General features: G+C 32.6%; 195 protein-coding genes and 4 tRNA genes (2 of these 199 cut by a window edge). 108 read left to right on the top strand and 91 right to left on the bottom strand.

The window, feature by feature from the left end; genetic code table 11:
* From F6464_RS08720 to F6464_RS08700, 5 genes are all read left to right on the top strand, one after another.
* On the top strand, positions 1-342 hold the final stretch of the coding sequence (locus tag F6464_RS08720) for a class I SAM-dependent methyltransferase (protein WP_151107418.1). It extends 432 nt beyond the left edge of the window; the window shows 342 of its 774 coding nt (coding positions 433-774); the start codon falls outside the window, past its left edge; the stop codon is at positions 340-342.
* 87 nt (positions 343-429) lie between these two features.
* Entirely contained in the window at positions 430-1,683 is a 1,254-nt protein-coding gene (locus tag F6464_RS08715) for a type IX secretion system plug protein (protein WP_151107417.1), read from the top strand.
* Positions 1,684-1,763: 80 nt separating this feature from the next.
* Entirely contained in the window at positions 1,764-2,150 is a 387-nt protein-coding gene (gene apaG / locus F6464_RS08710; RefSeq protein ID WP_151107416.1) for a Co2+/Mg2+ efflux protein ApaG, read from the top strand.
* Between the two features lie 161 nt (positions 2,151-2,311).
* Positions 2,312-3,940: an L-glutamate gamma-semialdehyde dehydrogenase gene (gene pruA, locus F6464_RS08705; protein WP_151107415.1), complete on the top strand. Its 1,629-nt coding sequence runs from the start codon at positions 2,312-2,314 to the stop codon at positions 3,938-3,940.
* Between the two features lie 99 nt (positions 3,941-4,039).
* The gene (locus F6464_RS08700) at positions 4,040-5,026 is read left to right on the top strand and encodes a T9SS type A sorting domain-containing protein (protein WP_151107414.1); all 987 of its coding nucleotides are present in this window, start codon (positions 4,040-4,042) and stop codon (positions 5,024-5,026) included.
* Positions 5,027-5,038: 12 nt separating this feature from the next.
* Here F6464_RS08700 and rsmG read toward each other — a convergent pair whose 3' ends face one another.
* Entirely contained in the window at positions 5,039-5,668 is a 630-nt protein-coding gene (rsmG, locus tag F6464_RS08695; RefSeq protein WP_151107413.1) for a 16S rRNA (guanine(527)-N(7))-methyltransferase RsmG, read from the bottom strand.
* 109 nt (positions 5,669-5,777) lie between these two features.
* Here rsmG and F6464_RS08690 point away from each other — a divergent pair, with 109 nt between their 5' ends.
* From F6464_RS08690 to F6464_RS08645, 10 genes are all read left to right on the top strand, one after another.
* The gene (locus tag F6464_RS08690; protein WP_151107412.1) at positions 5,778-6,875 is read left to right on the top strand and encodes a fatty acid desaturase family protein; all 1,098 of its coding nucleotides are present in this window, start codon (positions 5,778-5,780) and stop codon (positions 6,873-6,875) included.
* A 29-nt stretch (positions 6,876-6,904) separates the two neighbouring features.
* On the top strand, positions 6,905-8,107 hold the full coding sequence (locus tag F6464_RS08685; protein WP_151107411.1) for a pyridoxal phosphate-dependent aminotransferase: 1,203 nt from the start codon (positions 6,905-6,907) through the stop codon (positions 8,105-8,107).
* Between the two features lie 46 nt (positions 8,108-8,153).
* Positions 8,154-8,504: a DUF6370 family protein gene (locus F6464_RS08680; protein WP_151107410.1), complete on the top strand. Its 351-nt coding sequence runs from the start codon at positions 8,154-8,156 to the stop codon at positions 8,502-8,504.
* Between the two features lie 82 nt (positions 8,505-8,586).
* Complete coding sequence (locus F6464_RS08675; protein ID WP_151107409.1) at positions 8,587-9,162, top strand: Crp/Fnr family transcriptional regulator; 576 nt, start codon at positions 8,587-8,589, stop codon at positions 9,160-9,162.
* Between the two features lie 175 nt (positions 9,163-9,337).
* The gene (locus F6464_RS08670) at positions 9,338-10,054 is read left to right on the top strand and encodes a pirin family protein (RefSeq protein WP_151107408.1); all 717 of its coding nucleotides are present in this window, start codon (positions 9,338-9,340) and stop codon (positions 10,052-10,054) included.
* A gap of 48 nt (positions 10,055-10,102) precedes the next feature.
* Positions 10,103-10,387: a GNAT family N-acetyltransferase gene (locus F6464_RS08665; protein ID WP_151107407.1), complete on the top strand. Its 285-nt coding sequence runs from the start codon at positions 10,103-10,105 to the stop codon at positions 10,385-10,387.
* Between the two features lie 15 nt (positions 10,388-10,402).
* Positions 10,403-10,627: a (4Fe-4S)-binding protein gene (locus F6464_RS08660; RefSeq protein ID WP_151107406.1), complete on the top strand. Its 225-nt coding sequence runs from the start codon at positions 10,403-10,405 to the stop codon at positions 10,625-10,627.
* A complete protein-coding gene (locus tag F6464_RS08655; protein WP_151107405.1) occupies positions 10,628-11,155 on the top strand; it encodes an NADPH-dependent FMN reductase in 528 nt (175 codons plus the stop codon).
* Between the two features lie 104 nt (positions 11,156-11,259).
* On the top strand, positions 11,260-12,132 hold the full coding sequence (gene fabD, locus F6464_RS08650; RefSeq protein WP_151107404.1) for an ACP S-malonyltransferase: 873 nt from the start codon (positions 11,260-11,262) through the stop codon (positions 12,130-12,132).
* 11 nt (positions 12,133-12,143) lie between these two features.
* Entirely contained in the window at positions 12,144-12,413 is a 270-nt protein-coding gene (locus F6464_RS08645; RefSeq protein WP_151107403.1) for a hypothetical protein, read from the top strand.
* A gap of 59 nt (positions 12,414-12,472) precedes the next feature.
* On the opposite strand, the gene galE is transcribed toward F6464_RS08645, so the two are convergent.
* Together galE and F6464_RS08635 are read right to left on the bottom strand one after the other, a co-directional pair.
* Entirely contained in the window at positions 12,473-13,486 is a 1,014-nt protein-coding gene (galE, locus tag F6464_RS08640) for a UDP-glucose 4-epimerase GalE (protein WP_151107402.1), read from the bottom strand.
* Positions 13,487-13,534: 48 nt separating this feature from the next.
* The gene (locus F6464_RS08635) at positions 13,535-14,665 is read right to left on the bottom strand and encodes a DegT/DnrJ/EryC1/StrS family aminotransferase (protein WP_151107401.1); all 1,131 of its coding nucleotides are present in this window, start codon (positions 14,663-14,665) and stop codon (positions 13,535-13,537) included.
* 99 nt (positions 14,666-14,764) lie between these two features.
* Between F6464_RS08635 and F6464_RS08630 the strand changes: the two genes are divergently transcribed.
* From F6464_RS08630 to F6464_RS14495, 3 genes are all read left to right on the top strand, one after another.
* The gene (locus tag F6464_RS08630; protein WP_151107400.1) at positions 14,765-16,018 is read left to right on the top strand and encodes a 3-deoxy-D-manno-octulosonic acid transferase; all 1,254 of its coding nucleotides are present in this window, start codon (positions 14,765-14,767) and stop codon (positions 16,016-16,018) included.
* 41 nt (positions 16,019-16,059) lie between these two features.
* Positions 16,060-18,201 carry a S46 family peptidase gene (locus F6464_RS08625; protein WP_151107399.1) on the top strand — a complete coding sequence of 714 codons (2,142 nt, stop codon included), beginning with the start codon at positions 16,060-16,062 and terminating at the stop codon, positions 18,199-18,201.
* Positions 18,202-18,425: 224 nt separating this feature from the next.
* The gene (locus F6464_RS14495) at positions 18,426-18,623 is read left to right on the top strand and encodes a PG1828 family lipoprotein (RefSeq protein ID WP_191963343.1); all 198 of its coding nucleotides are present in this window, start codon (positions 18,426-18,428) and stop codon (positions 18,621-18,623) included.
* Positions 18,624-18,688: 65 nt separating this feature from the next.
* On the opposite strand, the gene F6464_RS08620 is transcribed toward F6464_RS14495, so the two are convergent.
* The 4 genes from F6464_RS08620 to mutS all read right to left on the bottom strand — a co-directional run bounded on the left by F6464_RS08620 (position 18,689) and on the right by mutS (position 22,110).
* Positions 18,689-19,048, bottom strand: coding sequence for a DUF1508 domain-containing protein (locus F6464_RS08620; protein ID WP_151107398.1), 360 nt, complete (start codon positions 19,046-19,048; stop codon positions 18,689-18,691).
* Positions 19,049-19,104: 56 nt separating this feature from the next.
* A tRNA-Leu gene (locus F6464_RS08615) sits at positions 19,105-19,190 on the bottom strand.
* 65 nt (positions 19,191-19,255) lie between these two features.
* Positions 19,256-19,328, bottom strand: a tRNA-Gly gene (locus F6464_RS08610).
* A 145-nt stretch (positions 19,329-19,473) separates the two neighbouring features.
* Positions 19,474-22,110: a DNA mismatch repair protein MutS gene (gene mutS, locus F6464_RS08605; protein WP_191963342.1), complete on the bottom strand. Its 2,637-nt coding sequence runs from the start codon at positions 22,108-22,110 to the stop codon at positions 19,474-19,476.
* Positions 22,111-22,269: 159 nt separating this feature from the next.
* On the opposite strand from mutS, the gene F6464_RS08600 reads away from it, so the two are divergent.
* The 3 genes from F6464_RS08600 to F6464_RS08590 all read left to right on the top strand — a co-directional run bounded on the left by F6464_RS08600 (position 22,270) and on the right by F6464_RS08590 (position 25,468).
* Positions 22,270-22,776 carry a DUF1573 domain-containing protein gene (locus F6464_RS08600; protein ID WP_151107397.1) on the top strand — a complete coding sequence of 169 codons (507 nt, stop codon included), beginning with the start codon at positions 22,270-22,272 and terminating at the stop codon, positions 22,774-22,776.
* A 72-nt stretch (positions 22,777-22,848) separates the two neighbouring features.
* Positions 22,849-23,394 carry an RNA methyltransferase gene (locus F6464_RS08595; protein ID WP_151107396.1) on the top strand — a complete coding sequence of 182 codons (546 nt, stop codon included), beginning with the start codon at positions 22,849-22,851 and terminating at the stop codon, positions 23,392-23,394.
* Position 23,395: 1 nt separating this feature from the next.
* Complete coding sequence (locus F6464_RS08590) at positions 23,396-25,468, top strand: T9SS type B sorting domain-containing protein (RefSeq protein WP_151107395.1); 2,073 nt, start codon at positions 23,396-23,398, stop codon at positions 25,466-25,468.
* A 3-nt stretch (positions 25,469-25,471) separates the two neighbouring features.
* On the opposite strand, the gene folK is transcribed toward F6464_RS08590, so the two are convergent.
* Positions 25,472-26,605 (bottom strand): 2-amino-4-hydroxy-6-hydroxymethyldihydropteridine diphosphokinase, encoded by a 1,134-nt coding sequence (gene folK / locus F6464_RS08585; protein WP_151107394.1) that lies wholly within the window; start codon positions 26,603-26,605, stop codon positions 25,472-25,474.
* A gap of 130 nt (positions 26,606-26,735) precedes the next feature.
* Here folK and sppA point away from each other — a divergent pair, with 130 nt between their 5' ends.
* A complete protein-coding gene (sppA, locus tag F6464_RS08580; RefSeq protein ID WP_151107393.1) occupies positions 26,736-28,499 on the top strand; it encodes a signal peptide peptidase SppA in 1,764 nt (587 codons plus the stop codon).
* A gap of 140 nt (positions 28,500-28,639) precedes the next feature.
* On the top strand, positions 28,640-31,213 hold the full coding sequence (locus tag F6464_RS08575; RefSeq protein WP_151107392.1) for an AsmA-like C-terminal region-containing protein: 2,574 nt from the start codon (positions 28,640-28,642) through the stop codon (positions 31,211-31,213).
* Positions 31,214-31,269: 56 nt separating this feature from the next.
* Here the strand turns inward: F6464_RS08575 and F6464_RS08570 are convergent, their stop codons facing one another.
* Complete coding sequence (locus F6464_RS08570; protein WP_151107391.1) at positions 31,270-32,064, bottom strand: DUF2797 domain-containing protein; 795 nt, start codon at positions 32,062-32,064, stop codon at positions 31,270-31,272.
* Between the two features lie 148 nt (positions 32,065-32,212).
* On the opposite strand from F6464_RS08570, the gene F6464_RS08565 reads away from it, so the two are divergent.
* Positions 32,213-33,739 carry a GH3 auxin-responsive promoter family protein gene (locus F6464_RS08565; protein WP_151107390.1) on the top strand — a complete coding sequence of 509 codons (1,527 nt, stop codon included), beginning with the start codon at positions 32,213-32,215 and terminating at the stop codon, positions 33,737-33,739.
* A gap of 2 nt (positions 33,740-33,741) precedes the next feature.
* A complete protein-coding gene (locus F6464_RS14735; protein ID WP_262714077.1) occupies positions 33,742-33,873 on the top strand; it encodes a hypothetical protein in 132 nt (43 codons plus the stop codon).
* Positions 33,874-33,908: 35 nt separating this feature from the next.
* Here F6464_RS14735 and serB read toward each other — a convergent pair whose 3' ends face one another.
* Complete coding sequence (gene serB / locus F6464_RS08560) at positions 33,909-35,147, bottom strand: phosphoserine phosphatase SerB (RefSeq protein ID WP_151107499.1); 1,239 nt, start codon at positions 35,145-35,147, stop codon at positions 33,909-33,911.
* A gap of 534 nt (positions 35,148-35,681) precedes the next feature.
* Between serB and F6464_RS08555 the strand changes: the two genes are divergently transcribed.
* A complete protein-coding gene (locus F6464_RS08555) occupies positions 35,682-40,511 on the top strand; it encodes a leucine-rich repeat domain-containing protein (protein ID WP_151107389.1) in 4,830 nt (1,609 codons plus the stop codon).
* Between the two features lie 138 nt (positions 40,512-40,649).
* On the opposite strand, the gene clpX is transcribed toward F6464_RS08555, so the two are convergent.
* The 6 genes from clpX to F6464_RS08525 all read right to left on the bottom strand — a co-directional run bounded on the left by clpX (position 40,650) and on the right by F6464_RS08525 (position 46,088).
* Positions 40,650-41,882: an ATP-dependent Clp protease ATP-binding subunit ClpX gene (gene clpX, locus F6464_RS08550; RefSeq protein ID WP_151107388.1), complete on the bottom strand. Its 1,233-nt coding sequence runs from the start codon at positions 41,880-41,882 to the stop codon at positions 40,650-40,652.
* Between the two features lie 79 nt (positions 41,883-41,961).
* On the bottom strand, positions 41,962-42,663 hold the full coding sequence (clpP, locus tag F6464_RS08545) for an ATP-dependent Clp endopeptidase proteolytic subunit ClpP (RefSeq protein WP_151107387.1): 702 nt from the start codon (positions 42,661-42,663) through the stop codon (positions 41,962-41,964).
* An 87-nt stretch (positions 42,664-42,750) separates the two neighbouring features.
* The gene (locus F6464_RS08540) at positions 42,751-44,076 is read right to left on the bottom strand and encodes a trigger factor (protein ID WP_151107386.1); all 1,326 of its coding nucleotides are present in this window, start codon (positions 44,074-44,076) and stop codon (positions 42,751-42,753) included.
* An 89-nt stretch (positions 44,077-44,165) separates the two neighbouring features.
* Complete coding sequence (locus tag F6464_RS08535) at positions 44,166-44,510, bottom strand: phage holin family protein (RefSeq protein WP_151107385.1); 345 nt, start codon at positions 44,508-44,510, stop codon at positions 44,166-44,168.
* Positions 44,511-44,564: 54 nt separating this feature from the next.
* The gene (locus tag F6464_RS08530; protein ID WP_151107384.1) at positions 44,565-45,332 is read right to left on the bottom strand and encodes an alpha/beta fold hydrolase; all 768 of its coding nucleotides are present in this window, start codon (positions 45,330-45,332) and stop codon (positions 44,565-44,567) included.
* A 42-nt stretch (positions 45,333-45,374) separates the two neighbouring features.
* On the bottom strand, positions 45,375-46,088 hold the full coding sequence (locus F6464_RS08525) for a pyridoxine 5'-phosphate synthase (protein WP_151107383.1): 714 nt from the start codon (positions 46,086-46,088) through the stop codon (positions 45,375-45,377).
* 113 nt (positions 46,089-46,201) lie between these two features.
* Here F6464_RS08525 and F6464_RS08520 point away from each other — a divergent pair, with 113 nt between their 5' ends.
* The 8 genes from F6464_RS08520 (at position 46,202) to murI (ending at position 54,508) form a co-directional block, all read left to right on the top strand.
* On the top strand, positions 46,202-46,861 hold the full coding sequence (locus tag F6464_RS08520; protein ID WP_151107382.1) for a CBS domain-containing protein: 660 nt from the start codon (positions 46,202-46,204) through the stop codon (positions 46,859-46,861).
* 70 nt (positions 46,862-46,931) lie between these two features.
* On the top strand, positions 46,932-47,816 hold the full coding sequence (locus F6464_RS08515) for an NAD kinase (protein WP_151107381.1): 885 nt from the start codon (positions 46,932-46,934) through the stop codon (positions 47,814-47,816).
* Between the two features lie 173 nt (positions 47,817-47,989).
* Positions 47,990-48,670, top strand: coding sequence for a type IX secretion system protein PorG (gene porG / locus F6464_RS08510; protein ID WP_151107380.1), 681 nt, complete (start codon positions 47,990-47,992; stop codon positions 48,668-48,670).
* A 2-nt stretch (positions 48,671-48,672) separates the two neighbouring features.
* Positions 48,673-49,413: an isoprenyl transferase gene (locus F6464_RS08505; protein WP_151107379.1), complete on the top strand. Its 741-nt coding sequence runs from the start codon at positions 48,673-48,675 to the stop codon at positions 49,411-49,413.
* Positions 49,346-52,057, top strand: a complete 2,712-nt coding sequence (locus F6464_RS08500; RefSeq protein ID WP_151107378.1) for a BamA/OMP85 family outer membrane protein — start codon at positions 49,346-49,348, stop codon at positions 52,055-52,057. The genes F6464_RS08505 and F6464_RS08500 overlap by 68 nt, the downstream gene beginning before the upstream one ends.
* A 44-nt stretch (positions 52,058-52,101) precedes the next feature.
* Positions 52,102-53,121, top strand: coding sequence for an OmpH family outer membrane protein (locus F6464_RS08495; protein WP_151107377.1), 1,020 nt, complete (start codon positions 52,102-52,104; stop codon positions 53,119-53,121).
* Between the two features lie 27 nt (positions 53,122-53,148).
* On the top strand, positions 53,149-53,649 hold the full coding sequence (locus F6464_RS08490) for an OmpH family outer membrane protein (protein ID WP_151107498.1): 501 nt from the start codon (positions 53,149-53,151) through the stop codon (positions 53,647-53,649).
* Positions 53,650-53,731: 82 nt separating this feature from the next.
* Positions 53,732-54,508: a glutamate racemase gene (gene murI, locus F6464_RS08485; RefSeq protein ID WP_151107376.1), complete on the top strand. Its 777-nt coding sequence runs from the start codon at positions 53,732-53,734 to the stop codon at positions 54,506-54,508.
* A 10-nt stretch (positions 54,509-54,518) separates the two neighbouring features.
* On the opposite strand, the gene F6464_RS08480 is transcribed toward murI, so the two are convergent.
* The gene (locus F6464_RS08480; protein ID WP_151107497.1) at positions 54,519-55,031 is read right to left on the bottom strand and encodes a gamma carbonic anhydrase family protein; all 513 of its coding nucleotides are present in this window, start codon (positions 55,029-55,031) and stop codon (positions 54,519-54,521) included.
* Between the two features lie 48 nt (positions 55,032-55,079).
* Positions 55,080-56,081 (bottom strand): PorP/SprF family type IX secretion system membrane protein, encoded by a 1,002-nt coding sequence (locus F6464_RS08475; protein WP_151107375.1) that lies wholly within the window; start codon positions 56,079-56,081, stop codon positions 55,080-55,082.
* A gap of 284 nt (positions 56,082-56,365) precedes the next feature.
* Between F6464_RS08475 and F6464_RS08470 the strand changes: the two genes are divergently transcribed.
* The 4 genes from F6464_RS08470 (at position 56,366) to F6464_RS08455 (ending at position 60,707) form a co-directional block, all read left to right on the top strand.
* A complete protein-coding gene (locus F6464_RS08470; protein ID WP_151107374.1) occupies positions 56,366-57,265 on the top strand; it encodes a NifU family protein in 900 nt (299 codons plus the stop codon).
* A gap of 44 nt (positions 57,266-57,309) precedes the next feature.
* On the top strand, positions 57,310-59,334 hold the full coding sequence (locus F6464_RS08465) for a thioredoxin domain-containing protein (protein WP_151107373.1): 2,025 nt from the start codon (positions 57,310-57,312) through the stop codon (positions 59,332-59,334).
* Positions 59,335-59,373: 39 nt separating this feature from the next.
* A complete protein-coding gene (locus F6464_RS08460; protein WP_151107372.1) occupies positions 59,374-59,814 on the top strand; it encodes a hypothetical protein in 441 nt (146 codons plus the stop codon).
* A gap of 77 nt (positions 59,815-59,891) precedes the next feature.
* A complete protein-coding gene (locus tag F6464_RS08455) occupies positions 59,892-60,707 on the top strand; it encodes a mechanosensitive ion channel family protein (protein ID WP_151107371.1) in 816 nt (271 codons plus the stop codon).
* A 2-nt stretch (positions 60,708-60,709) separates the two neighbouring features.
* Here F6464_RS08455 and tsaB read toward each other — a convergent pair whose 3' ends face one another.
* The 3 genes from tsaB to F6464_RS08440 are packed head-to-tail and all read right to left on the bottom strand — an operon-like array spanning position 60,710 to position 64,121.
* Positions 60,710-61,378: a tRNA (adenosine(37)-N6)-threonylcarbamoyltransferase complex dimerization subunit type 1 TsaB gene (tsaB, locus tag F6464_RS08450; protein ID WP_151107370.1), complete on the bottom strand. Its 669-nt coding sequence runs from the start codon at positions 61,376-61,378 to the stop codon at positions 60,710-60,712.
* Entirely contained in the window at positions 61,378-62,679 is a 1,302-nt protein-coding gene (locus F6464_RS08445) for an efflux RND transporter periplasmic adaptor subunit (RefSeq protein ID WP_151107369.1), read from the bottom strand. Before F6464_RS08445 ends, tsaB begins: the two co-directional genes overlap by 1 nt.
* Positions 62,680-62,681: 2 nt before the next feature.
* A complete protein-coding gene (locus tag F6464_RS08440; protein ID WP_151107368.1) occupies positions 62,682-64,121 on the bottom strand; it encodes a TolC family protein in 1,440 nt (479 codons plus the stop codon).
* A 179-nt stretch (positions 64,122-64,300) separates the two neighbouring features.
* Between F6464_RS08440 and F6464_RS08435 the strand changes: the two genes are divergently transcribed.
* Positions 64,301-65,695, top strand: coding sequence for a DUF4403 family protein (locus F6464_RS08435; protein WP_151107367.1), 1,395 nt, complete (start codon positions 64,301-64,303; stop codon positions 65,693-65,695).
* Between the two features lie 10 nt (positions 65,696-65,705).
* Here F6464_RS08435 and F6464_RS08430 read toward each other — a convergent pair whose 3' ends face one another.
* From F6464_RS08430 to F6464_RS08345, 18 genes are all read right to left on the bottom strand, one after another.
* Positions 65,706-65,975, bottom strand: coding sequence for a hypothetical protein (locus tag F6464_RS08430; protein WP_151107366.1), 270 nt, complete (start codon positions 65,973-65,975; stop codon positions 65,706-65,708).
* Positions 65,965-66,507, bottom strand: a complete 543-nt coding sequence (locus tag F6464_RS08425; RefSeq protein WP_151107365.1) for a DUF420 domain-containing protein — start codon at positions 66,505-66,507, stop codon at positions 65,965-65,967. The genes F6464_RS08430 and F6464_RS08425 overlap by 11 nt, the downstream gene beginning before the upstream one ends.
* The gene (locus F6464_RS08420; protein ID WP_151107364.1) at positions 66,507-67,193 is read right to left on the bottom strand and encodes an SCO family protein; all 687 of its coding nucleotides are present in this window, start codon (positions 67,191-67,193) and stop codon (positions 66,507-66,509) included. Before F6464_RS08420 ends, F6464_RS08425 begins: the two co-directional genes overlap by 1 nt.
* 5 nt (positions 67,194-67,198) lie before the next feature.
* Positions 67,199-67,837, bottom strand: a complete 639-nt coding sequence (locus F6464_RS08415) for a hypothetical protein (RefSeq protein ID WP_151107363.1) — start codon at positions 67,835-67,837, stop codon at positions 67,199-67,201.
* Between the two features lie 76 nt (positions 67,838-67,913).
* Positions 67,914-68,264 (bottom strand): cytochrome C oxidase subunit IV family protein, encoded by a 351-nt coding sequence (locus F6464_RS08410; protein ID WP_151107362.1) that lies wholly within the window; start codon positions 68,262-68,264, stop codon positions 67,914-67,916.
* 18 nt (positions 68,265-68,282) lie between these two features.
* Complete coding sequence (locus tag F6464_RS08405; protein WP_151107361.1) at positions 68,283-69,311, bottom strand: cytochrome c oxidase subunit 3; 1,029 nt, start codon at positions 69,309-69,311, stop codon at positions 68,283-68,285.
* Between the two features lie 42 nt (positions 69,312-69,353).
* Positions 69,354-69,944: a cytochrome c oxidase subunit 3 gene (locus F6464_RS08400; protein ID WP_191963341.1), complete on the bottom strand. Its 591-nt coding sequence runs from the start codon at positions 69,942-69,944 to the stop codon at positions 69,354-69,356.
* Positions 69,944-70,858, bottom strand: coding sequence for a heme o synthase (gene cyoE / locus F6464_RS08395; protein ID WP_151107360.1), 915 nt, complete (start codon positions 70,856-70,858; stop codon positions 69,944-69,946). Before cyoE ends, F6464_RS08400 begins: the two co-directional genes overlap by 1 nt.
* 189 nt (positions 70,859-71,047) lie before the next feature.
* Entirely contained in the window at positions 71,048-73,165 is a 2,118-nt protein-coding gene (locus F6464_RS08390; protein ID WP_151107359.1) for an energy transducer TonB, read from the bottom strand.
* Between the two features lie 234 nt (positions 73,166-73,399).
* Complete coding sequence (locus F6464_RS08385; protein WP_151107358.1) at positions 73,400-73,813, bottom strand: VanZ family protein; 414 nt, start codon at positions 73,811-73,813, stop codon at positions 73,400-73,402.
* Positions 73,791-74,171 carry a glycine cleavage system protein GcvH gene (gene gcvH / locus F6464_RS08380; protein WP_151107357.1) on the bottom strand — a complete coding sequence of 127 codons (381 nt, stop codon included), beginning with the start codon at positions 74,169-74,171 and terminating at the stop codon, positions 73,791-73,793. The genes F6464_RS08385 and gcvH overlap by 23 nt, the downstream gene beginning before the upstream one ends.
* 80 nt (positions 74,172-74,251) lie before the next feature.
* The gene (gene sov / locus F6464_RS08375; RefSeq protein WP_151107495.1) at positions 74,252-81,610 is read right to left on the bottom strand and encodes a T9SS outer membrane translocon Sov/SprA; all 7,359 of its coding nucleotides are present in this window, start codon (positions 81,608-81,610) and stop codon (positions 74,252-74,254) included.
* A gap of 36 nt (positions 81,611-81,646) precedes the next feature.
* A complete protein-coding gene (gene ruvA / locus F6464_RS08370; RefSeq protein ID WP_151107356.1) occupies positions 81,647-82,228 on the bottom strand; it encodes a Holliday junction branch migration protein RuvA in 582 nt (193 codons plus the stop codon).
* A 63-nt stretch (positions 82,229-82,291) separates the two neighbouring features.
* The gene (locus F6464_RS08365; RefSeq protein ID WP_151107355.1) at positions 82,292-84,589 is read right to left on the bottom strand and encodes an NADP-dependent malic enzyme; all 2,298 of its coding nucleotides are present in this window, start codon (positions 84,587-84,589) and stop codon (positions 82,292-82,294) included.
* A gap of 1,006 nt (positions 84,590-85,595) precedes the next feature.
* A complete protein-coding gene (locus tag F6464_RS08360) occupies positions 85,596-88,487 on the bottom strand; it encodes an alpha-amylase family glycosyl hydrolase (protein ID WP_151107354.1) in 2,892 nt (963 codons plus the stop codon).
* A gap of 70 nt (positions 88,488-88,557) precedes the next feature.
* The gene (locus tag F6464_RS08355; RefSeq protein WP_151107353.1) at positions 88,558-89,751 is read right to left on the bottom strand and encodes a cadherin repeat domain-containing protein; all 1,194 of its coding nucleotides are present in this window, start codon (positions 89,749-89,751) and stop codon (positions 88,558-88,560) included.
* A gap of 18 nt (positions 89,752-89,769) precedes the next feature.
* Entirely contained in the window at positions 89,770-91,407 is a 1,638-nt protein-coding gene (locus tag F6464_RS08350; protein ID WP_151107352.1) for a RagB/SusD family nutrient uptake outer membrane protein, read from the bottom strand.
* A gap of 17 nt (positions 91,408-91,424) precedes the next feature.
* On the bottom strand, positions 91,425-94,532 hold the full coding sequence (locus F6464_RS08345; protein ID WP_151107351.1) for a SusC/RagA family TonB-linked outer membrane protein: 3,108 nt from the start codon (positions 94,530-94,532) through the stop codon (positions 91,425-91,427).
* Between the two features lie 251 nt (positions 94,533-94,783).
* Between F6464_RS08345 and F6464_RS08340 the strand changes: the two genes are divergently transcribed.
* From F6464_RS08340 to F6464_RS08305, 8 genes are all read left to right on the top strand, one after another.
* A complete protein-coding gene (locus F6464_RS08340; RefSeq protein WP_151107350.1) occupies positions 94,784-95,803 on the top strand; it encodes a LacI family DNA-binding transcriptional regulator in 1,020 nt (339 codons plus the stop codon).
* A gap of 167 nt (positions 95,804-95,970) precedes the next feature.
* Complete coding sequence (locus F6464_RS08335; protein ID WP_191963340.1) at positions 95,971-97,296, top strand: MFS transporter; 1,326 nt, start codon at positions 95,971-95,973, stop codon at positions 97,294-97,296.
* 199 nt (positions 97,297-97,495) lie between these two features.
* Positions 97,496-98,155: a beta-phosphoglucomutase gene (gene pgmB / locus F6464_RS08330; protein ID WP_151107348.1), complete on the top strand. Its 660-nt coding sequence runs from the start codon at positions 97,496-97,498 to the stop codon at positions 98,153-98,155.
* Positions 98,156-98,189: 34 nt separating this feature from the next.
* Positions 98,190-100,493, top strand: a complete 2,304-nt coding sequence (locus F6464_RS08325; protein ID WP_151107347.1) for a glycoside hydrolase family 65 protein — start codon at positions 98,190-98,192, stop codon at positions 100,491-100,493.
* Positions 100,494-100,652: 159 nt separating this feature from the next.
* Positions 100,653-103,049, top strand: coding sequence for a glycoside hydrolase family 31 protein (locus F6464_RS08320; protein ID WP_151107346.1), 2,397 nt, complete (start codon positions 100,653-100,655; stop codon positions 103,047-103,049).
* A gap of 11 nt (positions 103,050-103,060) precedes the next feature.
* On the top strand, positions 103,061-104,725 hold the full coding sequence (locus tag F6464_RS08315; protein WP_151107345.1) for an alpha-amylase family glycosyl hydrolase: 1,665 nt from the start codon (positions 103,061-103,063) through the stop codon (positions 104,723-104,725).
* A gap of 77 nt (positions 104,726-104,802) precedes the next feature.
* Positions 104,803-105,480: a glycerophosphodiester phosphodiesterase gene (locus tag F6464_RS08310; protein WP_151107344.1), complete on the top strand. Its 678-nt coding sequence runs from the start codon at positions 104,803-104,805 to the stop codon at positions 105,478-105,480.
* Positions 105,481-105,562: 82 nt separating this feature from the next.
* Positions 105,563-106,777 carry a BaiN/RdsA family NAD(P)/FAD-dependent oxidoreductase gene (locus F6464_RS08305; RefSeq protein WP_151107343.1) on the top strand — a complete coding sequence of 405 codons (1,215 nt, stop codon included), beginning with the start codon at positions 105,563-105,565 and terminating at the stop codon, positions 106,775-106,777.
* Between the two features lie 64 nt (positions 106,778-106,841).
* Here the strand turns inward: F6464_RS08305 and F6464_RS08300 are convergent, their stop codons facing one another.
* Positions 106,842-107,375: a hypothetical protein gene (locus F6464_RS08300; RefSeq protein ID WP_225318050.1), complete on the bottom strand. Its 534-nt coding sequence runs from the start codon at positions 107,373-107,375 to the stop codon at positions 106,842-106,844.
* Between the two features lie 211 nt (positions 107,376-107,586).
* Here F6464_RS08300 and F6464_RS08295 point away from each other — a divergent pair, with 211 nt between their 5' ends.
* Positions 107,587-108,453, top strand: a complete 867-nt coding sequence (locus F6464_RS08295; protein WP_151107341.1) for a winged helix-turn-helix domain-containing protein — start codon at positions 107,587-107,589, stop codon at positions 108,451-108,453.
* 259 nt (positions 108,454-108,712) lie between these two features.
* Here F6464_RS08295 and F6464_RS08290 read toward each other — a convergent pair whose 3' ends face one another.
* Together F6464_RS08290 and F6464_RS08285 are read right to left on the bottom strand one after the other, a co-directional pair.
* Complete coding sequence (locus F6464_RS08290) at positions 108,713-109,519, bottom strand: hypothetical protein (protein ID WP_151107340.1); 807 nt, start codon at positions 109,517-109,519, stop codon at positions 108,713-108,715.
* Between the two features lie 241 nt (positions 109,520-109,760).
* Complete coding sequence (locus F6464_RS08285; RefSeq protein ID WP_151107339.1) at positions 109,761-110,237, bottom strand: TspO/MBR family protein; 477 nt, start codon at positions 110,235-110,237, stop codon at positions 109,761-109,763.
* A 274-nt stretch (positions 110,238-110,511) separates the two neighbouring features.
* Here F6464_RS08285 and F6464_RS08280 point away from each other — a divergent pair, with 274 nt between their 5' ends.
* From F6464_RS08280 to F6464_RS08265, 4 genes are all read left to right on the top strand, one after another.
* A complete protein-coding gene (locus F6464_RS08280; RefSeq protein WP_151107338.1) occupies positions 110,512-111,603 on the top strand; it encodes a diphosphomevalonate/mevalonate 3,5-bisphosphate decarboxylase family protein in 1,092 nt (363 codons plus the stop codon).
* Between the two features lie 5 nt (positions 111,604-111,608).
* A complete protein-coding gene (locus F6464_RS08275) occupies positions 111,609-112,547 on the top strand; it encodes a mevalonate kinase family protein (protein ID WP_151107337.1) in 939 nt (312 codons plus the stop codon).
* A gap of 40 nt (positions 112,548-112,587) precedes the next feature.
* A complete protein-coding gene (locus F6464_RS08270) occupies positions 112,588-113,508 on the top strand; it encodes a geranylgeranylglycerol-phosphate geranylgeranyltransferase (RefSeq protein ID WP_151107336.1) in 921 nt (306 codons plus the stop codon).
* Between the two features lie 160 nt (positions 113,509-113,668).
* Positions 113,669-114,577 carry a pseudouridine synthase gene (locus tag F6464_RS08265; RefSeq protein WP_151107335.1) on the top strand — a complete coding sequence of 303 codons (909 nt, stop codon included), beginning with the start codon at positions 113,669-113,671 and terminating at the stop codon, positions 114,575-114,577.
* A 65-nt stretch (positions 114,578-114,642) separates the two neighbouring features.
* Here F6464_RS08265 and F6464_RS08260 read toward each other — a convergent pair whose 3' ends face one another.
* The 6 genes from F6464_RS08260 to F6464_RS08235 all read right to left on the bottom strand — a co-directional run bounded on the left by F6464_RS08260 (position 114,643) and on the right by F6464_RS08235 (position 119,656).
* Positions 114,643-115,395, bottom strand: a complete 753-nt coding sequence (locus F6464_RS08260) for an SGNH/GDSL hydrolase family protein (RefSeq protein ID WP_151107334.1) — start codon at positions 115,393-115,395, stop codon at positions 114,643-114,645.
* Between the two features lie 70 nt (positions 115,396-115,465).
* Positions 115,466-116,248 (bottom strand): DUF3050 domain-containing protein, encoded by a 783-nt coding sequence (locus F6464_RS08255; protein WP_151107333.1) that lies wholly within the window; start codon positions 116,246-116,248, stop codon positions 115,466-115,468.
* A gap of 120 nt (positions 116,249-116,368) precedes the next feature.
* Entirely contained in the window at positions 116,369-117,547 is a 1,179-nt protein-coding gene (locus F6464_RS08250) for an acyl-CoA dehydrogenase family protein (protein ID WP_151107332.1), read from the bottom strand.
* Between the two features lie 152 nt (positions 117,548-117,699).
* Positions 117,700-118,362 (bottom strand): tRNA1(Val) (adenine(37)-N6)-methyltransferase, encoded by a 663-nt coding sequence (locus F6464_RS08245; protein WP_151107494.1) that lies wholly within the window; start codon positions 118,360-118,362, stop codon positions 117,700-117,702.
* A gap of 140 nt (positions 118,363-118,502) precedes the next feature.
* The gene (gene rimM, locus F6464_RS08240) at positions 118,503-119,027 is read right to left on the bottom strand and encodes a ribosome maturation factor RimM (RefSeq protein WP_151107331.1); all 525 of its coding nucleotides are present in this window, start codon (positions 119,025-119,027) and stop codon (positions 118,503-118,505) included.
* 14 nt (positions 119,028-119,041) lie between these two features.
* Complete coding sequence (locus F6464_RS08235; protein ID WP_151107330.1) at positions 119,042-119,656, bottom strand: 30S ribosomal protein S16; 615 nt, start codon at positions 119,654-119,656, stop codon at positions 119,042-119,044.
* A 189-nt stretch (positions 119,657-119,845) separates the two neighbouring features.
* On the opposite strand from F6464_RS08235, the gene F6464_RS08230 reads away from it, so the two are divergent.
* Both F6464_RS08230 and F6464_RS08225 read left to right on the top strand, forming a co-directional pair.
* Complete coding sequence (locus tag F6464_RS08230) at positions 119,846-120,340, top strand: DUF6252 family protein (protein ID WP_151107329.1); 495 nt, start codon at positions 119,846-119,848, stop codon at positions 120,338-120,340.
* A gap of 146 nt (positions 120,341-120,486) precedes the next feature.
* Entirely contained in the window at positions 120,487-120,852 is a 366-nt protein-coding gene (locus tag F6464_RS08225; RefSeq protein ID WP_151107328.1) for an RNA recognition motif domain-containing protein, read from the top strand.
* A gap of 112 nt (positions 120,853-120,964) precedes the next feature.
* Here F6464_RS08225 and leuB read toward each other — a convergent pair whose 3' ends face one another.
* From leuB to leuC, 4 genes are all read right to left on the bottom strand, one after another.
* Positions 120,965-122,026 (bottom strand): 3-isopropylmalate dehydrogenase, encoded by a 1,062-nt coding sequence (gene leuB, locus F6464_RS08220; RefSeq protein WP_151107327.1) that lies wholly within the window; start codon positions 122,024-122,026, stop codon positions 120,965-120,967.
* A gap of 36 nt (positions 122,027-122,062) precedes the next feature.
* Positions 122,063-123,586, bottom strand: a complete 1,524-nt coding sequence (locus F6464_RS08215; protein WP_151107326.1) for an alpha-isopropylmalate synthase regulatory domain-containing protein — start codon at positions 123,584-123,586, stop codon at positions 122,063-122,065.
* Between the two features lie 113 nt (positions 123,587-123,699).
* Positions 123,700-124,296, bottom strand: a complete 597-nt coding sequence (gene leuD, locus F6464_RS08210) for a 3-isopropylmalate dehydratase small subunit (RefSeq protein ID WP_151107325.1) — start codon at positions 124,294-124,296, stop codon at positions 123,700-123,702.
* A 116-nt stretch (positions 124,297-124,412) separates the two neighbouring features.
* The gene (leuC, locus tag F6464_RS08205) at positions 124,413-125,807 is read right to left on the bottom strand and encodes a 3-isopropylmalate dehydratase large subunit (protein WP_151107324.1); all 1,395 of its coding nucleotides are present in this window, start codon (positions 125,805-125,807) and stop codon (positions 124,413-124,415) included.
* Between the two features lie 612 nt (positions 125,808-126,419).
* Between leuC and dnaE the strand changes: the two genes are divergently transcribed.
* Positions 126,420-130,976, top strand: a complete 4,557-nt coding sequence (dnaE, locus tag F6464_RS08200; RefSeq protein WP_151107323.1) for a DNA polymerase III subunit alpha — start codon at positions 126,420-126,422, stop codon at positions 130,974-130,976.
* A gap of 41 nt (positions 130,977-131,017) precedes the next feature.
* Here the strand turns inward: dnaE and F6464_RS08195 are convergent, their stop codons facing one another.
* Entirely contained in the window at positions 131,018-132,007 is a 990-nt protein-coding gene (locus F6464_RS08195) for a hydrolase (RefSeq protein ID WP_151107322.1), read from the bottom strand.
* 312 nt (positions 132,008-132,319) lie between these two features.
* Here F6464_RS08195 and trxA point away from each other — a divergent pair, with 312 nt between their 5' ends.
* The 6 genes from trxA to F6464_RS08165 all read left to right on the top strand — a co-directional run bounded on the left by trxA (position 132,320) and on the right by F6464_RS08165 (position 137,842).
* Complete coding sequence (trxA, locus tag F6464_RS08190) at positions 132,320-132,637, top strand: thioredoxin (protein ID WP_151107321.1); 318 nt, start codon at positions 132,320-132,322, stop codon at positions 132,635-132,637.
* Positions 132,638-132,719: 82 nt separating this feature from the next.
* A complete protein-coding gene (locus tag F6464_RS08185; RefSeq protein WP_151107320.1) occupies positions 132,720-135,296 on the top strand; it encodes a M1 family metallopeptidase in 2,577 nt (858 codons plus the stop codon).
* Positions 135,293-136,219 carry a DUF58 domain-containing protein gene (locus tag F6464_RS08180; protein ID WP_151107319.1) on the top strand — a complete coding sequence of 309 codons (927 nt, stop codon included), beginning with the start codon at positions 135,293-135,295 and terminating at the stop codon, positions 136,217-136,219. The genes F6464_RS08185 and F6464_RS08180 overlap by 4 nt, the downstream gene beginning before the upstream one ends.
* A gap of 86 nt (positions 136,220-136,305) precedes the next feature.
* A tRNA-Asp gene (locus F6464_RS08175) sits at positions 136,306-136,379 on the top strand.
* Between the two features lie 254 nt (positions 136,380-136,633).
* Complete coding sequence (locus F6464_RS08170) at positions 136,634-137,281, top strand: queuosine precursor transporter (protein WP_151107318.1); 648 nt, start codon at positions 136,634-136,636, stop codon at positions 137,279-137,281.
* Positions 137,282-137,842 carry a DNA-3-methyladenine glycosylase I gene (locus F6464_RS08165; RefSeq protein ID WP_151107317.1) on the top strand — a complete coding sequence of 187 codons (561 nt, stop codon included), beginning with the start codon at positions 137,282-137,284 and terminating at the stop codon, positions 137,840-137,842. It begins immediately after the preceding gene.
* Here the strand turns inward: F6464_RS08165 and aat are convergent.
* Positions 137,839-138,486: a leucyl/phenylalanyl-tRNA--protein transferase gene (gene aat / locus F6464_RS08160; RefSeq protein ID WP_151107316.1), complete on the bottom strand. Its 648-nt coding sequence runs from the start codon at positions 138,484-138,486 to the stop codon at positions 137,839-137,841. The two genes, F6464_RS08165 and aat, sit on opposite strands and share 4 nt — an antisense overlap.
* 116 nt (positions 138,487-138,602) lie before the next feature.
* Between aat and F6464_RS08155 the strand changes: the two genes are divergently transcribed.
* Positions 138,603-139,331, top strand: coding sequence for a phosphatase PAP2 family protein (locus F6464_RS08155; RefSeq protein ID WP_225318049.1), 729 nt, complete (start codon positions 138,603-138,605; stop codon positions 139,329-139,331).
* A 28-nt stretch (positions 139,332-139,359) separates the two neighbouring features.
* Here the strand turns inward: F6464_RS08155 and F6464_RS08150 are convergent, their stop codons facing one another.
* The gene (locus F6464_RS08150; protein ID WP_151107315.1) at positions 139,360-139,734 is read right to left on the bottom strand and encodes a DUF3127 domain-containing protein; all 375 of its coding nucleotides are present in this window, start codon (positions 139,732-139,734) and stop codon (positions 139,360-139,362) included.
* A 10-nt stretch (positions 139,735-139,744) separates the two neighbouring features.
* Positions 139,745-140,620, bottom strand: a complete 876-nt coding sequence (locus F6464_RS08145) for a flavin reductase family protein (RefSeq protein ID WP_151107314.1) — start codon at positions 140,618-140,620, stop codon at positions 139,745-139,747.
* Between the two features lie 275 nt (positions 140,621-140,895).
* Here F6464_RS08145 and F6464_RS08140 point away from each other — a divergent pair, with 275 nt between their 5' ends.
* Both F6464_RS08140 and F6464_RS08135 read left to right on the top strand, forming a co-directional pair.
* Positions 140,896-143,538, top strand: coding sequence for a starch-binding protein (locus F6464_RS08140; protein ID WP_151107313.1), 2,643 nt, complete (start codon positions 140,896-140,898; stop codon positions 143,536-143,538).
* A 135-nt stretch (positions 143,539-143,673) separates the two neighbouring features.
* Complete coding sequence (locus F6464_RS08135; RefSeq protein ID WP_151107312.1) at positions 143,674-144,819, top strand: sensor histidine kinase; 1,146 nt, start codon at positions 143,674-143,676, stop codon at positions 144,817-144,819.
* A gap of 72 nt (positions 144,820-144,891) precedes the next feature.
* Here F6464_RS08135 and F6464_RS08130 read toward each other — a convergent pair whose 3' ends face one another.
* The 5 genes from F6464_RS08130 to F6464_RS08110 all read right to left on the bottom strand — a co-directional run bounded on the left by F6464_RS08130 (position 144,892) and on the right by F6464_RS08110 (position 151,455).
* The gene (locus F6464_RS08130; protein ID WP_151107311.1) at positions 144,892-145,437 is read right to left on the bottom strand and encodes a hypothetical protein; all 546 of its coding nucleotides are present in this window, start codon (positions 145,435-145,437) and stop codon (positions 144,892-144,894) included.
* Positions 145,438-145,677: 240 nt separating this feature from the next.
* Complete coding sequence (locus F6464_RS08125; RefSeq protein WP_151107310.1) at positions 145,678-146,007, bottom strand: hypothetical protein; 330 nt, start codon at positions 146,005-146,007, stop codon at positions 145,678-145,680.
* Positions 146,008-146,225: 218 nt separating this feature from the next.
* Entirely contained in the window at positions 146,226-149,636 is a 3,411-nt protein-coding gene (locus F6464_RS08120; protein WP_151107309.1) for a hypothetical protein, read from the bottom strand.
* 86 nt (positions 149,637-149,722) lie between these two features.
* The gene (locus F6464_RS08115; RefSeq protein WP_151107308.1) at positions 149,723-150,982 is read right to left on the bottom strand and encodes an aspartate kinase; all 1,260 of its coding nucleotides are present in this window, start codon (positions 150,980-150,982) and stop codon (positions 149,723-149,725) included.
* Positions 150,982-151,455: a GNAT family N-acetyltransferase gene (locus F6464_RS08110; RefSeq protein ID WP_151107307.1), complete on the bottom strand. Its 474-nt coding sequence runs from the start codon at positions 151,453-151,455 to the stop codon at positions 150,982-150,984. The genes F6464_RS08115 and F6464_RS08110 overlap by 1 nt, the downstream gene beginning before the upstream one ends.
* Before the next feature lie 170 nt (positions 151,456-151,625).
* Between F6464_RS08110 and fbp the strand changes: the two genes are divergently transcribed.
* Positions 151,626-152,645: a class 1 fructose-bisphosphatase gene (gene fbp / locus F6464_RS08105; protein WP_151107492.1), complete on the top strand. Its 1,020-nt coding sequence runs from the start codon at positions 151,626-151,628 to the stop codon at positions 152,643-152,645.
* 33 nt (positions 152,646-152,678) lie between these two features.
* On the opposite strand, the gene F6464_RS08100 is transcribed toward fbp, so the two are convergent.
* Entirely contained in the window at positions 152,679-153,110 is a 432-nt protein-coding gene (locus F6464_RS08100; protein WP_151107306.1) for a tellurite resistance TerB family protein, read from the bottom strand.
* 172 nt (positions 153,111-153,282) lie between these two features.
* On the opposite strand from F6464_RS08100, the gene F6464_RS08095 reads away from it, so the two are divergent.
* From F6464_RS08095 to F6464_RS08080, 4 genes are read left to right on the top strand one after another with little or no spacing between them, the layout of a single operon-like run.
* Positions 153,283-153,867 carry a HupE/UreJ family protein gene (locus F6464_RS08095; protein ID WP_151107305.1) on the top strand — a complete coding sequence of 195 codons (585 nt, stop codon included), beginning with the start codon at positions 153,283-153,285 and terminating at the stop codon, positions 153,865-153,867.
* 55 nt (positions 153,868-153,922) lie between these two features.
* Positions 153,923-154,351, top strand: coding sequence for a deoxycytidylate deaminase (locus tag F6464_RS08090; RefSeq protein ID WP_151107304.1), 429 nt, complete (start codon positions 153,923-153,925; stop codon positions 154,349-154,351).
* Positions 154,352-154,362: 11 nt separating this feature from the next.
* Entirely contained in the window at positions 154,363-154,827 is a 465-nt protein-coding gene (locus F6464_RS08085) for a hypothetical protein (RefSeq protein ID WP_151107303.1), read from the top strand.
* 19 nt (positions 154,828-154,846) lie between these two features.
* Positions 154,847-156,424: a S41 family peptidase gene (locus F6464_RS08080; RefSeq protein WP_151107302.1), complete on the top strand. Its 1,578-nt coding sequence runs from the start codon at positions 154,847-154,849 to the stop codon at positions 156,422-156,424.
* Positions 156,425-156,435: 11 nt separating this feature from the next.
* On the opposite strand, the gene F6464_RS08075 is transcribed toward F6464_RS08080, so the two are convergent.
* Genes F6464_RS08075 through F6464_RS08065 form a run of 3 tightly spaced genes read right to left on the bottom strand, consistent with a single transcriptional unit; the run spans position 156,436 to position 157,861 of the window.
* Positions 156,436-157,041, bottom strand: a complete 606-nt coding sequence (locus F6464_RS08075; RefSeq protein ID WP_151107301.1) for an FAD-dependent oxidoreductase — start codon at positions 157,039-157,041, stop codon at positions 156,436-156,438.
* Positions 157,042-157,044: 3 nt separating this feature from the next.
* The gene (locus F6464_RS08070) at positions 157,045-157,245 is read right to left on the bottom strand and encodes a hypothetical protein (RefSeq protein ID WP_151107300.1); all 201 of its coding nucleotides are present in this window, start codon (positions 157,243-157,245) and stop codon (positions 157,045-157,047) included.
* Between the two features lie 40 nt (positions 157,246-157,285).
* Positions 157,286-157,861 carry a MarC family protein gene (locus F6464_RS08065; protein WP_151107299.1) on the bottom strand — a complete coding sequence of 192 codons (576 nt, stop codon included), beginning with the start codon at positions 157,859-157,861 and terminating at the stop codon, positions 157,286-157,288.
* A gap of 185 nt (positions 157,862-158,046) precedes the next feature.
* On the opposite strand from F6464_RS08065, the gene F6464_RS08060 reads away from it, so the two are divergent.
* The 5 genes from F6464_RS08060 to F6464_RS08040 all read left to right on the top strand — a co-directional run bounded on the left by F6464_RS08060 (position 158,047) and on the right by F6464_RS08040 (position 164,320).
* Positions 158,047-158,613: a DUF3109 family protein gene (locus tag F6464_RS08060; protein ID WP_151107298.1), complete on the top strand. Its 567-nt coding sequence runs from the start codon at positions 158,047-158,049 to the stop codon at positions 158,611-158,613.
* A 263-nt stretch (positions 158,614-158,876) separates the two neighbouring features.
* Positions 158,877-159,854 (top strand): ribonucleotide-diphosphate reductase subunit beta, encoded by a 978-nt coding sequence (locus tag F6464_RS08055; protein WP_151107297.1) that lies wholly within the window; start codon positions 158,877-158,879, stop codon positions 159,852-159,854.
* 112 nt (positions 159,855-159,966) lie between these two features.
* Positions 159,967-162,399: a ribonucleoside-diphosphate reductase subunit alpha gene (locus tag F6464_RS08050; RefSeq protein WP_151107296.1), complete on the top strand. Its 2,433-nt coding sequence runs from the start codon at positions 159,967-159,969 to the stop codon at positions 162,397-162,399.
* 68 nt (positions 162,400-162,467) lie between these two features.
* On the top strand, positions 162,468-162,920 hold the full coding sequence (locus tag F6464_RS08045; RefSeq protein WP_151107295.1) for a GNAT family N-acetyltransferase: 453 nt from the start codon (positions 162,468-162,470) through the stop codon (positions 162,918-162,920).
* A 53-nt stretch (positions 162,921-162,973) separates the two neighbouring features.
* Positions 162,974-164,320 (top strand): deoxyguanosinetriphosphate triphosphohydrolase, encoded by a 1,347-nt coding sequence (locus tag F6464_RS08040; RefSeq protein ID WP_151107294.1) that lies wholly within the window; start codon positions 162,974-162,976, stop codon positions 164,318-164,320.
* 12 nt (positions 164,321-164,332) lie between these two features.
* On the opposite strand, the gene F6464_RS08035 is transcribed toward F6464_RS08040, so the two are convergent.
* Positions 164,333-166,102 (bottom strand): 1-deoxy-D-xylulose-5-phosphate synthase, encoded by a 1,770-nt coding sequence (locus F6464_RS08035; RefSeq protein WP_151107293.1) that lies wholly within the window; start codon positions 166,100-166,102, stop codon positions 164,333-164,335.
* A 37-nt stretch (positions 166,103-166,139) separates the two neighbouring features.
* On the opposite strand from F6464_RS08035, the gene F6464_RS08030 reads away from it, so the two are divergent.
* Complete coding sequence (locus F6464_RS08030; RefSeq protein WP_151107292.1) at positions 166,140-166,583, top strand: nucleoside deaminase; 444 nt, start codon at positions 166,140-166,142, stop codon at positions 166,581-166,583.
* A gap of 78 nt (positions 166,584-166,661) precedes the next feature.
* On the opposite strand, the gene F6464_RS08025 is transcribed toward F6464_RS08030, so the two are convergent.
* The gene (locus tag F6464_RS08025) at positions 166,662-169,856 is read right to left on the bottom strand and encodes a reprolysin-like metallopeptidase (RefSeq protein WP_151107291.1); all 3,195 of its coding nucleotides are present in this window, start codon (positions 169,854-169,856) and stop codon (positions 166,662-166,664) included.
* Between the two features lie 229 nt (positions 169,857-170,085).
* Between F6464_RS08025 and F6464_RS08020 the strand changes: the two genes are divergently transcribed.
* Positions 170,086-171,198: an NAD(P)/FAD-dependent oxidoreductase gene (locus tag F6464_RS08020; RefSeq protein ID WP_151107290.1), complete on the top strand. Its 1,113-nt coding sequence runs from the start codon at positions 170,086-170,088 to the stop codon at positions 171,196-171,198.
* Between the two features lie 4 nt (positions 171,199-171,202).
* Positions 171,203-171,883: a monofunctional biosynthetic peptidoglycan transglycosylase gene (gene mtgA, locus F6464_RS08015; RefSeq protein WP_151107289.1), complete on the top strand. Its 681-nt coding sequence runs from the start codon at positions 171,203-171,205 to the stop codon at positions 171,881-171,883.
* 50 nt (positions 171,884-171,933) lie between these two features.
* Here mtgA and F6464_RS08010 read toward each other — a convergent pair whose 3' ends face one another.
* The 7 genes from F6464_RS08010 to F6464_RS07975 all read right to left on the bottom strand — a co-directional run bounded on the left by F6464_RS08010 (position 171,934) and on the right by F6464_RS07975 (position 180,703).
* Positions 171,934-172,308: a DoxX family membrane protein gene (locus F6464_RS08010; protein WP_151107288.1), complete on the bottom strand. Its 375-nt coding sequence runs from the start codon at positions 172,306-172,308 to the stop codon at positions 171,934-171,936.
* A 211-nt stretch (positions 172,309-172,519) separates the two neighbouring features.
* Entirely contained in the window at positions 172,520-173,095 is a 576-nt protein-coding gene (locus F6464_RS08005) for a type 1 periplasmic binding fold superfamily protein (protein WP_151107287.1), read from the bottom strand.
* 18 nt (positions 173,096-173,113) lie between these two features.
* Positions 173,114-175,498 (bottom strand): TonB-dependent receptor, encoded by a 2,385-nt coding sequence (locus tag F6464_RS08000; protein ID WP_151107286.1) that lies wholly within the window; start codon positions 175,496-175,498, stop codon positions 173,114-173,116.
* A 518-nt stretch (positions 175,499-176,016) separates the two neighbouring features.
* Entirely contained in the window at positions 176,017-177,006 is a 990-nt protein-coding gene (locus tag F6464_RS07990) for an aspartate-semialdehyde dehydrogenase (RefSeq protein WP_151107284.1), read from the bottom strand.
* Positions 177,007-177,167: 161 nt separating this feature from the next.
* On the bottom strand, positions 177,168-177,545 hold the full coding sequence (gene mscL, locus F6464_RS07985) for a large conductance mechanosensitive channel protein MscL (protein ID WP_151107283.1): 378 nt from the start codon (positions 177,543-177,545) through the stop codon (positions 177,168-177,170).
* A gap of 84 nt (positions 177,546-177,629) precedes the next feature.
* Positions 177,630-180,074 carry a bifunctional UDP-N-acetylmuramoyl-tripeptide:D-alanyl-D-alanine ligase/alanine racemase gene (locus F6464_RS07980; RefSeq protein ID WP_151107282.1) on the bottom strand — a complete coding sequence of 815 codons (2,445 nt, stop codon included), beginning with the start codon at positions 180,072-180,074 and terminating at the stop codon, positions 177,630-177,632.
* A gap of 2 nt (positions 180,075-180,076) precedes the next feature.
* Positions 180,077-180,703, bottom strand: a complete 627-nt coding sequence (locus F6464_RS07975; protein WP_151107281.1) for a thymidine kinase — start codon at positions 180,701-180,703, stop codon at positions 180,077-180,079.
* Positions 180,704-180,939: 236 nt separating this feature from the next.
* On the opposite strand from F6464_RS07975, the gene F6464_RS07970 reads away from it, so the two are divergent.
* The 3 genes from F6464_RS07970 (at position 180,940) to F6464_RS07960 (ending at position 183,026) form a co-directional block, all read left to right on the top strand.
* Positions 180,940-181,890, top strand: coding sequence for a hypothetical protein (locus F6464_RS07970; RefSeq protein WP_151107280.1), 951 nt, complete (start codon positions 180,940-180,942; stop codon positions 181,888-181,890).
* A gap of 77 nt (positions 181,891-181,967) precedes the next feature.
* Entirely contained in the window at positions 181,968-182,672 is a 705-nt protein-coding gene (gene rsmI / locus F6464_RS07965) for a 16S rRNA (cytidine(1402)-2'-O)-methyltransferase (RefSeq protein WP_151107279.1), read from the top strand.
* Between the two features lie 9 nt (positions 182,673-182,681).
* Entirely contained in the window at positions 182,682-183,026 is a 345-nt protein-coding gene (locus tag F6464_RS07960) for a HopJ type III effector protein (RefSeq protein WP_151107278.1), read from the top strand.
* Positions 183,027-183,101: 75 nt separating this feature from the next.
* On the opposite strand, the gene ade is transcribed toward F6464_RS07960, so the two are convergent.
* Positions 183,102-184,724: an adenine deaminase gene (gene ade, locus F6464_RS07955; protein WP_151107277.1), complete on the bottom strand. Its 1,623-nt coding sequence runs from the start codon at positions 184,722-184,724 to the stop codon at positions 183,102-183,104.
* Positions 184,725-184,891: 167 nt separating this feature from the next.
* Here ade and recJ point away from each other — a divergent pair, with 167 nt between their 5' ends.
* The 3 genes from recJ (at position 184,892) to F6464_RS07940 (ending at position 192,108) form a co-directional block, all read left to right on the top strand.
* Positions 184,892-186,580, top strand: coding sequence for a single-stranded-DNA-specific exonuclease RecJ (gene recJ, locus F6464_RS07950; protein ID WP_151107276.1), 1,689 nt, complete (start codon positions 184,892-184,894; stop codon positions 186,578-186,580).
* Positions 186,581-186,658: 78 nt separating this feature from the next.
* The gene (locus F6464_RS07945) at positions 186,659-190,708 is read left to right on the top strand and encodes an FG-GAP-like repeat-containing protein (RefSeq protein WP_151107275.1); all 4,050 of its coding nucleotides are present in this window, start codon (positions 186,659-186,661) and stop codon (positions 190,706-190,708) included.
* A 140-nt stretch (positions 190,709-190,848) separates the two neighbouring features.
* The gene (locus F6464_RS07940) at positions 190,849-192,108 is read left to right on the top strand and encodes an MFS transporter (RefSeq protein WP_151107274.1); all 1,260 of its coding nucleotides are present in this window, start codon (positions 190,849-190,851) and stop codon (positions 192,106-192,108) included.
* A 30-nt stretch (positions 192,109-192,138) separates the two neighbouring features.
* Here the strand turns inward: F6464_RS07940 and F6464_RS07935 are convergent, their stop codons facing one another.
* A complete protein-coding gene (locus F6464_RS07935; protein WP_151107273.1) occupies positions 192,139-192,894 on the bottom strand; it encodes a UDP-2,3-diacylglucosamine diphosphatase in 756 nt (251 codons plus the stop codon).
* A gap of 23 nt (positions 192,895-192,917) precedes the next feature.
* A complete protein-coding gene (locus tag F6464_RS07930; protein WP_151107272.1) occupies positions 192,918-193,370 on the bottom strand; it encodes a 6-pyruvoyl trahydropterin synthase family protein in 453 nt (150 codons plus the stop codon).
* A gap of 101 nt (positions 193,371-193,471) precedes the next feature.
* Here F6464_RS07930 and F6464_RS07925 point away from each other — a divergent pair.
* Positions 193,472-193,545 (top strand) — tRNA-Ala (locus tag F6464_RS07925).
* Between the two features lie 35 nt (positions 193,546-193,580).
* Here the strand turns inward: F6464_RS07925 and F6464_RS07920 are convergent.
* Complete coding sequence (locus tag F6464_RS07920) at positions 193,581-193,970, bottom strand: HIT family protein (RefSeq protein ID WP_151107271.1); 390 nt, start codon at positions 193,968-193,970, stop codon at positions 193,581-193,583.
* A gap of 4 nt (positions 193,971-193,974) precedes the next feature.
* Positions 193,975-194,451 (bottom strand): transcription elongation factor GreA, encoded by a 477-nt coding sequence (greA, locus tag F6464_RS07915; protein WP_151107270.1) that lies wholly within the window; start codon positions 194,449-194,451, stop codon positions 193,975-193,977.
* A 159-nt stretch (positions 194,452-194,610) separates the two neighbouring features.
* Between greA and F6464_RS07910 the strand changes: the two genes are divergently transcribed.
* Positions 194,611-195,030, top strand: a complete 420-nt coding sequence (locus tag F6464_RS07910) for a hypothetical protein (RefSeq protein WP_151107269.1) — start codon at positions 194,611-194,613, stop codon at positions 195,028-195,030.
* 58 nt (positions 195,031-195,088) lie between these two features.
* Here the strand turns inward: F6464_RS07910 and F6464_RS07905 are convergent, their stop codons facing one another.
* The 6 genes from F6464_RS07905 to F6464_RS07880 all read right to left on the bottom strand — a co-directional run bounded on the left by F6464_RS07905 (position 195,089) and on the right by F6464_RS07880 (position 202,093).
* Positions 195,089-197,350: a TonB-dependent receptor gene (locus F6464_RS07905; RefSeq protein ID WP_151107268.1), complete on the bottom strand. Its 2,262-nt coding sequence runs from the start codon at positions 197,348-197,350 to the stop codon at positions 195,089-195,091.
* A gap of 267 nt (positions 197,351-197,617) precedes the next feature.
* Positions 197,618-198,022 carry an alternative ribosome rescue aminoacyl-tRNA hydrolase ArfB gene (gene arfB, locus F6464_RS07900; RefSeq protein WP_151107267.1) on the bottom strand — a complete coding sequence of 135 codons (405 nt, stop codon included), beginning with the start codon at positions 198,020-198,022 and terminating at the stop codon, positions 197,618-197,620.
* 2 nt (positions 198,023-198,024) lie between these two features.
* Positions 198,025-200,139, bottom strand: coding sequence for a DUF4301 family protein (locus tag F6464_RS07895; protein ID WP_151107266.1), 2,115 nt, complete (start codon positions 200,137-200,139; stop codon positions 198,025-198,027).
* Positions 200,103-200,723 (bottom strand): nicotinamide riboside transporter PnuC, encoded by a 621-nt coding sequence (gene pnuC, locus F6464_RS07890; protein WP_151107265.1) that lies wholly within the window; start codon positions 200,721-200,723, stop codon positions 200,103-200,105. Before pnuC ends, F6464_RS07895 begins: the two co-directional genes overlap by 37 nt.
* On the bottom strand, positions 200,720-201,442 hold the full coding sequence (locus F6464_RS07885) for a geranylgeranylglyceryl/heptaprenylglyceryl phosphate synthase (RefSeq protein ID WP_151107264.1): 723 nt from the start codon (positions 201,440-201,442) through the stop codon (positions 200,720-200,722). The genes pnuC and F6464_RS07885 overlap by 4 nt, the downstream gene beginning before the upstream one ends.
* Before the next feature lie 18 nt (positions 201,443-201,460).
* Positions 201,461-202,093: a 4'-phosphopantetheinyl transferase family protein gene (locus F6464_RS07880; protein ID WP_151107263.1), complete on the bottom strand. Its 633-nt coding sequence runs from the start codon at positions 202,091-202,093 to the stop codon at positions 201,461-201,463.
* Between the two features lie 255 nt (positions 202,094-202,348).
* Between F6464_RS07880 and ahcY the strand changes: the two genes are divergently transcribed.
* The gene (ahcY, locus tag F6464_RS07875; RefSeq protein ID WP_151107262.1) at positions 202,349-203,665 is read left to right on the top strand and encodes an adenosylhomocysteinase; all 1,317 of its coding nucleotides are present in this window, start codon (positions 202,349-202,351) and stop codon (positions 203,663-203,665) included.
* 232 nt (positions 203,666-203,897) lie between these two features.
* On the top strand, positions 203,898-204,107 hold the full coding sequence (locus tag F6464_RS07870; protein WP_225318048.1) for a hypothetical protein: 210 nt from the start codon (positions 203,898-203,900) through the stop codon (positions 204,105-204,107).
* Positions 204,108-204,125: 18 nt separating this feature from the next.
* On the opposite strand, the gene F6464_RS07865 is transcribed toward F6464_RS07870, so the two are convergent.
* Positions 204,126-204,716, bottom strand: coding sequence for a riboflavin synthase (locus F6464_RS07865; protein WP_151107261.1), 591 nt, complete (start codon positions 204,714-204,716; stop codon positions 204,126-204,128).
* Between the two features lie 57 nt (positions 204,717-204,773).
* Between F6464_RS07865 and pdxA the strand changes: the two genes are divergently transcribed.
* From pdxA to accC, 6 genes are all read left to right on the top strand, one after another.
* Positions 204,774-205,838, top strand: coding sequence for a 4-hydroxythreonine-4-phosphate dehydrogenase PdxA (gene pdxA, locus F6464_RS07860; RefSeq protein WP_151107260.1), 1,065 nt, complete (start codon positions 204,774-204,776; stop codon positions 205,836-205,838).
* A gap of 80 nt (positions 205,839-205,918) precedes the next feature.
* A complete protein-coding gene (locus F6464_RS07855; RefSeq protein WP_151107259.1) occupies positions 205,919-206,461 on the top strand; it encodes a YceD family protein in 543 nt (180 codons plus the stop codon).
* Positions 206,462-206,470: 9 nt separating this feature from the next.
* Positions 206,471-206,668, top strand: coding sequence for a 50S ribosomal protein L32 (gene rpmF, locus F6464_RS07850; protein ID WP_151107258.1), 198 nt, complete (start codon positions 206,471-206,473; stop codon positions 206,666-206,668).
* Positions 206,669-206,830: 162 nt separating this feature from the next.
* The gene (locus F6464_RS07845) at positions 206,831-207,826 is read left to right on the top strand and encodes a beta-ketoacyl-ACP synthase III (protein ID WP_151107257.1); all 996 of its coding nucleotides are present in this window, start codon (positions 206,831-206,833) and stop codon (positions 207,824-207,826) included.
* 21 nt (positions 207,827-207,847) lie between these two features.
* A complete protein-coding gene (gene accB / locus F6464_RS07840) occupies positions 207,848-208,330 on the top strand; it encodes an acetyl-CoA carboxylase biotin carboxyl carrier protein (protein ID WP_151107256.1) in 483 nt (160 codons plus the stop codon).
* Positions 208,331-208,418: 88 nt separating this feature from the next.
* Positions 208,419-209,765: an acetyl-CoA carboxylase biotin carboxylase subunit gene (gene accC, locus F6464_RS07835; RefSeq protein ID WP_151107255.1), complete on the top strand. Its 1,347-nt coding sequence runs from the start codon at positions 208,419-208,421 to the stop codon at positions 209,763-209,765.
* A gap of 56 nt (positions 209,766-209,821) precedes the next feature.
* On the opposite strand, the gene F6464_RS07830 is transcribed toward accC, so the two are convergent.
* Entirely contained in the window at positions 209,822-211,366 is a 1,545-nt protein-coding gene (locus F6464_RS07830) for an Rne/Rng family ribonuclease (RefSeq protein WP_151107254.1), read from the bottom strand.
* On the opposite strand from F6464_RS07830, the gene F6464_RS07825 reads away from it, so the two are divergent.
* Positions 211,365-211,547 carry a hypothetical protein gene (locus tag F6464_RS07825; protein WP_151107253.1) on the top strand — a complete coding sequence of 61 codons (183 nt, stop codon included), beginning with the start codon at positions 211,365-211,367 and terminating at the stop codon, positions 211,545-211,547. The genes F6464_RS07830 and F6464_RS07825 overlap by 2 nt on opposite strands.
* Positions 211,548-211,738: 191 nt before the next feature.
* Here the strand turns inward: F6464_RS07825 and F6464_RS07820 are convergent, their stop codons facing one another.
* Positions 211,739-212,041, bottom strand: a complete 303-nt coding sequence (locus tag F6464_RS07820; RefSeq protein ID WP_394349404.1) for an HU family DNA-binding protein — start codon at positions 212,039-212,041, stop codon at positions 211,739-211,741.
* Between the two features lie 122 nt (positions 212,042-212,163).
* Here F6464_RS07820 and mutY point away from each other — a divergent pair, with 122 nt between their 5' ends.
* The 4 genes from mutY to gldD all read left to right on the top strand — a co-directional run bounded on the left by mutY (position 212,164) and on the right by gldD (position 215,656).
* Positions 212,164-213,216, top strand: coding sequence for an A/G-specific adenine glycosylase (gene mutY / locus F6464_RS07815; RefSeq protein WP_151107252.1), 1,053 nt, complete (start codon positions 212,164-212,166; stop codon positions 213,214-213,216).
* Positions 213,217-213,246: 30 nt separating this feature from the next.
* Positions 213,247-213,684 carry a single-stranded DNA-binding protein gene (locus tag F6464_RS07810; RefSeq protein ID WP_151107251.1) on the top strand — a complete coding sequence of 146 codons (438 nt, stop codon included), beginning with the start codon at positions 213,247-213,249 and terminating at the stop codon, positions 213,682-213,684.
* Between the two features lie 23 nt (positions 213,685-213,707).
* Positions 213,708-215,006, top strand: a complete 1,299-nt coding sequence (locus tag F6464_RS07805) for a gliding motility-associated protein GldE (protein ID WP_151107250.1) — start codon at positions 213,708-213,710, stop codon at positions 215,004-215,006.
* Positions 215,007-215,092: 86 nt separating this feature from the next.
* A complete protein-coding gene (gene gldD / locus F6464_RS07800) occupies positions 215,093-215,656 on the top strand; it encodes a gliding motility lipoprotein GldD (RefSeq protein WP_151107249.1) in 564 nt (187 codons plus the stop codon).
* Positions 215,657-215,700: 44 nt separating this feature from the next.
* On the opposite strand, the gene F6464_RS07795 is transcribed toward gldD, so the two are convergent.
* Positions 215,701-216,213 carry a heavy-metal-associated domain-containing protein gene (locus tag F6464_RS07795; protein ID WP_151107248.1) on the bottom strand — a complete coding sequence of 171 codons (513 nt, stop codon included), beginning with the start codon at positions 216,211-216,213 and terminating at the stop codon, positions 215,701-215,703.
* A gap of 117 nt (positions 216,214-216,330) precedes the next feature.
* Between F6464_RS07795 and F6464_RS07790 the strand changes: the two genes are divergently transcribed.
* Positions 216,331-217,197 carry a DMT family transporter gene (locus tag F6464_RS07790; RefSeq protein WP_151107247.1) on the top strand — a complete coding sequence of 289 codons (867 nt, stop codon included), beginning with the start codon at positions 216,331-216,333 and terminating at the stop codon, positions 217,195-217,197.
* Between the two features lie 46 nt (positions 217,198-217,243).
* On the opposite strand, the gene F6464_RS07785 is transcribed toward F6464_RS07790, so the two are convergent.
* Together F6464_RS07785 and F6464_RS07780 are read right to left on the bottom strand one after the other, a co-directional pair.
* A complete protein-coding gene (locus F6464_RS07785) occupies positions 217,244-219,286 on the bottom strand; it encodes a M16 family metallopeptidase (protein WP_225318046.1) in 2,043 nt (680 codons plus the stop codon).
* A gap of 12 nt (positions 219,287-219,298) precedes the next feature.
* Entirely contained in the window at positions 219,299-220,624 is a 1,326-nt protein-coding gene (locus tag F6464_RS07780; RefSeq protein ID WP_151107246.1) for a M16 family metallopeptidase, read from the bottom strand.
* A gap of 263 nt (positions 220,625-220,887) precedes the next feature.
* Here F6464_RS07780 and rplU point away from each other — a divergent pair, with 263 nt between their 5' ends.
* From rplU to F6464_RS07735, 9 genes are all read left to right on the top strand, one after another.
* Complete coding sequence (gene rplU / locus F6464_RS07775) at positions 220,888-221,313, top strand: 50S ribosomal protein L21 (RefSeq protein ID WP_151107245.1); 426 nt, start codon at positions 220,888-220,890, stop codon at positions 221,311-221,313.
* A 23-nt stretch (positions 221,314-221,336) separates the two neighbouring features.
* Positions 221,337-221,603, top strand: a complete 267-nt coding sequence (gene rpmA / locus F6464_RS07770) for a 50S ribosomal protein L27 (protein WP_035669638.1) — start codon at positions 221,337-221,339, stop codon at positions 221,601-221,603.
* Positions 221,604-221,802: 199 nt separating this feature from the next.
* A complete protein-coding gene (locus tag F6464_RS07765) occupies positions 221,803-224,142 on the top strand; it encodes an outer membrane beta-barrel family protein (RefSeq protein ID WP_151107244.1) in 2,340 nt (779 codons plus the stop codon).
* A gap of 274 nt (positions 224,143-224,416) precedes the next feature.
* Positions 224,417-225,751 (top strand): tyrosine-type recombinase/integrase, encoded by a 1,335-nt coding sequence (locus tag F6464_RS07760; protein ID WP_151107243.1) that lies wholly within the window; start codon positions 224,417-224,419, stop codon positions 225,749-225,751.
* 70 nt (positions 225,752-225,821) lie between these two features.
* Positions 225,822-227,474: a hypothetical protein gene (locus F6464_RS07755; protein ID WP_151107242.1), complete on the top strand. Its 1,653-nt coding sequence runs from the start codon at positions 225,822-225,824 to the stop codon at positions 227,472-227,474.
* A gap of 103 nt (positions 227,475-227,577) precedes the next feature.
* A complete protein-coding gene (locus tag F6464_RS07750; protein ID WP_191963339.1) occupies positions 227,578-227,859 on the top strand; it encodes a helix-turn-helix domain-containing protein in 282 nt (93 codons plus the stop codon).
* Positions 227,860-227,862: 3 nt separating this feature from the next.
* Positions 227,863-228,231, top strand: coding sequence for a hypothetical protein (locus F6464_RS07745; protein WP_151107240.1), 369 nt, complete (start codon positions 227,863-227,865; stop codon positions 228,229-228,231).
* Between the two features lie 3 nt (positions 228,232-228,234).
* Entirely contained in the window at positions 228,235-230,166 is a 1,932-nt protein-coding gene (locus F6464_RS07740; protein WP_225318045.1) for a DNA primase family protein, read from the top strand.
* Positions 230,166-230,686 carry the beginning of a DUF6371 domain-containing protein gene (locus tag F6464_RS07735; RefSeq protein ID WP_151107239.1) on the top strand. The gene runs 559 nt beyond the window's last position, so only the first 521 of its 1,080 coding nucleotides appear in the window; it begins with the start codon at positions 230,166-230,168; the stop codon falls past the right edge of the window. The genes F6464_RS07740 and F6464_RS07735 overlap by 1 nt, the downstream gene beginning before the upstream one ends.

The raw sequence follows: 230,686 nt of genomic DNA, 5'->3' as shown, positions 1-230,686 counted from the left end.
CTTTGCAACCATGTTTTAGAACACATTCCAGATGATACTAAAGCAATGAAAGAATTGTTCAGAGTTTTAAAACCTGGTGGAATGGGTGTTTTTCAAATCCCGCAAGAACTATCAAGAGCTACCACTTTTTCAGATGATACAATTACAGATCAGAAAGAACGTTCTGAAATTTTTGGCCAATATGATCATGTTCGAATTTATGGTTTAGATTATTTTGACAAATTAAGAACAATAGGATTTAGAGTTGTAGAAGAAGATTATACAAAAAAAATAAACCCTGAATTGGTTGATAAATATTGTTTAGCAAAAGGAGAAATTATACCAGTTTGTTATAAAAAATAATTTTAAATCTAATACTATTTTAAAAAATGCAATCTTTTTTTTAGGCACATTTATTGCTATATTTACATTTCAAAATATCATTTATGCATGATGAATTATTTAAAAATATTTATAATTGTAGTATTTTCTTTCCATGTAACTTTTGGACAAATTGAAAAAGAAGTTGTTGCTCCTTATAATATAAAAACAATATCATTTGTTCAAAACGCACAAAACACCATTCCTATTTTTAAATTAGGTGATTCCTTTCAATTGCAATTTGATGATTTGTATGGTAATGAAGCCAATTATTACTACAAATTTGTGCATTGCGATTATGATTGGAAACCTTCTCAACTTTCTATAAATGAATATTTAAGAGGTTTTGATGACATTCGAATTCAAGATTATGCAAACTCATTCAACACACTCCAGCTCTACTCCCATTATAAAATACAATTCCCAAATAAAAACACAAGTTTATTAGTGAGTGGGAATTATATGATAAAAATTTTAAATGAAGATAGAGAAGTAGTGTTTTCTAGAAAATTTATCTTGTATGAAGACTTAGTTTCTGTACCCATGCAAATAAAAGTGGCTAGAAATGTAAAAGATGTAAATTCAAAACACAACCTCGATTTTGCTGTAAAATCAACAAATATTATATTCCAAAGTCCCTTAAAGAATGTAAAAGTTTTATTGCTTCAAAACGGACAAATAAGCACTGGAATTACAGATGTCAAACCAATGTATACTATAGGAAATGATTTGATTTACAAATACGATGCTGAAACCCAATTTTGGGCTGAAAATGAGTATCTTTTTTTTGAAAATAAAGATATTAGAAGCGCTAATAACAGTATAGGTCGAATTGAATCTGGAGGCGGAACCTACAATGCTTATCTTTATACAAATAATGCAAGAGGGAAAAACCCATATACTTTTTTTCCTGATGCTAATGGTAATTTTATTGTGAAAAACATAAATGCAGAAAATAATGAGGTAGAAGCTGATTATGCTTGGATATTCTTTAGTCTATCTGCACCTTCTTATTATGGCAAAGATGGTATTTATGTCAGCGGAATGTTCAACAATTTTGCTCTTTCACCAGAATACAAGATGGACTATAATACTACAAAGGGAATCTACGAAAAAGCAATTATGATTAAACAGGGTTTTACCAATTATAAATATGTAATAGCTGATAAAACTGGTAAAGTAGATGCTGAGAATGCAATAGATGGTAATTACTATCAAACAGAAAGTAATTATTTTGCCATTGTTTACTATCGAGAAAACAATCAACGCTATGATAGAGTAATTGGAAAAGGGGTTGCATCATCTACAAACATTATAAATTAATCTAATTCATAAATTTAATCTAGAATTTACATTTTGAAAAGTAATTTTCGTAAATTTGTGCTGATAAATAGCATTTTACAATGGTATCGCAAATAACAAGAGGGATAAAAATTTCAGTTTTAACGACTTTTGAAGGTACGTACTTCAAAAATCATAAGATTCATTTTGCCTTTAGTTACCAGATTATCATCGAAAATCAAGGAAAAGACTCTGTACAACTCGTTTCTCGTCATTGGGAAATTTTCGATTCACTGAATGACATTGAAATTGTTGATGGCGAAGGTGTAATAGGCAAAAAACCCGTTCTAAAATCAGGCGAATCGCATACTTATAGCTCCGGATGTTTACTTTCCTCGCCGTTTGGTTCTATGAAGGGTCATTTTAATATGATTAACTTTACTACAACTAAAAATTTTAAAGTAATCGTTCCTTCTTTTAAATTGAGTGCTCCTTTCGCATTGAATTAATTTCATTAAAGAGCCACAAAATTTTAATTTAAAAAGAAAATGTTTCGTAAAAACGCGATTTCATTTTCAAATTATCAAAATATCCTTTGTACTTTTGTCTAGTCTTTTTAGATAAATATTATTTCAAAGCACAACCTCAACAACTATTTTAATTAAAGAATATGCTAAAAGGATTTTTTCATGTGCCAAAAGCAGTTAACGAACCTGTAAAATCGTATGCGCCAAATTCTGCAGAAAAAGCAAACGTGCAAGCTGCGTACAAAGAAATGTGGAATTCTAAAATTGATGTTCCGTTATATATTGGCAGCGAAGAAATCAGAACTGGAAACACTCGAAATATGACTGCGCCACACGATCACAAACACATCGTGGGAACCTACCATCTTGCTGAAAAAACACATATTGAAAAAGCAATTGCAAATGCTCTTGAAGCAAAAACAAAATGGGCAAATCTGGCTTGGGAACAGCGTGCGGCCATTTTCTTGAAAGCTGCCGAATTAATAGCCGGTCCTTACAGAGCTAAAATAAATGCTGCAACAATGATTGCGCAATCTAAGAACATATACCAAGCAGAAATAGACGCTTCATGCGAATTGATTGACTTTTTACGGTATAATGTCGAATTCATGACGCAAATCTATAACGACCAACCAAAATCAGATTCTTTGGTTTGGAATCGTTTAGAATATCGTCCATTAGAAGGTTTTGTATATGCGATTACCCCTTTTAATTTTACGGCTATAGCAGCAAATTTACCAGCAAGCGCAGCCATGATGGGCAATGTTGTGATTTGGAAACCTAGTGACAGTCAAGTTTTTTCGGCAAAAATTATTATAGATGTTTTCAAAGAAGCTGGTGTTCCAGATGGCGTTATAAACGTTGTTTTTGGAGACGCACAAATGATAAGCGATACCATTTTTTCAAGTCGTGATTTTGCAGGTGTCCATTTTACGGGTTCTACACATGTTTTTAAAGACATTTGGGCAAAAGTGGGAAGTAATATTCACCATTATAAAACCTATCCAAGAATTGTTGGAGAAACTGGAGGAAAAGATTTTATTGTTGCGCATCCAAGTGCGAATGTAAAACAAGTGGCTACAGGTATTGTTCGTGGCGCATTTGAATTTCAAGGTCAAAAATGCTCCGCTGCTTCTAGAGCTTACATTCCTCAAAGTTTATGGAGTGAGGTGAAATCACAATTAATTTTTGATGTGAAATCATTAAAAATGGGTTCTCCAGAAGATTTTGGCAATTTTATTACTGCTGTTATTCATGAAGGGTCGTTTGATAAATTAGCAAAATATATTGACCAAGCAAAAGCAGATTCTGACGCTGAAATTATTGTTGGTGGTAATTATGATAAATCTGTCGGATATTTTGTTGAGCCAACGGTAATAGTAACAACAAATCCAAAATACACTACTATGGAAACGGAGTTGTTTGGACCAGTAATTACAATTTATGTGTATGAAGATACTAAATGGGCCGATACTTTAATATTAGTAGACGAAACCTCCGACTATGCTCTAACTGGAGCTGTTTTTAGCCAAGACAGATATGCTATCGAGGAAGCAACAATTGCATTGCAAAATGCAGCTGGAAATTTCTATGTTAATGATAAACCAACAGGAGCTGTGGTTGGAATGCAACCTTTTGGAGGCGCAAGAGCTTCAGGCACTAATGACAAAGCAGGTTCGGCACTAAACTTATTGCGTTGGGTTTCACCTAGAACCATTAAGGAAACGTTTATAACTCCGGAAGATTATAGATATCCGTTTTTAGGAGAGTAAAAAAAATCACAAAAAGTCCAACTTAAAAATTGGGCTTTTTTAATTTATAAAACACACTCTTTCTTTTGTATATTTGGTTTCCTTCTAATAGCCTAAATTATGAATCTAAAATTACTACTTTTACTCGTTTTTTTTTCAACTTTAAGTTCTGCACAAGTTCCTATTAATTCTTATTTTACGACAAGTACAGATCCGTCTGTATATGATATAGTAACCTCAAGCGTTCCACTTGACCAAACTACTTCAGGCGCAAATTTAGTTTGGGATTTTAATCAACTTACTAAAGTGGGAGAATCTATTGATTACATTTCATCACCTACAGCTTCTGAAATAACTACTTATCCTAAAAGCACAACAATAGTAGCTAATGCCACATCCCAAATTTATTACTCAAAAGCAGCTAATGCATTATCAATTACGGCTTTAAAAAACAACGATTTAGAATTAAATTATATAAGTAACAATGCAACGATAGGTAATTTCCCGTTAAATTATGGCTATTCTAATACTGATACAACTGCTGGAACCTTCATTTACGGTATGTATTTAGGAACTTTTACAGGCACAATTACAACATCTTTCGATTCGTACGGAATTCTTAATAACGGAACTTCTGAAAAAGATGCATCTCGGCTAAAAACAGTGCAAAACATTTCTTTAAATTATGGCATCTTAACCAACGTAGGAACAGCAATACAAACCACTTATAATTATTATGATGCTACTAATGGGTCCAATAGTCTTGTATTCAGAAACACTACTTTAACTGTAAGTGTTCCTTTACTGGGAATTAATCAAACTATAAACCAAATCGAGCGATTTAATACGATGCTTTTAGGAACTAATGACAACACATTACAATCAAGTTCCTTACAAATAATTCCGAATCCAATTGAAGATGTTTTGAATTTTACCACCAATCTTAAAATAAACTCTATAAACATATCTGATATACATGGAAGAGTAATATTAGAAAGTAATGTTATAAAAAACGTTATAAATCTAGCCCATTTACAAAGAGGCGTCTATTTTGTTACTTTCAATACTGATAAAGGTTCTCAAGTTCGAAAAATAATCAAAAAATAAATCTTTCATTTTTTAAGGTTTAAACCTCAAAGGCAAATGCACTACTTTTTTCGTTTCAAAAAATTCGGCATCAAAAAATTCGGAAATATTGTATTCGGTTGCATTAGGGAATAGCTTCAACTCTTCAGTTAAATCGCCACCTTTTAAGTAAAGTATCCCATTTTTCAACTCGTGTTTTTGTTGTTTTTTGATTTTATCTTTTATCCAAGAAACAAAATCAGGCATATTCGTGACGGCGCGACTAACAATAAAGTCAAAATCACCTTTCACATTTTCGGCACGAATTTGTTCTGCTTTTACGTTTTTCAATTCTAAAGCTTCGACAACAGCTTTTACCACATTTATTTTTTTTAGAATTACATCTATCAAATAAAATCTGGTTTCTGGAAATAAAATCGCTAACGGAATGCCTGGAAAGCCTCCTCCGGTACCAACATCTAAAACATAAGTCCCAGGTTCGAATTTTTGAATTTTAGCTATTGCTAGCGAATGAAGAACATGTTTCGTATACAATTCATCGATATCTTTACGTGAAATTACATTTATTTTCGCGTTCCAATCTTGGTATAAATCGGATAATTTTTGAAACTGTTCTTTCTGAACATCCGTTATTTCGGGAAAACACTTAAGAATTTCTTCCATTCTTTATTTTTTAACAAAAGTAATACTTTACAGTTGAAATATTTACACCAATTTTGGCAAACAAAAATTTATAATAATTACCTTTGTCTTTTTTATTTAAAAAAATAATATGAATATTACCACTCCAACTTTTGCAAAGCAAGATAACCTTAAGTTTTTTAGAACACTTAATTCAAAAGTGAATAATTATTTTAAAGAAAATAATATTCAGAAGACTGGAAATTGGAAATTGTATTTAAAAACCGTTATTCTTTTCACAATTTTTGTTTCTCCATATTTTTTAATAATAACATTAACAGACATGTCTTTTTGGTTGCTTTTATTGCTTTCTTTAATTATGGGCGTAGGAATGGCAGGAATTGGAATGAATGTTATGCACGACGGAAACCATGGTTCATATTCCAACAAGAATTGGATCAATAAATTCATGGGGGGAACCATTTATATTTTAGCTGGAAATGTTTATAACTGGCAAGTTCAACACAATGTTTTACATCATACATACACCAATATTCCAGGTCATGATGAAGATTTAGATGCTGGACGTGTTATTCGATTTACAAAGCAAGCAAAATGGTATAGTTTCCATAGATTTCAGCACTATTACTCCATATTTCTATATGGTTTATTGACCTTCAATTGGTCGTTAACTACCGATTTTAAGCAAATGAGAGCTTATTTAAAAAGAAAATTATCCTATGGCGAGCCTAAAAATGTAAAAATGCTTTGGACAACGTTAGTTATTACAAAGATTATCTATTTCTTAGTTTGGATAATAATACCCATGATTTTAGGAGTTATTTGGTGGAAAGTAGTTATTGGTTTTTTTGTAATGCATTACACCGCTGGTTTAATTTTAAGTGTTGTTTTTCAATTGGCTCATATTGTAGATGAAACTGATAATCCACAACCCAATGATTCTGGAGAAATGGAGAATACTTGGGCCATACATCAATTGTTTACTACTGTTAATTTTGCTCCAAAAAACTGGATTGTTAATTGGTATACTGGAGGTTTAAATCACCAAATTGAGCATCATCTTTTTCCAAATATTAGCCATATCCATTACGGAAAAATAGCCAAGATAGTTAAGGAAACTGCAAAAGATTGTAATTTGCCTTATCATGAATACCAAACAATGAGAAGTGCTGTTATTGCACATTTTAAACATTTAAAAGATTTAGGATTAAAACCAGAATTAATCTAATAATTAAGTACATAAATATATTTAAAAAAATGAATCCATTATCCGATAGAATTAACAATCTAGCTACATCACAAACATTAGCCATGGCTGCTTTAGCCAGAGAATTAAAAGCACAAGGAAAAGATATAATTAGTTTAAGTTTGGGCGAACCCGATTTCAATACGCCTGATTTCATTAAAGAAGCTGCAAAAAAAGCAATAGACGAAAATTATAGCACTTATTCTCCAGTAGAAGGATATGCAGAATTGAAAGATGCTATTTGCAGAAAATTCAAAAGAGACAATGATTTAGATTATAAACCATCACAAATTGTAGTTTCAACAGGAGCAAAACAGTCTTTATACAACATTGCTCAAGTCATGTTAAATGACGGTGATGAAGTAATATTGCCAGCACCGTACTGGGTAAGTTATTTTGAAATAGTAAAATTATCTGGTGGAGTTCCTGTAGAGGTTCCAACTTCTGTAGATACTGATTTTAAAATTACTCCAGAGCAATTAGAAGCAGCGATTACTCCTAAAACAAAAATGATGTGGTTCAGTTCGCCTTGTAATCCAAGTGGTTCTGTTTATAATAGAGAAGAATTAACGGCTTTGGTAAAAGTATTGGAGAAATATCCAAACATTTACGTTGTTGCTGATGAAATCTACGAGCATATTAATTTTTCTGGGACTTTTTGTAGCATCGGATCAGTTCCAGGCATGCTTGAAAGAACCATTACCGTAAACGGAGTAGCGAAAGCATTTGCCATGACAGGATGGAGAATTGGATACATAGGAGCTCCAGAATTTATTGCAAAAGCATGCACAAAAATTCAAGGTCAAGTAACGAGTGGCGCCAATAGTATTGCCCAACGCGCTACCATTACAGCAGTAGATGCTGACCCATCAGTATTGAAACATATGGTTGATGCGTTTCATAGCCGTAGAGATTTAGTAGTAGGATTATTAAAAGATATTCCTGGAATTAAGATAAACGTTCCTGAAGGTGCTTTCTATGTTTTTCCTGACGTTTCTTCTTTCTTTGGAAAAACGCTTAAAGGAACTTTTATAAAAGATGCTAATGATTTTTCAATGTACTTGTTGTCAGAAGCCAATGTAGCAACTGTAACTGGTGATGCATTTGGAAATCCAGATTGTATCCGTTTTTCTTACGCCACTAGCGATGATTTATTAAGAGAAGCTTTGCGAAGAATAAAAGAAGCGGTAACAAACTCAGAAGTATTAGTATAAACACAAGGCCTCAAGAAATCTTGAGGCTTTTTAAATCTTATTAATTATGAAAAAAATAACTGCAATACTATTTGTTTTGTCATTTCATTTTATGAATGCTCAAGATGTAAAGCAACCAGTAGAAACTCAAATTGTTGAAGTTTCTTGCGGTCAATGCCAATTTGGGATGAAAGGTAAAAAAGGATGTGATTTAGCTGCTCGAATTGATGGCAAATCCTATTTTGTTGACGGAACAACCTTAGACAATCATGGAGATGCACATGCAAAAGATGGTTTTTGTTCTACTATTAGAAAAGCCGAAGTTGTAGGTGAAGTAAAAAATGACCGTTTTGTTGTAACATCATTCAAATTGCTTCCTGTAGAAGATCACGATGACCACAAAGGTCACAATCATTAAAAAATTTACGGTCTTGAAATAAATGTCAAGACCGTTTTTTTTTATGCTCAAATTTTACAAACTTTTATTGTATTTTTGAAATATGAGCTTGATTATTCAAAACATTTCAAAACACATTTCTTTAACCCAAGAAGAAGAGTGCTTATTTCTGTCTAAAACCCAAATTCTAAACTACAAAGCAAAAACCATTGTACTTCATTCTGGAGAGATTTGCAAACATTCTTATTTTGTCAACCACGGATTATTACGAAGTTTTAATATTAATGATAATATTGTCGAACATGTTTTGCATTTTGCATGCGAAGGTTGGTGGATTGGTGACATGTATAGTTTGATATCGCAAAAACCTGGCAATCTATTTATTGAAGTATTAGAAGATGCCGAAGTGGTCTTATTATCAAAAGAAAATCAAGAAATACTTTATCAAGAAATTCCAAAATTAGAACGCTTTTTTAGAATATTAACCGAAAAGTCGTTGGTTTCCAATCAAGAACGATTGATGGATAATTTAAGTTTATCTGCAGAAGAACGCTTCGAAAAATTTTGTAAAAAATACCCAACCCTAATTCAAAAAGTTCCTCAAAAGCAGATTGCTTCCTATATTGGCGTAACCCCCGAATTTTTTAGTACTATGAAAAGTAAAATGCTTAGAAAGTAGTTTCAAAGCAGCAAAGTGACTGATTTTCCAAGCAGAAAAAATAAGACTTCACCCCTTTGTAGCTATAATCCTTTGTAGCTTTGAAACCAAAATAAAATTTCTTAATCTACATTAAGTTGCTTTTAAAAACATCACCTGTAAATTTGTATCACAATAATTAATACATTTATATATCATGAAAAATACAGTTTTACACAAAGCAAATACCAGAGGACATGCAGATCATGGATGGTTAAATGCTTACCATAGTTTTAGTTTTGCCAGATGGTACAATCCAGAAAGAGTTCAGTTTGGAACTTTACGAGTTTTAAACGACGATACTGTTGCAGCAGGCATGGGCTTTGGAACACATCCTCACGACAATATGGAAATTATTACCATTCCACTTGAAGGCGATTTAGCACATAAAGACAGCATGGGAAATGAAGCTATTATAAGAACTGGAGATGTGCAAGTAATGAGTGCAGGAACAGGAATTCAGCATAGTGAGTTTAATCCTAATGAAAATAAACAAACTAAATTGTTTCAAATTTGGTTGTTCCCTAAAATTAGAAATGTTGAGCCACGTTACCAACAAATAACTTTAGATGTAACGGAACAAAAAAATAATTTTGCTCAAATTCTTTCTCCAAATCCTGAAGATGATGGTGTTTGGATTCATCAAGATGCTTGGTTTCATTTAGCTGATTTTGACAAAGGATTTTCTAAAACATACGAATTAAAAAAAGCTGGAAACGGAATGTATGTTTTTGTAATTTCAGGAAATATAACTGTAGATGGTCAGGAATTAGAAACTCGCGATGGTTTAGGAATTACAGATTTTCAAACTTTGGAAATAAAAGCTTTAACTGATGCGAAGTTTTTATTAATGGAAATCCCTATGGTGCATTAATTATAAATCTTTACGGTAGTATACTAATAAATTTTAAAAAGGCTGCTAATGAACACTGAGGTACAACTTAAAATCAATGAAAAAAACGGATTTTTCTATATTGATATAAACGGAACCCACGAAGCCCTGATGAGCTTTGTTTTTGCCGGAAGCGATAAAATTATTATTGACCATACCGAAGTAAAACCAGGAAATGAAGGTAAAGGATTTGGTAAAAAAATGGTGACGAAAGCCGTTGAATATGCTAGAGAACATAACGTCAAAATTATTCCGCTTTGTCCTTTTGCAAAAAGCGTATTTGATAAAACTCTAGATTTTAAAGATGTATTATAACTAAATTAAAATAAAATGGATCCAAAAGACATCAAAAAAGAATATACCAACGGCGAGATAACCGTAGTATGGCAATCAGGAAAATGTACCCATTCAGGAAATTGTGTTCGAAATAATCCTGAAGTCTTTCAGCCTAAAAATAATCCTTGGGTAAAAATGGAAAATTCTTCCACTGAAAAGATTATAGAAACGGTAAATAAATGTCCTTCAGGAGCACTAACCTATTACAAAAACAAATAAATGAAAAAAATTATAGCCTTTGGAGCTTCATCAAGTAAAACTTCTATAAACAAACAATTAGCCATTTACACTGCAAATCAGTTTAAAAATATTGCGATTGAAGTTTTAGATTTAAATGATTATGAAATGCCAATCTTCTCGGTAGACAAAGAAAAAGAAAGTGGTATTCCACAATTGGCTCATGATTTTTTCTCAAAAATAGGAAGTGCCGATTTACTTGTCATTTCGTTTGCTGAACATAATGGAGCTTATTCTGCAGCATTTAAAAATATTTTCGATTGGAGTTCTAGAATTAATGCTAAAACATTTCAAGAAAAACCAACACTGTTGCTGTCTACTTCGCCAGGTCCAAGAGGTGGGAGCTCTGTATTGGAAATTGTAAAAAACAGATTCCCTTTTCAAGGTGCATTGGTGAAGGGAAGTTTCTCTTTACCAAGTTTTCATCAAAACTTTGAGGCTGAAAAAGGAATCATTAATGAAGAATATAAAAATCAATTGGATGAAATAATAAATGCTATTGAATTCTAAAATAAATTAAGGCATACTATAACAGTTTTTAATTTTAATTAATTGTTACATTTACTACTTTTGTAAACTGTTATTAACGTTTTTAAATTTCTAAAATCAAATTAATGAAAGCATATATTTTTCCGGGGCAAGGCGCACAATTTTCAGGAATGGGCAAAGAATTGTACGAAAACTCTTCTTTAGCAAAAGAATTGTTCGAAAAGGCTAATGAAATATTAGGATTTAGAATCACTGATATCATGTTTAGCGGCACCGCTGAAGAATTGAAAGAAACTAAAGTAACACAGCCCGCCGTTTTTTTACATTCCGTAATCTTAGCTAAAACTTTAGATGATTTTAAACCAGAAATGGTTGCCGGACACTCATTAGGAGAATTTTCAGCTTTAGTTGCTAGTGGAGCTTTGTCATTTAAAGACGGATTAAAATTAGTTTCTAAGCGTGCTTTAGCCATGCAAAAAGCGTGCGAGATTACTCCTTCAACTATGGCAGCGGTATTAAACTTAGCAGATGAAGTTGTTGAACAAGTTTGCGATTCAATAGACGGAGTTGTTGTTGCAGCAAATTACAATTGTCCTGGACAATTGGTTATTTCTGGCGAGTATAAAGCCGTTGAATTAGCATGCGAAAAAATGAAAGAAGCTGGAGCAAAACGAGCCTTGATTTTACCAGTGGGTGGTGCATTTCACTCTCCTATGATGGAACCCGCAAGAGAAGAACTAGCAGCGGCTATAGAGGCAATTGCTTTTTCCACGCCTATTTGTCCGGTATACCAAAATGTTACTGCAAGTGCAGTTTCTGACCCAAATGAAATAAAGAAAAATCTAATTATTCAACTAACTGCTCCTGTACGATGGACTCAATCTGTAAATCAGATGATACAAGATGGAGCGACTAGTTTTACAGAAGTTGGACCAGGGAAGGTTTTAACAGGTTTAGTTAATAAGATTAATAAAGAAGTAGAAACGATTAATGCGTAAATAAATTCAATATGAAAAATATCATTTTAAGTATCTCGGTTGCTTTACTACTTGTTTCTTGCAAAGAAGAAACTAAAGACAAACTTAAAGAAGCCAAAGAAGCACTTTCATTAGAGATGAAAAACGCTGTTGACTCTGTAAAAACTAAAGCTGAGACTGCGCTCGATTCAGTTAAAACAAAAGCAAAATCTGATCTAGATAGTGTTATTACTAAAAGCAATTTAAAAGTAGATGAAGCCACTCAAAAAATTAAAGAAATAAAAGAAGTGATTAAAAAATAAAAGTAAGACCTCAAAATTTGAGGTCTTACTTTTTAAACTAAAATATTAAGTACTTTGTATTAACTTCTTATTTTCTGTTCCCATTTCCATGCGCTTGCCAAAGCCTCTTCAAGAGTAGATTGAGCTTTCCATCCTAAAACTGTATTGGCTTTATCCGTATTGGCGTAAGCCGAAATAATATCTCCATCTCTTCTACCAACAATTTTATAGGGTAGTTTTTGCCCACTCACTTTTTCAAAAGCAGTAATTACTTCTAAAACCGAACTACCTGTTCCTGTTCCTAGATTAAACGTTTCAACTTTAGATAAATTCTTTTTGTTTAATAATCTTTGTAAAGCTACTACATGAGCTTTTGCTAAATCTACCACATGAATATAATCACGAATACAAGTACCATCAGGAGTAGAATAATCATTACCATAAACTGATAATTCTTTTCTCATTCCTATTCCTGTTTGGGTAATAAACGGAATTAGATTTTGAGGAACCCCTATTGGTAATTCACCTATTTCTGCCGTAGGATGCGCTCCCATTGGATTAAAATAGCGTAACAGAATAGCATTTACATTAGTTACTTTAGCAACATCGGTGATTATTTCTTCCCCTATTTGTTTTGTATTCCCATAAGGAGACATGGCTACCTGAATTGAAGCATCTTCTGTAATTGGCATTTTTTCTGCTTCCCCATAAACGGTACAAGATGAGCTAAAAATAAAATGAGCTTCGGCTTTTTGTTGTAATTCTTGTAAAATATACACCAACGTATTGATATTGTTTTCATAATACAACAACGGATTTTCTACACTTTCTCCTACCGCTTTAGAAGCTGCAAAATGTATTACTCCAGCAACATCGTTGTGTTTTTTAAAAAACGCTTCAACTTCATTTTTAATCCTTAAATCCATTTTTTCGAAAATGGGTGTCTTTCCAGAAATAGCGACAATACCTTTTAATACTTCTTCTGAAGAATTAGAAAGATTATCGATTATTACTACTTCAAAACCCTCATTTTGAAGTTCTACAACAGTGTGCGAACCAATAAAGCCTAAACCTCCTGTTACTAAAATTTTCATCTGTAGTTATCTTTATTGACGAACTTAAATTCGTCAGTATATTTTATGTTAATTTAAAAACTCTAAAATGCTGTTTGTAATAAATTGAATTTGTTCGTCATCAAGCTCTGTATGCATAGGCAAAGAAATTACTTCTTTTACCAATTGATTGGTTATTGGAAAATCTTCTTCTCTATAACGAACATCTAAATAGGCTTTTTGAGCATGCAAAGGAATTGGATAATATATAGCACAAGGTATTCCTTTATCTAATAAATGTTGCATTAAACCATCTCTATCGGCATCTATAATTCTAAGTGTATATTGATGAAAAACATGACAATCACAAATAGCACAAATGCTTGGTGCAATTATGTTTTTATGTCCATCTAGTGCTGCAGTATATTTTCTTGCCGCATTTTGTCGTGCTAGATTGTATTGATCTAACAGGGGTAATTTTGCATTTAATACCGCAGCCTGAATACTATCTAAACGTGAATTCACTCCAACAACATCATGATGGTAACGAACATACATACCGTGATTTACAATCCCTCTCAATTTATGAGCTAAGGTATCGTCATTGGTAAAAATGGCTCCACCGTCTCCATAAGCTCCTAAATTTTTAGAAGGAAAGAAAGATGTTGCACCAACATGACCAATGGTTCCAGCTTTCATTTTTGTACCATCCGAAAATTTACAATTGGCTCCGATAGCTTGAGCATTATCTTCAATAACATACAAATTATGTTCTTTAGCGATTCGCATGATAGCTTCCATATTCGCAGCACGCCCAAACAAATGTACCGGTACAATTGCTTTTGTTTTGGGTGTAATCGCTTTTTTTATTGCTTCTATAGAAATATTCATATTTACAATATCAACATCGACTAAAACGGGTGTCAATTGCAGAAGCGCAATAACTTCTACTGTTGCAGCAAAAGTAAAATCGGCAGTAATGACTTCGTCACCGGGTTTTAAATCTAATCCCATCATGGCAATTTGTAAAGCATCAGTACCATTTGCGCAAGGAATAACATGTTTTACATCAAGATATTCTTCTAAATTCTTTTGAAAGAGATGAACTTGAGGACCATTAATGTAGGCATTGGTTTCTAAAACCTCCTGAATTGAGCTATTAACGGCTTCTTTTATGGAATCATATTGACTTTTCAGGTCAACCATTTGGATTTTTTTCATCTGCTTATAAATTAAAAACAAGCAAAATTACTAATTTTATGACTGTCAACAATAGAAATTCTATAAAGAGATGTATTTTAGCGACACAATTCACGAACTATGCTTTTTCTGTACAACTTATTGATGATTTTTGCTGGATTTGTCATAAAAATCATTGCCTTATTTAGCCCAAAAATAAAACTGTTTGTTACTGGACGACAAACTGTTTTTGAAACTTTAACACTACAAATAGGCCCTTCAGACCGAACAATTTGGTTTCACGCTGCTTCACTTGGCGAATATGAACAAGGACTACCAGTAATGGAAAAATTAAAATTAGAATTTCCGAATCATAAATTAGTATTGACTTTTTTCTCTCCATCTGGGTTTGAAGTGCGTAAAAACAATACCGTTGCCGATGTAACCGTTTATCTGCCTTTAGACACCAAAGTAAATGCAAAAAAGTTTATACAATTAGTGCATCCTGACTATGTGTTTTTCATAAAATATGAATATTGGCCCAATTACTTAAATGAATTAAAAAAACTTCAAATACCTACTTATTTAATTTCTGGAATTTTTAGAGAAAACCAATTGTTTTTTAAATGGTATGGTGGGTTTTACAGAAAAGCTTTAGATGCATTTAATCATTTTTTTGTGCAAAACTCCGGTTCAAAAGAATTGTTAGCGCGATTAGGAAAAACAAATGTTACTGTTTCTGGAGATACTCGATTTGACCGAGTAGTTTCAATTTTAGAAAAAAATAATACTTTGGATTTTATTTCAGAATTCAAAAATAACACATTGACAATTGTAATAGGGAGTTCTTGGCCTAAAGACGAGAGTTTATTAGTAAATTTTATTAATTCTTCTAGGCATAATTTAAAATTTATTATTGCTCCACACAACATTAAACCCGAACAAATCCAAGATTTAAAAAAAATAATTTGCAAAAAAACAGTTTTGTATTCCGAAAAAGAAAACAAAAACCTATCCGAATACAATGTTTTTATTACTGATACAATTGGAATATTAACCAAAATTTATAGCGAAGCCGATATTGCTTATGTTGGTGGCGGTTTCGGAAATCCTGGTGTTCATAATATTTTAGAACCCGCCACATTTGGCGTTCCTATTGTTATTGGGCCTAACTTCTCCCATTTTGCTGAAGCTACAGCTTTAGTTAATATGAAAGGTTGTATAACCGTTTCTAATCAAAAAGAACTGAACGAAGCTTTTGAAAATTTAATTCAGAATGAAGACATCAGGCATGAAAAAGGACATATTTGTTCCACTTTTGTAAAAATGAATAAAGGGGCGACAAAGAGTATTGTTAAATTCATTCTTAATGAAAGCCTAAAGAACTTGCAGTAAAAAAAATTAAACCCAACTTTACATTTTATATAATATTACTTATGAGAATCATAAAACTACTTCTACTATTATTTGTTATTCAAACGCAGGCACAGCAAGGTGGCATGTGGATTCCTTCACTTCTAAAAGGGATGAACGAAAAAGAAATGAAAAGCTTAGGGATGAAAATTTCTGCCGAAGATATCTATTCTGTCAATCATTCGAGTTTAAAAGATGCTGTTCCACAATTTGATGGTGGTTGCACCGCAGAAATGATATCAGATAAAGGATTGCTTTTAACCAATCATCATTGCGGATTTGACGCCATTCAAACTCACTCTACAGTAGAACACGATTATTTACAAGATGGTTTTTGGGCTTATAAAATGGAAGACGAATTGCCAAACAAAGACATGGAAGTAATGTTTGTAGTTCGAATTGAAGACGTAACAGCTAAAGTTTTAGATGGGGTTTTAAACCTTGCTACCGAAACCGAAAAACAAAAGAAAATTCAAGAAAACATCTCTGCGCTAAACAACTCATCTCCAAAAGAACCCTGGCAGGAAAATAAAATAAGAACTTTTTTTGACGGAAATCAATATCTTTTATTCGTTACTGAAACCTATAAAGACATTCGACTTGTTGGAGCACCACCGAGTGCGATTGGCAAATTCGGAAATGATACTGATAACTGGGTTTGGCCTCGACACACTGGAGATTTTTCATTATTTCGAATTTATGCCGATAAAGACAACAAACCCGCTGTATTTTCAACAAGTAATGTTCCTTATAAACCAAAACATTTCTTCCCAATATCTATTTCAGGATTAAAAGAAAATGATTTTACCATGGTTTTAGGGTATCCAGGTCGTACACAAGAATATTTACCCGCGGTAGCTGTCAATCAAATAATTGAAACATTGAACCCCGCCAAAATTGAAATTCGTGATGCTGCTTTAAAAGTACAAGATCGATTTATGAGAAAAAATCAAGCCATCAAAATTCAATATGCATCAAAATATGCAAGTGTCGCCAATTATTGGAAAAAATGGATGGGAGAAAGTAAGGGTTTAAAAAAAGCCAATGCAGTAGCTGCCAAGCAAAAATTTGAAAAAGCATTTCAAGAAAAAGTTATAAATGCGGGAAAACAAACTGAATATGGGAATTTACTCGCTGATTTCGAAAAAAATTATACTGAAATTAAAGACTTTGCATTGGCAAGAGATTATTTTATTGAAGTGGTTTTACGAAATACAGAAACACTCCTTGTTGGCTATAAATTGTATCAATTAGAACAAATTTTAAAAAACAAAGGCGAACAAGCATTTACCGATAGGAAAAAGAATCTGATTGAAGGCATTGGAGATTTTTACAAAGATTACAATGCAGAAGTAGACAAAAATGTTTTTGAACAGTTAATTGATTTATATGCAAAAAAATCTCCAAAACAGTTTTTACCCTCTTTATTAAATAATTTAGACGCAACGAAACTAACAAATGATATTTTTTTAAATTCTAAATTAACTTCGCTATCTGGTTATAAGGAATTACTAGACGGCGATTCTAAAACGGTGATTAATAAAATAAATAGCGATATTGGATATCAATTAATAAAATCATTATCAGACATTTATACTACTGATGTAGCTCCAAAATATGACGAATTGAATTTGAAAAATAGTGCTTTACAAAGAACCTACATGAAAGCTATTTTGGAATTAAGTTCAAAAGCAGACCGTGTTTTTCCAGATGCCAATAGTACATTACGAGTAACGTATGGAAAAATAAAAGGATACAAACCTAACGATGCAGTTTATTATGAACCTTTTACTACGCTTGATGGTGTAATGGAGAAATACATTCCTGGAGATTATGAATTTGATGTTCCTAAAAAATTAATAGATTTATACACTACAAAAGATTACGGCTCCTATGGAGTAAAAGGAACAATGCCAGTATGTTTTATTGCAACAAACCATACTACTGGCGGCAATTCAGGAAGCCCTGCTTTAGATGCAAAAGGAAATCTAATAGGATTAAATTTTGATAGAGTTTGGGAAGGAACCATGAGTGATATTTATTATGACCCTAAGATTTGTAGAAATATAATGGTAGACATTCGTTATGTTTTATTTATTATTGATAAATATGCAAATGCAAAAAACTTAATAAATGAGCTATTTATAGTTGGGCAAAAAAAATAAATTAAACTTAAATATTTATAAATCAAATATTTAAATCTTAAAATTTGGTAAAAAACACAAAAAAAAAATTATTTTAACCTTTTATTAACTATGGCACAGTAATTGCTAAGAATATGGAAGTTGCAAATGATAAATTTGAAAAAAAAATTGAAAAATATTTTTCCCTATAAAAAAATTTATATCTTTGCATCGAATTAATAATTAACCTTTTATAATTAAGTAAGATGAAAAAAGTATTTTTAAGTTTAGCCGTTATTGCTGCATTAACTGTAGTATCTTGTAAACAAGCTGAAGTTCCAGCTGAAGCTCCAGCTGAAGTAGTTGATTCTGCTGCTGTTGTAGTTGATTCTGCTGCTGCTGTTGTTGATTCTGCTGCTGTTGTAGTTGATTCTGCTGCTGCTGCTGTTGAAGCAAAAAAATAATTAGAAACTTTTCTAAAGATTTTAAAACCCCGCTTTACGGGGTTTTTTTATACTTCAAATTTAGTTTAAAAAGAATCTATCTCGGGAAAAACCAAATCATTTGAGGAAAAATCTAAAACTTCTGATTTTTGAGCATACTTCTGTATTTCTGTAATTCCTTTTTGAAGCAACAACTCGGTGGTATACTTTCTACTAGTTGCAAAATGGACTTCTTCTAACATTATTTTAAAATAAAATTTTCCCCCTGCGGTTTTTGCTTTTACAAATGTTATTGTTTCAATTTCATTTTTAAAATATTCTATTCCTTCTTCACATTCAAATTTTAACTCATAGCGAAAACTTGTAAAAATTGCCTTCCCTTTTCTTGAAGTGAAAACAAATTTATAATAATCGTCAAATCTTTTACTGATTACAAAAGCACCCATAAATTAAATTGTGTTTAAAATAAAAAAAGCTTCAAACTATGTTTGAAGCTTTCTTGTACTCAGAGCGGGACTTGAACCCGCACGAACATTGCTGTTCACTGGATTTTAAGTCCAGCGTGTCTACCAATTTCACCATCCGAGCGTTTTACTTTTTAGTATTCTTAGCAAATAAAAATTAACTATATAGCTTTCGATTAATATGGTTTGAGCGAAAAACGGGGCTCGAACCCGCGACCTCGACCTTGGCAAGGTCGCGCTCTACCAACTGAGCTATTTTCGCATTTCAATTTTTATAAAGAACTACAAATACTTATTGTGTATTGCGAGGGCAAATTTAATACTTTAATTCAATTCTACAAGTGTTTTTATATAAAAAAAATAGTCGTTTATTAACTCTTTGATTCCCTTTTGTTTACGTAAAATAATTACTTTTTTAAAAGCATTCTCTTTATTTCATTCAACTTCATCATCGCTTCAATTGGAGTTAATGTATTAATATCAAGATTTAAAATCTCCTCTTTAATTTCTTCCAATAAAGGATCGTCTAAATTAAAAAAACTCATTTGAATTTGCTGCGCCTGTTCGGCTTTCAGGCTCGAGCCTTCCTTAGTTGATTTCAAACCATTTAGGGCTTCGCTTGAATGGTCTTTTTCTAATTTTTTTAATAATTTTTGGGCTTTCAAAATAACTGTTTGTGGCATTCCAGCCATTTTTGCAACATGAATACCAAAACTATGAGCACTTCCGCCTTTTACTAATTTTCTAACAAACAAAACGGTGTTTTTCAATTCTTTTACAGAAACATTATAATTCTGAATTCCATCTAATGAATCCGACATTTCATTTAATTCATGATAATGCGTAGCAAAAAGAGTTTTAGGTTTGGATGGATGTTCGTGCAAATATTCAGCTATTGCCCAAGCTATTGAAATTCCATCATAAGTACTTGTACCACGTCCTATTTCATCTAACAACACCAAACTCCTATCCGAAATATTATTCAAAATAGAAGCTGTTTCGTTCATTTCGACCATAAAAGTAGATTCTCCCATCGAAATATTATCGCTTGCCCCTACTCTAGTAAAAATTTTATCAACAACCCCCATTTGCAAACTATCAGCAGGAACAAAGCTACCCATTTGCGCAAGCAAAACTATAAGAGCCGTTTGTCTTAAAATAGCTGACTTACCAGACATATTAGGTCCAGTTATCATTATTAATTGTTGGGCTTCTCGATCTAAAAAAACATCATTAGAAATATATGGCGTGCCAACTGGCAGCTGTTTTTCAATTACGGGATGTCGACCGTTTTTTATTGTTAATTCATATGATTCATCAAGTATTGGGCAAACATATTTATTTTCGATAGCTAATTGAGCAAAAGAAGTAAGACAATCTAACTGCGCAATTAAATTAGCGTTTAATTGAACGGGTTTTATATACGTCGCAATCCAAGAGACTAATTGGTCGAAAATTTCAGACTCTAATTTGTGAATTTTTTCTTCTGCACCTAAAATTTTCGTTTCGTATTCTTTTAATTCTTCGGTAATATACCTTTCAGCATTTACCAATGTTTGCTTACGAATCCAATCTGTTGGAACTTTATCTTTGTGGGTATTTCTCACTTCTATGTAATAACCAAAAACATTATTAAAAGAAATTTTTAAAGACGTTATACCTGTTTTTTCGGATTCGCGTTTTTCAATCCCATCTAAATATTCTTTTCCTGAATTTGATATTGCTCTTAAATCATCCAACTCAGCATGAACCCCTTTTGCAATAGCATTCCCTTTTTGAATTGCAACCGGCGCTTCTTGATTTAAAGTTTTTTTAATTTTTTCTCGAAGCAAATCACAACTATGCAAACTGTCTCCTATAATTTTTACTGCTTCTTGTGTACTTCTAAGTGCTAAATTTTTAATGGGAATTATAGCATCTAAAGAAGCTGACAAATAAACAACCTCTCGAGGCGACACTTTACCCGTAGCAATTTTAGATATTAATCGTTCTAAATCGGAAATTTGTTTGATTTGATGTTGAATGCTTTTTAAAACTTCTTGATTTTCATTTAAATACGTTACAACTTCATGACGGCTTCTAATTTTGTTGATATCCTTTAATGGCAAAGCCAACCATCGTTTTAACAATCTTGCTCCCATTGGTGAAAGCGTTTTATCAATTACATCTAATAAGGTTACGGCATTCGGGTTGTAACTGTGATACAATTCTAAATTGCGTATCGTAAATCGATCCATCCACACATAAGCATCTTCAGCAATACGCTGTATGGCGGTAATGTGTTGTCTTTTATTGTGTTGAGTTTCGGACAAATAGTATAAAATAGCTCCCGAAGCAATTATCCCTTCGGTAAGCTCCTCAACTCCAAAACCTTTTAGCGAATTGGTTTGAAAATGATTCATTAACGTTTCTAAAGCGTAATCTTCTTTATAAACCCAATCTTCAAGATAAAAATTATGAAAATCTTCACCAAAATTTTGCTTAAAATCACCTTTATTTTGTTTTGGAATAAGCACTTCGCTAGGCTGAAAGTTTTGCAATAATTTATCTATGTATTCATTATTACCTTGTGCAGTAAGAAACTCACCAGTTGAAACATCTAGAAAAGAAATTCCAATAGTTTTTTTTCCAAAATAAATAGAGGCTAAAAAATTATTCGACTTCGATTGTAAAACCTCATCATTCATTGAAACTCCTGGAGTAACCAACTCCGTAACTCCTCTCTTAACAATGGTTTTGGTCATTTTTGGATCTTCAAGCTGATCGCAAATAGCTACTCTAAGTCCTGCTTTTACTAATTTTGGCAAATACGTATTTAAAGAATGATGCGGAAAACCCGCCAAAGCGGTCTCGGTTGATGAGCCTGCTCCTCTTTTTGTTAACACTATTCCCAGAATCTTAGAAGCACGAACAGCATCTTCTCCAAAGGTTTCATAAAAATCTCCGACTCTAAACAACAAACAAGCATCTGGATATTTCCTTTTGATTTCGTTATACTGTTTCATTAACGGAGTTTCTTTAACTTCTTTTTCTTTGGCTACCAATTTTATTTATTTAGATTGTCTAAAAATGCATCAGCGAATTTAAAAATTTAAAAGGAATAAATATTGATACTTAAAAAAAAATATCTTTTAAGAAAATTTTATAATTTGTTTTAAAAAAAATATTTAGATTTGTTTAAATAATTTAATTATAAAATACAAATGAAAAAAATATTCTTATTAGCAATGTTAACCATTTTTGGCATTGCAAACTCTAACGCTCAACAAGTAAAAAAAACTAAAAAAACGCTAGCGAAGAAAACAGCAATTGCTGAAACTCCAAAAGTTATTGCTTCTAAAGTTATTGGTGCTAAAGTAGAAGGAGCTGGGATGCTTTTTGAAAACGAAACCATAGACTATGGTACTATTGCACACAATGCTGATGGTAATCGCGAATTTGTTTTTACTAACAATGGCTCTAAACCATTAATTATTACTAATACCCAAGGGTCTTGTGGATGTACTGTGCCAACAACTCCTAAAGAACCAATTGCTCCAGGTGCAAAAGGTAAAATTGGTGTTAAATACGCTACAGACAGAGTTGGTGCTTTTACAAAAACAGTTACCGTTACGTCAAATGCTGAAGGACAAGCTACTAAAACATTAACTATCAAAGGTACTGTTTTAGCTGATGAAGTTCCTGCTGCAACTCCTACAACAAAAAGCTAATTAATTTAATATATATAACAAAAAAGGCTTCCTGTTAGGAAGCCTTTTTTGTAAAATTCCCAATTAATCATTATGCGAAAGCTTGAAAATAGTGAACTAAAAAGAAAATCTATTGACGATTTTAAAATAGCCACAAAAACTCCTCTAATAATAGTTTTAGACGATGTGAGGAGTTTAAATAATATTGGTTCTGTTTTTAGAACTGCTGACGCTTTTTTGATTGAAAAAATATATTTATGTGGTATAACTGCAACGCCACCTAATAAAGAAATTCATAAAACAGCTTTGGGAGCCACCGAAACTGTAGACTGGGAATACCACGAAAATGTTTTGTCAGTAATTGAAAAATTAAAAAAAGAAAGTATTACCGTTTTAGCCATAGAGCAGGTAGAAAGTTCTATCTATTTGAATGATTTTGAAATTGATACTGCTAAAAAGTATGCACTGATTTTTGGTAATGAAGTTTTTGGGGTTGCTCAAAAAGCAATTGAAATTTGCGATGGTTGCATTGAAATTCCTCAATTAGGAACTAAACATTCATTAAATATATCTGTGAGTACTGGAATTGTAATTTGGGATTTATTTCAAAAAATCATTAAAAATAAATATCCTTTATAAAATGAAAAAATGTATTTCAGTTATACTTTTTGCAATAGTTTTTTTCATTACTAATGATAGCAATGCCAATGTTGCGCCAATTGTTAGGGCAACAGGCAATCAAAAATATTGTCCAAAAGCAAATCAAAAAATTGTAACAGACATTACCATAGTTGATCCTGATGATACTGGAACTGATGCATTCTACATACAAATATCTTCTGGCTACATTTTTGGAGAAGATGAATTAAAACTTTCTGGATCTCACACAACAATTACCTCCGATTGGAATACTTCAACAGGTAAACTAAAACTATATAGCCCGACTGGTATTATAATTCCTTATATAGATTTTATTACAGCAATAAAAGAAGTTGAATTTTATACTTCCTCTTCATCTCAAACAGGAAGCAGGACTTTTTCAATAAATATTGGTGATGCAAACTATCTTCCATCTACAGATCATTACTATCTATTTATTTCAAATCTAGGAATTCGATGGAATGATGCTAAAGTAGCAGCAGAAGCAAGTACCTATTATGGTCTTAAAGGGTATTTAACGACAATTACTAGTACTGATGAAGCAATATTTGTAGGAAAACAAGCTGCAGGAACTGGCTGGATTGGAGGTTCAGATGAAGGAAATGAAAGCGTATGGAAATGGGTAACAGGTCCAGAGAAAGGCACTGTATTTTGGAATGGTTTAGTTAATGGATCAACCCCAAATTTTGCTTTTTGGAACACTAATGAACCCAATCAATATGGAGGAATACCCGAAAATTTTGCTCATATTACAGCACCCGGAGTTGGAATTCAAGGCTCATGGAATGATTTGCCTGAGGCAGGAGAAACAAGCGGTTCTTATCAACCTAAAGGATATATAGTTGAATATGGAGGTATGCCTGGTGATCCAATTATAGAAATTTCGACAACTACTTCTATTACCATGCAAGCTAAACCATCACTGAAAGCAGATGAGGTTATTTGCTCTCAAACAGCCCTAACAACAACATTTAACTTTCCAGAAGGAGTTTTAGATTGGTATACAGATGCAACTGGAATTGTAAAGATTGCTACAGGAAATACTTTTACAACTCCAATACTCACTCAAAAAACTACCTATTATTATGACTTTGGTTGTCCTGAAAGAATACCTTTTTCAATAGATGTAATAGCTATTCCCACTATTACATCTTTAAACAATCCTATTACTTTGTGTGGCGCAAGCGATGTTAATCTGGAAGCTGATGCAAGTGCAGGAACTGTAAATTGGTACAGCAGTATGACTAGCACTAAGATTGAAGCAACTGGAGCAAAAGTTACGATTCCTACTATCAAACAAAGCGGTACTTATTATGCAGAAGCTGTAGACAGAGGCTGTAGTAGTTTAAAAAGAACTCCTATAGACATAACTATTCATCCATTGCCTAATGTTTCAGATGAAGAAATTATTATCTGTCAAGGCAAATCGATTCCTATAACTGCTGGAGTTGCCAACATGAACTATCTTTGGTCAACTGGAGAAAAAACACAAACTATATTTACAAATGGATCAAAAAACTATTCTGTAATTGTGACTTCCCCTTCTCCCGAAAACTGCTCTAAAACTAAGAACATTACTATTGTTGAGAATACTGTACCAAAAATAACTGAGATAATTGTAACAGAATTTAATGCACTAATAGTTACAAATGGCATTGGAGATTTTGAATATTCAATTGATGGAAAAAACTATCAAGACTCGCCTATTTTTAATTTTGAAAAAGGAGGCCTTTACACAGCATATGTTAGAGATAAAAACAAATGTGGCAAGGACTCACAACGTTTTGTAATCATTTCAATACCTAAATTTTTCACGCCAAATAATGATGGCTTTAATGATTTTTGGACTGTTAAAAACATTGAAGTGTATCATACATTTAAAATTGACATATTCAACAGATACGGAAAACTGATTACTCAACTAAATATAACAAATAAACAATGGGACGGCACATTGAATGGAAAGACTTTACCATCAGACGATTATTGGTATGTTGCAAAAATTGATGAAAGTATTCCGATTAAGAAAGGACATTTTTCTTTAAAAAGATAAAAATCAAATTGTTTTCTTTCTAATTTCCTCTAATATAAATGCATAATCTTGTTGGTTTTTAATAAAATCCCTATCGGAAACATCTATAATTAAGATGTTTAAATCGCTTTGAGATTTAATATAATCTAGATAACCCCAATTTATTTTATCCAGGTACTCTGCAGGAATTTCTTGCTCGTAACTTCTGCCTCTTTGCTTGATATTTTCTAACAACCGTTCGGTGTTTTGATACAAATAAATATACAAATCGGGCTTTGGCATTTCTTTATAAATAATCTCAAAGAGTTTTCTATACAATCTATATTCATCATCTGAAAGTGTAACTTTTGCAAAAATCAAGGATTTAAAAATATGATAGTCAGCAATTATAAAGTCCTTGAACAAATCAAACTGTGCTAAATCATCAGAAATTTGCTGGAACCGATCGGCCAAAAATGACATCTCAAGAGGAAATGCATATCGATTTTGATCTTCATAAAATTTCGGCAAAAAAGGGTTATCTGCAAAGCGCTCCAAAACTGTTTTTGCATTAAAATCCTGAGCAATTTTTGATACTAATGTCGTTTTTCCAGCACCAATATTTCCTTCTATAGCGATGTAATTGAATTTTTGCAAAGGAATTTTTTGTAAAGGGAACCCTAAAGTTTGAACGACCTTGCAATTGCTTTTATCTTCGGAAGCTTTTAACAATTCTGGTAAATATTTTTGCAGTATTGGGTGTCGCCAATCTAAATTTAAATCTCGCATGGGTAACAATACAAACATACGCTCTTGCATTAAGGGATGCGGCACTTTAAGTTTTTCTGAAGCAATAACATCTTCATTAAAAGCAATAACATCAATATCTATAACCCTTGCTTGATATCCGTCATCTGATGCCCGTATTCTTCCTAATTTTAATTCTAATGCTAAAACTTTTGCTAATAGTGCCTCGGCTGAAAGGGGCGAATGCACTACTAGAGCACAGTTATAAAATGGCGCGCTATCAAAACCCCAAGCAGGAGTTTCGTATAACTTAGAAACTTTAATAACTGTACCTACTTCATTATGAATAGATTCTATAGCTGACTGAATCGTTTCTAATCGATTCCCTTGATTACTGCCTAATGCTAAAACTACTTGATTTTGATTATCCATATAAAACACAAATTAACTAAAAGAATTTTAGAATAAAGTATATTTGTACCAAGTGTTAATAAATTTATTTAATACACAATTTGTAACAATTTTAAACTTTTTAAAACTAATAAAGAAAAAAAATAAGATTATGAAATTTTTAGGAAATGTATTGGCCACAGTAGTTGGTTTATTTGTCTTTTTTATGATTCTTTTCTTCGGGATGCTATTTGTAGCCACCATATTTGGTGGTGATGGTGAAACTAGCGATGTTAAAAAGAATTCTGTAATCGAATTGGATTTATCAGAAGTTAAAACTGATTATGCTGGAAAATTTAATTTTGAAGAATTTGATTATTACGAAACCAAACACGATGGATTATCGGATGTTATTAATGCTATTAATGCTGCAAAAACAGACGAAAACATTAAAGGTATTTCTATTTTAAATGATAATTCAAGTCTAGGAATGGCTCAAATTAAAGCGGTACGAAAAGCACTAAATGACTTTAAAAAATCAGGAAAGTTCGTTATGGCCTATGCTAATAACTATAGCCAAAAAGAATATTATTTAAACTCTGTTGCCAATACCATTTATTTGAATCCTGTTGGAGAAATGGAATTTAAGGGGTTGTCATCTGAAATCATGTTTTTTAAAGATTTTCAAGAAAAATATGGCATTAAAATGGAGGTTATCCGACACGGAAAATTCAAAAGTGCAGTAGAGCCTTTCTTAGAAAACAAAATGAGCGATGCTAATAGAGAACAAATGTCAACGCTATTGAATTCGCTTTGGAACAGTACGCTTTTAGACATTTCTAAAAGTAGAAATATCCCTGTTACCAAGCTAAACCAGATTGCAGATGGGCTTTTAGCGAGAACTCCAGCTATGGCAAAATCAACAAAGATGGTAGATGTTATTGCTTATGAAGATGTGTATCATGATGCTATTAGAAAAGTATTGAAAGTAGAAAAAGAGGAAGATTACAATACCGTTTCTATTTTGGAGTATGCTAAAAATGTAGCAACTACAACAAAAGACAATTCTGCAAAAGATAAAATTGCCATCATTTATGCTCAAGGCGAAATTGGAAGTGGAGAAGGTGATGTAAACCTAGTGGGAGAAGGTTCGATGAGAAGAGCTTTACAAGACGCCAGAAAAGACAAAAACATTAAGGCTATTGTTTTGCGTATTGATTCTCCGGGAGGTAGTGCCTTAACTTCTGATTTGATTTGGCGAGAACTAGAATTAACTAAAAAAGTAAAACCCGTTGTAGTCTCAATGGGTAATTTAGCAGCTTCAGGTGGGTATTATATTGCTTGTAATGCTAATACCATTTTTGCCGAAAAAAATACTATCACAGGTTCTATTGGTGTTTTTGGGATATTGCCAAATTTGACTAAAGTAACATCAAACTTAGGAATAAATGTAGAGCAAGTTAGTACAAATGAAAACGCTGCTGGCTATAGCATTTTTAAACCACTAGACGATAACTACCGTGCTTTTGTTCAAGAAAGTGTTGAAACAATATACAGCACTTTTGTAAATCGTGTTGCTAAAGGTCGAAAAATGACTTTTGCTCAAGTAGATAGCATTGCTCAAGGCAGAGTTTGGACTGGAGCAGACGCGCTAAAAATTGGTTTGGTTGATAAAATTGGAGGTATGGATGATGCTATAAAGTTTGCAGCCGATTTAGTAAAAACAAAGGAATACAAAACACAAAATTTTCCAGAATACAACAAAAGCTTCGAAGACTTATTAGGTAAACTTGGAGTTCCTTTTATGAAAACCAAAGAAAGTTTTATCAAAGAAGAAGTTGGTGAAGAAAACTATAAAGTCATTGAACAAATCAGAAAAGTTCAAGCTAAAAGAGGCGTTCAAGCTTCGATGCCTTTTGAAATGACCATTCGATAAAATAAAATAGTCTCAACTTACAATAAATCCGTTTAAGTAATTTCTTAAACGGATTTGTTATTTTAAGAAAACATTACAATGAGCTAACCTAGTAAATGCTATTTTTGTAATACAAATTATGAACTAAATCAAACATCATCATGATTAAGAAAATATTAAAAATTACTGGAATTATTATTCTTTTACTAGTCGCTTCTTTATTTGCAATTCCTTATTTTTTTAAAGACCAAATCAAAGCAAAAATAACAGAAGCTATAAATGAGAAAGTAGACGCTAAAGTATCTTTTGCAGATGCTGATTTGAGTTTGTTCAAGAGTTTTCCGCAAGCAAATGTTTCTATTGACAAATTATTAATTATCAACAAAGCTCCTTTTGAGGGAGACACCTTAATTTCTTTAGGCGAACTGAATTTAAAAATGTCTATAAAAGAATTGTTTAAAGGCAAGGAAGAATCAATGAATATTGAAGCCATTTCAACTGAAAATGGTTTAATAAATATTATTTTCAACAAAGATGGAGTTGGAAATTTTGACATTGCTTTAAAAGATAAAAATAAAAAAGAAGGAGGCGAAAGCAGTCCATTAGCATTAAAAATTAAAGAATATAAAGTAGAAAATTTAAGATTTAAATATTTTGATGAAAGCTCTAAAATAAAAATGACAATAGACAGTTTAAACCATTCTGGATCGGGGGATTTTGCAGCTTCAAAACTCGATTTGGTTACAAAATCAACTGCAAGTGTTTCCTTATTTATGGACAAAATCAATTATATGAATCGTGTCCCAGTAACTTTAGATGCTGTTTTAGGTATTGATTTAGATAAGAGTAAATACACTTTTAAAGAAAACAAAGCGCTTATCAATCAATTGCCATTAGAGTTTGACGGGTTTATTCAAATGGTAGAAAACGGTCAGGAATATGATTTAAAATTCAAAACGCCTACTTCTAGTTTTCAGAACTTTTTGGGCCTAATTCCATCCGCTTTTTCTGGCAGTTTAAAAGACGTGAAAACTACTGGGGATTTCGCGATTGCTGGTTTTGCTAAAGGTTTGTATTCGGATAAAACGGTTCCAAAATTCAATCTAGCCATTACTTCAAACAATGCTTCATTTCATTATCCTAACTTACCAAAATCAGTTCAAAACATTGTAATTGACACCAAAATCATCAATGAGACAGGATTATTAAATGATACTTATGTTAATTTAGACAAACTTTCCTTTAAAATAGATCAAGACGTTTTTAACGCTAAAGCAAATATTAGAAACATCTCCGAAAATCCTTTAGTGAATGCCGAATTAAAAGGAACAATTAACTTATCTAATGTTTCTAAAGCCTATCCCGTTAAACTAACTGTTCCGCTTTCTGGGATTTTAAAGGCTGATGTCGTAACAAAATTTGACATGAAATCTGTTGAAACCAATCAATATGAAAAAATGCAAAATTCTGGAAACATGACCTTAACAGGATTTAAATATGTGGATGAAGCTAATAAGGCCATGAATATTAATAAAGCTGTAGTTCAGTTTACCAACACCAAAATCAATTTGCAGGAATTGGATTTAACCACTGGAAAAACCGACATGAAAGTAAACGGAATTCTTGAAAATTTTTACGGATTTATGTTTAAAAAACAAGAGTTAAAAGGAAACTTCAATTTGCAATCCAACCAATTTGCTGTTGGCGATTTTATCACAACAGAAGTTCCTAAAGTAAATGAAAAACCTAAAGAAGCAGTAAAAATCCCAGCGTTCCTAAATTGTTCCTTAACGGCAAAAGCAAATACTGTTCTGTATGACAATCTAACCTTAAAAGACGTTTCAGGAAAATTGATTATAAAAGACCAAAAAGTAACATTAGACAACGTGAAAACTTCCGTTTTTGGAGGACAAATTGCTTTTAATGGTGATGTTTCTACAAAAGAAAAAGTGCCGTTTTTTAATATGAAGTTAGGAATGAATGCAGTGGACATTCAACAAACATTCACACAACTTGAAATGCTAAAAAAGATTGCTCCCATTGCAGGAGTTATTAGCGGAAAACTGAATTCGACTATAAAACTTTCAGGAAATTTAGATGATAAAGAAATGACACCAAATTTAAATTCAATTTCAGGGGATTTGTTAGGGCAATTATTATCTACAACTGTCAATCCTAATAATTCTGAACTTTTAACTAAACTAAATGAAAATTTAAAATTTTTTGATTTAAAAAACCTGAATTTAAAAGATGTCAAAGCGGCTCTAACCTTTAAAGACGGAAAAGTGAATGTAAAACCTTTTGATATAAAATACCAAGATATAAAGGTAAATGTAGGTGGGCAACACGGTTTTGACCAAATCATGAATTACAACTTAAAGTTTGATGTTCCAGCAAAATATTTAGGAACTGAAGCCAATAATCTTATTGCTAGATTAACTCCTGCAGATGCAAAAAAAATAGAAAACGTTCCTATAAATGCTTTGATTACCGGTAATTTTAAAAACCCAAAAGTTACTACTGATATGAAAAGCGCTATAACCAATTTGACCAATCAATTGGTAAAACAACAAAAAGAAAAAGCGGTTGCTAAAGGTAAAGAAACCATAAGCAGCATCATTACCAATGCTACAAAACCTAAAAGCGACACCACTAAAACTGATATCAAAAAAGATGTAAAAGCTAAAGCTGGCGAATTATTGAATGGTTTGTTTGGAAAAAAGAAAAAAGAGTAAGATACTTTTTGTTTATGAAACCCTTTTGCATTATAAATGCAAAAGGGTTTTGTTTTTTATAAACTCAAACTAACAATATACCCTTCAGAGCTTCTAATATTGAATACTGTTCCATCATTAAAAATAAGATACTGCCCTTTTATTCCAATCAAAACTCCTTTAAAAATTGGGGTTTTATCTAAACTTAAACTATTTATTTTTTTTGGATATTCTAAAACAGGATAATGCATTTCATACAAATCATTTTTATCTGAATAGAAAAAATCGTGCACTTCTTTAGGAAGCAACTTTTGCAATTTTAATTTTTCTTCAATCAAATCAGTTGAAGCAATATCGTTAGTAAGCATCTTTCGCCAATTGGTTTTATCTGCAAAATGATTTTTTAACGCAACCTCTGTTATTCCTGCTAAATAGCGATTAGGAACTTCTACAATCGACAATGCTTTTTCGGCTCCTTGATCTATCCAGCGAGTAGGAACTTGTGTTTTTCTCGTTACGCCAACTTTCACCTCGCTAGACAAAGCCAAATAAACAATATGTGGCTGTAATTGCACTTTCGATTCATAAACTAAATCTCTATCGGCAATTCCCAAATGAGCTGTGCTTAATTCGGGTTTCATAATCCAATCGCCTACTGCTGGGCTAGAATAAAAACAATCGTAACAAAATCCTTGTCGGAAAATTTTCTTCTTTTTGCCACAATTCAAACATTGAAACCCTTCAAATTTAATGGTGATTTCTTTATTTAATAATTGATTCATATTCAGAAAACTATTCTCAAAAACCAAATAATATTGAATTGGATTACCAAATTCCGTTTGCATTTTAGTGAGTACGCCTTCGTAAGTCATTATCAATTTAGGATTTTAGATTTAGGATTTTAGAACTAAATCGTTAGAATATTGTAAAATTTTGCTATTTTTGAATATGTTGTAAAGTTATGGATTTGCAATTGAATTTTTCAAATCCTAAATCGTAAATCTAAAATCCCTACTAATAATGCCATTACCAATAATCAATTCTATTGCTTCGTGGGTTTTAAAACAACGGATTCATCAAATTGAGTTGTTTTTAAAATATCCTAATGAAGTGCAAGAGGAATTGCTGATGAACCTCATTCGCTCTTCAGAAAATACTGTTATTGGTAAAAATTATGATTTTGATTCTATAAAATCATATCAAACATTTACGGATCGAGTTCCTATTTCAACCTATGAAGATTTAGAACCTTTAATTGAGCAAACCCGAAAAGGCGAGCAAAACATACTTTGGAGCACTCCAATAAAATGGTTTGCCAAATCGAGCGGAACTACCAATGCAAAAAGCAAATTTATTCCTGTAAGCAATGAGGCTTTAGAAGATTGCCATTACAAAGGAAGTAAGGATTTATTGTGTATGTATTTGAATAATAATGAAAATTCCGAATTGTTTCTTGGTAAAAGTTTACGATTAGGAGGAAGCTCACAGATTTATGAAAATAACAATTCTTTTTTTGGAGATTTATCTGCAATTTTAATAGAGAATATGCCAATTTGGGCAGAGTTTAGTAGCACTCCAAGCAATAGAGTTTCATTAATGAGCGAATGGGAGAGTAAAATTGCAGCCATTATTAACGAGACAAAAAACGAGAATGTAACCAGTTTTGCTGGAGTTCCCTCCTGGATGTTAGTATTAATGAATAAGATTTTAGAAGAAACAGGCGACGAAGATTTATTTGAAATTTGGCCTAACTTAGAAGTGTATTTTCATGGAGGCGTAAGTTTTGATCCCTATCGTGATCAATACAAAAAAATATTACCCAATTCAGATTTTAAATATTACGAAATATACAATGCTTCTGAAGGATTTTTCGCCATTCAGGACTTGAATAACTCTAGTGACTTACTGTTAATGTTAGATTACGGCATATTTTATGAATTTATTCCAATGGATGTTTTTGATACTCCAAATAAAAAAGCCATCCGATTATCTGATGTAGAATTACATAAAAATTATGCTATAGTTATTACTACAAACGGTGGACTATGGAGATATTTGGTGGGAGACACCGTTCGATTTACCTCATTAAATCCGTATAAAATTCGTGTAACAGGGCGAACAAAACATCATATCAATGTTTTTGGAGAAGAGTTGATGGTCGAAAATACCGACAGAGCCATTGCAAAAACCTGTCAGATGACACAAACCGAAATAGTGGATTATACCGTTGCTCCTATCTTTATGAAAGACAAAAACAAAGGTAGCCATGAATGGATGATTGAATTTAAGAAAAACCCTGATAATCCTGTTGCTTTTCAAAAAATTCTAGATGAAAATTTGCAATCTTTAAATTCCGATTACGAAGCAAAAAGGTATAATAACATGACTTTAAACCCATTGGTTTTGAACATCGCAAGACCCAACTTATTTTATGACTGGCTCAAACAACAAGACAAATTAGGCGGCCAACATAAAATCCCGAGGCTGTCCAACCAAAGAGATTATTTAGAACAATTGAAACAGATGCAATTAATCTTAAATCGTTAAAAATGAAAATGCTTCATTTAATTATTACTCTAATTCTTGTGACTTCTTGTGCGCCAAGAAAAGTATGTGGTGGAAGTGGGGGCAAAAGATGTGTAGAAATTACAATTAAATCGCACTCAAAAACAATTTCTTAAAAACCAGCCTTCTTCTTTTATTACAGTTCTTAAATTTAGTCTTCTTGCATCATATCAATATGTCGGTCATGATACCCTAGTAAATATAAAATACCGTCAAGCCCTAAACTAGAAATTGATGTAGATGCATTTTCTTTTACCTTTGGTTTAGCATGAAAAGCAATTCCTAATCCTGCCAAATTTAACATGGGTAAATCATTTGCTCCGTCACCAACTGCAATAGTTTGATTGATGTGTATTCCTTCTCGTTCTGCAATGGCTTTTAGATATTCGGCTTTTTTCTGACCATCAACGATTTCTCCTAAATACTTTCCGGTCAGTTTACCATCAACAATTTCCAATTGATTGGCATACACGTAATCTATTCCCAACTCTTTTTGTAAAAACTCTCCAAAATAGGTAAATCCTCCTGATAAAATGGCGGTTTTGTATCCGTAATATTTTAAGGCTTTCATTAAGCGATGTGCTCCTTTAGTTATAGGCAAGTTTTTAGCAACATTTTGCAATACATCTTCGCTCAATCCTTCTAGCAAAGCCATTCTTTTCTTAAAGCTTTCGCTAAAATCTATTTCGCCGTTCATCGCCGATTCAGTAATTGCACGTACTTGCTCCCCTACTCCTGCTAATTCAGCAAGTTCGTCTATTACTTCAGTTTGGATTAATGTTGAATCCATATCAAAACAAACTAATCGTCTGTTTCTTCTATACATATTGTCCTCTTGAAAGGCAATGTCGACATCCAAATCTCCCGAAATTTGCATAAAACTTGCATTTATAGCTGTTTTATCAATTACATTACCCGTTACGGATAATTGAATGCAGCAACGTGGATACTCTTCAATGTCAACTACAGAAGTTCTTCCTGTTAATCGTATGATAGAATCAATATTCAAATTTTGGTCAGACATAATTTTTGTCACCGCAGCTAATTGAACTGCAGTCAGCTTTTCTCCTAAAATATTGATAATATAACGTTGTTTCCGTTGTCCTTTTACCCAAATTTCGTAATCAGGAATTGTGATAGGGATAAAATTAACCTTGATGCCTAATTCATAAGCTTTGAAAAGTAAATCTTTTAAAACAGCAGCTGAACTAGATCCTGCTTTTACTTCAAATAAAATACCCAAAGATAGTGTGTCGTGAATATCGGCTTGACCAATGTCTAAAATAATAGCATCATAAGTCGCCAATATGGATGTTAAACCAGCAGTTACACCTGGCTTGTCCTGACCAGAAACTTTTAATAAAATAATTTCTTTATCTTCTATTGCCATTTCTATATAAATTGATTTGTGATGGGCAAAAATCGACAATCTATTGCTTATAAAAAAGAATATCTTGTGTTTTTTCATAAAGAGAAAATGAAACCTTACTTTCTCATCCGAAGATCTAGATTAGATTTCTTTTAACCAAAAAAACCTGATCAAATCTTTAAACAGGTTTTTATTTTTTAAAAAAAAAATTTATGAAGCGATTTCTAAACGTTTCAATAGATTTTTCTTGACGTCCCTTATTTATATAAATAGTATTATAAAGAATTTAATCCTCGAGCTTGTTCAATATTTAATTAATATAATAACCTATTTAACAGCAAATTAACTCTGCTGTTTTTTGTTTTCTAGATAAATTTTAACTAACTTTAAGTAATCGATTTTAATAATTTTAACAACTATTAGTTTATGAAAGAAGAAAAATATAAATATTTTAAAAATTTTTTAAATATTCCACAAGTGGAAACCAGAAACCACTTTAATAAACGGGGCGGAACCGAAAAGCCTTACGAGTAGGAAATTAAAATATTAGAAATCATGAAGTATTCTAAATTATCGTTTTTTAGTGCTTTATTTATTTTATTTTCTGGCACTATAATAGCGCAAGTAGTCACCATTCCAGATGCCAATTTTAAGGCAGCTTTGATTACCCTAGGCGTGGACACTAATACTGACGGACAAATACAGGCTGGTGAAGCATTAGTTCCTACCTATTTAAATTTAAAATCTAAATCGATAGTGAATTTAACAGGAATTAAAAGCTTTTCTAACCTAACAACATTGTACGTTGATACTAACCAACTAGCAAGCCTTGATGTTTCAGGATTAACAAAATTAACTACATTATCATGTAATAACAATTCACTTACAACACTAACATTAACTGGATTATTAAATTTAACCTCTTTAGATTTTTCAAATAATCAACTTACCTCTTTTGATGCAACAGGGTTAACGAAATTATCAACATTAACTTGTAATTTTAACAAATTGCCCTCTTTAAACATAACTGGTTTAACTTTATTAAGTACTTTGAATTGTAACGATAACCTGCTGACTTCTCTTGATGTTTCCGGCTTAACTAAATTAGTTTATTTATATTGTTACAACAACTATGGTCTAAACGACATAGACGCTTCAGGCTGTATAGCATTAACAACTCTTTACGACTACGACCCCTACAATTATAACAATAGTGATCCTATAAAAAATTTAAATTTATCAGGCTGTAAAGCAATAAGTTATTATGACTCTAGCCAGATAAAAACCACACTTGTCTCTTTGAATTTATCAAATTGCACAGGGTTAACCTCTGCTATTATTAATGCCAATGACCTATTGACCACATTAGATGTAAGTGGTTGTACCCTATTAAATTCATTAAGTGTGGCCAACAATCCGCTTCTTACTTCCCTCGATGTCTCAGGTTTGACGAAATTAAACAGTTTATCCTGTAACAACAATGCTTTAACCACAGCTACATTTGATACCACAGGTTTAATAAATTTAACCACTTTAAATTTTTCAAATAATCAACTAGCCTCTTTTGATGCAACAGGCTTAACAAAATTAACCACATTAACCTGTAATTTTAATAAATTGACCTCTTTAAATGTAACAGGCTTAACTTTATTGAGCAGTTTAGATTGTAGCAATAACTTACTGACTTCAATCAATGTTTCTGGCTTAAATTCATTGAGCAGTTTGAATTGTAATGATAACCTGCTGAGTTCAATTAATGTTTCTGGCTTAACTAAATTAGTTTATCTGTATTGTTATAATAACGACAGCCTAAGCGACATAAATGCTTCTGGATGTATTGCCTTAACAACTCTTTACTACTACAACCCTTACGCCTACAACATTAGTGATCCTATAAAAAAATTAAATTTATCAGGCTGTAAAGCAATAACTTATTATGATTCCAGTATTATAAAAACTACGCTTACTACTTTAGATTTATCTAATTGTACAGGACTAATCTCAATAGTTTTAAATAACAATGACCTATTAAACACATTAAGTGTAAGTGGTTGCTCATTATTAACTACATTAAGTGTGACTCATAATCCGCTTCTTACGTCCTTAGATGTGTCTGGATTATCCAAGTTAACTAGTCTTGCCTGTAATGATAATGCGTTAACCACAACTACCTTAAAAATGACAGGTTTAACGCTTTTGTCAACTTTGGATTTTTCTAATAATCTACTGAGCACTTTTGACGCATCAACTTTTACTAAATTAACCTCTTTAATCTGTAATTTAAATAAATTAACCTCTTTAAATGTATCGGGGTTGACTTTATTAAGCAATATTAATTGTGATGACAACCTACTGACTTCAATAAATGTTTCGGGCTTAACCAAATTAGTTTATTTGTATTGTTACAACAATGATAGCCTAACCGACATAAATGCTTCAGGCTGTCTTGCTTTGACAACTCTTTACTATTACAACCCCTACTCCTACAACATTAGCAATCCTATAAAAAATTTAAATTTATCTGGATGTAAAGCCTTGACTTCCTATGATTCCAGCCAGATAAAAACTACACTTATTTCTTTGGATTTGTCTAATTGTACCGCGCTAACCTATCTGACTTTAAACAGCAATGACTTGTTAACCACTTTGAACGTAAGCGGTTGTTCTTTATTAAATACTTTTAGTGTGACTAATAATCCCCTTCTTACCTCCTTAGATTTGACGGGATTGGCAAAAATAACCAGTTTAGCTTGTAACAATAATGCTTTAACTACAGCTTCCTTAAAAATGACTGGTTTGATTAATTTAACAACTTTGGATTTTTCAAATAATAAACTGACTACTTTTGATGCAACTACATTTACTAAATTAACTACGTTAACTTGTAATTCAAATAAATTGACCTCTTTAAATATAACAGGTCTAAGTTTATTAAGCAGTTTGAATTGTGTGGATAACCAGCTAACTTCTCTTAATGTTTCGGGATTAACCAAATTAGTTTATTTGTATTGTTATAACAACCCTACACTTTCCGACATTAATGCTTCTGGATGCCTTAGCATAACAACTCTTTATTACTATGACCCATATAGTTACAACAATAGCGATCCTATAAAAAATTTAAATATATCAGGCTGTAAAGCAATAACTTATTATGACTCCAGCCAGATAAAAACTACTCTTACTTCTTTGGATTTGTCAAATTGTACAGGGTTAACTTCTGCAACTTTAAATAACAACGATTTATTAACCACATTAGACCTTATAGGTTGCATTCAATTATCCTCATTAAGTGTAACTCATAATCCGCTCATTACGTCCTTAGACGTATCAGAATTAACAAAGTTAACTAGCTTAACTTGTAATAATAATGCGCTGACTACATTAAAAACGACAGGGTTAACACTTTTAACAACATTAGATTTCTCAAATAATAAACTAGTCACTTTTGATGCAACTGGTTTAACAAAATTAAACACATTAACCTGTAATTTTAACTTATTAACCTCGATAAATGTTACGGGATTAACGGCATTAGAAAATATAAGTTGTACGGATAATAAATTAACACAATTAGATTTTACAACTAATTCTAAACTTACATATATTGTTTGTAATTTCAATTCTATTACAGGAATCGATTTAAGAAATAGTTTAACCAATTCAGTAACTCTTTATGCAACTGATAATACTTCGTTATCAAGTATTTGTAAAGATTCGGGAGACGTAATATCTGGAAGTTGGGATAATAGTATTATCCCTGCATTTTCTCCAGCTCCAACTGGTTCTGCTACTCAGACATTATGCAATTCTGCTGCAAAAGTATCTAATCTTGTCGCCACTGGTGCTGCTATAAAATGGTATGCAAGTGCTACTTTAGGTACTCCTCTAGCTGCCACTACAGATTTAGTCGATGGAACAACGTACTATGCTAGTCAAACTTTAAATTCTTGTGAAGGCACCTCACGTTTAGCGGTAAAAGCAACTGTCATCGTAACTGCTATTCCAACTGGAACTGCAACACAAACATTCTGTAATACTGCAAAAATATCTAATTTAGTTGTAACAGGAACTGCCGTAAAATGGTATGCTAGCGCAACTTTAGGAACTGCTCTTGTCTCTACAACAGATTTAGTTGACAACTCGACTTATTACGCAAGTCAAACTTTAAATTCTTGTGAAAGCCAACGTTTAGCAGTAAAAGTGATTGTTAATACAACTCCAATACCTACTGGAACTACAACACAAGCATTTTGCAATACTGGAAAAATAGCTGATTTATTTGTCACAGGAACTGCCGTAAAATGGTATGCTACTGCAACTTTAGGTACTGCTTTGGCCAACACTACAGATTTAGTGAATAATACGACATATTATGTAAGCCAAACTTTAAATTCTTGTGAAAGTGCCTCCCGTTTAGCTGTAAAAACGCTAATTAATGTAACGTCTGTACCTACAGGAACAGCTACACAAGCATTTTGTAATTCAGGGAAAGTATCTGATTTAGTTGCCTCAGGAACTGCCGTAAAATGGTATGCTACTCCAACTTTAGGAACCGCTTTAGCAACGACAACAAATTTAACTGATAATACGACGTACTATGCAAGCCAAACTTTAAATTCTTGTGAGAGTGTTTCACGATTAGCTGTAAAAGCAGTGATTAACATAACTGCTGCACCTACAGGAACTGCAACACAAACATTCTGCAACTCAGGGAAAATAGCTGATTTAGTTGCCACAGGAACTACTATAAAATGGTATGATTCTGCAACTTCTGGCACTGCTGTTACCACCAATACAGCTTTAGTTGACGGCACAACATATTATGCAAGTCAAACTTTAAATTCTTGTGAAAGCGTTTCACGATTAGCTGTTAATGCAACAATCAAAACAACGGCTGCGCCATCAGGATCAGTTGCACAAACCTTTGAAATTGGAAAAACTATAGCAGATATAGTAATTGTTGGAACAAATATACTTTGGTATGCTTCATCATCTGATGCCATTTCAGGTGTAAACCCATTAGAAACAACAACTCAATTAATAAATGCAACAACATATTATGCCACTCAAACATTGGAAGGTTGTTCTAGCATGAACAGTTTAGCTGTTACGATTACTGTTACATTAGGTATTGATAGTTTTGATTCTAGTACTTACCATTACTATCCTAATCCAGTTCAGGATAATTTGAATTTATCTTATGGTCTTAAATTAACAAGCATAAAAATATTTAACACTATTGGACAAGAAGTATATTTTAAAAATTTAAATGACTTTTCGTTCAAAATCGATATGTCAAACTTTAAGGATGGAATTTATTTTGTCGAATTGAAATCAAATAATACTTCAAATATCATCAAAGTAATAAAAAACAAACTTTAATTTTAGAAAATGTCTCCTAAAAAAAGGATGTTTTTAGGAAACTAACGAATCATTTATCACATTAAAATCATTAATGAACAAAAAATCCCCTTCAGTACAATACTGACGAAGGGGATTTTTTTATGTAGTTATTATAAATTAAGAGGCTATTTCCAATCGTTTTAATAAGCTTTTATTTAATGTGTCTTCTGTATAATTTTTATCAATTAGTAACATTTTTTCGTCAGAACTAGGAAGTTCATACATCGCATCTGTTAAAATTGCTTCACATAATGAACGCAGTCCTCGAGCTCCAAGTTTATATTCTAATGCTTTATCAACAATAAAATCTAATGCATCATCGGTAATGGTAAAATCAACATCATCCATGGCAAATAACTTTTGGTATTGTTTGATTAAAGCATTTTTAGGCTCGGTTAAAATAGCTCTTAGTGTTTCTCTATCTAAAGGATCCATATGAGTCAATACTGGTAAACGACCGATTATTTCAGGTATTAAACCAAAATCTTTAATATCTTTTGGAATAATATATTGCAATAAATTGTCCTTATCTATATTATCTACATTTTTTGAAGTACTGTACCCTACTGCCTGACGGTTTAAACGTTTAGAAATAATTCGTTCTATACCATCAAAGGCACCACCCGCTATAAATAAAATGTCTTTAGTATTTACTTCTACAAACTTTTGATCTGGATGTTTTCTTCCACCTTTAGGCGGAACATTTACAACAGTTCCTTCTAATAATTTAAGTAAAGCTTGTTGTACTCCTTCTCCTGAAACATCACGAGTTATAGATGGATTGTCGCTTTTACGAGCAATTTTATCTATTTCGTCAATAAATACAATTCCTCTTTCAGCTTTATGCACATCATAATCGGCAGCTTGTAACAAACGAGTTAAAATACTTTCAACATCTTCTCCTACATAACCCGCTTCAGTTAATACAGTAGCATCTACAATTGCTAATGGAACATCTAACATTCTTGCAATAGTTTTTGCCACCAAAGTTTTGCCTGTTCCTGTTTGGCCTACCATGATTATGTTGCTTTTTTCAATATCAACATCGTCGTTTAATTGTTGTTGCATTAAACGTTTGTAATGATTGTAAACCGCAACTGCCATAACTTTTTTAGTCTGATCCTGACCAATAACATATTGATCTAAGAAAGCTCTGATTTCTTGCGGTTTTTTTAAAATCAAATCAGCAACCAATTTTGATTTACCGTTTGTTTTTAATTCCTCAAGAACAATTCCGTGAGCTTGCTCGATACATTTGTCGCAAATATGTGCATTTATACCTGCTATTAAAAGATTGGTTTCTGGCTTTTTACGGCCACAAAATGAACAATCTAATACTTCTTTTGCCATTCTATTTTTTGTTAGAAGTTGGAAGTTGGAAGATAGAAGTCCGCAATCGTACCTCTAATTTCTAACCTCTAACTTTAATTTATCGTCTTAAAACTTCGTCAATCATTCCGTACTCTTTTGCTTCATCAGCAATCATCCAATAATCGCGTTCACTGTCTTTATGTACTTTATCAAAAGTTTGTCCTGTATGTTGAGAAATTATCTGATACAATTCATCTTTTAATTTCAACATTTCACGAAGATTAATTTCCATATCAGTAGCAACTCCTTGAGCTCCGCCAGAAGGCTGATGAATCATTACTCTTGAATGTGGTAATGCCGAACGTTTTCCCGCTGCACCAGCACACAATAAAACGGCTCCCATAGAAGCTGCCATTCCGGTACAAATTGTTGCAACGTCTGGCTTAATGTATTGCATGGTATCATAAATCCCTAAGCCAGCATAAACGCTACCGCCTGGAGAATTAAGATAAATTTGAATGTCTTTTGTGGCATCAGCACTTTCTAAAAACAATAGCTGTGCTTGAACAATATTTGCGATTTGATCGTCTATTCCTGTTCCTAAAAAAATGATTCTATCCATCATTAATCGCGAAAAAACATCTAATTGAGAAATATTCAATTGGCGTTCCTCAATAATGTAGGGAGTCATCCCTGTTGGTGTCATTGCATGTACTAATTTATCATAATACAAGTTATTTACACCATGGTGCTTTGTAGCAAATTTTTTAAATTGCTTTGCCTGTTCGAGCGCAGCTCTCGGGTCTTTAGCGTAATTCATAGTATTTTATTCTTTTATCTTTTTTAAAAACAAATCGATTGTCAAAATGTGGTATTCAACCCTCAAATATACTAATTTTTTTTAAATCTACTCTCCGTAAGAGGCTGCAATGAATTCTTGGTAAGAAACTTCTTTAGTTTTTGCGTTCGCTTTCTCTTTAAAAAGTTGTAACATTTTCTCAGCAACAACCTGATCTGATAATCTTTTTACTTCTTCTTGTTTCGACAAAACTCTCGCAACAATACTTTCTACCTCTTGATCGGTAGGATTAGTTTGACCATATTGAGCCATTTGTTGTTTTATAGCTTTAAAAGTAAATGCTTTCAAATCTTCGAAAGTTATTTGAATATTACTCTGCGCCAATGCTTTTCCTTCTATTAACTGAAAACGCAATCCTTTTTCAGATCTAGCATATTCTACCTCAGCTTCAGCTGGCGATAATTTTTTTTCTCCAACAGTTTGCAACCATTTCTTTAAAAATTCAGCTGGCAAATCGAATTTTGTGTTTTCAATTAAAAAATCAGTTACGTCAGCCATTAATTTTTGATCTGCTTGTTGAGCAAACTGTTTTTCGGCATCTTCTTTAATTTTATTTTTCAATTCTTCTGATGAAGCCACTTGTCCTTCTCCAAAAAGTTTGTCGAATAATTCTTGATTCAATTCGGCTAATTCAGTTCCGTTAATTGTTTCGATCATAAAATCGACATCAACTGCTAAATCGTGAACTTCATCATGACTTACTTTTAGCACATCCATCAATTGATGATCGTCTTCAAACAACCCTTTAGTATTTACCGTAACAATGTCGCCTACTTTTTTACCTAGAAATTTATCTGCAGTTACTTTGTCTTTAAAAATAGATAATGAAAATGTAGCTGGTGTATTGATTTCTTTTTCTGCATTAGTGAAAATCCCAGAAATATCATGCGATTCTTCGACAACAGTTTGAGGAATTGGTGTTCCAAATTGTTTTTGAATTCGAATTACCTGATCTTCAATTAATTTATCGTCTGCTGAGATTACATATTTTATTATGTTGTTTTCTGCTTCTAAATTCAAATCAAATTCTGGAGCTAAACCTATTTCGTATTCAAAAACCAAATCTTCTTCATCCCAAGAAAAATTCTCATTAACTTTAGGAAGTGGTGTTCCTAATAAGTTTAATCTTTCTGATTGAATATAACGAGTTAAAGCCAATTCAACAACTTTGTTAACCTCTTCAATTTTTATGGCACGACCGTATTGTTTTTCGACAAGATCTCTAGGAACTGCTCCTTTTCTAAATCCTTTAACAGTTGCTAAAGGCATTTTTTCGTTTATTCTTTTCTTAACTTGACCTTGGTATTCCATTTTTGTAACTGTCATTACAATTACTTCGGTTACATTATCAATTGCTACTCTTTTAATATCCATTTTCCTTCTTTAATTTACGTAATAAAATTGGGTCGCAAAATTAGAACATTTTTGCAACCCAACCAAGTTTTTAATGTATTGTTGTTTAATTATTTATCGCCACCTGTAACTTTAAAAATAATTGATTGAGAAATGGATAAAATTATACTGAAAAACAGCGCTGTAAAGAATGTATCTACATGAAATCCTCCCACTATATTGGTACACAAAAGAATAATTACCGCATTGATTACCAATAAAAACAATCCAAATGTGATTAGTGTTACTGGCAATGTCAACAAAATTAAAATGGGTTTTATAAAAATATTAAGCAAACTTAAAACTACCGCTACTATAATTGATGTTGTAAAACTATCGACAACAACACCTGGCATAAAGTGAGCAATAATTAATACTAATAGGGCAGTAAGTAGAATTCTAATGAGTAATTTCATGTGTGTATGTTTTTATTTTTGAATAAATATACTATTTTTTAATTTCTTAAAAAATTAATTTTCTCTTAAAAAAGCGATTGTCTTGTCATAAAAAGCAACTGGATTTTCAGCATGAAGCCAATGCCCAACATTAGGTACAGTTTCGATTATTGCGTTTGGAAAATGATTTTTGATGTTTTCAAAATCTTCATCTTTAATATAATTCGAATTTCCTCCGCGAAGAAAAAAAGTAGGATTCTTAAAAATAGCATTCGATGGAAGCGCTACACCTATTTGCTCAATTTCCTTATTGAAAATAGGTAAATTGAAACGAAATGCCAATTGCCCAGACTCTTGCCAATACAAACTTTTCATTAAAAATTGTCGGGTGCTAAAATCTGGAATATGCTCTTTTAAAATTTCATCTACTCTTGTACGATCTGGTTTTAGTGAAAAATCGACTGCATTTAATCCTGCTAAAATGTCTTGATGATGTGGTTTGTAATATTTAGGACCTATATCGGCAACTATTAATTTATTAACTATTTCTGGATAGGTAGTAGCAAAAAGCATGGCCACTTTTCCGCCCATAGAGTGTCCAATAATCTCAATTTTTTGCAAATTATGCGCCATGCAATAGGCTAATATATCTTCCACCATGACTTCATAACTGAATACATTCGAATGAAAACTTCTGCCGTGATTGCGCAAATCAAGCATATGAACTTGAAAACCCTCGGTTGCATATTGCGTTCCTAGTGTTTTCCAATTATCGGACATTCCTAAAAATCCGTGTAGAATTAATAATGGTTTACCTTGTCCTTCTATTTTTGAGTAGAGCATGACGATTTATGATTTTAAATTGATGGTTTATGCAAATAAATATTATTTCAATTTATGCAAATACATATTAATCACATTATCCAATCCTAGATAAAGAGCTTCTGAAATCAAGGCATGACCAATAGAAACTTCTAATAAATTGGGAATATTTTGTTTGAAATACTCGATGTTTTCAAGACTTAAATCGTGTCCTGCATTAATTCCTAATCCCAATTCATTGGCTAAATTGGCAGCAGCAACATAAGGCTGAATTCCGTTTTTATTGCCAAGGCTGAATTGATCTGCAAAAGCTTCCGTATACAACTCAATCCTTTCGGCTCCTGTGGCTTTTGCACCTTCTATCATTTCTAGAACAGGATCTACAAATATAGATGTCCGGATGTTATTGCGTTGAAATTCCTGAGTGATTTCCTTGAGAAAGGATTGATGCTTTATAGTATTCCAACCAGCATTTGAAGTAATCGTATCGATAGCATCAGGCACTAAAGTGACTTGAGTAGGTTTAATTTCTAACACTAAATCGATGAATGATTTTTCAGGATTACCTTCGATATTGTATTCGGTGTAAACAATCGATTTTAAATCTCGTGCGTCTTGATACCTAATGTGTCGCTCGTCTGGGCGTGGATGAATCGTGATCCCTTTGGCACCATATTCCTGAATGTGTTTAGCGACTTGCAATAAATCAGGTACATTTCCGCCACGCGCATTTCGCAAAGTGGCTATTTTATTAATGTTTACACTTAGTTTTGTCATTACAAATAAAATTATATGTGAATTATATTATTAAAACAACAAAAATACAAAGTTAAACTAGGTGTTATTGTATAAATTTGATTAATTTGCATGAACAATTTAGTGATAGCGATATGACAGAAATTAAAGATTATATTACAAATGATTTTAAAGCAATTAACAGTGAAGAAACAATTGCTGATGTTCATGATATTTTTCATGAATTACCTTTTTCTCATTTTCCTGTTTTAGAAGATAATATTTACATAGGCAGTATTACCTTAGACGATATTGAAACTTTTGACAGTGACAAAAAAGTAAGCGACTATAAATTTACTTTAGAGGGATTTTTTGCAAGAAGCTCAATGATTTGGCTTGATGTATTAGAAGTATTTGCTAAAAACCACACCAATGTTGTTCCGGTTTTAAACGAAAGCAATAGCTATTTGGGCTATTATGAATTAGAAGATATTATTAAGTTTTTTCATGAAACACCGTTTTTAAAAGAACCAGGCGGTATTATTGTTGTAAAAAAAGGGATTTTAGATTATTCAATGAGTCAAATTACTCAAATTGTAGAAAGCAATAATGGCAAGCTTTTGGGGTTATTTATTTCTGAATCTGATGTTCAAAGTGTTCAAATTACTGTAAAAATTAGTTTAGGAGCAATGAATAATATCATACAAACCTTTAGAAGATACAATTATGAAATTATCTCCGAACATCAAGAAGACAACTATATCAACAATCTTAAAGAACGTTCGGATTATTTAGATAAATACCTTAATATATAGGTAGATTTGTAGATTAAGATTATTTAGTAATTTAGATAATAAAATCTACAAACAAGAAATCAGCAAAAGAATGAAAGTAGCCATTTACGGACAATATTACCAAAATAGTACTGAACCTATCATTAAAGATATTTTCATTTTTTTTAATAAAAACAATGTTGAGATGGTCATTGATTTGTCTTTCTTGAAAACATTGTATGAAAAAGGAATCATTCAAAAAGAGTATAAAACCTTCAGTTCTCATAGTGAATTAGATAGTAGTTTTGATATGTTTATAAGCATTGGTGGCGACGGAACCATATTAAGAGCGGCTACTTTAGTTCGGAAATCTGGAATCCCTATTCTCGGAATAAATGCTGGCAGACTTGGATTTTTAGCATCAGTACAAAAAGACAATATAGCAGCTTTTCTTCAATTTATTATTGAAAAGAAATACACCATTTCTCCTAGAACTTTATTATCACTAAGTAGCAAATCAAAAATTGAAGGCTTAAAAGATATTAATTTTGCTATGAATGAAATTACAGTCAGCAGAAAAGATACTACCTCAATGATTACTATTGAAACTCATTTGAATGGCGAATATTTAAATTCGTATTGGGCTGATGGATTAATTGTGGCCACTCCAACTGGATCTACAGGGTATTCTATGAGTTGCGGCGGACCAATTTTAACTCCCGAAGTAAAAAGTTTAGTGATTACCCCAATTGCGCCTCATAATTTAAATGCCAGACCTCTAGTTATTCCTGATAAAACTGAAATTCAATTAAAAGTATCTGGACGAGAGGAACACTGTTTGGTTTCATTAGATTCTAGAATTGCCTCTATAAAAAACGAATCTGTACTAATTATAAAAAAGACGTCTTTTAAAATCAATATGGTTGAAATTCACGAAGAAACGTTCCTGAAAACACTTCGAAATAAATTGCTTTGGGGAGAAGACAAAAGAAATTAATTTTTTTTTAAAACCATCATTATACTACAATCTATTCATTCTGCGTTTTGCTAAGTAATCCCCAGAAGAAAACAAGGACTTTATTAATCGTAATGATATAATTTATTAGAAATACTGATTTCATGACTGTATCGTATTCATAATTATTATATTTGCACGCTATTTTTATCACAATGAATAGAATTTATTTATTTTTATTTTTATTTTACAGTCTGGTAACTAAAGCTCAAATTCACGAAATTGGTTTGTTTTTGGGAGGAAGCAATTATATAGGCGAAATTGGAAAAACGAGCTATATTGCTCCCGACGAACCAGCTTTTGGTATTTTGTACAAATGGAATAAAAGCCCAAGGCATTCTTGGAGAGCATCTTATACCTATTCTAAAATAAGTGGTAACGATAAAAACGCATCGGAACCTGCAAGAAAACAAAGAGGGTACCGTTTCGAAAACAGTATAAAAGAATTATCTTTAGGGCTTGAATTTGATTTTTTTGATTTTGATTTGCATGATTCTGAACCAAAATTTACACCTTATGTTTATTCTGGATTGAGTTATACACGTTACGACGGATTGTATTTCCTAAACGGAGATGTAAGGACTGACAAAGCATACGGAACAATAGCAATTCCGATGACTGTAGGAATAAAAACGAGGCTAATAAATCATTTGATTTTAGGGTTTGAAGCTGGAGCAAGATATAGTTTTAAAGATGATTTGGACGGGAGCAATCCGACTAACGAAAAATTTGAGAATTTACAATTTGGAAACACAAATAGTAATGACTGGTATGTATTTACAGGATTTACTTTGACCTATACATTTGGGAATAAACCTTGCTTTTGTGCACAATAAACATGAATTTAAAAGACAAAATAAATACCGATAATTTACCCAAACACCTAGCTATCATAATGGATGGCAATGGGCGTTGGGCGAAGCAAAAAGGTTTTTTAAGAGCCTTTGGACATGAAAACGGAACGAAATCAGTACGATTAACAGTAGAGACCTCTGCCAAATTAGGAATAGAAAACCTTACTCTTTACGCTTTTTCTACCGAAAATTGGAACAGACCAAAACTAGAGGTCGATACACTAATGAAATTGTTGATTAACTCCTTAAAAAACGAACTACAAACACTTGTAGATAATAATATTAAATTGAATACCATAGGCAATTTTGATTTGTTACCAAAATCTGCACAAAAAGAACTACTAGATGTTATAGAAAAAACTAAAAATAACACTAGAATGGTTCTGACATTAGCATTAAGCTACGGATCAAGAGAAGAAATTTTGAATGCCGTAAAAATCATTAGTGATAAAGTTAAAAATAATATAATTTCAATAGACAGTATTGACGAATCAATTATTAATGAGCATCTTTACACGCAAAATTTACCCGATGTAGATTTATTAATAAGAACAAGTGGTGAACACAGAATTAGTAATTTTTTGTTATGGCAAATAGCCTACTCTGAATTATATTTTACTGATGTATTATGGCCAGACTTTAAAGAAGATGATTTGTATGAGGCTATCATTAGTTATCAAAAAAGAGAACGCAGATTTGGAAAAACAAGTGAACAAATTAAATAATTTTTTAGTGTTACATAAAAACATAAAACTAGTCCTAACCCTATTGTTTTTTGGATTATTATCTCAAGTTAAAGCTCAAGACAGAGTTCCGTTTGATCAAGGTAAAAAATATTTCTTAGGCGATGTAAAAGTTATTGGAAAAGTTAGTTATAACGAACAAACAATCGTTACTTTTTCAGGACTTCAAAAAGGACAAGAAGTTACCGTTCCTGGAGAAGAAATTACTAATGCTATAAAAAAACTTGGAAAACTTGGACTCTTTAGTGATATCGATTTCTATATAAATAAAATAAAAGGTGACAGTATTTTTTTAGATCTAGACATCAATGAACTTCCAAAATTAAGCGAAGTAAAATTTGTTGGCATTAAGAAAAGTAAAACCGAAGGACTAATTAAAGACAACGGACTTACAAAAGGGAAAATTGTAAATGAAAATTTAGTTACCACTACCAAAAACTACATCGAAAACAAATACAAAAAAGATGGTTTTTACAACACTAAAGTAGTAATAAATACAATACCTGACACCACATCTGGAAACAATGTCAAAATGCTTATTAACATTGATAAAGATGAAAAAATTAAAATTAAAAGAATTGCATTCTTAGGAAACGATAAATTTAAAGAAACAACGCTTCGAGGAGCGATGAAGAACACCAAACAAATTAACCGTTTTAGAGTTCTTAAGGCTTCCAAATTTATAGATGCAAAATACAAAGAAGACTTAGTGTCAATTGTAGAAAAATACAAAGAAAAAGGATATAGAGATGCTCGTGTAGTAACCGATAGCGTTACTTTTGATAAGCAACAAAAAAAATTAAATATCAAAATAAACGTAGAAGAAGGTCATAAATATTATTTTGGAAATATTAAGTTTTTAGGAAACACTATATATACTGATCAAGGACTTTCGAGAATGTTAGGAATACAAAAAGGAGATGTTTATAATGGTGTTTTACTAGAAAAAAGAATTGCTGACAAATCTAAACCTGACGGAGAAGACATTACCAATCTATACCAAAACAATGGGTACTTATTTTCTAATATTAATGCCGTTGAAGTAAAAACAGCTAATGATACCATCGATTTTGAAATTAGAATCGTAGAAGGACCATTAGCCTATTTTAACAAGATTACAGTTGTAGGCAACGACAAGACCAACGACGAAGTTATTTACAGAGAGTTACGAACTAAACCCGGTCAAAAATACAGTAAGGAAGAATTAGTTCGAACCATTAGAGAAATTGGTCAACTTGGTTTTTTTGACCCTGAAGCTATAGACCCAAAATTTAAAAATGTTGATGCTGGCGCAGGAACGGTAGATATAGAATATAATCTTGTTGAAAAGGGATCAAGTCAAATCGAATTGCAAGGAGGTTACGGAGGTGGTGGTTTCATAGGAACTTTAGGATTGTCTTTTAATAACTTTTCGGTTAGAAATCTTTTCAATAAAGAAGCTTACAAACCTCTTCCTATGGGAGACGGTCAAAAAGTAGCACTTCGCTTGCAAGCAAGTCCTTTTTTTCAAACCTATAGCTTATCGTTTTCAGAACCTTGGTTTGGAAGAAAAAGACCCGTACAATTTAGCAGTTCATTTGCCTATAGTAAGCAATTTGCTGGAGGACAATTTGGAGGAAATATTGATAGAAGCCAAAACTTTAATATTATCTCTTTATCAGTTGGTTTAGCAAAACGATTGAGTGTTCCAGATGACTTTTTTGTATTGTCTCAATCCGTCGCATTTCAATATTACGACTTAAATAACTTTAATACAGGGCTTTTTAGAACGTTTAGTAACGGATCAGCACGAAACTTATCCTATACTTTAGGACTAACGAGAAACAATAAAGGAGTAAACCCAATTTTTCCAACCTATGGCTCTGAATTTAGTATAATGGGGAAATTTACACTACCCTATTCTCTAATGAACGGCATTGATTATGGAGATTTACAAAATCAAGAAGCCTACAAATTAAAAAACAGTACGTCTTCTGAAAGATTGGGATCAGACGGCGAAATCATTCAACCTGGAGACTTTATTGACACCTCTGGCAACAAAGTAGACAGTTTTGAAAAAGCAGCTCCAGATCAAGGAAAAATTGATCAAGAAAAATTCAAATGGTTAGAATACTACAAAATTAAATTCAAGGCTGATTGGTTTACTAAAATTTATGGTAAGTTAGTATTGCGTTCATTAGGAGAATTTGGTTATTTAGGAGCCTATAATAAAGAAAGAGGTGTTGTTCCTTTTGAGCGATTCTTCTTAGGCGGAGACGGGCTGGCAAACTTTGCACAAGATGGTAGAGAAGTAATCCAATTAAGAGGATATCCAAATAATTCGCTTTCTTCTCAAAATGGAGGCACTATTTATAATAAATTTTCGTTAGAGATGAGATATCCTATTACATTAAAAGCTGCAGCATCAATTTATGTGCTTTCTTTTCTTGAAGCAGGAGCAGCATATGATACCTTTAGAACGTACAACCCATTTGCTTTGAAACGCTCTGCAGGAGCTGGATTACGAATTTTCATGCCTGCATTTGGTTTGTTAGGAATTGATTTTGGGTATGGCTTTGATTCCTTAACAGGACAAGGTAAGGCAAACGGAATGGAAACCCATTTTATTATTGGTCAACAATTTTAAAATTAACTATATTTGGCACGATATTTTCTAATAAAATGTAAGTTATGAGAAAACATGTTGTATTACTTATTTTTATAATGACTGTTTCAATAACAGTTTTTGGTCAGTCTAGAGGTGTAAAAATAGGCTATATAGACATGGAATATATTTTGCAAAATGTTCCTGATTATATGGAAGCTAAAAGCCAATTAGAGCAGAAAGCCCAAAAATGGAAACTAGAAATAGAAGCCAAAAAAAATGAAGTAGCGAAACTTAAAGAGTCATTAAAATCCGAAAAAGTTTTACTTACAAAAGAATTAATAGAAGAACGAGAAGAAGAAATTGTATTTCAAGAAACAGAATTATTTGATTATCAGCAAAAAAGATTTGGCCCTAACGGCGATTTAATCCTACAAAAAGCAGTGCTTTCTCAACCAATTCAAGATCAAGTTTTTACAGCCACTCAAGATATTGCAGAAGCTAAAAAATATGATTTTATATTTGACAAATCATCCGACCTGACAATGTTGTTCGCCGCAAAAAGATATGATATTAGTGATCAAGTAGTACGAGTAATTACTAGAGCAACTAAGAGAAATCAATTAAGTAAAAAACAACTTAAGCTTGAAGAAGAGAAAGAAGCAAAAGAAAATTTAGAAGAAGAGAATCCAGCTGTAGCAGATAGAAAGAAAATACTCGATGATAAAAAAGCGGCAAGAGAACAATTAATTGCAGAAAAAAAAGCAGCCATCGAAGAAAATAAAAAAGCAGTTGAAGAAAACAGAAAACAACTTTTAGCAGAAAAAGAAGCAAAAAAGAAAGGCACAGTTGTTACCGAAAAAAATGAAATTGACAGTACTGCGAACGAAGTTCCTGATACTAATAATTCAGCTTTAAAAGCTGCAGCACCTGCAGATAATGCATCAGCTATTACTGCCAAGCAAAAATTAGCTGAAATAAAAGCAAGAGATCTTGAAGAGAGAAAAAAAGCATTAGAAGAAAAAAAGAAAAAAATATTAGCTGATAGAGAAGCAGCAAAAAAAGAGAAAGAAGCAAATAAACAAACTGAGAACATTAAAAACTAAAAAACAATTAATTAATATTTAAAAATGATGAAACAAATAAAAACTTTATTAATAGCTACAGCTATATTCATTGCTGGTAATCAAACAATTAAAGCTCAAGCAAAAACAGCTCATGTAGAGGTAAGTGAAATAATGGCAAAAATGCCTGCAATGCTTGAGGCACAAAAACAATTAGAAAAACTCAGTGGCACCTATGATGTAGAGTACAAAGGAATGGTTGAAGAATACCAAAATAAATTAAAAAAATACGAACAAGAAGCAACAACAGTTGCTGAGGCTGTAAACGAAACTAGATCAAAAGAGGTTCAAGACATGCAAAAAAGAATCGTTGATTATAGAGACAATGCTCAAAAAGAATTGCAACAAAAAGAAGCCGATATCGTAAAACCTATCATGGAGAAAGTAAAAGTTTCTATTCAAAAAGTTGGTAAAGCTAAAGGTTTCCAATATGTTTTAAATTCAGAAGGATTGCTTTTAGCAGATGGTCCTAATTTGACTGCTGATGTAAAAAAAGATTTAGGTTTTTAGTCTAAAAATCTATTTAAATAAAATATAAAAACTGCTCTATCGAAATTTCGAGATGGAGCAGTTTTTTTTTTACATTTGATTTATGATAAACAATCAACCTATTGGTCTTTTCGATTCAGGAATTGGTGGAACCTCAATATGGTCAGCCATACACGAATTATTACCCAATGAAGATACAATTTATCTTGCCGATAGCAAAAATGCTCCTTATGGAAAAAAAGCTAAAGAAGAAATAATTGCATTATGTATTAAAAACACTGAATTTCTTCTCGAAAGAAACGTAAAACTTATAGTAGTTGCATGCAACACCGCCACTACCAATGCCATAAAAGAATTAAGAGATTTATATGAAGTGCCTTTTATAGGTATTGAACCCGCAATAAAACCCGCAGCAATACATTCAAAAACACAAACTATTGGGATATTAGCAACTAAAGGCACCTTGAGTAGTGAGCTTTTTAATAAAACTGTCGAAAAATATCAAGAAACAAAAATAGTAGAACAAATTGGTTACGGATTAGTAGAGCTTATTGAGAACGGCGAGTTAAATTCGCCTGAAATGTCAAAACTACTTCACTCCTACTTACAACCAATGATTGAAGCGAATATTGATTATCTCGTTTTAGGGTGCAGTCATTATCCATATTTAATTCCTTTAATTAAAAAGATTATCCCTAATACCATTCAAATAATCGATTCGGGTGAAGCTGTCGCGAGACAAACTCAAAAAATAATTGAAGAAAAAGTGGGAAAACATGACATTGGAAAAAGTAATGCAATTTTTTATACTAATAGCAATCCAAAAGTACTTTCTGAAATATTAAACAACAAATATGATGTTTTAAAAAAGGATTTCTAATGCAATTTAATTACTCTTTAAACCAACTAGAATACATTACATAATTATTTGAGATTCTTTCAATTTCACCTGCAAAATCAGATTGGTCAATATCCTTAACCTTTTTTGCGGGAACACCTGCCCAAATAGTTCCAGATTCTACAATTGTATTTTGAGTAACAACAGCTCCTGCGCCAATTATTGAATTGCTTTCTACCACACAATTATCCATAACAATGGCACCCATTCCTATTAAAACATTGTCTTTTATTGTACAACCGTGAACGATTGCGTTATGTCCTATAGAAACATTGTTTCCTATTACGGTTGGATGTTTTTGATAAGTACAATGAATAATGGCACCATCTTGAATATTTACTTTATTACCAATAGTTATACTATTTACATCTCCTCTTACAACTGCGTTAAACCAAACGCTACAAGAATGACCAAAACAAACCTCGCCAACAATAGTGGCATTTTCTGCAACATAACAATCATCAGGAATTAAGGGAGTTTTGCCGTTTACTGATTTTATCAACATAATGGTAAAAAAATAGTCCCGAATAAATCGGGACATTTTATAAAATATTTAATTAATCGCTGGACAATTACAGTGGTATTTCTCAGGACTACAAAATAAATCCATTCCTAAAGTAATTTGATGAAAACCTCCGTTATCAAATTTAGCTCCACCAGCTAAATAAGAGTAAGTATATGAAAACATAAATTTATTGTAATTTATACCCACGATTGGAGTGATATACTGTAATTTTTGTGTTTTAAGCGATCCGCTATCATCCTTATATTGAGCACCGTCTAAACTTCTTCTATAAGATAAAGCTCCCCACAATCTGCCTATTTCTAATTGCTTATAAACTTTCATGTTTAAGTCAAAAGAACTTTCCTTGGTTTGGCTGATGCTTTGAAACATAATAGATGGTTCCCACAACAACCCATCTTCTTCACCAAAAGTGTAGCCCAAATTCAAAATTAACTTTCTCAAATTATCGCTTTCAAAATCACTATAAAGCTCTCTTCTAGTTTCAATAGCATTTTTTACTGTTGCATGGGCATAAAAATCCAAGTAGTTGTAAGATGCTCCTATATCAACATTGAAATAGGAATCTTTCTGAACATTAGTTCCAAGAACATTTGGATCAAAATCACCAGGTCTTAAAAATGCGGTTTCATCTAAATTACTTTGTGTTAAACCTACATTAACTCCAAATGACAGTTGGTTCAAATCGACATTATCTCTAGAAAACATAATATGATGCGCATAGGTCAATTTTATTCCCGTTTGTGAGTGGTAACCGTTTTTATCATTATAAAAAATAGCTCCAGCTCCTGACTGCTCTCCAATTCTCCCATTAAAACTTAACGTTTGTAATGCTGGAGCATCGGTTTGACCAAACCACTGTTGCCTTCCAGTTGCTCTTAATTTAGAACAACTTGCAGCTCCAGCCATTGAAGGGTGTAGTAAATAATAATTATCTGATAAATAATCAGAATAAACCGCTATACCTTCTTGAGAAAATGAAAATTGTGATGCTAAAAACACAACTAATAATCCTAATTTCTTAAAACTCATTTTTTTATTTTTTTAATTATATACAATTCCTTGTAATTTACTAATTGTAAGACAGTACGAAAAATCACCTTTATTAGTTGTGCCCAAATATATAAATTTTTGATGATTTCTAAATCAATAATCAATTTTTATTAGCTTAAAACACCGATTTTTAATGTTAATTATATTAGGAGATTAAAAAAACTTGAAAAATCATAAAAAAACAAACGTTAATTTAATGTTTAATTGTCCAAATATAATTAATCACTCAAAATAACTTTGTTAAATTTGTAAAAAATAAAATCATGATACAGCTAGTAATAAAAGAGACTCAAAATCCATCCATACTAAAATTTGAATTCCCTGATTTCATTACTCAAAATGAGAGTTTTGAGTTTAAAAACATCGATGAAGCGAAGAATTCCCCTTTGGCTCAAAAGTTATTTTATCTGCCATTTGTTAAAACAGTTTACATATCAGGTAACTTTATTGCTATTGAAAAGTTTAGTATTGTAGAATGGGAAGATGTTCAAGAAGCTGTAGCAGAGCAAATAACAAGTTTTGTGAATAGCGGTGGCATTATTGTTACGATTGATGAAAATAAATCTAAAAAACAACCCGCTTCTGTTTACGGAGAATCGACTCCTAACCCTGCAGTTTTGAAATTTGTAGTTAGTAGAATGTTAACAAAGACAGCCGTCGAGTTTAAAAATATTGATGAAACTTCTGCATCACCTTTAGCTAAAGAATTATTTAAGTTTCCTTACGTAAAAGAAGTTTTTATAGACGAAAACTATGTTTCGGTAACCAAATATGCCGTAAACGAATGGCAGGAAATTACTTTAGAGTTGCGATCATTTATAAAAGAGTTTATAGAAAATGGAGGAACTGTTCTTGATGAAAGCCTTGTAAATTTAAGTCCAAAAATTGAAAAACAAAAAATTGAAAATTTCGATACCCTCGATACTACATCGCAACAAATCATTAACATATTAGAAGAATATGTAAAACCCGCTGTAGCTGCCGATGGCGGAAATATTTTATTTGACTCGTATGACGAAAAAGAAAAACGAGTAAAAGTAGTGCTTCAAGGTGCTTGTAACGGCTGCCCTTCTTCTACATTTACATTGAAAAGTGGCATTGAAAACATGCTGAAAGACATGCTTAATGATAAAGACATTATTGTCGAAGCCTCAAACGGATAATATTCTTCTAATACTATCCTCAAAATTTAAAAACTGAATGTTTTATGAATGAATTGGCGCAAGAAACAAGTCCTTATTTATTACAACATGCTAATAATCCTGTAAACTGGAAAGCATGGAACACGAATTCGTTATCTGAAGCCAAAGAAAAAAACCAACTAGTCATTATTAGTATTGGGTATTCGGCTTGTCATTGGTGTCATGTCATGGAACACGAAAGTTTTGAAGATGAAGCTGTGGCACAAACCATGAACGCCCATTTCATAAACATAAAAGTAGATCGTGAAGAACATCAAAATGTAGATGCTGTTTATATGAAAGCTGTTCAAATTATGACGGGTCATGGAGGTTGGCCATTAAACATTATAGCCTTACCTGATGGTAGACCCGTTTATGGCGGCACTTATTTTAGAAAAGAAGAATGGATAAATGTTTTGGAACAACTGCAAGAATTGTACAAAACAAATCCTGAAAAAATGATAGAGTATGCCGAAAAATTACACAAAGGTATAGCGGCTATTAGCATCATTAAAAAACAAAAAACCAATACTGTTTTAGAACAAAAGGCACTAGAACCTTTAATCCTAAAATGGAAAAAAAGTTTTGATTTAGAATTTGGTGGTATGGCTCGCGCTCCTAAGTTTATGATGCCCAACAATTATCAATTTTTGTTGCGATACGGATTTCAAACCAATGATTCTGAATTGTTAGATTTTGTAAATCTTACGCTAACAAAAATGGCTTACGGAGGACTTTTCGACACCATTGACGGAGGCTTTTCTCGATATTCTGTTGACATGAAATGGCATATCCCGCACTTTGAAAAAATGCTATATGACAATGGGCAATTGGTTTCACTGTATGCAGATGCCTATAAACTAACTAAAAATCCATTGTTTAAAGAAGTTATCGAAAAAACCTTGTCATTTATATCTCGAGAACTAACTGACGAAAGTAATGGATTTTATTGTGCGCTTGATGCAGATAGCTTGAATGAAAAACAACATCTAGAAGAAGGTGCTTTTTATGTTTGGCAAAAAGCTACTTTGCAAGAACTACTTAAAGAAGATTTCGAATTATTTTCGGAAGTTTTTAATATTAATGATTTCGGGTTTTGGGAACATGGCAACTATGTTCTGATTCAAAATAAATCTTTAGAAGAAATTGCTGTTCTAAACAAAATTACCATTTCAGAATTAGAATCTAAAAAGAAAGCTTGGGAAACTATTTTATTCCTAGAAAGAGAAAAAAGAAGCAAGCCCAGATTAGACGACAAATGTTTGACTTCTTGGAACGGAATTATGCTAAAAGGGTTTGTTGACGCTTTTAAAGCATTAAAAGACAAAAGCTATTTGACAATTGCTTTAAATAATGCCGATTTTATTATAAAAAATCTTTGGTCATCCGATGGAAATTTATTGCACAATTACAAAAACGGCAAAAGTTCCATTAATGGATATTTAGAAGATTATTGTTTTGTTATAGATGGCTTTATAGGTTTGTATGAGGTTACTTTTGATGAAAAATGGTTGCACAATGCCAATCAATTAACAGATTATTGTTTAGAGCACTTTTTTGATGAAAATAGCGGTTTCTTTACCTTCAGTTCTAATTTAGATGAAGCTCTAATTGCTGAACATTATGAAACTGAAGACAATGTAATTCCAGCATCAAACTCAGTAATGGCTAACAATTTATTGCTATTAAGTATTTATTTTCACAATTCTTATTATGAAAAAGTAGCCCTCCAAATGCTACAAAATATTATTCCAAAAATCGATTATCCGTCGGCTTATTCGAATTGGCTATTAACTTTTTTAAATTTTGGAGAGCAAAACAAAGAGTTGGCAATTTGTGGTGAGGATGCTTTAAAATTCAGTTCATTATCAAACGAGAAATACTTGCCTCATATAATTTTAGCGGGTTCTGAAACCGAATCCAATCTTCCGTTTCTAAAAAACCGATTTAAAAACGATGAAACCCTTTTTTATGTTTGTCAGAATAAAACGTGTGATGTACCAAAAAATAATTTTGAAGAAGTTAGTAATGAATTGAAATTCAGTCATTAAACAATTAATTTTTATCGTAAATTTGACAATTTATCAATCATGAGAATAGGAACATTTATAAAGAATTTATTTGGTTCTACTAAAGAAAGTGCTGAAAATGCAGAGGCATTTATGGCAAAAGCAGAGGCATTTGCAGAAGAGGCAAAACAAAAAGTGAGCGAATATTCAGAGAAAGCAAATGTTGTTTTAGAAGAAGTTGTTGAATCAGTAAAGGAAAATGCTGCTCCTATTATAGAAAAAGCAGAAGCATTTGCCGAAGTTGCGAAAGTAAAAGCAACTGAATATTCTGAAAAAACAGGTGTAGTTTTAGAAGATGTTGTTAATTCAGTAAAAGAAAATGCTACACCAATAATTGAAAAAGCAGAAGTTTTTGCCAATGAAGCAAAAGTAATTGTAGAAGAAGGCATTGCTGCCGCTAAAGTAAAGATTGATGAGTTAGTAAATAATTCAACTAAGGAATCAAAAAAAGACGCTGAATAAATAGTAAAAAATACTATTTTTGCAACTCAAAACAACCAACCTTCTCCTATTTGAGAAGGTTTTTTTTAAATTAGAAAATGAAATTACTAGTAGACATTAATTACATCGATCAATATACTTCATCATTTGTAAAAGCTTTAATTGATTACTCTCCAAAAGTAATTGCCGCCATCTTACTATTCGTTATTGGGATTTGGGTTATAAAAATTATCAATACCGTTTCTCGAAAGATAATGGTAAAAAGAGAAATTGAACCTACTCTAATTGAGTTCTTATCTGATATTATATTTTGGGGGTTACGAGTTGTTCTTTTTATTGCTGTAATATCAAAATTAGGGATAGAATCTTCTTCATTTGTGGCCATTCTAGGTGCAGCCGGTTTAGCAGTTGGTTTATCACTACAAGGTTCGTTATCTAACTTTGCTGGCGGAATGCTTATTATTCTTTTTAAACCTTTTAAATTAGGGGATTTTATTGAAGCACAAGGCGTTTCTGGTTCTGTAATTGATATTCAAATTTTTGTAACACAATTATTAACTGTAAACAATCAAGTAGTATTTGTTCCAAACGGCACATTATCTAACGGAAATATCATCAACTATTCTAAAAAAGAAAACCGACGAACTGATTTAACAATTGGAATTTCTTATGATACTGATATAAAAAAAGCGAAAGACATTATTTATAATACATTAAATAAAAATTCAAAAATTTTAATAACTCCCAAACCTTCAGTTTCTGTAAAAGAAATAACAGATACTGGAATTAAAATTGCCATTCGAGTGTGGACAAAAAATCAAGATTTTGCTGATGTTAGTTCTGAAATATTAGAAGATTCAAAAACCGCCCTTGATAACGAGAATATAAATTTTCAGCTAGCTCCTCCAAAATAAAACTATTTCTTTGAAGTTGTAATCATAAAATCCTTCAAATAATACGGCTCAAAATAAGCAACATCAACAGTGTCGCCATTTTTAAACTTTTCAAAACTCAAAGCACTCATTTCATTAGCAGACGGATAAATTTTATCTTCTAAAAAAATAAAATTTTCTTTCGTTAAAACGGTTTTGCATTTGGAAGCACAATCACCAATAAAATAAATAGTAGAATCTATTTCTGAAAAGGATTTTTCATCAATTATTTCTGCTTGAACTTCTCTTATTTTATTTAGATTTGAATCGAAAACTGCACTATACACTTCCATTCTTCGTGCATCTATCATAGGAATTATAATTCCATTAGCAACTTTAACTTGCGAAGCTAAAACTTCAAGCGTATCAACTGCAATTAAAGGAATATCGAGTGCAAAACAAAGTCCTTTTGCTGCAGAAACGCCTATTCGCAACCCTGTATAAGATCCTGGACCTTGACTAACTGCTATTGCTGATAAATCTTTAAAGGACATTTGAAGATTGTCTATTGCTTCTTTTATAAAAACATGCAACTTTTCTGCATGTGAGTAGCCTTCCTCAGCCATTTCTTTACAAAGAATTGTTTCTCCGTTTTTTGCAATTGCAATAGAACAATTTTTGGTAGCGGTTTCTATATTGAGTATGTAAGGCATTATTCTTTATTTGCTTTTTTATCGTTAGATGCAATCTTTACTTTATCGCCAGAATTCAACTCCTTCGATACGGTATTGTATGGTCCAACTATTACAACATCACCGGGTTTCAAACCCTCCATTACTTCAATATTGGTATCGTCTTGAATCCCAGTTTTAATAATTCTAATTTTAGCCTTCTCACCAACTTTAAGAAAAACACATTCTAGTTTTTTGGTGTTTTTTTGCTTCACTTCACTTTCTTGAGCAGCAGGGTCGTCTACAGAAAATTTCTTAACCGCAGCAGTGTCTGTTTTTACAACAATAGCACTTATTGGTATCCCCACAATTTTTTCTTTTCTTTCTGTAATAATATCAACAGTCGCAGTCATTCCCGGTCTAAAGGGAGAATAGGATAATGGTTTTCCAACTAATAAATCTTTATAGGATTCTTTTTCTATTCTAACTTTTACTTTAAAATTGGTTACTTGATTGGCAGTTAATTCTGAACTCGCCGAATTAGAAATACTCGTTACAATTCCTGTAAAATGTTTTTTTAAATACGCATCAACCTGAACTCTTGCAGAATCTCCCACGTTTATTTTTACAATATCATTTTCATTCACATCCACTTCAACTTCCATATTATTGAGGTTGGCCACTCTTAGAATTTCAGTTCCTGTCATTTGCTGTGTTCCTAATACTCGCTCTCCTAATTCAACATTCAACATCGAAATAGTTCCATCGGCTGGAGCATAAATAGTGGTTCGCCCAAGATTGTCTTTAGCTTCATTTACTGTTGCCGAAGCACTTTTCACATTAAAATAAGCCGATTCTTTTGCGGCTTTGGCTCCTTCAAAAGTGGCAATGGCCCTATCCCAATCTGATTTTGAAATAATTCCTTTGTCGAATAAAATTTTATTTCGGTCGTAATTCGCTTTTGCTTCTTTAAAAGTAGCGTCGGCTTGGCTTAAACCCGCTTTTGTTTGAGACAAACCTGCAACAGTTCTGTTGTATCCTGAAGTATATAAATCAGGATTAATTTTAACCAATAAATCACCTTTTTTAACTACTTGACCTTCTTTTACGGGCAAAGCAATGATTTCACCTGATACTTCCGACGAAATTTTTACTTCAATTTCAGGTTGAATTTTACCCGTTGCCGAAACGGTTTCAACAATGGTAATTTCATTTACTTTAGCTACTTCAATATCAAGCTCTTTTTCTTTATTACCAATAATTCCTTTTTTAGAAAGCACTAATAAAACTGCGACCACAACTACCGCTAAACTTATTATGATATAAATTGATTTTTTTGACATGGTTACTGTTTTTGAATAATTGGAATTCCGAAATAAAATTCTAATACTTTTACTTTAAAGATATAATCGTATTTGGTTCTTATAATTTCTGATTGTGAGTTGGAAAATAAGGTCTGCGCTTGTTCTAAATCGAATACATTCATTAATCCTACTGCATAGCGCTCTTTGGCATAATTAAAAGATTCTTGCCTAGCTTCTAGTGCCGAAATAGCCGATTCATAAGAGTTTAAAGCTCCTTTTGCATCTGTAAAAGCGGTATAAACATTTCTTTCTAAATCTAATTCCGATTGACTTAAAGCAATTTTACTTTTCTCTAAATTAATTTTAGAACGTGCTACACTGTTTTTTACCGAAAAACCATTTAGCACTGGAACATTAAGTTGAAAACCAAAATTATGCCCTTTGTTTTCTGAAAATTGATCGAAAAAAGGCAATGGTTTTCCTAAAATCAGAGAACGATTAGGCTGTAATACATTTTGATTAGAACCTTCTACAAAACCAATTATTGAAGTAGGATTAGCAATATTGGGTTCAAATCCTGTAATTCTATCGGCATACCCTATCCTAGTATTAAACCTATAAAATCCTTGAAGACTTGGTTGGTATGCTCCTTTAGCAATTTTGAGATCTCTTTCGGCAAGTTCTAAATTAGTTCGTGCAATTTTAACTTCAACTCTACTTTCTTTCGCTTTATTGAAAATAGCTTCTGGTGTTAGTAACATTGTGGCACTTTCCGAAATAGGATAATTAGAATCGGCAATATCAAAATTTTTAAAATCATCTATTTGCAAGAGTTGGGCTAAACTCAATTTAGAAATCAAGAACGTATTTTCAGCAGCTATTACTCTTTGCTTATTTAAAGCTACAGTCGCTTTTATATCAAGTAAGTCCCCTCGAGGTACTGAGCCAGCATGTACTAATTCTTCTGTTCGTTTGTATTGTCCTTCGCTGTTTAGGAGTTGTTGGTTTTGTACTTTAATATTTTCTTTAGCAAAAAGAATTTGCAAAAAGGCGTTAGCTACATATAATGAAACATCATCTTTCATTTTACTCAAATTATATTGAGCAGCCAAAATAGCTAGATTTGATCTTCGGAGTCGATTTTGGTTTTGCAATCCTTTATAAATATCAACACCGGCAGTAAGCCCTAAAGATGTAAATTGTGTCGTTTGATTTTCAAGAAGACCTGTCGTTATATTTTGGTTCAAACCAATATTCCAAGAGTGCGAACCATCGGCATTTATAGATGGCAAAAAACTTCCAATAGCTGCTGTCTTGTCTATCGTTGCTAATTGACTGTCTAATTGTGATTGTTTTATTGTGATGTTGTTTTCTAAAGCATAATTTACACAATCCTCGATAGTCCACTTTTTAGTCTGCGATTGCATTTCTTGACTAAAAACAGCTATAAAAACGAGAGCAAAATAAATAATCTTCTTCATATTTAAGAAATGAAAGGGTAACAAAGGTACTATAGATATTTAATATTTACTGAAAACAGAACAAGTTTTTAAAATCAATAGCCCGATAAAAGTAAGTCTAAATTCCTTTTAAATAGTTACACTGTTTTACAAAAAAATATAAACAAATTGGCTAATTTTACAGCACTAAATTTAAAAAAATGATTAAAAATGTTTCTTGTATCATTTCACTATTTCTGCTATTTTCTATTCTAAGTTGTTCTTCTACTCAAAAAATTGCAGCTTTAAAGCCAGAACCTGATGATGCTTCACCGTTACTTTACGACAATGTTAGTTCCTTTCTTAATTTACCTATAAAACTTAAGCTTCAAGATGTAGCTAATCAAACCAATAAAATCCTTACTGGTTTAATTTATGAGGATAATACCATTGAAGATGATGATTATGAAGTAAAAATTTGGAAATTAGCTCCTATTACCCTTGAGAATGAAAACGGAAAAATTAAGACCATTTTACCTTTAAAAGCATTTGTAAAATATAGAATTGGAACCAATACATTAGGCATTTCACTATACAACACTAAAGAATTTAGCTTTAACGGGAACGTAACTTTATTAAGCGATGTAGATTTAACGAATTGGAAATTAAAAACAAATACCGAACTAAAATCGTTAGATTGGAATGAAAGCCCAACCGTTTCTGTTTTAGGAAAAGCAATTCCCATTACCTATTTAATAAATCCCGCTGTTAGATTATTTAGATCGAAAATTGAAAAAAGCATTGATGAAGCTATAGAAAAATCGGTTGATTTTAAACCGAATGTTCTTGATGCTTTAGAAAAAGTTTGTAGCCCTTTCGAAATGAGTGAAGCTTACCAAAGCTGGCTTCGTGTAGTGCCTTTAGAATTATACACTACCGAAGCAAAGCTTCAAAAAGAAGTGATTTCGTTTGAAATGGGTTTGAAATGCAATATGGAAACTTTAATTGGCCCAAAACCTATATCAAAATTTGATCGTGATAAAATTATTTTAAAACCCGTTTTAAAAATGCCTCAGCGTGTTTCTGCAAATATTGTTGCTGTTTCTAATTATGAAGATGCTTCAAAAATAATGACTAAAAATTTTTCTGGTCAAGTTTTTGGAACTGGAAACAAAAAAATAACTGTCCAAAATGTGTCTATTTGGCATAAATCAGGCAAAATGATTATTGCATTAGATGTGCTAGGGAGTTTAAACGGAAAAATATATCTCGCAGGATTTCCTCAATACAACGAAAAATCGAAAGAAATTTATTTTGACCAATTGGATTATGCTATAGATACCAAAAACAAATTATTAAGAACTGCCAATTGGCTCGCTCAAGGTTATATTTTGGGGAAAATTCGTGAAACGTGTCGTTATTCTATAAAGCCAAATTTAGAGGAAGGCAAACAAAATATTCTTAAATATTTAAAAAATCATTCACCAATGCCAGGCGTTTTTGTAAACGGAACTGTTGATGATATTCAGTTTCAAAAAATTCAACTAACTAATAAAGCGATAATTGCTTTTATAAAAGTAAATGGCGATGTAACAATCACCATTGATGGGATTTAGTGACACTACTTTAAATTTTTTTCTTTGCATAAAGTCTATATACTGCATAACCAATTGCTGCTACAAGTAAATAAGGAATAATCATTAAGTACACAATTCCGTCATTTACTGCTTGTGCTTTAGCGTTATTTCCTTCACTTTCTATGGCTGCACGACACATGGCGCACTGCGCGTTTAATGACATTGAAAAGAAAATAAAGTATAGAAAAAAGAAAGCAGAAAATAGTTTCCCTTTTTTGCTTCTAACTCCTAACTTCTCACTTCTAACTTTAATACACATAATAAGGTGAAATCATTAGATACACTATTACTCCTGTAACGGCTACATAAAGCCATATAGGGAAAGTAATTTTAGCGATTTTTTTATGTGCATCGAAACGTTGTGCCAATGCTCTTACATAAGTAATTAAGACCAAAGGAATAATGATTATCGATAAAATAATATGAGAAATTAATAAAAAGAAATAAACATATCGAATAACTCCTTCTCCTCCAAAAGCAGTTGAATCTGCTGTCATGTGATAGGCTACATACATCACTAAAAACAGCACAGACAATCCTATGGCAATTTTCATTAATGTTTCATGCAACTTTCTTTTACCGTTTTTTATAGCCAATACAGCTATAACCAATACAACAGCAGTTATTCCGTTTGTTAGAGCATAAATAGGCGGTAAAAAAGATAATGGCTCAACTTTATAACCGAAATCTTTCAACTTTACTCCAAATAAAATAGCTACTACAACTGGTATTACTATTGAAACTATTACTATAAATGTATTGTATTTTTTTTCTATGGATTGTGTTTTCATTATTCTCTTAATAAAATGGCTATATCTTGTTGTAAGGTTTGAACTCCTTTTGCTTCTAATCCCTCATAATATAAAGTAGGATTTCCGTATTCGTCTTTCCTGCATCTAATATTTCCTTGTTTGTCTATCAAAGCAAAAAAACCAGAATGCTCGAACCCTCCACTTACTTTACTATTTTCTCCTGCATATAAATTAAATCCTTTATTGGCAAGTTCATAAATATACTTTTTATCACCAGTTAAAAAATGCCAATTGGAGGATTTTGCACCTAATAAATCTGCATGTTCCTTTAAAGCTTCAGGTGTATCATTTTGCGGATCGATAGTAATGGAGGCTATCCCGAAATTTGGATTACCAAAAAATTGATTTTGTATTGCAACCAAATTTTTATTCATTTTAGGACAAATGGAAGGACATTTTGAAAAAAAGAATTCAAGCACATATACTTTTCCATTGTAATTAGCATCGGTAATTGTCTTATTGTCTTGATTGGTTAACTTAAAATGAGGTGCTGGCCCAATTTTAACTAAACTCTTATCAGAAGTGCCATTATTGTCTACTTTGTCTAGTCGATCTCCTTTTACAATAGTGTCCGACTGAATTCTAGCAACTATTTTAGGAATAGCATAGATTCCAAAAACCAAAATAATAAATGAAATTCCAATGTAGGATTTATTTTTAAGCATTTCTTTTATATTTGTCTGTTGGCGTTGTTTCTTTTAAGAGCCAAACGATATTCTGCAAGTATTACCTTTACATCATCTGTCATTTCATTATACAAATCAGATGGAGAAAAAGTATCGTATCCTTCTTTGTATTCGTCTTTGTCTTTTCTACCTCTTAAATTTCTTTTTTTGTCTACAATATATACGTATGAGGTGCCAAAATCAGCATTTAATTTTCCTTTTAACTTTAGTTTACTATAATACTCTTGAATTTCATTTGTTGGAGCAAAAACAAAAATCCATTTAGACACATCAGTCAATTCACTAAGTCCTTTAAGAATTTGCTTAGCATCATCTTGAGTTCCTTCGGGAGCAATCATAACAAATTGAAAATCTTTAAATTCTCTATTCTTATTGTATATCTTTTGATTGAGATTAAAACAATTGCCTTTATTTCGTAATATATCTTTACCCGTAAATCCTAAAACAGTAATCCTATTGTTTAAGGTAACTGGATCTCCGCTTAAGGATTTCCAATGCCCAACATCTGGAATAGACTTCGTTACTGTTGGTAAAGTCATAAAACTATTGACTCCTGTTGCAAAAAAAAGATAAGCAAAAATGGGGAAAATAAAAAGGACAAAAAGAACTATATTTTTTTTCACGGTAACGGATAAATTATTTAGTACAAAAATAAAAAAAGGCACGCAATGCGTACCTCTTTTTTGAATTAAAATGATGTTAAAAATTCCATTTAATAGTTGAATTTTTAAAAATCTCAAATATATAATCTGCTTCTACTAAAAGTATAAAAAGCAAGTAGGATACTAAAAAAATAATTGGACTAACAACAATCCATCTTAAACTGCTTTTCTCCCCTTCCATATGCATAAATGCCCATACAATAAAATAAGCTTTTACAAGTGTAAGGATTATAAACAACCAGTTAAGCAAGTTCATACTTAAAAAATTATTCATGTGTAAAACATCAGGTTTTAAAATTCCAAATATAACTTCAACTATAGTTATAACAGAAAGAATTCCGAAAACTTTCCAAATTCTTCCAAGATTTGATTCGTGTGCGTGAGACATAATTATAAATTTTAAAAATTAAACTAAGTAGAAGAAGGTAAAAACAAATACCCAAACTAAATCTACAAAGTGCCAATACAATCCAACTTTTTCTACCATTTCGTAACTTTTTCTTTTTTCATAAGTACCTAAAAGCACATTAAAGAAAATAATAACGTTAATAACTACACCAGAAAAAACGTGAAATCCGTGAAATCCAGTAATAAAGAAAAAGAAATCAGCAAATAGTTTGCTTCCATATTCATTTCTGGTAAGATTAGCACCTTCAACAACTAAAGAGGCGTTTGCTAACCTAGTTTCGGATTCTGCCCTAGTTAAAATAGTTTTATGTTTGTGTTTTGTTAATTCATGATTCACTTTAGTATCACTTTTTGCAGCTGCATCATCTTTATACAATACTTCTGTTCTTACTAACAATTCTGGATGTGCTTTAAAACCTGCTTGAACCTCAGCAACTGAATAAGTTGGCAAAGCTGGTTCAGACATAAACCATCTTCCTTTATTTTTTTCTAAGCGCTCACGTTCTTCAGGTAAAGTAGCCGCAAAATCCTCTAACTTTACTCTTTTGCCTGTATTGTCAACAAACTGTAACAAACTTCCCCCTTTTGTTTCAATAGCACCATATTCGCCATGAATAAAGTTTTTCCATTCCCAAGCCTGTGACCCAACAAATATTAAACCTCCAATAATGGTAAGAAACATATAAAATGCCACTTTACTTTTTTTCATTTGATGTCCAGCATCAACAGCTAACACCATTGTTACGGAAGAAAAAATCAAAATAAAAGTCATTAAAGCCACATAATACATTGGAGCTGGTACTCCGTGCATAAATGGAAAGTGAGTAAACACTTCTTCGGCTAAAGGCCAAGTCTCTATAAATTTGAATCTGGAAAATCCATAAGCTGCTAAAAATCCTGAAAAGGTTAATGCATCTGACACGATAAAAAACCACATCATTAATTTACCGTAATCGGCTCCTAAAGGTTGATTTCCGCCACCCCAAGTTTTTTCTTCACTGTTTGCAGTTGTAACTGTCGCTCCCATAAAAGTTATTCGTTAAAAAGTTCCCAAATTTACATTTTTTTCTTATTTAAAGAAATATAAAAATAAAAACAAATAAACCCACAGTAAATCTAAGAAATGCCAATACATTGTACCTAGTTCTATTCCAAGGGTTTGAGTTGAATTGTATTTTTGTTTAAAATGATTATAAATTATAATTAAAAGCGAAATTAATCCTCCAGCAAGGTGCGCTAAATGCACTACCGTAACCACATAAAGAAAAGTTGTTGTAATGTTACTTGCTGTCCCTGTAAAATAATAGCCTTGTGCCACAATTTGTCCAAAGCCCATAAACTGTAACAGTACGAACAAAATTCCGAGTGCTAAAGTAAGTAAAAGAAATGAAGTTGTTGCATTTCGATTGTCTTTTTGTATTGCTTTTTTAGCCAAATGAAAGGTAATACTACAACCAATAATTACTGCTGTACTAAAGAAAAATGCGGGTGGCATTTGAAAATTTTTCAACCAATCGAGTCTAGATTTGCTTACCACAAAAGCACTTGTTAATCCGGCAAACATCATGGTCATACTTACCATCGCTACTAATAAAAGTAGTTTGTAAGATCGTTCTGTTCTTAATTTGTGTTCTTCAGGTGTCATCATCGTATCTATCATTATCGTAAAAATTTATCTAAAATGTAAACTATTTGTAGCAATGTAATATAAGAAACACTTACTAACATTAAGGTTCTTGCTGCTTTAGTTGTTCTTAATTGATACAATCGTACGGCATAAAACAACATCCATAATCCTAAAAAAAGTAAGGCAATAGCAGCGTAAGTAGAAATGTATAAACTTCCTGTAAAACCCAACATTGGCAAAAGCGATGCAATTAGCAACCAAACAGTATATAAGATGGTTTGTAAAGCGGTCGATTTGTCTTTTTTACCCGATGGCAACAAAAAAAAACCAGCTTTTTCATAATCGTCAAACAAAAACCACCCTATAGCCCAAAAGTGAGGAAATTGCCAAAAAAACTGAATAAGAAATAAAGTTCCTGCTTCTATTCCAAAATTCCCTGTAGCTGCAACCCAACCCAACATAAAGGGTATGGCTCCTGGAATGGCTCCAACAAAAACAGCTAAAGGCGTAACCGTTTTTAACGGTGTGTAAACACTTGTGTATATAAATATAGATATGGCACCAAACATGGCCGACTTGGCATTGATGGTATACAACAATACAATTCCTAAAACAGTTAACAAACTGGCAATTATCAATGCCGTATTAGGAGTCATTCTTCCTGAGGCAACTGGACGGTTTTTGGTTCTGTCCATTAATGAGTCAAGATCTTTTTCTATAACCTGATTGAAGGCATTTGAAGCGCCTACCATACAGTACCCGCCAACAGCTAATTTCAATAAAACAAACCAATCGATGGTATGAATGTTGTAAACCCCAAGTATGTATCCTGCCAACGATGAAAAAACTACACTTACAGCTAAACCTGCTTTTGTGATGGCTTTGAAATCAGTGTAAATAGATTTAAAAGAAAAGGAGTCGGTACTTACAATCAATGCGGTTTTCATTTTCAGTTTTCAATCCCGTTGCTTCGGGTGGCGCAAAGGTAATTTATAGTTAATGATTTAGCAAAAAAACAATTCATAAAAAATTTCTAATAGAAAATTTATCTTTGAGTAGATTAATACTAAATCAACCATGTTAAAAATTAAATTTTTGAGCAAGATGAATTATCATTTGTAAGCTAGAAATAAAATTTAATAATCAAAATACCAATTAAAGATATCACTTCGTAAACCTAGCGAAAACCAAGTGGTATCGTTTTTAAATGCAGTTGCGGTTTCTTGATTAGGATTAAAATTCCTGAATATAAAACTTCCGAAAAGCTTTAAGTTGGTTTGAGGATTTATTAAATAACCGCCTTGAATATCGGCAATAAAGATATCCGTTTTATTTCCTTGACCCACTTTTACATTAGTATCACTAAATCTATTTTCCTCATAGTCTTTATAAATGTCTCCCCCATAATTATAAGAATCCTCAGTAGTATTAAAATCCAAACCACGCGTTCCAGAAGTAATTTTTGCATCAGCGAAATACCGTCCTTTGTGATAACGGGCAACAAAAATAAATTCTTTAAAATTTCCTCCCCATTGATGCCCCAAGCTTTGATTGCTGTGGGCATAATTTGTTAATGGGTCACTATGCGAGTAAACATAGGGCCTCACATGATTCCATTCTAATTGCAGCAATAAATTTTCGACATTAAAAGCATTGAAATATTTAACTCCTAGTTGGTAACCAAACTTGTTTTTCCAACTTTGATTTCTAGCTTTAATATCACTCAACGAAAATTCATCAACTAAAAATTGTACGTAACCATTTATTTGATTGTTAAACTTGTATTTAGACGTTAATCCTAAAAGGGCATTTCCTGTTCTATTAGACGAAGCAAATTCGACTGAGCGATAAAAAATAATTGGATTTATAAAGCTTGCATCAAAACCTCTATTGTTGACATTTGCCCAAACAACCGATTCAAAAAAACCAATATTCCATCTTTTAGTAGCATTCCAACTCAAATAATGATTGGCCATATATTTTGAGGTATAGGTCTTATCTACCGTTGCTTCTGTTCGTATATCTTTAAGGAACATATAAGTATTGGTGTATTTTATTTTCCAGAAAGTCGTGTTGATTTTAAAAAAAGGTAGAGGACTTACTCCGTCAGTTGTAATTAAGGAACGATAGCCATCGCCAATAAAATTCCTACCATAGCCCAATTGCAAATTAATAAATTTGTTTGGCGTATAGATTAAATTGGCTTCTGCCAAAGGCATATCGAAAGAATCTGCTTTAAATGATTTTGCGATACCTATTCCAGGAATAACGGCAGGATTTCCTCCGCTAGGCTTTATTGACCTAGCATAGTCATTAAAATAATCGGCGAAACGCCCTTGACTCTCATAAATCGTAGTCGTAAAGTTCAATTGTTCTCCTAAACCGCCTTGTATTTGCAATCCTCTGGTATTTACATACGTGCTTTTGGAAATACTTGGGTTGCTAATTCCTGTTTGTAAATCGAAAATAGGATTCATTGTAAACCAATACCCTTCTCCTTGAATTTCGACTGTGTTTTCGTTCCATATTTTTCTGCCCCACCATCCTGATTTCTTTTTTAACAACTTGGCATTAACTTCTTTTAGATTGTAATATTTAGAAACCTCAGCATAGGTAAATGGTTTAGAACTTGTATGATTATTGGCTCCCAACTGATTTAATGCCGCATCAAACTGGGCATAATAACTGTGTGAAAAAGGAATGTTTAAATGACTTTCGAACTTCGGATTCTTAAACTTATGATACACTATACTATCATACTCTATTAACTCTTTGTCTCTGTTTTTGTAAAAATTTTTAGAATTTAGTATTTTCAAGGAATCAGCTTCAGCGGCAATCTCTGCTTGGCTTCTTGGCGGAATGGCAATTTTTATTGAATATTTAGAATACGTAGGGGTTCCGTTAAAAGTGGGTGGGCCAATTTGAGGAAACTGTTTGAAAACTCTTTTAGATTCTTTAACCAACTCATTATCAACAGCATCTACATATTGCACATTAAATTTACCGTTCTCATCTACTTCAAAAAGAACAATAACATTTCCTTTAAAATTACTTTTAGATAAATTCTCAGGAACTTTGAAATTATTAAAAATAAAGTCCTGAACTTGAGTATAAAAACACGTTTCTAAGTCTTTATTGTATTGGTTTTCGCAACTTGAAAAAACAGGGAACTGCTCTGCGTTTTTAGTAGTTACTTGAGCATTCGAAAAAGTCGAATACCCCAGAAAAAGAAAAATTGAAAAATATTTATTCATATATTTAAAAATTGATTTTAGGGGTCAAATATGGCATCACTTTTTTTATTGTGTTAGCTTACGCAAACGGCTTTATAATTACGATTTCATATTGCAATACTAAGATAATTATTTAGATAATCCCTTATCAATCAAAGGCATTAAATTTGTTTTCTATTAGCCAAATCGAGATTGAATGCTATGTTAATGGTATAAAAATAAAAAAATCCCACCTAAGCGGGAAATATTTTATGTTTATTTAATTTGATTGTCCTTCTTTTTATAAAAACGACTCCATACTACTACCAAAAAAACAGCAATTAATCCTCCTGAAGTGTTTGCAATTACGTCTAACACATCGCCTTTTCTAGTGGTTGTAAACAGACTTTGGGCAATTTCAATTCCAATCCCATAAAGAACAGCAACAAAAAATACTTTTGTAACTAATGCTTTTGACGAATCGTTACTATTTAATTTCTTATTATTAAAATACAAAAACCAAAGTATGGTAAAAACAAAATAAAAGGTAAAATGCACATATTTATCTGCCGATTTAACTCCAATACTTGGTAGTTTTTTAAAACTGGTTAAACAAAGAAAAGCAATAAGAACCGTCCAAAATTCAGCCAACCACAAATAAAAATACTTACGCACCAATAAGTTTTGCATACTCTTCACTTGAAAGTAATTGGTCATAATCTGAAACGTTTGCCACTTTCACTTTAATCATCCATCCTTTACCATAAGGGTCAGAATTTACGTCTTCTGGGCTACTTTCTAATGAATCGTTAAAAGCAATAATTTCTCCAGCTAGTGGTAAAAACAAATCAGATACGGTTTTAACTGCTTCAACCGTTCCGAAAACCTCGTCTTTTTGTAATGTTTGATCGAGTGTTTCAACTTCAACATAAACAATATCGCCTAATTCCTTTTGCGCAAAATCTGTAATTCCGATTGTTGCAATTTCTCCGTCAAGAATTACCCATTCGTGGTCTTTAGTGTACTTTAAATTTAGTGGTATATTCATTGTATTATTATTTTTAGTTGGTCTTGTTTATTTTGGCAAATGTAATTATTAGTCCACAAAAATTACAGCTCTATTCTTTTTTAATTCCCAAAATTATATCTTATTGTAAACCCTCCTCTAATGTTTGTAATTGGGAACGAAGTAGATATTACAGCTTTAGAGAATGAATGATCATAATAAAAGATTGCTGTTAAGTTTTTACTAAATGAATAATCAGCCGTTAGTCGTGCTGACCAAATGTTTTGTCCTCCCGAAAGTAAATTGTTATTAAAATCTAAATATCGAACAATCGTTTGACTGTTTCTATAGGAAATATCAGTTTTGATGTTAATATCGCTTTTTATTATTCCTGTAGGGTTATCTGCCAATCGAGAAGAAAAAATCACATCTTTAATTCGATATCCTAATCCTATAATGTATTCAAGACCTTTTGTTTCAGTAAGCAGGTTGTTATCGAAACTCATCGATAAGGCTCGATCCTTTTTCACCTCAGCAAGAATTTTTACAGAGTTTTTCATTTCAAAATCCAATCGAACTAGCGGATTAAATTGCTCTACTAAGTTGATGTTTGCTATCAATGTTTTATTAAATAAATTTCCTCCAGAATCGGTATTTAAAGTTCCGTCAGTTTTGAAGCCCGATGGTGCTTTGTCGTATTCGAAATTAGAACGAAACGCATTAACAGTATAGGAAGCTTTGTAACTGTTTTGTATAGAAAAACGCTTGAATTTATCTTTAAAAAATTTATAACGCATCAAACCACTATATTTTATATTCCAGTTAGGAATAGGAATATTTCTAAAGGCATCTAAAGAAACTCCTGATGCATCTTTCCCCGAATAGGCTGCTAAAAACGAAGGCAATAAAACGGCTTGATTGTTTTTTCCGAATCCTTTTGGGAAACCGTTGTTTGAAATAATTACTTTTCTTTCTGGATTATTTGGATTTCTCAAATCATCTGGCGGAGCTAAAATATCTTCAGGCGGAAGTAAACTAGGGTCGTAACGCTCTATGTTTTCTCCATAAAAATTTTGAGCCAATCGATCGGCAACAACCAATCGATTTGTTTTTAAATCTTCAAAAGCTGCTGAAAAATTTTCATCACTTTTGCTAAAAGCGGTTTTTATTAATACCGTAGAGATTGAGAAATTACCAAAACTATAGGGTGATCTCGAATTGTATTGCCCGCTAGTTACATCGTATTGTTCAGAAAAATTATCTACATAAGTTCTATCAGCTAATAAATCAATTTTTAAGTCGGGAAACAAATCAACATTGGCAGTAAAGTTTAATGTTTTACTGGTAATTTGAGTGAAATTCTGGTTGAAATCGGGATAGTTGGTCAACCAACCATTTCTTGCGGCTTCATAACGAATACCGTTTAAATCTAAGATGTCATCTTGACCTCCAAAAACAAATCCAAGAGAAGGTTTTGTAGAACCGAAAAAGCCTAAACCTGGAATAAATCCTGGTAAAGTTGTGCCTCTGTTTTCGGTATAATTTACCTGAACATTTTTTACACTTGTTAAAATACCAATTAGTCCATCTAAAAACACATTTCCTTTAGAACTAATTTGAACAGGTGGTTTGCTTACAATTTTTTCACCCGGTTTAGGAGGAGCAGCTGCTCTTGGTGTAGCTTTTTTAGTCTTTTTGGTTAATCCGATATATTTATAAAAGGAATCCATATTAAAAGCTGTATTCAATCGATGCGAACCTGCATTTTGTATGGTGTTTCCTAAATTGTATTTGGTAACAACTCCGAATTCATTTTCTATTTCTAATTCAGAAAGTGCTATTGAAGCACGTTGCCAACTATAATCACCCGTATAAGAATAAGTTGATTTTATAAAACTCAATGCTGGAATTTTATTGATTGGCAAATCATAATTTACTACTAATTGTTGTGTATGCAAATTAGGATCTCCCGTATTCCAATAATCGGTCCAAAGATTCACTGTATTTATGGGATTGTTATTCTCATCTAAATAATTTCTTACAATATTACTTGATGAAGCGGTATAATTTAATCGCAACGATTTTGCTAAATTATAATTGAATCCGTATTGATAATTAAATAAAAAGTTTCTTCTGTATAAAGGATCTAATGCGATACCTTCTACTTCAACTTGCCTAAACTGTTGTTTGTTGTACTGACGTATGATATTGCTACTAAAAGAAATATTTGTTGGCAAATAATTAAAATTAAAATCACTCAACAATTTCCAATACTCACTTTTTTTCATGAATTTGGTTTTCTTAAAAGGCTCTACTGGTTTAGATTGAAAAGCAAAAGTATAATCTACGGTACTATTTACTTGTTGATCTATAAAACTCTCTATCTCAAAATTATGACGAACAGTTTCATTATAAGAATGTGATAACGTAAGGTTTTCAGGGTCGTAAATATGTTGTTTTTGTTCCGGCCCTCTTTCTTTTCTTACTCCAATAAAATTGATGCTTTTAAGTTTTGTATAATCTATCGCTCTGTTTTCAATATTGTCTTTTTCGGCTTGATCTGTAGTTACATCCAACAATTGTTTCAGTTTAATATCTTGATTAAAAGGATCATATTGCGGTGTAATGGTTTGTTCTCCAATAGCATAATTAAACGGAAGATTAATTCCCCATTTTTTAGGCAATAATTTACCTAAACTAAAATTAGTTACAATATTGTATTGTTGAATGGCTTCCCTACTTCTCTCGTTTGGTCCTTGTTCTAATGCTCCAAAACCAATAGTACTTAATTTACCTGTAGCAGAAATGGTGGCAAAATCGGCAATATTGGTATCTATATTTAATAGTGCTGCCATTCCTCCTTTGTTATCCATTTCGGCCAAGCGCAGTTCGTTAAACCATACTTCTCCTTTTATTTCTCTTTCTATCAAATCTATTCCTTCTGGATTTTTACCGCCTCTAGTATTGTTTTTAACACCAACCATTAAGGTTCGAATTAATCCAAAATTAGGGTTTCCTTTTACCCCAATTTTTAATTTATTGGGGCCGTCTTTAAAGAAAATCTCATTTGGTCCCAGTGGGGGTAATTCCCTTAATTGAATTTTTAATTCTGTCAGTAAATCTAAAGGCAAATCGATTTCATTTCCTTCAGGCCAAATTGACTCTGGAGCAGAAGATCCAGGTTCAGTTACTTGTAAAGGAACTTCAATCTGATAGAAATTATCAGTAAAATCGTTGCCAAAACGAATAAAACCAATCATCTCGTTATCTTGAAGCGGAGTGGTATCGCCTAGAAGCGCTTCGGCATGCAAGAACATTTTAAGTTTCTTAAATTGACGCATGTCTACACTTACGTTTTTAAAAACCGCTCTAGAATCGCCAGGTTCTAAACCTGTACCTGAGGCTCTTAAAGCTAGAGATTGCTCATTTTGATTGATGACCGTATTGTTATTATATAATTGTTCTCGAACTACTCCTGGAGGGGAAACATATTTTACGGGTTCACGTGCTCCGTTTTCTTGAATGTTTACCGATTGAACATCAAAATCGGTTTTATCTTTATCATTTTCTTCTTTAACTTCTAATGGATCTAATGTGTTTAAATACCTTCTCCATTCTCCTCTAACTAGGTCAAGTGCTCCAAAACGAACCGTAATATCATCTTCAAATCCGGTCATGAAAATTCTCATAAAACGAATAGATCTAAAATCGGCTATAGGACCTATTTTATTTTCAAATTGAGTAACTGGAATTTTAAACTGAATCCACCTTGCTTTAGTAGTCTCTCCAAAAGACGAACCCGGAATTGGAGCTTCAACAGGTAAAATATTAGTAACGAATTTCGTGTTTTCAACGGTAATCCCTGGTTTAATTTCAATACTATATTCATAATAGGCGTTATACCCATCCATGGTATTGTCTCTATTTATGTCCTCTATATCAGGGAGTGTATTGCTTCCTCTATTATTGTCTGAAATATTTACTGGTGAATTACTTTGAGTGCCATTATAACTCTTGTAGCGCTCTAAAACACTTCCTTGAGCACTTAAGAAAAACTCATAATTATCGGCGGCTGGATCGGGTAAGCTAGCAAAATTAGTATATATATTTCCTTCATCAGTATCTGATAACCCATCTAAACCTATGTCTTGCACTGCTCTATTTGCTTCGTTAGTATCGAAAGCATATACCAAAGATTGTGTTGCCGGAACTTTACCCCAAACTGTATTATAGGTTAATTGATTGGTTCCTAACTCGGGCAAACCGTTTTCAAATTGTTTCCTACCGTCTTTTAATATATCTTCAGAAATAGAACCTAAATTAAAATAAATTCTACCTCTATTAGTGCTGTTATTAGGTAAATTCCCATTTGATTCTTTTTCATCCCCGTAAGGGTCCATAATCCAAAACTGAATGTACTCTACATTTCCTAGTTCGAAATTGGTAGAATTTAAGGCTCTCATTATTCCACCAAAATTTTCACTCGGATTGGGTAAAAGATTGGTTCCTTTTGCTAATTCATTATTATTATAAGACCCTCTTTCTTTAGGATAATAGGTCAAATCGAGCGTACTTATTACCTGTGTCTCACCTAAAGCAATATCGGTTACCGGTAATAATTCTCTGCTAAATATTCTTCTCGTTTTGTTTAACGACAAATCGTCTATCGAAACACCTGTAGGCCTTTGTTGGTAGAAAATAGGGTCAATACTATACCAATTCAGTTTTGCTCGTTTATCGCCATACTTTATATCGTTTAAATCGGCTCCAAAATCCTTATACGTACTTTCAGCATCTTTTACAGGTACTGAAGACAAGCTCCATGACTGCGGTGAACGCAAGTCAATTGTTGTTTGCGACCCTTCAAAATCATCTACATAAATGGTAGATTCTCCTTCAAATCTATCTCCCTTTGGGGAATCTGGTTTTAAGAAAGCAACTTCACTCCTAACCGATAAATTAGATGGAACATCGGTATCTATATTAGGTAATTTATTAATCATTCTTGTGAAAAAAGGAACCTCCGTAGAAAAATTGGTGTTTGCTCCAAAAATAGTATTGTTTACAGATTCCTGACCAAAACTTGATTTTTGAGTCAACGGTCTTTCAGTCATCTTTAAAAAGGAAGCTCCTAATGTAAAATTTTGAGTAAATTTATGTTCCACATTTACTCCAAAAAAACGTCTGGTTTGCTGTCCGAAAACGGAGTTATTTTCAACAGAAACCTGAATTGGGGTATTTGATGCTTTAAGTGCTGGATCTAATATTTGTACTCTTCCTGCCTGATAATTTACACTATAATCTATGCCTTCTTGTAAAACTCTTCCGCCTGCAGTAACAACTACTGAACCTTGAGGAACATTAAAAGCACCTATCGGAATCCCATCTCCTCCACTAGATTTAAATCGTCCCCTTAATTGAAATTTATTCTTATCGCCATCTTCTAAAGCTAAAGACTGCGTTTTTCGATATAAATTTCTATAGACATACTTTTTCTGATTGGCATTAAAAGTGGTAGTTAAATCTTTGGGTTCATTGTAATCCTCGGTTGGACTTGTTCTTAATTTATCAAATAGTAATTTACCAAAAGGCTCTACAGTAGTAAATATTATCCTACCGTTTTCTCTATCGACGGTAAGCCCTTGAATAAAATCAAAAAATCCGTCACCGCCTGCTTGCGGGTCATTATTGAAGTTTAATTTATCGAGATTAAAAACTTTGAGTAATGGAGTTTCAGCAACTTTATCTTCTGGTTTTGAAGGTTCAGGAACTGGAAAATTTGTCCCTGGTACTGGAGTAATGTAATTTATTGGTGAAGGATCTGAGTACAGAATATTAAATTTAAAATCCTGCTGTTCTAATTGATAAGCTCCTGGAATTTGATAAATATTTTTCATCATGATATTCCAAATCGGCTTTTCAACATTCGTCAAATTACTTTTCAACATTTTAAGTACTAATGTCTGAGAGGTAATAGTTGCTGGCTCTCCTGTAGTTGGGTCAATTGCTCCAGCTTGGGTTGCGTCTACTCCATCGTTACCAAATTCTCCTACTTGAAAAACATCTTGCCCAATTGTATATTGATAGGCAACAGCTAAAACTTCGTCATTCGCTAAACGTTGTTGAAGCGATATATATCCTAATTGGCTATTAAAAGTATACTCATTAGATGTAAGTTTTCTTGCATTTTCTAATTTTGAATAATCCTGACCCTCGATTGGTATGTTTTTAAACCCTGCATTTGAAGTAGCAATATCTCGAATATTAGGATTTAACAATCCTTCTCCATTGGCTATGAGTCCAGGATCATATTGATTGTTACCGTTATCGACTGGCGAATCTATTGATTTTATAAAAAAAGATTTAGGAATAAAAATTGGGTCAGTTAAATCTATAGCCACAACATTTTCTTTGCTTGTACCCGTTAATTCTGCCTCACCTAAATCCTGTAAAGCAATAATATTTCTTAAATTATTATTATTTGTACTAACACGGTTTTGACGATTGGTAATCCAAACTTCCATTCTGGTAATTTGTACTCTACTATCTATAAATGGATAATTCTTTAATGACGAATCGTACTTATTTCTAAAATATTGTGATAAAAAAAAGTGTCGATCAGCATCATAATCTAAACCAAACAAGTCAAATTCTTGTATAGTTCCTCCACCTTGAGCAGTAACTGTTTTGGTTTGCGATTTTTGTTCAGAAAATATCCCTGTAACTGTGGTTTTACCAAATTGTAGTTGTGCTTTCACCCCAAACAAACTTTGGGCACCACGAATTAAAGAACTGTTTAAAGGCAAACTCACATTCCCGACTTCTATTTTTTGTATGATATCGTCTTCGGTTGGGCTATACTCTAACTTAATTAAATTCTGAAAAGCAAAAGTAGATTGGGTGTCATAATTGGCGTTTACACTCAAACGCGTTCCTACTTTTCCTGTTAAACTCATACTGATTCTTTGGGCAAAATCGAAATTGGTTGTCGATCTATTTCGAGGAGAAAAAGCAGGATTGTCTTGTTTGGAATGGCGAAATCCTAAATCGACTTCAACGGAACCAGTAGGTTTTACATCGATAGTATTGCTTCCGAAGATAGATTCAAAAAAGCTTGAATTAACGTAATATCTTGGCAACAAATCCTTTTTCGCTTCTTCGCTACCTTCTTTCTTACCATCAATTGCATCAGATTTCTTTTTGAAATAATTTCGCATCGATTCTCTCAAAACCAGTTGCTCGTATTCTTTTGGAGTTAGGATTATGGGGTAATTAATATTAAAGCCATCTACACTATTAGTATAAATGTATCTATCAGTAACAGGATCATAAGTGTAGGCTTCAATAATACTAGGAGGGTTTTTAAGTTCTAATCCTCCTTTAGTATATCCTTTTATAGTGTCTTGAACAGGCTCGGTTTCTTGGGCGTTTGCATCAATACCAATAGCCAAAAAAAGTGCACAAACACTAATTCTTGAAATAAAAAAAATTTTCTTTAAATAATATGTTTTCAAGTATTATAAATTTTTTAAAGCTTGCTTTATTATTGATTCGACGGTGGCATCAGAATCAACATTCACAATTTTATCGACTACTTTTTCTGCTAATTTTTTGTTAAACCCTAAAACTTCTAATGCTGATAACGCTTCTTCTTTGTTTGTATTGTTTTGAAACATTGATACTTCGTCTAAATCATATATTTTTAACACTTTATCTTTTAGGTCAAGGATGGCTCTTTGTGCAGTTTTAGTTCCAATTCCTTTTACAGATTGAATAGTTGCTAAATCTCCTATTGCCAAAGCTTGAATAATTTGTTTGGGATCAAGTGAAGATAACATAGTCCTAGCAATACTGGCTCCAATTCCAGATACAGATAGTAACATCTTGAAGATTTCTCGTTCCGACTTTTCAACAAAGCCAAATAAAGTATAGGAATCTTCCTTTATTTGTAAATAGGTAAATAATTTAATAGTATCTACTTGAGGCAATAAGGAATAGGTATGCAGAGAAATATTAACATGATAGCCAACGCCTCCGCAGTCTATAATAACTTCAGTTGGCGTTTTTTCTATCAGTTTTCCTTGAATGTGTGCTATCATTGTATGTTTGTGAAATCAAATATAACAAAAAACTTAAATTTCTATTATTTATGAAATTATGGATTAGAATTTTATTTCAAAATCTTTAAGTCGGCTCATCTTTTCTTGTGCGTCTACAACAGCTACCGCAGCCATATTTACCATTTCCTCTACACTTGCACCTAATTGAAAAATATGAACTGGCTTTTCCATTCCTAACATTATTGGCCCAATAGAATCAACTTTGTACAACTCTTTTAATAATTTGTACGTAATATTTGCTGATTCTAAATTAGGAAAAATTAGGGTATTAACTTTTTTATCTGCTAATTTAGAAAACGGAAATTTTGCCTTTAACATATCTGAATTCAAGGCAAAATCAGCTTGAATCTCTCCGTCAACCACTAGGTCTGGAAAAAATTTATGCAAGTAGGCAACTGCTTCTCTCACTTTTGAAGTGCTCTCATTATCAGACGATCCAAAATTAGAATACGAAACCATTCCAATTACGGGTTCCATTCCAAACATTCTTACAGTGTTTGCAGTCATCAAAGCAATTTTTGCCAAGTCATCTGCTGAAGGATTAGGATTGATGGCTGTGTCAGACAAGAACATTGGTCCTCGATTGGTCATCATCATATTCGCAGTAGCAAAAATGGTTATTCCTGGTGCTTTACTTATTAATTGCATCATTGGTTTTACTACCGAAGGATAACTTCTAGAATATCCAGTGACTAATGCATCCGCTTCTCCTTCATTAACCATCATTGCTCCAAAATAATTCCGTTCCCGCATCCATTTTTGAGCATCTAATAATGAAATGCCTCTTCGTTGTCTGGATTTCCAAAAAATTTCAGCAAAATGTAACCTTCTTTTATCTTCCTCTTTATTTTTGGGATCGTATATAGGAACCTCAACATCAAAACCCAATTCTTTTTTTAGTTCTAATATGATTTCTTTGTTTCCTAACAAAATCGGGAACCCTATTCTTTCTTCTAAAACAATCTGTGCCGCTTTAAGTACGTCAAGATGATCGGCTTCTGCAAAAATAATGCGTTTTGGATCATTCTTAGCTCTATTAGTTAAAAGACGCACCATTTTATTGTCAGAGCCTAAACGGTCTAACAATTGTTCTTCATATAAATTCCAATCTTCAATGGGCTGTAAAGCCACCCCCGACTCCATTGCTGCCTTAGCAACTGCTGGCGCAACGGTGGTTATTAATCTTGGATCAAATGGTTTAGGAATAATATAGTCGCGACCAAAAACAAGTTTAGTTTCCCCATAGGCAATATTTACTTGTTCAGGAACACTTTCTTTAGCTAATGCAGCAAGCGCTCGAACCGCAGCCATTTTCATCGCTTCGTTAATTTTTGTTGCACGAACATCTAAAGCACCACGAAAAATATAAGGAAATCCTAGAACGTTATTTACCTGATTAGGATGGTCTGAACGTCCCGTTGCCATAATAATATCTTTTCGAGTAGCAATTGCCAAATCATAAGCTATCTCAGGATCAGGATTCGCCATAGCAAAAACAATAGGATTATTAGCCATCCCTTGTAACATTTGTGGAGTCATGATATCTCCTGAGGATAATCCCAAGAAAATATCGGCTCCTTTCAAGGCTTCTTCAAGGTCAATTGAATCGATATCTTGAGCATATTTTTGTTGTAAATCAGATAAAGAAGGATTGCTCTTTGTTAACAGTCCCTTGCTATTGAACATGAAGATATTCTCGACTTTTACGCCTAGCAGGACATATAAATCGGCACAAGCCAACGCTGCAGAACCTGCTCCTGAAACCACCATCTTAACGTCTACAGCTTTTTTATTGGCCAATTCTAAAGCATTTATTAATGCTGCCGAAGATATAATTGCCGTTCCGTGTTGGTCATCGTGCATGACTGGAATATCTAATTCTTCTACCAAACGTCTTTCAATCTCAAAAGACTCTGGTGCTTTTATATCTTCTAAATTAATTCCTCCAAAAGTTGGCGCTATGTTTTTTACGGTCTGTATAAATTCTTCGATGTCTTTAGTCCCAATTTCTATATCAAATACATCTATGTCAGAAAAAATCTTGAATAGTAATGCTTTTCCTTCCATTACTGGTTTTGAAGCTTCGGGTCCTATGTCGCCTAATCCCAGTACTGCCGTGCCATTTGTTATTACTGCAACTAAATTACCCTTGGCAGTATATTTATACACATTGTTTACATCTTTTGCAATTTCTAAACAGGGTTCGGCCACTCCTGGCGAATAGGCTAATGACAAATCTCTTTGAGTTGCATATTTTTTGGTAGGTACAACTTGTATCTTTCCTGGTGTAGGTTTGGCGTGATATAATAAAGCTTCTGATCTTTTACTGTTCTTATCCATTAGAATAATTTTATGTTTCGACCTACAAAGGTAAAAGTCTAGATGTAAAAAGGAAATTTTTAATGAGATAGTTTTACAAAGTTTTCATATATTCCCTGCTATATTGAAATAGAATTATACATATAAATGAACAATAAATCGTATCGCATCAGTTATAATAACTTGTATTTGCTAAAAATTTGTTTCTTTCATGAGCGATTGTTTAAAATAAAGGAGTTCAAAATTACTTCATTATTTCTTTAACAGGAATTTCAGGGAGTAATATTTCTGTTTTTTGAGGTTCTATATTCGATTTCTTGTAAATCTTCTGTTTGTTTAGCTAATTTTACTTTAGAATTTTATTCTGTTGTTGCTAGAGGTATTCCTAAAGCACTAAAGAGGATAATCCTAAACGCATTTTTATATTCAACTTGCCATCAAAACTTGTTGTTCCTTCAATTCGTGGTCGGAGACCTACCACTTTAAATTTAAAACGCTCTATATTAATGATGTACTTTAAATGAACTACCTCTAGGCATACCCCAAGAGGTATCAATCGGAAGAAAGTGAACTTTTAGTATTATGACAACCTTAGTTTTTCAAACTTTCCTATTTTACACACGGGCAAATCCTAGGGGAATTCTATCCGTTAAATTTTCATTCTTGTATGGTGCTGAAACATTTAGGGAAAACTGTTTTAAAGTAAATGTTAATGAAGGAAAATGATTAAAAAAGAAACTTTGGCTTCTTTAAAATTTAAAGCGTTTTCAATTTTTTAATCTCGTTTTCAATTTTTTCAGGAAAAGCTATCGGTAAAACTATCATTAATAGCACTAGTAAACCAATTATGACTCCATAAAAAAATTCGGATTTTATTGCTGTTTATTTCAAAAGACATTTCACAAACAACAAATCTAACATTCTTTGCCTTTACAGGCAACTATTAGGCAAATTAAGCCGTCATTAAAACAAATAAGCCCTTCATAAAAAAGGCTTATTATTGTGATCATTAATACGTTTAAATTTTTTATTGCTTGATAAATCTCATGGTTTTAATACGGTTATTTTCATCAGTAACTTTTACTAAATAAACTCCGTTTTTTAAATCACTAATCTCAAATTGATTTTCTTTAGATTTTTTTGAAAATGCTTTTACTAACTGACCTGTAACCGAAAAAACTTGGACTTTATTCGTATTTACATTTAAAGTAAAATAATTTGATGAAGGATTTGGATGCAACTGTACTTGACCTAATGAATCAAAATTTGTTGTTGACAATGTAGATGGTTTGTTGCCAAACATTCTAAAACCACCAGATTCAATAGACACTTTATCAGTGGTTACTAAAACTTCAAAAGGAGAATCATCCATTAAATTGTACCAAGTTCCCGCATATGGGAAATTGCCTGTAATATCTTGTGATGCTGTACTAAAATTTGACAAAATCACTATATTCTTAATAGCATTTACATCTGTAATTGAAGTATCAAAAATATAAATTGAAGGAGTGAAATTACCAGAATTTACAGTGACACTACCGTTAAAAACAGGTTCGTTAATTTTCAAAGCATTAATTCTAGCATAAGTATCATATAACGCTTTTCTTTCAGGAACTTCCATCCAATTTTCAGTCCATTGTTTAATATGTTTTGTAGCCAATTTACAATCTCCTGGTTTTGTATTCGATTCATCGTTAACCGAGCCGTCAGGACAAGTATATATGGATGAATCCCAACCCAATTCTGCAAATTGCCAAAGCATTTTAGGCCCAGGAATAGGTGTAGAAATAGCCGCAATGGATGCCATTCTTTTTAAGGCTCCAGCTAGTGACTTTATTTCTGCTGAGGCTCCGTATTGCCGTGCCTGAAACATGAGTCGGTCTTTATCATGGCTTTCAGGATAGCCTATTACACGTCTTCCTGTAAAACCCTTATTAGTATTTAACATTCCTGAAATATTTTTATTCCCACCATTGCCTTCTATTAATTGTGTATATGGACTAAATTGTTCACTCCACATCATTACTCCTTTGCCTTCAGCAATTCTATAATTTGCCCATTGTTGCTCTTCGTTACTACCTCCCAAATGCTCAAAAATAGCGTAATGATTGGGGTCTAAACTCCAAGAATAATCGACATACTCTTTAAGTACTTTTACTCTATCAGCTTGGGTTGAATTCGTACAACTTTGTTGGTTATTCCCATCAGTAGTTGGATTTCCTGTATTGATATAGGGGCAGTTTTGCGTAAATCCTTTTGTTAAATCCCAACGGAATCCATCAATTCTGTACTCTTCTATCCACTGTTTTTGGGTTCTGTTTACATAGTATTGGGTTAATACGCTTTGGTGGTTTAGGTCAGTTCCAACGCTATAAGAATGTCTTGCCGTTTGATTGGCATATGGGTTTTCAGCAGTAACTCCGCCGTTAGACCATCCATCGTTATCGGTATCAACCATCCACATTCTTTCAATAGGAGATCTGCCATAGACATGATTTAAAGCCACGTCAAGAATTACTGCTATTCCATTTTGATGGCACAGATCGACTAACTCTTTCAGTTTTGCTGGTGGCCCGTATCTTTTATCTAAAGCCAAATGATAAGTAGTATTGTATCCCCAACTTTCGTTCCCTTCAAACTCCATAACTGGCATTAACTCAATTGCGTTTATATTCAAACCTTTGAAATAATCCATTCTGTCAATTAAATCTTGATACGTTTTATTAACATCAAAGTCACGGACTAAAGCTTCATACACAATTAGTTTTTCCTTAGCTGGCTTTACAAATGGCGCAAATGTATTCAACCAATTGTAACTTCTAAAAGTATTGGTTCCTGTCTGCACAACTGTTACGTCGCGATCTTGTCCTGCAGGATAGTCTGGTAAATTAGGATAAACTCCTAATATTTTAATTTCAGGATCGTCATAATTATTTAAGACCAGTGTAGAAAAAGGATCAGCAGTTTTTACCAATGCTGGTGAATTGGCGGGACGATCGGTATTGTCTACCACCCAATATTGAAACGTATATACTTGCTCAGGCGTTAAGTCTTCTATGACAATCCAAAATTTTCCGGTAGTTGGATCTTTTTTCATTAAATAGTTAGCCGTTGGGTTCCAATTATTAAAACTACCTGCTACATAAACAAAATCTTTAAAAGGCGCATTTAAAACTAAAGTAACTTTAGTAGGATCTGAACTTGAATAATTGACACCGTCTTCAGTATTTGGAGGTTGGTTTTCGTTTATTGGTATTGCATTGATGATAACACTAAATTTCTTTACAACTACTTTTGTACCTTGAGAAATGGTAAGGGAATAAAAAGTATTCTCTATTATATTAGTTAAAGGAAAAGAATAACTTGCAACATCAGTACTTATATTAATTTCAGTTCCATTGGCATTTAAAACATAATTGGCATTTCCTCCGGTATTAGAGGCTTCAACTGTAAAGCCTGTTCCACTATCAATAATTTGATTTGTATTTGCAACTGTTGGAGTAACTAAAGTTACTTGAAATGCACCAACTTCAAAAAATTTAGAATCAGCTGATTTTGCCGCACCATTTACAGTTTTGGCTAAAAACGCAATTCGAGAAATTCCTGTTGTATTGTAATACAAAGATGGGGTTAAAGTATACGTATACGTACTACTTCCAGTTTGTGTCAACTTACTAGTGGGAGACGAAGAAGACCAAGCACCATTATTAGGAGTCCCTATATCAATATTATTTGCATCTTTAGCCCATGCCCACAAATACAAATCGGTGGTTATAGGATTGGTAAGTTTAAATGTAATGGTTATAGATTGATCTTCTTCAAATAGTACAGGACTAACAGTAGCTATTGCAGAAGTCACTTGAGCAAAACCTTTAAATCCAAAGAATACTATAGCAATAACTAATATTGTTTTTTTCATAACTTGTATGTTTGTAAGATAAAAAAAGGCTATTAAAAAATAGCCCTTTTTTTAAAATTTTAGGTAATCCTTATTCTACCAATTCTAATTTATAAGTATAGTTTCTAGGTTTACTTACATCAATGGTGATTTTGTATTTCTGTTTAGTACCATCACTAGTTCCAGGTATTTTTATATCTGCACCTGGTAATCCAGTGCCAAAATCAGCTAAAGGTATTTCAACATTAGTGATAGTAGTTCCTACACCTCCTAATGTAGAAATGAGTTTAGTGTTTGCATCTGTTGAACGAACACCACCCAAATTATCTAAAGGAGCTGTCCAATCATTCGATTTGAATTTAACAACTCTTCCTTTAAATAAATCTATTGTTATTGTCCAAATGTTACTATTACCATCAGCAGTCATAGGAATCATATTAAGAGATCCCGGATTGTTTCTTACTGCTAAACCAAAAATACCAAAGGCCTTGTAAAACTGCACCGCATATTTCAACCCACCAGGAGTTAAATCGGCAGTAACAAAATAATATCCTGCTGTAGCTATGCTAATGTTAGTTCCACCTCCTAGAACAAGTACTCCGCCTGGATCTGCGCCATAAACTGCCGCTCCTGAATAATCCCTGCAGGAATCAGGCTGATAAAACTTATAATCTCCTGCTTCTAAATACATATAACCTTGGAAATCATTAATTATTTGGGAACTAGAAGAAATAATTTTTGGAGCTGTTGCTGGTAAACTTCCCTCTTTTACAAAAGCTAATGTCTTTGGTTGTAAAGAATAACCTGTTACAGTAAGCATAATTGGGGATGACTTTTGAATGAGTTGATTACCTGGTACGTTTCCAAGTACCGACTCTATCGTTATTTCAACATTCATAGGACTACATCTAAATGTTGATAGTCCGCTTAATAACGAATTAAATTGTTTTACTGTTAACGTACTATCTGTAACCGTTCTTGATATTACAGACTTCACTATACCTTTGGTAGGGTCAGTATTATCTCTATCTTTAACAATTATATTGTAGACAAGACCTGTTGTTCCTGTGTTTCCAGTTGGAACGCCATAATCAGCCCTGTCCCATTCTAAATCAATAAAAGTTTGACTCTCATTGTCCTGCAACAAAACACTTGGTGGTGTAGATTCAGAAACATCACGCAATTCAAACCCATTCAATACAGCCACGGGCTCTTTATCATTTGTACAAGAGACAAAGGATATAAGTAAAAATACAAAAATTGTTGTTTTTAAAATATTTTTCATTTATTCAAAAATTAAATATTAATTATAACCTGAGTTTTGAGTTAACTTTGGATTTGCTTGAATGGCTTTCAAAGGAATTGGAAACAAATCATAGTGAGATGGTATAGAATTACCATCTTTAACTCCACCCTTCCAAGGCCATAGGTAACTTCCTCCAGTAAATTTGCCATAACGAATTAAATCAGTTCGTCTGTGACCTTCAAAATTGAGTTCTCTAGCTCTTTCGTCAAGAATGAAATCAAGAGTTAACTCCCCTGAAGTTATAGGTGAAGCGTTAGATCGAGTTCTTATTGCATTTACATAAAATAATGCATCCTCAGCTGTTCCACCACCACCTCTTAAAATACTTTCTGCTACCATCAAATAGGCATCTCCTAATCGATACAAAGGAAAATCGGTTCCTGCAAAAAGTACTGGACTCACTGGGATTCCTGAAAAATTAGTGTTTACAAATTTTATAGAAGGAAAACCATCAACCCACTTTTTATAATCATTCATCTCATAATTATGTATTTTTGAAAGATCTGTAGAGTTATAATTTGTATAAAAAAGTCTTGCTCTATCGTCAGAAGATTCTGCCAATCCTTGTGCGCTATTTGCAAACAATCCATACCATGCTTTTGTAGCTCGATGTCCTCCCCAAGCATTACTATCACCCCCTGGATTTCCAAAAACTGTAGGGTCCATTGTAGCAGAACTAAGGCTTCCGTTGATTAAATAAGTAGTATTACCATAACTCTGGCTTGTTATTGGATCTGCGATTAAAGGATAAATGATTTCATTTTTGGCATCCGTAACATTATTATCTCTGCAAAATAAACTTCTAAAACTATCTGCCAATTTATACCCTCCTTCATCAATTACTAATTTTGAGTACTTATAAGCCTGAGCATATTTGTTTTCTCCTATATAGACCTCTGCATTCAAATACAATTTAGCTAATAACATTCTGGCTACACTTCTGTTTGCCCGTCCATACGTATTTGTAAACGGCAATAGTTTATCTGCACTTGAAGTCAATTCTGCATCGCAAATATCAGTAAGTTCATCGGTGACAAATTTAAATAACTCTCTTCTGGTTGATTCGCTTTTAGGCTCTGTGACTCCCAAATCGGCTTCGGTTAATAAGGTACCCTTTCCAAAACAATCAATTAAATAAAAATAAGCGAGTGAGCGCAAAAATCGCATTTCACTTATCAACCGTTCTTTATTAGGTAAGTCAGGTTCTTTTTTTATTATGTCTATCAATCTGTTAGCTTGTGGTACGGTATAATATACACGATTGTACACATATCTAAAAAACTTGTTGTTTTCATCCCAGTTTGCTGTAGTGGTTAATTGGTCTAATCCATTATCACCCCAACGGTTTTTCATACCATCAGCGGTAAAATCTTCTAAGTTGATAATCCCTCTCAAGAATGGAGATTCCCCCGCATCATCACCAGGAGTATCAGTACTTCCGGGTCCATTAGATCCCGATAAAGCAAACGTACTGTAAACTTTAGACATAGATCCAATAATAAATGCACTACCACCACCTTTTACTTGATCAGGTGATAAATCTATTTTATTTTCTGTATTCAAATCATCTGTACAACTGCTTATTAGTACTAAACTTAATAAAAGTCCTAAACTATTTAACTTAATATTTTTCATAATATCATTTTATAAAATTAAAAATCAAGACTTACACCAAAGGTATAGGTTCTAGGTCTTGGATATAAACTACCATCTCTACCTGAATTACTTTCAGGATCTTGACCTGAATAACTAGTAATTAAAAAAGCATTATTTATGGCACCACTTACTCTTAAAGATGATTTTCCTACAAATTTAAGAAACTTGTATCCTAAAGAAATGTTATCACAACGCAAAAATGTAGCATCTTCTAAAAAATAATCAGAGAGAGAAGTTTCAGATGCGGTGAAATTTTTAAAGTCTGGATTGGCGCTTCCGTTGTAAAAATTTAAAACGTTATTTAAAACTGATTGTTGTGAAGGAGGAGCGGCTGCATCTATAAAACCTCGATCTATAGAATTTTGATTGTAAATCTGACCCCCTATTTGACCTCTAAAGTTGGCAGCTAAATCCCAGTTTTTATATACTATATTAGTATTAAATCCGTAGGTCCAATTAGGCACAACGGGCTTCAAATACCTGTCCGCAAGCGTAATTGTACCATCATTATTGAGGTCCTCATAAGCTCCTACAATTGGCTTCCCACTTGCATCATAAATTTGTTTGTATACATAAGCCTCCTGTCTTTGACGTCCCACCACATCGTACGTACTATAGGTATTGCTACCTATACCAGATCCGCCAATTTCAGTTCTTCCTGCTAAATCAACAACTTTATTAATGGCATAAGCAATATTACCTCCTACACTCAAAGAAAAATTATCAGTGTTTATGACTTTAACATTTAATGTAGACTCAAACCCCTTACTATCTATTGATCCACTATTTGTAATATTTACAGTTGCACCAGTCCCTTGACCTGCTACAGTAGTTATTACTGCTAATAAATCTGTAGTTTTACGGGTATATACATCAAAGCTCCCTGACACTATACTGTTCTTGAAAAATTCAAAATCCAATCCAAGGTTGTAGGTGCCTGTTTTCTCCCAAGTTAAATCAGCATTATAAGGTTTAGTGGTATAAATATCTATTCCTTCTAAATATTGATCACTAGCACCCGCTAGCTGGTAATAGAGTCTTGAAGGAAAATATCCAGCATTATTAGCAAAATTCGCCTGACCTGTTTTACCCCAACCAACTCTCAATTTCAAATCCTGAATCACGTTAGAATTTACAAGAAATTTTTCTTCTTTTATTTTCCAAGCTGCACCAACAGCAGGGAAATAACCCCATCTATTTTCTTCTGTAAACAAGGAAGAGGCATCGGCTCTGAAAGTAGCCGTAAACAAATATTTGCCTAAAACATCCACATTACCTCTAGCGAAAAAGGCTTGAAGATTTAACGGAGAGTAATACCTGTTGTCTGGGTTATTTGCATTTGATATAAAAGTTTCTCTAATTCCTGTATTAGGATCATTTCGAAATGAAAGTGAATTCCCATCAAATTTAAAATTTTGATACGAATATCCTGCCTGGCCATCAACCTTTCTAATAAAACCAGTTAGTGATTTAGAATAAACTAAATAGGTATCCATTGTTGTATTGGTTTCAGTATTCCTATTAAAACTTGATAGACCTGGATTAAAAAGGTAATTAGTATTTGGATCGGTTCCTTGATTGAAAGTATAGGTAGCAATTGCATTTTCGGCAAAAGTTTCTCTATATCTAGATTGTGTAGCATCTAATCCGAAATTTGCTACAGCTCTTAAATCTCTTAAAAAAGGAATCTTGTAATCAAACTCTATATTCCCTAGAAATCGCAAAGCTCTATCAATTCCATTTCTCTGTTCTAAAATAGCTAATGGATTATCCGCTCCAATTTTTTGATCTCTGTTAAATGCGCCTGTTATCTCTGTCTGTTGATAATATCCTCCAAACTTATTATTAAAGGAAGGACCATAAACCGGTTTTGTTGGATCCATTGACAAAGCAGCGCCAATAGCTCCTTCATTTCCACCATTTTTATAAGTAGAGTTTCCTTTAGCATTAATATCAACTTTCAAATTATCATTCAAAAATTTTGGGGTCATTTTAAATGAATAAGACAATCTTTCGTAATCGTTATTTTTTATAAGCCCTTGTGCACTAGTATATCCAACCGAAGCTCTGAATGGTATTTTCTTATATAAATTGGCTCTAGCACTAAAAGTGTGGTCAGTATTTATTGAAGTTCTAAAAACTTGGTTTTGCCAATTGGTATCACTCAATATTCTACCTTCAATTTCTGGGGTTGATGGATTGTCTAACCCTTCATTGATATCAGTTGTTGCAGGATTGTCATTTACATTTGGGTCATCAATACCAAGGCTATTTGTTCTGTCAGGATGATATTGTTGAATAAACTTAACGAAATCAGCAGCATTCATAACATCTAATGCTTTAGTTATTTTTCCCACAGAAATATTGGCTGAATAATTAAATTGGGGAGCTCCAGCTGTTCCTTTTTTTGTTGTAATAAGAATCACCCCATTTGAAGCTCTTACACCATATATTGCAGTTGCAGAGGCATCTTTCAAAATCGAAAAACTTTCTACATCATTTGGATTAATTAAATTCCATGGATTGGTACCTGTATCACTAATCGGAACTCCGTCAATAATAATCAATGGGTCGTTTGAAGCCACCAATGAAGCACCTCCACGTATTAAAATTTGCGGTTTTTGATCGGGTGCACCGCCGCCGTTTGTAATTCTAACACCAGCAGCCTTACCTGCCAACAATTGATCGGTTGACACAATTGCTCCTTTATTAAAGTCTTTAGAAGTTACCAATGCAACAGATCCAGTAGCATCTTTTTTCTTTGCAGAACCGTATCCTACTTGAATAACCACTTCATTCAATTGGTTTGACTCTTCGTCTAAGCCAATAGTTACCGCTTTTTGAGAAGTAAAAGTTATAGTTTGATTCACATAACCAATGTAAGAGAATACAACAACATCACCTTTATTTATTTTTGGCAATTTAAATTTGCCATCGAAATCAGTTGAAGTACCATTTGGAGTACCTTTAATAATGACATTTACGCCAGGTATAGGCTGTTTCGATTTAGAATCTACAACCGTACCCTCCAAACTACTTTGAGCCAGAATGCTAAAAGGAAGGAATACGAATAAAAATAACAACTTTTTGTAAATTGTTTTCATACATTTTGTTTAGGTTAGGAATTAGTTTTGTGCTTATATTTTACTTCGAATCGTTAAATTTAATATAAAATTCACTTCACAAAAAAAAACTGCTGCTAAAAAAAGTACGAAAACGTAATAGTGTTGAAAACTTTCTGAATTTTATATATTTTTAAGGCTAAAATTGAATTTTATGAAATTATAATTTAACTATCTTCGCATATTACTATTTATCATATTATAAGCACTTCGTAAAAATTTATCCCTACCAAATGAAAAGAAAAGTTACTTTAAAACAAATTGCAAAAGAATTAGACGTTTCTATTTCTACTGTTTCAAAATCACTTAAAGACAGTCCAGAGATAAGCGAAGACACAAGGCAAAAAGTTCGTGCTTTTGCAAAATTATACAACTACAAGCCCAATTTAATTGCTTTAAGCTTAAAGAATAGAAAAACAAAAACGATTTGTGTTATTATTCCGGAGATTATTCATCATTTTTTTGCAACTGTAATTAGTGGTATAGAGCGCGTTGCTAATGAAAAAGGCTATAATGTTATCGTATGTTTATCAGACGAATCTTTTGATAAAGAAGTCATAAATATGGAAATGTTAGCTAACGGAAGTATTGATGGATTTATCATGTCTTTGTCTAAAGAAACGCAATTAAAAAAAGATTTTCACCACATTAGTGAAGTAATCAGTCAAGGGATGCCAGTGGTGATGTTTGACAGAGTTGCCAATGATATTTTATGTGATAAAGTGATTATTGATGACAATTTAGCTGCTTTTGAAGCGGTTCAGTTTTTAATTAACAAAGGCTTTAAAAAAATTGCGCTAATCTCTACAGTTGACTATGTAAGTGTTGGTAAATTGAGAACTGACGGATATCTTAAAGCCTTAAGGAGCAACAACATTCCAATCGATGAGGAATTTATTCTTAAAGTTGAAGATATGGACAATTGTTCGGGTCAAATAGAAGCATTACTGCTTAAAAATTCTTTTGATGCTATATTCGCTGTAAACGAATTATTTGCAGTAACCGCCATTAAATTAGCTAAAAAATTAAATTTGAAAGTTCCTGAAGATATATCAATCATAGGGTTCACAGACGGCATGATTTCTAAGTACTCCTCGCCAAGCATTACAACGGTGAGTCAAAATGAAATAAAAATGGGCGAAAAAGCCGCAACTATGCTCATAGATAGACTAGAAAACGAGGATGAAGATGAGGAGCATTACAAGACAGAAGTTATTGAAACGAATCTTGTGGAGAGAGAATCAACAATTTAATTTTTTAAAATAAAACAACTTTTTAACAATAATTTTAAAATTAAAATTCATCAATTAAAATAAATTATTACTTTTACCGCATATCAAAGCTCATATTTTACTTCGAAAATAAAAATAAGTTTTGATAAGCATGGTGCTTATCGTATCTAATCAATTACAATACGATAATGGAAAAACCAAAATTAAATTTCTGGCAAATTTGGAATCTAAGTTTTGGATTCTTAGGAGTTCAAATCGGGTATTCTCTACAAAATGGAAATACCAGTAGAATATTAGAAGCTTTAGGTGCTGATGTACATAGTATAGGCTATTTTTGGCTTGCAGCCCCTTTAGCTGGATTAATAGTTCAGCCTATAATAGGACTCTCTAGCGATAAAACTTGGACACGGCTTGGCCGAAGAATTCCTTTTATTTTTGGCGGCGCAATCGTTTCGGCTTTGGCAATGTTTTTTATGCCAAATGCCGAATATTTTACCTACCTATTACCTCCTTTAGCTTTTGGCGCCACCATGTTATTATTAATGGATACATCCTTTAATGTAACCATGCAACCTTTTAGAGCTCTTGTAGGCGACATGGTAAATGACGATCAGCGCAACTTAGGCTATTCTCTTCAAAGTGCTTTAATAAATTTTGGTGCCGTGTTTGGCTCGTTACTCCCTTGGATATTAACAAATATTGGAGTTGCAAACGTTCCGGCTGAAGGAGAAAAAGTGGCTGCTTCAGTAATTTGGTCATTCTACATAGGAGGTGCAATTTTACTGGTTAGTGTACTCTGGACGGTTTTTAGAACTAAAGAATATGCTCCTAAAGAGCACGCATTATATAACAATATTGAATTAGAAGCTAAAGAAACTACAGAAAAAACAAGTGTTTTTAAGTTAATTGGAAATGCTCCTAAAATATTTTGGCAACTAGGATTTGTACAGTTTTTCTCTTGGTTTGCTTTGTTTTTAATGTGGGTATATACCACAAGAGCAATCGCTAATCAAGTGTGGGGTCCTGAAGCTATAGATGCAAAATCGATAGGCTTTAACGAAGCTGGAGATTGGACTGGCGTTTTATTTGCTTTTTATAGTGCTGTAGCGGCATTATATTCATTGTTAATTCCGAAAATAGCAAAATCTATTGGAAGAAAAAAGACCTATAGCTTTTCTTTATTTCTTGGCGGACTAGGTTTAATGTCAATGTTTTTAGTTCATGACAAAAACATTTTATTATTGTCCATATCTGGTGTTGGCTTGGCTTGGGCTGCAATATTAGCTATGCCTTATGCCATGCTTTCGGGCTCACTTCCAGCAGATAAAATGGGTGTATATATGGGATTATTTAATGCCACGATTACTTTACCCCAAATTGCCGCAGGAATCTTAGGAAGCACTTTAATTGCCGCTTTTGGAGGAAACCCAATGGTAATTATTGTTATTGCTGGAGTATCAATGCTAATAGCTGGACTAGCGGTGTTTTTAGTAAAAGAAAAAACATCTGAATAAAAAAAGAAATAAAATATTTTAAAAATTTCTTTACGAGAATTGAATTATTAGCAATCACACACTTAATATTTTATTAACAACTAAGTAATTTATTATTAATTCTACTGTAATAGTAAAACTTTATAGATAGCTTTAAATCATGAAAACAAATAAAGAGTTTTAAACTAATTTTGAATCTGAAAAATATTATATAAATAAAATGAAAAAGGTTAAAGCATTTATTTTCGATTTAGATGGCGTAATTGTTGACACTGCTAAGTATCATTATTTAGCATGGAAAAAAATTGCCAATCAATTGGACATCGATTTTACTCATGAGCATAACGAATTATTAAAAGGAGTAAGCCGAGTGCGCTCTCTTGATATTATTTTAGAATTAGGAAAAATTGAAGCCTCACAACAGGATAAAAACAATTGGCTCATTCAAAAAAATGAAGATTACTTGTCCTATCTAGTAGATATGGACGAAAGTGAAATATTACCAGGTGTAATGCCTGTTTTAAAATATTTAAAAGCCAACCATCAAAAAATTGCTTTAGGTTCTGCCAGTAAAAATGCAAGGCCCATTCTTGAAAAAACGGGAATACTTGATTATTTCGATGCTATTGTAGACGGAAATGATGTTTCTAATGCAAAACCTGATCCTGAGGTTTTTATTAGAGCAGCACAATTGCTGGGTGCTTCAAATGAAGATTCAATAGTTTTTGAAGATTCTGTGGCTGGTGTTCAAGCTGCTAATATAGCTCATATGAAGAGTATTGGTATAGGCGAAAAAAGCGTTTTGCATGAAGCAAATCATATTTTCCATGATTTTACATCAATAGAAACTAGTTTTATCGATCAATTAATAAACAACTAAATCACAACATTTAATAACGCATAAAAAAAAAGAAATGAACCAAGATTATATTAAAGCTGACAATTGGTCCATCATTGAGGAGGGATTTGATGTAGAGAGCATAAAATCGTCTGAGAGTCTTTTCAGCATTGGGAACGGTGCTATGGGACAACGAGCAAATTTTGAAGAACATTATAGTGGGGAAACTTTTCAGGGAAGCTATATTGCAGGAATATATTATCCAGACAAAACTAAAGTTGGCTGGTGGAAAAATGGCTATCCAGAATATTTTGCGAAAGTGTTAAATGCACCCAACTGGATTGGTATTGATATAGAGATTAACGGTGAAAATTTAGATTTGAATGCTTGTTCATCGGTTAAAAACTATCGTAGAGAACTTAACATGAAAGAAGGTTGGTACAATCGCTCTTTTGAAGCTACATTAAAAAACGGAACTGAGATTAGCGTTAATGTTCGTCGTTTCCTTTCACTAAATTTAGATGAAGTTGGAGTTATTAAATATGAAATTACTCCATTAAATAGAGACTCAAAAATAGTCTACAAACCTTATATTGATGCAGGTGTAACCAATGAAGATGCCAATTGGGAAGAAAAATTTTGGGAACCATTAGATGTTAAACATTCTGAAAACAAAGCATTTGTAACTGCAAGAACGTTTAAAACGCATTTTATAGCAACTACGTTCATGCAAAACAGTATTTTATCTAACGGAACAGATTTAAAAATTACAACAGAGAATATTGAGTCCAATAAAGAAAAAATACAATTCATCTATACAGTTGCGGTAGCTAAAGGAGAAACATCAGCAATAGAAAAAATTGGTGGTTATACTGTTTCTTTAAATCATGAAAATACGCAACTTGGTGCTGAAAATGCAATCCAAGCCGCATCAACAAAAGGATATGATCAATTGTTGCAAGATCAAATAGTGTCTTGGGCAAAAATATGGGAAATGTCAGACATCACTATAGATGGAGACGTAAAAGCTCAACAGGGAATTCGTTTCAATATTTTTCAATTGAACCAAACTTATTTAGGTAAAGATTCTCGATTGAATATTGGTCCAAAAGGATTTACTGGAGAAAAATATGGTGGCTCGACTTATTGGGACACTGAAGCCTATTGTATCCCGTTTTATATGGCGACTAAAGACCAACAAGTAGCTCGGAATTTGTTAGCTTATCGTTACAATCAATTAGATAAAGCAATCGAAAATGCAGCAAAATTAGGGTTTTCAAACGGAGCGGCTTTGTATCCAATGGTAACGATGAATGGTGAAGAATGTCATAACGAATGGGAAATTACTTTTGAAGAAATTCACAGAAACGGAGCCATAGCTTTTGCCATTTTTAATTACTACCGTTTTACTGGTGATTATTCCTATATTCCCGAAAAAGGACTAGAAGTTTTAATAGGAATTGCACGTTTTTGGCATCAAAGAGCCAATTTCTCTACCCATAAAAACAAGTATATGATTCTTGGTGTTACGGGACCAAACGAATACGAAAACAACGTAAACAATAATTTTTATACGAATTATATCGCAAAATGGTGTTTAAATTATACTTTCGAACAAATTCAGAAAGTTTCTATAGAATACCCTTCAGATCATAAAAGAATTACCGAAAAAGTAAAGATTACGGATGCCGAATTACAATCTTGGAAAAAAGTAGCTGATAACATGTACTTCCCATTTTCTGAAGAACTTAATGTTTACTTACAACAAGACGGCTTCTTAGATAAAGAATTGGTTAGAGTTGCCGATTTGGATAAAACTCAAAGACCAATTAATCAAAAATGGTCTTGGGATAGAATTTTGCGTTCGCCATACATAAAACAAGCCGATGTTTTACAATGCTTTTATTTCTTTGAAGATCATTTTACAAAAGAGGAGTTAAATCGCAATTTCGAATTCTACGAATCGTTTACTGTTCACGAAAGTTCACTTTCGCCTTGTGTACACTCTATTCAAGCAGCAGTTTTAGATAAAATGGAAATGGCTTATACGTTCTATTTAAGAACTTCTCGTTTAGATCTTGATGACTATAACAAAGAGGTAGAAGAAGGCTGTCACATTACCTCAATGGCTGGAACTTGGATGAGTATTGTAGAAGGATTTGGAGGTATGAGAGTAAAAAATGATGCACTTCATTTTTCTCCAAAAATACCAAAAGAATGGAATGGTTATTCTTTCAAAATTAATTTTAGAAACCAAATATTAAAAGTTTCTATTAATCATAACGATACTCAATTTTCACTTGAAGGGGCTAAAGAATTGACTGTTTTTGTAAACGGAATAGCTGTTCTTGTCGAACCAAATAACTTGGTAACCGTTTAATTTTCAATTTTAAACTTAATCTCGAGTCATCTAATAAAAGTGAACTTGAAATTAATTGATACTACAGAGAAACATAGAATTTATAATAAGTAATTTTATGTTTCTTTCTTGTGGTATGCACTTAAAAAAATTTCAAGTAGAACTAAATAATAACAAAACATGAAAAAAATAGTTGTTCTACTTCTGATTTCCGTTCTTTCGTTTGCGCAAAATGCAAATCGGAAGTTTGTAAATTGTACTTTTAAAAAAAATCTACTTGAAATTAATACCTCTGACGGGAAGTACCATATAAAACCGTATTCCAATCAAATTATAGAAACTAGTTTTATTCCAACTGGAGAAGTATTCAATCCAAATTCACATGCTGTAGTTTTAACTCCAGAAAAAGTTAGCTTAAAAATAAAACAAACCAAAAACGCTATAGTTTGTTCAACATCAGGTATAATTGTTTCTATTCAAAAAAGTCCTTTTCAAATTTCTTATTTCTATAAAAACAATTTATTAATATCCGAAAAAAATGGGTTTGTTAAAAAAACAAATACAGACACAAAAGACACATCAGCAATAGAAACTTTAGAATTCAATTTAGACAACACCGAAGCCCTTTTTGGTGCTGGAGCTCGAGCTTTAGGCATGAACCGTCGTGGCAATCGTTTGCAATTGTACAATCAAGCCGATTATGGTTATGAAACGTACTCAAAAAAAATGAACTTCTCAATTCCGTTAGTACTCTCCTCAAAAATTTATGCTATTCATTTTGACAATGCTCCTATTGGCTACTTGGATTTAGATAGTAAAAAAGACAATACTTTAATCTACGAAACCATTTCTGGCAGAAAAACATACCAAGTAATTGCTGGTGAATCTTGGGGTAATTTAATTTCAAATTATACTTCCCTTTCAGGTAGACAACCATTAGTGCCTCGTTGGGCTTTAGGGAATTTATCAAGTCGTTTTGGATATCACAACCAAGATGAAGTAACAAAAACAATTGATAAGTTTATAAAAGATGAAATTCCTGTTGATGCCATTATTTTAGACTTATATTGGTTCGGAAAAACGGTTCAAGGCACCATGGGGAATTTAGATTGGGACAAAGATAATTTTTCCAATCCAAAGAAAATGATTGCTGATTTAAATACAAAAGGAGTAAAAACAGTTCTTATTACAGAACCCTTTATTTTGACCACCTCTAACAAATGGAAAGAGGCTGTTGATAAAAAGGTGTTGGCAACAGACAAAGTAGGCAATCCTTTTACCTATGATTTCTATTTTGGGAATACTGGAATTGTAGACCTATTTAAACCCGAAGGGAAGACTTGGTTTTGGAATATTTATAAAGACTTAATCAATCAAGGAATTGGAGGATGGTGGGGCGATTTAGGAGAGCCCGAAGTTTTTCCATCAGCAGCACTTACCGCTAAGGGAACAGCTGATGAAGTACACAATATATATGGGCATTCATGGGCAAAAATGATTAGTGATGGCTATAAAACTGATTTTCCTAAAACTCGCCCTTTTATTTTAATGCGTGCCGGTTATTCTGGTTCTCAGCATTATGGAATGATTCCTTGGTCTGGCGATGTGAGTCGCACTTGGGGTGGTTTGCAATCACAACCCGAAATTGCTTTACAAATGGGAATGCAAGGCATGTCCTATATGCACTCAGATTTAGGAGGCTTTGCAGGAGATTATTTTGATAATGAATTGTATATTCGATGGTTGCAATATGGCGTTTTTCAACCCATTTATCGTCCGCACGCTCAAGAAGATGTAGCTTCAGAACCAGTCTACAAAGATATTGTAACTAAAGCTAAAGCTAAAAAACAAATCGAATTGCGTTATCAAATGTTGCCATACAATTACACTTTAGCTTTCGAAAACAATAATAAAGGACTGCCGTTAATGCGCCCTTTATTTTTTGAAGAGCCTAAAAATCAAAAATTAGTTACCACTTGTGATTCTTATTTATGGGGCAATGATTTTTTAGTTACTCCTATAACTAAAGCGTCAGTAACAAGTACTTCAGTATATTTTCCGGAAAACAACAATTGGTTTGATTTTTATTCAGATACGAAACATGAAGGGGGAACTACTGCATCTATTCAAGTTTCGGCTGATAATATTCCCGTTTTTGTTCGTGGTGGCGCCTTTATTCCAATGATTAAAACAATACAAAACACATCGAAATATTCACTAAATGCTTTTGACTTACACTATTATTTTGATGAAAAAACAGTTACAAGTAACGGAAAGTTATACAATGATGATGGAACAACAGCTAATGCTTTTGAAAAAGGAGAATTCGAAATTTTAAATTTTGCATCATCCATCAAAGAAAAAACGGTTACCCTTACTTTAAATGCGGAAACTGGAAAATCATATCTATCTGCTGACAAAAGCGTTTCTCTAATTCTGCATAATATGAATGATAAAATTAAAAGTGTTACTATAAATGGTGCAGAAAGTAACTATGTTATTCAAGATTCTAAAATAGTTGTTCCTATTCAAATAGTAAGAAATAAAACAACAATTGTATCGTTACAAATTCAATAAAAATATAATCAATGAAAAAAGCAGTTCAAATAAGCATTGTGTTTTTAGTATTCTTTTTGTCAAATTGTTCATCAACAAAAAAATGTGCTATAAAAGAAACAACAAAAACTACTTTTGTTTGGGAGGGAGCCAATTTATATTTTTTAATGACTGATCGTTTTAAAGACGGGAATCCAAAAAAAGAAATTTATTTAAACCGTACAAAAACTGCTGGAAAATTAAGAGGTTTTGAAGGTGGAAACATCAAAGGTATTATACAAAAAATTGACGAAGGTTATTTCGATAAACTAGGAATAAGTGCCATTTGGCTCACCCCAATTGTAGAACAAATTTATGATGGTGTAGATGAAGGAACCGGATTAAGTTATGGTTTTCACGGGTATTGGGCAAAAGATTGGACAGCATTAGACCCAAATTTTGGTACTAAAGAAGATTTAGCTTTACTAGTTCAAAAAGCACATGCAAAAGACATCCGTATTGTTTTAGATGGTGTCATCAATCATACAGGACCTGTAACAGCAATAGATCCTGTTTGGCCAAATGATTGGGTTCGAACGGGTCCACAATGCGATTATAAAAGTTTTCAAAATACAACCGCTTGTACTTTAGTTGCTAATTTACCAGACGTAAAAACAGAAAGCACACAAGAAGTATCACTACCGCCTTTCTTAATCGAAAAATGGAAAAAAGAAGGAAGATATGACAAAGAAGTGGCCTCATTAGATGAATTTTTTAAAAGAACTGGATATCCAAGAACGCCAAAAAACTATATCATTAAATGGCTAACTGATTATATTACCGAATTTGGAATTGACGGCTATCGTGCAGATACTGTAAAACATACAGAAGAAGGGGTTTGGGCCGATTTCAAAACCCAATGTGATTATGCTTTTGCTGATTGGAAAAAAAACAACCCGACAAAAGTTTTAGACAATAATCCTTTTTATACCATTGCCGAAGTATACAATTACGGCATAAGCGGTGGACAAATTTTTGATTTTGGAGATAAAAAAATAAACTATTATCAAAACGGATTCAATAACATGATAAATTTTGAATTCAAATGGGATGCACAAAAAGATTACGAATTCATCTTTTCAAAATATTCAAACAAACTTAATAATGAATTAAAAGGCTATAGTGTTTTAAACTATTTGTCTTCACATGACGACGGAAGTCCTTTCGATGCCAAACGGACAAAAAGCATAGAAAGTGGCACAAAATTATTGCTTTCTCCAGGGATTTCTCAGGTGTATTACGGAGATGAAACGGGTCGCTCTTTGGCAATCGAAGGAACTCAAGGAGATGCTACTTTACGCTCATTTATGAATTGGGAAGACCTACAATCTAATCCTGAGACTCAAAAAACACTGTTACATTGGCAAAAATTGGGTCAATTCAGAAGAAATCATCCTTCGGTAGGAGCTGGTATCCATTCTCAAATTTCTTCAAATCCTTATGTATTCAGTAGAACTTTTACAAAAAATAACTATTATGATTCTGTAGTTATTGGTTTAGATTTACCTGTAGGAATAAAAGAAATTACTGTAGGAACCATTTTTAGAAATGGAGCTAATGTAAAAGACACCTATTCCGGAAAATCAGCAACTGTTACCAATGGAAAAGTAATTATCGATTCCGAATTTGGCTTTGTCCTATTAGAATTAAAAAAATAATAAAAATAAAATTGACACAAACGCCCTTAGAAATGAAGGCGTTTTTTTATGTTTACACTTTCATAATTTAATAAAGAATGCTAAACCTAGGACATCGTGGCGCAAAAGGGTATGAGCCTGAAAACACTTTGCTTTCTTTTCAAAAAGCAATTGACATAGGAGTTGATGGCATTGAGCTAGACGTTCATCTGAGTTCCGATGGAGCAATTATGGTCATACACGATGAAACTATTGATAGAACCACTAACGGCAAAGGATTTGTAAATGAACTATCTTTGCTAAAATTGAATGGCTTTGAAATAGAAAAGGAACAAAAAATCCCTTCACTTCAAGAAGTTTTTGATTTGGTAAACCAACAATGTCTTATAAATATTGAGTTAAAAGGAAAAGGAACAGCAAAACCTGTTCTTGCTTTAATTGAAGAATATGTTTTAGAAAAAAATTGGGATTACAGTCATTTTATAGTTTCAAGTTTCGATTGGACTGCATTGCAAGAACTACGTAAGTGGAATCCTAAAATTCCAATAGGCGTTTTAACCCAAACTAATTTAGATTTAGCTGTGGCTTTCGCCAAATTTATCAAAGCCGAAACTATTCATCCGTATTTTCATTTGTTAACCAAAGAAAATACAAAAAAAATACAAAATGAAGGTTTTGAAGTATTTTCCTGGACCGTTAATGAAATAGAAGACATTGAAAAAATAAAATCATTCCATGTAAACGGAATCATTTCTGATTTTCCGGATAGGATTTGATTTTAAACCTACATATATAAATATCTCAAGACTCACATAAAGCTAAACTTAATAAATCTTAACTCTCTTAATGGTTTAAAAAATGAATCAAAATTTCGATATTATTATTGTTGGTGGCGGTGCAGCGGGTTTTTTTACAGCAATTAATAGTGTTGAGAAAAATCCTAAGCTCAAAGTTGCTATTTTGGAACGTGGTTCAGAAGTGTTACAGAAAGTTCGCATTTCTGGTGGAGGAAGATGCAATGTAACTCATGCTTGTTTTGAACCTAATGAATTGGTCAAGTTTTATCCGCGCGGCGAAAAAGAATTGCGGGGTCCTTTTCATCAGTTTTGTTCTGGCGATACTATTGAATGGTTCGAAAAACATGGCGTAGAGCTCAAAATTGAAGACGACGGACGCATGTTTCCCGTTTCTAATTCATCGCAAACTATTATTGATTGCTTTATACAAGCCACACAAAAATTAGGAATTAAAGTGCTGACAGGACAAAGTGTGCAATCGATATTCAAAAAAGATAGCTTTTGGAAAATTGAAACCCAAAGCGAAAACTATATCACCGAAACATTAATTCTAGCCACAGGAAGTAACCCGAAAATATGGGAAATGCTACAAAATTTTGGTCACGCCATCGTTTCGCCAGTCCCTTCCCTATTTACTTTTAATATCAAAGATTCAAGAATAAAGGAATTACCTGGAGTTGCTGCAAATGTCTCCGTAAAAGTAAAAGATAGTAAACTTGTTTCCTCAGGACCTTTATTAATTACGCATTGGGGCATGAGTGGACCTGCGATTTTAAAACTCTCTGCTTGGGGTGCACGAATTTTAAATGATAAAAACTATCAGTTTACCATTTATGTCAATTGGCTCAATGATGTTGATGCCGAAGATACTGAAAAAATTCTCAAAGAAATAAAACAAGAACACGCGAAGAAAGCGGTTTCAAAGAAATCTCCTTTTGAACTTCCTAATCGTTTGTGGGAAAGTTTAGTACTTGCCTCTGGCATTGAAACAGAAACAAAATGGGCAGATGTATCGAAAATACAATTGCAAAATATTGCTCATCAATTGACCAATGCTAGTTTTCAAGTAAACGGAAAAAGCACATTTAAAGAAGAATTTGTTACCGCTGGCGGAATCGATTTAAAAGAAATTAACTTTAAAACCATGGAAAGCAAGCTACACCAAAATCTTTATTTCGCTGGAGAAATCGTAAATATTGATGCCATTACTGGCGGATTTAATTTTCAGAATGCTTGGACGAGTGGGTTTATTGTGGCTAGTGCTATAACCAACTGATAAGTTAATTGCTCTTTCAACTTTTGTGGCAAAATTTTCAAAATGAAAAAAATGCTGCATTTATTTAACAACCGTCTTTGCGAGGTGCCCGTTTATAAATTATTTTACTATCTCGTTCTGCATAGTCGCCCGCTACTATTGGATAGGAATACTTGGGCGCTTGCAAAACGCTATGGCTTTTTATAATTATTTTGTCGTTCACTTTCAGGCGATGCAATTGCTGAAATTCATTATACTTTTCTGGTCCAAAAGCAAGAATATAATCGTCGCTATTAATCCTTACCATCAGTCCGAAACCTAATCTTGAACCCAACGGAAGAGAAAGAGAGGTTACAACTCCCTCCATATTGGTATAATCCCTAATGGACTTACTTATTTTAGTAGCACTGGCATACACGTTTTTACCTGTAGGAGACGCTTCCCATTTTTTGTATTGTATACCATCAGGGCTAGCCTCCCATTTTTTCAATTCAGCTTCCTTTTCCGCAGCAGAAAGAGACTTTTGGATTGACTTTTTTGAAGTTTCATTTTTAATATCACGATTATCACCCGAGCCATAGGCGAATGGAGCGAAGATAAATACCAGTCCGCTTAACACAACCAGCGGTAAGATTAGCGCATAAATGATTTTTTTCATGTTTCTTGTATGTTTAATTAATAATATGTTTTTGGTCACTTTCAAATTATTAGTACAAACATACTTTCATTGGTTCTTGCAACAATATGTTTTAGTGTAAAAGAAATGTAAAAAAAGTATAAATTTTTAGTAAATCGCTGCTTGATGTTTAATAAAAAAATACTTTTGAAGAATGAAACAAAAATACCTTTTCCTTTTACTCGCCTTATTATTGGTTTTGTTTGTCGCTTTGTTGTACGTGGATTTTCAGCAACAATCGGCTCATGAGAATCCAAAAAACCAAATACTATTGCGAAAAATTGGGGATGAACTACTCAGAAGTTCCAAGGATTCGACTTCTAAGGTCTTGCCAATACAAAAAATAGCTGCAAAGGAGTTTCATATTACGTTTGAAAATCAGTTGCCCATTACACCGGATTCTTTAGTTGCCATTGTGCAACGCAACCTCAACCAAAGCAGTTTCTCAAAGGACTATGCGGTGCAGGTTTTAGCCTGTTCGACCAAGAAAGTAGTCTATGGTTTTGTACATTATGCTCATGCTAAAGAAACTATAATTTCGTGTTTGGGGCGCAAATTGCCTATAGGTTGTTATACTATTGCCGTGCAATTTATCCCGCAAAAAACTATTTTCTCAAGGAATAAAACAATAATTATTGGGAGTATTATACTGGTGCTTCTGGTTTTACTTTTCAGAATTGGGTATAAAAAGAAAACGAAACCAATCCCTAAGAGTGCAACGGGGGAAACCCTTCATATAGGGAAATACGATTTTCACTACAAACAACACGTTGTGTACTACGACGGCTTAAAAATTCCGTTAACGGTGAAAGAATCAAAATTGCTATATATTTTCTTTACTTCTCCTAATGTAATTATCGATCGCAACGAACTTCAAAAAGAAGTCTGGGAAAATGAGGGGGTCATCGTAACCCGAAGTCTAGACATGTTTATCTCCAAACTGCGCAAGAAATTAGATAAAGATTCCTCCGTGCGCATTGTGAATAGTCATGGTGTGGGATATAAGTTGGAAGTGGGTTAGGTTGGAGAATTGCTTAGGATTGAAATAGTTTGTGGATTTACAAAATGAATTAACAGGCGAGCTTTGCGCAGGCTTTAGAGCTTGCTCAAAGCGTGAGTTGAGCGAAGTTCGCCTGTTGAGTGAAATTCGTTGGCGAATTTTGCTCAACGTTCTGCCGCTTTGAGATGGCTGGAAATTCGTAACCGCTCAATTTTCGGCTTAACGAAAACTTGATGCGAAATGGTAATTCCACTAAATTCCAGCTAGCTCAAAACGGTTGTTAGGCAACGTTTTTTTTCGCCGTTTCTATTCTTTTAAGAGTCGTTTCTTTATACTTTTCACTTAATTCAGAAATCAAATCTTGATGATTTTCTAATTCTAAAAGTTTCAGCCAATTCTTTTCTTTTTCTAAATAACTTGAAATTGAAGGCATAAGATTTTTAGGAAATGAATAATAAAATTCCTTTGGATTTTTTAAATCGCTCAGTAGGTTGCTTATTTCTCTATGTCTATTTAAAATTTCAAAATATTTTTCGGTTGATTTTTCTTTTTTGTTTATCTGATTTTGGTTTTCTGATTTCAGATTTAAAATCCGTTCTACTTTTTCTAACTGATCTTCAGAAAGTCCAATAGGGATATTAACATCGCCATACCATTTGTCATCATAATCATCGTACGAAAGTCCTCCCCAAACTATTACTTTTCCGTTATGCCATTCATTCAATGTATTGTTAAGCCTTTTATTCCCTTTTGGTAAATAGCCAAGTAGTTTGTTTTCATTGTTGTAAATTTCTACAGCATACATATCGTGGGAATTATTGTCAGTTTTTGCATAACCTATAAAATCTCCATTATGAATTGTCGGGTTTAGGTTCTGATAAAACATACCTTTTATTTCAAATGTTTTATTTCCTCTATTTTTGTAAAGCAACTTTTCCTCTTTTAAATCGATTGCAGTTGGCTTTTCAATTGATTTTTTTAGTTGAACGCTTATACTCGTCGTTTTTACAGTCTTTTTCGATTTGTTATTTCCAATGAAATAAACAATTAAGGTTATAATTATGATGAATAATATAAATCCTGTCATTTCCGTATTTTTTTTTAAAATGTTGCCTAACTTGTATATATTACTGACATCTTCAGACCTATCACCCTTATTTTGGGTAGATATGTCTGATATACATCAATACCTATGTTTCCCAAATATATTAATAAACTTTCAAAACCCGTGACAAAATTTTCAAACTGAAAAAAAATCAGAAAAGTTGTGTTAAAATTTTCATTTTGAAAAAATTGTCTCAACTTTTGTGGCAAATTCGATTAAAAAACTACCTATTCAACCACCAAATACTAATATTTAAAACACTGGCAAAACTTACCCAAAGCAAGTACGGAATAAACAAATAGCCCGCAATTTTGTCAATTTTTCCAAATTTAATGTAGGTTTCATAAATCATCAACCAAAGCAAGATAATTTCGATACCTGCCAACATGGGGTTTCGCAATCCAAAAAACAAAAGCGACCACAAGGCATTCAATCCCAGTTGAATTACAAAAAAATTCAAAGCTTTTCTAACGGCTTCTCGTTCAAAATCAATGCGATTCCAAACCAAACCTGCCGCGATTCCCATCATGATGTATAAGGTACTCCAAACAGGTGCAAATACCCAACTTGGAGGATTAAAACTCGGTTTTATTAAAGTAGGAAACCAAGTTAACACGCTGGAACGGGTTACCATTCCTGATATATACCCTATAGCCACACAAGTCAAGACAAAAATTAGAATTTTTACGTATTTGTTCATAATGCAATTTTTATCAAATTTAGTCAAATTTATTGCGATTCTACAAATGAACTATATTTATGCAGACTGAAATTCTGTTTGGACAAAAACGAAAAATTAAACCGCAAATTCGCAAATTAAAAAATGCCATTACAAAAATAATTTGCGAATTTGCGGTAAATATATTTATATGCTTAAAAAAAGATGGATTAATGTAGATAGTTTTAAACTTAATTTGAGAACAATAAAGAACGTATAAATCAAAAAAAGTATCTTTGCATAAATTTTACAATTCATGTTTTCAGCAAACGATTTTATTCCAGAAACTTATTCTGCTTCTATAGACCAAGGAAGCTTCACATGGAGCGCACCCAGTAATATTGCTTTGGTGAAATATTGGGGAAAAAAAGAGCATCAGATTCCAGCGAATCCATCAATAAGTTTTACTTTGAATCATTGTAAAACAATTACTAAAATGGGTTTTTACAAAAAAGAAAACAACGGAAATTTCTCTTTTGATTTGCTTTTTGAAGGAAAACCTAAAGAAGATTTCAAACCAAAAATCGAAAAATTTCTGGAACGAATAGAACTCTATTTGCCATTTTTGAAAGACTATCATTTTACGATTGATACCCAAAACACATTTCCGCACAGTTCCGGAATTGCTTCGTCAGCATCAGGAATGGCGGCATTGGCAATGAATTTTATGAGTTTAGAGAAAGTATTGCAATCAGAAATGACAGATGATTATTGCTATCAAAAAGCGTCTTTCTTGGCGCGTTTAGGCTCAGGAAGCGCTTGCAGAAGCGTAAAAGGTAGTGTTGTGGTTTGGGGTAATCATAACAATACAAAAGGAAGTTCTGATTTGTTTGGAGTCGAATTTCCGAACACCATTCATGACAATTTCAGGAATTATCAAAACACTATTTTACTTGTGGATAAAGGCGAAAAGCAAGTTTCGAGTACTGTTGGACATGATTTAATGCACAACCATCCTTTTGCCGAAAGGCGATTTGCTCAAGCGCATGACAATTTAGATAAACTTTCTATAATACTTCAAAACGGAAATCTTGACGAATTCATCAAAATTGTAGAAAGTGAAGCTTTGACATTACATGCCATGATGATGACTTCGATGCCTTATTTTATTTTGATGAAACCTAACACATTGGAAATTATAAATGCGATTTGGAAGTTTAGAAATGAAACAAAAATACCAGTTTGTTTTACACTTGACGCCGGAGCTAATGTGCATGTATTGTACCCAAAAAACGATTGCAAAAAAGTTTTACAATTTATTAAGGACGAATTAGTTGGCTATTGTCAAAATGGTCATTACATTTGTGATGAAATTGGTTTTGGAGCTCAATTGATAATTGATAATTAAAAAATATGAAAGGACCATTATTTTACTCTAAAATATTACTCTTTGGCGAATACGGAATTATACGTGACTCAAAGGGCTTATCAATTCCTTATAATTTTTATAATGGTGCGCTGAAAAAAAAGGAAAATCCTTCAGCAGAAGCAATTGCATCGAACGCAAGTTTGAAACGTTTTGTCTCCTATTTAGAGACTTTGCAAAACGAGCAACCTCAATTAGTTACTTTCGATATCAATACTTTAAAAAACGATGTTGAAACTGGAATGTATTTTGATTCTAGCATTCCACAGGGCTATGGTGTAGGAAGTAGTGGTGCACTTGTAGCCGCTATTTACGATAAATATGCGCAAAATAAAATTACGGTTTTAGAGAATTTAACTCGTGAGAAACTTCTACAATTAAAAAATATATTTTCTCAAATGGAGAGTTTTTTCCACGGAAAAAGTTCAGGTTTAGATCCTTTAAACAGCTATTTGAGCATTCCAATTTTAATTAATTCTAATGACAATATTGAAGCAACCGGAATCCCAACACAAAGTTTAGATGGAAAAGGCGCCGTATTTTTGTTAGATTCTGGAATTGTTGGCGAAACGGCCCCAATGGTAAATATTTTCATGGAAAATCTTAAAGACAAAGGTTTTCGTGCCATGCTAAAAAACCAATTCGTTAAACATACTGATGCTTGCGTAGAAAATTTTCTTGGTGGTGACATGAAATCTTTGTTTGAAAACACTAAAAAATTATCAAAAGTAGTTCTGAATAATTTTAAACCCATGATTCCAGAACAATTTCATGGTATTTGGCAACGAGGCATTGACACCAATGATTATTACCTAAAATTATGTGGCTCTGGCGGTGGTGGTTATATTCTAGGTTTTACAGAAGATTTAGAAAAAGCAAAAGCTTCACTAAAAGAGTATAAATTGGAAGTAGTCTATCAATTCTAAAAAAGTTTTTATTTTTAAACTTTAATTCTTTTTTTCTTCCATGTTAAACAGAAAGAACAAACTTTTAGTATTAAAAATTGTCAGTTTGTTCTCGGTAGTTAGAGGATATAATATTCCTATTATTGCTTTGGCTCAATATCTTTCCGCTATTTTTATTCTGGCTCCTGAAAAAAGGGCTTTATCTGTACTTTTAGATTTTAATCTTTTTATATTAGTTGTTGCGTCGAGTTTAACTATTGCTTCCGGTTATATTATTAATAGTTTTTATGATAGCAAAAAAGATTTAATTAATCGCCCAAATAAATCTCATTTGGATCGATTAGTGAGCCAAAAAACAAAGCTTCAGGTTTATTTTGGCATTAATTTTTTTGTGGCGTTGATTGCTTTATTTGTTTCTGGTCGGGCTTTTATCTTCTTTTCTGTTTACATTTTCTTGATTTGGTTTTATTCGCATAAGATAAAAAAATACCCTTTGATTGGTAATCTTATGGCCGCATTTCTGGCTGTATTGCCATTTTTTGGGATTCTCTTGTATTATAAAAATTTTTATGAAGTCATTTTTTTTCATGCTACTTTTTTGTTTATACTATTACTAGTTAGAGAAATGATAAAGGATTTAGAAAACATCAAAGGCGATTTGGCTAATAATTATCAGACTATTCCTATTGTTCGTGGTGAAGTAATCTCGAAAAGAATTATTACATTTTTGTTATTGCTTTCTATTATTCCTGTTTACTTTTTAATCAATATTTTTGATGTGGGGTATATGGATATTTATTTTTATGTCTGTTTTATTATTCTAATTTTTTTTGGATTACGTTTGTGGAAATCAACCACAAAAGGGGAATTTTTACAACTTCATAATACCTTAAAATTCCTTATTGTTGCAGGTGTTTTTTGCATAGTTCTCATAGACCCTAGTGTGTTGTGGAATGGCAAAAAATTATTGATGACTATTTGATATTTCAACAACTTTTCTTATTAATTCCAATCATTTCGACTAGGTTAGCCCTGATAGCAGTGAAAATCCTACGCTTTTGGGCGTAGATTGTAACGGATAGCAGGAATAGCTCCTGAAAAACTGAATCTAATTGCCTATCTTTGCATAAATTACAGAATATATGAATAATAAGGAGGGCAATAAAAAAGGAAATGGCGCTAGACCCAATAGTTCTAGACCCAGTTCTAATAAGCCAAAACCGGCAATGCAGAAGCGTGCTCAAGGGCCAAAGAAAGTAAAAACGACTACTAAAATAGTTCCTGTTGCAACCGATAAAATTGAAAAAAAACCAAATCAAGCGCCAAAGAGACCAAAAGTAGCTGATGAAATTCGTTTGAACAAATATATCGCTAATTCTGGCGTATGTTCTCGTCGTGATGCCGATATTTACATTCAATCGGGAAATGTTAAAGTGAATGGAAACCCAATAGTTGAAATGGGTTATATGGTAAAGCCTGGTGATGTTGTAAATTTTGACGGAGCGGTTTTAACTCCCGAAAAGAAAGAATATATTTTGCTGAACAAGCCTAAAAACTTCACAACTGCTTTAGACGAAGGTCAGGAATTTCGTAATGTTTTAGAGCTCGTTAAAGGTTCTACCACTGCAAAAATAGGAGCTGTTGGTAGAATGGATAAAAATACGACTGGTTTGTTATTGTTTACAAATGATACGGATATGATTCGTAAATTTACTTTACCGAATCAGAAATCATCAAAAATTTATCAGGTTTCGTTAGATAAAAATTTGAAATACGAAGATTTAGAAAAAATAAGCAAAGGTTTAGTTCTTGACGGACATCGCGTTTTCGTTGAAGAAGTAAGTTATATAGACGATCAACCTAAAAGCGAGGTGGGGCTTAAACTAAGATCTTCGAATGTAAAAGTGGTTCGAGCTATTTTTGAACATTTCAGTTATGATGTTTTAAGAATAGACAGAGTCGCATTTGCAGGTTTAACCAAGAAAAATTTGCCTCGTGGAAACTGGCGTTTATTAACCGAACAAGAAATTATTAATTTGAAGAATGTGTAATCTTTTTCGAAAATAAAAATTAAATTCCTGCTTTATAGCGGGAATTTTTGTTTTGAGTCTAAAATTTATTGCAATAAAACTGTTTTTGCTATAGGCAAAATTCTTTCAACAAACTTTGAATAAGCAACTGCTGAAGGATGCAAACCATCATTAGCAACCAAATTAGTTTCGATTAATCCTAATCGAGTAATATCGGTAATGTTTACAAAAGCGATAGTATTTGCTAAACAATATTCTTTTGCGAATGTATTGTACCTGTCTATTTGTGTTGAAATAGAAGTGTTTCCGTTTCCAAATCGAGTGTAAGCATAATCTGGAATAGAAACCACAATTACATTAGTTTTATCTCCTTTTGCTAACGAAATGGCGGTATTTACTAACTCAAGAAATTCTTGTTCATAAAGTGAAAACGGTTTGCCTTGATATTGATTGTTTACTCCTATTAACAATGTAACCAAATCATAATTTGGTTTAAGAGTTTTATTGTCAATTGCATTAATTAGATTCGTTGTAGTCCACCCTGTTGTGGCAATTACTTCTAGAGAAAAACTGTCTTTTGGAAATGCACTTTGCAAACCTAATTTTAATTGTTCTGGAAACCGACAGGTTTCGCATACACTTTCTCCAATTGTATAACTATCGCCAAGTGCTAAATAGTTATAGGCTTTGGGTTCAGGAATCGGCTCTGGATCAGGAATTGAATCAGGTTCAGGAATTGAAACAAAAACAATGGGAGCAACATCATCTATATCAGTACTGCAACTTAAGCCTGTAATTAATAAAAAACAGCCCAAAACAACTTTAAATATTGTCTTCATAGTTTCTGTAATTAGCGTTAACTTTTTTTATTTAATCTATAAATGAACTGAAAAGAATTGATTTATAGTATTAAACCACAGCCTCTTTCTCCAAAATCACTTCTTCAATGGCATTCCATAATCCGATGCGTTTTTCTAGGGCATGGATTGAAATTTCAGCTACCTCACCCCACTTTTTCGAGTCATTTCCGCAAAGTTCCGTAATCATTTTCATTGCCATTGGCCCATGTTCATCAGCATCTAATTCAATATGTCTTTCAAAATAATAAATCAGTTTACTTAAATCGGTTTCTGGAAAATTTGCTTGAAAGTTTTTCAATATTTCCGTGAACATACTCGGAATCAAATCTTCTCTTCCAAAGGTAAATGCCGCCGCAATTTCATGGGTTTTTCCTTCTTCAATAACTCTAAAAGTAAAATCCAAAAAAGCTTTAATATTAGGATGTAAATTACTTTGTTTAATAGCTACGAATATATTTTGCAATGAACTTACTTCTGATAAAAATGAATGAATTCCGTTAGTGTCTGCACCACAGTATTTCATTGCATCAAGGTACATTTCAAAATGACTTTGCCTTTTTCCATCTATAGTCAAATCAGATTCTTCAGCTAAAACAATTTCATTAATCAAATATCGAGTTTCGGTATTTTCAGTAGCAAACCATGGCGTTGTAGTACAAGTTAATTTTGATTGCAACGCTTTTAACAAAGACATAAAATCCCAAACAGCAAATACATGATTTTCTAGAAAAGAATGTAAATCGTCAATCGTTTTTACTTTATCATAAAGTGAATGATGGAGTAATTGCTCTTTTTGATGTGCTATTGATTGGTTTATTTTTTGAATATTCATGGCGGTTTTTTAATTATATACGAGTTTATATGCTAAGTAGATTTTGTTAAATATACCACAAAAATAAAAATGCTTCTCCAGAAAGAGAAGCATTTTATATCAATTTTATTTATTGTTTAATCATTTAAAAGCAGGTATTCCTGTGATGTCCATTCCCGTAATCAATAAATGAATATCATGAGTTCCTTCATAAGTAATTACCGATTCTAAATTCATCATGTGTCTCATAATAGAATATTCGCCAGTAATTCCCATTCCGCCTAATATTTGACGCGCTTCACGAGCAATATGTATAGCCATATCTACATTATTCCTTTTTGCCATAGAAATTTGGGCCGTGGTTGCTTTTCCTTCGTTTCTCAAAACTCCTAAACGCCAAGTTAAAAGTTGAGCTTTCGTGATTTCGGTAATCATTTCGGCCAATTTTTTCTGTTGTAATTGAGTTCCAGCAATAGGTTTGTCAAATTGGATTCTTTCTTTTGCATATCTCAAAGCGGTATCATAACAATCCATTGCAGCTCCTATAGCTCCCCAAGCAATGCCATAACGAGCAGAATCTAAACAGCCGAGTGGAGCGCCAAGTCCAGATTTATTGGGTAACAAATTTTCTTTAGGAACTTTTACATTATCAAAAATCAGTTCACCAGTTGCAGAAGCACGAAGCGACCATTTATTATGAGTTTCTGGAGTAGTAAAACCTTCCATGCCACGTTCTACTATCAATCCGTGAATTCTACCTTCTTCATCTTTCGCCCAAACCACTGCAATATCTGCAAATGGAGCATTAGAAATCCACATTTTTGCTCCATTCAAAAGATAATGGTCACCCATGTCTTTAAAATTCGTAATCATACTTCCTGGATCAGAACCATAATTAGGTTCGGTCAAACCAAAACAACCCAAAAATTCTCCTGAGGCTAGTTTTGGTAAATATTTTATCCTTTGTTCTTCGTTTCCGTATTTCCAAATAGGATACATAACTAATGAAGATTGTACTGAAGCAGTAGATCGAACACCAGAATCCCCTCTCTCGATTTCTTGCATGATTAAGCCATATGAAATTTGGTCTAAGCCAGCTCCGCCGTATTGCTCTGGGATGTATGGACCAAAAGCACCTATTTCTGCTAAACCACTAATTATTTGTTTAGGAAATTCAGCACGTTGTGCATAGTCTTCTATGATAGGAGATACTTCTCGTTTTACCCATTCACGTGCTGCTTCACGAACTAATTTATGCTCTTCTGTTAGTAAATCATCCAATAAGTAATAATCTGGAGCTTGAAAAAGATCTGGTCTCATAGTTTAATCATTAGGAAAGAATCGCAGGAAAGCGAAGCCAACTTGTTAGTAATAGATTTGCAAATTTACACAAAGAATTTTAACAAAACGATTAACAATTGTTATAATTATCTTCAAGCAAAATGAATTTCCATCTCTTTTCAAAAATGATATTACATTTTCAAATAAAATTCTTTAACCAACTCGACATAATCATTTGTATATTCATGCCTACTAATTTCAATAACTAATTCGTTAGCATCTAAAACAGGCAATTCAAATCGTTTAAAAGCGAGTAAACTCCTAATAATTTGGGTTTTATGTGATCCTTTAACTCTAGTAATTTTTATTGGAAAAAGTTCAAATTCAGCACATAAATCGATGAATCGTCCTTCTTCTTTAAAAGGAATGATTACTGAAAAAATACCGTTCTCAGATAAAAGTAAATCTGCAGCTTCAATTAAATCCTCAAAAGGCATGGCATCTTGAAAACGAGCTATATCTCTTTGAGCATTTTCAGTTTTATAATCATCGGAATAAAAAGGGGGATTCGAAATAATTAAATCATACTCATCTTCCGGGTCTTCAACAAATTCATCCAAACCAGCATGATAGCAAAATAATCTGTCGCCCCATGGTGAATTTTCAAAATTATTAACAGATTGTTCATAGGCGCCTTCGTCAATTTCTAAAGCATCTATTTGCTCAGCAAGGCTTCTTTGGGCCAACATCAAAGCAATAATTCCAGTACCAGTTCCAATATCTAAAATACTAAAAGGATTATTTTCTATAGGAGTCCAAGCACCAAGTAAAACACCATCAGTTCCAATTTTCATGGCGCATCGGTCTTGTTCAATAGAAAATTGTTTGAATTGGAATTTAGACAACTTAGATTTTTTAGAATATTAGACAATTTAGATTTCTTATAAAGTCGCAGACGTTTCTAATTATCTAAAAGCGGAGCGAATCTAAAAATCTATAAATACATTTCAACCAAACCTTCTGGCAAATCCATGATGACTTTTTTATTAGGTCTATCAATTTTTACTAAAAAAGCATCAATCATAGGTATTAAGAGTTCTACTTCACCGTTTAAAACTTCAAACAAAGGTTGAGCTGAACTATCATTTACAGATTGAATGATTCCGAATACACCTAATCGTTTATCTTCAATTTCAAAACCAATCACTTCGTGAAAATAGAATTTGTTACCCGTAAGTTTTGGCAACAATTTTAATGGTAAATAAATAGCGCAACCCAATAATCGGTCGGCTTCTTCTTCATTATTTACATCTTCAAAACGAACTCGAAGAAAATCGTTTTTGTGTAGGGAACTGTTTTCAATAAAAAATGGAACCAGATTATTGTTGAATTCAACAAAAACTGATTCCATATTCTCATATAAATCTGGTTCGTCTGTATCTAAATACACTAAGACTTCCCCTTTGAAACTAAATTTTTTTGCGATTTTACCTAAATAGAAACATTCTTCTTTACGCATCGTCGCCGCTAAAATTATGCCTCAGTTGTTTCGCTAGCTGTATCTGCAGCAGGAATTTCCTCTACTACTACATCTGCAACAACCTCTTCTGTAGCAACTTCAGCTTCGGCAGTTACAACTTCAGCTTCGGCAACTTCTTCTTCAACAGCAGGAGTAGCAGCAGCTATTGCGTCAGCTTCAGCTTGAGCAGCAGTAGCTAAACGTTTAGCGTTTACTTCTTTTTCAGCTTTTAATGCTTTAGCTTTAACATCAGCTTGTGCTTTTGTTAATCCTTCTTTTTTGTTGTCAACTTTTCCAGTTTTAGCTTCTAACCAAGCAGCTAATTTTGCATCAGCTTGTTCTTGAGTTAACGCCCCTTTACGAATACCACCATCAAGATGATGTTTCAATAATGCTCCTTTATAAGAAAGGATTGCTTTTGCCGTATCAGTAGGCTGAGCACCATTGTGCAACCATTTTACTGCGCTATCTAAATCTAAATCGATAGTTGCAGGATTGGTATTTGGATTGTAAGTACCTATTTTTTCTAGGTATTTACCATCTCTTTTTGAGCGAGCATCTGCCGCTACAACCCAGTAAAAAGGTTTTCCTTTTTTTCCGTGTCTTTGTAATCTAATTTTTACTGACATAATCGTTTGATTAAATTTTGAGGTACTCGACCTCTATTAATTAAGGGTGCAAAGGTAGTTTTTTTTTAAAGAATACAAACTATAATTCTAATCAAATAATTGAGCTGCGTTAAATAATTATAATTTTTATGTTTTTTTTACCGCTTTTTACTTTAAAAAGTTATTTTTGTTGGATAAATAAAATTACAAATGAATAAATGTATCTATTTTTTATTGTTTTTGATAGGATTAACTTCTTGTAATCAAGATATATCTATAAATAACACTGGTGTAATGCAAGGCGTAAAGGATAATGTAGCTTGGAGAGCTACTGATGCAAGAGCTACCGTTGAATCGGCAAATACAATAAGTATTGAAGCGGTTACCATAAATGAAACTTTGACATTAAACATTCCTTTACCGTCTAGATTTGTAAGTCCAAGTAACAAAATTGACCCGTATGATTTAAGCAAAATCAACAATGGAGATGTTACTTATTCTTTCTCTATTGATGGTGTTACAACAGATTATGAGTCAGATTTAGATATTGACAACCCTGGAGTAATTGCTATAACAGAATATGATGGCCAAACTATTTCGGGAACCTTTAGATTTAATTTAAAAAATACTGATGACTCTTCTGAAGAAGCAAAAATAGTAAATTTTCAATATGGTAATTTTTATAAAGTTCCAGTAACACCATAACTATTGTATTAAGAAATATTTTACACAAACCATTTGTAAAAACAAATGGTTTGTTTGTTTTAATTAAACTTGTCATAAATAATCTAATACATAGTAGTTTAGAATAAAATATGAGTATATTTGTATACTATTTTAAAATAATAATTATGAATATTTTTGTTGGAAGCCTTCCGTTCAGTATTGAGGAAGCAGATTTAAGAGAGTCTTTTGAGGCTTACGGTGCAGTTGATTCTGTAAAAATTATTACTGATAAATTTACTGGAAGAAGTAAAGGATTTGGTTTTATTGAAATGTCAAATGATGAAGAAGCTCAGAAAGCAATTAATGAATTAAATGGTGCTACTGTTCAAGGACGTGCCATTGTTGTAAACAAATCTGAACCAAAACCAGAAGGCGAAAGAAGAAGTTTTAACAATAACAGTCGTGGTGGAGATTCACGCGGTGGTTATGGTGGAGGAAACAGTCGTGGTGGTGATAACCGTGGCGGTGGAGACAGAGGAGGAAGATATTAATATTTTTTTCAATCATATATTAAAAAAGGTGTCAATTTTATTGACACCTTTTTTGTTTTTCCTTACCCCTGCCCTATCCATTGGATATAGGGTGCCGTAGAATGGATTCATTTTATAGATTTGCAACTAACCAATCTCCAACTTCGCTTGTAGAATATGTTTTTGCTCCTTTTATAGCCAAATCTTCAGTAACAATTCCTTGTTCTAGTGATTTGTTAACCACGTCTCTAATAGCTTCCGCTTCTGCAGTTAACTTGAAAGCATCTTCAAACATCATAGCTGCTGATAATACAGTCGCAAGTGGATTAGCAATATTTAATCCTGTGGCTTGAGGGTATGACCCGTGAATTGGCTCATACAATGAAGTGTGCTCCCCAACAGAGGCGGATGGCATTAACCCCATAGAACCTGAAATCACAGAGGCTTCATCGGTTAAGATATCGCCAAATAAATTTTCGGTAATTAAAACATCGTAAGAGTTGGGCCATTGTACTAATCGCATGGCTACAGCATCTACAAATTCGTAGCTTACAGTAACTTCTGGATAGTCTTTTTCCATAGCTTGAACGGTTTCTCTCCACAAACGAGAAGTTTCTAGCACATTTGCTTTATCTACACAACATAATTTTTTAGTACGAGTCATTGCTAGTTCGAAACCTTTTTTAGCTAATCTTTGTACTTCTGCTCTTGTGTAAGTACATGTATCGAAAGCTGTTTCTCCATGGTCTTTTCTGCCTTTTTCTCCAAAATAGATTCCACCAGTTAATTCTCTCAAGAAAACCAAATCGGTTCCTTCGATTCGTTCTCTTTTTAAAGGAGAATTATCAATCAAAGATGGAAAAGTAAATGTTGGACGAACATTAGCAAATAAACCTAATTTTTTACGCATCAATAATAAACCTTGCTCTGGTCTTACAGCTGCAGAAGGATTATTATCATATTTCGGGTGTCCGATAGCACCAAAAAGAACCGCATCTGCTTTCATACAAATTTCATGTGTTTCATCTGGGTATGGAACTCCAACAGCGTCTATAGCACAAGCACCTGTAAGTGCGGGTGTCCAAACTATTTCGTGATTGAATTTTTTTGCAATTGCGTCAGAAACTTTTACCGCTTCATTGATTACTTCTGGTCCGATTCCGTCTCCGGCTAAAAGGGCAATGTTTAATTTCATTACTTATAAATTTTGTTAGTTTTTTTATATTGATTTTTAATTTATGATAACATTTAGCATTTTTTGAGTAGCAATAATTGCGGCTACTGTTTGGTCTGAATCTAATCCGCGAGTTTTAAATTCTTTACCGTTATTTGTCCAAGTGATTATAGTTTCACATAAAGCGTCTGAACTACTACCAGGAGGAATACGAACTGCGTAATCAATCAACTTAGGTAAATTCATTTTCTTAGTTTTGTAAATTTTAGAAAGCGCATTCATGAAAGCATCAAATTGGCCATCGCCTTGAGCATTTTCTTCAAATATTTCACCATCAATTTTCAAACACAATGTTGTTGAAGGCCTTAAACCTTTAGCATGAACCAAAACATAAGATTCAACTGTAATTTTTTCCTCATAAGCGTGACTGTCCAAAACATCAGAAATTATATACGGCAAATCTTCTTTTGTGACCGTTTCCTTTTTATCACCAAGCTCAATAATTCTTTGAGTTACCAATTTTAAGTCTTCCGGGTTAAGTTTTAGCCCCAGTTCTTGGAGATTTTTTTCGATATTGGCCTTGCCCGAAGTTTTTCCTAAAGCATATTTTCTCTTTCTCCCAAAACGTTCTGGAAGTAAATCATTAAAATATAAATTGTTTTTGTTGTCTCCATCAGCATGAATGCCAGCAGTTTGAGTAAATACATTATCACCAACAATAGGTTTATTAGCTGGTATTCTGTATCCTGTAAAAGTTTCAACCAATTTACTTACAGAATACAATGAAGATTCTTTAATATCGATTTTAATTTCAGGCAAAAAGTCATTAATAACAGCAACTGTACTTTCTAAAGGGGCATTTCCGGCGCGTTCTCCCATTCCGTTTACCGTAACATGAAGTCCTTTAATACCAGCTTTTATTGCTTCTAAAACATTGGCAACACTTAAATCGTAATCGTTGTGCGCATGAAAATCAAAATGAATTTCCGGATATTTTTTTGTGATTTTAGAAATAAATTCAAATGTTTGTGACGGAATTAGAACGCCTAAAGTATCAGGCAATAATATCCTTTTTATAGGCTGTGTTACCAAAAAATCTAAATATTGAAAAACATAATCAGGAGAGTTTTTCATGCCATTACTCCAATCTTCTAAATAAACATTGGTTTCAATATTATTATCTTGTGCTAGTTGAATCGTTTGGGCAATTTCGGCAAAATGTTGCTCAGGAGTTTTCTTCAATTGGTGCGTCAAATGGTTTAATGAACCTTTAGTCAATAAATTTTGAACTTTAGCACCTGCATTTTTCATCCATTCAATAGAAACGCCACCGTCTACAAAAGACAGTACTTCTATTCGGTTACCATATCCTTTTTCTTCAGCCCATGAAGTAATTCCTTTTACGGCTTGAAACTCACCTTCGCTTACACGAGCAGATGCAATTTCGATACGATCAATATTTAATTCTTCTAGCAATAATTGCGCAATGGTTAATTTTTCTACAGCAGAAAATGACACACCCGATGTTTGTTCACCATCGCGAAGTGTAGTATCCATTATTTCAATTTTTCTTTTTTCCATGCTGAATAGTTTTCGGATTACCTGAAACCCTATTTTTTAATTAAAATAATCCTATACTATTTTATTAATAATATAGGATTGTTGTTTTGAATACTAAAACGAATGCTAAAAACTTATATCAATAGTTTATCTGCAAATGTTACAATTTCTTCTTTAATGTTTTGCAAATAATCAATGTCATCAAACCCATTAATCATATTGTCTTTTTTATATCCAGAAATATCAAAAGATTCATTTTCTCCAGTTTTCAAAAGAGTTATGGTTTGTTCTGGCAAATTGATTTCTAGTTCCGTATTTGGATCAGCTTCGATAGCTTTAAAAATTTTGTCCGCAAATTCAGCACTAACCTGAACTGGCAAAACACCAATATTCAAGCAATTGTTTCTAAAAATATCAGCAAAAAAGCTCGAAACTACTGCTCTAAACCCATAGTCGTAAACTGCCCATGCAGCGTGTTCTCTAGAAGATCCTGAACCAAAGTTTTTACCTCCTACAAGTATTTTGCCACTATAGGTAGGATTGTTTAATACGAAATCTGATTTTGGAGAACCATCATTGTTGTATCTCCAGTCACGAAAAAGATTGTCTCCAAAACCAACACGTTCGGTTGCTTTAAGGAAACGAGCAGGAATAATTTGATCCGTATCTACATTTTCAATAGAAAGAGGTACTGCAGTACTTGTAAGTATATTAAATTTATCGTAAGCCATTTTATTTTAGATTTTAGATTTTAGATTTTTTAGATTTCTAGATTTCTGTAAAGAAAATCAAATCTTAAAAACGAAATCGGTTTTATTATTTTATATTTTTATAGCAATTGAAATACTTATATTAACTCTCTAGGATCGGTTAAAACTCCAGTAACTGCTGCTGCTGCTGCCATAAAAGGACTTGCTAACAATGTTCTAGAACCTGGTCCTTGACGTCCTTCAAAATTTCTATTTGACGTACTTACCGCATATTTACCAGCAGGAACTTTGTCGTCATTCATAGCCAAACAAGCCGAACATCCTGGCTGACGCAATACAAAACCAGCATCAGTCAATATTTCAAGAATTCCTTCTTCTTTAATTTGAGCTTCAACCACATGTGAACCTGGAACCAACCAAGCAGTAACATTATCTGCTTTTTTTCTGCCTTTTACAATAGATGCAAAAGCTCTAAAATCTTCAATACGACCGTTTGTACAACTTCCTAAGAAAACATAATCTATTTGTTTTCCTATCATGGCTTCTCCTTGATTGTACCCCATGTAAGCTAATGATTTAACATAGGTTTCTTCGCCTTCTGCCACATCTTTTGCTTCTGGAATACTTTTAGAAATTCCTAATCCCATACCAGGGTTAGTTCCGTAAGTTATCATTGGTTCAATATCAGCAGCATCAAAAGTGATTTCTTGATCAAATGTTGCATCAGCATCGGTTTTCAGTGTTTTCCAATAGGCAACTGCTGTATCCCACGCTTCCCCTTTCGGAGCATACAAACGCCCTTCTAAGTAATCGAAAGTAGTTTGGTCCGGAGCTATCATTCCTCCACGAGCACCCATTTCGATACTTAAATTACAGACAGTCATACGGCCTTCCATAGTCATGGTTTCAAAAACATCACCCGCATACTCTACAAAATAACCCGTAGCTCCTGAAGTAGATAATTTAGATATAATATATAAAGCTACGTCTTTTGGTGTTACTCCAAATTGAAGCTTACCAACTACGTTAATTCGCATTTTTTTTGGTTTTGGCTGCATAATACATTGAGTAGAAAGCACCATTTCTACCTCAGAAGTACCTATTCCGAAAGCGATTGCTCCGAAAGCACCATGTGTAGAAGTATGTGAATCACCACAAACAATAGTAGCTCCAGGCAATGTAATCCCGTTCTCTGGCCCTACAACGTGTACGATTCCATTTTTCTTATTTCCTAAACCCCAGTGACTAATTCCATATTCGTTAGAATTTTCTTCTAAAGCTTTTAACTGATTTGCCGATAAAGCATCTTGAACTGGCAAGTGTTGATTTATAGTTGGTGTATTGTGATCAGCAGTTGCAAAAGTGCGTTCTGGATACAAAACAGAAATTCCTCTTTCTTTTAACCCTAAGAAAGCAACAGGACTTGTAACTTCGTGAATGAAATGACGGTCAATAAAAAACACATCTGGCCCATCTGCTATTTTGCGCACGACGTGAGAATCCCATACCTTGTCGAATAATGTAGTACTCATTTTAATAATTTTTAAGTGTCTATTTTAAATAGAATTTAATTTTCTATACGTATAACAATAGCGACAAATTTAAAAAAAGAAATAGAGTATTCAATTTTTAATATTTAAATTTATACGATAACCAAAATCTTTCTACCCTATACAACAGCTTCTTTTTCTTATTTTGTAGATTTTATATTCTTTTTATTTTGGTTTTTTTAGGTTTTTAAATCGTATTATTGAGTAATTAAAAGGATTTGAAATAGTTGTTAATTTGGTATTTATTTTTCAACAATATTTATATATAATAAAAAATAATTTATAAAAGAACTAAAATAGCCTAAAATTTAACAATTGATATTCGTTACTAAATTTCAAAAAAAGAATTTTAGAGGACATTTATTTATAAAATAAAATGCGATTTAGTCTGATTTATTTGAATGAAATACTACGACATCCAAAATAATAAAATTTGTATTATTTTATAAAATAGCAAACTTAAAAGTTAAGGTTAGTTTATAGTAATTTGTCGTTTTTTGTTAATAACTTCTACGTCATTTTCACGTAAAAAAATCTAAATTTGATTTTCAACATTTGCAAAAAATTTAACTTGCAAATACTTCATTTTCAATTATGTATTTAATATTCGATACCGAAACTACGGGTTTACCAAAGCGATGGGACGCTCCAATTACAGATATAAACAATTGGCCACGTTGCATACAAATTGCTTGGCAACTGCATGACGAAATGGGGAAGCTCATAGAACATCAGGATTATTTGATAAAACCCGAAGGTTTTAATATTCCTTATGATGCCGAACGGATACACGGAATATCAACAGAATTAGCTGATGCTGAAGGAATCACACTGGCTGATGTTTTAGAAAAATTCAATAATGCACTATCAAAAACTAAATTTATTGTTGGTCAAAATTTAGGTTTTGACATCAATATCATGGGTTGCGAATTTTATCGATTGGGTATTGAAAGTCCAATGAGTGAAATGCCCATTTTAGATACCTGTACAGAAACAACTGCATCTCTTTTGAAATTACCTGGAGGTCGTGGTGGAAAATTCAAATTACCAACTTTAACAGAATTACATCAATACCTTTTTAACAAACCATTTGCGGAAGCCCACAACGCCACTGCCGATGTGGAGGCTACCACACGATGCTTTTTCGAATTAATTCGTACAGAAGTTTTTACCAAAAAAGATCTTGAAGTTGAACAGGAATATTTCGAAGATTTTCAATTAAAGAACCCAAAACAAATTCAGCTTATAGGATTAAAACACATTAATCTAAAAGAAGCATCCGAAAAAATTCGTCAGCAATTAGGAGATAAGATTGTAGCTCCTATTTCTAAAAAAGAACTTTCAGAAAACAAACAAATACTCATTGATACTGATTTTGTGCATTTACACAATCATACTCAATTCTCTGTTTTGCAATCAACAATAAGTGTAGCATCACTTGTAAAAGCTACTGCTCAACAAAAAATGCCTGCTGTTGCCATTACCGACCATGCTAATTTAATGGGTGCTTTTCATTTTGTTCGCGACATTATCAATCATAATAAAACTGCCGAATCAAAAAACAAATCAGCTATAGATAATGGCGAACTTCCAACAGAAATTATAATAAAACCAATAGTTGGTTGTGAATTTTTTGTTTGCGAAGACCATAAAGATAAATCCCGAAAAGACAACGGCTATCAAATTGTGTTTTTAGCGAAAACCAAAAAAGGGTATCATAATTTAGCTAAAATGTCATCGCTAGCGCATACTGATGGGTTTTATTACGTTCCTCGTATTGATAAAAAATTAATAGAGGAATACAAAGAAGATATTATTGTTTTATCGGGAAATCTTTACGGAGAAATTCCAAGTAAAATTTTAAATTTAGGAGAAAATCAAGCTGAAGAAGCACTCCTTTGGTGGAAACAACAATTTGGCGATGATTTTTATATTGAAGTCATGCGTCACAATCAAGAAGACGAAAACCGTGTTAATGAAGGTTTGATTTCATTAGCAAAAAAACACGATGTTAAGATTGTAGCCACTAATAATACGTTTTACATCGAAAAAGACAATGCCAATGCTCACGATATTTTGCTATGTGTTCGTGATGGCGAAAAACAAACCACCCCAATAGGACGTGGTCGAGGCTATCGGTATGGATTGCCTAATCAGGAATACTATTTCAAGAGTGGCGATGAAATGAAACAACTTTTCAACAATTTACCCGAAGCAATTTCGAATATTTCAGAGATTGTTGATAAAATAGAAATTTACAACTTGGCACGTGAAGTTTTACTTCCCAAGTTTGAAATTCCTGCTGCATTTGAAATTGAACAAGACAAAACAGACGGTGGTGTTCGCGGAGAAAATAACTATTTAAAACATCTTACCTATTTAGGTGCCAACAAACGCTACAAAGAAATTACGGAAGAAATTAAAGAGCGAATAGATTTTGAATTACTCACTATTCAAAATTCGGGTTATCCTGGGTATTTCTTAATTGTTCAGGATTTCATAGCTGAAGCACGTAAAATGGGCGTTTCTGTTGGTCCAGGCCGTGGTTCTGCAGCCGGTTCAGTTGTAGCTTATTGTTTAGGAATTACAAATATTGACCCATTATTATATAATTTACTTTTTGAAAGATTTTTAAATCCAGATAGAGTTTCTCTTCCTGATATTGATATCGATTTTGATGATGAAGGTCGAAGTAAAGTTATGGATTATGTAATTCAAAAGTACGGTTCCAAACAAGTCGCACAAATTATTACTTACGGTACTATGGCAGCTAAATCTGCTATTCGAGACACCGCAAGAGTTTTAGATTTACCGCTGTTTGAAGCCGATAAAATTGCAAAATTAATTCCGAATTTAATTCCATCCAAATGGAGTTTATCACGATTTTTAAGAGAAGCAGAGGGTGAAATTAAGAAAATTCTTCGTCCAGAAGATTTCGAAAAAATAAAAGAATTAATAGCATTATCGAAAGAAGATGACTTGGGAAGCGAAACCATACAACAAGCACAAATCCTAGAAGGAAATTTAAGAAATACTGGGATTCATGCCTGTGGCGTAATTATTACCCCTAGCGATATTACGAATTTTGTTCCTGTAGCAACAGCAAAGGATTCTGATTTATATGTAACTCAATTTGACAACTCTGTCGTTGAAAGTGCAGGACTATTAAAAATGGATTTCTTGGGTTTAAAAACGTTAACCTTAATAAAAGACACTGTTAAACTGGTAAAATACAGAAGCAATATAGATCTAAATCCTGATGAATTTCCTATTGATGATGTAAAGACTTATGAGCTTTTTCAACGTGGTGAAACAGTTGGTATTTTTCAGTACGAAAGTGCAGGAATGCAAAAATACATGAAAGAATTGAAGCCAACGGTTTTCAATGATTTAATTGCCATGAATGCTTTGTATCGTCCCGGTCCAATTGCTTATATACCGAGTTTTATTAAAAGAAAAAATGGAGAAGAACCTATAGAATATGATTTAGAAGCTTGCGAAGAATTACTTAAAGACACCTACGGAATTACCGTTTATCAGGAGCAAGTAATGCTTTTGTCGCAAAAGTTAGCCGATTTTTCTAAAGGCGATGCCGATGTTTTGCGAAAAGCTATGGGAAAAAAACAACGTGATGTTTTGGATAAAATGAAGCCCAAATTCATTTCGCAAGCGGCATCAAAAGGACATTCTGAAGAAAAATTAGAAAAAATTTGGAAAGACTGGGAAGCCTTTGCCGAATATGCTTTTAACAAATCACATTCAACTTGCTATGCTTGGATTGCTTATCAAACGGCTTATCTAAAAGCGAATTATCCAGCAGAATACATGGCAGCTGTTTTGTCAAATAATATGAGCGATATTAAGCAAGTGTCCTTCTTTATGGAAGAATGCAAGCGAATGGGATTAAAAGTTTTAGGGCCTGATGTAAATGAAAGCTTCTATAAATTTACCGTAAATGATGATTATGCCGTTCGTTTCGGGATTGGAGCTGTAAAAGGTGTCGGAATGGGCGCTGTTGAAACCATTGTTGAAAATAGAAAAGAAAGCAAATACAAATCGATTTTTGATTTAACTAAACGTATTGATTTGCGTGCTGCCAATAAAAAAGCTTTAGAGAATTTAGCTTTAGCTGGCGGATTTGACTCTTTTGTAGGAACTACGCGTGCTCAATATTTTCATGACGATGGTGACGGAATTACATTTTATGAAAAAGCCATACGGTATGGTGCCAAGTTTCAAGAAAACGAAAACTCCTCGCAAGTAAGTTTGTTCGGCGAAAGCAGCGATGTTCAAATTGCTGAACCTATCGTTCCTCCATGCGAAGATTGGAATACCATGGAGAAATTAGCCAAAGAAAAAGAAGTAGTTGGGATTTACATTTCTGGTCATCCACTAGATGATTATAAATTTGAGATGAAATATTTTTGCAATGTGAGATTGTCGAATTTAAAAAGTTTAGAAACACTGGTGGGTAAAAACCTAACTTTTGCAGGAATTGTTACCAATGTACAATATCGAACTGGAAAAAACGGAAAAGACTGGGCTATGTTTACTTTAGAAGGCTATGACGAAAGTCACGATTTTAGAATTTTTGATGAAGAGTATTTAAAATTCCGTCATTTTTTAGTAAACAATCAGTTTATCTATTTTAAAATAAATGTAAAAGACGGATGGGTCAATAGAGAAACTGGTAAAAAATCAGATCCAAGAATTACGTTTCAAGACGCCAAATTATTAGCCGATGTTTTACCCACTTTTGCTAAAAAAATTGCGATTCAATTGAATATAAATGATTTGAAACTAAATTTAATTGATAATTTAAAGGACATCTTTCAAGCAAACAAAGGAGATCACCAAGTAACCTTTGAAGTTTTAGAAGTAGAGAAAATGAAAAAGATAATCGAAGTTTCATCAGCAATTAAAACTCCTAAAGAAATTTCGTTTATCGATAACGATACTGAAATAGATATTGATAACTTAGATATTGAAACCGAATTAGAAGAAGCAGAAATAATTGAAACAACTAATATTCAGGAACAATTTAGAATAATCACATCGATAGTAATGACAAGCCGAAAAATAAAAGTTGCTATTTCTAATGAATTATTACAGGATTTAGAAAAGATGCAAATTAATTTTAAGTTGAATTAATGTTAAATTTAGATAGGAACTCACATTATGAAAAAAATAATTTATTGCAGTTTAGCCAACCAATAGGAAGCGTTTAAATGCAATCTGGAGTGACTATTGGCAACAGTCGCGTCAGACCAACCATTATACAATATATCATTCGGATTTCCTGTTCCGTCATCAGCTGGTGAACTATCTGTTATTAAAACTACTCTTCCGTTGAAAAAAGTTGATGACGCACACATCACACCTGTAGTACTAGTTTTTGCTAACCCAGTTTTCCAAATCATCCCTTTAGCAGTGGAATTTGCAGTTGGGGTTAGTTTGATAGTAGCTCCATTGCTAAATTTTAATTTTGTCACAGCACCTTGAGCTCCGTTTAGGATTGTATTTGTTGGGTCAATCAAAATGTTTGTTGAAGTTTGAGAAATATTTGTTAATTCAACAGCTAAACCAAAAGGATTTGTCTGAACTGTATTGTTAGTCATCAAATCATTCCAAATGGCAGGAGAATCTTTCCCATCATTATTTCGGTCAGAAACAGTATGATCAGCAATCATAAATAGTCCGCCTCCGTTTTTTACAAAATTTACAATAGCTGTTTTTTCTGCAGATGTAAATAATATGTTTGGTTCATCAACAACAAAAACATCAAATTTAGATAAATCTTGAGTATTACTAGTATTACCATAAGTTATTGAACCCCCAGAAACAATAGATTCTACATAGTGCCCTTCTTTTACCAGTGCAATTCCCCAAGAAGACAGTCCACCCTGCCAATACGTTTCAAGTGTAGTTGCTGTTACAGTGAGTTGGTCTGGATTTGGATAACGTAAAGGTGTTCCGCTACTGTTTTCAGAAATGACCCAATCTGCATTTCCAGCAGTTTCAGCTTTTATAGCGTCAAAAAGGAATTTTTTTGGAGTTGTTGATATGGCCAAACGTTTAATGGCTTTACTGTTTTGTTCGTTTGCAGTTGTATTAATTTCATCAGAACAAGAAAATAATAAGGTAACAAATGTTAATGAAATTAGGATTTTTTTAATTGACATGATAGCAGCATTTAAATATTTGAATTTTCGAAAATTAAAAGTACAGCTAAATATTTATTATTTATAAGATTTTATCAAAAATTTTACAGATTTAACATTTAAAGCAGTATAATATTACTTTTTTTATCAGGTTTAAATGTGTTATTTTGAGAATAATTTTTTTTATTTTGGATGAATACGTAACTCTTACATAAGTATATATTTTAAAATAAGTATTTATAATACATTCATAATTAAAATTAATTTTGGAAATGAATTTCATTACAAATAATGCTGTAAATTTGTATTAAGTTTAAATAAAAAATAGAAAATATGGCATTAGCAATAACAGATGCTACTTTTGATGAAGTAGTATTAAAATCAGATAAACCAGTAATGGTTGACTTTTGGGCAGCATGGTGTGGTCCTTGTAGAATGGTGGGTCCAATAATAGATGAAATTAGTGAGGAATATGCAGGAAAAGCAGTCATTGGTAAGGTAGATGTAGATGCTAACCAAGAGTTTGCAGCAAAATATGGTGTTAGAAATATTCCAACGGTTTTGGTTTTCCAAAATGGAGAAGTGGTGGGTCGCCAAGTAGGAGTTGCTCCAAAACAAACGTATGCAGATAGCTTAGATGCATTGTTGTAACTAGCAACCTGAATATATTAAACGGAAAGGTTTGGCGAAAGTCAAACCTTTTCTTATTTTTAGCGAACTTAATAATGAATAAATGAAATTTTTCTATTGCTTCATAAGTTTAGTATTTACAATTAACGGCTGTCTCTCTCAATCTAATAAAAAACAAACCGTTTTATTAGAAAAAGGAGTTTCAAAAGAGTTAGCATGTTTTCGTAAACATCAAATTAATGATGTTTCTTATGAATTGTCATTTTCTATTCCTCTAGAAAAATCAGAATCGATTCTATCAAATTTAATTTTGAATCTCACTTTAACTGATTTGTCCCAACCTTTATATTTAGATTTTAATGAAAAAACCGAAAATATAAAATCAATTCAAGCAAACGGAACTCCAATAGCAATAAATCATCAAAAAGAACACCTACTAATTGCGTCCGAAAATTTAAAACTAGGTCGAAATACAATAGCCATTTCATTTGTTGCTGGCAACTCTTCATTAAATAGAAACGATGCCTTTTTATATACTTTATTGGTTCCTGACAGGGCAAGCACGCTATTTCCTTGCTTTGATCAGCCAGACCTAAAAGCAGTCTATACTCTTACTATTACTGCACCTAAAGAGTGGAAAGTTTTATGTGCTTCTCCTTTAAACAATAAAATTGCCAAAGGAGATTTTATTACCTATTCATTTGACGAATCTGATAAAATGAGTACCTATTTATTTTCTTTTGTAGCTGGAGAGTTTAAAAGTGTTGCTAAAAAAAGTCATTCATCCAGTAGCACTTTTCTATATCGAGAAAATGATGCCGAAAAAATTAAGGAAAGTACAGATGTTATTTTTAAACAGCATGAGCAAGCAGTAACATTTTTAGAAGACTATACTTTACAAAAATTTCCGTTCAAAAAGCTTGATTTTGTTGCTATTCCTTCCTTTCAATATGGTGGCATGGAACATGTTGGAGCCATACAATACAGCGAGTCTGACTTGTTTTTAGATACTAAAGCTACCGAAAGTGAAAAATTGGAACGTGCCAAATTAATTGCACACGAAACAGCTCATATGTGGTTTGGAGATTTAGTTACCATGAAATGGTTTGACGATGTTTGGATGAAAGAAGTTTTTGCCAATTTTATGGCCGACAAAATTGTAAATCCTCTTTTTCCAGAAGTAAACCATGACTTACAATTTCTAACCTCACATTATCCTAGTGCTTATGCTGAAGATCGAACTGCAGGCACAAATCCGATTAAACAAAATTTAGAAAATTTAAAAAATGCTGGATCACTTTACGGAAATATTATTTACGACAAAGCACCCATAATGATGCGTCAGCTCGAAATGGCCATGGGCGAAAAGGCATTCAGAAAAGGCATCCAAAAATACATTCAAAAATTTGCAAATAAAAATGCCGATTGGAATGATTTAATTGCCATTTTAGATTATCAAACTTCATTAAATCTAAATAAGTGGAGCGATGTTTGGGTAGAACAATCTGGAAGACCAATTTTTTCTGAGACTATAGAATATGATAATGACAACCGTATAAAAAAATTTGAAATTATTCAAAATGCTGAAGATGCATCTAATAATATTTGGCCACAACTTTTTGAAATTGGTTTTGTATATAATGATAGCACAAAAATTTTACCTGTAACTATCAAAGGTAAAACAACAACCCTTCTGGACGCAATGGATTTACCCAAACCTATAAGTATTATTTATAATTACAACGGTTATGGGTATGGCGTTTTTCCTGTCGATAAAACCTGTTTAGATTCTATAGCTTCAATTCAGAGTGAAGTGGCAAGAGCCTCAAGTTTTATTAATCTTTATGAAAACACATTACTGGGAACAATTAGCCCTTTAGACGCATTTAATGCAAATCTAAAAAGTATAACTATCGAGCAAAATGAATTAATTATCAATGTATTGTCAAGTCAAATCAACACCTTATTTTGGAAATATCTAACCGAAAAACAACAGCAAGTCAATCAAAAAATAATATCTGATATAATTTATAACCGATTGCAAGAAAATTTGCCGTCGAATATAAAAAAGACTTTATTTGGTTTGTTAAGTGCAATTGCATATTCAGAAACAGATAAAGAACGTTTGTATCAAATTTGGAATAAAGAAATCGTGATTAATAATTTGAAATTAAATGAAGACGATTATACCAATATTGCCATGGATTTAGTTATTTTTAACCATCCAAAAAGCGCTGAAATTATTACAAAAACCAAACAAAGCATAAGTAATCCCGACAAACAAAAACGATTTGATTATTTATTACCTAGTTTGTCTAATGAAGAGGCCGTTAGAGATACTTTTGTGGAATCCTTAAAGGAAGAGAAAAATAGAGAAAACGAATCTTGGGTATTGAGTTCTTTAAAAAATATTTATCATCCATTGCGTCAAGAAAGCGCTAAAAAACATCTGAAATCAGCACTCTATTTAACAGATGATATTCAACGTACTGGCGATATTTTTTTTCCAAAAGCTTGGTTAAGCAATAGCATTGGCAGGTATTCTTCTATATATGCTTTTGAAGTTGTTGAAACTTTTTTGAAGGAAAATCCTAATTTTAGTCCTATTTTAAAAAGAAAATTAATGCAAGCTACTGATGGATTATACAGAGCTCAAAAAATTAAAAAAGAAACAGAATGAACATCGAATCGCAACAGGAAAAAATTTCCAGCTTTGAGCACCTAGAATTGCTTGCTAATCAAGTCGTTGAAGGTTTCATTTCTGGCATGCACAAAAGTCCTTTTCATGGTTTTTCAGCTGAATTTGCCGAGCATAAAGTATACAATTCAGGCGAAAGCACCAAACACATGGATTGGAAATTATTTGCTAAAACCGATAGACTTTATACTAAACGATATGAAGAAGAAACCAATTTGCGATGTCACTTAATCATTGATAATTCCTCTTCAATGCATTATCCAAAACTAAAAAAAGAACAGCCTTTTTATGAAAGTAAGATTGGATTTTCTGTTTTGGCTTCGGCAGTACTAATGAATCTACTAAAAAAACAACGCGATGCTGTTGGGCTAAGCGTATATTCTAACAGTTATGAATATTATGCGCCAGAAAAAGGAAGTGACCGTCATCATAGAATGTTACTTAACAAGTTAGAAAGTATTATTGAGAGTCCAATAACAACAAAAAATACCGATACCATCACTTTTTTACATCAAATTGCAGAGAAAATGCATCGCCGCTCTTTGATTGTGCTTTTTACAGATATGTTTCAATCGGAAAAAGAGGAAGCCCTGTTTAATGCCCTGCAGCATTTAAAACACAACAAACATAAAGTAGTGTTGTTTCACATCATTGATAACAAAACCGAATTGAACTTTGATTTTGACAATGGCCCAAGAAAATTTATTGATGTAGAAACAGGTGATGAAGTAAATATATTTGCCGACACAATAAAAGAAGCCTACGAAAAACAAGCGAAGGATTATTTTAAGAAAATTTCTCAAACTTGTGCACAAAACAAAATAAAGTATGTTTCTGTAAATGTTGGAGCTAATTTTGAAAAAATACTAACAACATACTTGATTGAGAAACAAAGCTTTGGTTAATAACTAATAAATTAAAAAAATATTTTTCTCAGAAAGGTTTGCAAATATAAAAATCTATAGTATATTTGCAACCGCAATTAAGCAGAGGTTTGGTAGTTCAGTTGGTTAGAATACGTGCCTGTCACGCACGGGGTCGCGGGTTCGAGTCCCGTCCAGACCGCTAAAATTGGGAAAGGTTTTCAGAAATGGAAACCTTTTTTGCCCAAAAAAAGTATTTAAGATAGTTGTGTTGTTTTCGCTAAGGCTTTGTAACCCTTAGCACGGTTTAGTAGTTAGACCAATGAAAAGCTGTCCACTTTTGTGGAGAGCTTTTTTGATATAAAGACATTTTATTTTCTACTTTTAAAATGTTCTGTATCAATTTTTTGAAATCTAATTAATGGTTTTAACCAAAATTAAATAAAACAAAAAAATATGTTTAAAACCCGTAAAGACTTTGTTTTTGTAATTCTAGCTGGGATTTTTATCACCAATGCCATAACTGCAGAATTAATAGGCGGCAAATTAATACAAATTGGTCCTTTTGTAATGAGTATTGGTATTTTACCTTGGCCCATTGTTTTTTTAACCACGGACTTAATAAACGAATATTTTGGCGAAAAAGGTGTGCGTAATCTCTCTATTATTACTGCTTGTTTAATTGCTTATGCATTTCTAATTTTATTAGTAGCAATAGGAATACCCGCAGCTAAAGGAATAAGCCCAGTAAATGACGAACAATTTCACGCCGTTTTTGGACAAAGTATGTGGATTATTGTGGGCAGTATTATTGCGTTTTTGGTTTCACAATTGATAGATGTAACTGTATTTTGGTTCTTTAAAAATAAAACTGGTGATCAAAAAATCTGGTTAAGAACTACTGGTTCAACAATAATATCCCAGCTTTTCGATTCATTTATTGTTTTAGGCATAGCGTTTTGGCTGCCCGGGAAAATCAATTTTAATACTTTTATGACCTCCGCACTAACGGGTTACACTTTTAAGTTGGTTATTGCAGTAGTCTTAACTCCATTAATTTATTTTGGACATCATGTTATTAAAAAATATTTAGCAAAAGAATAAATGACAGAAAAAGTAAGATGCAAATGGTGTTTATCCAATGAGCTGTATAAAAAATACCACGATCAGGAATGGGGAGTACCCGTTTATGACGATAGAACTTTATTTGAATTTTTAATTCTCGAAACCTTTCAAGCTGGATTGAGTTGGATTACTATTCTAAACAAAAGAGAGAATTTTAGAAAAGCTTTTGACGGTTTTGATTATAAAAAAATAGCCCTTTATAACGAAGATAAAATTCAGGAATTAGTCCTAGATTCAGGAATTATCAGAAATAAACTCAAAATTCGCTCAGCTGTTTCAAATGCTATCGCTTTTATAAATGTACAAGAAGAATTTAGCACCTTTTCAAACTATATTTGGGGATTTGTTGATGGCAAACCTTTAATTAACAATATAAAAACCCTTTCGGAAGTTCCAGCTACAACATCACTTTCAGATACAATTAGCAGAGATTTAAAAAAAAGAGGATTCAAGTTTGTAGGTTCTACTGTTGTTTATGCGCAAATGCAAGCTACAGGTATGGTAAACGACCATGTGTTAGATTGTTGGAAAAGAACCTAATTTGTTTTCTTGGCATTTAATATCCGCATAAACGCATTTCTAGAAATTTCAAAAGCCCCTAATTGCTCTAAATAATCATTGTGCAATTGACAATCTAATAAAACATAGTTGTTTTCTTTTAAATATTCGACTAGCATTACAAAAGCAACTTTACTTGCATTCGAAACTTTTGAAAACATACTTTCACCACAAAAAACATGACCTAAATCTACACCATATAACCCCCCTACTAATTCGTCATTTTGCCAAACTTCAAAAGATATCGCTTTTCCTAACTGGTGTAGTTTTGTGTAGGATTCAATAATGTCATCTGTAATCCAAGTATCAACTTGACCTTTCCTTTCTATTTTTTGACAATTATAAATTACGGCTTCGAAATCTTTATTCATCGTTATCTTAAAGAGGTCTCTGTTAAGAATGTTCCTGATACTTTTAGACACTTTATAATTGTGAGGATTAACTACCATTCTTTCCGAAGGCGACCACCAAAGAATGGGCTCATCATCAGAAAACCATGGAAAAACTCCACTTCTATAAGCCAGCAACAATCGTTCTGTAGACAAATCGCCTCCTACAGCTAAGATCCCTTCGAAAGACGCCTCTTCTACTGGCGGGAAATACAATTCTTTGGTTAAAAAATACAATACAATGGCATATTGAGTGAATAAAAACTTTACATTAGTTGCAAATTTAAACTATAATTGTTTTCATGGAAAACTTCTTTAGATTGATTTTATTATGTTTAAATGCATATATAAAAATGAAAATGAACTTTTTATCAATATTATTACTCCTTTTTTTTAATGGAAATGCACAACGAAACGATACTCTTTCATCAATAAAAACTCACAATAAGCTATCCTATAAACAATTTATTGCACCAGCGGCTTTAATTACTAGTGGTTTTTTACTGAAAGACACTCCCTTAAATATAAATTTACAAAAAGATATTAGAAATACAACTGGAACTAATTTTAAAAGTAATGTTGATGATTTTTTATTGTTTACTCCTATTGCTCAAATTTATGGTGGAAATTATTTAGGTTTTAAATCTAAAACCGAGTTTAAAAATCAAACATTGAATATTACTATTTCAAACGTAATTACGTATGGAATTGTGTTTTCAATGAAAAGAACTTTTAAAGAAGAAAGACCCGATTTATCTGATAACGGAAGTTTTCCTTCTGGTCATACTGCTTTAGCTTTTACAAATGCTTCATTATTGTTCTATGAATATAAAGACTCTAATGTTTGGTATGCTAACAGTGGTTTTCTATTTGCTTCAGCAACCGGAATATTAAGAATTGCCAATAACAAACATTATACTTCAGACGTGCTTACTGGAGCAGGAATTGGTCTTGGTGTAGGATTGGCTGTTTCATATTGGAATCCCTTTCAATCGATGTCTTTTGGCAAAAAGAAAACCCATGCAATACTTTTTCCGCAAATTGGAAATCAATATGGCATAGGTTTATTAATTCGGAACTAAAAAGTTTATTAGTTTCTTTTCCTAAAGCTTAAAAAGGCAAATCATCATGTTCTTCCTCAGTAAAATTCGCAGCTGGCTCAAATGCTGCTGCTGCAGGCATTGGAGGTACTTGAGTTTGCGGTGCTTCAGAGGCTAATTTTTCGATTCTCCAACCTTTAATCGAATTAAAATACTTAGTTTCCCCTTGAGGATTAACCCATTCTCTTCCACCTAAATTGATAGAAACTTTTACATTTTCACCAACTGAAATCGCATTTAATAAATCAGCTTTATCTTGAACGAATTCAATCATAATACTTTGAGGATACTGCTCATCTGTAGTTACAACTAATTCTCTTTTCTTAAATGTTGGGCTTACTTGTTGTTCTGCTCCAACTACTTTTACTTTTCCTGAAATTTCCATAATATAAATTTTATTGTTTTGACAAAAGCACCTTCCAAGCGGTAAGCACTTCATTTTTATCTAAATATTTTTTGGCTAATTGGTGTTTTTTTACTTCATCATCAGCACTTAAAACACCTTTCAGTTCAAAATTTTGTTTTACAAATATAGCAACTTCTTTGTTTGTAGGCAAGGATTCTATATTTCCTAATAATCCTAAATCATTTCCATCAAAAACAGCACTTTCTTTAATAAAATCTGGAATAGCATCAACACCAATCCCAAAAGTAGCTAAGGGTTTTGGGACTTCAAACAAGCCTTTATTGGAACGTGAATACCAATTGCCTCCCATTCTAGAAACTAAATCTATTTTATATGGGTCAATTATTCCATTGTCATCTAAAATAGTTTCATCGATATGTATTTTCAAAACTTCACAAATAACTAAATTTCCGGCTCCACCTTGATTCCCAAGGCTTATGATGTCATTGACTTTACATTCAAACTGTATAGGAGATTCTTTAACCCTATATGGTTTTACAATATCTGAAGGGATTTGGGTTAAACCAGATTTCAAAAATTCGTTTACCCCCTCAGGATATTCTGTACTTGCCAATGACATTTGCTGAACAATATCAAAATTTACAACATTTATGACCACTTCACGAGTAGCTTCGGCATTTATTAAAGTATGTTTTACAGTATTGTCTCTAACACGCCTTGCTGGGGAAAAAATCAGTATTGGCGGGTTCGAACTAAAGACATTAAAAAAACTAAATGGAGATAAGTTAGGTTTTCCCTTTTTGCTAATCGTACTAGCAAAAGCTATTGGCCTTGGAGCCACTGCGCCCTGTAAATAATCTTGAAGTTTGGCTAGTGATAAATCTTTTGGCTCTACACTTATCATACAATTACTGTTTATACAAAAATAACGAAAAACAAGGCACTTTATTTAAGCACTAGATTACTTTTATTTCCTAATTATTAAAATGCTGATTGTCTGAGCATTTATATTATGAATTTATAATTATTTATTTATCAACAATACACGGAGCTATAACGTTATAGTTTAAATTTTACACATTAAAATGCCTTAAATAAAAATTTATTGTATAAAAAATTGAAAAAAAATATTAATTTCATAAAAAATTAAATAAACCTTAACCTAAATTAAACTTATTTATGAAATCAGAAAAATTAAAATTATTTATTAAAAGTCTACTAATATTGTTGCTATTTTTTAGCACTTCTTTTAACTCAAAAGTTATAGCGCAATCAGCTGCAAACGTAAATGATATTATGTTTCAGGCTTTTGGCTGGGATGTTCATACACAAGCTTCTGTTTCATCAGAAGGCGGACTCTATAATTTCTTGAAAAACCGAACTAGCGGTTATGCTGCTTCTGGTTTCAATGTAATTTGGTTACCGCCACCAAGTAAGTCTACAGGTGGTGTTGGATATATCCCCACCGAATTATTTAACTTTTCTCAAACTTCGTATGGAACAGAAACTCAATTAAGAGCTTTATTAACCGCTATGAATACTAGTACCCCTAGAATTCATCCAATGGCTGATATTGTTGTAAATCATAGAGGAGGAACAACCAATTGGACCGATTTTACCAATCCAACATGGGATTGCAGTTCTATAACAAGTACTGACGAAGCAAATTTTGGAACAATATCAGGAGCTAGGCCTTGTGGAACTCCGGATACTGGGGAAGATTTTAATGGCGGAAGAGATTTAGATCACACCAATTTACAAGTTCAAAACGGGGTTAAAGAATACCTTACTCGATTAAAAGGTTTAGGCTTTGATAGTTGGAGATGGGATGTTGCTAAAGGTTTTTCTGCTGGCTTTTTTGGTGATTATGTTAATTCGTCTACTCCATATGCTTCGGTGGGTGAATATTGGGATGGGAATACGGCTACATTAAAATCTTGGATAGATGGAACTGGAGGAAAATCTGCTGCATTTGATTTCAGTTTATATTATAATGCCCTACAACCCGCCATTAATAATGGTAATTATGGTGCTTTGGCTGGTTATCCTGGCTTGGCTGGACAATTTGGCTATGCTGACAAAGCTGTGACTTTTATAGATAATCATGATACATTTGTTAAGCCTGGTAGTTTTGTAACTAGTGACAACATCATGAAAGGGTATGCCTATATTCTTACTCATCCTGGAATGCCTTGTGTTTTTTTTCCTCACTACTACGGAGGGACTTATCAGAAAGACGGTGTTACTGTAGTTTATACTGCTAATAAAACCGCTATTGATAACCTAATGGCGATTCGAAAATCAAATGGAATCAATGCTTATAGTTCTGTTGTAGTTTCAAATACAATTGGATTTTACTCCGCTACTATCGATAATAAAGTAGTTGTGAAAATTGGTCCTGGTTTATGGAATCCTGGCACTGGCTGGACTTTAAAAACATCAGGTGTAGACTATGCTGTTTGGGATAAAACAACGGTAGTAGTAGATGTTCCTAGTTTGACAATCGCTCCAATTGGCGGTACTTTTGTTACTGGATCGACTGTTAATGTTGTTCTAACTGCTAATAATTCAACTTCAACAATATTTTACACCTTAGATGGTTCAACACCAACTACTGCTTCTTTATCTGCTGTAGGAACAAAATCATTAGCTATAACAAGTACAACCACTTTAAAAGCATTGGTAACAAATACAGCAAATGTAAGTTCTGCTGTGTCAACTCAAGTTTATTCGTTTTCTACTCCAGTAGTAGATGTTCCTGCTTTGACTATCGCTCCCGTTGGAGGTACATTCTTTACTGGGTCAACAGTTAATGTTGTTTTAACTGCAAACAATTCAACCTCAACCATTTTTTATACATTAAATGGTACAACTCCAACTACTGCTTCTTTATCTGCTGTAGGAACAAAATCATTAGCTATAACAAGTACAACCACTTTAAAAGCATTTGTAAGAAACACAGCTGGAACTAGTTCTGCTGTAGCAACTCAAGTATATACTTTTTCTGCTCCAACTACTTTTACAGTTTATTTCAAAAAACCATCTAATTGGAGTACGGCTGTCAAAATCTTTTACTGGGGTGTTACCGGAACAGCTCCTGCTGTTACTTGGCCCGGTGTAGCAATGACTTTAGATTGTGGAAGTTGGTATAGATTTACGTTCCCATCAACTGTAAGTGCTTCAAATATAATTTTTAATGACGGAACCCTACAAACTGCTGACTTAAGTGCAACCGCCGGCATCAGATATTATGACAATGGCTGGCTGGCTACTGCACCAACAAATAGATGTTCAACAACTCTAACTGTATATTTTAAACCGCCAACCACCTGGGGCACAGTTATTCCTAGAATTCATTATTGGAACGCATTACCTACAGGTAGTGTAGCCAATACTACTTGGCCTGGAATCAGAATGGTTGCCGATGTAAATGGATTTTATAAATACACTATAGTAGGGCCAACGTCGGTAAATATTGTTTTCAATAATGGCAAAACCGGATCAGCGAATCAAACCCCTGATTTATTAAACAAAACTGACGGCTATTCTTACACATGGGGGGCGGCTGCAAGAATGTCAAACCCTGAAAACTCTAAAACCAAATTGGTTGTGTATCCTAATCCAGTATCTGATATTCTCCAAATTAGTTCCCCATCGGCTATTCGGAATTTTAAAATTACGAATATCCAAGGAGCAGTTTTACAACAAGGAAAACCAATTGAAAACGCAATTGATGTAAGTAATTTAAGTTCTGGTCTTTATTTTTTACAAATGAAACTTGAAAATGGAGAAGAACAAATACAAAGGGTTATAAAAAAATAAACAATTGCATACATTTGAATCAAGGCTTAAACATTTAATTTGTTTGAGCCTTTTTTTTGAAAATATATTTCCCGAAGTTTATTTTATAATCTAAACACATTTATTTCGTTATATTTATTCCGTAAAATAATATATATGCAGTTTTCTAATAGAAAAAATACTACTCGCTGGATCTTAATTGCAGCTTCTTTTGTTATTATCACTTTAATTCTATGGAATACTTATACTTTTTTTCAAATTTTTAAAAACGAAGAACGCGTAAAAATGGAGATTTGGGCAGAAGCTCAAAAAACATTAAAAAATGTAGATGAAAATACCGACATCGAACTTCCATTAAAAATATTTCAAAATGCAAGCATTCCAATTCTTTTAATGGAGAATGACACCATAATTAATAGCAAGAATATTGACGAGGAAATATTAAAGAATAAATCAGAATCTTCAAAGCTATTAGTAAAACTTAAGGATCAGAATGAGCCAATTAGCATTGAATACGTCCCCGGTAAATTTATTTATTTATACTATGGAGATTCTGATTTGTTAAACAAACTAAAGTATTATCCAATTGCTTTAGTTGTCATTATTGTATTATTTGGCGCATTAGTTTACAATTTTTACAGGAGTACAAAAATGGCCACTCAAAATAAACTTTGGGCCGGAATGGCAAAAGAAACTGCTCATCAAATAGGAACTCCTTTATCTTCATTAATTGGTTGGTTAGAAATAATGAAAGCCGATAATGTTGATGAAACCACAGTTTCTGAAATTGAAAAAGACATTACTAGGTTACAAACCATAACCGATAGGTTCTCGAAAATTGGTTCAGAACCTGTGCTTGAACTTCGAGACATTGTAAAAGAAACAAAAGAGTCCTATGACTATTTGCAATCGCGTTTTTCCAAACAAGTTGTTTTTTCATTTAAAGCGCCCACAAAATCGATTTTGGTTTCTATAAATCCTGCTTTACATAGTTGGGCAATAGAAAACTTAGTAAAAAATGCCATCGATGCCATGAAAGGAAAAGGACAACTAGCGGTAATTATTGAAGAAGAAGGGAGATTTGTGAAAATAAAAGTATCTGATTCAGGGAAAGGAATTCCTAAAAATCAATTTAAAACTGTTTTCGAACCCGGATTTACAACTAAAAAACGCGGTTGGGGTTTAGGGCTGTCGCTAACAAAACGAATTGTTGAAGAATACCATAAAGGTAAAATAAAAGTGTTGAGTTCAGAAGTGAATAAAGGCACAGTCATGCAAGTAAGTTTTAAAATTGAAGCGTAAAAAAAGGATGTCAACTTTAAAGACATCCCTTTTTTCTATTGTAAAACCCATTTAGGATAGTGACTAAAAATATTACTTATCGTCAGAAATGTAGGTTTTATTTCCGTTTGAATTGATGTAATATTTTCCACCTCTAGGACCTGTGTATACTTTTTTTCCGTTGTATTCTCCGGTAACTTTATCAGCAATTTTAGGCGCTTTTTCGGTTGTTTCTTTAATTTTAGTTGCTGCTTTTTTGGTTTTAGACGCTACCTTATCGTCAACCTTTTTGGTTTCCTTTTTTGCTTTTTTAACAACCTTATCGGCTGATTCTTTTGTTTCTTTTTTGGATTTAGCAGTAGCTTTTTCTTTTTTAGCATCGGCGTCTGCTTTTTTAGCAGCTGCTTTTCCTTTTTTCTCTTTAACTGTTTTGGCTGTTTTTTCAGTTTCTTTTTTTGCTTTAGCTTCAGCTTTTTTCGCTTCTTTTTTTGCTGCAGCTGCGGCTTCTTTTTTAGCGTCAGCTTTTTCTTTTTTTAATTTTGCAGCTTTCTCTGTTTTAGCTTTTTTAGCTTCGGTTTCTTGAGCATAAAATGTGCTTGAAAAAACAACTAGAAAACACAATAACAATACTTTTTTCATGATAGTTTGATTTTTAAGTTTTTAATAGAGATTAAAGTTACTAATTTGAATTGATTTTTACGAACTCTTGCTCTTTTTTATACCTATTTTTTAAGTTGCCGCACGAATTATTTTATATGGTTTATAAATTATGAACATTATTTCAATCTTTTTTCTGTATAAGACAATTCATAATCATCCTTTTTAATTTAATAATCTCACTGCCAAACGAATGGATTCATGCGGGAGCGGGGTTTTACTTTAAGACTTCGGGGAATAGATTACTTTTACTCTTCTCAAACTATCAAAATGAAATTCAATATAAGGATAACTATCATTATTCGTAATGTAGCAAAATCGCTTTTTAATAATAGTGTCTGGTTTTCCAATAATAGATAAAATGTCTTCTTGACTCATTTGAGATTTTATCCTTCTCGAATTTAAAATATTCGCCTTTCCTTTTTTTGCATCAACACTCCAATGTGCGGCGAAAAATATATATCCAATAATTAAAACCGCAAATATAAGTCCTGATAATACTATCGTTTTACTCTTTTTCATCACAATATTTATAATATTAAAGTCTCCCATTTGAGATAATTGTAGTCAAATTTATGTTGTTGGGATTTGACAAATACTGCTACCGCACGAATCCTTTCGTGTGGTACTCTAAATTAAAGATCAAACATATTAAAACTACTACATCTTCAATTAATCTTTTTTGACCTACATAATCAATATCACTAAATTACATTACCTTTCAAAATTATAAAGGTAAATAATTTATTATAAGGCCAATTAATAAAACTTTAAAAATAAGCTCTCAATTGCACATTTCCAGTATGAATAGTTGGGCTGGTTTCGCTTTTTCGTCCTTGGTAATTGAGATTAATATCTAGAAATTGAGTTATGCTTTTTTGAATGAGCAAGCGCCACGTAGTGTTTTGTCCCGGTTGCAAGCCTTCTAACATTTGAAACCCAGCCGCTGACAATTCACTACCATTAAATTTATTTTCATAAAGAGAAAATTCACCGTTCAGTGTCAGGCGCTTTTCGCTAGCATAATTAAAAGAGGTGCCTATTCGGGTTTGTTGTAACGTTTCTAATTCGCCAATTTTATTTAATTTATTCTGAAATTCGCAAAACAAATCCCAACTCGCGTTTCTAGAAAACAAATAGGAAATTTTTGGAGCAACTTGATACCCTGAAATGGTGTAGTTTCTAAACGCAAAATTTTCAACTAAGGATTGGGTTCTAATCGTTTTTGAATTCAGTCCAAACAACCAGCTTTTTTTATACAAATGCTGGTACTGCAATTGGTGCGAGCTATTGTTGTTTTCAAGTGAACCAACTGATAATAAATTCTTCGATTGACTGTCTAAATACGTATAGGTAATGGAGTGGTCCTGCTTTCCTCTGTTAAAAAACAAACTGTTTCTGAAACTTACATTCAACCCAAATAAATTTTCTTCAGAAGTGTTAAACGGATTTAAATCGAAATTGCTTCCGTTGCGTTCTATTTTTCGATCAACTAAATAGGATGTTTGGTTGTAAAAATAAGAAATAATCTTTCTGAAACCCTTTTCATTTTGCCATTGATTGGGATTGAAAGTTACCGTAGCTGAGAATTTGTTTTGATGTGTCTTTCTAAAAACTTGATTGGGTAAAAACACCCGAACATACTTGGCTTGATCTGGAAAAGGAGCCACTTCAAACTCTTGTAATTCTTGAATTCCGTTGGCATTATAGTCATTCCAAGTATAAACACCTTGACCAGGTTCAACTTCTAAATAGGTAAATTCTTGTTGCGGAATGGTTCCAGAAGCGGTTTCGAAAGCAGTTGTTGTTTGAACAAGTTGTTTAAAAAATCGAGAACTGTACAAAATTCTAGAATTTAATGAGGGTTCATTGTCACGAAGAGCATCAACATATTTCAAGTTTCTATAATTGACAAAAACAGCCAAATCACTTCTCTCATTTTGAATTAATTTTGATTTCAAATAATAGGATTGCGACGTATTAACTCGTTTTAAAAATCCGCTTTGCAAACTATCATTCTGACGGTGGAGATAGCCAATCTCAGTATAAACTTTAGTACTATCACCTCTTCCGAGAAAAGCACCATATTCTATAAATTTTTGACTTAAAGCAGAGAATTGGTTCGTAGCTTTTATTTGTTCTTTGTTATCTTCTAATCTAAGACTGGCACCAACCCAGTTTTTCTTAAAATGATACCGTGTTTGCGCTTGATTTCTGATAAATTTAGAGTCTGATAAAGTGCTACTGCTGTTTAAGAAACTGCCTTGATTTTGAATGTTCCAATTTTTAAACTTAAATAACGCATTACTATTATGGCGGCTACCTGAAAAGGATTTGGTAAAATCGAGTTTTTCTATTTGATAGGTAAATAATCCTTTTTTTGGCAAATTAAAATTCAATCCGGATATCAGCAAACTTTGATTTCCTGCAACAGTTGTCAAATTCCAATCTCTATTAAACTCTATGGTAAACAAACGCTCAATTGTTCTGAAATCCTGTTGCACAAACTGAAAATTAGCAAAGGCATCCACTTCCCACTTTCCAGTAAAGAGCCGTTTTTTTGCATTTATTTTTCCAGCCAAACCTTTATTATTGCTATCGTCTTCAGAAGAAAATAAATTCAAGTCGTTGTTGCTCACACCCAATTCAAAATCAATTGCGCTTTTTTCAGATGGGCTGTAAGCACCCATGATGGTTGCAATTTGAATTTTTGTTGGGGCAACCAATCGTGTAATAGGCTCGTAACTTCCTTGTTTTACATTATTGATTGACGCTACATAAGAATAAATTTTACCCACCGCAGCTGCATTTGATATCGTATAATTTCCCAAGCCATTTCCAACAAAACTAAATCGAACATTGTATGAAACAGCAGAAGGATTGTCAGAATATTCGAAAATTTCTTGTCCGTTTTGTGTTACTTTTTCATATAAAATTCTATTTTCAGAATAGGATTCATTTACTGCCGATGGAGCTGTCATTAAATCAGGATTGTCACCAGCAGTTCCTAAAATTTGAGCCTGCTCTGCTGATAATTCTTGTTGTAAAGGTTGGTTTTTTATATCATTTTCAGAATAGACATAAGCACCAATATTCCAATTTTCTTTTTCATGAGTAGCACCAAAATAAGTCACAAAACGAGTGTAGTTTCTGTCAGAATATTGATATTCTATAGCAATTCGCATCTCGGAAGTTATAGGAAAAAGCGATGTAAACGTAACTTCGCCTGCATTATAATCTATGGTATAATCATTATTTTCTCCTCGTTTTAACAAAATCCCATTAACAAAAACACGTTCTGATCCTGAAATCACCAATACAAACAACTCGCCATTAGCACCACGCAACTTATACGGACCTTGATTCCCTTCCTGACCTACAAAGTTGCTTTTAGTATATTGCCCACGTACTAATGCTGCCGATGCAAAAATATTGGTTTTGTTTTCAGGAGTTCCAAAAGAAAAATTAGAAGACAACCCCTGCACTTTTTTATTAAAATTCAGAAAACTAGATTTCCTATTTTCCATAAACAAATCGCCTGCTCTAACCAGCCATTTCTCACTAAAAAGTTCAATGAAAATTTGGTCGAACTCGTCTAATTTTTGCGAATATCCGCCATTTTGCAGGGGAATATTACTGTCTTGAATGGAAGCTCTCAAACTTACATTATCGGAAATTTTACCTGTGATTTGTAAATCGAGATTCGAATTTACAACTGCATTTTGGTTGTTGCCAATAGTGATTCCTCGAGTGATGCTTCCTGATGTATTTAAACCATCGAAAGGAATGAATTTTTGTACAGCATCATTAGAAACACGATACAAGTTTTTTTCGTTAGTATCATTATCAACTACACGACTGTCATCGTAAATACTGTATTGCTTGGTTAAATAATCCGGAAACTTTAAATACTGAACCGTGATTGAATCTTTATTAGACTTGAAATTTTCTTTTAAAAGTATGTCTCCTTTTTGAAAATTTATTTTGTAAAACGAGGTGTCAATAACTTTAGATTGATTATCAAGTAGTTTAAAAAAGCTCGAATTGATGCTAGTTTTTTCAATATGAATTGTGTCGTAAGAAACTGGAATTTTTCTGGTTTTATATAACGTATTAATTTCTTGGGCATGAAGTCCCGAAAAAACGCTTATAAAACCAAAAAAAAATAGTTTTTTTACCATAAAGATATAACGCCAACATATCAAAAGTAGTGTGTTTTTTTGATAATTCAAGGAGTTGAAATCTCTAGCTTTAATATGCTTTCAAATTAGCTTGCGTCTTTAGTTACAATTTGCATGGTTTCTCTACTGACTTGTTTTAATAAAACTTCTTTATTTTCTTCGACCATTTGCGAAGCTTTTTCATTAAAATGTCTGATAGTATAGAGAGAAACGTTTTCGTTATAAGAAACTTTAAATTTTTTGGCAAGGATGTTTTTCAACTCATTAAAGTTTCCAAATTTGTCTTCCACACAAATAGAAAAACTAATAGCTGAGTTTTGTATTAAACTTACTTTCATTTTGTATTGATGCAACAATCCGAATATTTCACTAATGTTCTCTTCCATGATAAATGAAAAATCGATAGAAGAAAGTGAGACTAGTAATTGATTTTTCTTTACAATGAAACAAGGTAGAAAAGGTACTAAATCTTCACCTTTAGAAACACTAGTGCCAGGTAATAATGGGTTTATAAATGATTTTACAAATAGTGGTATTTCCTTTTTCTGTAACGGCTGTAGCGTTTTTGGATGAATAACACTAGCACCGTAAAACGCTAATTCGATAGCCTCGCGATAGGAAATTTGATTCAGTAAACTGGCATTTTCAAAATATCTAGGGTCGGCATTCATAACCCCAGGAACATCTTTCCAAATAGTTACGCTTTCAGCATTAAGGCAATAAGCAAAAATTGCCGCTGTATAATCAGATCCTTCACGACCCAAAGTTGTTGTAAAGCCATTGTCATCATAACCTATAAATCCTTGAGTTATGTTTAGTACTTTACGCTTAACGTTTTTAGAAATGTTTTTTTGAGTAACCTCCCAATCTACTTCTGCATCACGGTAAGTAGAATCTGTTTTTATAAAATTTCGAACATCAATCCAGGTGGTTTTTATTCCCATAAAAGACATAAAATGAGAAAGGATTGTAGTTGAAATTAATTCTCCAAAACTCACGATTTGATCGTAAACAAAATTATAATTAGGTGATTTGTTGTGACTTAAAAAATATTCTAAATCAAAAAACAAATTGTTTACAGCAGTAAACACTTCGCTTTTATCGTCTTCAAACAAATCCAATAAAATTTGATTGTGGTATTTTTTTACTTCTTGAACAGTCGATTGTAAAGAAGCTGATTTATCAAAATATGCTGAAACTACTGTTTCTAAAGCATTTGTTGTTTTTCCCATAGCCGAAACTACTAGTAAAACATCTTCATAGCCTACTTTTTGTAAAACATCGTATACATTTTTAATTCCATCAGCATCTTTAACCGATGCACCACCAAATTTAAATACTCTCATTATAAATTTCTTAAAAAATTATCAATTCCTATTTCGTTCATTTGTGCCACTCTCCAATCGTCTAAAACTATTGCTCCCGATTTTTTGTAAAAATCAATTGCTGAAGTGTTCCAATCTAAAACGTTCCATTCAATTCTTCGAACACCATCTTTTTTCCCTTGAGCTATTACTTCTTTAAAGAGTGCAAAGCCTACACCTGATCCTCTCGTTTTTTCTTTAACAATCAAATCTTCCAAATGAATAGTTCTTCCTTTCCAAGTAGAATAACGGTAATAGTACAAAGCTACACCTACAATTTGCTCCTCAATTATTGCTATAAAAGTATAAAATAATGGGTTCTCACCAAAACCATCACGCTCCAAATCTTCAACGGTAACAACAACGGCATCTGGTTCTTTTTCAAAAGTAGCAAGTTCTTTAATGAGTTCTAAAACCGCAGCCATGTCTCGTTTTCTACCTTTTCTGATTTTCATTTAGTGCTGTTATTAAAAATAATTCAATATCTTATTGAATTACTGTGTTTTGTGTTGGTTTTTTCTTTTTGAATGGCAAATATACAAATCGAATGAATTTTTTAATAAAAATCATTTCTATTTCACAAAAAATACGATATTTGTGCGCTATTAACTACAACGATTTCGCATTGGAGGAACACAACAAAACATTAGGGGAATTTATCATTGAGAACCAAAGTGAATTTCAATATTCTTCAGGAGAATTATCAAGAATCATCAACTCTATTCGATTGGCGGCCAAGGTAGTAAACTATAAGGTAAACAAGGCTGGTTTAGTAGATATTGTTGGGGCTGCAGGCGAACAAAACATTCAAGGCGAGGATCAACAAAAGCTAGATGTTTACGCCAATGAGATTTTTATTCAAACGCTTATTAATCGTGAGATTGTTTGTGGAATAGCATCCGAAGAAAATGATGATTTTATAACCGTTGAAGGGTCAGACAAAAGCCATAATAACAAATACGTAGTATTAATGGACCCGTTAGATGGCTCTTCAAATATTGATGTGAATGTGCCTGTCGGAACTATTTTTTCAGTTTTCAGAAGAATTACCCCAATTGGTACTCCAGTAACTTTAGAAGATTTTTTACAACCTGGTATCAATCAAGTGGCTGCAGGTTATGTGATTTATGGTACTTCTACAATGTTGGTTTATACTACGGGACATGGCGTGAATGGTTTTACCTTAAATCCAGCTATTGGTACTTTTTATTTGTCACATCCCAATATGCAATTCCTGAAAGACGGGACGATATATTCTATTAATGAAGGGAATTATGTTCATTTTCCTCAAGGAGTAAAAGATTACATCAAATATTGCCAACTTGAAGAAGAAGACAGGCCTTATACTTCCCGATATATAGGAAGTTTAGTTTCTGATATTCATAGAAATATGATAAAAGGAGGCGTATTTATTTATCCTTCAAGTTCTAAATCACCAAAAGGTAAATTACGCTTGTTGTACGAATGCAATCCAATGGCTTTTATCGCTGAACAAGCTGGCGGAAAAGCTTCTGATGGTTTTGAAAGAATTATGGAAATTCAAGCAACAGAATTACATCAAAGAGTGCCGTTTTTTTGTGGCAGTTACAATATGGTAGAAAAAGCAGAAGACTTTATGATGAAAGCAAAATTGAGTAAATATTAGAAACAAAAGTTGTTGTCTTAAGAGCCTTTTTATCTATTTATTCATATTTTTCATTTCAAATATAAAAGTATCTAAATCTACTTTTTTATCCACCAACAAAAGAGCCTTATTGATTATATAATTTATGTTTCCAGGTGTAAATCCTAAAGCAATTCCAAATTTTCTTAACAATAGCTCTTGTTTGTCTCCTAGTTGATGATCGCTATTTACCATTCTGGCTAAATCGTACAAACGCTCTAATCGCTCTACGTATAAATAAGGCGGATTGATAGGGTATTTTAATGGGTTTTCTAAAATTTCTTCATACTCCTTAGGAGAAATTTCAAGATGTAAAGCTAGTTTATCTAAAAAAGCTTTTTCTTCAGCAGTACTTAATCCGTCTGCTAACGCCACTCGAACAATTGCTGAAAAATGACCTTTATTTCTATTTTTAAATTCGCTGTCAAATAAATCTGCTATAGACATGATTTCTATTATTTAGGTATACACAAATATAATCCTATTTCGTTTTTTATAAAAATATTTTGCTCAGAATTTTCTGTTTTTTAATCCTATTTTCTAATAAGTTAAATACCGCATCCTATTTTCAAATTTAATTGTAAATTTACATTCCCTAATCTGTATAAAAATAGGTGCTATGTCAGACTTTTGGATTTACTTTCAGCTTGCTTGGAGACATGTTCTAGATATTAAAAGCTATAATTTTATTTTATTTTTGGCAGCTTTAGCAATTCCCTACAGCTTTAGAGAGTGGAAAAAGCTTTTATTACTGCTGGCATTTTTTGCAATTGGAGAACTAGTAGCATTGTTGCTTTCTCTTTTTGGAATTGTAATTATTAAATTGAATTTGAAAGAATCCTTAATTCCTATAACTATTTTAATAACTGCTTTGTTTAACCTATTTATAATGGGGAAATCACAAAAAGGAAACGGTATCAATTGGATTGGGTTTTTTGTGCTCTTTTTTGGTATTATTCACGGGTTAGGATTTTCGCGTCATTTTAAATCGGTTACAACAGGTAATCTTTCGGACAAAATAGTACCGCTATTTGAGTACACTTTAGGAGTTCAAGCGGCTCAAATCTTAGTTATTGTTCTTGTTTTGATTTTATCCTATATCGTTCAAAACTTTTTTAGATTTTCGAAACGCGATTTTATATTAGCTTCGTCTTCTTTTATAATTGGAGTTGTTTTGCCTCAAATTATTAAAAGTATAATTTAACAAATCAACTATTTAAAAACACACCATTCATAGCTGCATTTTTATAAATCAATACATGGAATTAAAAAAATTAAACAAATACGACAAAGCCTATCTCCGAATCGCTAAGGAATGGGGTCTTCTGTCTTATTGCAAACGCAAACAAGTAGGGGCAATAATTGTTCGTGATAGGATGATTATTTCTGATGGATATAACGGAACACCGTCAGGTTTTGAGAATTGCTGCGAAGACGAAGACGGACTAACCAACTGGTATGTGCTTCATGCAGAGGCAAATGCCATTCTAAAAGTGGCTCGATCTACTCAAACTTGCGAAGGAGCAACTCTATATATCACGCTTTCTCCTTGTAAAGAATGTAGCAAACTCATACACCAAGCAGGAATTAAAAGAGTGGTATATCAAAATGGATACAAAGACACATCTGGGATTGATTTTTTAACCAAAGCAGGAGTTATTGTTGAACAAATAGAAGAATTAGATTAAAAAAAGCTATCATGAAAATTATCTTATTTGTTCTATTTTTAGTATTGCCACAATTTTCTATAATTGCTCAAGAAAAAGGAATTCTACTTCAAAAAAAGGATTCTGAAAGAACTGATTTTTTAGTAGAACACAAAAGAATAAAAGTAGTCACAACCGATGGCAGAAGCTTTTTTGGAAGATTTTCAATTATTGACGATAAAACCTTTTCAATAAATAACACATTAATCCCCATAGATTCAATAGAAAAAATTAAAAGAAAATCGCTGACTTCAACTATCACTACTCCAGTAATATGTTCACTAGGGATTATTTTCATTCTAGGAGGAACTGCGGTTGCAGCAACAGGAGGTTCTGAAGCAATTGTAGGGTTGGGTTTAATTTCCTCAGGTTTTACCTTACCATTAATTGCTTTAATATCTAATAGGCATCCAAAAAATCAATGGGAATTCTCTATAGGAGGCGTCCCATCTAACTAAATTATTTCAAATCTTACAAATGAAAAAAAGTCGCATCTTTTTTCCAATTCTTTTATTTTTTACGCTTGCTGTTGGTGTTTTACTTGGAGGCTATTTAAATTTTCCAGTTGAAAAACCGTTGGCATCAAAAAATAATTATAAAAACAAACTCTATAAAATTATTGATTTTATAGATAACGAATACGTAGATAAAGTAAATACTGATTCTATTATAGATTTAACGGTAAATGATATTTTAGCAAAGCTAGACCCGCACTCCGTTTATATTCCGCCAACTGAACAAACAGGAGTTGCTGAAAGTATGAAAGGTGATTTTGTGGGAATTGGAGTTAATTTTTATATGCTAAATGATACGGTTGCAGTAATAAAACCTATAGAAAATGGACCTTCTGAAAAAGCGGGAATCAAAGCAGGTGATCGAATTTTATATGCCAACTCCTGTAAATTATTTGGACGAAAATTACCTACAGATAGTTTATTTTCAAAACTAAAAGGAAAAGAAGGCACAGCAGTCGAATTAACTATTTTTAGAAAAAGCGAAAATAAAAAATACAAAATCAAAGTAAAAAGAGATGTCGTTCCAATAAAAAGTGTTGACGTTGCGACAATGGTAAACGCTACAATGGGCTACATTAAAATAAATCGATTTGCCGAAACTACCTACAAAGAGTTTAAATCAGGCTTACAAACTTTACAAAAAAAAGGAGCAAAATCAGTAATTATCGACGTTCGAGAAAACGGTGGCGGATACATGGAAATGGCTGCAGAAATTGCCGATGAATTTTTGAAAGACAAACAAGTAATCGTTTTTCTAAAAAACAGAAAAGGAAGAGCTGACAAGACATTTGCAACCGAAAAAGGAAGTTTTGAAACTGGAAAAGTATTTGTATTAATAGATGAAAATTCAGCTTCGGCTAGCGAAATTTTAGCTGGTGCCATTCAAGATAATGATAGAGGAATTATTGTAGGACGTCGCTCTTTCGGAAAAGGATTAGTACAACGCGAAATGGATTTTGAAGATGGCTCTGCAGTTCGATTAACTATTGCGAGGTATTACACTCCTTCGGGTCGCTCTATACAAAAACCTTATCAAAAAGGCAATGAAGATTATTTTAATGAATTTGGCAAACGATTTGAAAATGGCGAATTGTATGATAAAGACAGTATAAAAATTGCCGACACCTTAAAATTTAAAACCCTAAAAGGTAAAATTGTTTACGGGGGTGGTGGAATTGTACCTGATTTATTTGTTCCACTCGAAGGGAATAATGGCAATGAAAGTACCGTTTATATCATGCAGCAATCAGGAATTGTAGGTCGGTTTGCTTTTGAAACGCTAGATAAAAACAGAAATATTTTTAAGGGAATGTTGTTTGAACAATTTCTAGATAAAATGAATAAAACCGATTTGTATTTTAATGCTTTTCAGCACTATTTATCAAAGAATGGCGCAATAGTTAATTTAACAAAAAGTAAACCATTAGTAAAAAGATACTTGGCTGCTGAATTTGCCAAACAACTTTTTAATGAACAAAAATTCTATGAAATTATTTTAAAGGAGGACAAAATGATTCAGGCTGTTCTAAAATTAAAATAATCGCCGAAATATTATCTTATACTATCGTGAACGTGAGTTTCAATACCGTTGTTCCATAAAGTCAAAATATCGGTTGCAACGGCAGCTCCACTTCCCGCTGCAATAGCAAGTTGGCTTCTGTGACCAGCTAATGTTCCTGTTACATAAATTCCATCAGCCACTTTATGATCATTATTTTTAAGTTGGATTCTTAGTTTTTCAGGAAGTGATTTTTGGTGAGGTTCTACATACTGCAACAATCCTTCAATAGCAAATGTATTTGTTGAGCCAATGCCTATTAAAATACATTTTGTTGCATACGAACTTTTGTTGGTGACAACCCTAAAATCTGGAAAGCTACCCTCAATTTTAAGCACTTTTTCATTCAGGATTTGTAAAATATGAGGATATAATTGTGCCAAATGATCGATGCTTTCCGTTAGCAATTCAGAGCCCAATTTTCCGGGAGCGATTCCGTAAGCATTATTAAACAAAGCATCTTGTAGAGAGGAAGCTTTTTGATGGGTAATGATACCTATTTTTTTATCTGTAACAAAAGATTTGTTTTTAGCAGAACCCAAAACCAACGCACATGACATTCCAGAAACGCCACCACCTAAGATTAACACATCAAACATCAACTATTGATTTTTTGTTCTTTCTTGAATAATTTTTGACATTCTGAAAATAAGAAGAATAAAAACAGCGCATAACGATGCCACTATTCCTATTAAAGCAATAACACTATTGCCTTCTAATAAATGATCAAAATCAAGAAGCGTAACATTAAATCCTATTAAAGCCAATGCCAAAACAACTAATATAGAAGTAAAAATTTTCATTCGTAAAATTTTGTAGGGTGTGAAATTAATACATTTTTATTTACACAAATAAACCTTTAACATTAGCGGCAAATAATTTAACAGCTATAGCTAAAAGAACCACTCCAAAAGCTTTTCTTACCACGCCTAATCCTGTTTTTCCTAACATTTTTTCGATTTTAGAAGACGATTTTAAAACTACATATACCAAAATAATATTCAAGACAATAGCAATAACAATATTCTCGGCATGATACTGAGAACGCAAAGAAAGTAAAGTAGTCATAGTTCCCGCACCTGCAATTAAAGGAAAAGCAATAGGAACGATCGATGCTGAGCTAGCTTCTTCATCCCTATAAATGCGAATACCCAAAATCATTTCTAAAGCTAAAAAAAACAATACAAATGATCCCGCCACGGCAAAAGAGTGAACATCAATGCCTATTAAACTCAGGAATTCTTCTCCAATAAACAGAAAAACAATCATAATAATTCCAGCAACTAGCGATGCTTTTTCAGATTCTATGTGACCGTGTTTTTTTCTCAAATCAACAATAATAGGCACCGTTCCTACAATGTCTATTACTGCAAAAAGCACCATTCCTACGGTAATTATTTCTTTAAAATCCAGTCCCATGTTCTTGTTTTTTTGAAGTGCAAAAGTATTGATTTTATGTAGGTTAAACGCTAAATTGACGTTAATTTATTTTATGTTTGATAATTTATGTTGTTAAAACAATACTTTTATCAATAGCCTTTTTTAAAAAAGTCAAAGTCAAAATTTAACATTTAAAATTCAAAATTGCAAAGTATCTTTGCAATATGTTTCAACTAGGAAAAACCATTGTCTCCGAAGACATTTTACAAAAAGATTTCGTGTGTAATTTATCTGCCTGCAAAGGCGCTTGTTGCGTCGATGGCGATGCGGGAGCACCTTTAAGCTTAGAAGAAACTAAAATTTTAGAAGAAATTTATACCAAAGTAAAACCCTTTCTTCGCAAAGAAGGCATCTCCGCCATCGAAGCACAAGGCACTTGGACAAAAGGAACCGATGGCGATCTTGAAACTCCTTTAATAGAAAATAAAGACTGCGCTTACGTAATTTTTGACGGTAAAACGGCACTTTGCGGTATCGAGCAAGCGTATAATCAAGGTGCAATCGATTGGAAAAAACCCGTTTCTTGTCATTTGTATCCTATTAGAGTGAAGGATTTTACTGAATTTGCCGCCGTAAATTATGACCGTTGGGATATTTGTGACGATGCCTGCTCTTTAGGCAAGGAATTAGAAGTTCCAGTTTATAAATTTGTTAAAGAAGCCCTTATCAGAAGGTTTGGCGAAGATTGGTATTTAGAGCTCGAAAAAGTGGCTGAAGAACTGAAAAGATAATTTCAAAAGAAGTTTGTTTTTTCTTGTTTTGCACATCTAAAATCCTATATTTTACGGTAGTTTTTAACTTTTTACTATTTTTAAATAGCTGATTTTCAATATTGTAAAAATTTTAATAAAAATATTGAGAATACTCCCGTTTGTTAAAAACTAAAGCCGATTGTGAATAAGTTTGACTTTCTTTTTTGATTACAAATGACAATCTTTGTACTCGACAGAAAACATAATTTTTCGTTAAAATTTCAAAAAAACAAACCTAAGAGATGCCTCAGATTGAACCTATTTTACAAGAAAACAAAAATCGTTTTGTAATTTTTCCTATCAAACATCATGATATATGGGAATGGTATAAAAAAATGGAAGCCAGTTTTTGGACTGCAGAAGAGATCGATTTATCGCAAGATTTAAACGATTGGAACAACAAATTAAATAATGAAGAAAAATACTTCATCAAACATATTTTAGCTTTTTTCGCGGCATCTGACGGAATTGTAAATGAGAATCTAGCCGAAAATTTTGTAAATGAAGTACAATATGCCGAAGCGAAGTTTTTCTATGGTTTTCAAATCATGATGGAAAACATTCACAGCGAAACCTATTCGTTATTGATTGATACCTACGTAAAAGACGAAGCAGAAAAAAACGAGTTGTTTACAGCAATTGATGTTTTTCCTGCCATTAAGAAAAAAGCCGATTGGGCATTAAAATGGATTGAGTCTGATTCTTTTGCTGAAAGGCTTATTGCTTTTGCTGCAGTAGAAGGAATTTTCTTCTCAGGAAGTTTTTGTTCGATTTTTTGGTTAAAAAAGCGTGGGTTAATGCCTGGTCTCACTTTTTCAAACGAATTAATTTCTCGTGACGAAGGAGTGCATTGTGATTTTGCAGTGCATTTACACAATCATCATTTATTAAAAAAAGTTCCTAAAAGCAGAATAAGAGAAATTATTGTTGATGCACTAAACATCGAAAGAGAATTTATTACAGAGTCGTTGCCAGTGAGTTTAATAGGTATGAATGCTGGACTAATGACACAATACCTAGAATTTGTTACTGATAGATTGTTAGTTGAATTGGGATGTGATAGAGAATACAATACCACTAACCCTTTCGATTTTATGGATATGATATCTTTGCAAGGAAAAACCAATTTCTTTGAAAAGAAAGTAGCCGAATATCAAAAATCAGGTGTAATGAATACCGATTCTGACGCTCAAAAAATTAGCTTTGATGCTGATTTTTAAAAACGATACCATCTGTAATTTTCCAGATTAAAAAAGAAAATAAAACAAACAATTAATACAAATAACCCAAAAGCAGGAAAGGGATTTCTTGTTTTTTAAAACCTCAATGCTTATGTATGTAGTAAAAAGAGATGGCCATAAAGAGCCTGTAATGTTCGACAAAATCACCGATAGAATTAAAAAACTATGTTATGGTTTAAACGATTTAGTAGATGCTGTAAAAGTAGCAATGCGGGTAATAGAAGGGTTATATGATGGCGTTTCTACCTCAGAATTAGATAATCTTGCTGCTGAAACTGCAGCTTCAATGACAATTGCACATCCAGATTATGCACAATTAGCGGCTAGAATTGCGATTTCGAATTTGCATTCTAATACTAAAAAATCGTTCTCTGAAACGATGAACGAAATGTATTTTTACGTGAACCCACGAAATGGGCAAAAAGCGCCTTTACTTTCAGAAGAAGTGCATAAAGTAATTATGGAAAATGCTGAATTTTTAGATTCGCATGTCATTTATAACAGAGATTTTAACTACGATTACTTTGGATTCAAAACTTTAGAACGTTCCTATTTGCTAAAGATAAACGGGAAAATCGTAGAGCGTCCGCAACACATGTTAATGCGTGTAGCTGTCGGAATTCACTTAAATGATTTAAAATCGGTTATTGAAACCTACGACTTAATGTCTAAAAAATTCTTTACCCACGCTACTCCAACATTGTTTAATGCAGGAACTCCAAAACCTCAAATGTCTTCTTGTTTCCTATTGGCCATGCAAGATGATAGTATTGACGGCATTTACGACACCTTAAAGCAAACGGCTAAAATCTCACAATCAGCTGGAGGAATTGGCTTGTCTATTCATAACGTTCGCGCAACGGGTTCTTATATTCGTGGCACCAACGGAACATCAAACGGAATTGTACCAATGTTGCGTGTTTTTAATGATACTGCTCGTTATGTAGATCAAGGTGGCGGAAAACGTAAAGGAAGTTTTGCAATCTATATCGAAACTTGGCATGCCGATATTTTTGAATTTTTAGATTTGAAAAAGAATACAGGAAAAGAAGAAATGCGTGCTAGAGATTTATTCTTTGCCATGTGGACATCTGATTTATTCATGAAAAGAGTACAAGAAGACAGCTATTGGACTTTAATGTGTCCTAACGAATGTCCTGGTTTGTATGATGTGTATGGAGATGAATTTGAAGCCATGTATATTGATTATGAGACTCGTGGTAAAGGTAGAAAAACCATCAAAGCACGTGAATTGTGGGAAAAAATTCTAGAATCTCAAATCGAAACTGGGACTCCATACATGCTCTATAAAGATGCTGCGAATAGAAAATCAAACCAAAAAAACCTCGGAACCATTCGTTCGTCGAATTTGTGTACAGAGATTATGGAGTTTACATCAAAAGATGAAATTGCAGTTTGCAACTTGGCTTCCATTTCACTACCTATGTTTGTTGAAAAGGGCAAATTCAACCATGATTTATTATATACTGTTACCAAACGCGTTACTCGCAACCTGAATAAAGTAATCGACAGAAATTACTATCCTGTAAAAGAAGCCGAAAATTCTAACTTGCGTCATCGCCCAGTAGGTTTGGGTGTTCAAGGTTTAGCAGATGCTTTTATTTTATTGCGCATGCCATTTACAAGTGATGAAGCAAAGAAATTAAATCAAGAAATATTCGAAACTTTATACTTTGCAGCAGTTACCGCATCTATGGAAATGGCAAAAGAAGAGGGCCCATATTCAAGCTTTAAAGGGTCTCCTATGTCAAACGGAGAATTTCAATACAATCTTTGGGGATTAAAAGATGAAGAGCTATCAGGCCGTTGGGACTGGGCATCATTACGAAAAGAAGTGATGGAGCACGGGGTGAGAAATTCACTTTTAGTAGCACCAATGCCAACAGCTTCTACCTCTCAAATTTTAGGGAATAACGAAGCTTTTGAGCCGTATACTTCAAATATCTACACGCGTCGTGTGTTATCTGGAGAGTTCATCGTAGTAAACAAACACTTATTAGAAGACCTGGTAAAACAAGGATTGTGGACTGAAGATTTGAAACAAGAAATCATGAGAAACAACGGTTCTGTTCAAAACATAGAACGTATCCCTCAGGATTTAAAAGACTTGTACAAAACCGTTTGGGAAATGTCTATGAAAGATATTATCGATATGTCGCGTCATAGAGGCTATTTTATAGACCAATCGCAATCGCTAAATTTATTCATGCAAGACGCTAATTATTCTAAATTAACATCGATGCACTTCTATGCTTGGCAATCAGGATTAAAAACTGGAATGTATTATTTAAGAACAAAAGCTGCGGTTGATGCTATTAAATTTACATTGAATAATGATAAAAAAGCAGAGCCTATAGAAGTAAAAGAGCAACCTGTAGAGCAAGTGTTACAGCCTATCGCCGTTTTAGACGAACCCGCAGAAATATCAGCAGAAGAATACAGAGCCATGATTGAATTGGCAAAAAATGCCGGTCCTGACGAATGCGAAATGTGTGGGTCGTAACAATAATTAAAAAAAAACAGAAACAGCTGTCGATAAGATAGCTGTTTTTTTATTTAAATTATTAATCTATGTTAAATCTAACCCGAACAACTTCTGAAAACCAAGATTTCATAAACCTTGTGAAATTATTAGATGCCGATTTAAAAATTCGTGATGGGAAAGATCACGAATTTTATGCTCAAATAAACAAAACGGCAATCTTAAACAACGTAATTGTTTGTTATCAAAACGACATTGCTATTGGCTGTGGAGCTTTCAGGGAAATCGATGCTAAAACTCTAGAAATAAAACGAATGTTCGTGAATCCTGATTATCGAGGAAAAGGAATTGCTTCTAAAATTTTGTTTGAACTTGAACATTGGACATCAGAACTAAATTATTTTCAATTGATTCTGGAAACGGGAATCAACCAACCTGAGGCTATTTCATTATACAAAAAATCAGGCTATAAAATCACAGAAAATTACGGTAAATATATTGGTGTGGAAAGTAGTGTTTGTATGATGAAAATCTTAAAATAAAGTTATCTTTAACTTCTGAAATCAAAAATCGATAATCAACAATCTTCAATTCAATGAACTGGGAACAACTATTATCACTAAAACGTCAAGGAGACACTAGCAAACGATTAAGAATAGAACAAGACGATACCCGTTTGGGTTTTGAGGTAGATTATGATCGAATCATATTTTCATCAGCCTTTCGTAGTTTACAAGATAAAACACAGGTAATTCCGCTTTCTAAAACCGATTTTGTGCATACTCGATTAACACACAGTCTAGAAGTTTCGGTTGTAGGGCGTTCTTTAGGACGCTTGGTTGGAAAAAAAATAATTGAAAAATATCCGTATTTGAAAGAAATTCACGGTTTTCACATGAATGATTTTGGAGCCATAGTTGCTGCGGCTTCCTTAGCACATGATATAGGAAACCCTCCGTTTGGACATTCGGGCGAGAAAGCTATTGGCGAATATTTTTCTATAGGTAAAGGACAGCAATTCAAAGATAAGTTAACGCCAAAAGAATGGCAGGATTTAATAGATTTTGAAGGAAATGCTAACGGATTCTCCGTTTTAACAGCCAATAGGCCAGGCATTGAAGGCGGATTGCGAATTTCGTATGCAACCCTTGGCGCTTTTATGAAATATCCCAAAGAGAGTCTACCTAAAAAACCAACTTCAGGAATTGCCGATAAAAAATATGGTTTTTTTCAAACTGATAGTGTTTTTTTTCAAGATGTTGCTTCAGAATTGGGTATGATTCCAAATAAAGAAGGAAGCAATATCGGCTTCGAGAGACATCCGTTGGCTTATTTAGTAGAAGCTGCCGATGATATCTGCTATACCATTATTGACTTTGAAGACGGAATAAATCTAGGCTTAGTTTCAGAAGATTTTGCTTTAGAATATTTAATAAAACTAGTAAAAGACAGCATTGACACCGAGAAATACAAAACCTTAACTACAAAAGAAGACAGAATCAGCTATTTACGAGCTTTAGCCATTGGAAGTTTAATAAACGATGCTGTTAGAGTATTTTTAGAAAATGAAGAGACTATATTACAAGGAAAATTTCCATTTGCATTGACCGATAAAAGCAAGTACAAAGCCCAAATGGATGACATTATTAAATTGAGCGTCAAAAACATCTATCAAAGTCGTGAAGTAATTGAAAAAGAGTTGGTGGGTTATCAAATTATTCAAACATTATTAGATAAATTCATCACCGCTTTCAACAATAAATTTGAAGGAAAAGCGTCTAATTATGACAAATTGATTCTAAAAATGTTGCCCGAAAAATTCCTAGCGGAGAAAGAAGATTTGTATAAAAGGCTTTTACATATTTGTCATTATGTCTCCCTTTTAACAGATGGCAATGCGTTAGAATTATATGAAACGATTAACGGAAGAATGAAAACCTAGTTTTATGTGGCACTAAATTTCACCAAATAACAGAATCAAGCTTTTAACATCAATTTTACAAAATTTTTGAAGTTCTTCCACTGTGCCGTGTTCAATAAATTCATCTGGAATGCCAAGAGTTTTAATTCGCTTACAATAATTGTTTTCATTAGCAAATTCTACAATCCCAGAGCCAAAACCTCCTTTTATTACACCATCTTCAATAGTAATTATGTTTTCAAATGTTTTGAAAATAGTATGTAATAATGCTTCATCTAAAGGCTTCACGAAAGCAAAATCATAATGAGCAAAATGCTCTAAATTATTTAATTTAGATAAAGCAAGAGTTACATTATTGCCAATAGTTCCATTAGATAAAATCGCGATTTTTGTTCCTTTCTTGATGCAAGTAGCTTTTCGTATTTCCACTTTTTGATACGCTTGTTGCCAATTTATAATCTGGCCTCGACCACGAGGATAGCGAATGGCTATAGGATGTGGCAAACCTAATTGTGCTGTATATAAAATGTTTCGAAGTGCTATTTCATTCAACGGAGAATAAATAATCATATTTGGGATGCATCGCAAATATGCCAAATCGAAAACGCCATGATGTGTTGCTCCGTCCTCACCTACCAAACCTGCACGGTCTAAACAAAAAATGACTGGTAAATTCTGCAAAGCCACATCATGAATCACTTGGTCATAAGCGCGTTGCAAAAAAGTGGAATAGATGTTACAAAAAACAACCATTCCTTGAGTGGCCATGCCAGCAGATAGGGTTACAGCATGCTGCTCAGCAATTCCTACATCAAAAGCACGTTTTGGGAATTCATCCATCATGAATTTTAGGGAACTTCCTGTTGGCATAGCTGGTGTTATTCCTATAATCTTTTCGTTTGATTTAGCTAAATCCAAAAGTGTTAGTCCAAATACATCTTGGTATTTAGGGGGAAGATTTGCTTCTAATTTTGGATAAATTTCTCCTGTAGCGGCGTCAAATTTTCCAGGGGCATGATATTGTACTTGGTTGTCCTCTGCCTGTTGTAATCCTTTTCCTTTTGTTGTAATAATATGAAGAAACTTGGGTCCTTTTATATTTTTTAATCGTTTTAATTCTTGTAGAACCGCAAAAATATCATTACCGTCTATAGGCCCTGAATAATCAAAGTTTAAGGACTTAATCATGTTGTTCTGCTTCGGATTTTTTCCTTCTTTCACGGCGGTGAAATACTTTTTTAAAGCACCAACACTCGGATCAATACCAATTGCATTATCATTAAGGATTACTAATAAATTAGCATCTGTAACTCCTGCATGATTCAAACCTTCAAAAGCCATTCCTGATGCAATAGAAGCATCACCAATAACTGCAATATGCTGTTTGTTAAAATCTCCTTTTAAATTAGAAGCAATTGCCATACCTAAAGCGGCTGAAATAGATGTTGATGAATGCCCTACTCCAAAAGTATCATATACACTTTCGCTTCTTTTGGGAAAACCAGAAATACCGTTTAGTTTTCTATTGGTATGAAATTGCGCTCTTCTTTCAGTTAATATTTTATGTCCGTAGGCTTGATGACCTACATCCCAAACCAACAAATCTTCTGGAGTATTAAAGATGTAGTGTAAAGCAATTGTTAGTTCTACAACCCCTAAACTTGCACCCAAATGTCCTTCTTTAACAGCTACAATTCCAATAATAAAGTCACGCAATTCTTGTGCGACTTGAGGAAGTTGTACTTCATCGAGTTGACGCAAATCGGATGGATTGAAGATATGTGCAAGTAAATTATTCGACATGAAGCAAATGTACAAATTGAATTCCTATTTTTGCTCCATGGAAAACATTTTCACTGATGAATATTTTATGAAGAAAGCCTTACAGGAAGCCGAAGTGGCTTTTGAAAAAGGCGAAATTCCTGTGGGAGCTATTATAGTCATCGATAACAAAGTAATTGCAAGGAGTCATAACTTAACCGAACTATTGAACGATGTTACCGCTCATGCTGAAATGCAGTCTATAACCGCTGCGGCTAATTTTTTGGGTGGAAAATATTTAACGGGCTGCACACTTTATGTTACTTTAGAACCTTGTCAGATGTGCGCTGGCGCTTTATATTGGAGTCAAATTTCTAAAATTGTTTTTGGAGCAAGCGATGAAAATCGCGGTTTTGAAAAAATGGGAACACAATTACACCCAAAAACCATTGTTGTTCGTGGAGTTATGGCAAATGAGGCTTCTAGTTTGATGAGACAGTTTTTTATTCAAAGAAGAAAGTGAGATTTAAAAGTCTAATCCATAAAAAAAAAAGCGGTTAGATTAATTAATCCAACCGCTTTTTTACTTCATTTTTTATGTTTATTCTTTTATAAAACGTTTTAATGCAATTTCACTATTTGAAGTAACTTCTAACAAATATGCTCCAGATTTAATCATGTGAACTGGAATAACATTACCTTCAATTTTTCCTTTTGACACTTCTTGACCAACAACATTTATAATTCTGTAAGTTCCGTTTTCAATTGAAGAAATATTTAGAGTATTAGATTTTACTGGATTTGGATACAATTTAAAAGTTAATGCTTGAGAAGTTACCAAAGCATTTTTTGCAACTGATGCAACAATATTTATTGAATAATCTTCAACTTGTCCAAAAGAGAATATTTCACATGAAGTTGGAGTTGCATTATACTTCATAGAGACTCTCATTCGGGTTAAACCTTGTTTGGCAGTTGCAGGAATAGTAATAGTTCCAGAAATTGGAGTCGTTTTTGATCTCGCTCTTGACAAAACTGTTTCACCAGCATCTGCAAAATCGCCATCGCCATTAAAATCTATCCACACCCCATACCCTTCGTTGTATATGGTACTTGTCCATGATGGTGTTATTGTTATTGTATAAGCGCTTCCAAGAGTTGCATTTGTAGATAAAGAAGTAAAATTTTCATAACCACTAGTTCCTGTTGAAGTATTATTTATTGTTCCAAAAACTACTTTCCCTATTTTTTCATCAGCAGTACTATTGCCTTGTGAAGTACAATATGAAGAAACAACAACGTCCAAAGTTGTTACATTAACTACATTGCTTGTTAAAGAAATATTTCCAGCAGCATCTTTTGATCGTATAGAAAATGTATAAGCTGTTGAAGCTGTTAATCCCGAAACTGCGTAAGAAGTTGTCGCAACACTAGCAATTAAGGATGCTCCTTGATAGACATCATAACCTGTTACAGCAACATTATCGGTTGCTCCAGTCCATGATAAATTTGTCGTTGTTTGAGTTGTTCCAGAAGCTGTTAATGTAGGTGCAGTAGGCACTGTTGTATCAACAACTGGAGCAAGAGTTGTAACGCTAATTGTATTACTCGCTACCGAAATATTTCCAGCTGCATCCTTAGCTTTTACCGAAAAAGAATATATTGTTGAAGCCGTTAAACCAATAACTGAATAGGTTGTACTTGATGTTGAACCCAACAAAGCTGAACCTTGATACACATCATAACCAGTTACTGCTATGTTATCGGTTGCTCCAGACCAAGACAAATTAGTTGTTGTTTGTGTAGTACCCGAAGCAATTAAAACTGGAGCAGTTGGCACAACAATATCAGTAGAGCCAGCTGTTATAGTAAAGTTAACATTAGAAATATCAAAGAAAATATGCCCACTTCCTTTAACCATAATTCTATTTTGTGTTCCAGCAGTATTTGGTATCGTTACTGCTTGAGTTCCATCATTGGGTGTTCCAGCCAAAAGTATAATCGGATACGTATTTCCTCCATCTGTAGATAATAATATATCTACATTGGCAGCATTAACTCCGTTAGCCGTTGTTCCTGCAACTGCCCAAGTTACAGTTTGTGAAGATCCTCCAACAAAAGAAACAGCAGTATTAGGAGCACTAACTGTAAATGGCCCTGCTGTTGCATTAACTGTTACAATAACATCGTCACTATTATTTGCTGGTCCACTTGCTTTGTTATCTCTAACGGTTAATCTAAAGTTTAAAGTTCTTGCTACATTTGGAATCGCCTCCCAAGTCCAAGAAGTTAAGCCTGCTTGTATTGTAGAAAGTCTAGGGAAATATCTTGTAGCATTAGTAGATGCGGTAAAAGAACGAAAAGCTGGCCCAGAAGTTGCCGTCGTTTTCGGATTTGTTGTCGTTGATGTTCCTTTATCCATTTGTTCCCAAATGTAGGTTAGCGCGTCACCATTTGCATCAGATCCAGAACCTGTTAAAACAAAAGGGGTTCCTTTAGGTATCGTATAATCTAATCCAGCATTTGCTGTTGGAACTGCATTACCCGTAACAGATGTAGTTTGACAAGTAGTCGATTTTACATAATTTGTAATTTGTTGAATGCTCACAGCATGAAATAACGGATCGCTATGGGCTTGAAGATCTGTTGCTCCTGTTATACCAGCATATCCCATAATGGTAGATCCGCTTCCTGGTTCGCACTGTGCAATTGTTCCTTCATTACTAAATGTAAAGGTATGATTACCACCAAATTGGTGTCCAATTTCATGCGCTACATAATCAATGTCGAAATTATCTCCTTGAGGAATGCCATCTGCTGGAGAAGTGATACCGCTTCCTTTTTTTCCATCGACACAAACACAACCAATACAACCTGCATTACCGCCTCCTCCTGTAGCACCAAATAAATGTCCAATATCATAATTTGCTTCTCCAATAACTGATGTTAAGGTGGATTGTAATTCAGCATTCCATTTGGACATACTAGTTGAAACAGAATAAGGATCTGTAGAAGCGTTTGTATATATTATTAAATCATTATTGGCAATCAAATTCATGTGGACTCCAAAATCTTTTTCGAAGACACCATTTACTCGAGTCATAGAATTATTGATTGCGGCTAAAGCCAACGCTTTTGTACCTCCAAAATAAGCGGTATACTCTCCAGTTACCGATAATGCCAAACGAAAATTTCTTAAATTACCATCGTCAGCATTTGGTCTTGCGGTAAGATTATTTAATGAACTTGGGCTTATCGTGTTAATTACTTTACATTCAAACTTGTTTAAAGAAGCAATTTTATCTGTTTTTCTATAAACACTATATGTTTTTAAATCCTTTGTGTAAGGTTCAATAAAAATAGCTGATTGATCAGCCTTGATTATCATACTTTGAAACCCCAGCGGAGATATACTAAAGTAAATAGTAGATGTAGGATTATCTATACCTTGTCCTACATAGGATTTTATTTCCGGATATTTTCTAGCCAATTCGACATTCATATTAGAAGACTCTAGAATTCTAAAATCCTCTAACTGACCATCTGAATTAGGAAAAGAAACTATAACATTCGATTCTCCTATAACCTCAAATCTTTTAGGAGAGTTTAATAACCTTTGCTTTAGATTGATTATATCGAGATCAAATAACTTTGGACTTTTTATTTGGTTTTTATTCTCAAAAATTTCAGCATTCAATATATTCCCAGAAGTTGCATTCCATAATGATTTTCCCGACTGTGCAAATGAAATACTACTAATTATAAGGAATATAAATAAAAATAATTTGTTTTTCATAGTTTTAAAATTTTTAGATTTTGTTTAAAATAACTATCAAATATATATTTATTATTTAATTGATAATGTTAAGAACACCCATACTTATTAACAACTTTACAACAAATGTTTGTTGGCCATGAAATTAACACAATAATTTCCATAAATAAATAGGATAAATTCATTTAGAATACTTGAATTAATCATTACCATTTAATGAAAAAATGCTATTTTTATAAAAAAATTTTTCATGAATTTGAGTTATTGGGAATTAAAAAACTGGTTCACAAACATTGATTACACCATCGTAGGTAGCGGAATCGTCGGATTGCATGCAGCTTTACGACTGCGAGAACGTTTTCCAGAGAGTAAAATCTTAGTTTTAGAAAAAGGAATGTTACCTCAAGGCGCAAGCACTAAAAATGCTGGCTTTGCTTGTTTCGGAAGCCTATCTGAAATCATAAACGATTTAAAATCACATACCGAAGAAGAAGTTATTCAACTCATTCAAAAAAGATGGGAAGGCTTACAATTACTGCGTAAAAATCTTGGAGATGAAGCAATAGATTTTAAGCCTTTTGGTGGTTATGAATTGTTTTTAGAAAATGACGATACTAATTACGATTTGTCATTAAATAAGATGGCCTTTATCAATGAAATTTTAAAACCTATTTTTAAAACAGCTGTTTTTACCAAGGAAATAGAGCGTTTCGGATTCAATGGAACAAAAGAATATCTAATTTTTAATCCTTTTGAAGCCCAAATCGATACAGGAAATATGATGCAGGCATTATTAAAAAAAGCCATTTCTGATAATATTCTAATCTTAAATCAACAAACAGTAACTGAATATCAAGAAAGCATAAATGGTGTACAAGTCGCTATTGGTGATTTTAGTTTTAAAACAAAAAAAATTGTGTTTGCAACCAATGGTTTTGCAAGTTCAATAACTAATGGTGCTGTAAAACCCGCTAGAGCACAGGTTTTAATTACTGAACCTATCCCAAATTTAGATGTAAAAGGGACTTTTCATTTAGATAAAGGGTATTATTATTTTAGAAATATTAATGACAGAATATTAATTGGAGGTGGAAGAAATCTTGATTTTGAAAGAGAAACAACTTCTGAATTTGGAGAGACCGCAATAATTCAAAATCGGTTAGAATTTCTTTTAAAAAATGTAATTTTACCCAATCAGGATTTCAAAGTTGAACATCGTTGGAGTGGAATCATGGGATTGGGTTCAAGTAAAAACCCTATTGTTAGCCAATTATCTGAACATGTATATTGTGGCGTGCGACTAGGTGGAATGGGAGTTGCTATTGGAAGTTTAATAGGTACTGAGTTGGCCGATTTAATTTAATTTTATGTTTAGAAGAATCATTCGTTTTTTATTTAAAGTTATGCTTTGGTTTTTTGCAATTTCAATTATTGGAGTTATTGTGTTTAAATTTGTTCCCGTTCCATTAACCCCATTAATGGTTATTCGAGCCATTGAACAAAAGATTGACGGAAAAGAAATGATTTGCAGCCACGATTGGGAACCATTAGAAAATATTTCAACAAATTTACAAAAAGCGGTTATTGCTAGTGAAGACGGGACTTTTTTAATTCATAATGGTTTTGATTTTGATGCTATTCAAAAAGCAATGAAAAGTAATGAGAAGGGTAAAAAATTAAAAGGCGGAAGTACCATTTCTCAGCAAACGGCTAAAAATGTTTTTTTATGGCAAGGCAGAAGTTATTTACGCAAAGGACTTGAAGCTTATTTTACTGTTTTAATTGAATTGATATGGGGAAAAGAACGTATAATGGAAGTGTATCTCAATAGTATTGAAATGGGAGATGGTGTATACGGAGCAGAAGCCGCATGTCGGTATTGGTATAGAAAGGATGCTTCCAATTTAACCAATTATGAAGCAGCCGGAATAGCAGCCATTTTACCTAATCCTAGAAAATTTAAAGCAACGAATTCTTCTTCATATACCAATCGTCGAAAAGACCGAATTGTTAGGCGCATGAAATATGTAGGCAAATTAGATTATTAATAGAAAAGGCTTTTATAAAAAAACCTTTTCTATTAATATTCAAAAACTGACTATAAAAACAAGGGTGTATATTGTTTCCAATGTTTAAAAATTAAGATTCCGTTTAAAACAGCAACCAATAAAGCTGCACTTACCCCAGGAATGTCTAAAAACAAATGAAAAAGCACTATGTTTATTGAAATAGGTGCAAGCAAAATCAAAGCAAAAGCAACCCATTTCTTTAATAACAACAGAGCTCCAATTCCAACTTCAAGAATTCCTACTAGCGGAAAAACATATCCTGTTGCCCCTAGCGAATTCATAAAATCTGCGGCTGCTCCAGTTGGTTCTGGAAGTGGTATAAAATGCAAAAACTTATTGCTCCCAAAAACAACAAGTGTAATTCCTAAAGTAATTCTGACTAGTAACGTAAATTGTGAATTCATATAATTTAGATTAATTGGTTAGTTAATTTTAAAATTATTCTAAATTAGTAAATTATTCTATATAAAATACATAAATAATTAAGAAAAATAAAGTTTGTATTGTTTATAAAGAATTAATAATATAAAAACAATGTAATATTTTGGCAATTTGATTTATAAAAAAAGCTACTCCAATCGGAATAGCTTCAATTTAAAAAAACCTTTTAAAATATTACTCTACAACAATATTAAAAACCACCTCTGCATCTGTGCTTCCTCCTGCATTAGTGATGTCTCCAAATGCAACATTAGCACCCGACTTGTTTGGTTCGTGTTTTAATATTATTTTAATTGAACCGCTTGCTGCTCTAGTAGTTGTAAAAACCGATTCTAAACCAATTGGTTTTCCACTTGAATCAAAGTTACTTGCAGTGTCAGCATAGGAAATACTATTGATCGTTCCTGCTCTTTGATAAAATATTTGATGCTCTAGGGCAAGTTCTTTAATTTCCTTAGTTATATCTACAGGAGGATTAACCGTTTCGTTCAAGAAAGTCAAAACACCCGTATAGGTTTTTCCTTGAGCAAATTTTCCAGAGACGTTTACAATTGGAGCTTTAGGGCCATCTCCGTCTAAATCTTTAGACTCTAAAGTTATTGTTGTACCTCCGCCTTCTGGAGTATAAACTAAACTAATGGTAGTGATTACTTCATTTTCAACAATAGGTTCAGTATCATAAGGCGAACTACATGAAGATAAAGTTAGTAATATTAATAATGTGATTAAAAGTATTTTTGAATTTTTCATTTCTTAGATTTTAGATTTTTAATAATTAATTTTTAATTGAATTTGAAAGTTTCTACCCATTTCATCTGCAAAAAAGCGTTGACGATTTAGGTAGTCTCTATAGGTTGTGTTTAAAATATTTTGAACAGAAAATGCTAATGTTGTAATTGCTTTATGAAAGGTTTTAAATTTTACTTCTGAATACATATGTAACAATTCATAGCTAGCAGGAGGAGTACTTATATCTACTTCAATAGGAGTAAGTACATTATTTACAATAATATTAGTCGTATAATTATTATTGGGAAACTGTTTTTGCTGACCCACAAGCTCTCCTTTAACTTCAATTAAGAAATGATTCCACTTAACATTTGAATATTGAATTTTTGTATTAGCGGTAAAAGGGGAAATGTCAATTAAAGGAATGTTTTGAGTCAAATCTTTACCATTTACATAAGCAAAAGCAAGAGAATGATTCCAATGCGAATTGATCTTCCAATTGGTTTGTGTGTCGATTCCTGCTAATCTAGCATTAGTTTGTTCGTATTGCCATACTGGAAAGGCCCCACGGATAGTAGTTTCAAATCCAATTGGTCTTAAAAACATATAGTTTTGAATAGCATTTACATACGGATTAATCTCAACTGAAAAGGAATTCCACTTTTTTTGGATAGTTGTCGATATTTTTAAGGAAGTTTCTTTATCCAAAGCCAAATCACCTAGCTCAATAACTGCCAAAGAATGATGCAATCCATCGCTAAATAACTCTGATGGATTTGGATTTCTGGCGGCATAACTTAGGTTAGTATACCAATTCAAATCGTTTTCAAAAACTTTGTGAAAGCCAATACTACTCGAAATATTATGAAAAGTAAATGTTGGTTTGGTTAGCCATTGATTAGCGTAATCTCCAGCAACAAAGTCAGCAAAATTAGAGTTATAACCTTTTTCGTCCCATAGTGATTTAAAATAAAACTTGGTCGCGTCAATTTTAGAAAAATCATATCTCAAACCCGTTTCTAAAGTAAAACTATCTGAAAAATTATGACTTACAATGCTGTAAAGTCCAACATCAATTTTAGAATAACTAGGAATTAAAGGACGAATACCAGTGCTTGGATTTGCAAAATTATCTTGCAAGACAGTATTTGCTCCAGATTTAATAGACCAATCATGAACATTTTTTTTATAATCTATATTTACCGCATGGGTTTTTAAGTCTAAATCTAGCGCAGGTCTATCGTTGTTTTTTCCTCTTCTTACATCAAACTCTAATCGCTTATTGAACTGAAAAGCATATTGAATGGCAAGTGAAGCGGTTTCATCAAAATAGTAATTATAATTTGCTTTTAGGATATGATGCTTCACTTCTTGTTTGGGATTTTCAATATTGTACGTAAAATCTTTTACTACAGAAGGAATCATATTATTGATTGAATTATACAAATCATTAGCATTTCCAGTATGTGAGGCACGTAGAATTCCAATTTGAGCGTTGTAATAACTGTAGTAACCCGTAAAATCATACTTCTTATTAGAATATTTCATATCTCCTGAAAAATTGACTTCCCGATTTCCTGAATTAGACAATACATAGTTTGGAGTCTCTCGATCACCTAGGTATTTAAAAGTGCCTAGAGCGTTCCAACTCCAACCCAAAAGTTTTCCTTTGTGTATACTAGAACTTAAAGATCCGGCTCGTCCGTTAGAATCAAAATTCAATATTGTTTTACCAAATAAAGTGTCTTTTTTTACAGTAATGGGTTCAATAATAACCAAACCGCCAACGGCATCGCCTCCAAATTGCAAACCAGAAGCACCTTTTATCACTGTTATTTTTGCAGCTGCATTGATGTCGAAACTAGGCGAATGTTCTGAGCCCCATTGCTGGTCTTCCATCCTTATATTGTTATTTATGACAGGAACCCTATTGCCATATAATCCATTAATCACTGGTTTAACAATGGTACTCCCCGTTTTTAAAGCAGTCACACCAGCTATTTCCTTTAAAACATCACCAAGAGATTGACTGCTATACTTTTCAATAGTTTCTGTTTTAATTTTTTGCTCAAGAACAGACTTGTTAATTGTGTTTCTAGACTGTATTATATTAATCTCATTTAATCTTAAAGTCAATTCCTTTAGTTTAAAATTAAGCACAAGGTCATTATATAAACCAACTAGAGTGTCAATAGATTGATACCCAATATACGAAACGTGAACTTTTACTTTTCCGTTTGTCACATTTTTTATTATGTAATTCCCAAGGGCATCAGAAGTTGCTGTTTTTTTTCCGATATGAATATGACTTCCCTCAAGAGGAATATTCTCTTGATTGTTAATTTTTCCGCTTATTGTATTTTGTGAAAATAAATACACATTAAATAACAATAAGCAGAAAATGAGATACTTTTTTTTTAGCATTTTTTCTGTTCAAAATAAATAGAAACACAGTGCTCATTTTCAGATAATTGAAAATGAACTTGTTTTTAAAATAATTTGAATCCTGGAGGTGCTCGTAATGCAAATAAACTCCCTTTGAAGAATTGAGAAGTTGGTTTGTATAAAAACGAATATTGTTGAGATATAGTAAGAGTAATTCTATTTCTTAAAGAAAAAAAAGCAGTTGAAATATAACTTCCAAAAGTAAATTCACAAACGAAACAATGATCAAAAGGATGATGTTGATGATTAATTTCCGTTTTTTGTGAATAATGATGATGACACTCTTTTTCTGATAAAAGCTTAATTAAGTGTTCGTAAGAATGCAAGGACTGTAATAGCATTGAAAACAACACTACAAATATTAACATTAAATTTACTATTACAAATCTCTTTTTCATTTGTTACAAAAATACTAAACCAAAAAATAAATCCGTTAGTTTTAACAAAAATTGTGATTTGCTAAAACTAACGGATTTGAAATATAAGTTGGTTAAGATTTAAACTAAACCATTCTCAACTAAATATTCTGCAATTTGAATGGTATTTGTTGCGGCTCCTTTTCTTAAGTTATCTGCAACAATCCACATATTAAGTGTGTTCGGCTGACTTTCATCTCGACGAATTCTTCCTACAAAAACTTCGTCCTTACCTTCGGCATATCTAGGCATAGGGTAAGTAAAAGTGTCTAAATTATCTTGTACTACAACGCCGTCTGTATGGTGTAAAATATTGCGAACTTCATTCACGTCAAAATCATTACTGAATTCTACATTTACTGCCTCACTGTGACCTCCTACAACTGGTACACGAACCGCTGTAGCCGTTACTTTGATAGAATCATCGCTTAATATTTTTTTAGTTTCTTTAACCAATTTCATTTCTTCTTTGGTGTAACCATTATCTTCAAAACTATCACATTGAGGAATACAGTTTCTATTGATTTTATATTTATAAACCATGTCTCCTTCAATACCAACACATTCGTTTTCAAATTGCTGAACAGCTTTTACACCTGTTCCAGTAATGGATTGGTATGTCGAAACAATGATACGTTTAATGTTATATTTTCTGTGTAATGGTGCTAAAGCTAGTACCATTTGTATTGTAGAACAGTTTGGATTTGCTATTATTTTATCTTCTTTTGTTAATTCAGAAGCATTTATTTCTGGAACCACTAATTTTTTAGTAGGATCCATTCTCCAAGCCGATGAATTATCGATAACTGTTGTTCCTGCGGCTGCAAATTTTGGAGCCCAATCTAATGATGTTTGCCCTCCAGCAGAAAACAAAGCAATGTCAGCTTTCATGTCTACAGCGGTTTGTAAACCTACGACTTTATATTTTTTCCCGTTAAACTCAATTTCTTTCCCAACAGATCTTTCCGAAGCAACCAAAATCAATTCACTTATAGGAAAATTTCTTTCCGCTAAAACTTGAAGCATAACTTCACCAACCATTCCGGTTGCGCCAACTACTGCAATTCTCATACTATATATTTTTATTTTTATAATTAATTTTGAATGGCAAAAGTAAGTACAATTCAAATAAAAACAATCGGATTCACAAAAAATAACAAAATGTTATAAATTTAACAAAATAGGAAAACCACGCTTTATACGTGGTTTAGTTAGAATATGTATGTAGCGGATTATTTTTTTAGTAAATCTCTAATTTGAGTTAATAATTCCTCTTGAGAAGGTCCAGCAGGTGCAGCAGGTGCAGCTTCTTCTTTTTTCTTCATGCTGTTAATTGCTTTTACCATAATAAAAATAACAAAAGCAATTACTAGAAAACTAATTACAGCAGCAAGAAATTTACCATACAAAATTCCGCCGTCTGTTTTTAATTCTGCTAAATTTTCTACTTGTGCAGCTTTTAGTGCTGGATTAAGTAAGGCCGGTGTAATAACATCTGCTACTAATGAATTTACGATGGCACCAAAAGCGGCACCAATAATAACTCCAACTGCCAAATCCATTGCATTACCTTTAGCAATAAACTCTTTAAATTCTGAAATCATTCCCATATTTTTTGTTTTAGATTAATATTTAGTTTTAAAGAAATCAAATTTAGTTAAATTTTTAACATATTGTATTTTTAAAATAAAAATTTACTCTCTATAAAAAACACGTTTTACACGTTGCGAAATACTGGTAAGAATTTCATAAGGAATCGTTTTTAGTTTTTCAGCCATATAAATAACCGTTGGGCTTTCTCCGAAAATAATAACAGAATCTCCTTCAAAACAATTTATATTGGTCACATCAACCATCAACATATCCATACAAATACTACCAACAATAGTTGCTTTTTGATTATTTATAGTAACAAAACCAACTCCGTTACCCCAATGTCTTGAAATTCCATCAGCATAACCAATAGGAATTGTGGCAATTTTAGTTGGTTTTTCGGCGACAAATCGTCTTCCGTATCCCACACTTTCTCCAGCATCAATGGTTCTAATTTGCGAAATAATCGATTTTAAAGTCCCTACATTTTCTAACTGTTTTTGTTCTTCGGCATCATTAGAAATACCATAAAGTCCAATGCCTAAACGCACCATATTGTATTGCGCCTGAGAAAAATTACTTATTCCTGAAGTATTTAAAATATGACGAATAGGATTTATTTGTAATGCTGTGATTAATTGTAAAGATAGTTTTTCGAACAAATCTATTTGTGAAAGCGAAAAGGCTTGGTGCTTTACGTCATCGCTAGTGGCCATATGCGATAAAATACTTTTTACAACAACTGCTTTACTTGCTTTTAAAATTAAAATTAATTCCTCTATGTTTTCTTCTTCAAAACCCAAACGATGCATTCCAGTATCGAGTTTGATATGAATAGGGAAATGATACAATTTTTTTTGTTCAGCAATTTTTAAAAATGCTTTTAAGCCTTTTATACTGTAAATTTCAGGTTCCAATTGATGCTGAATAATGGCTTCAAAACTAGAATTCTCAGGATTTAGAACCATTATCGGCAAGTTAATTCCTGAATTTTTCAACGAAATTCCTTCATCTGCAAATGCTACACCCAAATAATCTACTTTATGATGTTCTAATAGTTTCGCAATTTCAAATCCTCCATTTCCATAACCAAAAGCTTTTACCATTACCATGATTTTGGTTTCTGGGTTTAATTTGGCTTTATAAAAATTCAAATTATGACTTATCGCATTTAGATTAATTTCTAGAACTGTTTCATGCGTTTTCTCTTCTAAAGCCGCTACAATTTTTTCGAAGTGAAATGTTCTTGCTCCTTTTATTAAGATAGTTTCATTACTTAAATTTAACTGATTCAAATTAGCAATAAAATCATCAGTATTCTGAAAAGTAGTACAGTTTAAAAATTTACTTTTATATTTCGAAATCGTTTCGCCTATTCCGATTACTCTGTTTATTTTATTAGAAATAATCAATTGTGAAACTCCTGAATATAGGTCTTCATTAGACAAACCGCTTTGAAAAATATCCGATAAAATCAGTGTTTTCTTTTTATATTGCTTTTGACTTTCCAGAAAATCCAAAGCTATTTTTAAGGATTGAAAATCGGAACTGTAACTGTCGTCTATTAAAGTGGTATTGTTTATTCCGTTTTTAAGTTTTAAACGCATTTCTACCGGAAACAATAATTCCATTCGTGTTTCAATAGTTTGATAATCATACTCTAAATAAAGCATAACCATCATGCAATGAATCGCATTTTCTATAGAAGCATCGTCTCGAAAAGGAATTTTAATTTCAAAATGGTTGTTTTGAATCTTTACTTTTAGAATTGTCTTATCTAAAATTGATTTTGTTGTGATAAAAACATCGGCATGATGATCAGTGCAACTCCAAGAAAATGTATCTATTGTAGGATTTAAAAACGAATCAATGGTTTTGTTTTTATTATAAATTAAAACAGAAACATTCTTAAAAAGTTTTAATTTTTCTTTTATTTTTTCACCTATGTTTGAAAAACCTTCATCATGTGCAGAACCTATGTTGGTAAGTATTCCAATTGTGGGTTTGATAATAAACTCTAGTTTTTCCATTTCATTACGAGTAGAAATACCCGCTTCAAAAATTCCGAAATTATGTTTTTCATTTATTGCTAAAACCGACAATGGAACTCCAACTTGCGAATTGTAGCTCTTCGGACTTCGAATGATATTATAATCTGGACTTAACAAAAAGTTCAACCATTCTTTTACTATAGTCTTTCCATTGCTTCCTGTGATTCCAATAATTGGAAAGTGAAACATACTTCTGTAATAAGCCGCAAATATTTGTAGGCTTTTTAAGGTGTCGTCAACTACAAAAAAGCTTGCTTTATCGGCTAGCTCATGAGGAATATGGGTTACAACAAAGTTATGAACTCCTTGAGTAATTAAAGTTGATATATAATCATGTCCGTCATTGTTAGGCCCGACTAATGCAAAAAATAAAGTTTTAGGTCCGTTTTGTAAGGAACGGCTATCAATAGAAATATTCTCAATATTAGTATCCGTACGATTTCCTAACCATTTGGCTTGTATAACGGTGACTATATTTTTAAGATCTAAACTCAAAACTATTTCTTGTTTTTGGCTTTAGATTCGATTTCTTTTTCCTTTTCCTGATTCTCTTTCATCGCATAAAAATAAGCGGCTCTACTTAAAGGCTCATATTCTTCGGTTTCGCCCAGAAGCACTAAATTATCATTTGCTGTTTTTCTAAAACTGTAATTGGCTAAATTTCCTGTGCGAGTACAAACAGCGTGAACCTTGGTTACATATTCAGCGGTTGCCATAAGTGCAGGCATTGGGCCAAAAGGATTGCCTTTAAAATCCATATCTAATCCAGCTACAATAACTCGTATGCCTTGATTGGCTAAATCGTTACAAATTTTAACAATCTCATCGTCAAAAAATTGTGCTTCATCAATGCCAACTACATCGCAGCCTTGAGCTAAAAGTGCAATATTTGCGGCGGCTGGCACTGGAGTAGAGCGTATTTGTGTTGCATCATGCGACACCACCATTTCGTCATGATAACGAGTGTCAATTGTGGGTTTGAAAATTTCTACTTTTTGTTTGGCAAATTGAGCTCTTTTTAGTCTCCGAATCAATTCTTCCGTCTTTCCCGAAAACATCGAACCGCAAATGACCTCAATCCAACCAAATTGTTCTTTATGATTTACTGTATTTTCGAGAAACATTTTGTTTTTTTACTTTAAAATTGAATAGTTTTTATTACTTTGTGACGCAAACAACAGATACAAAAATTTTATACTTTTACATCGTCTCAAAAGTAGAAAATTTTTATCAAATCGAAGATTCAAGAACACTTATTTATAAAATGATATTGTTGCGAATAAAGGTTTCTTTTTACTTTAGGAAATAAACTAGAAATTACACAAAAAAACAAATTGCACATACTATAATTCAATACGTCATGAAAAAAAAGCTAGAAGCTGATTTAATAAGCATTGCTCACAGAATTTTAAAGTTAAAAAACAAATCAGAGTTGGTTCAATTGCATCAAGAAACTCAAAAATTATATGAGAAATTATCTGTTTTACTTTTTGTAGAAGAAAATTTTGGTGATGTAAAACCAACTATTGGTTACACAGAAATTGAGGAAAAATTAGAAGTTGCTTTTGAATCTCCTATTGAAACCATTAAAGAAGAAGTAAATTCTATAATTGAGCCTGTTACTGAAACCATTGAAGAAGTTGAAACTTTAGAAAATGAAATAGAATCTAAAATTGAAGAAGAAATCAAGGAAGAACCAATTGTTGTTATTCATGAAGCCATTGATATAGAAGAAATACAAGAGGAAACTATTACAGAATTAGAAGAAGAAAAACAAGAAATATCTGAACCTATTGCAACAGAAGAGCCGGCATTTAAACCCGCTTTTGAATTGGCTTTTGATTCTAAAACAGAAGAAATAAAAGAAATTAAAAGTAAAGATTCTCAGATTTCTTTTGACGATTTATTAGGTGCCGATTATGTAGATCCCGTTTTTGTAAAACCAGAAGAATTACAAAAAGAAGCAAAATTACAACCTGAAAATGTTATTCCCATAAGTAGGAGTTATTCTGAAAACTCACCCGTAATTGCTCTTAATAAAATAGAAGATTATAAAACTATTTCTTTAAATGACAGACTTTCTAAAGGAATTACTATCGGATTAAACGATAGAATTGCTTTTATGAAACATCTTTTCGCAAACAGTAGTGAAGAATACAATAGAGTTTTGAATCAGTTAATTACATTCGATACTTTTCAGGAAGCCCAATCCTTTATTGACAATATGGTGAAACCAGATTATAACAACTGGGAAGGCAAAGACGAATATGCTGAACGATTTATGGAAATTTTAGAGAAAAAATTCTCCTAAACACAACAACAATTTAACAAACACGAATTTTACCTATTTGCAAAAAGGAGTAAAATTCGTGTTTCAATTTTAGGGCTATGTCAAAATTATTTATTGTTCCTACGCCTATAGGCAATCTCGAAGATATGACTTTTCGAGCGATTCGCATTCTCAAAGAAGTCGATTTGATTTTGGCGGAAGATACCCGAACCAGCGGAAAACTTTTAAAGCATTTCGAGATTGGCACGCACATGCACAGTCATCACATGCATAATGAGCATAAAACCATTGAAAATTTAATTTCTAGATTAAAAGCAGGAGAAACAATAGCTCTGATTTCGGATGCGGGAACCCCAGCTATTTCCGACCCTGGATTTTTATTAACTAGAGCTTGTGTCGAAAACAAAATTGAAGTAGAATGTTTACCAGGAGCAACGGCATTTGTCCCTGCATTGGTCAATAGCGGTTTGCCAAATGATAGGTTTGTATTTGAAGGTTTTTTGCCTGAAAAAAAGGGAAGACAAACCCGATATTTAGCTTTAGCCGAAGAAACTCGGACCATAATTTTATATGTTTCTCCTCATAAATTGGTTAAAACTTTAGCAGAATTCATTACTTATTTTGGCGAGGATCGACAAATTTGTGTTTCTCGTGAATTATCTAAACTACATGAAGAAAATGTGAGAGGAACTGCAATAGAAGTGCTGACTCATTTTGAAAATAAACCTCCAAAAGGAGAAATTGTGGTTGTGATTGGCGGGAAAGCAGTAACAAAAGAAAACAAAAAACAATCTGAATTATAATTCAAACTAATGAGTATTCATTCCTTTTTACAAAAAGTAAAACAAACTCCCAAGGAGATACAATTCTCTGAAACCATTGCTGTAATTGAAGAACATTACGATTTTACCCCAACAGCATTCCAGAATGGTTTACAACATAATAGTGTTGGTGAAAACTCAGGCTCTTGTAAACTATTTGCTTTTGCTAAATTACAAAATTTATCTCAAGAAGAAACTTTATCTTGTTTTGGAGCCCTTTACTATGATGAAGTATTAGGAAACACAGAAGGGACAAACCACCAAAACATTCGAAATTTTATGAAAACTGGATGGAATGGAATTCAATTTGAAGGAGAGGCTTTGACTTTGAAATAAAAAAATTCAACCACAGATTAAAAGAATTTTTACTAATTTTCTTTATACTTTGCGCATTCTTCTTGAACTGCGTGATTAAATAACTTCCAAATCTACAAAAGAAAAGGTATTTCCACTAAATAATCCTTTATCTGATAATTTCAAATCGGGAATAACCAAAAGTGCCATGAAGGAAAGTGTCATAAAAGGCGCTCTTAAATTGCTTCCCAATGCTTTTGCCATCGCATCAATTTCCTCGTATAATTTTCCAGTTTCCCAACCATCTTTGTCGCTGATAATTCCGGCAACGGGAAGCGCTAAGGATTTGTTTTCAGCACCATTTACTGCGCAAATTCCGCCCGTGTTTTTAATGATAAGATTCACAGCATTGCAAATTTCTTCGTCAGAAGTTCCTACAACCACAATATTATGACAATCGTGTGCCACAGAACTGGCAATAGCTCCTTTTTTTAATCCGAAGTTTTTGATGAAGGCAACAGCTGGTTTTGTATTTTGATAGCGATTGACAACCGCCATTTTTAGAATGTCATTTTTTACATCAGAAATGATTTTGCCGTTTTCGAGTAAGGATTCATGATGAATTTCGTTAGTAATCAATTGTCCTTCTAAAGCTTCAATAACTCGAATTGTTTTGGCATTACTGGGGATTTCAAAATCAGTTATTGTTTTAGATGTAATATTAAAATTATTTGGTGTTTCAAACGGGACATGTTTTACAAATGACTGCCCATTTTCAGCAACTAATTCTCCGTCAATATAGGTCTGAATAATATTAAAGTTGGTTAAATCTTCCACCACAATAAAATCGGCAGCATCATTTTCTTTTAATAAGCCTACATTCATTTTATAATGATGAACTGGATTGACACAAGCGGCTTGCAATACTTTAAAAACATCCATCCCTATAGCCACAGCGCGAGCACAAAGTAAATTAATGTGTCCCACAATTAAATCGTCAGGATGTTTGTCGTCTGAACAAAACATCATGTTTTCATAATGTTCCGGAAGCAAATCAATCAGAGCATTGAAGTTTTTTGCTGCGCTTCCTTCGCGAATAATTACTTTCATTCCGAGACTTAATTTTTCCTGAGCTTCATCAAAAGTGAAACATTCATGATCTGTTGTAATTCCAGCAGAAATATATTTTTTTACATTTTCACCACGCAATCCTGGTGCATGTCCATCTATTGGTTTGCCAAAATGTTTTGCCCATTGTATTTTCTTCAGAACCTCTTCATCGTCAAACAAAACACCAGGATAATTCATCATTTCGGCCAAATAATAAATATCTGGTGAAGCCATTAACTCTTTAATTCCTTCAGAATCGATAATTGCTCCCGCTGTTTCAAATGAAGTAGCAGGAACACATGAAGGCGCACCAAAATGAAATTTCAGCGGCACTTTTTTACTGTTTTCAATCATATAATATACTCCGTCTTTACCCAAAACATTTGCAATTTCGTGCGGGTCAGAAATAGTAGCTACGGTTCCGTGAAGTACCGCCAATTTTGCAAATTCAGAAGGAACCAACATAGAACTTTCAATATGAATATGCGCATCGATAAATCCAGGAAGTATATAATTTTTCACTTCATGATTTTTCTCAACTATGGCAATGATTTTTCCGTTTTCGACAGCGATTTCCCCTGAATAAATGCGACGGTTTATAATATCTACAATTTGTCCTTGAATTTGCATTGTGAATTGATTTTATGTTTCTAATAAAAAAGAATTTGGAGGTACAAGAAACGAATTATTTCTGGATTTATAAATTCAATGTTCATAATTTATTAGTAATGAACTCCATTTTAAAAAATAATAGTAAATTTGAATTTCATTTTATACACCATACAAAATTTTAATTTATGCGCTGGACTATCAAACCCACTCCCGAATTCGAAAAAATAAAAACGCTGTCTGAAGCATTACAAGTGGATCACTTAATTGCGCAATTGCTTTTGCAACGAGGCATTGAAACCTATGAAGAAGCCCGACAATTTTTTCGCCCTAAATTAACTGATTTACACCATCCATACTTAATGAAAGATATGGATAAAGCAGTACAACGAATTGAAAAAGCGATTGCAAATCAAGAAAACATTCTCGTTTTTGGCGATTATGATGTCGACGGAACGACAGCTGTATCATTAGTTTCTTCGTATTTAAAAACCTATTACCCTAACGTTGCCACTTATATTCCCGACCGCTATGATGAGGGTTATGGGATTTCTTTTAAAGGAATTGACTTTGCCGATGATAATGATTTTTCGCTGATTATTGCCTTAGATTGTGGTATAAAATCAATAAATCATGTGGCCTACGCTAAAGAACGAAATATTGATTTTATCATCTGCGATCATCACCGACCAGGAGCAGTTTTGCCAGATGCTATTGCTGTTTTGGATCCAAAAAGAGATGATTGCAATTATCCGTATGACGAATTATGTGGTTGTGGTGTTGGTTTTAAATTGATTCAGGCTTTAGGTGAAAATAGAGGACAAACCATTGATGATTTAGTTGCGTATTTAGATTTGGTTGCGACGGCTATTGCTGCCGATATTGTACCAATGTCAGGTGAAAATAGGATTCTAGCCTATTTTGGATTACAAGTAATTAATGCCGAACCTAGACCAGGAATCAAAGCGTTAATCTTTCAGATAAAGAAAAAGATTTTAGATATAACCGATGTGGTTTTTATCATTGCTCCACGAATAAATGCCGCAGGAAGAATCAAACACGGGAATCATGCGGTTGAATTGTTAACCGAATTTGATTTTGAACAAGCACAACAATTTGCAAGTGAAATTGAGAAATACAATTCGGATAGAAAAGATTTAGACAAACAAATTACCAAAGAAGCACTACAACAAATTGAGGAAAATCAAGAGAAAGAGCGATTCACAACAGTGGTTTTTCAAGAAGATTGGCACAAAGGCGTTATTGGCATTGTAGCTTCTCGATTGATAGAAACGTATTATAGACCAACATTGGTTTTTACTAAAAGTGGCGATAAATATGCCGCTTCGGCACGATCTGTAAAAGGATTTGATATATATAATGCCTTGGAGGCTTGTTCGGAACATTTAGAACAATTTGGAGGACACATGTATGCGGCAGGAATGACATTGGCAGCAGAAAAGTATGAAGATTTCAAAGCCTCTTTTGAAAAGGTGGTACAAGAAACCATTCATCCCGATTTATTAACTCCAGAAATTTCGATTGATGCTGAGATTGATTTTATTGATATCACCCCTAAACTTTTTAGGATTTTAAAACAATTTGAGCCTTTTGGCCCACAAAACATGACTCCAGTTTTTTTGACAAAAAATGTAAAAGATACTGGTTACGGAAAACCATTAGGACAAGATAATGAACATTTAAAACTATTTGTAAAGCAAAATAATTCCGAGGGAATTGCTGCAATTGGTTTTGGATTAGGAATGAAATTCGACAGAGTGAAAAATCAAAATTCATTTGACATTATATATTGTATTGATGAAAATGAGTATAATGACAAAATTTCAGTTCAGTTGAAAGCAAAAGACATAAATTAATTTTATCACAAAATTTTAAAATAATCACAGTAATAATTAAATTAATATATTTGTTTTTATTTTTTAAAATTTATGTGAATGAAAAAATATTTTGCCTTTAGTTTTTATTGTTTAGTTCTTAGTTTATTGCTTTTTGATACTAATGTATTTGCTCAAACTTTAGAACGAATTGAAACAATTTCAGGATTATCAAAATTAGAAAATAATAATGGTGTTGCAGCTGCTGATTATGATTTAGATGGTGATTTAGATATTTTTGTTGTGGCTAAAGATAGAGATGATAATAATGATGAAAAATCTCATAGTCGTTTATTTCGCAATAACAATGATGGTTCTTTTACCGATGTAACAAACATTTCTGGTTTAGTTAATCTTTTACCAAAACTTGATGACATTCCTAATTGTGAGGCCTTAGATGGATATAAATTTGGTGTTTATTGGGGAGACTATGATAACGATGGGTATCCCGATTTGTTTTTTACAAATTTCAATGATGTTCAACTTTTTCATAATAAAAAAAACGGAACGTTTTCAGATGTTACCCTTCTTGCGGGAATTAACAAAACTACTACCTGTATCAATACTGGGGCAACGTGGGTCGATTATAATAACGACAGCTTTCTAGATCTTTTTATTTGTGATTGGAAAGGTTGTGGAGGAAATACTTTATACAAGAACAATGGAGATGGTACTTTTCAAAATGTTACTACTAGTACAAAAATAGATCAATATCCAAGCTTACATAGTTATACTATGTTTCCCTTTGACTTCAATAATGATGGATGGATAGATTTCTACACCACTAATGACTTTGGAGAATCAAACTCCTTATTACTAAATGAAAATGGGAACACTTTTATCGAAAAAGCTAGTGATTATGGCATAGACCATAAAAGTACCGATATGGGAATTACCATAGGAGATTATGATTTAGATGGAAATTTTGATTTTTTTATAACCGCAACAAGTACTGCTTCATACTATCCAAATGCTTTATATAATAATAACGGCGATACTACTTTTAAAAATGCTGCCAAAGAATTAAATGTTGAGTTTTCTGGTTGGGGTTGGGGTTGCCGTTTTTCTGATTTTGATTTAGATGGCGATGAAGATTTATTTGTTGTAAATGGCTTTAAAGTTTTACCACAAAGTCAAAAGAATGCATATTTCAAAAACCTACACAAAGAAGGTCAAAAATCACTTATAAACATAAGTTCTGACCTTGGACTAAATGAGTTCACAAGGAGTACCGAAGTCCTTGATTTTGATTATGATAATGATGGAGATTTAGATATTTATGTAACCAATACAGATAGCAAGTCATTTTTCTATGAAAATAAAACTTTGACTGCTAATCAAACCAGTGATTTAGCATGGTTAAAAGTTTCATTACTAGGCACTATTTCTAATAAAGATGCAATTGGCACAAAACTTTCAGTTACTACTAACGAAGGAACCATTATTAGGTATTATAATGGCGTTGGTATGTTATCGCAAAGCTTAAAACCCGTACATTTTGGTTTAAATAAAGCAACAACAATTAACGAATTAAAAATTACTTGGCCTTCAGGTATTGTAGATGTTTTTACCAATTTACCCATTAATAAAGCCTTAAGATTCACCGAAGCGCAGCAAGGATATGAAACATTGAATTCTTCTCCAAGTGCTAAAATATATGGTTGTACCGACCCGAGTTCTTGTAAATATAATCCTCTGGCTACTGCAAATGATAATAGTTGTTATCTTGAATCTTCAAATGTAATATCAGGCTCTATAGATTCTGGATTTAATTCCATTGAATCCTACAACTATCCAATAGAAAATAATGCAGAGGCTATTTGGACTGTTGAAGGAGGAAAAATACTAAGTGGACAAGGTACAGGTTCAATTACTGTAAAATGGAAAATTGAGTCTAATGGAAAAATAAAAGTACAAGAAAAGATCAATAATTGTGTCGTTTCTACTACAGAATTAAATGTTAATCTGAATGTCAAAAACGCTCCAGAAAACATTTCGGTGGCTAGAATATGGAATGAAGCTTTACTCGCGGCCATAAGAAAAGATTTTGCACGACCTACAGTACATGCTCGAAACTTATTTCACACTGCTATTGCATTATATGATAGTTGGGCCATTTATGATACTAAAGCAAGTCCTTATTTAATGGGCAATACCTTAAACGGATTTCAAAGTACTTTAAACGAATTTACTGCAAACGAAAATAAAGCAGATGCCGTAAATAAAACCATGAGTTATGCCGCATACCGATTATTAAACTTTCGTTTTTTGAATTCTCCTGGAGCTGTAAAAAGTAGAGCTCGATTCGATATGATTATGAATCAACTAGGATATGACATTAACAACACATCAGAAGATTACGAAACAGGAGATGCAGCAGCTTTAGGAAATTACATCGGACAAACATTAATCAATTATGGTTTACTCGATGGTTCAAATGAAGTAAATAGTTATAAAAATATATTTTATAAACCAATTAATCCGCCACTTGATTTAGATTTAGTAGGACAAGGAACAGGTATATTAAATTGTAATCGTTGGCAGCCATTAAGTTTTAATACCTTTATAGACCAAAGCGGAAATATTATACCAGGCACGACTCCCTCTTTTTTAAGTGCTGAATGGGGGAAAGTATTTCCATTTGCTTTGAAAGATAAAAAAATAGTGCAACGTGACGGTTATAATTATACCGTTTACCATCAACCCAATTTGCCACCCCAATTAGATATAAATACACAAACAGAGTCCGGCAATCAATACAAATGGAATTTTAGACTTGTCTCCAAATGGAGTTCTCACTTAGATGCTTCAGATGGTGTATCAATAGATATTTCACCAAAATCTCTTGGAAACATCGATTTTGAATCTTTACCAAAATCCCCAGCTGATTACCCTAATTTTTATGATGAAAATGAAGGAGGAGATATTGGAAAGGGGTATAGTATAAATCCTGCAACAGGACAGCCCTACCAAACGCAAATGGTTCCAAGAGGAGATTATGCTAGAGTATTAGCAGAATTTTGGGCCGATGGCCCTGATTCTGAAACACCACCAGGACATTGGTTTTCTATTTTAAATTATGCAAGTGATCATCCCCAATTTGTAAAAAAATTCAATGGTAAAGGTGACGTTTTATCTCCATTAGAATGGGATGTTAAAGCCTATTTTATATTAGGCGGAGCTGTTCATGATGCAGCTGTTACTGCATGGGGTATTAAAGGTTGGGCTGATTATATCAGACCCATTTCGGCTATTCGTTATATGTGTGAATTAGGACAAAGTACTGATCCAAGTTTACCAAACTACCATATAGGAGGGATTCAACTAGATCCAGGTTTTGTAGAGTTAGTTAAAGAAGGTGACCCTTTAAGTGGTTTAAATAATATTAATGTTGGAAAAATAAAATTAAAAGCCTGGATAGGACACGACGCCATCAAAAATGCGGCAACCGATGTAGCAGGTGTAGGTTGGATATTAGGTGAAAACTGGTGGCCATACCAAAGACCTTCATTTGTTACTCCTCCTTTTGCCGGATTTATTTCTGGTCATTCTACTTTTTCAAGAGCAGCTGCCGAAGTAATGACACTTATAACAGGTGATAAATATTTCCCTGGGGGTATGTCCGAATTTAAGGCCCCTAAAAATGACTTTTTGGTTTTTGAAAAAGGTCCAAGTCAAGACATCTTTTTACAATGGGCAACTTATCAGGATGCTTCAGATCAATGCAGTCTTTCTAGAATTTGGGGTGGAATTCATCCCCCAGCAGATGATATTCCAGGACGATTAATTGGTAAAGAAATTGGAATTGAAGCTTATAATTTTGCTATTCCCTATTTTGATTCAGCCTTGTCTAATACAAGATTCCAAAAGGATAAAGAGATTTTATTGTATCCTAATCCTGTAACTCAAAGTGAAATTTATATTGCTAACACTTCGAAAACAGATGAAATAAAAGTCTTTGACATGCAAGGAAGAGTAATACAAATCGAAAGTAAATCTTTTGATGTGCAAACAAGTACTTCACACGTTAATTTATCAAAAAATACCGCAACCGGAATGTATCTATTAAAAGTAAATGCTTTATCTAAAATTATTTTAGTGAAGAATTAAATTATAAAACACATCTAAAAGAGGGACGAAATAAATGGATTATTTACGTCCCTCTCTTTTTATTATAACTATCAAAGCACAAAAATTAAAAAGATTACTTTTTAAAATTATCTTTGTTGTATCGATAAAAAACTAATTAAATGAAAAAAAACGATCCGTATTCTGCCTTACGTTACAGAGAATTTAATGTGTTTTTATTGTTGCGTTTTACTATGGTTTTTGCTTGGTCGATGCAATTTATAGTCATAGAATGGGTGGTGTATAGTTTAACTAAAAACCCTCTTTCTCTGGGAATTATTGGATTAATGGAAGTCATTCCAGCTATAGGTATGGCTTTATTCGCTGGACATTTTGTAGATCAAAATGAAAAGAAAGGAATGCTTCTGAAATGTATTTTGGCTTTTTCGATAATAAGCTTAGGCTTGTATTTTTTAACCCTGCCTTCTATTACAGCTAAGCATTCAACAGAATTAATTTTGTATAGCATTTATACTTTAGTTTTCCTTGGAGGATTAGTAAGAGCTTTTTTAGGACCTACGATATTTTCACTTTTATCCTTAATTGTTCCTAAAAAAGAATATTCGAATGCGGCAACATGGAGCAGTTCGGTTTGGCAAATGGGTGCTGTTTTAGGACCCGCTTTGGCTGGGTTTTCTATTAATTGGATTGGGGTACATGGCTCGATGAGTTTCGTTTTCGGATGTTCTGTTTTGTCTTTAATTTTTTTGTCACAAATCGGAATAAAACCAATTTTGAATCCAAAAATTGGAGAACCCATTATGGATAGTCTTAAAGAAGGTGTAAAATTCGTATATCATAATAAAACCATTTTAGGAGCTTTGTCTCTTGATATGGTGGCAGTGCTTTTTGGTGGGGCTGTGGCGTTGTTGCCGATTTTCGCTCAAGATATTTTGAAAGTGGGCCCTGAAGGATTTGGTATTTTAAGAGCAGCGCCAGCGGTAGGCGCTTTTATCACTATGTTTATCACTGCTTATGTTCCTTTGAATAAGAATGCCGGAATGAAATTATTAATCTCCATTTTCTTATTTGGCGTTTGTATAATTGTGTTTGGTTTATCCACTATTTTTTGGCTGTCAGTTTTTGCATTATTTATGAGTGGAGTTGTTGATGGGATTTCGGTGGTGATTCGTCAAACAATTTTGCAACTCAAAACACCAGATTCTATGCGAGGTCGTGTAGCTGCGGTAAATTCCATATTTGTAGGTTCGTCTAACGAGTTGGGAGCTTTTGAAAGTGGCTTGACGGCTAAATTGATGGGGACCGTAACGGCAGTTGTTTTTGGTGGAAGTATGACGCTTTTGATTTTGCTGGCTACTGGATTCTTTTCTCCATCGTTTAGAAATTTGGATTTACAGAAAGATGTGGAGGAGAATGGGTAGTAATTTTAATCTTTCAGCTAAAAAAATCTATTACAGATGCTTTTTCAACTCAAAAGTCTTTCCATCGAAAACACCATAAGTGAAATAACCTATCCAGTCACCAAGATTAACATATTCGGAGTTTTTCCCAACTGCGAGTTTCATAGGTAAATGACGGTGTCCGAAAATAAAGTAATTGTAATGTTTGGTTGCGAGTTTGCGTTTAGAGTAGAGCACGAGCCATTCGTTTTCTTCTCCAAGAAATTTTACGTCATCGGCTCCTGAAATAAGTTTGTTTTTTACAGATAGATATTGAGCTAGTTTTACACCAATATCTGGATGAAGCCATCGGAACAACGTTTTGGAGAACGGATTGGTAAACACTTTTTTCATGCGCTTATAGCCTTTGTCGGCTGGTCCTTTTCCGTCTCCATGACCTATTAGGAAGGTTTTTCCGTTAAAAGTAAATTCTTTGTTATCGTGGTATACGGGAATATTGAGTTCTTTTTCAAAGTAATCGGACATCCACAAATCATGGTTTCCTACAAAAAAATAAATAAGAATACCGCTGTCACGAATTTCTGCAAGTTTACCTAAAACACGCACGAATCCTTTTGGAACAACGGTTTTGTATTCGAACCAAAAATCGAATAAATCTCCTAATAAAAAAACAGCCTCAGCATCAGCTTTTATTTCGTCAAGCCAAGCTACGAATTTTTGTTCTCTAGGAAAACTCAATTCGGGTGTTGGAGCTCCAAAATGCTGGTCGGAAGCGAAGTATATTTTTTTGTTGTTAGCTAATTGCATAAGGATAATGTAGTGCTTTTAGATTATAAATTATCAGAGGCATACCATTCAGCGAATGAGGTATCAGTCTCTTGTAATTTTAGAGAATGAAGTTTAATAACCTCTGGCAATCGACTTATAATTTTTTTAGCAAAATCAATAACCATATTCTCGCTTGTTGGCTGATAATCTACTAATATTACATGATGCCCACGAGATTTTAATTCGTTAGCTAGCTCAATATGAGGAGTTGTTTCGTTGAAAACGGTAGCATGATCAAACTGATCGACAATTTCTTCTTTTACAATTTTTTTTAAATCTGAGAAATCTATTACCATACCAAACTTTACATTGGCCCTGTCTATAATAGGCTTTCCAATTACGGTAACGGACAATTTATAACTATGACCATGAACATTTTTGCATTTTCCATCATATCCATATAAAGCGTGTCCAGTCTCGAAACTAAATTGTTTGGTGATTCTAATGTTGCTCATTGTAATGATTTTGGTGCAAATTTAGTGAATAGAAATGATTCTATTTTGAATTTTATAATTTGCTTTTTTAAAACGAAAAAAATGTATATTTGCCTCGCAATGGGGGATTAGCTCATTTGGCTAGAGCGCTTGCCTGGCAGGCAAGAGGTGGTCGGTTCGAATCCGATATTCTCCACAAAAAAACGCAACAATTAAAGTGTTGCGTTTTTTTTATAAGTAATCTTGAATTTTCTTTGCTAAAGCTTCAAATTCTTCTTTTTTTAATTTTACTTTGTTCTGAAAACGCATTTCGTCCATTTCGTTAAGCGGAATTAGATGTACATGAGCATGGGGCACTTCAAGTCCTATTACTGCCATTCCTACTCTTTTGCAAGGGACTGCTTTTTCTAGTGCAATTGCCACTTTCTTAGAAAATTGCATCAAAGCCAAATACTTTTCATCTTCTATATCAAAAATCTTATCAATTTCGGTTTTAGGAATGCATAGGGTGTGTCCTTTTGCGTTTGGATTTACATCTAAAAAAGCTAAAAAGTTGTCGTCTTCGGTGATTTTATAACAAGGAATTTCTCCGTTTACTATTTTTGTAAAAATACTTGACATTGTATTAATCTCTAGAAATTTCTAAAACTTCAAATTTTAAAACGCCATTTGGCACTGTTATTTCTGCAATATCGCCAACTGATTTTCCTAGTAAGCCTCTACCAATTGGTGATGTTACCGAAATTTTTCCTGCTTTTAAATCGGCTTCGCTTTCTGCTACCAACGAATATTTCATTTCCATTCCGTTTGCCTGATTTTTAATTTTAACATTAGACAAAACTAATACTTTTGAAACATCAAGATGTGTTTCATCAATAAGCCTTGCATTAGAATGTACTTCTTCTAATTTAGCAATTCGCATCTCTAGCATTCCTTGTGCTTCTTTTGCGGCATCGTATTCTGCATTTTCCGATAAATCGCCTTTGTCTCTTGCTTCTGCTATATCTTGAGATGCTTTAGGCCGCATCACGCTCTTTAAATAGTCTAATTCTTCTCTTAATTTTTTTAATCCTTCTGCTGTGTAATAAGATACTGCGCTCATAATTTCCTCGTTTATATAAATAGAAAAAATCCCATCGGGACGGGATTCGTAGTTACAAATATACATTATTTTTTTATAATTTTAAAATTATATGTTAATCCTATTCAAACCAAAGTGAAATAATTTAAATTTGTTTGTGTTATTACTTATATTCTATAAATGAAAAACTATTTATTTTACATATTAAGTCTAGTTGTACTAATTGGATGCTCAAGAGATTCGGTTCGAAACAACAATCCTTATATTCCAAGTTATAATTTTTCATATATAATAAACCTGAATTTAAATACTCCGTTGACTATTCCTATAAACCCTGTTGTTTTAACAGAGCCTTCGGGAATTAGTATGATAGTTATGAAAATTACAGATAATGATTATCGGGCGTGGAATGCCAATTGCCCTAATCATGCGCTTAGTTCTTGCTCAAAATTAATCATAAAAGAGGACAAAGTAAACGCTAAATGCACTTGCGAAAATTACGAATACAGCTTATTTACAGGTGTTGGCACAGCGAAATACACTATGATTCCTTATCAAGTAGAAGTATTAGGAAATAATTCGATTCGAGTTTTTAATTAAAAAACCGAAAGCCTGAAAATTTAGATTTTCAGGCTTTTTTGTCACTACTGTTTTTAAATTAAAAATTTAAAGTTAATCCTACTAAAAAATTAATTCCTGCTTGCGGATAATATCCTGCTCCTTCTATTGTAGAAATTACTCCAGGAGTTGTATAATCATCATCAAAAGTGTAGAAATAGCCGTTATTTTCATATTTTAAATCAAGAAAATTATTGATAAGCCCCGATAATAAAATAGATTTAAAAACAGACTTCGGATTCCATTCGTAAGAAATATTAATATCATTTATAAAATAACTTTCTAGGACAGACTTATCTGAATCTATATTTCCCATAAATTGTTTCCCTACAAATTTTGACAGTAATGAAATATTAAATTCTGGAATAGGAATAAAAACTAACCTGTTGGCGGCAATTGCATTTGGAGAAAAAGCAATGTTGGTATTTCCTAAATTTTCAATAATACCATCCCGTTGAAAAACAAAATCTCGATTTTTATTTTGACTTAAAGTAAAATTTGGTTGTAAAAACCATTTTTTAGATAATGAGATTGTAGCATCAACTTCAAGACCAATACGATAACTATCACCGCTATTGGCTCTGATTGGAGCTCCAACATCATTCAATTGTCCTGTTAACACCAATTGATCTTTGTATTTCATATAATATCCATTAACATTTAGTTTAACTTTTTCAGTGTTCCATCTCCAACCCAATTCATAATCGTCTAGCTTTTCGGGTCTTGGATTACCGTTTTCATAATCACTTCTGTTAGGTTCTCTGTTTGCTTTTGCATAAGAAAAATAAAACTGATTTTTTGGATTTGCAGAAAAAGTTAATCCCGCTTTTGGATTAAAAAAATGAAAAGCATCATTCACCAATCCTGTGTCAACTCCATTTGCTTTATAATCTACTACTCTGTATTGTAAATCTCCATAAATCATCCATTTATTAGAAATATCATAATTCATTTTTGAAAATAAATTGATGTCGCTTTTAGATGAAAAATCTTCATAATACCTATCTCTAATTTGACTTTGAGAAGCATATTGAGACCAAATTACTTCACCATAATGATTGCCTTCATACTTGTTTGCTCCTCCACCAAAAATAAAATCTATTTTCTTCTTTTTATAATTTACCGAAAAGGTAGTGCCGTAAAAATCATTATCTAACCAACGCCTTCTAATATAATCCATAGTATTGACAGTATTTCCGTTAACTTCTATCGGATTTAATCCTAAAAACGCAAATTCAGAATCTTTTTTAAAAAGTACATTGGTGTAATACCAATCGTCAATATACTGCTCGAAATATCCTTTCCCTTTTGTATAATGAAACGCTAAATTACTATTCCAGTGGTTACTCCATTTTTCATTCCAATGCAATTGGTAATGATCTTGTTGGTAATTATCGGTTTCATTATCATAAAATCCTTCAAAAACGCCATTTTGATCGAATTTTTGTCCAGCTACATTAAAGGTTCTATCATTTTTTAACTTACTTAAATCTTCTAAGCCATACCAAGATTGGTAAGTTTTTTCTGTACCTCCAAAAGCTAAAGCTTTGATTAAAGTGGTTTTTCCAACATAAGTTCCTTGCAGAAAATAGGATTTTAAATCAGAGGATGCTCTATCAATAAATCCGTCTGAGCTAATTTTAGACAATCTTCCGGCAATCTCAAAGTGTTCATTCAATAAACCAGAGCTAAATTTAACGGTGTGTTTTTTAGTATTAAAACTTCCGAATGAATTCGCAATCATTCCTGAATTTTGTTTAGAATAATTGTCGGTAAGCACATTAAGACTAGCTCCAAAAGCACCAGAGCCATTAGTTGAAGTTCCTACACCTCGTTGCAACTGAATGCTCTCTACAGACGAAGCAAAATCAGGCATGTTTACCCAAAAAGTGCCTTGACTTTCAGAATCGTTATACGGAATTCCGTTTACAGTTACGTTCACTCTTGTGGCATCGCTACCACGAACTCGTATTCCTGTATATCCTATTCCGTTTCCAGCATCGGTAGTTGTTACCACTGATGGTAAATAATTCATTAAAATGGGAATATCCTGTCCTAGATTTCGAAAAGCAATTTCTTTTTTATCTAAATTACTGAAACTTACAGGCGTTTTTGTAGTAACCCGAATTGCTGAAACCAACACCTCATCAAGTGAGATAACTTTTGTTGAATCTTTTTGCTTTTCCTGCGAAAAAGCGAAAAGAGAGAATAGAAGAAAGAAAATTGTTAATAAAATCTGCGAATATGCAACTTTACACCCTAAGTTTTGGGATTTTAGCTTTGTAAATAAAATAGTATTCATCCGTAAAAAAAATTACGAATAAAAGGGGGAATTATTCTTTTGTTAAATTAATAAATGATTGTTTCCTATGACAAATAAATAGCGTGCACTCTACCGTTTTTGTCATTTTTTCCCTTAACAGCATTACCTGTTCAGGTTCGTTGGGTATAATCTCAGCTCGTTATTTAGAGCACCCCTTTGAGACGTTGCAAATCTAAAAAAGTTTTTTGATTTATTCGTTAATTTAGCTTATTGATTTTTATTTATTGTTAAAACGCTAAATATTAATTAGTTTAAGTCGGGTCTTTTTCTTAATTGTTTAATTTCCGACAAATTTTTCTTGTCTTTAATTCTTTTTTTGATAACCGATTTAGGGATTTTAGTTGCTTTTCTAATTTTTGGAACTACTAATCCAGCAGCTATTATATTTAGAAATCGTTTAGTAACAATTTCTTTGTTCTTGAGTTGGCTTCGATCTTCATCGCAATTTAAAATAAGCATATTATCAGAAGTTAATCTTGTCGCTAATTTGTTTTCCAATTGCAATTTTTCCTCTTCAGATAAGGCTTTAGAGGAATTCAAATCAAAGCTCAAAACTACTTTTGAGGAAACTTTATTCACGTTTTGACCTCCCGCTCCTGAACTGCGTACTGCTTTAAATTGTAACTCCGTTATGATTTTTTCTTTTTCCAAAATTATTGCGGTTGATGTGCTGCTTTTAGCAAATCATTTACGGTTTTTACAGGATTAAATGTTACAATAGGCACTTCTACAAAAATAGTCATCCATTTTGCCATGGCACCGTTCCATAATCCGGGTAATTCATACGCTTTTAGGTCTCTTCCGTTTTTGTTTTTTTCTACTATAAAACCCGCCGATGAATCTATATAATCTAATAAATTAAATTTATTGCCTTTGTAATCTTTAATTCCGCAAACTAAATCTACTGGATTAAAATAGGTTGAACTCTCTAAAATTTTCTTCTGATTTAAGTTTTGTAAATCTATCTGTGAGGTTTCTATAATTTGTAATGAAACATTTCCTTTTTGATCTTGAACCCAAAACGGGCCTCCTCCAGCTTCTCCTTCGTTTTTCACCATTCCGCAAACACGTATGGGTCTGTTTAGAATATTTTTAATATAAACTACCTTATTTTCATGAGTATATTTTAAGAAGTCTTCAGCAATTGAAATGAATAATCTGTTTTGAATAAATAAAAAAATAATTTCAAAATCTTCTTCTTGAATTTCTTCGTTCTCAATTTTATTCAAGAAATTAAAAACTTGCTCTTGTAATTCTACAAGAATTCCCGCCAATCCTTTTTTGTATAAAGCAATGGTTTCTAGATGATTCTGAATAACATTATCTATATTTTTTACAAAAACAATATCGGCATCAAGATCATTTAAATTGTCAATCAACGCACCGTGTCCGGCGGGTCTAAAAACAAGATGACCGTTTTCATCTCTAAAGGGTTCGTTGTTAAAATCGACAGCGATAGTATCTGTTGCCGATTTTTGAACCGTAAAATTAATGTTAATTTTACCGTTGTATTTTGATTCGACTTTGTGTTTTACTTGCTCAATTATTGCGTTAAATTGTGGTCTGTGTTTTTCGGATATTGTAAAGTGAAGGTTTGAAACTTCATTCGTGTTAGCATATAATACTGCTTCGTTTAAATGTTCTTCTATAGGTGTTGCTATATGTGTAGCATACTTATGAAAAGGAAGTACGGCTTTAGGTTTATTAGCAAAATCAAAATGTTCCGATTCTAAAAGTAATTTTATAAAATGATAATTCTTTTTGTCGCTTTCCCAAAATTTGAAATCATCATGCAATTCTTTTAATTTCTTATCAATTTTTTCAAAAAATGGAAATTTTTCTAAACCAGTTAAAAACACGGTAAGACTCGTTGCATTTTTTCTGTTTACATAAGCATTTATGGTTTCGTTCTCAGGATCAAAATCATTTATAAACTCGCTCAAAAACTTAAACATTCTGCTTGCAGCTCCAGAAGCTGGGACAAATTTTTTAAGCTTAAGAGTTTTGCTCTTTTCGTCTAGTATATTTGAAAATGATTGAAAATCTTCTTTGCTTAATTTTACAATTCCATCATTTTTAGCAGCTGGTCTTATTAAAATTGCTTTAGAAATACCAAATTTAAAAATATTTAAATGCTGTTTAATCGTATCTAGTGGGATTCCTTTTTCATAAATTTGAACGTAATCATAGGAAGAAAACCCCAACTCTTTGGCCTTCTCTAAGTTGTAGATGATACTTTTTGCTTGCTCAAATCTCGAATCAGCATCACCTGAGAGTGTTATAAACGGCTTGTTATTTTCAATTAATGCGTTTTTAAAGATAGCAAATGTGTTTTCTCTATCGTTAGGTTGATCTCTTAAACCATCTTGTTGCCAAGGCACATCAATATCTGTCAAAAAGAACAAATCGTATTTGTGTTTTCTTGCCGCTTTATTTAGAACTGGATCGCAAAAATTATACGCTATTTCCGAAAAAACTTTTGTAACCAATAAAGAGGTGTCGCAAAAAAGATATTTGTTAGCTGTAAGTAGCGCATCGTTTTCTGCTTTTGTTTGTCCTATTGCTATTGGCAATAAATCTTCTGGCTCACAAATTTGTCCTGTTTTATCTAATTTATTTTCAAGATATTCTCGAGCGTATTCAGGAGCCCAAACCGTATCAAAATAATCTGCTAATTGTGTAGCCAAAGTTGTTTTTCCGGTGCTTTCAGGACCAAAAAGCGCAAATTTTACTATTGTTGTATGTTGTTGTTTAAGATTTTCTTCCATTCTAAATAAGCCGCTATAGCTAAAATTGTAAAAATTAAATATTGCAACGCTAACATCCCTAAACCTCTATAGGCATATAATGGAACAACAATAATGTCGCCAAAAATCCAAAGTGTCCAGTTTTCAATCTTCTTCTTAGCCATATACCACATTGCGGTAAAGAAAATGCCCGAAGTAAAAATATCAAAATAATTCTCAATTTTTATTTCATAATCAAAGTAATTATAGATTCCGAAAACTACAAAAATTGTTATAAAAAACAATACAATTCCAATTATTTTTTCTTTATCATTAATTCTTGTGATTGCAAGATTAGTGTCGTTATTGTCTTTTTTTGACCAATAATACCAACCGTAAAGGCTCATTATAGTGAAATAAACATTAATCATCATATCTCCCAAGTATCCTGCAATGTATAGCAAATAGGATGTGAGAATTGTTGCTAACAATCCTGTTGGATAGACCCAGATGTTTTCTTTTTTAGCAAACCAAACACTTAAAATACCAAGTACAAATGCTAAAAACTCAATAACTATTTGAAATACTGTTGCATTTTTATAGGCGTCCAGAAAAAACTCTATCATATATAGGTATTAAAAAAGTTCAAGTTGTTTTCGAAAGCAGTACCAATAACTACCAAATCTGCTCCAGCATCATACATTTTTTGAATTATTCTCAAATCTGTAATTCCACCACCAACAATAACGGGCACTCCAATATTTTTAGAAACTAGTGTCACCACTTTTTGAGGAACCGTATAATCAGCTCCGCTTCCTGCCTCTAAATAAATCAATTTATTGCCCAACACTTCACCAGCTTGTGCTGTTTGAAGAATATATTCTGCATTATTTCTCGCTAATGGTTTAGTTTGACTCACTCTAGAAACTGCAGTTTCATTGCCACTTTCTATGAGGATGTACCCAGTAGATATAACCTCTAGATTAGTCTGTTTTAAAATTGGAATAGCGTTTACATGATGTTCTATTAAATAATCTGGATTTCGACCAGAAATTAGCGAGAGAAATAAAATTCCATCTGCAAAACTTGAAATCTGTGATGGATTGCCTGGAAAAAGAATGATAGGCAACTCACAATCTTGTTGTAATTTCAAAATTAAATCATCTATTTTGTTTGATAAAACCAAGCTACCCCCTACAAAAATATGAGTTGCTGGGGATTGATTAATTTTTTCAATTAAAATTGCGGAATTATCTAAATCGACTTTGTCAGGATCGAGTAGAATGGCTAATAATTTTCGATTTTCGATTTTCGATTTTAAAATATCGGAATAAATATTTGTCATTTTTTGATATACTGAATACTATTTTTCGAAAGCATAAACTAAGGTAAAATTTTCTATCTCTTCAAAAAACACTGAAAATGGTTCCTTAATCATATCCATTTTAAGCCATGCTAATGCTTGCTTATTTGCAAGTTGAAAACTATTTACTTTTATATTCTTTTTAAAGCTAATTCCAGGTTCATTTCTGATTTTAAAAATGGATTCTTTGACACCCCAAATAACTGTTAGTTTGCTTAAATAATCCTGAGTATCCTCTTTGTTTAAATAATTAAACTCATAATCAATAAATTTATCGGCTATGTTTTTTATTTTTTCTCTTTGCATTTCTATATCAATTCCAACTTTTTGATTACTTATAATTAATGCTGAAAACTCATGTGAATGGGTAATTGAAATGTGGTTCCCATCGTTTAAATGTGGTTTGCCAAACTCGTCATAAAACAAATCATAATCAGTATAGCCAATTTCTTGAAGTAGTTTTCGAACACTCAAAAAAGCACGTTGGTGTAAAACCGATTTCATTCCGTTTAAACGAAGTTTGCTTTTTTCGTTCAGTTGGACTTCATTAAATAATTGCTCGAAAGACTCGGTTATTTTCCAAACCAAAATTTGAGTAGCAGTGTTAAAATTTATGGTTTTATAAACAGGCATCTTAGTGTAAAGTTTTTTTAGCCCCGATTGAGCCGGTATCCTTTGTAGTCCCTAAAATTCGAGAGGACAAAGATAAAGGCGAAAGCGGGAAATAGCTTCACCCGAGCTAGCGAACGGACGAAGTAAATAAAAATTATTTTATTGATATTTAAAAGATTACGAAATTAAACAATTCACAAATAGTACAAAATCCTTTTTAAATTATAAGTTATTACCTAAATTTGCAAAAATTTTATAATTACAAATATACTATAAATGAGTACATCGACTATGCCTTATGTGGCTTTCAAAGTAAAAGACATTTCTCTAGCGGCTTGGGGAAGAAAAGAAATTGAATTAGCAGAAGCTGAAATGCCAGGTTTAATGGCACTTCGTGCAGAATATAAAAACGAACAACCTCTTGCTGGTGCTCGTATTGCGGGATGTTTGCACATGACGATACAAACTGCCGTTTTGATTGAGACTTTAATTGCTCTTGGTGCTGAAGTGACTTGGAGTTCTTGTAACATTTTCTCTACTCAAGATCAGGCTGCTGCTGCAATTGCTGCTGCTGGAATTCAAGTTTATGCTTGGAAAGGTCTTGACGAAGAATCTTTTGACTGGTGTATCGAGCAAACATTATTCTTTGGCGAAGACAGAAAACCATTGAATATGATTTTGGATGATGGTGGTGATTTGACCAATATGGTGATTGACCGTTTCCCGGAATTAGTTGCCGGAATCAAAGGATTGTCTGAAGAAACTACAACTGGTGTACACAGATTATACGAAAGAGTAAAAGCGGGAACGTTGCCAATGCCAGCTATTAATGTAAATGATTCAGTTACAAAATCGAAGTTCGATAATAAATATGGTTGTAAAGAAAGTGCTGTTGACGCAGTTCGTAGAGCAACTGATATTATGTTGGCTGGAAAAAGAATAATCGTTTGTGGTTACGGTGATGTTGGAAAAGGAACTGCAGCTTCATTTAAAGGTGCCGGCTCTATTGTTACCGTTACTGAAATTGATCCTATTTGTGCTTTACAAGCTGCAATGGACGGCTTTGAAGTTAAAAAATTAGCTACTGTTATCTCAACTGCCGATATTGTTATTACTACAACTGGAAATAAAGATATCGTTTTAGAAAGTGATTTCCGTGCTATGAAAGACAAAACGATTGTGTGTAACATTGGACATTTTGACAATGAAATCGATATGGCTTGGTTGAACAAAAACTACGGTAATACTAAAGTCGAAATTAAACCACAAGTGGATAAATACACTATTGATGGTGTTGATATTTTAGTTCTTGCTGAAGGTCGTTTGGTGAACCTTGGTTGTGCTACAGGTCACCCTAGTTTTGTAATGAGTAATTCATTTACCAACCAAACTCTAGCTCAAATTGAGTTATGGAAAAACAGCGCAGCATACAATAATGAAGTATATATGTTGCCAAAACACTTAGATGAAAAAGTGGCGGCTTTGCACTTGGCTAAATTAGGAGTTGAATTAGAAACGTTGCGAAAAGATCAAGCAGATTATATTGGAGTTCCTGTTGAAGGACCTTTTAAACCAGAGTATTACAGATACTAGATTGCTGATTAGAATAGTGATTTATTCATTCATATTTAAGCCTCGCAAAAAAGCGAGGCTTTTTTATATTTAAATTTTTTCTGCCAAAAAGCTTATAGATTTCTGTCTTATTAGCATACAAACAATTAATCATTTTTTTATAAAAGTTTTTAATTTAGTATTTGTATTCCGTTAATAATAAATTATTTAAAAATAATTTTGACAAAAACTTTTTTTAATTACTTTTACATCCATGAGATTACCCCCAAATAGCATTTTAGGTGTTTTGGGCCTTGTCTGTGCATCAGCTTTTGCTGGGCCTAAAGGACCGCCGCCTCCCGGAATCCCGCCACCGCCAGGTTTACCCATTGATGGCAGTGTTGTGGTGTTGCTTTTTATTGCTGTTTTTTTTGGGCTTTATAAAATAAATAATTTAAAAATAAATAAGAAAACTCCTTTGTAAATTGGAGTTTTTTTTAATCTAAAGTTTTCTTGAATAAAGACGACTTACGTATTTTCCTATAACATCAAATTCAAGGTTTATTTTTGTGCCAATTTTAAATTTTTTAAAATTAGTGTGTTCGTAGGTGTACGGAATAATAGCGACGCTAAATTCATTTTCCTTTGAATTTACAACCGTTAAACTCACACCGTTAACAGTAATAGAACCCTTTTCAATTGTCATATTATTAAGTTTTTCATCGAACTCAAATGAATAATACCAACTGCCATTCACTTCTGTAATTGATTTACATGTTCCCGTTTGATCCACATGTCCTTGAACGATATGCCCGTCTAGACGATCGCCAAGTTTCATAGCTCTTTCCAGATTTACGGTATCGCCAGCTTCCCAATCTAATAAATTTGTTTTTTCTATTGTTTCTTGAATTGCAGTTACAGTGTAATGATTTTCTGTAATAGCGACAACTGTAAGACAAACACCGTTATGAGCAACGCTTTGGTCTATTTTTAGCTCGTCAGCAAGTGAGGAGCGAATTGTAATATGTAAATTCGTGTTGTCTTTTTTAATTTCTTGAATGGTACCAAGTGTTTCTATAATTCCTGTGAACATTGTAGTTTTATTTTACTAAATTTGCACCTCAAAATTAGGGATAAATAACTTGATGTCATGATAAAAAATGCAGAAAATATAATTGTTGGAATTTCAATTGGAGATTTAAACGGTATTGGAAGCGAAGTGGTACTAAAGACTTTCGAAGATCCACGAATGTTAGAATTGTGTACGCCGGTTATTTTTGCAAATGTAAAAATCTTGTCTTTTATAAAGAAAACTTTCGAATTGACTTCAATTTTACACGGTATAGATCGATTAGATCAAATCGTTTTAGGCAAAATAAATGTTTTAAACGTTTGGAGAGATGGAATTGATTTGAATTTTGGTGTGAATGATGAAACTGTTGGAAAACAAGCTATTAAATCATTTGTTGCTGCTACAAAAGCTTTAAAAGAAGGCTTGATAGATGTTTTAGTTACAGCGCCCATAAATAAATACAATATTCAGTCTGAAGATTTTAAGTTTCCTGGTCATACTGATTATTTAGATCAAGAGTTAGAAGGAAATGCGCTGATGCTAATGGTTCAGGATAATTTGAGAGTGGGTTTATTAACCGATCACATCCCAGTAAATGAAGTAGCCAAACATCTTACGGAAGCATTAATTATTCAAAAAATTGAAACAGTAAAAAAAGCCTTGATTCAAGATTTTAGTATCAATAAACCTAAAATTGCTGTTTTAGGACTAAATCCACATGCAGGTGATGGTGGAGTAATTGGTAAGGAAGATGAAGAAATAATAAAGCCTACAATAAAAAAAATATTCGACAAAGGGACTTTAGTTTTCGGACCTTTTGCCGCCGATGGCTTTTTCGGAAACAACCAATACGAGAAGTACGATGCGGTAATTGCAGCCTATCACGATCAAGGATTGATTCCTTTTAAAACGTTATCTTTTGGTAAAGGAGTCAATTATACAGCGGGATTAAGCAAAATTAGAACCTCTCCAGATCACGGAACAGCCTACGAAATTGCTGGAAAAAACAAGGCCGATTTTAATTCGTTTAAAGAAGCTGTTTATTTAGCGTTAGATATTTACAGTTCCAGAGTTAGATATAAGGAAATCAGTGTAAGCCCCATGAAAATAAGGGAAAAGCAAGAAGAAAAAAATAATAGATAAAAAAATACATTCAACACTTTTGAATATCTAATAATTTTATATCTTTGCGCTCCCGAATCATTCGGAAAATTGTTGTTGAGATGAAGCAGTTAAATGAATATTTGATTCCTTTTATAGGTTTAAAATTTGGAAAACATCAGTTTGAATATCAAGTAGATAATACGTTCTTTGCAAACTTTGATTATAATGAATTTGAAAGTTCTAATATCAAAGTAAATGTAGTTTTAGAAAAGAAAAGCACCTTAATGGAGCTAACTTTTAAGCATAAAGGAACTATTCATGTGTCTTGCGATTTAACAAATGAGATGTTTGATTTGCCCATTAAAGGGAAAATCAACTTGATTGTTAATTTTGGAGAAGAATTTAACAACGATAACGAAGAGTTGTTAATAGTGCCACACGGAGAACACCAAATAGATATTTCACAATATGTTTATGAAATGATTGTGCTTTCTGTCCCTCTAAAACGAGTTCATCCCGGGATAAAAGATGGTAGTTTAAAAACTCCAGTTCTTGATAAGTTTAACGAATTATCAGGGAAAAATAAAAAAGAAGAAATATTACAAGAAGAGAATACCGACCCACGTTGGGACAAATTAAAAAAACTATTAACGGATAAATAATATAGTAAAATGGCACATCCTAAAAGAAAAATCTCGAAAACAAGAAGAGATAAGAGAAGAACTCATTACAAAGCTACGGTAGCGCAAATAGCAACTTGTCCAATAACTGGAGAAGCGCATTTATACCACAGGGCATATTGGCACGAAGGTAAAATGTACTACAGAGGTCAAGTAGTAGTTGATAAATCAACTGTTGCACTTGCTTAATATTTTTCTATAGAATATACGGAAACTCTCACCATTGTGGGAGTTTTTTTGTTGTTTCTAATTTTAGCTAAATAAGCGTTGATAATACGAATTGATTTAAATTTTTTTTGTAATTTCCACCTCTAATGAATGTGTTACTTTTCGTTAGAAAATTTTATACTTATGAGTACAATTACTGCCGCTATAACCGCTGTTGGAGGTTATGTCCCTGATTTCGTTCTTACCAATTCTGAACTAGAAAAGATGGTAGAAACCAATGATGAATGGATCACTTCTCGTACTGGAATTAAAGAAAGACGAGTATTAAAAGGTGACGGATTAGGCACTTCCTATCTGTGTATTAAAGCTGCAAAAGATTTATTACAAAGAGGTAACGTGAATCCTTTAGATATAGATTTAGTCCTTGTTGCAACTACCACACCTGATTTACCTGTTGCTGCTACTGCTGTTTTTGTTGCCACTCAAATAGGGGCTTTAAATGCTTTTGGATACGATATTCAAGCAGCTTGTTCGGGATTTCTATACGGAATGTCTGCAGCTTCTGCATACGTGCAATCAGGAAAATATAAAAAAGTATTATTAATTGGAGCAGATAAAATGTCATCAATTTTAGATTATACTGATAGAGCAACGTGTATTATTTTTGGTGACGGAGCTGGAGCAGCATTGTTTGAGCCTAATCACGAAGGATTAGGATTACAAGACGAGATTTTGAAAAGTGATGGAATAGGTCGTGAGTATTTAAAGATTGACGCAGGAGGTTCAATACTTCCTCCGTCTAAAGAGACAGTTGAGAACAGACAGCATTTTATCTATCAAGACGGGAAAACCGTTTTTAAATACGCAGTTATGGGAATGGCTGATGTTAGCGAACAAATAATGAAACGAAATAATCTCACCAAAGACGATGTAAATTGGTTAATTGCACACCAAGCCAATAAACGAATTATTGATGCAACGTCAGGAAGAATGGAACTCGAAGAAGAAAAAGTTTTGATTAATATTCAAAGATACGGAAATACCACTTCAGCCACTTTGCCATTATTATTGAGCGATTTCGAAGATAAATTCAAAAAGGGCGACAATCTTATTTTTGCTGCTTTTGGAGGAGGGTTTACTTGGGGTTCTATATATTTAAAATGGGCATATAACAAATAATAAAATAAAAACTAAATTATTATGGACATAAAAGAAATTCAAAATCTAATCAAGTTTGTAGCAAATTCAGGAGTTGCTGAAGTTAAATTAGAAACAGGAGATGTAAAAATTACCATTAGAACAACGTTAGAAGGTAATTCATCAGATGTTACTTATGTACAACAAATGCCAGCTCAAAATGTTTTGCAACAAGCAGTTCCTCAACAAATAGCTCCAGTTGCTCCCGTGGCGGCAGTTCCAGTTGCTGCAGATGACAATTCAAAATATATTACTATAAAATCGCCTATCATTGGAACATTTTATAGAAAACCTTCGCCAGACAAACCAATGTTTACAGAAGTAGGTAATACAATTGCAAAAGGCGATGTGCTTTGTGTAATAGAAGCTATGAAACTTTTTAACGAAATAGAATCTGAAGTTTCAGGTAAAATCGTTAAAATTCTTGTAGATGATATGTCTCCAGTTGAATTTGATCAACCGTTATTTTTAGTAGATCCGTCTTAATTTAAGATTTAGGAATTTAGATTTAGGATTTCTTTGACATCCAAAAATCTATATAGTAATCTAATTAATCTAATAATCTAATAAAAAGATGTTTAAAAAAATATTGATTGCCAATAGAGGAGAAATTGCACTTCGTATTATTCGTACTTGTAGAGAAATGGGAATTAAAACTGTTGCCGTTTACTCTACTGCCGATGCCGAAAGTTTGCATGTTAAATTTGCTGATGAAGCGGTTTGTATTGGCCCACCACCAAGTAATTTGTCCTACTTAAAGATGTCTAATATTATTGCTGCTGCAGAAATTACAAATGCAGATGCCATCCATCCGGGGTATGGTTTTCTTTCAGAAAATGCTAAATTTTCTAAAATTTGTCAAGAACACGGTATAAAGTTTATTGGAGCTTCTCCAGAAATGATTGACCGAATGGGAGATAAAGCATCTGCTAAAGCTACAATGAAAGCTGCGGGTGTACCTTGTGTTCCTGGATCGGAGGGAATTTTAGAATCATATGAACAAGCAGAAAGCATTGCAGACGAGTTCGGTTATCCAGTAATGTTAAAAGCAACCGCTGGAGGTGGAGGAAAAGGAATGCGTGCCGTTTGGAAAAAAGAAGATTTGCTAAAAGCATGGGAAAGTGCTCGCCAAGAATCGGCAGCCGCTTTTGGAAATGACGGAATGTATTTAGAGAAATTAATAGAAGAGCCTAGACATATAGAAATTCAGGTTGTTGGTGATGCTTATGGAAAAGCCTGTCATTTATCTGAAAGAGATTGTTCGGTTCAACGTCGTCATCAAAAATTGACAGAAGAAACACCTTCTCCTTTCATGACGGATGAATTAAGAGATAGAATGGGATTAGCAGCCGTAAAAGCAGCTGAATATATAAAATATGAAGGTGCAGGAACTGTAGAGTTTTTAGTAGACAAACATAGAAACTTTTACTTCATGGAAATGAATACACGTATTCAGGTCGAACACCCTATAACGGAGCAAGTAATAGACTATGATTTAATAAGAGAGCAAATACTTGTGGCTGCGGGAGTGCCAATTTCGGGTAAAAATTATTTACCTCAATTACATGCTATAGAATGCCGAATTAATGCCGAAGATCCTTATAATGATTTCCGCCCTTCACCGGGAAAAATTACCACATTACACACTCCAGGGGGTCACGGCGTTCGACTAGATACTCACGTTTATTCAGGATATTCTATTCCACCAAACTATGATTCTATGATTGCAAAGCTCATTACCACAGCACAAACGCGTCAAGAAGCTATAAATAAAATGAAAAGAGCCTTAGATGAATTTGTTATTGAAGGCATTAAAACTACCATTCCTTTTCATAGACAATTAATGGACGACCCAAAATATGTTGAAGGCGACTATACCACAGCATTTATGGATACTTTTAAAATGGATGATCCAGAGTAAATCTCATAAACTTAAGCCATAAAAAAACCGCCAATCTCACGAAAGGCGGTTTTATTTTATTCTGTAATAACATTTCCTTTTTTATCGTAGAAATGATACTCTAAATACGTGTAAGCGTCACGTGGTATGATTTTCACCCATTTTTTATGTTCAAAAAACCATTTTGAACGTAATGATGGAAAACCTTTACTGAGGTATGCAGCCACAAACGGATGTACATTAAGGACAACTTTGTTGTGGGTTTTTAAAATTCGTTCTAAATCGGAAGTAATTTTATCAATAATTAAAATTGGCGCTTCAATTTCGCCTTCAATATTGTTTGGATCTTCTTCTCTAGTTTTAATGTTTACTTCTGGTCTTACTCTTTGTCTTGTTATTTGAACTAATCCAAATTTACTCGGAGGTAAGATTTTATGCTTGGCTTTATCATCATTCATTTCTTCTCTAAGGAAGTCGAATAATACTTTTCTGTTTTCAGGATTCGACATATCGATAAAATCAATAACTATAATTCCGCCCATATCTCGCAAACGCAATTGTCTGGCGATTTCTGCTGCGGCAATCATATTTACTTCCATGGCAGTGTCTTCCTGATTGGTGGCTTTATTAGAACGGTTGCCGCTGTTTACATCTATAACGTGCAGCGCTTCAGTATGTTCTATAATAAGATAAGCCCCTTTACTCATGGAAACCGTTTTTCCAAAAGAAGTCTTGATTTGTCTCTCTATGTTGAACTTCTCAAAAATAGGAGTGTCATTAGATTGATAAAACTTAACAATTGATTGTTTTGAAGGCGCTATTTCTTGAACATAGTCCTTGGTTTCGTTGTACAACTCTTCGTCATCTATATAAATACCACTAAAGGTATCGTTAAAAACGTCTCTTAGTATCGAAGAAGCTCTATTGAGTTCTCCTAAAACTTTTGACGGATGATGAGCAGTTGGTAATTTTTTACACATTGCAGTCCATCTGTCTAACAGGTTCTGCAAATCTTTTTCTAATTCTACTGTGCTTTTGCCTTCGGCTACTGTGCGAACAATAACACCAAATCCTTTTGGTTTGATTGATTGTACTAATTTTTTAAGTCGGTCTTTTTCTCCTTTTTCTTCTATTTTTTGAGAAATAGAAACTCGGTCAGAGAATGGAACAAGAACAATAAATCTTCCTGCAAGAGATAGCTCAGAGCTAATTCTTGGTCCTTTGGTCGATATTGGTTCTTTTACAACTTGTACTAAAATAGATTGATTGGCATTTAAAACATTTGCTACTGTGCCATCTTTATCAATCTCTTTTTCAAACTGAAAGGTTTTTAGGGAGAAATCTTTTAATTTACCTGCGCTTACAAGTTTTATGAATTTCAGTTGAGAAGCAAGATTAGGACCCAAATCGTGATAATGTAAAAAAGCGTCTTTTTCGAAGCCTACATTTACAAAAGCAGCATTTAAGCCAGCAACAGGTTTCCTGATTTTAGCGATAAAAATATCGCCAACTTGGAACTTGCTTGTTTCTTGTTCTTTGTGTAATTCAATTAGTTTTCCATCTTTTAATAAGGCAAAATCTACGGCTTCAGAACTAGATCGGATGATTAATTCTTTATTCATGCTGTACATTTTTATCCAAACAAATGGGTTGTTGACCGCTGGTTGTTGGTTGTCGGATAAAACCTATCAACTTTCAACCACCAATCTTCAACTTTTCAGTAAGGATGGATTAAACAATAATTTTACAGGTATTGTACCCGGGGAGATTTTAGATTTTTGTTCCGATAATTATCGGAATTAATTTTAGATTTTTATATCTGCAATCTCAATTTCAATGAACGTTTAAAAAGAAAAAAAGTAGTTTTTAGACTACTTTTTCTTTTTGTGACGGTTAGCTCTTGCTCTTTTTTTACGTTTGTGCGTCGCTACCTTATGTCTTTTTCTTTTTTTACCACTTGGCATAGTTGGTGATTTTGTGATTAATAAATATTTTTATTTTGCTTCGTTATTCGTTTTTACACCTTCTACAAACACTTTTGCAGGTTTAAATGCTGGGATGTTGTGTGCTGGAATTTTGATAGTTGTATTTTTAGAAATATTTCTACCTGTTTTTTCTGCTCTTGTTTTGATGATAAAACTACCAAAACCTCTTAAGTAAACATTATCTCCAGTTTCAAGAGAGTTTTTTACTTCTTCCATAAATGTTTCAACTGTTGCTTGAACATCTCCTTTTTCAAGACCTAATTTTTCTGAAATTTTTGCTACGATATCTGCTTTCGTCATTTTCTTTCGTATTTTATATTGAGTGATATTTTTTTTGAGGTTGCAAATATATGAATTTAAAAAACAATTAATCAACCTAATTCATTAAAATTTAATTACATAAACATATACTTTTGTTAACCAATAAATAACTGATGAATTTTACTAACTCCTTAGCCAAATGGTATTTACAAAACAAGCGTGATTTGCCTTGGCGAAATACTCAAAATCCGTACTTCATTTGGCTGTCAGAAATCATGTTACAACAGACTCGAGTAGCGCAAGGAATGCCCTATTTTTTTGCTTTCACCACAACTTTTCCTACTGTTTTCGATTTGGCAAATGCGTCTGAAGAGCAGGTTTTAAAATTATGGCAAGGTTTAGGGTATTATTCTCGCGCTCGAAATCTGCACAAAACGGCTCAAAAAGTAGCTTTTGAAATGAATGGTGTTTTTCCAAAATCGTATGTCGAATTATTAAAACTAAAAGGAATTGGCGAATATACCGCTGCGGCTATCGCTTCTTTTTCCTATAATGAAGCGGTCCCAGTTGTTGACGGAAATGTGTTTCGGGTTTTGTCTCGTTATTTTGACATTGAAACCGATATTGCAATCGCATCTACAAAAAAAGAGTTTTCTGAATTGGCTTTTGAATTAATGGACAAAAATAATCCAGGATTATTCAATCAAGCCATAATGGAATTTGGTGCTTTGCAATGTGTTCCTAAAAGCCCAAACTGCTTAAGTTGTGTTTTAAATTCAGGTTGCTTGGCTTTACAAAAAAAGAAAGTCAATTTGTTACCAGTAAAATCAAAGAAATTGAAAGTAAGAAATCGGTATTTTAATTATTTTGTTTTCTTAGATGAGCAGGAGAATACAATTATTCAAAAACGTTCTGAAAAAGGCATTTGGCATAATTTGTATGAATTTCCATTAATTGAAACTGAAAGAGTAGAGGATTTCGAATTTATTTCTAAACAAATTCAAGAGCAATTATTTATAGAAAATGATATTATTTCTATGTCAGAATTAAATGTTATACCTCAAATTCATAAATTGTCGCACCAACATTTACATATAAAGTTTTGGAAAGTTACTGTAAAAGGAAATATTGATATTGGAATAGATTATGAAGCACTTTTGCAATTTCCTTTTCCTATTGTGATATATAATTTTGTAGAAAAAAGTAAAAATAGTTTCAAAAATTAGTACATTTGAATAATAAAGTATTTAAATAAAATGAGCGGTACATTAAATAAAGTAATGTTGATAGGCTATTTAGGCGACGAAATAAAAATGCATTATTTTGATGGAGGAAATTGTATTGGTCGTTTTCCCTTGGCCACAAATGAAACGTATATCAACAAGACAACCAACGAGAAAATTACCTCTACTGAATGGCATAATCTAGTGGTTCGAAATAAAGCGGCCGAAATTTGCGAGAAATATTTATCAAAAGGCGATAAGATTTTTGTTGAAGGCCGAATAAAATCCCGTCAATGGCAAGCAGAAGATGGTACTACAAAATATACAACAGAAATTCAAGTAACCGAATTTACGTTTCTAACCACAAAAAAAGATACTGAAAATCAAAGGTCAATACCGACTTCTGAACCTAAAAGCCCTAATTTTGAAGCGCCAACAAATCCTTTGCCAGAAAACGATTTGCCGTTTTAATTGTTTAATTAATCATTTTTAATTTGGACCCAGAGCCCAGTATTTCATTTTTATCAACCATAGATACCAACTTACTCTTTGGTTTTATTGCAATATTTATATTGCTTTTTTGTTCAGCATTAGTTTCTGCCGCCGAAGTCGCCTATTTTTCCTTGACTCCAAAGGATATCGACGAATGTACTAGAGAACATCCGTCAGAAGCTATTATAATCACAACACTTTTAGAGAAACCCAAAAAATTATTAGCCACATTACTGGTTGCAAACAATTTTATCAATATAGGCGTTGTCATATTATTTTCATTTATTGGTAAAAACATATTTGAATCAATTGCTTCACCCGTGCTGAAATTTACTGTTGAAGTCATTGTTGTTACTTTTTTAATCTTATTGTTTGGAGAAGTTTTGCCCAAAGTATATGCCAGTAGAAATAATATTAAATTCGCTACATTCTTTGCTTATCCATTGTCAATATTAGATAAATTGCTTTCGCCAATAAGCATTCCGATGCGATCACTTACTATTTATCTTCATGAAAAATTAGCCGGTAAACAAAAATCAAGTTTCTCAGTCGATCAATTATCCCAAGCACTAGAACTAACATCTTCATCAGATACAACTAATGAAGAACAAAAAATATTAGAAGGAATTGTATCGTTTGGAAATACCGATACCAAGCAGGTGATGAGTCCTAGAATTGATATTTTTGCCATAGAAATTGAAGAAACATTTGAAGAAATTATTCCAAAAATTACAGAAAAAGGGTTTTCTAGAATTCCTGTTTACAGAGACAATATCGACCAAATAGAAGGCGTTTTGTTTGTAAAAGATTTAATTCCACATATTAACAAAAAAATATTCGATTGGAAAACATTGTTAAGAGAACCTTTTTTTGTTCCAGAAAACAAGAAACTCGACAATTTGCTGAAAGATTTTCAGAACATGAAAAGCCATTTGGCGATTGTAGTCGATGAATACGGTGGAACTTCAGGATTGGTTTCTTTAGAAGATATTATAGAAGAAATTGTTGGAGATATTAGCGATGAATTTGATGTTGAAAACTTGAATTATTCTCAAATAGATGATAAAAATTTTATTTTTGAAGGAAAAATAAATCTTAAAGACTTTTACAGAATTATAGCCGTAGATGAAGAGCTTTTTGAAATTAGAAAAGGGGAAGCAGAAACTTTAGCTGGATTTATTCTTGAGATTCTAGGAAACTTCCCTAGAAAAGGACAGAAAATAAATTTTGAAAAAATTCGTTTTACTATTGAGTCAGTCGATAAAAAACGCATCAAACAAATAAAAGTAACCATTGAATAATCCTTCCTTAACCCCTTCAAAGGAGGGGAAGTGATAATGAATAGGTTATTTAAAATTTAAGAAAATTAAATAAATTTAGAATAAAGATGCATAAAAAAATAATTACTTTTTCTATTCTCTCAATAGTGTTATTTTTAGTTTTTAGTTGTAAAAATGATGTACTGCCAAAGCCTGCAAGCCAGTTGCGATTGGATTATCCAGTTGCGGAATATGCGCATTTTGAAAACGAATGTCCTTTTACTTTTGATATGAATTCAGAAGCCATAATAAAAGGAAAACCCGATTGTAATTTTACGATAAATTACCCAAAGATGAAAGCAACTATTTATTTGAGCTACAAACCCATAAATAAAAATATTAATCTTCTTTTAAAAGACGCTCAAAAACTCACCTATGAACACGTAATAAAAGCGGACGGAATTACAGAACAGCCTTTTTTAAACCCTACAAACAAAGTTTACGGTATGTTTTATCAAGTTAACGGTAATGCGGCTACAAATGCACAGTTTTATGTTACAGATAGTGTTAAACATTTTTTAGATTGTTCGGTTTATTTTTATGCAAAGCCAAACTTCGATTCTATAATGCCAGCAGCAAGTTATGTTAAAAATGACATGCAACGAATCATGGAAAGCTTACGCTGGAAATAAAAAAGAGAACCAATTGGTTCTCTTTAGAATAAATTTATAAGAAATTACATTGTAGTTGCTTTTTTCTCTTCTTTTTCACAATGTTTTTTCTTAGCACAACAGCCTTTCCCTTTTATAGCTTTTTTACTATCTGCAGAGCACGATTTCTTTTGATCTTCTTTCTTTTCTGGTTCTTGTACTAAAAGCATTGCTTTATTGCCTGAAGATTTTACATTCGATACTTTATAGGTTTTCCCATCGGCAGTAGCTTCAACAACTTTAACTAACGTTTCAGCGGTTTGTTTTGTGGCATCAAATGATACGGTAGCTAACTTGTTATCAAAATCTACAGTCGCTTTTTGAACACCTTCAGTTTCTGACAATTCTTTTTCAATGGTTTTTGCACAACCTATCGCACAGGTCATGCCTTCAATATTGAAACTAGCGGTTTCTAATTTTGCAACAGGAGTAGCGTTCTTTTCAGTAGCTTCTTCTTTAGGTTCACTATTGGTTTGTTTACAGCTTGTAAAAAGCACTATCGATAAGCATAAAGCGAATATTGATTTGGTAAAATTCATAATAACACATTTTAGATTTAAAAATTCAAGTTCATATTTTCAATTATTTACAAAAATAACTAAAAAAAGAAGTGGTAATTCATAAAATTATTACAAATTTGATGTAAAAATTTAACAATGAATTCTAGACAAACAAAATGGTTTTTCTTACTTGTTCTTGCTCTTATTTGGGGAAGCTCATTTATATTGATAAAGCGAGGATTAGTAGGACTCAATCCTTTTCAATTGGGTTCATTGCGAATTGTGTTTGCTGCGATTTTTTTATTACTTATTGGTTTTAGAACTTTGCCAAATATACCACTTGGACAATGGAAATTTATAGCGATTACATCCTTATTCGGTACTTTTATTCCTGCTTATCTTTTCTCTATTGCTCAAACCGAGATTGATAGTTCGATTAGCGCAATTCTTAATTCACTAACGCCTTTAAATGCTTTAATTTTAGGAATTACAGTGTTTGGATTGAATTTTAAAAGAAGTCAAATTATTGGAGTTGGAATTGGCTTGCTAGGCAGTGTGCTTTTAGTATTTAATGGTGCTGCCAATCATCCAGAACAAAATTACTACTATGCCATATTGATTTTAATAGCCTCTATTTGTTATGCAATTAATGTGAATTTGATTAATAAATACCTGTCTGATTTGAGTCCGTTAACAATTTCAACAGGAAACTTTACCGTTTTATTACTTCCTGCATTAGGGATACTTAGTTTTTCTAATTTTTTTGATATTGTTCAACTCGAAAAAGTGCAACATTCTTTATTATTTGTAATGATATTAGGCGTTTTAGGAACCGGAATTGCCAATATTCTTTTCTTTAAACTAATAAAATTGTCTTCGCCAGTGTTTGCTTCTTCGGTTACTTATTTAATTCCAGTTGTTGCTTTTTTTTGGGGCTTAATAGACAATGAGATGCTAACTCCAATTCAGTTTTTTGGTGCTTTTGTAATTTTAATTGGAATTTATCTTTCGAGTAAAAAATAAAAAGGCTCCCAATACGAGAGCCTTTCAAGTAAAAAATAATTTTTAATTATTTAAAATCAGCGTCTGAAACCCCTTCGTTAATTTTAATTGTTGTTGTTGTCAATTCAATTTCCATTCCAATATTTAAAATAGTTTTAAATGGGAATTTAATTCCTTTTACTTCTTTATAATCGCTATAGTTTGTGGTTTGGGTTATTTTTTGCCCTTCTTGTTCTAAAATTTTAGACTCAGCAACTTTCAAACCTGATGTTACATCATAGTAATAAATAGATTCTTTGTCTTTAATCACATAGGCTTCAGCACCATTTATTTCTTCAATACCGCTAAGTATAACTCCTTCTTTTTTAGACAATAGTAATTCATCAAAAGTATTGGCGCTAGCTTTCATCTCTGTTAATTCGTTGCCAGTTAAATCTTTTCTTTCTCCTTGTTGCACTAAATAAGCTCCTTTTTCATTTACCACTTGCTTCATCATAGACATTCCCATAGCTTTAATTTCTCTGAGCATTTTATTACTTGAAGTCGTTTTTGAGGTTAGCTCTAATTGAGCTCCTTGAATAGTTCCATACGAAATGGTTAGTATAGATTTTACATCACTTAATGCTTTTAATCCGCCTATTGTTTTGATGTAATTATCAATAACTGATTTAGCTGTAACCCCTGCAGGAATCGTCTTGTTTAAGACTTTCTTTTCTACTGGAGCTCCGTATTTATCAAAATAAAATATTGGAATTTTAAGTTTTTCTAATCCAGGCAGTACTTCTGATCCTTTCCCTACAATTACAATTCGAGCGTTATCTGCAAGGAAATATTTATTAGCCGCTCTTAAAACATCTTCAGGAGTTACAGCATTAATATTTTTGATGTAGTTTTCGTAAAAATCTTCAGGAAGTCCCTGTGTTTTAGTTCTTAACGCATAGCCCGCTATAGTTTGAGGCTTTTCGATTTGCATTACAAAATTACCAATATAACTGGCTTTTACATTTCTTAAATCTTCATCCGAAACTTTTTCAGTTCTAATTCTTTTTATTTCTTTCAAAAATTCGACTACAGCACTATCAGTAACTGCATTTCTTACTTGAGAATAGGCTCCAAAAGAAGACACATATTTACTGCCACCAATACCAGACCAAGCCCCATAGGCCCATGCATGTTTTTCTCTTAAATTCATGTTTAAATAGCTGTTAAAGCTACCTCCTAATACCTCATTAGCGAGTATCGTGGCGAAATAATCTTTGTCGGTCATTTTTAAATTACTAACGTTCATCACGGCTATTTCAGATTGAACAGCATTTGGCATATCAATAAAATTGATTTGAGAGTATTGAACATTCTTTGGGTCAAAAATAGTTAGATTTGGAGCTGTAGCCTTTAACCAAGGATCAAATAGGATTTCCACTTGCTTTTTTACAATATCAAATTTCACATCACCTATAATAACTAAATAGGCATTTTCAGGAACAAAAAAAGTGTTGTAATTTGAAATTACATCCTCTAAAGTTACATTGTTAATGGTGGCTTCACTCAAATATTCGCCCAAATGATGATTTCCTCCAAAAGTTAAAACATTTTGAACCCTTCTAGCTACTGATTGAACATTTTTTTCATCTGCTTTTAGACCTTCAATAAGTTTAGACTTATTTTTATCAAATTCTTCTTGGGTAAAAACAGGATTCAAAGCACCGTCTGCCATTAATTCTAAAATTCTATTAGCATATTTAGAAAGACCACTTGCATAAGCACCACTATTTTCAAAATTAATATTCGCCCCTAAAAAATCTACTTCTTCATTAAAAGCATCTTTAGATATTTTTGTAGTCCCGCTTCCTATCAATGCGCTCGTTAACTCAGAGACCCCTTTTTTAGATCCTTCGGTGTAAGGGGTGTTGTCAATACTTAGACTAAATGAAACTCTAGGAAGTTTATGGTTTTCCACAACTAAAACTTTTAAACCATTTTTTAATTCAAATGTTTGTGGTTTACCAATTTTTATACTTGGTAATGGTCCTGGTTTGGGCTGAGGTATAATTTGTGTTTGCATAGTTATAGTTAAGAACAAGCTTACTAAAATATATATTGATTTTTTCATGAGTATATTATTTTAATTTTGAGCTTTGTCTTTCGATGGAATGTAGTTTAATAATAATCGTTGGTTTGGATTCAGATATTTTTTTGCAACATCTCTAATTTCTTCTCGGGTAATAGTTCTATAAGTCTCAATATCAGTATTTATTAATTGTGTATTGCCAAACAATAAATAGTAGGTAGCTAAACTTGTAGCAACGCCCTCAAGAGAAGCATTTTTATTGACGAATTCATTTTCAATTTTGTTTTGGATTTTTTGTAAATCATTTTCAGAAATCAAATTTGTTTGAAGTGTGATAATTTCGTCATCAATTTCTTTTAAGATACTTTCAGGTGAAATTTCGCCTAATGGAAGCGCATAAAGAATATACATCCCATAATCTTCTTGACTTAAATCGAATGCGCCAACTTGCAAAGCCATTTTTTTGTCGTCTACTATTTTTTTATACAATTTTGAACTTTTCCCACCACTTAATAGTGAAGAAATCATTTCTAATATCCTGGCATCTCTTGTTTTCATAGAAGGCGTTCTATAGGCAGCAACAATTGCTGGAATTTGAATGTTTGTGTCTTCGTATGTAGCGTGAACGGTTTCATTTATTGGAACTTCCAGAAATGTACTTTTCACAATTGGGGTTCCTTTTTTGATAGGATCAAAATATTGACGTATCCATTTTTTAGCTTGATTTGTCTCAAAGTTGCCTGCAACAACTAAAACCGCATTGTTTGGAATATAGAATTTTTTATGAAATGCTTGAAAATCCTGTAATTTAGCAGCATCTAAATGTTCAGTAGAACCAATAGTTTCCCATCTATAAGGATGTGTAAAAAAAAGATTTTTTTTAACCTGACTGATAAAATTACCATAAGGTACATTGTCTATTACATTTTTTTTCTCCTCCTTAATGACTTCATTTTGGGTGTCTACTCCAATTTGATTGATAATGGGGTGCATCATCCGTTCCGCTTCCATCCATAATCCAAGTTCTAGATTATTAGAAGGAAAAATTTCAAAATAATAAGTTCTGTCATCAGAGGTATTTGCATTGTTTATCCCTCCATTTCCAGAAACAATCTTAAACCATTCTCCACGTTGAATATTTTCTGTTCCTTCAAACAATAGATGTTCAAAAAAATGAGCAAAGCCAGTCTTCTCAGGGTCTTCATCTTTAGTCCCTACATGATACATTACAGAGGTTATTATTGTTGGAGCTGTTGGATCGTTATGTAAAATAACATGTAAACCGTTGTCTAAAGTGTATTCTTCAAAAGTCACTTTTTGAGCAGTAGCTATACCTCCAAGCATAAGTGATGCACTTAATGTCATTAATGCGTTTTTCATAGGTTAATACTTTTTTTCTTATCTGATTGGTGCTCCTGTGGAGGATTTTGTCACACCAAAAATACTTTTTTTTCTTTCAAGACAACAAAGAATAAAAAAATTAACAAATAATTGCAATTTGACAATATAACAAAGGTCTTCTTTTTTAGAAAGTCTATGATTTACAATGGTTTAATGATTTTAAAACATTTTTTAGTAACTAGTTGTGGAAATGATTTTAAGTTGTATATTTGCAACCTTAAAAATTAATAAAACAATTTGTTATGTATGCAATCGTAGAGATAGCAGGGCAACAATTCAAAGTTAGCAAAGACCTAAAGGTTTACGTTCACCGTTTGACAAATGAAGAAGGAACTAAAGTTTCTTTCGATAAAGTTTATTTGTTAGATGATAACGGTACAATCACAATAGGCGCCCCAGCTATAGAAGGTGCTTCAGTAGAAGCCAAAGTGTTACAACACTTAAAAGGAGATAAAGTTATCGTTTTCAAAAAGAAAAGAAGAAAAGGATACAAAAAGAGAAATGGTCATCGCCAATATCTTACTCAAATTGTAATTGAAGGTATTACTACAACAGGGGCAAAGAAAGCAGCTATTAAAAAAGAAACTGCTGAAGTTGCAACTGAAGAAGTTGAAGCTCCAAAAGTAAAAAAAGCTCCAAAAGCTAAAAAAGAAGATTCAGTAGAATAATAACAATATAAAACTAATACGTCATGGCTCACAAGAAAGGTGTCGGTAGTTCCAAGAATGGTAGAGAATCAGAATCAAAACGTTTAGGTGTTAAGATTTTTGGTGGACAAGCTGCTATTGCAGGGAACATCATCGTAAGACAAAGAGGTTCAAAACATAATCCAGGTGAAAACGTTTACATCAGTAAAGATCACACTCTACACGCAAGAGTAGACGGAGTTGTTTTCTTCCAAAAGAAAAGAGATAATAAATCGTATGTTTCTATACTTCCTTTTGAAGTAGAAGCATAGTTGATTTACTCGATTTATTTTAAAACCCGTTTCGTGAGAAGCGGGTTTTTTTGTATGAGTTCCAACATAATAAGTAGTGATTTCTGCTTATTTGAATTTTATTAATCAATAGAATTTAATTTGTTGAATTATTGTGTAACATATATGCTATACTTTAGTCTTATACCATTAACTTTTCAATTATTTAAATCACCTGTTTATGAATATCAAAGTACTTGTCTTTTTATTTTTATGTGTTGTAAAACTAGGGTATGCGCAAAACAGTGGGAATGTTTCAGGAAAAGTTCTTGATAAAGTTACAAATACTCCAATATCCTACGCATCAATCGAAATAAAAGAAGGCAAAAAAATTATTAACGGAGGAGTTACAAATGAACAAGGTGATTTCTTAATAAAAAACATTCCTTTAAATAATTACACTTTAGAAGTACAGTTCATTGGCTACAAAAAGTATATTTCAAATTTAGAATTTAACGATGCTAAGAAAACTATTTCCTTAAAAATAATTTTAGATGAAGAAGCAACGGAATTAAAAGGAGTTGATGTTATTAACGAACGTTCTATTATTGAACAGAAAATAGATAGAAAAATCATCAATATTGGAAAAGATTTATTAAGTGCTGGAGCAACAGCGGTAGAAATAATGAATAATATTCCATCAGTAAGTGTTGATCCTCAAACAAACTCCATTAGTCTTAGAGGTAATTCTAATGTACGAATATTAATTGATGGGAAGCCAACTACAATAGAAGCATCGCAGTTATTACAGCAAATACCATCGAGTTCCATAAAGCAAATTGAATTAATTACAAATCCTTCAGCAAAGTACAATCCCGAAGGAATGAGCGGAATAATTAACATTGTATTGAATAAAAACAGTAAAATAGGCTTTAATGGCAGTGTTAATAACGGAGTTACATTTGGAAAAACGCCAAAGTTAAATTCTTCATTTGATATGAATTATAAGACTGGAAAATTGAATATGTATGGAAATTACGGTTTGAATACAGGTAAAAATTCAAATTTTGGATTTGTTAAATCGACTGAATTTGGAGAGGAAAACTATCAAGATTTTAGATTTGAAAATACGAACACTTCTCATCTAGCAAAAGTAGGATTCGATTTTTATTTGAATGAGAAAAACACACTATCATTTTACACCATACAAAATTTTTTTAACGGAAAGGGAAAGTCAAGTACAGCAGTAGATTATTTAAACCCATTAGAACTTGACATTTTGCAATTGTTCAATAATAAAAATGATAATTATACGCAAACCTATAATTTAGATTATAAAAAAGAATTTAAAAAAGAAGGGAGTTTTATAGAGTTTGAGGTCAATTACAATAATAATGATAATATAGAAGACGCCGTTTTTGTTTCACCAAACGCTACAAATTATATTAACAATAAAGGAAACAATTCACTTATAAATTTAGATTATGTGAATCCACTATCAGAAACTAGTAAATTAGAATTAGGATTGGAGAGTCGAATAGAAAACACCCAAAACAATTTTGTTAAAGACGGATTTTACAATTCTGACTTTACATATGAAAGAAATATTTATTCTGCTTACGCTACTTTTTCTGAGCAATGGGGGAAATGGAGTGCGCAAGTTGGAACTAGATTTGAAAAATATTTTGCTAATGCCGATTTTAAAAAAATAGGCGAAAACAATGCAAATTTTAGTGATGACTTGTTTACACTATATCCTTCAGGATATATTAGCTATTCACCAAGCGAGACGAATTCATTTAATTTTAGTGTTTCAAGACGAGTAGATCGGCCAAGCATAGGTCAGGTAAACCCAATAAGAGAATGGAGTACTCCACAGGTTGACTCAGAGGGAAACCCAGAGCTTTTCCCTCAATTTACCAACTCGTTTGAAATAAACTATACAAGAAAGACTAAAATAGGGTCTATAACGTCAGGAGTCTTTTACAGAAGAATAAATGATGAAATTACTCGAACTTTATTTGAAAACCCAAATAATCCAGAAAAATTAATTCTCTCTTATTCCAATTTAAATGACAATAACGCTTATGGAGTTGAAGTTTCTGGAAATTTAGATTTTACAAAATGGTTTAGCTCCAACATAAGTTTTGATGCTTATTCTAAAAAAGCTAAAGGCATAGTTGAAAACGAGTTTGTAGAGGTTGATGTAACGATATTTAATGCAAGAATCAACAACACTTTTAAAGTATCAAAAAAATTGCGTTTTCAGCTTTTCGGAATGTACAGAGGCAAAGATTTAGGGCTACAATTTTTAAGAAAACCCATGTGGAAAATAGATTTTGGGTCTAGTTATACTGTTCTAAAAGGAAGTGGAACCATTACAGCTAGATTTAGCGATATTTTTAATACAATGAATTTTGCTTTTGAAGGCACTAAACCTAAAAGACAAAACGGACAGTTTAATTGGGAAAGCCAAACCGTTTATATTGGATTTAATTATCGATTTGGTGCTGGAAAGAACAAAGCATTACAGCGCAAAGAAAGAGATAAAAACGAAACACAAGGCAGCAGCGGATTTTAAAAAGACAATTAATATGTAGCGGTTTTATTATTTTGCAAAAAAAAGACTCCTATGAAGGAGTCTTTTGTGGTCCCACTTGAACTACTATAAACGTAAACTACAATTTTACAAACATTTGATTTCATTACAAAAGTAAGTATAAATTCAATAATTACAATACTTTACAGATAATTTAAAATGTATTGTAAATTGCAGTAAATTGTAATAAACACACTTTTACCGTACAACTATCGTACAAATTAATTATATTTGTAGTGTTCAAATATCAAACACTATGGCAACTATCAATTTTTTGTACCGTTCTACTAAAGACAAAGCAAATTTACATTTACGTTTATTGTATCGTTTCAATGATATTGATTTTGTCATTGGAGCAAATACCGAGTTTCAAGTTTCAAAAGACTACTGGAACAACCAACACAAACAAAGAGTATTTAAAAAAACTAATAATACTGATGAGTTAAATAAAATTCAAGGCATTAAAGAAATACAAAATGATACTGATAAAGAACTCAATAATATTGAAAATCATATCTTAAATGCTTTCAATATTGTTAATCCTGATGAGGTAAACAAAGACTGGTTACAAACTCAAATTAATAATTACTACAACCCACCAAAGGAAGCTGAAGCATTACCAACGGAATTATTAAAATACTTTGATTATTTTATTGAAGTCAAAAAAAATGAAATATCAAACGGAACTTATAAAAAGTATAATGTTACTAAACATTTACTGGAGCGTTACCAAAAAACAAAAGACAATCAAATTAAAATTATTGATGTTAATGATAAATTCAAAAACGATTTTGAAAATTATTGTTTAAAAAATAACTATGCTTTAAGTACTATTTCAAAGGATTTAAAAACCATTAAAACAGTATGCAACCACGCAAAGCATAACGGAATTAAAACAAGCCACCAATTAGACAGGATTAAAACACCTCAACACAAAACCGAAAAAATTTATTTAACCTTTGAGGAACTTACAAAGATTGAAAACATAGACAAAAGACGTTTAAACGATAATTATGATAATGCAAAAGACTGGTTAATTATTAGTTGTTATACAGGACAAAGAATTTCAGATTTTATGCGTTTTGATAAGTCTATGATTAGATACGAAAAAAACAAACAAGGTATTTCAAAGCCTTTTATCGAGTTTACACAGGTTAAAACTAATAAGGTTATGATAGTAGCATTACACCCTAAAGTAATGGAAATTTTAGAAAAAAGAAACGATGAGTTTCCAAAACCAATTTCAGACCCTAAATACAATCTTTACATAAAAGAGGTTTGCCGTATTGCTGGATTAACTGATAAAATAAAAGGTAGTAAGTTAACCGATATAAACAAAGAAGACGAAACCGAAAAGAAAGCCAAAAATAAAGATGAGGTTAAGCAATTTCGCAAAGAAGTAGGAATGTTTAAAAAATGTGAGTTGGTTACTTCGCATATTGGAAGACGTTCATTTGCTACTAACTTTTACGGAACTATTCCAACTACTTATTTAATCAATGTTACAGGACATAGCACCGAAGCAATGTTTTTAAATTATTTGGGTAAAAGCAATAAAGATTTAGCAATGGAAATAACTAACTATTTTTAGAAAACTAAAAAATAAATGTTTTATTTTAGGTGCATATTTTACACCTTTTACACTCAACACAGGCAAACTAATGATTACAGACAAAATAAAAGCATTATTTAACTTCATTGAATTTCTACATTCTAACATTGAAAATTTTAAACAGTATGACATTTTAATTAATGAGTTAAACTCTTTGGATATTGAAAGAAACAAATTGAATCGAAGTAATAATTTTAAAGACAAACTTAAATATGATGAAATACAGGCAGAAATTAAAGATAAATTCGAGGTAATAAACGAAAACATAATTCTACTTATCAAAGACAAATCAAACGAATTAAATATTTGTGACTGGAATGAAACAAACACCCTTTGGAATCGTAATATATTAGAAATAAGCGAACTAAAAGAAAATTTTAGTGCAAACGATATAGCTGAAATATTAGAACATAAAAATAAATATATTGAGTATAGGACAAAAACAAATTGTTATTATTTTAGTCAATTTTTCTTTGTTGATTTAGACCAAATATTAAAAGTGTTGTTTGATTTTTTTAAAGAAAGCACCGAAAACGAAAACGAATTTGAAGCCTTTGAAATAAAAAAAATAAAGGTTAATGATATAAGCGAAGCCGTTGAATTAATACAAAAAGGACATACTAAATTCATAATTCCAACACCCGATAGCAATACTAAACAAAGACTTTCAAAATCTTTGAGTGATATAAACTTTTTTCAGATTTATTTTGAAACCAACAATAAAAAAGAGTTTAATAATGACAGTTTTATAACACCTGAAAATTGGAATAATTTAAAAGATGTATTCTTTAAGCAAAGAATGAATAATTATAAATTGAGTTATACCCAAAAAGAAAAAATTATACTTGAAATAGAAACCATTGAAAATTTAACACTAAATAATACTGATTATAAAATATTAAAGGAACGATATAAAGAGTATTTAAATGAATTATTAGCAAAGCAAAATCAAATTATTAAGTTGACTGACTTTGAAAAATCCGAACTTTTTAAAAATACAGCCTTTTTTTATACTTCAACTCATTTTAATAAAGATAATTTAAAAGGCGTTTTTAATAAAGAATATGAAACTAAAAAAGAGTTTGTAAAAATTCTATATTCAGAAAATACACGTATTTTTTTTAGATATGCAATAACTTTAAAAAATGAAGACTTTATAAAATCTATTCAAAATGAATTTAAGTTATTTTGTGCTTATAATAATGCAAATAATGAAACAAAAGAAAATTGGTTAAAACATACTTATCATTACATTATTAACGTAAATGAATTATCAGGATTTATAGATAAACCAACCGTTAGTATGGTTATAGAATGGTATAACGAAACAATAAAAAGCGTTACACCCGAAGCACATCAAAAACTTGAAACCAATAAACCTGATGAGGTTAAAAATTTACACCCAAAGCACAATCCAAACGACTGGAATACTGATTGTTTTGAGTTGTTTAAATATTTGATTGACAACTATTACAATGATAAAAAAAGAACAAAAACTAAATTAATTTGTATTTGGTTTTATTTAAGTGAGTACAACACTGAAAAGTATAATTTAAAAATCACAAAAGATAATTACAAAATATTTATTAAAGAAAACTACGAAATAGCAATAACAAACACAGATAAACCTGATAATTATGATAGTAAAGTATTAAACACTTTACACGAACACCGCATAAAATTTGAAGACAGTTTGAAATAAATAGTAAAACACAAAACAAACACAAATAACACAAAATACAACTCTTTTTTGACCACAAACACCGCTTGTTTATTTGCAAAGTATAACAATAATACTTTAAATAATGAACGAACAAATTATCTTACAAGGAACAACCCTCGAAGCATTAGTACAACTAATCAATGAGGGCGTAAAAAGTCAATTAGAAGACTTCAAAAAAAACCTCAACACCAACGACCCTGACATTTTATTTACTCGAGCTGAAGCGTGTGAGTTTCTTAAAATCGAGCAAACTACTTTATACCATTGGGTAAAGGCTGGTAAAGTGCATTGTTATGGTATTGCAAACAGACGGTTTTTTAAAAAATCGGACTTACTGAATAGTTTAACCTTATTAAAAAAATAAGCTATGAATTATACAGGCAATAACAACGAAAACCAACGCAGAAAGGAAGTTTTAAAATTGATGAGAAAGGAAATAGTAAAAAAGTCAAAAACCGATTTTCAAACTATTTTAAAAGAAACCGAGATTAACCGTTATTATTTTGGATTAAAATACATTACTACTTCAAATAAAACAATTTGCGAAACCTTAAATATTACACCTGAAGCTGGAACAAGGTACAAAGCTAAACTTGAAGAAAATCAAAATTTGGTTACTTCTATTGATAAATTCCAATGCCCTTATACAAAAGAGTATGTACATTTTTTGAGTACAAACCCACTTGAATTTGAAAGGCTTTTAAAGTCAAAAACTAACCAATTTAAAATGTTTTAGACTATGGAAGCAAATAAATACACTTTTGAATTATCATTTTATGATAAAAAAACAGCAGTTGTTAATGGTGCAAATGAAATTTTACCAAATACAACCACAAACGAAAATATAAGCAAATTTTCAAAATGGTTTGCCGTTGCAAGTGAAAGTCAAAACCTCGTTAATGCTGATAAATGGTTTAATGCTTACATAAAAGAACTATTAAAAGAATGTAAAAAGCCATTATGTAAAAACAGACCTGAAGACAGTATAATTGAAATTGAAAATTGTCAAAACGAAATTGAGTTGTTTAACTGTATTAATAGTAAAGTACCTTTACAACCAATAAAAAAAGACCAACTTAAAAACCTGATTTCAAATGATATTGAAAGCAAAGTAAAATTGAACGAAATTGTACCACAGAAAACACCAAACGATATTTTACAGGAACTCACAAAAAGTATAGGGCAAATTGATTTTATGCTTTTAGCATTTCCCGATATTAAAGACCTACAAAATGAGTATTTTAAATTGCAAAATGAATTATTTGGGAGTAGTGCAAATAGCGATATTCAAATAGAACCAATCTACACAGATAAGCAAAGCAATGAGTACAAAGAAGCTTTTAAAAAATGGCAAAAAGTTGGTAAAGAATTAGATAAATGTAAATTAACAAAGAACCATTATTTAATCCTTTGTATCGAAAAGCTTTTAGAGATTGCAAACGCTAATAAATGGGATTTATGCAAAAATGAAGCCTTTATATTTTTGTACAATGGCTTTTACTGGAATGAAATAAGCAAAGAGTTACTTCAATCCTTTTTAGGTAAAACCGCCTTAAAAATGGGAGTTGAAAAATTCAAAGCAAAAATATTTTCGTTTCAAGATGAGTTGTTTAAGCAGTTTATGGCTGAAGCTTATTTGCCAAAACCCGAGCCAAAACCTAATTGTGTTTTGATTAATTTACAAAATGGCACGTTTGAGATAACACCAACAAAAAGAGGTTTAAGGAACTTTGATAGTAAAGATTTTATTACCCACCAATTGCCGTTTGAGTACGACCCTGAAGCAACCGCCCCACAATGGCAAAAGTTTTTAGATGAGGTATTGCCTGATAAAGACAAACAGAAAGTATTTGCAGAATTTTTTGGTTACATTTTTATAAAACCAAGTGTATTGAAACTAGAAAAAATGCTTATTCTTTACGGTACTGGTGCAAATGGTAAAAGTGTATGTTTTGAAGTCTTAAACGCCCTTTTAGGGAGCGAAAATGTAAGTAATTATTCCTTACAAAGTTTGACTGATGCAAATGGTTATTACAGGGCAAAAATTGCAAATAAGCTAGTTAATTATGCAAGTGAGATAAACGGCAAATTAGAAACCGATGTATTTAAACAAATGGCTTCAGGCGAACCAATAGAAGCACGTTTGCCGTATGGTAATCCAATGATATTAAAAGAGTATGCAAAGCTAATTTTCAATTGTAATGAATTGCCAAAAGACGTTGAACATACAACGGCATATTTCAGACGGTTTTTAATTGTTGGTTTTGATGTAACTATTCCTGAAGACAAACAGGACAAACAATTGCCACAAAAAATAATTCAAAACGAATTATCGGGAGTGTTCAACTGGATTTTGCAAGGACTTGACAGAATTTTGGAACAAAAGAATTTCAGTAAATGTGTAGCAATAGAAAACGCCCGAAGCGATTACGAAAAGCAAAGCGATAGTGTACAAATATTTATTAATGAGTTGGATTTTAAGACCTCAACAACTGAATATACTTTGATTTCGGAATTGTACCCACAATATAAATGGTTTTGTATTGAAGACGGATTTCGCCCCGTAAATAAGTCAAATTTTATGAAGCGATTAACGGCATACAAAATTTATGTAACACGCTTAAACGTTGGTAATGTAGCTTATATTATTAATGATAAAGGTTTTGTATAATGGAAGTTTACAAATACACTTTGGACAAAGGAAGTAAGAAGTTTCTTTGTCCTAATTGCACCCAAAAAACATTTGTAAAATACATTGATACTTATACAGAAAACTATTTGCCTGATGAGTTTGGTAAATGCGACAGGGAGCAAAATTGTAACTATCATAAACCACCACCAAAAGGAAATAAGTACTATTTAATAAAGGTTTTGTCTTTAAAGGAAATAACAGATAAAGCAATTAAAACAACTGATGTAAACGGCATTATTACGATAGTGCCAAAATCACAGATATTGGAGCAGTCAAAAAATGAGTGTTGGATTTCGGAATGGTTTTTAAAAAATAGCACTATTCAATATTTAACGAATGAGTTTAAATACAATTATTCAAATGTATCGGGTTTTATAAATGAAGTCAAACAAATAATACAACCGCTACCAATAGCACCGAGTTACCACAGTTTAGAACTATTGGACAAAATGTATAACGAAAAGCAAATAGACCATTTAACCGAGTTTCTTAAAACGCT

Origin of the sequence: Flavobacterium luteum, from assembly GCF_008806775.1 — a bacterium.
Classification (GTDB): Bacteria; Bacteroidota; Bacteroidia; order Flavobacteriales; family Flavobacteriaceae; genus Flavobacterium; species Flavobacterium luteum.
This window is presented reverse-complemented; position numbering and strand designations above follow the sequence as displayed.

What these genes read in the sequence shown, in the direction of transcription:
- F6464_RS08715 (WP_151107417.1), top strand. Translation starts at nt 430, where the DNA reads ATGATGAATTATTTAAAAATATTTATAATTGTAGTATTTTCTTTCCAT.
- apaG (WP_151107416.1), top strand. Translation starts at nt 1,764, where the DNA reads ATGGTATCGCAAATAACAAGAGGGATAAAAATTTCAGTTTTAACGACT.
- pruA (WP_151107415.1), top strand. Translation starts at nt 2,312, where the DNA reads ATGCTAAAAGGATTTTTTCATGTGCCAAAAGCAGTTAACGAACCTGTA.
- F6464_RS08700 (WP_151107414.1), top strand. Translation starts at nt 4,040, where the DNA reads ATGAATCTAAAATTACTACTTTTACTCGTTTTTTTTTCAACTTTAAGT.
- rsmG (WP_151107413.1), bottom strand. Translation starts at nt 5,668, where the DNA reads ATGGAAGAAATTCTTAAGTGTTTTCCCGAAATAACGGATGTTCAGAAA.
- F6464_RS08690 (WP_151107412.1), top strand. Translation starts at nt 5,778, where the DNA reads ATGAATATTACCACTCCAACTTTTGCAAAGCAAGATAACCTTAAGTTT.
- F6464_RS08685 (WP_151107411.1), top strand. Translation starts at nt 6,905, where the DNA reads ATGAATCCATTATCCGATAGAATTAACAATCTAGCTACATCACAAACA.
- F6464_RS08680 (WP_151107410.1), top strand. Translation starts at nt 8,154, where the DNA reads ATGAAAAAAATAACTGCAATACTATTTGTTTTGTCATTTCATTTTATG.
- F6464_RS08675 (WP_151107409.1), top strand. Translation starts at nt 8,587, where the DNA reads ATGAGCTTGATTATTCAAAACATTTCAAAACACATTTCTTTAACCCAA.
- F6464_RS08670 (WP_151107408.1), top strand. Translation starts at nt 9,338, where the DNA reads ATGAAAAATACAGTTTTACACAAAGCAAATACCAGAGGACATGCAGAT.
- F6464_RS08665 (WP_151107407.1), top strand. Translation starts at nt 10,103, where the DNA reads ATGAACACTGAGGTACAACTTAAAATCAATGAAAAAAACGGATTTTTC.
- F6464_RS08660 (WP_151107406.1), top strand. Translation starts at nt 10,403, where the DNA reads ATGGATCCAAAAGACATCAAAAAAGAATATACCAACGGCGAGATAACC.
- F6464_RS08655 (WP_151107405.1), top strand. Translation starts at nt 10,628, where the DNA reads ATGAAAAAAATTATAGCCTTTGGAGCTTCATCAAGTAAAACTTCTATA.
- fabD (WP_151107404.1), top strand. Translation starts at nt 11,260, where the DNA reads ATGAAAGCATATATTTTTCCGGGGCAAGGCGCACAATTTTCAGGAATG.
- F6464_RS08645 (WP_151107403.1), top strand. Translation starts at nt 12,144, where the DNA reads ATGAAAAATATCATTTTAAGTATCTCGGTTGCTTTACTACTTGTTTCT.
- galE (WP_151107402.1), bottom strand. Translation starts at nt 13,486, where the DNA reads ATGAAAATTTTAGTAACAGGAGGTTTAGGCTTTATTGGTTCGCACACT.
- F6464_RS08635 (WP_151107401.1), bottom strand. Translation starts at nt 14,665, where the DNA reads ATGAAAAAAATCCAAATGGTTGACCTGAAAAGTCAATATGATTCCATA.
- F6464_RS08630 (WP_151107400.1), top strand. Translation starts at nt 14,765, where the DNA reads ATGCTTTTTCTGTACAACTTATTGATGATTTTTGCTGGATTTGTCATA.
- F6464_RS08625 (WP_151107399.1), top strand. Translation starts at nt 16,060, where the DNA reads ATGAGAATCATAAAACTACTTCTACTATTATTTGTTATTCAAACGCAG.
- F6464_RS14495 (WP_191963343.1), top strand. Translation starts at nt 18,426, where the DNA reads ATGAAAAAAGTATTTTTAAGTTTAGCCGTTATTGCTGCATTAACTGTA.
- F6464_RS08620 (WP_151107398.1), bottom strand. Translation starts at nt 19,048, where the DNA reads ATGGGTGCTTTTGTAATCAGTAAAAGATTTGACGATTATTATAAATTT.
- F6464_RS08600 (WP_151107397.1), top strand. Translation starts at nt 22,270, where the DNA reads ATGAAAAAAATATTCTTATTAGCAATGTTAACCATTTTTGGCATTGCA.
- F6464_RS08595 (WP_151107396.1), top strand. Translation starts at nt 22,849, where the DNA reads ATGCGAAAGCTTGAAAATAGTGAACTAAAAAGAAAATCTATTGACGAT.
- F6464_RS08590 (WP_151107395.1), top strand. Translation starts at nt 23,396, where the DNA reads ATGAAAAAATGTATTTCAGTTATACTTTTTGCAATAGTTTTTTTCATT.
- folK (WP_151107394.1), bottom strand. Translation starts at nt 26,605, where the DNA reads ATGGATAATCAAAATCAAGTAGTTTTAGCATTAGGCAGTAATCAAGGG.
- sppA (WP_151107393.1), top strand. Translation starts at nt 26,736, where the DNA reads ATGAAATTTTTAGGAAATGTATTGGCCACAGTAGTTGGTTTATTTGTC.
- F6464_RS08575 (WP_151107392.1), top strand. Translation starts at nt 28,640, where the DNA reads ATGATTAAGAAAATATTAAAAATTACTGGAATTATTATTCTTTTACTA.
- F6464_RS08570 (WP_151107391.1), bottom strand. Translation starts at nt 32,064, where the DNA reads ATGACTTACGAAGGCGTACTCACTAAAATGCAAACGGAATTTGGTAAT.
- F6464_RS08565 (WP_151107390.1), top strand. Translation starts at nt 32,213, where the DNA reads ATGCCATTACCAATAATCAATTCTATTGCTTCGTGGGTTTTAAAACAA.
- F6464_RS14735 (WP_262714077.1), top strand. Translation starts at nt 33,742, where the DNA reads ATGAAAATGCTTCATTTAATTATTACTCTAATTCTTGTGACTTCTTGT.
- serB (WP_151107499.1), bottom strand. Translation starts at nt 35,147, where the DNA reads ATGGCAATAGAAGATAAAGAAATTATTTTATTAAAAGTTTCTGGTCAG.
- F6464_RS08555 (WP_151107389.1), top strand. Translation starts at nt 35,682, where the DNA reads ATGAAGTATTCTAAATTATCGTTTTTTAGTGCTTTATTTATTTTATTT.
- clpX (WP_151107388.1), bottom strand. Translation starts at nt 41,882, where the DNA reads ATGGCAAAAGAAGTATTAGATTGTTCATTTTGTGGCCGTAAAAAGCCA.
- clpP (WP_151107387.1), bottom strand. Translation starts at nt 42,663, where the DNA reads ATGAATTACGCTAAAGACCCGAGAGCTGCGCTCGAACAGGCAAAGCAA.
- F6464_RS08540 (WP_151107386.1), bottom strand. Translation starts at nt 44,076, where the DNA reads ATGGATATTAAAAGAGTAGCAATTGATAATGTAACCGAAGTAATTGTA.
- F6464_RS08535 (WP_151107385.1), bottom strand. Translation starts at nt 44,510, where the DNA reads ATGAAATTACTCATTAGAATTCTACTTACTGCCCTATTAGTATTAATT.
- F6464_RS08530 (WP_151107384.1), bottom strand. Translation starts at nt 45,332, where the DNA reads ATGCTCTACTCAAAAATAGAAGGACAAGGTAAACCATTATTAATTCTA.
- F6464_RS08525 (WP_151107383.1), bottom strand. Translation starts at nt 46,088, where the DNA reads ATGACAAAACTAAGTGTAAACATTAATAAAATAGCCACTTTGCGAAAT.
- F6464_RS08520 (WP_151107382.1), top strand. Translation starts at nt 46,202, where the DNA reads ATGACAGAAATTAAAGATTATATTACAAATGATTTTAAAGCAATTAAC.
- F6464_RS08515 (WP_151107381.1), top strand. Translation starts at nt 46,932, where the DNA reads ATGAAAGTAGCCATTTACGGACAATATTACCAAAATAGTACTGAACCT.
- porG (WP_151107380.1), top strand. Translation starts at nt 47,990, where the DNA reads ATGAATAGAATTTATTTATTTTTATTTTTATTTTACAGTCTGGTAACT.
- F6464_RS08505 (WP_151107379.1), top strand. Translation starts at nt 48,673, where the DNA reads ATGAATTTAAAAGACAAAATAAATACCGATAATTTACCCAAACACCTA.
- F6464_RS08500 (WP_151107378.1), top strand. Translation starts at nt 49,346, where the DNA reads ATGAGGCTATCATTAGTTATCAAAAAAGAGAACGCAGATTTGGAAAAA.
- F6464_RS08495 (WP_151107377.1), top strand. Translation starts at nt 52,102, where the DNA reads ATGAGAAAACATGTTGTATTACTTATTTTTATAATGACTGTTTCAATA.
- F6464_RS08490 (WP_151107498.1), top strand. Translation starts at nt 53,149, where the DNA reads ATGAAACAAATAAAAACTTTATTAATAGCTACAGCTATATTCATTGCT.
- murI (WP_151107376.1), top strand. Translation starts at nt 53,732, where the DNA reads ATGATAAACAATCAACCTATTGGTCTTTTCGATTCAGGAATTGGTGGA.
- F6464_RS08480 (WP_151107497.1), bottom strand. Translation starts at nt 55,031, where the DNA reads ATGTTGATAAAATCAGTAAACGGCAAAACTCCCTTAATTCCTGATGAT.
- F6464_RS08475 (WP_151107375.1), bottom strand. Translation starts at nt 56,081, where the DNA reads ATGAGTTTTAAGAAATTAGGATTATTAGTTGTGTTTTTAGCATCACAA.
- F6464_RS08470 (WP_151107374.1), top strand. Translation starts at nt 56,366, where the DNA reads ATGATACAGCTAGTAATAAAAGAGACTCAAAATCCATCCATACTAAAA.
- F6464_RS08465 (WP_151107373.1), top strand. Translation starts at nt 57,310, where the DNA reads ATGAATGAATTGGCGCAAGAAACAAGTCCTTATTTATTACAACATGCT.
- F6464_RS08460 (WP_151107372.1), top strand. Translation starts at nt 59,374, where the DNA reads ATGAGAATAGGAACATTTATAAAGAATTTATTTGGTTCTACTAAAGAA.
- F6464_RS08455 (WP_151107371.1), top strand. Translation starts at nt 59,892, where the DNA reads ATGAAATTACTAGTAGACATTAATTACATCGATCAATATACTTCATCA.
- tsaB (WP_151107370.1), bottom strand. Translation starts at nt 61,378, where the DNA reads ATGCCTTACATACTCAATATAGAAACCGCTACCAAAAATTGTTCTATT.
- F6464_RS08445 (WP_151107369.1), bottom strand. Translation starts at nt 62,679, where the DNA reads ATGTCAAAAAAATCAATTTATATCATAATAAGTTTAGCGGTAGTTGTG.
- F6464_RS08440 (WP_151107368.1), bottom strand. Translation starts at nt 64,121, where the DNA reads ATGAAGAAGATTATTTATTTTGCTCTCGTTTTTATAGCTGTTTTTAGT.
- F6464_RS08435 (WP_151107367.1), top strand. Translation starts at nt 64,301, where the DNA reads ATGATTAAAAATGTTTCTTGTATCATTTCACTATTTCTGCTATTTTCT.
- F6464_RS08430 (WP_151107366.1), bottom strand. Translation starts at nt 65,975, where the DNA reads ATGTGTATTAAAGTTAGAAGTGAGAAGTTAGGAGTTAGAAGCAAAAAA.
- F6464_RS08425 (WP_151107365.1), bottom strand. Translation starts at nt 66,507, where the DNA reads ATGAAAACACAATCCATAGAAAAAAAATACAATACATTTATAGTAATA.
- F6464_RS08420 (WP_151107364.1), bottom strand. Translation starts at nt 67,193, where the DNA reads ATGCTTAAAAATAAATCCTACATTGGAATTTCATTTATTATTTTGGTT.
- F6464_RS08410 (WP_151107362.1), bottom strand. Translation starts at nt 68,264, where the DNA reads ATGTCTCACGCACACGAATCAAATCTTGGAAGAATTTGGAAAGTTTTC.
- F6464_RS08405 (WP_151107361.1), bottom strand. Translation starts at nt 69,311, where the DNA reads ATGGGAGCGACAGTTACAACTGCAAACAGTGAAGAAAAAACTTGGGGT.
- F6464_RS08400 (WP_191963341.1), bottom strand. Translation starts at nt 69,944, where the DNA reads ATGATAGATACGATGATGACACCTGAAGAACACAAATTAAGAACAGAA.
- cyoE (WP_151107360.1), bottom strand. Translation starts at nt 70,858, where the DNA reads ATGAAAACCGCATTGATTGTAAGTACCGACTCCTTTTCTTTTAAATCT.
- F6464_RS08390 (WP_151107359.1), bottom strand. Translation starts at nt 73,165, where the DNA reads ATGAATAAATATTTTTCAATTTTTCTTTTTCTGGGGTATTCGACTTTT.
- F6464_RS08385 (WP_151107358.1), bottom strand. Translation starts at nt 73,813, where the DNA reads ATGCAAAACTTATTGGTGCGTAAGTATTTTTATTTGTGGTTGGCTGAA.
- gcvH (WP_151107357.1), bottom strand. Translation starts at nt 74,171, where the DNA reads ATGAATATACCACTAAATTTAAAGTACACTAAAGACCACGAATGGGTA.
- ruvA (WP_151107356.1), bottom strand. Translation starts at nt 82,228, where the DNA reads ATGATAGCACACATTCAAGGAAAACTGATAGAAAAAACGCCAACTGAA.
- F6464_RS08365 (WP_151107355.1), bottom strand. Translation starts at nt 84,589, where the DNA reads ATGGATAAGAACAGTAAAAGATCAGAAGCTTTATTATATCACGCCAAA.
- F6464_RS08360 (WP_151107354.1), bottom strand. Translation starts at nt 88,487, where the DNA reads ATGAAAAAAACAATATTAGTTATTGCTATAGTATTCTTTGGATTTAAA.
- F6464_RS08355 (WP_151107353.1), bottom strand. Translation starts at nt 89,751, where the DNA reads ATGAAAAATATTTTAAAAACAACAATTTTTGTATTTTTACTTATATCC.
- F6464_RS08350 (WP_151107352.1), bottom strand. Translation starts at nt 91,407, where the DNA reads ATGAAAAATATTAAGTTAAATAGTTTAGGACTTTTATTAAGTTTAGTA.
- F6464_RS08345 (WP_151107351.1), bottom strand. Translation starts at nt 94,532, where the DNA reads ATGAAAACAATTTACAAAAAGTTGTTATTTTTATTCGTATTCCTTCCT.
- F6464_RS08340 (WP_151107350.1), top strand. Translation starts at nt 94,784, where the DNA reads ATGAAAAGAAAAGTTACTTTAAAACAAATTGCAAAAGAATTAGACGTT.
- F6464_RS08335 (WP_191963340.1), top strand. Translation starts at nt 95,971, where the DNA reads ATGGAAAAACCAAAATTAAATTTCTGGCAAATTTGGAATCTAAGTTTT.
- pgmB (WP_151107348.1), top strand. Translation starts at nt 97,496, where the DNA reads ATGAAAAAGGTTAAAGCATTTATTTTCGATTTAGATGGCGTAATTGTT.
- F6464_RS08325 (WP_151107347.1), top strand. Translation starts at nt 98,190, where the DNA reads ATGAACCAAGATTATATTAAAGCTGACAATTGGTCCATCATTGAGGAG.
- F6464_RS08320 (WP_151107346.1), top strand. Translation starts at nt 100,653, where the DNA reads ATGAAAAAAATAGTTGTTCTACTTCTGATTTCCGTTCTTTCGTTTGCG.
- F6464_RS08315 (WP_151107345.1), top strand. Translation starts at nt 103,061, where the DNA reads ATGAAAAAAGCAGTTCAAATAAGCATTGTGTTTTTAGTATTCTTTTTG.
- F6464_RS08310 (WP_151107344.1), top strand. Translation starts at nt 104,803, where the DNA reads ATGCTAAACCTAGGACATCGTGGCGCAAAAGGGTATGAGCCTGAAAAC.
- F6464_RS08305 (WP_151107343.1), top strand. Translation starts at nt 105,563, where the DNA reads ATGAATCAAAATTTCGATATTATTATTGTTGGTGGCGGTGCAGCGGGT.
- F6464_RS08295 (WP_151107341.1), top strand. Translation starts at nt 107,587, where the DNA reads ATGAAACAAAAATACCTTTTCCTTTTACTCGCCTTATTATTGGTTTTG.
- F6464_RS08290 (WP_151107340.1), bottom strand. Translation starts at nt 109,519, where the DNA reads ATGACAGGATTTATATTATTCATCATAATTATAACCTTAATTGTTTAT.
- F6464_RS08285 (WP_151107339.1), bottom strand. Translation starts at nt 110,237, where the DNA reads ATGAACAAATACGTAAAAATTCTAATTTTTGTCTTGACTTGTGTGGCT.
- F6464_RS08280 (WP_151107338.1), top strand. Translation starts at nt 110,512, where the DNA reads ATGTTTTCAGCAAACGATTTTATTCCAGAAACTTATTCTGCTTCTATA.
- F6464_RS08275 (WP_151107337.1), top strand. Translation starts at nt 111,609, where the DNA reads ATGAAAGGACCATTATTTTACTCTAAAATATTACTCTTTGGCGAATAC.
- F6464_RS08270 (WP_151107336.1), top strand. Translation starts at nt 112,588, where the DNA reads ATGTTAAACAGAAAGAACAAACTTTTAGTATTAAAAATTGTCAGTTTG.
- F6464_RS08265 (WP_151107335.1), top strand. Translation starts at nt 113,669, where the DNA reads ATGAATAATAAGGAGGGCAATAAAAAAGGAAATGGCGCTAGACCCAAT.
- F6464_RS08260 (WP_151107334.1), bottom strand. Translation starts at nt 115,395, where the DNA reads ATGAAGACAATATTTAAAGTTGTTTTGGGCTGTTTTTTATTAATTACA.
- F6464_RS08255 (WP_151107333.1), bottom strand. Translation starts at nt 116,248, where the DNA reads ATGAATATTCAAAAAATAAACCAATCAATAGCACATCAAAAAGAGCAA.
- F6464_RS08250 (WP_151107332.1), bottom strand. Translation starts at nt 117,547, where the DNA reads ATGAGACCAGATCTTTTTCAAGCTCCAGATTATTACTTATTGGATGAT.
- F6464_RS08245 (WP_151107494.1), bottom strand. Translation starts at nt 118,362, where the DNA reads ATGAAAATTGGAACTGATGGTGTTTTACTTGGTGCTTGGACTCCTATA.
- rimM (WP_151107331.1), bottom strand. Translation starts at nt 119,027, where the DNA reads ATGCGTAAAGAAGAATGTTTCTATTTAGGTAAAATCGCAAAAAAATTT.
- F6464_RS08235 (WP_151107330.1), bottom strand. Translation starts at nt 119,656, where the DNA reads ATGTCAGTAAAAATTAGATTACAAAGACACGGAAAAAAAGGAAAACCT.
- F6464_RS08230 (WP_151107329.1), top strand. Translation starts at nt 119,846, where the DNA reads ATGAATAAATGTATCTATTTTTTATTGTTTTTGATAGGATTAACTTCT.
- F6464_RS08225 (WP_151107328.1), top strand. Translation starts at nt 120,487, where the DNA reads ATGAATATTTTTGTTGGAAGCCTTCCGTTCAGTATTGAGGAAGCAGAT.
- leuB (WP_151107327.1), bottom strand. Translation starts at nt 122,026, where the DNA reads ATGAAATTAAACATTGCCCTTTTAGCCGGAGACGGAATCGGACCAGAA.
- F6464_RS08215 (WP_151107326.1), bottom strand. Translation starts at nt 123,586, where the DNA reads ATGGAAAAAAGAAAAATTGAAATAATGGATACTACACTTCGCGATGGT.
- leuD (WP_151107325.1), bottom strand. Translation starts at nt 124,296, where the DNA reads ATGGCTTACGATAAATTTAATATACTTACAAGTACTGCAGTACCTCTT.
- leuC (WP_151107324.1), bottom strand. Translation starts at nt 125,807, where the DNA reads ATGAGTACTACATTATTCGACAAGGTATGGGATTCTCACGTCGTGCGC.
- dnaE (WP_151107323.1), top strand. Translation starts at nt 126,420, where the DNA reads ATGTATTTAATATTCGATACCGAAACTACGGGTTTACCAAAGCGATGG.
- F6464_RS08195 (WP_151107322.1), bottom strand. Translation starts at nt 132,007, where the DNA reads ATGTCAATTAAAAAAATCCTAATTTCATTAACATTTGTTACCTTATTA.
- trxA (WP_151107321.1), top strand. Translation starts at nt 132,320, where the DNA reads ATGGCATTAGCAATAACAGATGCTACTTTTGATGAAGTAGTATTAAAA.
- F6464_RS08185 (WP_151107320.1), top strand. Translation starts at nt 132,720, where the DNA reads ATGAAATTTTTCTATTGCTTCATAAGTTTAGTATTTACAATTAACGGC.
- F6464_RS08180 (WP_151107319.1), top strand. Translation starts at nt 135,293, where the DNA reads ATGAACATCGAATCGCAACAGGAAAAAATTTCCAGCTTTGAGCACCTA.
- F6464_RS08170 (WP_151107318.1), top strand. Translation starts at nt 136,634, where the DNA reads ATGTTTAAAACCCGTAAAGACTTTGTTTTTGTAATTCTAGCTGGGATT.
- F6464_RS08165 (WP_151107317.1), top strand. Translation starts at nt 137,282, where the DNA reads ATGACAGAAAAAGTAAGATGCAAATGGTGTTTATCCAATGAGCTGTAT.
- F6464_RS08155 (WP_225318049.1), top strand. Translation starts at nt 138,603, where the DNA reads ATGAAAATGAACTTTTTATCAATATTATTACTCCTTTTTTTTAATGGA.
- F6464_RS08150 (WP_151107315.1), bottom strand. Translation starts at nt 139,734, where the DNA reads ATGGAAATTTCAGGAAAAGTAAAAGTAGTTGGAGCAGAACAACAAGTA.
- F6464_RS08145 (WP_151107314.1), bottom strand. Translation starts at nt 140,620, where the DNA reads ATGATAAGTGTAGAGCCAAAAGATTTATCACTAGCCAAACTTCAAGAT.
- F6464_RS08140 (WP_151107313.1), top strand. Translation starts at nt 140,896, where the DNA reads ATGAAATCAGAAAAATTAAAATTATTTATTAAAAGTCTACTAATATTG.
- F6464_RS08135 (WP_151107312.1), top strand. Translation starts at nt 143,674, where the DNA reads ATGCAGTTTTCTAATAGAAAAAATACTACTCGCTGGATCTTAATTGCA.
- F6464_RS08130 (WP_151107311.1), bottom strand. Translation starts at nt 145,437, where the DNA reads ATGAAAAAAGTATTGTTATTGTGTTTTCTAGTTGTTTTTTCAAGCACA.
- F6464_RS08125 (WP_151107310.1), bottom strand. Translation starts at nt 146,007, where the DNA reads ATGGGAGACTTTAATATTATAAATATTGTGATGAAAAAGAGTAAAACG.
- F6464_RS08120 (WP_151107309.1), bottom strand. Translation starts at nt 149,636, where the DNA reads ATGGTAAAAAAACTATTTTTTTTTGGTTTTATAAGCGTTTTTTCGGGA.
- F6464_RS08115 (WP_151107308.1), bottom strand. Translation starts at nt 150,982, where the DNA reads ATGAGAGTATTTAAATTTGGTGGTGCATCGGTTAAAGATGCTGATGGA.
- F6464_RS08110 (WP_151107307.1), bottom strand. Translation starts at nt 151,455, where the DNA reads ATGAAAATCAGAAAAGGTAGAAAACGAGACATGGCTGCGGTTTTAGAA.
- F6464_RS08100 (WP_151107306.1), bottom strand. Translation starts at nt 153,110, where the DNA reads ATGTCTATAGCAGATTTATTTGACAGCGAATTTAAAAATAGAAATAAA.
- F6464_RS08095 (WP_151107305.1), top strand. Translation starts at nt 153,283, where the DNA reads ATGTCAGACTTTTGGATTTACTTTCAGCTTGCTTGGAGACATGTTCTA.
- F6464_RS08090 (WP_151107304.1), top strand. Translation starts at nt 153,923, where the DNA reads ATGGAATTAAAAAAATTAAACAAATACGACAAAGCCTATCTCCGAATC.
- F6464_RS08085 (WP_151107303.1), top strand. Translation starts at nt 154,363, where the DNA reads ATGAAAATTATCTTATTTGTTCTATTTTTAGTATTGCCACAATTTTCT.
- F6464_RS08080 (WP_151107302.1), top strand. Translation starts at nt 154,847, where the DNA reads ATGAAAAAAAGTCGCATCTTTTTTCCAATTCTTTTATTTTTTACGCTT.
- F6464_RS08075 (WP_151107301.1), bottom strand. Translation starts at nt 157,041, where the DNA reads ATGTTTGATGTGTTAATCTTAGGTGGTGGCGTTTCTGGAATGTCATGT.
- F6464_RS08070 (WP_151107300.1), bottom strand. Translation starts at nt 157,245, where the DNA reads ATGAAAATTTTTACTTCTATATTAGTTGTTTTGGCATTGGCTTTAATA.
- F6464_RS08065 (WP_151107299.1), bottom strand. Translation starts at nt 157,861, where the DNA reads ATGGGACTGGATTTTAAAGAAATAATTACCGTAGGAATGGTGCTTTTT.
- F6464_RS08060 (WP_151107298.1), top strand. Translation starts at nt 158,047, where the DNA reads ATGTTTCAACTAGGAAAAACCATTGTCTCCGAAGACATTTTACAAAAA.
- F6464_RS08055 (WP_151107297.1), top strand. Translation starts at nt 158,877, where the DNA reads ATGCCTCAGATTGAACCTATTTTACAAGAAAACAAAAATCGTTTTGTA.
- F6464_RS08050 (WP_151107296.1), top strand. Translation starts at nt 159,967, where the DNA reads ATGTATGTAGTAAAAAGAGATGGCCATAAAGAGCCTGTAATGTTCGAC.
- F6464_RS08045 (WP_151107295.1), top strand. Translation starts at nt 162,468, where the DNA reads ATGTTAAATCTAACCCGAACAACTTCTGAAAACCAAGATTTCATAAAC.
- F6464_RS08040 (WP_151107294.1), top strand. Translation starts at nt 162,974, where the DNA reads ATGAACTGGGAACAACTATTATCACTAAAACGTCAAGGAGACACTAGC.
- F6464_RS08035 (WP_151107293.1), bottom strand. Translation starts at nt 166,102, where the DNA reads ATGTCGAATAATTTACTTGCACATATCTTCAATCCATCCGATTTGCGT.
- F6464_RS08030 (WP_151107292.1), top strand. Translation starts at nt 166,140, where the DNA reads ATGGAAAACATTTTCACTGATGAATATTTTATGAAGAAAGCCTTACAG.
- F6464_RS08025 (WP_151107291.1), bottom strand. Translation starts at nt 169,856, where the DNA reads ATGAAAAACAAATTATTTTTATTTATATTCCTTATAATTAGTAGTATT.
- F6464_RS08020 (WP_151107290.1), top strand. Translation starts at nt 170,086, where the DNA reads ATGAATTTGAGTTATTGGGAATTAAAAAACTGGTTCACAAACATTGAT.
- mtgA (WP_151107289.1), top strand. Translation starts at nt 171,203, where the DNA reads ATGTTTAGAAGAATCATTCGTTTTTTATTTAAAGTTATGCTTTGGTTT.
- F6464_RS08010 (WP_151107288.1), bottom strand. Translation starts at nt 172,308, where the DNA reads ATGAATTCACAATTTACGTTACTAGTCAGAATTACTTTAGGAATTACA.
- F6464_RS08005 (WP_151107287.1), bottom strand. Translation starts at nt 173,095, where the DNA reads ATGAAAAATTCAAAAATACTTTTAATCACATTATTAATATTACTAACT.
- F6464_RS08000 (WP_151107286.1), bottom strand. Translation starts at nt 175,498, where the DNA reads ATGCTAAAAAAAAAGTATCTCATTTTCTGCTTATTGTTATTTAATGTG.
- F6464_RS07990 (WP_151107284.1), bottom strand. Translation starts at nt 177,006, where the DNA reads ATGAGAATTGCAGTAGTTGGCGCAACCGGAATGGTTGGTGAAGTTATG.
- mscL (WP_151107283.1), bottom strand. Translation starts at nt 177,545, where the DNA reads ATGGGAATGATTTCAGAATTTAAAGAGTTTATTGCTAAAGGTAATGCA.
- F6464_RS07975 (WP_151107281.1), bottom strand. Translation starts at nt 180,703, where the DNA reads ATGTTTCTCGAAAATACAGTAAATCATAAAGAACAATTTGGTTGGATT.
- F6464_RS07970 (WP_151107280.1), top strand. Translation starts at nt 180,940, where the DNA reads ATGAAAAAAAAGCTAGAAGCTGATTTAATAAGCATTGCTCACAGAATT.
- rsmI (WP_151107279.1), top strand. Translation starts at nt 181,968, where the DNA reads ATGTCAAAATTATTTATTGTTCCTACGCCTATAGGCAATCTCGAAGAT.
- F6464_RS07960 (WP_151107278.1), top strand. Translation starts at nt 182,682, where the DNA reads ATGAGTATTCATTCCTTTTTACAAAAAGTAAAACAAACTCCCAAGGAG.
- ade (WP_151107277.1), bottom strand. Translation starts at nt 184,724, where the DNA reads ATGCAAATTCAAGGACAAATTGTAGATATTATAAACCGTCGCATTTAT.
- recJ (WP_151107276.1), top strand. Translation starts at nt 184,892, where the DNA reads ATGCGCTGGACTATCAAACCCACTCCCGAATTCGAAAAAATAAAAACG.
- F6464_RS07945 (WP_151107275.1), top strand. Translation starts at nt 186,659, where the DNA reads ATGAAAAAATATTTTGCCTTTAGTTTTTATTGTTTAGTTCTTAGTTTA.
- F6464_RS07940 (WP_151107274.1), top strand. Translation starts at nt 190,849, where the DNA reads ATGAAAAAAAACGATCCGTATTCTGCCTTACGTTACAGAGAATTTAAT.
- F6464_RS07935 (WP_151107273.1), bottom strand. Translation starts at nt 192,894, where the DNA reads ATGCAATTAGCTAACAACAAAAAAATATACTTCGCTTCCGACCAGCAT.
- F6464_RS07930 (WP_151107272.1), bottom strand. Translation starts at nt 193,370, where the DNA reads ATGAGCAACATTAGAATCACCAAACAATTTAGTTTCGAGACTGGACAC.
- F6464_RS07920 (WP_151107271.1), bottom strand. Translation starts at nt 193,970, where the DNA reads ATGTCAAGTATTTTTACAAAAATAGTAAACGGAGAAATTCCTTGTTAT.
- greA (WP_151107270.1), bottom strand. Translation starts at nt 194,451, where the DNA reads ATGAGCGCAGTATCTTATTACACAGCAGAAGGATTAAAAAAATTAAGA.
- F6464_RS07910 (WP_151107269.1), top strand. Translation starts at nt 194,611, where the DNA reads ATGAAAAACTATTTATTTTACATATTAAGTCTAGTTGTACTAATTGGA.
- F6464_RS07905 (WP_151107268.1), bottom strand. Translation starts at nt 197,350, where the DNA reads ATGAATACTATTTTATTTACAAAGCTAAAATCCCAAAACTTAGGGTGT.
- F6464_RS07895 (WP_151107266.1), bottom strand. Translation starts at nt 200,139, where the DNA reads ATGGAAGAAAATCTTAAACAACAACATACAACAATAGTAAAATTTGCG.
- pnuC (WP_151107265.1), bottom strand. Translation starts at nt 200,723, where the DNA reads ATGATAGAGTTTTTTCTGGACGCCTATAAAAATGCAACAGTATTTCAA.
- F6464_RS07885 (WP_151107264.1), bottom strand. Translation starts at nt 201,442, where the DNA reads ATGACAAATATTTATTCCGATATTTTAAAATCGAAAATCGAAAATCGA.
- F6464_RS07880 (WP_151107263.1), bottom strand. Translation starts at nt 202,093, where the DNA reads ATGCCTGTTTATAAAACCATAAATTTTAACACTGCTACTCAAATTTTG.
- ahcY (WP_151107262.1), top strand. Translation starts at nt 202,349, where the DNA reads ATGAGTACATCGACTATGCCTTATGTGGCTTTCAAAGTAAAAGACATT.
- F6464_RS07870 (WP_225318048.1), top strand. Translation starts at nt 203,898, where the DNA reads ATGAGATTACCCCCAAATAGCATTTTAGGTGTTTTGGGCCTTGTCTGT.
- F6464_RS07865 (WP_151107261.1), bottom strand. Translation starts at nt 204,716, where the DNA reads ATGTTCACAGGAATTATAGAAACACTTGGTACCATTCAAGAAATTAAA.
- pdxA (WP_151107260.1), top strand. Translation starts at nt 204,774, where the DNA reads ATGATAAAAAATGCAGAAAATATAATTGTTGGAATTTCAATTGGAGAT.
- F6464_RS07855 (WP_151107259.1), top strand. Translation starts at nt 205,919, where the DNA reads ATGAAGCAGTTAAATGAATATTTGATTCCTTTTATAGGTTTAAAATTT.
- rpmF (WP_151107258.1), top strand. Translation starts at nt 206,471, where the DNA reads ATGGCACATCCTAAAAGAAAAATCTCGAAAACAAGAAGAGATAAGAGA.
- F6464_RS07845 (WP_151107257.1), top strand. Translation starts at nt 206,831, where the DNA reads ATGAGTACAATTACTGCCGCTATAACCGCTGTTGGAGGTTATGTCCCT.
- accB (WP_151107256.1), top strand. Translation starts at nt 207,848, where the DNA reads ATGGACATAAAAGAAATTCAAAATCTAATCAAGTTTGTAGCAAATTCA.
- accC (WP_151107255.1), top strand. Translation starts at nt 208,419, where the DNA reads ATGTTTAAAAAAATATTGATTGCCAATAGAGGAGAAATTGCACTTCGT.
- F6464_RS07825 (WP_151107253.1), top strand. Translation starts at nt 211,365, where the DNA reads ATGCTGTACATTTTTATCCAAACAAATGGGTTGTTGACCGCTGGTTGT.
- F6464_RS07830 (WP_151107254.1), bottom strand. Translation starts at nt 211,366, where the DNA reads ATGAATAAAGAATTAATCATCCGATCTAGTTCTGAAGCCGTAGATTTT.
- mutY (WP_151107252.1), top strand. Translation starts at nt 212,164, where the DNA reads ATGAATTTTACTAACTCCTTAGCCAAATGGTATTTACAAAACAAGCGT.
- F6464_RS07810 (WP_151107251.1), top strand. Translation starts at nt 213,247, where the DNA reads ATGAGCGGTACATTAAATAAAGTAATGTTGATAGGCTATTTAGGCGAC.
- gldD (WP_151107249.1), top strand. Translation starts at nt 215,093, where the DNA reads ATGCATAAAAAAATAATTACTTTTTCTATTCTCTCAATAGTGTTATTT.
- F6464_RS07795 (WP_151107248.1), bottom strand. Translation starts at nt 216,213, where the DNA reads ATGAATTTTACCAAATCAATATTCGCTTTATGCTTATCGATAGTGCTT.
- F6464_RS07790 (WP_151107247.1), top strand. Translation starts at nt 216,331, where the DNA reads ATGAATTCTAGACAAACAAAATGGTTTTTCTTACTTGTTCTTGCTCTT.
- F6464_RS07785 (WP_225318046.1), bottom strand. Translation starts at nt 219,286, where the DNA reads ATGAAAAAATCAATATATATTTTAGTAAGCTTGTTCTTAACTATAACT.
- F6464_RS07780 (WP_151107246.1), bottom strand. Translation starts at nt 220,624, where the DNA reads ATGAAAAACGCATTAATGACATTAAGTGCATCACTTATGCTTGGAGGT.
- rplU (WP_151107245.1), top strand. Translation starts at nt 220,888, where the DNA reads ATGTATGCAATCGTAGAGATAGCAGGGCAACAATTCAAAGTTAGCAAA.
- rpmA (WP_035669638.1), top strand. Translation starts at nt 221,337, where the DNA reads ATGGCTCACAAGAAAGGTGTCGGTAGTTCCAAGAATGGTAGAGAATCA.
- F6464_RS07765 (WP_151107244.1), top strand. Translation starts at nt 221,803, where the DNA reads ATGAATATCAAAGTACTTGTCTTTTTATTTTTATGTGTTGTAAAACTA.
- F6464_RS07760 (WP_151107243.1), top strand. Translation starts at nt 224,417, where the DNA reads ATGGCAACTATCAATTTTTTGTACCGTTCTACTAAAGACAAAGCAAAT.
- F6464_RS07755 (WP_151107242.1), top strand. Translation starts at nt 225,822, where the DNA reads ATGATTACAGACAAAATAAAAGCATTATTTAACTTCATTGAATTTCTA.
- F6464_RS07750 (WP_191963339.1), top strand. Translation starts at nt 227,578, where the DNA reads ATGAACGAACAAATTATCTTACAAGGAACAACCCTCGAAGCATTAGTA.
- F6464_RS07745 (WP_151107240.1), top strand. Translation starts at nt 227,863, where the DNA reads ATGAATTATACAGGCAATAACAACGAAAACCAACGCAGAAAGGAAGTT.
- F6464_RS07740 (WP_225318045.1), top strand. Translation starts at nt 228,235, where the DNA reads ATGGAAGCAAATAAATACACTTTTGAATTATCATTTTATGATAAAAAA.